195 protein-coding genes and 9 pseudogenes (1 of these 204 running past the window's edge) are annotated in these 230,686 nt (G+C 44.2%); 146 read left to right on the top strand and 58 right to left on the bottom strand.

Annotated features, from left to right (window positions below; all coding sequences use genetic code 11):
• Positions 1 to 96: 96 nt before the first annotated feature.
• Complete coding sequence (locus MHB49_RS19215; protein WP_405152599.1) at positions 97 to 5,124, top strand: hypothetical protein; 5,028 nt, start codon at positions 97 to 99, stop codon at positions 5,122 to 5,124.
• A 166-nt stretch (positions 5,125 to 5,290) separates the two neighbouring features.
• Here MHB49_RS19215 and MHB49_RS19210 read toward each other — a convergent pair whose 3' ends face one another.
• The gene (locus MHB49_RS19210; RefSeq protein WP_405152598.1) at positions 5,291 to 5,845 is read right to left on the bottom strand and encodes a stalk domain-containing protein; all 555 of its coding nucleotides are present in this window, start codon (positions 5,843 to 5,845) and stop codon (positions 5,291 to 5,293) included.
• A 553-nt stretch (positions 5,846 to 6,398) separates the two neighbouring features.
• Here MHB49_RS19210 and MHB49_RS19205 point away from each other — a divergent pair.
• From MHB49_RS19205 to MHB49_RS19175, 7 genes and pseudogenes are all read left to right on the top strand, one after another.
• Entirely contained in the window at positions 6,399 to 7,073 is a 675-nt protein-coding gene (locus MHB49_RS19205; protein WP_405157184.1) for a histidine phosphatase family protein, read from the top strand.
• Positions 7,074 to 7,694: 621 nt separating this feature from the next.
• A complete protein-coding gene (locus tag MHB49_RS19200; RefSeq protein ID WP_405152597.1) occupies positions 7,695 to 9,653 on the top strand; it encodes a beta-glucoside-specific PTS transporter subunit IIABC in 1,959 nt (652 codons plus the stop codon).
• A gap of 61 nt (positions 9,654 to 9,714) precedes the next feature.
• Positions 9,715 to 11,157 (top strand): glycoside hydrolase family 1 protein, encoded by a 1,443-nt coding sequence (locus MHB49_RS19195; RefSeq protein ID WP_405152596.1) that lies wholly within the window; start codon positions 9,715 to 9,717, stop codon positions 11,155 to 11,157.
• 17 nt (positions 11,158 to 11,174) lie between these two features.
• Complete coding sequence (locus MHB49_RS19190; RefSeq protein WP_405152595.1) at positions 11,175 to 12,026, top strand: PRD domain-containing protein; 852 nt, start codon at positions 11,175 to 11,177, stop codon at positions 12,024 to 12,026.
• Positions 12,027 to 12,157: 131 nt separating this feature from the next.
• Positions 12,158 to 12,655 (top strand): SMI1/KNR4 family protein, encoded by a 498-nt coding sequence (locus MHB49_RS19185; RefSeq protein WP_405152594.1) that lies wholly within the window; start codon positions 12,158 to 12,160, stop codon positions 12,653 to 12,655.
• Between the two features lie 210 nt (positions 12,656 to 12,865).
• A pseudogene (locus tag MHB49_RS19180) lies at positions 12,866 to 13,162 on the top strand (HAD hydrolase family protein); the annotation flags it as partial.
• 220 nt (positions 13,163 to 13,382) lie between these two features.
• Positions 13,383 to 15,629 carry a glycoside hydrolase family 3 C-terminal domain-containing protein gene (locus tag MHB49_RS19175; RefSeq protein WP_405152593.1) on the top strand — a complete coding sequence of 749 codons (2,247 nt, stop codon included), beginning with the start codon at positions 13,383 to 13,385 and terminating at the stop codon, positions 15,627 to 15,629.
• Between the two features lie 38 nt (positions 15,630 to 15,667).
• On the opposite strand, the gene MHB49_RS19170 is transcribed toward MHB49_RS19175, so the two are convergent.
• Complete coding sequence (locus MHB49_RS19170) at positions 15,668 to 16,891, bottom strand: helix-turn-helix domain-containing protein (protein ID WP_405152592.1); 1,224 nt, start codon at positions 16,889 to 16,891, stop codon at positions 15,668 to 15,670.
• A gap of 153 nt (positions 16,892 to 17,044) precedes the next feature.
• On the opposite strand from MHB49_RS19170, the gene MHB49_RS19165 reads away from it, so the two are divergent.
• From MHB49_RS19165 to MHB49_RS19135, 7 genes are all read left to right on the top strand, one after another.
• Positions 17,045 to 19,774, top strand: coding sequence for a glycoside hydrolase family 78 protein (locus tag MHB49_RS19165; RefSeq protein WP_405152591.1), 2,730 nt, complete (start codon positions 17,045 to 17,047; stop codon positions 19,772 to 19,774).
• Between the two features lie 230 nt (positions 19,775 to 20,004).
• Positions 20,005 to 21,432, top strand: a complete 1,428-nt coding sequence (locus MHB49_RS19160) for an MFS transporter (protein WP_405152590.1) — start codon at positions 20,005 to 20,007, stop codon at positions 21,430 to 21,432.
• A 118-nt stretch (positions 21,433 to 21,550) separates the two neighbouring features.
• Complete coding sequence (locus MHB49_RS19155) at positions 21,551 to 22,783, top strand: cytochrome P450 (protein ID WP_405152589.1); 1,233 nt, start codon at positions 21,551 to 21,553, stop codon at positions 22,781 to 22,783.
• Positions 22,784 to 23,108: 325 nt separating this feature from the next.
• The gene (locus tag MHB49_RS19150) at positions 23,109 to 23,861 is read left to right on the top strand and encodes an SDR family NAD(P)-dependent oxidoreductase (RefSeq protein ID WP_405157183.1); all 753 of its coding nucleotides are present in this window, start codon (positions 23,109 to 23,111) and stop codon (positions 23,859 to 23,861) included.
• Between the two features lie 219 nt (positions 23,862 to 24,080).
• The gene (locus MHB49_RS19145; protein ID WP_405152588.1) at positions 24,081 to 25,292 is read left to right on the top strand and encodes a sensor histidine kinase; all 1,212 of its coding nucleotides are present in this window, start codon (positions 24,081 to 24,083) and stop codon (positions 25,290 to 25,292) included.
• Positions 25,293 to 25,964 (top strand): response regulator, encoded by a 672-nt coding sequence (locus MHB49_RS19140; RefSeq protein ID WP_405152587.1) that lies wholly within the window; start codon positions 25,293 to 25,295, stop codon positions 25,962 to 25,964.
• 200 nt (positions 25,965 to 26,164) lie between these two features.
• Positions 26,165 to 28,387, top strand: coding sequence for an MMPL family transporter (locus MHB49_RS19135; RefSeq protein WP_405152586.1), 2,223 nt, complete (start codon positions 26,165 to 26,167; stop codon positions 28,385 to 28,387).
• A 167-nt stretch (positions 28,388 to 28,554) separates the two neighbouring features.
• Here the strand turns inward: MHB49_RS19135 and MHB49_RS19130 are convergent, their stop codons facing one another.
• The gene (locus MHB49_RS19130) at positions 28,555 to 29,139 is read right to left on the bottom strand and encodes a TetR/AcrR family transcriptional regulator (protein WP_405157182.1); all 585 of its coding nucleotides are present in this window, start codon (positions 29,137 to 29,139) and stop codon (positions 28,555 to 28,557) included.
• Positions 29,140 to 29,354: 215 nt separating this feature from the next.
• On the opposite strand from MHB49_RS19130, the gene MHB49_RS19125 reads away from it, so the two are divergent.
• From MHB49_RS19125 to MHB49_RS19110, 4 genes are all read left to right on the top strand, one after another.
• Positions 29,355 to 30,701 (top strand): glycosyl hydrolase 53 family protein, encoded by a 1,347-nt coding sequence (locus MHB49_RS19125; protein ID WP_405152585.1) that lies wholly within the window; start codon positions 29,355 to 29,357, stop codon positions 30,699 to 30,701.
• Positions 30,702 to 31,076: 375 nt separating this feature from the next.
• The gene (locus MHB49_RS19120) at positions 31,077 to 33,602 is read left to right on the top strand and encodes a GH39 family glycosyl hydrolase (protein WP_405152584.1); all 2,526 of its coding nucleotides are present in this window, start codon (positions 31,077 to 31,079) and stop codon (positions 33,600 to 33,602) included.
• A gap of 210 nt (positions 33,603 to 33,812) precedes the next feature.
• Positions 33,813 to 35,045, top strand: coding sequence for a PTS sugar transporter subunit IIC (locus MHB49_RS19115; protein WP_247897718.1), 1,233 nt, complete (start codon positions 33,813 to 33,815; stop codon positions 35,043 to 35,045).
• A gap of 19 nt (positions 35,046 to 35,064) precedes the next feature.
• Positions 35,065 to 37,332: a beta-glucosidase gene (locus MHB49_RS19110; RefSeq protein ID WP_405152583.1), complete on the top strand. Its 2,268-nt coding sequence runs from the start codon at positions 35,065 to 35,067 to the stop codon at positions 37,330 to 37,332.
• A gap of 74 nt (positions 37,333 to 37,406) precedes the next feature.
• Here the strand turns inward: MHB49_RS19110 and MHB49_RS19105 are convergent, their stop codons facing one another.
• The 6 genes from MHB49_RS19105 to MHB49_RS19080 form a co-directional block, all read right to left on the bottom strand.
• Positions 37,407 to 38,000, bottom strand: a complete 594-nt coding sequence (locus MHB49_RS19105) for a class I SAM-dependent methyltransferase (protein WP_405152582.1) — start codon at positions 37,998 to 38,000, stop codon at positions 37,407 to 37,409.
• Positions 38,001 to 38,034: 34 nt separating this feature from the next.
• Positions 38,035 to 39,066 carry a sensor histidine kinase gene (locus MHB49_RS19100; RefSeq protein ID WP_405157181.1) on the bottom strand — a complete coding sequence of 344 codons (1,032 nt, stop codon included), beginning with the start codon at positions 39,064 to 39,066 and terminating at the stop codon, positions 38,035 to 38,037.
• Between the two features lie 61 nt (positions 39,067 to 39,127).
• Positions 39,128 to 39,808, bottom strand: a complete 681-nt coding sequence (locus MHB49_RS19095; RefSeq protein WP_247897715.1) for a response regulator transcription factor — start codon at positions 39,806 to 39,808, stop codon at positions 39,128 to 39,130.
• 89 nt (positions 39,809 to 39,897) lie between these two features.
• The gene (locus MHB49_RS19090; RefSeq protein ID WP_405152581.1) at positions 39,898 to 40,464 is read right to left on the bottom strand and encodes a class I SAM-dependent methyltransferase; all 567 of its coding nucleotides are present in this window, start codon (positions 40,462 to 40,464) and stop codon (positions 39,898 to 39,900) included.
• Positions 40,465 to 40,509: 45 nt separating this feature from the next.
• A complete protein-coding gene (locus MHB49_RS19085) occupies positions 40,510 to 41,013 on the bottom strand; it encodes a DedA family protein (RefSeq protein ID WP_405152580.1) in 504 nt (167 codons plus the stop codon).
• Between the two features lie 481 nt (positions 41,014 to 41,494).
• Entirely contained in the window at positions 41,495 to 42,799 is a 1,305-nt protein-coding gene (locus MHB49_RS19080; protein WP_405152579.1) for a hypothetical protein, read from the bottom strand.
• A gap of 390 nt (positions 42,800 to 43,189) precedes the next feature.
• Here MHB49_RS19080 and MHB49_RS19075 point away from each other — a divergent pair, with 390 nt between their 5' ends.
• Together MHB49_RS19075 and MHB49_RS19070 are read left to right on the top strand one after the other, a co-directional pair.
• Positions 43,190 to 43,525 carry a hypothetical protein gene (locus MHB49_RS19075; RefSeq protein WP_247897711.1) on the top strand — a complete coding sequence of 112 codons (336 nt, stop codon included), beginning with the start codon at positions 43,190 to 43,192 and terminating at the stop codon, positions 43,523 to 43,525.
• 300 nt (positions 43,526 to 43,825) lie between these two features.
• Positions 43,826 to 45,337 carry an alpha/beta hydrolase family protein gene (locus tag MHB49_RS19070; protein ID WP_405152578.1) on the top strand — a complete coding sequence of 504 codons (1,512 nt, stop codon included), beginning with the start codon at positions 43,826 to 43,828 and terminating at the stop codon, positions 45,335 to 45,337.
• Between the two features lie 56 nt (positions 45,338 to 45,393).
• On the opposite strand, the gene MHB49_RS19065 is transcribed toward MHB49_RS19070, so the two are convergent.
• From MHB49_RS19065 to MHB49_RS19055, 3 genes are all read right to left on the bottom strand, one after another.
• Complete coding sequence (locus tag MHB49_RS19065; protein WP_405152577.1) at positions 45,394 to 45,879, bottom strand: hypothetical protein; 486 nt, start codon at positions 45,877 to 45,879, stop codon at positions 45,394 to 45,396.
• Positions 45,867 to 46,235: a hypothetical protein gene (locus MHB49_RS19060; protein WP_405152576.1), complete on the bottom strand. Its 369-nt coding sequence runs from the start codon at positions 46,233 to 46,235 to the stop codon at positions 45,867 to 45,869. The genes MHB49_RS19065 and MHB49_RS19060 overlap by 13 nt, the downstream gene beginning before the upstream one ends.
• A 216-nt stretch (positions 46,236 to 46,451) precedes the next feature.
• Complete coding sequence (locus MHB49_RS19055; protein ID WP_405152575.1) at positions 46,452 to 46,793, bottom strand: hypothetical protein; 342 nt, start codon at positions 46,791 to 46,793, stop codon at positions 46,452 to 46,454.
• A 373-nt stretch (positions 46,794 to 47,166) separates the two neighbouring features.
• Between MHB49_RS19055 and MHB49_RS19050 the strand changes: the two genes are divergently transcribed.
• Positions 47,167 to 48,909 carry an ABC-F family ATP-binding cassette domain-containing protein gene (locus tag MHB49_RS19050; RefSeq protein WP_405152574.1) on the top strand — a complete coding sequence of 581 codons (1,743 nt, stop codon included), beginning with the start codon at positions 47,167 to 47,169 and terminating at the stop codon, positions 48,907 to 48,909.
• A 446-nt stretch (positions 48,910 to 49,355) separates the two neighbouring features.
• On the opposite strand, the gene MHB49_RS19045 is transcribed toward MHB49_RS19050, so the two are convergent.
• The 6 genes from MHB49_RS19045 to MHB49_RS19020 form a co-directional block, all read right to left on the bottom strand.
• Positions 49,356 to 50,819 (bottom strand): serine hydrolase domain-containing protein, encoded by a 1,464-nt coding sequence (locus MHB49_RS19045; RefSeq protein WP_405152573.1) that lies wholly within the window; start codon positions 50,817 to 50,819, stop codon positions 49,356 to 49,358.
• A gap of 51 nt (positions 50,820 to 50,870) precedes the next feature.
• On the bottom strand, positions 50,871 to 51,965 hold the full coding sequence (locus MHB49_RS19040; RefSeq protein ID WP_405152572.1) for an ATP-binding protein: 1,095 nt from the start codon (positions 51,963 to 51,965) through the stop codon (positions 50,871 to 50,873).
• Complete coding sequence (locus MHB49_RS19035; protein ID WP_405152571.1) at positions 51,950 to 52,624, bottom strand: response regulator transcription factor; 675 nt, start codon at positions 52,622 to 52,624, stop codon at positions 51,950 to 51,952. Before MHB49_RS19035 ends, MHB49_RS19040 begins: the two co-directional genes overlap by 16 nt.
• A 248-nt stretch (positions 52,625 to 52,872) precedes the next feature.
• Positions 52,873 to 54,456, bottom strand: a complete 1,584-nt coding sequence (locus MHB49_RS19030) for a stalk domain-containing protein (protein ID WP_405152570.1) — start codon at positions 54,454 to 54,456, stop codon at positions 52,873 to 52,875.
• A 51-nt stretch (positions 54,457 to 54,507) separates the two neighbouring features.
• Positions 54,508 to 55,608, bottom strand: a complete 1,101-nt coding sequence (locus MHB49_RS19025) for a DUF1648 domain-containing protein (protein ID WP_405152569.1) — start codon at positions 55,606 to 55,608, stop codon at positions 54,508 to 54,510.
• 24 nt (positions 55,609 to 55,632) lie between these two features.
• Complete coding sequence (locus tag MHB49_RS19020) at positions 55,633 to 56,028, bottom strand: GntR family transcriptional regulator (RefSeq protein WP_405152568.1); 396 nt, start codon at positions 56,026 to 56,028, stop codon at positions 55,633 to 55,635.
• A 228-nt stretch (positions 56,029 to 56,256) separates the two neighbouring features.
• On the opposite strand from MHB49_RS19020, the gene MHB49_RS19015 reads away from it, so the two are divergent.
• The gene (locus MHB49_RS19015) at positions 56,257 to 56,385 is read left to right on the top strand and encodes a DUF6254 family protein (RefSeq protein WP_247897701.1); all 129 of its coding nucleotides are present in this window, start codon (positions 56,257 to 56,259) and stop codon (positions 56,383 to 56,385) included.
• Positions 56,386 to 56,464: 79 nt separating this feature from the next.
• On the opposite strand, the gene MHB49_RS19010 is transcribed toward MHB49_RS19015, so the two are convergent.
• Positions 56,465 to 57,328 carry a helix-turn-helix domain-containing protein gene (locus MHB49_RS19010; RefSeq protein ID WP_405152567.1) on the bottom strand — a complete coding sequence of 288 codons (864 nt, stop codon included), beginning with the start codon at positions 57,326 to 57,328 and terminating at the stop codon, positions 56,465 to 56,467.
• 302 nt (positions 57,329 to 57,630) lie between these two features.
• Here MHB49_RS19010 and MHB49_RS19005 point away from each other — a divergent pair, with 302 nt between their 5' ends.
• From MHB49_RS19005 to MHB49_RS18950, 12 genes are all read left to right on the top strand, one after another.
• Positions 57,631 to 58,788 carry a glycoside hydrolase family 88 protein gene (locus MHB49_RS19005; protein WP_405152566.1) on the top strand — a complete coding sequence of 386 codons (1,158 nt, stop codon included), beginning with the start codon at positions 57,631 to 57,633 and terminating at the stop codon, positions 58,786 to 58,788.
• A 530-nt stretch (positions 58,789 to 59,318) separates the two neighbouring features.
• Positions 59,319 to 59,585 carry a CD3324 family protein gene (locus tag MHB49_RS19000; RefSeq protein ID WP_405152565.1) on the top strand — a complete coding sequence of 89 codons (267 nt, stop codon included), beginning with the start codon at positions 59,319 to 59,321 and terminating at the stop codon, positions 59,583 to 59,585.
• A 160-nt stretch (positions 59,586 to 59,745) separates the two neighbouring features.
• Entirely contained in the window at positions 59,746 to 60,828 is a 1,083-nt protein-coding gene (locus MHB49_RS18995; RefSeq protein ID WP_405152564.1) for a nucleotidyltransferase domain-containing protein, read from the top strand.
• Between the two features lie 659 nt (positions 60,829 to 61,487).
• Positions 61,488 to 63,011: a helix-turn-helix domain-containing protein gene (locus MHB49_RS18990; protein ID WP_405152563.1), complete on the top strand. Its 1,524-nt coding sequence runs from the start codon at positions 61,488 to 61,490 to the stop codon at positions 63,009 to 63,011.
• Between the two features lie 659 nt (positions 63,012 to 63,670).
• The gene (locus MHB49_RS18985; RefSeq protein WP_405152562.1) at positions 63,671 to 65,347 is read left to right on the top strand and encodes a sugar ABC transporter substrate-binding protein; all 1,677 of its coding nucleotides are present in this window, start codon (positions 63,671 to 63,673) and stop codon (positions 65,345 to 65,347) included.
• Between the two features lie 143 nt (positions 65,348 to 65,490).
• Positions 65,491 to 66,456: an ABC transporter permease gene (locus MHB49_RS18980; RefSeq protein ID WP_405152561.1), complete on the top strand. Its 966-nt coding sequence runs from the start codon at positions 65,491 to 65,493 to the stop codon at positions 66,454 to 66,456.
• Positions 66,456 to 67,409: a carbohydrate ABC transporter permease gene (locus MHB49_RS18975; protein ID WP_405152560.1), complete on the top strand. Its 954-nt coding sequence runs from the start codon at positions 66,456 to 66,458 to the stop codon at positions 67,407 to 67,409. The genes MHB49_RS18980 and MHB49_RS18975 overlap by 1 nt, the downstream gene beginning before the upstream one ends.
• Positions 67,409 to 68,965, top strand: coding sequence for a glycoside hydrolase family 43 protein (locus MHB49_RS18970; RefSeq protein WP_405152559.1), 1,557 nt, complete (start codon positions 67,409 to 67,411; stop codon positions 68,963 to 68,965). Before MHB49_RS18975 ends, MHB49_RS18970 begins: the two co-directional genes overlap by 1 nt.
• Before the next feature lie 252 nt (positions 68,966 to 69,217).
• Positions 69,218 to 70,750 carry a glycoside hydrolase 43 family protein gene (locus tag MHB49_RS18965; protein ID WP_405152558.1) on the top strand — a complete coding sequence of 511 codons (1,533 nt, stop codon included), beginning with the start codon at positions 69,218 to 69,220 and terminating at the stop codon, positions 70,748 to 70,750.
• Positions 70,751 to 70,898: 148 nt separating this feature from the next.
• A complete protein-coding gene (locus MHB49_RS18960) occupies positions 70,899 to 72,599 on the top strand; it encodes an extracellular solute-binding protein (RefSeq protein ID WP_405152557.1) in 1,701 nt (566 codons plus the stop codon).
• Between the two features lie 33 nt (positions 72,600 to 72,632).
• Entirely contained in the window at positions 72,633 to 74,405 is a 1,773-nt protein-coding gene (locus tag MHB49_RS18955) for a sensor histidine kinase (protein ID WP_405152556.1), read from the top strand.
• Positions 74,390 to 76,012 (top strand): response regulator, encoded by a 1,623-nt coding sequence (locus tag MHB49_RS18950; protein WP_405152555.1) that lies wholly within the window; start codon positions 74,390 to 74,392, stop codon positions 76,010 to 76,012. The genes MHB49_RS18955 and MHB49_RS18950 overlap by 16 nt, the downstream gene beginning before the upstream one ends.
• Before the next feature lie 179 nt (positions 76,013 to 76,191).
• Here the strand turns inward: MHB49_RS18950 and MHB49_RS18945 are convergent, their stop codons facing one another.
• Positions 76,192 to 76,989 carry a helix-turn-helix domain-containing protein gene (locus MHB49_RS18945; protein ID WP_405152554.1) on the bottom strand — a complete coding sequence of 266 codons (798 nt, stop codon included), beginning with the start codon at positions 76,987 to 76,989 and terminating at the stop codon, positions 76,192 to 76,194.
• Between the two features lie 242 nt (positions 76,990 to 77,231).
• Here MHB49_RS18945 and MHB49_RS18940 point away from each other — a divergent pair, with 242 nt between their 5' ends.
• From MHB49_RS18940 to MHB49_RS18895, 10 genes are all read left to right on the top strand, one after another.
• On the top strand, positions 77,232 to 78,587 hold the full coding sequence (locus MHB49_RS18940) for an extracellular solute-binding protein (RefSeq protein ID WP_405152553.1): 1,356 nt from the start codon (positions 77,232 to 77,234) through the stop codon (positions 78,585 to 78,587).
• Positions 78,588 to 78,699: 112 nt separating this feature from the next.
• Positions 78,700 to 81,597, top strand: a complete 2,898-nt coding sequence (locus MHB49_RS18935; RefSeq protein WP_405152552.1) for an extracellular solute-binding protein — start codon at positions 78,700 to 78,702, stop codon at positions 81,595 to 81,597.
• 58 nt (positions 81,598 to 81,655) lie between these two features.
• Positions 81,656 to 82,573: a carbohydrate ABC transporter permease gene (locus tag MHB49_RS18930; RefSeq protein ID WP_405157180.1), complete on the top strand. Its 918-nt coding sequence runs from the start codon at positions 81,656 to 81,658 to the stop codon at positions 82,571 to 82,573.
• Positions 82,574 to 82,575: 2 nt separating this feature from the next.
• The gene (locus MHB49_RS18925; protein ID WP_076288847.1) at positions 82,576 to 83,451 is read left to right on the top strand and encodes a carbohydrate ABC transporter permease; all 876 of its coding nucleotides are present in this window, start codon (positions 82,576 to 82,578) and stop codon (positions 83,449 to 83,451) included.
• A 15-nt stretch (positions 83,452 to 83,466) separates the two neighbouring features.
• Positions 83,467 to 84,930: a hypothetical protein gene (locus MHB49_RS18920; RefSeq protein WP_405152551.1), complete on the top strand. Its 1,464-nt coding sequence runs from the start codon at positions 83,467 to 83,469 to the stop codon at positions 84,928 to 84,930.
• Positions 84,914 to 85,549: a Yip1 family protein gene (locus MHB49_RS18915; protein ID WP_095286590.1), complete on the top strand. Its 636-nt coding sequence runs from the start codon at positions 84,914 to 84,916 to the stop codon at positions 85,547 to 85,549. Before MHB49_RS18920 ends, MHB49_RS18915 begins: the two co-directional genes overlap by 17 nt.
• A gap of 16 nt (positions 85,550 to 85,565) precedes the next feature.
• Positions 85,566 to 88,148 (top strand): DUF5696 domain-containing protein, encoded by a 2,583-nt coding sequence (locus tag MHB49_RS18910; protein ID WP_405152550.1) that lies wholly within the window; start codon positions 85,566 to 85,568, stop codon positions 88,146 to 88,148.
• A 53-nt stretch (positions 88,149 to 88,201) separates the two neighbouring features.
• Entirely contained in the window at positions 88,202 to 89,047 is an 846-nt protein-coding gene (locus MHB49_RS18905; protein WP_095357516.1) for a carbohydrate ABC transporter permease, read from the top strand.
• Positions 89,048 to 89,064: 17 nt separating this feature from the next.
• Entirely contained in the window at positions 89,065 to 90,009 is a 945-nt protein-coding gene (locus MHB49_RS18900) for a carbohydrate ABC transporter permease (protein ID WP_153978909.1), read from the top strand.
• Between the two features lie 209 nt (positions 90,010 to 90,218).
• A complete protein-coding gene (locus tag MHB49_RS18895) occupies positions 90,219 to 91,916 on the top strand; it encodes an RICIN domain-containing protein (RefSeq protein ID WP_405157179.1) in 1,698 nt (565 codons plus the stop codon).
• A gap of 127 nt (positions 91,917 to 92,043) precedes the next feature.
• Here MHB49_RS18895 and MHB49_RS18890 read toward each other — a convergent pair whose 3' ends face one another.
• Positions 92,044 to 93,186, bottom strand: coding sequence for a glycosyl hydrolase family 8 (locus MHB49_RS18890; RefSeq protein ID WP_405152549.1), 1,143 nt, complete (start codon positions 93,184 to 93,186; stop codon positions 92,044 to 92,046).
• A 285-nt stretch (positions 93,187 to 93,471) separates the two neighbouring features.
• Here MHB49_RS18890 and MHB49_RS18885 point away from each other — a divergent pair, with 285 nt between their 5' ends.
• The 12 genes and pseudogenes from MHB49_RS18885 to MHB49_RS18830 all read left to right on the top strand — a co-directional run bounded on the left by MHB49_RS18885 (position 93,472) and on the right by MHB49_RS18830 (position 109,910).
• On the top strand, positions 93,472 to 94,755 hold the full coding sequence (locus tag MHB49_RS18885) for an SGNH/GDSL hydrolase family protein (RefSeq protein WP_405152548.1): 1,284 nt from the start codon (positions 93,472 to 93,474) through the stop codon (positions 94,753 to 94,755).
• A 60-nt stretch (positions 94,756 to 94,815) separates the two neighbouring features.
• Positions 94,816 to 95,583 (top strand): alpha/beta hydrolase, encoded by a 768-nt coding sequence (locus MHB49_RS18880; protein ID WP_405152547.1) that lies wholly within the window; start codon positions 94,816 to 94,818, stop codon positions 95,581 to 95,583.
• Positions 95,546 to 95,722, top strand: a pseudogene (locus MHB49_RS18875) (glycoside hydrolase family 11 protein); the annotation flags it as partial. The gene MHB49_RS18880 and the pseudogene MHB49_RS18875, both read left to right, overlap by 38 nt.
• 68 nt (positions 95,723 to 95,790) lie before the next feature.
• Positions 95,791 to 97,335, top strand: coding sequence for a carboxylesterase/lipase family protein (locus MHB49_RS18870; protein WP_405152546.1), 1,545 nt, complete (start codon positions 95,791 to 95,793; stop codon positions 97,333 to 97,335).
• A gap of 276 nt (positions 97,336 to 97,611) precedes the next feature.
• Positions 97,612 to 99,930, top strand: a complete 2,319-nt coding sequence (locus MHB49_RS18865) for a helix-turn-helix domain-containing protein (protein ID WP_405152545.1) — start codon at positions 97,612 to 97,614, stop codon at positions 99,928 to 99,930.
• A gap of 224 nt (positions 99,931 to 100,154) precedes the next feature.
• A complete protein-coding gene (locus MHB49_RS18860) occupies positions 100,155 to 101,126 on the top strand; it encodes a sugar ABC transporter permease (protein ID WP_247897674.1) in 972 nt (323 codons plus the stop codon).
• 27 nt (positions 101,127 to 101,153) lie between these two features.
• Positions 101,154 to 102,083, top strand: coding sequence for a carbohydrate ABC transporter permease (locus MHB49_RS18855; protein WP_405152544.1), 930 nt, complete (start codon positions 101,154 to 101,156; stop codon positions 102,081 to 102,083).
• 34 nt (positions 102,084 to 102,117) lie between these two features.
• On the top strand, positions 102,118 to 103,767 hold the full coding sequence (locus MHB49_RS18850; protein WP_405152543.1) for an ABC transporter substrate-binding protein: 1,650 nt from the start codon (positions 102,118 to 102,120) through the stop codon (positions 103,765 to 103,767).
• Between the two features lie 279 nt (positions 103,768 to 104,046).
• Complete coding sequence (locus MHB49_RS18845) at positions 104,047 to 106,293, top strand: glycosyl hydrolase family 95 catalytic domain-containing protein (RefSeq protein WP_405152542.1); 2,247 nt, start codon at positions 104,047 to 104,049, stop codon at positions 106,291 to 106,293.
• A 449-nt stretch (positions 106,294 to 106,742) separates the two neighbouring features.
• On the top strand, positions 106,743 to 108,044 hold the full coding sequence (locus MHB49_RS18840) for an ABC transporter substrate-binding protein (RefSeq protein WP_405152541.1): 1,302 nt from the start codon (positions 106,743 to 106,745) through the stop codon (positions 108,042 to 108,044).
• Between the two features lie 198 nt (positions 108,045 to 108,242).
• Entirely contained in the window at positions 108,243 to 109,034 is a 792-nt protein-coding gene (locus MHB49_RS18835; RefSeq protein ID WP_405152540.1) for a carbohydrate ABC transporter permease, read from the top strand.
• A gap of 18 nt (positions 109,035 to 109,052) precedes the next feature.
• Entirely contained in the window at positions 109,053 to 109,910 is an 858-nt protein-coding gene (locus MHB49_RS18830) for a carbohydrate ABC transporter permease (RefSeq protein ID WP_405152539.1), read from the top strand.
• Here MHB49_RS18830 and MHB49_RS18825 read toward each other — a convergent pair.
• Positions 109,900 to 110,706, bottom strand: a complete 807-nt coding sequence (locus MHB49_RS18825) for a helix-turn-helix transcriptional regulator (protein ID WP_405152538.1) — start codon at positions 110,704 to 110,706, stop codon at positions 109,900 to 109,902. The two genes, MHB49_RS18830 and MHB49_RS18825, sit on opposite strands and share 11 nt — an antisense overlap.
• A gap of 189 nt (positions 110,707 to 110,895) precedes the next feature.
• Here MHB49_RS18825 and MHB49_RS18820 point away from each other — a divergent pair, with 189 nt between their 5' ends.
• Positions 110,896 to 112,317 carry a family 43 glycosylhydrolase gene (locus MHB49_RS18820; protein ID WP_405152537.1) on the top strand — a complete coding sequence of 474 codons (1,422 nt, stop codon included), beginning with the start codon at positions 110,896 to 110,898 and terminating at the stop codon, positions 112,315 to 112,317.
• Positions 112,318 to 112,377: 60 nt separating this feature from the next.
• Here the strand turns inward: MHB49_RS18820 and MHB49_RS18815 are convergent, their stop codons facing one another.
• Positions 112,378 to 113,286, bottom strand: a complete 909-nt coding sequence (locus MHB49_RS18815; RefSeq protein WP_405152536.1) for a helix-turn-helix domain-containing protein — start codon at positions 113,284 to 113,286, stop codon at positions 112,378 to 112,380.
• Positions 113,287 to 113,439: 153 nt separating this feature from the next.
• Here MHB49_RS18815 and MHB49_RS18810 point away from each other — a divergent pair, with 153 nt between their 5' ends.
• From MHB49_RS18810 to MHB49_RS18790, 5 genes are all read left to right on the top strand, one after another.
• Entirely contained in the window at positions 113,440 to 114,315 is an 876-nt protein-coding gene (locus MHB49_RS18810) for a fumarylacetoacetate hydrolase family protein (RefSeq protein ID WP_405152535.1), read from the top strand.
• A 21-nt stretch (positions 114,316 to 114,336) separates the two neighbouring features.
• A complete protein-coding gene (gene gucD, locus MHB49_RS18805; protein ID WP_405152534.1) occupies positions 114,337 to 115,803 on the top strand; it encodes an alpha-ketoglutaric semialdehyde dehydrogenase GucD in 1,467 nt (488 codons plus the stop codon).
• Between the two features lie 17 nt (positions 115,804 to 115,820).
• A complete protein-coding gene (locus tag MHB49_RS18800) occupies positions 115,821 to 117,797 on the top strand; it encodes a YjhG/YagF family D-xylonate dehydratase (protein ID WP_405152533.1) in 1,977 nt (658 codons plus the stop codon).
• Positions 117,798 to 117,880: 83 nt separating this feature from the next.
• Complete coding sequence (locus MHB49_RS18795; RefSeq protein WP_405157178.1) at positions 117,881 to 119,506, top strand: glycoside hydrolase family 43 protein; 1,626 nt, start codon at positions 117,881 to 117,883, stop codon at positions 119,504 to 119,506.
• Positions 119,507 to 119,816: 310 nt separating this feature from the next.
• The gene (locus tag MHB49_RS18790; RefSeq protein ID WP_405152532.1) at positions 119,817 to 121,499 is read left to right on the top strand and encodes a carbohydrate-binding protein; all 1,683 of its coding nucleotides are present in this window, start codon (positions 119,817 to 119,819) and stop codon (positions 121,497 to 121,499) included.
• A 68-nt stretch (positions 121,500 to 121,567) separates the two neighbouring features.
• Here the strand turns inward: MHB49_RS18790 and MHB49_RS18785 are convergent.
• Together MHB49_RS18785 and MHB49_RS18780 are read right to left on the bottom strand one after the other, a co-directional pair.
• A pseudogene (locus tag MHB49_RS18785) lies at positions 121,568 to 121,916 on the bottom strand (MBL fold metallo-hydrolase); the annotation flags it as partial.
• Between the two features lie 93 nt (positions 121,917 to 122,009).
• Positions 122,010 to 122,279: a WGxxGxxG family protein gene (locus MHB49_RS18780; RefSeq protein ID WP_405152531.1), complete on the bottom strand. Its 270-nt coding sequence runs from the start codon at positions 122,277 to 122,279 to the stop codon at positions 122,010 to 122,012.
• A 152-nt stretch (positions 122,280 to 122,431) separates the two neighbouring features.
• On the opposite strand from MHB49_RS18780, the gene MHB49_RS18775 reads away from it, so the two are divergent.
• Positions 122,432 to 122,950: a DUF3231 family protein gene (locus tag MHB49_RS18775; protein WP_247903191.1), complete on the top strand. Its 519-nt coding sequence runs from the start codon at positions 122,432 to 122,434 to the stop codon at positions 122,948 to 122,950.
• Positions 122,951 to 123,163: 213 nt separating this feature from the next.
• On the opposite strand, the gene MHB49_RS18770 is transcribed toward MHB49_RS18775, so the two are convergent.
• Complete coding sequence (locus MHB49_RS18770; protein ID WP_247897659.1) at positions 123,164 to 123,421, bottom strand: GlsB/YeaQ/YmgE family stress response membrane protein; 258 nt, start codon at positions 123,419 to 123,421, stop codon at positions 123,164 to 123,166.
• 407 nt (positions 123,422 to 123,828) lie between these two features.
• On the opposite strand from MHB49_RS18770, the gene MHB49_RS18765 reads away from it, so the two are divergent.
• Positions 123,829 to 124,248, top strand: coding sequence for a MarR family winged helix-turn-helix transcriptional regulator (locus MHB49_RS18765; protein WP_405152530.1), 420 nt, complete (start codon positions 123,829 to 123,831; stop codon positions 124,246 to 124,248).
• Between the two features lie 487 nt (positions 124,249 to 124,735).
• On the top strand, positions 124,736 to 126,667 hold the full coding sequence (locus MHB49_RS18760) for a fructose-1,6-bisphosphatase (RefSeq protein ID WP_405152529.1): 1,932 nt from the start codon (positions 124,736 to 124,738) through the stop codon (positions 126,665 to 126,667).
• Positions 126,668 to 126,836: 169 nt separating this feature from the next.
• Here the strand turns inward: MHB49_RS18760 and MHB49_RS18755 are convergent.
• Positions 126,837 to 127,758, bottom strand: a pseudogene (locus MHB49_RS18755) (helix-turn-helix transcriptional regulator).
• A gap of 111 nt (positions 127,759 to 127,869) precedes the next feature.
• Here MHB49_RS18755 and MHB49_RS18750 point away from each other — a divergent pair.
• The 5 genes and pseudogenes from MHB49_RS18750 to MHB49_RS18730 all read left to right on the top strand — a co-directional run bounded on the left by MHB49_RS18750 (position 127,870) and on the right by MHB49_RS18730 (position 132,954).
• Positions 127,870 to 128,450, top strand: a pseudogene (locus tag MHB49_RS18750) (TIGR00730 family Rossman fold protein).
• 185 nt (positions 128,451 to 128,635) lie between these two features.
• The gene (locus tag MHB49_RS18745) at positions 128,636 to 129,412 is read left to right on the top strand and encodes a DUF2239 family protein (protein WP_405152528.1); all 777 of its coding nucleotides are present in this window, start codon (positions 128,636 to 128,638) and stop codon (positions 129,410 to 129,412) included.
• A 166-nt stretch (positions 129,413 to 129,578) separates the two neighbouring features.
• Entirely contained in the window at positions 129,579 to 130,475 is an 897-nt protein-coding gene (locus tag MHB49_RS18740) for an alpha/beta fold hydrolase (protein WP_405152527.1), read from the top strand.
• A 584-nt stretch (positions 130,476 to 131,059) separates the two neighbouring features.
• On the top strand, positions 131,060 to 132,310 hold the full coding sequence (locus MHB49_RS18735) for an MFS transporter (protein ID WP_405152526.1): 1,251 nt from the start codon (positions 131,060 to 131,062) through the stop codon (positions 132,308 to 132,310).
• A 293-nt stretch (positions 132,311 to 132,603) separates the two neighbouring features.
• On the top strand, positions 132,604 to 132,954 hold the full coding sequence (locus MHB49_RS18730; RefSeq protein ID WP_405157177.1) for a hypothetical protein: 351 nt from the start codon (positions 132,604 to 132,606) through the stop codon (positions 132,952 to 132,954).
• 427 nt (positions 132,955 to 133,381) lie between these two features.
• Here MHB49_RS18730 and MHB49_RS18725 read toward each other — a convergent pair whose 3' ends face one another.
• Positions 133,382 to 134,170: an SDR family NAD(P)-dependent oxidoreductase gene (locus MHB49_RS18725; RefSeq protein ID WP_405152525.1), complete on the bottom strand. Its 789-nt coding sequence runs from the start codon at positions 134,168 to 134,170 to the stop codon at positions 133,382 to 133,384.
• Positions 134,171 to 134,400: 230 nt separating this feature from the next.
• Here MHB49_RS18725 and MHB49_RS18720 point away from each other — a divergent pair, with 230 nt between their 5' ends.
• The 3 genes and pseudogenes from MHB49_RS18720 to MHB49_RS18710 form a co-directional block, all read left to right on the top strand.
• Positions 134,401 to 134,784 carry a MerR family transcriptional regulator gene (locus MHB49_RS18720; protein WP_405152524.1) on the top strand — a complete coding sequence of 128 codons (384 nt, stop codon included), beginning with the start codon at positions 134,401 to 134,403 and terminating at the stop codon, positions 134,782 to 134,784.
• 549 nt (positions 134,785 to 135,333) lie between these two features.
• Positions 135,334 to 135,729 (top strand): VOC family protein, encoded by a 396-nt coding sequence (locus MHB49_RS18715; protein ID WP_247897617.1) that lies wholly within the window; start codon positions 135,334 to 135,336, stop codon positions 135,727 to 135,729.
• Positions 135,726 to 137,317 (top strand): annotated as a pseudogene (locus tag MHB49_RS18710) (fructose-1,6-bisphosphatase); the annotation flags it as partial. The gene MHB49_RS18715 and the pseudogene MHB49_RS18710, both read left to right, overlap by 4 nt.
• A gap of 300 nt (positions 137,318 to 137,617) precedes the next feature.
• Here the strand turns inward: MHB49_RS18710 and MHB49_RS18705 are convergent.
• The 5 genes and pseudogenes from MHB49_RS18705 to MHB49_RS18685 form a co-directional block, all read right to left on the bottom strand.
• Positions 137,618 to 138,325, bottom strand: a complete 708-nt coding sequence (locus MHB49_RS18705) for an ABC transporter permease (RefSeq protein ID WP_405152523.1) — start codon at positions 138,323 to 138,325, stop codon at positions 137,618 to 137,620.
• On the bottom strand, positions 138,300 to 138,878 hold the full coding sequence (locus MHB49_RS18700) for an AAA family ATPase (protein WP_405152522.1): 579 nt from the start codon (positions 138,876 to 138,878) through the stop codon (positions 138,300 to 138,302). Before MHB49_RS18700 ends, MHB49_RS18705 begins: the two co-directional genes overlap by 26 nt.
• The gene (locus MHB49_RS18695; RefSeq protein ID WP_405152521.1) at positions 138,838 to 139,251 is read right to left on the bottom strand and encodes an ATP-binding cassette domain-containing protein; all 414 of its coding nucleotides are present in this window, start codon (positions 139,249 to 139,251) and stop codon (positions 138,838 to 138,840) included. The genes MHB49_RS18700 and MHB49_RS18695 overlap by 41 nt, the downstream gene beginning before the upstream one ends.
• Positions 139,252 to 139,339: 88 nt before the next feature.
• The gene (locus MHB49_RS18690; RefSeq protein ID WP_405157176.1) at positions 139,340 to 140,386 is read right to left on the bottom strand and encodes an FAD-dependent monooxygenase; all 1,047 of its coding nucleotides are present in this window, start codon (positions 140,384 to 140,386) and stop codon (positions 139,340 to 139,342) included.
• Positions 140,387 to 140,469: 83 nt separating this feature from the next.
• Positions 140,470 to 140,640: pseudogene (locus MHB49_RS18685) on the bottom strand (TetR/AcrR family transcriptional regulator); the annotation flags it as partial.
• Here MHB49_RS18685 and MHB49_RS18680 point away from each other — a divergent pair.
• Positions 140,609 to 141,070, top strand: a complete 462-nt coding sequence (locus tag MHB49_RS18680; RefSeq protein WP_405152520.1) for a TetR/AcrR family transcriptional regulator C-terminal domain-containing protein — start codon at positions 140,609 to 140,611, stop codon at positions 141,068 to 141,070. The pseudogene MHB49_RS18685 and the gene MHB49_RS18680 overlap by 32 nt on opposite strands.
• A 274-nt stretch (positions 141,071 to 141,344) precedes the next feature.
• On the opposite strand, the gene MHB49_RS18675 is transcribed toward MHB49_RS18680, so the two are convergent.
• Positions 141,345 to 142,292, bottom strand: coding sequence for an NAD(P)-dependent oxidoreductase (locus MHB49_RS18675; protein WP_405152519.1), 948 nt, complete (start codon positions 142,290 to 142,292; stop codon positions 141,345 to 141,347).
• A 382-nt stretch (positions 142,293 to 142,674) separates the two neighbouring features.
• On the opposite strand from MHB49_RS18675, the gene MHB49_RS18670 reads away from it, so the two are divergent.
• The 5 genes from MHB49_RS18670 to MHB49_RS18650 all read left to right on the top strand — a co-directional run bounded on the left by MHB49_RS18670 (position 142,675) and on the right by MHB49_RS18650 (position 146,611).
• Positions 142,675 to 143,241 (top strand): helix-turn-helix domain-containing protein, encoded by a 567-nt coding sequence (locus MHB49_RS18670; RefSeq protein ID WP_247897603.1) that lies wholly within the window; start codon positions 142,675 to 142,677, stop codon positions 143,239 to 143,241.
• 219 nt (positions 143,242 to 143,460) lie between these two features.
• Positions 143,461 to 144,705, top strand: a complete 1,245-nt coding sequence (locus MHB49_RS18665; RefSeq protein ID WP_405152518.1) for a CynX/NimT family MFS transporter — start codon at positions 143,461 to 143,463, stop codon at positions 144,703 to 144,705.
• Positions 144,698 to 145,129, top strand: coding sequence for a universal stress protein (locus MHB49_RS18660; RefSeq protein WP_405152517.1), 432 nt, complete (start codon positions 144,698 to 144,700; stop codon positions 145,127 to 145,129). The genes MHB49_RS18665 and MHB49_RS18660 overlap by 8 nt, the downstream gene beginning before the upstream one ends.
• 258 nt (positions 145,130 to 145,387) lie before the next feature.
• Positions 145,388 to 145,771, top strand: a complete 384-nt coding sequence (locus MHB49_RS18655; protein WP_247897600.1) for a hypothetical protein — start codon at positions 145,388 to 145,390, stop codon at positions 145,769 to 145,771.
• Positions 145,772 to 146,083: 312 nt separating this feature from the next.
• Entirely contained in the window at positions 146,084 to 146,611 is a 528-nt protein-coding gene (locus MHB49_RS18650) for a DinB family protein (protein WP_405152516.1), read from the top strand.
• A gap of 271 nt (positions 146,612 to 146,882) precedes the next feature.
• Here the strand turns inward: MHB49_RS18650 and MHB49_RS18645 are convergent, their stop codons facing one another.
• A complete protein-coding gene (locus tag MHB49_RS18645) occupies positions 146,883 to 147,731 on the bottom strand; it encodes an N-acyl homoserine lactonase family protein (RefSeq protein WP_405152515.1) in 849 nt (282 codons plus the stop codon).
• A gap of 137 nt (positions 147,732 to 147,868) precedes the next feature.
• Between MHB49_RS18645 and MHB49_RS18640 the strand changes: the two genes are divergently transcribed.
• A complete protein-coding gene (locus tag MHB49_RS18640; RefSeq protein ID WP_405152514.1) occupies positions 147,869 to 148,258 on the top strand; it encodes a winged helix-turn-helix transcriptional regulator in 390 nt (129 codons plus the stop codon).
• Between the two features lie 100 nt (positions 148,259 to 148,358).
• Entirely contained in the window at positions 148,359 to 149,792 is a 1,434-nt protein-coding gene (locus MHB49_RS18635; RefSeq protein WP_405152513.1) for an acetylhydrolase, read from the top strand.
• A 115-nt stretch (positions 149,793 to 149,907) separates the two neighbouring features.
• Here MHB49_RS18635 and MHB49_RS18630 read toward each other — a convergent pair whose 3' ends face one another.
• On the bottom strand, positions 149,908 to 150,951 hold the full coding sequence (locus MHB49_RS18630) for a MerR family transcriptional regulator (protein WP_405157175.1): 1,044 nt from the start codon (positions 150,949 to 150,951) through the stop codon (positions 149,908 to 149,910).
• A gap of 171 nt (positions 150,952 to 151,122) precedes the next feature.
• On the opposite strand from MHB49_RS18630, the gene MHB49_RS18625 reads away from it, so the two are divergent.
• The 5 genes from MHB49_RS18625 (at position 151,123) to MHB49_RS18605 (ending at position 155,074) form a co-directional block, all read left to right on the top strand.
• Complete coding sequence (locus MHB49_RS18625; protein WP_247897595.1) at positions 151,123 to 151,506, top strand: DUF4180 domain-containing protein; 384 nt, start codon at positions 151,123 to 151,125, stop codon at positions 151,504 to 151,506.
• A gap of 8 nt (positions 151,507 to 151,514) precedes the next feature.
• Positions 151,515 to 152,426: a hypothetical protein gene (locus MHB49_RS18620; protein WP_405152512.1), complete on the top strand. Its 912-nt coding sequence runs from the start codon at positions 151,515 to 151,517 to the stop codon at positions 152,424 to 152,426.
• Between the two features lie 277 nt (positions 152,427 to 152,703).
• Positions 152,704 to 153,267, top strand: a complete 564-nt coding sequence (locus MHB49_RS18615) for a GNAT family N-acetyltransferase (protein WP_247897591.1) — start codon at positions 152,704 to 152,706, stop codon at positions 153,265 to 153,267.
• Positions 153,268 to 153,299: 32 nt separating this feature from the next.
• The gene (locus MHB49_RS18610; RefSeq protein WP_405152511.1) at positions 153,300 to 154,199 is read left to right on the top strand and encodes an RCC1 domain-containing protein; all 900 of its coding nucleotides are present in this window, start codon (positions 153,300 to 153,302) and stop codon (positions 154,197 to 154,199) included.
• Positions 154,200 to 154,312: 113 nt separating this feature from the next.
• Positions 154,313 to 155,074 (top strand): pentapeptide repeat-containing protein, encoded by a 762-nt coding sequence (locus MHB49_RS18605; protein ID WP_405152510.1) that lies wholly within the window; start codon positions 154,313 to 154,315, stop codon positions 155,072 to 155,074.
• A 178-nt stretch (positions 155,075 to 155,252) separates the two neighbouring features.
• Here the strand turns inward: MHB49_RS18605 and MHB49_RS18600 are convergent, their stop codons facing one another.
• Positions 155,253 to 156,809 (bottom strand): BCCT family transporter, encoded by a 1,557-nt coding sequence (locus MHB49_RS18600; protein WP_405152509.1) that lies wholly within the window; start codon positions 156,807 to 156,809, stop codon positions 155,253 to 155,255.
• A 578-nt stretch (positions 156,810 to 157,387) separates the two neighbouring features.
• Between MHB49_RS18600 and MHB49_RS18595 the strand changes: the two genes are divergently transcribed.
• The 8 genes from MHB49_RS18595 (at position 157,388) to MHB49_RS18560 (ending at position 163,927) form a co-directional block, all read left to right on the top strand.
• Complete coding sequence (locus tag MHB49_RS18595) at positions 157,388 to 158,095, top strand: response regulator transcription factor (RefSeq protein WP_247897583.1); 708 nt, start codon at positions 157,388 to 157,390, stop codon at positions 158,093 to 158,095.
• A gap of 41 nt (positions 158,096 to 158,136) precedes the next feature.
• Positions 158,137 to 159,519: a sensor histidine kinase gene (locus MHB49_RS18590; RefSeq protein ID WP_405152508.1), complete on the top strand. Its 1,383-nt coding sequence runs from the start codon at positions 158,137 to 158,139 to the stop codon at positions 159,517 to 159,519.
• A gap of 125 nt (positions 159,520 to 159,644) precedes the next feature.
• Positions 159,645 to 160,349, top strand: coding sequence for a hypothetical protein (locus tag MHB49_RS18585; protein ID WP_405152507.1), 705 nt, complete (start codon positions 159,645 to 159,647; stop codon positions 160,347 to 160,349).
• Positions 160,350 to 160,764: 415 nt separating this feature from the next.
• Positions 160,765 to 161,187 (top strand): MerR family transcriptional regulator, encoded by a 423-nt coding sequence (locus tag MHB49_RS18580; protein ID WP_405152506.1) that lies wholly within the window; start codon positions 160,765 to 160,767, stop codon positions 161,185 to 161,187.
• 16 nt (positions 161,188 to 161,203) lie between these two features.
• Positions 161,204 to 162,175: an aldo/keto reductase gene (locus tag MHB49_RS18575; protein ID WP_405152505.1), complete on the top strand. Its 972-nt coding sequence runs from the start codon at positions 161,204 to 161,206 to the stop codon at positions 162,173 to 162,175.
• A gap of 125 nt (positions 162,176 to 162,300) precedes the next feature.
• Positions 162,301 to 162,537, top strand: coding sequence for a hypothetical protein (locus MHB49_RS18570; RefSeq protein ID WP_405152504.1), 237 nt, complete (start codon positions 162,301 to 162,303; stop codon positions 162,535 to 162,537).
• A 175-nt stretch (positions 162,538 to 162,712) separates the two neighbouring features.
• Positions 162,713 to 163,072: an SH3 domain-containing protein gene (locus MHB49_RS18565; protein ID WP_247897577.1), complete on the top strand. Its 360-nt coding sequence runs from the start codon at positions 162,713 to 162,715 to the stop codon at positions 163,070 to 163,072.
• Positions 163,073 to 163,357: 285 nt separating this feature from the next.
• Positions 163,358 to 163,927 carry a histidine phosphatase family protein gene (locus tag MHB49_RS18560; protein WP_405152503.1) on the top strand — a complete coding sequence of 190 codons (570 nt, stop codon included), beginning with the start codon at positions 163,358 to 163,360 and terminating at the stop codon, positions 163,925 to 163,927.
• A gap of 236 nt (positions 163,928 to 164,163) precedes the next feature.
• Here the strand turns inward: MHB49_RS18560 and MHB49_RS18555 are convergent, their stop codons facing one another.
• Positions 164,164 to 165,162, bottom strand: coding sequence for an aldo/keto reductase (locus MHB49_RS18555; RefSeq protein ID WP_405152502.1), 999 nt, complete (start codon positions 165,160 to 165,162; stop codon positions 164,164 to 164,166).
• A 195-nt stretch (positions 165,163 to 165,357) separates the two neighbouring features.
• Here MHB49_RS18555 and MHB49_RS18550 point away from each other — a divergent pair, with 195 nt between their 5' ends.
• Positions 165,358 to 166,017 (top strand): TetR/AcrR family transcriptional regulator, encoded by a 660-nt coding sequence (locus MHB49_RS18550; RefSeq protein WP_405152501.1) that lies wholly within the window; start codon positions 165,358 to 165,360, stop codon positions 166,015 to 166,017.
• Between the two features lie 302 nt (positions 166,018 to 166,319).
• Here the strand turns inward: MHB49_RS18550 and MHB49_RS18545 are convergent, their stop codons facing one another.
• Genes MHB49_RS18545 through MHB49_RS18525 form a run of 5 tightly spaced genes read right to left on the bottom strand, consistent with a single transcriptional unit; the run spans position 166,320 to position 168,633 of the window.
• Complete coding sequence (locus MHB49_RS18545) at positions 166,320 to 166,616, bottom strand: spore coat protein (protein WP_405152500.1); 297 nt, start codon at positions 166,614 to 166,616, stop codon at positions 166,320 to 166,322.
• Positions 166,617 to 166,627: 11 nt separating this feature from the next.
• Complete coding sequence (locus MHB49_RS18540) at positions 166,628 to 166,828, bottom strand: hypothetical protein (protein ID WP_153978675.1); 201 nt, start codon at positions 166,826 to 166,828, stop codon at positions 166,628 to 166,630.
• Positions 166,829 to 166,859: 31 nt separating this feature from the next.
• The gene (locus MHB49_RS18535; RefSeq protein WP_127537083.1) at positions 166,860 to 167,996 is read right to left on the bottom strand and encodes a zinc-dependent alcohol dehydrogenase; all 1,137 of its coding nucleotides are present in this window, start codon (positions 167,994 to 167,996) and stop codon (positions 166,860 to 166,862) included.
• Positions 167,993 to 168,379, bottom strand: a complete 387-nt coding sequence (locus MHB49_RS18530) for a spore coat protein (RefSeq protein ID WP_405152499.1) — start codon at positions 168,377 to 168,379, stop codon at positions 167,993 to 167,995. Before MHB49_RS18530 ends, MHB49_RS18535 begins: the two co-directional genes overlap by 4 nt.
• An 11-nt stretch (positions 168,380 to 168,390) precedes the next feature.
• Positions 168,391 to 168,633: a spore gernimation protein GerQ gene (locus MHB49_RS18525; RefSeq protein ID WP_405152498.1), complete on the bottom strand. Its 243-nt coding sequence runs from the start codon at positions 168,631 to 168,633 to the stop codon at positions 168,391 to 168,393.
• A 187-nt stretch (positions 168,634 to 168,820) separates the two neighbouring features.
• Between MHB49_RS18525 and MHB49_RS18520 the strand changes: the two genes are divergently transcribed.
• The 12 genes from MHB49_RS18520 to MHB49_RS18465 all read left to right on the top strand — a co-directional run bounded on the left by MHB49_RS18520 (position 168,821) and on the right by MHB49_RS18465 (position 181,076).
• A complete protein-coding gene (locus tag MHB49_RS18520; RefSeq protein ID WP_405152497.1) occupies positions 168,821 to 169,102 on the top strand; it encodes a hypothetical protein in 282 nt (93 codons plus the stop codon).
• A 247-nt stretch (positions 169,103 to 169,349) separates the two neighbouring features.
• A complete protein-coding gene (locus tag MHB49_RS18515) occupies positions 169,350 to 170,441 on the top strand; it encodes an L-dopachrome tautomerase-related protein (protein ID WP_405152496.1) in 1,092 nt (363 codons plus the stop codon).
• Between the two features lie 178 nt (positions 170,442 to 170,619).
• The gene (locus MHB49_RS18510; protein WP_341175258.1) at positions 170,620 to 171,195 is read left to right on the top strand and encodes a TetR/AcrR family transcriptional regulator; all 576 of its coding nucleotides are present in this window, start codon (positions 170,620 to 170,622) and stop codon (positions 171,193 to 171,195) included.
• A 360-nt stretch (positions 171,196 to 171,555) separates the two neighbouring features.
• On the top strand, positions 171,556 to 172,407 hold the full coding sequence (locus MHB49_RS18505) for an SDR family oxidoreductase (protein WP_405152495.1): 852 nt from the start codon (positions 171,556 to 171,558) through the stop codon (positions 172,405 to 172,407).
• A gap of 14 nt (positions 172,408 to 172,421) precedes the next feature.
• Positions 172,422 to 173,513 carry an FAD-dependent monooxygenase gene (locus MHB49_RS18500; RefSeq protein WP_405152494.1) on the top strand — a complete coding sequence of 364 codons (1,092 nt, stop codon included), beginning with the start codon at positions 172,422 to 172,424 and terminating at the stop codon, positions 173,511 to 173,513.
• A gap of 43 nt (positions 173,514 to 173,556) precedes the next feature.
• Positions 173,557 to 173,880: a putative quinol monooxygenase gene (locus tag MHB49_RS18495; protein WP_405152493.1), complete on the top strand. Its 324-nt coding sequence runs from the start codon at positions 173,557 to 173,559 to the stop codon at positions 173,878 to 173,880.
• 159 nt (positions 173,881 to 174,039) lie between these two features.
• Positions 174,040 to 175,437: a catalase gene (locus MHB49_RS18490; RefSeq protein WP_405152492.1), complete on the top strand. Its 1,398-nt coding sequence runs from the start codon at positions 174,040 to 174,042 to the stop codon at positions 175,435 to 175,437.
• Between the two features lie 158 nt (positions 175,438 to 175,595).
• Positions 175,596 to 175,862: a hypothetical protein gene (locus MHB49_RS18485; protein ID WP_405152491.1), complete on the top strand. Its 267-nt coding sequence runs from the start codon at positions 175,596 to 175,598 to the stop codon at positions 175,860 to 175,862.
• Between the two features lie 322 nt (positions 175,863 to 176,184).
• Positions 176,185 to 176,844: a TetR/AcrR family transcriptional regulator gene (locus tag MHB49_RS18480; RefSeq protein ID WP_405152490.1), complete on the top strand. Its 660-nt coding sequence runs from the start codon at positions 176,185 to 176,187 to the stop codon at positions 176,842 to 176,844.
• Positions 176,845 to 176,954: 110 nt separating this feature from the next.
• Positions 176,955 to 178,106 carry a choline esterase gene (locus MHB49_RS18475; protein WP_405152489.1) on the top strand — a complete coding sequence of 384 codons (1,152 nt, stop codon included), beginning with the start codon at positions 176,955 to 176,957 and terminating at the stop codon, positions 178,104 to 178,106.
• A gap of 782 nt (positions 178,107 to 178,888) precedes the next feature.
• Positions 178,889 to 180,079 (top strand): glycine C-acetyltransferase, encoded by a 1,191-nt coding sequence (locus tag MHB49_RS18470; protein WP_405152488.1) that lies wholly within the window; start codon positions 178,889 to 178,891, stop codon positions 180,077 to 180,079.
• A gap of 37 nt (positions 180,080 to 180,116) precedes the next feature.
• On the top strand, positions 180,117 to 181,076 hold the full coding sequence (locus MHB49_RS18465) for an L-threonine 3-dehydrogenase (RefSeq protein ID WP_405152487.1): 960 nt from the start codon (positions 180,117 to 180,119) through the stop codon (positions 181,074 to 181,076).
• 380 nt (positions 181,077 to 181,456) lie between these two features.
• Here MHB49_RS18465 and MHB49_RS18460 read toward each other — a convergent pair whose 3' ends face one another.
• Entirely contained in the window at positions 181,457 to 182,539 is a 1,083-nt protein-coding gene (locus MHB49_RS18460) for a GntR family transcriptional regulator (RefSeq protein ID WP_405152486.1), read from the bottom strand.
• 244 nt (positions 182,540 to 182,783) lie between these two features.
• On the opposite strand from MHB49_RS18460, the gene MHB49_RS18455 reads away from it, so the two are divergent.
• The 4 genes from MHB49_RS18455 to MHB49_RS18440 all read left to right on the top strand — a co-directional run bounded on the left by MHB49_RS18455 (position 182,784) and on the right by MHB49_RS18440 (position 186,964).
• Entirely contained in the window at positions 182,784 to 184,121 is a 1,338-nt protein-coding gene (locus MHB49_RS18455) for an ABC transporter substrate-binding protein (protein WP_405152485.1), read from the top strand.
• Positions 184,122 to 184,205: 84 nt separating this feature from the next.
• Positions 184,206 to 185,102: a carbohydrate ABC transporter permease gene (locus MHB49_RS18450; protein ID WP_405152484.1), complete on the top strand. Its 897-nt coding sequence runs from the start codon at positions 184,206 to 184,208 to the stop codon at positions 185,100 to 185,102.
• Positions 185,103 to 185,121: 19 nt separating this feature from the next.
• Entirely contained in the window at positions 185,122 to 185,952 is an 831-nt protein-coding gene (locus MHB49_RS18445; RefSeq protein ID WP_247903186.1) for a carbohydrate ABC transporter permease, read from the top strand.
• A 28-nt stretch (positions 185,953 to 185,980) separates the two neighbouring features.
• Complete coding sequence (locus MHB49_RS18440) at positions 185,981 to 186,964, top strand: glycoside hydrolase family 43 protein (RefSeq protein ID WP_405152483.1); 984 nt, start codon at positions 185,981 to 185,983, stop codon at positions 186,962 to 186,964.
• A 1,132-nt stretch (positions 186,965 to 188,096) separates the two neighbouring features.
• On the opposite strand, the gene MHB49_RS18435 is transcribed toward MHB49_RS18440, so the two are convergent.
• Positions 188,097 to 188,450: a helix-turn-helix domain-containing protein gene (locus MHB49_RS18435; protein ID WP_247897555.1), complete on the bottom strand. Its 354-nt coding sequence runs from the start codon at positions 188,448 to 188,450 to the stop codon at positions 188,097 to 188,099.
• Positions 188,451 to 188,706: 256 nt separating this feature from the next.
• Between MHB49_RS18435 and MHB49_RS18430 the strand changes: the two genes are divergently transcribed.
• From MHB49_RS18430 to MHB49_RS18415, 4 genes are all read left to right on the top strand, one after another.
• Entirely contained in the window at positions 188,707 to 190,044 is a 1,338-nt protein-coding gene (locus tag MHB49_RS18430) for an NtaA/DmoA family FMN-dependent monooxygenase (RefSeq protein WP_405152482.1), read from the top strand.
• Between the two features lie 21 nt (positions 190,045 to 190,065).
• Positions 190,066 to 190,806, top strand: a complete 741-nt coding sequence (gene nfsA / locus MHB49_RS18425; protein ID WP_405152481.1) for an oxygen-insensitive NADPH nitroreductase — start codon at positions 190,066 to 190,068, stop codon at positions 190,804 to 190,806.
• Between the two features lie 90 nt (positions 190,807 to 190,896).
• On the top strand, positions 190,897 to 191,628 hold the full coding sequence (locus tag MHB49_RS18420) for an NADPH-dependent F420 reductase (RefSeq protein ID WP_405152480.1): 732 nt from the start codon (positions 190,897 to 190,899) through the stop codon (positions 191,626 to 191,628).
• 235 nt (positions 191,629 to 191,863) lie between these two features.
• Positions 191,864 to 192,121, top strand: a complete 258-nt coding sequence (locus MHB49_RS18415) for a MarR family winged helix-turn-helix transcriptional regulator (RefSeq protein WP_405152479.1) — start codon at positions 191,864 to 191,866, stop codon at positions 192,119 to 192,121.
• On the opposite strand, the gene MHB49_RS18410 is transcribed toward MHB49_RS18415, so the two are convergent.
• The 3 genes from MHB49_RS18410 to MHB49_RS18400 form a co-directional block, all read right to left on the bottom strand.
• Positions 192,113 to 193,069, bottom strand: a complete 957-nt coding sequence (locus tag MHB49_RS18410) for an IS30 family transposase (protein WP_405152478.1) — start codon at positions 193,067 to 193,069, stop codon at positions 192,113 to 192,115. The two genes, MHB49_RS18415 and MHB49_RS18410, sit on opposite strands and share 9 nt — an antisense overlap.
• 551 nt (positions 193,070 to 193,620) lie before the next feature.
• Positions 193,621 to 194,367, bottom strand: a complete 747-nt coding sequence (map, locus tag MHB49_RS18405; RefSeq protein ID WP_405152477.1) for a type I methionyl aminopeptidase — start codon at positions 194,365 to 194,367, stop codon at positions 193,621 to 193,623.
• A 7-nt stretch (positions 194,368 to 194,374) separates the two neighbouring features.
• Complete coding sequence (locus tag MHB49_RS18400; protein ID WP_405152476.1) at positions 194,375 to 194,959, bottom strand: TetR/AcrR family transcriptional regulator; 585 nt, start codon at positions 194,957 to 194,959, stop codon at positions 194,375 to 194,377.
• Between the two features lie 454 nt (positions 194,960 to 195,413).
• On the opposite strand from MHB49_RS18400, the gene MHB49_RS18395 reads away from it, so the two are divergent.
• From MHB49_RS18395 to MHB49_RS18380, 4 genes are all read left to right on the top strand, one after another.
• On the top strand, positions 195,414 to 196,196 hold the full coding sequence (locus MHB49_RS18395; protein ID WP_405152475.1) for a class I SAM-dependent methyltransferase: 783 nt from the start codon (positions 195,414 to 195,416) through the stop codon (positions 196,194 to 196,196).
• Between the two features lie 314 nt (positions 196,197 to 196,510).
• Positions 196,511 to 197,479 (top strand): hypothetical protein, encoded by a 969-nt coding sequence (locus MHB49_RS18390; RefSeq protein WP_405157174.1) that lies wholly within the window; start codon positions 196,511 to 196,513, stop codon positions 197,477 to 197,479.
• 49 nt (positions 197,480 to 197,528) lie between these two features.
• Entirely contained in the window at positions 197,529 to 198,362 is an 834-nt protein-coding gene (locus tag MHB49_RS18385) for an EamA family transporter (RefSeq protein ID WP_405152474.1), read from the top strand.
• Positions 198,363 to 198,375: 13 nt separating this feature from the next.
• Positions 198,376 to 198,801 (top strand): NUDIX hydrolase, encoded by a 426-nt coding sequence (locus tag MHB49_RS18380; RefSeq protein WP_405152473.1) that lies wholly within the window; start codon positions 198,376 to 198,378, stop codon positions 198,799 to 198,801.
• 81 nt (positions 198,802 to 198,882) lie between these two features.
• Here MHB49_RS18380 and MHB49_RS18375 read toward each other — a convergent pair whose 3' ends face one another.
• Positions 198,883 to 200,292: a PLP-dependent aminotransferase family protein gene (locus MHB49_RS18375; RefSeq protein ID WP_405152472.1), complete on the bottom strand. Its 1,410-nt coding sequence runs from the start codon at positions 200,290 to 200,292 to the stop codon at positions 198,883 to 198,885.
• A gap of 353 nt (positions 200,293 to 200,645) precedes the next feature.
• Here MHB49_RS18375 and MHB49_RS18370 point away from each other — a divergent pair, with 353 nt between their 5' ends.
• The 4 genes from MHB49_RS18370 to MHB49_RS18355 all read left to right on the top strand — a co-directional run bounded on the left by MHB49_RS18370 (position 200,646) and on the right by MHB49_RS18355 (position 204,990).
• Positions 200,646 to 201,674 carry a CynX/NimT family MFS transporter gene (locus tag MHB49_RS18370; RefSeq protein WP_405152471.1) on the top strand — a complete coding sequence of 343 codons (1,029 nt, stop codon included), beginning with the start codon at positions 200,646 to 200,648 and terminating at the stop codon, positions 201,672 to 201,674.
• Positions 201,675 to 201,730: 56 nt separating this feature from the next.
• A complete protein-coding gene (locus MHB49_RS18365; protein ID WP_405152470.1) occupies positions 201,731 to 202,585 on the top strand; it encodes an NAD-dependent epimerase/dehydratase family protein in 855 nt (284 codons plus the stop codon).
• 580 nt (positions 202,586 to 203,165) lie between these two features.
• Positions 203,166 to 204,020 (top strand): helix-turn-helix transcriptional regulator, encoded by an 855-nt coding sequence (locus MHB49_RS18360; protein ID WP_405152469.1) that lies wholly within the window; start codon positions 203,166 to 203,168, stop codon positions 204,018 to 204,020.
• Positions 204,021 to 204,123: 103 nt separating this feature from the next.
• Positions 204,124 to 204,990 (top strand): SDR family oxidoreductase, encoded by an 867-nt coding sequence (locus MHB49_RS18355; protein WP_405152468.1) that lies wholly within the window; start codon positions 204,124 to 204,126, stop codon positions 204,988 to 204,990.
• Positions 204,991 to 205,687: 697 nt separating this feature from the next.
• On the opposite strand, the gene MHB49_RS18350 is transcribed toward MHB49_RS18355, so the two are convergent.
• Positions 205,688 to 206,587 carry an AraC family transcriptional regulator N-terminal domain-containing protein gene (locus tag MHB49_RS18350; protein ID WP_405152467.1) on the bottom strand — a complete coding sequence of 300 codons (900 nt, stop codon included), beginning with the start codon at positions 206,585 to 206,587 and terminating at the stop codon, positions 205,688 to 205,690.
• Positions 206,588 to 206,783: 196 nt separating this feature from the next.
• Here MHB49_RS18350 and MHB49_RS18345 point away from each other — a divergent pair, with 196 nt between their 5' ends.
• The 3 genes from MHB49_RS18345 (at position 206,784) to MHB49_RS18335 (ending at position 209,634) form a co-directional block, all read left to right on the top strand.
• Entirely contained in the window at positions 206,784 to 207,623 is an 840-nt protein-coding gene (locus MHB49_RS18345) for an SDR family NAD(P)-dependent oxidoreductase (protein ID WP_405152466.1), read from the top strand.
• Positions 207,624 to 208,051: 428 nt separating this feature from the next.
• Positions 208,052 to 208,186 (top strand): DUF554 family protein, encoded by a 135-nt coding sequence (locus MHB49_RS18340; protein ID WP_405157173.1) that lies wholly within the window; start codon positions 208,052 to 208,054, stop codon positions 208,184 to 208,186.
• Between the two features lie 611 nt (positions 208,187 to 208,797).
• Positions 208,798 to 209,634, top strand: a complete 837-nt coding sequence (locus MHB49_RS18335; RefSeq protein WP_405157172.1) for an SDR family oxidoreductase — start codon at positions 208,798 to 208,800, stop codon at positions 209,632 to 209,634.
• Positions 209,635 to 210,032: 398 nt separating this feature from the next.
• Here MHB49_RS18335 and MHB49_RS18330 read toward each other — a convergent pair whose 3' ends face one another.
• The 4 genes from MHB49_RS18330 to MHB49_RS18315 form a co-directional block, all read right to left on the bottom strand.
• Positions 210,033 to 210,503 carry a DinB family protein gene (locus MHB49_RS18330; protein ID WP_405152465.1) on the bottom strand — a complete coding sequence of 157 codons (471 nt, stop codon included), beginning with the start codon at positions 210,501 to 210,503 and terminating at the stop codon, positions 210,033 to 210,035.
• A 91-nt stretch (positions 210,504 to 210,594) separates the two neighbouring features.
• A complete protein-coding gene (locus MHB49_RS18325) occupies positions 210,595 to 211,176 on the bottom strand; it encodes a TetR/AcrR family transcriptional regulator (RefSeq protein WP_405152464.1) in 582 nt (193 codons plus the stop codon).
• Entirely contained in the window at positions 211,173 to 211,634 is a 462-nt protein-coding gene (locus MHB49_RS18320) for a DUF1348 family protein (protein ID WP_405152463.1), read from the bottom strand. The genes MHB49_RS18325 and MHB49_RS18320 overlap by 4 nt, the downstream gene beginning before the upstream one ends.
• 304 nt (positions 211,635 to 211,938) lie before the next feature.
• A complete protein-coding gene (locus MHB49_RS18315) occupies positions 211,939 to 212,775 on the bottom strand; it encodes an alpha/beta fold hydrolase (protein ID WP_247897527.1) in 837 nt (278 codons plus the stop codon).
• A 444-nt stretch (positions 212,776 to 213,219) separates the two neighbouring features.
• Here MHB49_RS18315 and MHB49_RS18310 point away from each other — a divergent pair.
• The 8 genes and pseudogenes from MHB49_RS18310 to MHB49_RS18275 form a co-directional block, all read left to right on the top strand.
• Positions 213,220 to 213,537: pseudogene (locus MHB49_RS18310) on the top strand (aminotransferase class I/II-fold pyridoxal phosphate-dependent enzyme); the annotation flags it as partial.
• Positions 213,538 to 213,658: 121 nt separating this feature from the next.
• Positions 213,659 to 214,243 carry a TetR/AcrR family transcriptional regulator gene (locus MHB49_RS18305; protein ID WP_405152462.1) on the top strand — a complete coding sequence of 195 codons (585 nt, stop codon included), beginning with the start codon at positions 213,659 to 213,661 and terminating at the stop codon, positions 214,241 to 214,243.
• Positions 214,244 to 214,393: 150 nt separating this feature from the next.
• A complete protein-coding gene (locus MHB49_RS18300; RefSeq protein WP_405157171.1) occupies positions 214,394 to 215,272 on the top strand; it encodes an NAD(P)-dependent oxidoreductase in 879 nt (292 codons plus the stop codon).
• 28 nt (positions 215,273 to 215,300) lie between these two features.
• A complete protein-coding gene (locus tag MHB49_RS18295; protein WP_405152461.1) occupies positions 215,301 to 216,353 on the top strand; it encodes an LLM class flavin-dependent oxidoreductase in 1,053 nt (350 codons plus the stop codon).
• Positions 216,354 to 216,417: 64 nt separating this feature from the next.
• Positions 216,418 to 217,368, top strand: coding sequence for an alpha/beta hydrolase (locus MHB49_RS18290; protein ID WP_405152460.1), 951 nt, complete (start codon positions 216,418 to 216,420; stop codon positions 217,366 to 217,368).
• Positions 217,369 to 217,731: 363 nt separating this feature from the next.
• On the top strand, positions 217,732 to 218,397 hold the full coding sequence (locus MHB49_RS18285) for a GntR family transcriptional regulator (RefSeq protein ID WP_405152459.1): 666 nt from the start codon (positions 217,732 to 217,734) through the stop codon (positions 218,395 to 218,397).
• An 18-nt stretch (positions 218,398 to 218,415) separates the two neighbouring features.
• Positions 218,416 to 220,107: a dihydroxy-acid dehydratase gene (gene ilvD / locus MHB49_RS18280; protein ID WP_405152458.1), complete on the top strand. Its 1,692-nt coding sequence runs from the start codon at positions 218,416 to 218,418 to the stop codon at positions 220,105 to 220,107.
• 28 nt (positions 220,108 to 220,135) lie between these two features.
• Positions 220,136 to 220,207, top strand: a pseudogene (locus MHB49_RS18275) (AraC family transcriptional regulator); the annotation flags it as partial.
• A 248-nt stretch (positions 220,208 to 220,455) separates the two neighbouring features.
• On the opposite strand, the gene MHB49_RS18270 reads toward MHB49_RS18275, so the two are convergent.
• Positions 220,456 to 221,049 carry a TetR/AcrR family transcriptional regulator gene (locus MHB49_RS18270; RefSeq protein ID WP_405152457.1) on the bottom strand — a complete coding sequence of 198 codons (594 nt, stop codon included), beginning with the start codon at positions 221,047 to 221,049 and terminating at the stop codon, positions 220,456 to 220,458.
• Between the two features lie 197 nt (positions 221,050 to 221,246).
• On the opposite strand from MHB49_RS18270, the gene MHB49_RS18265 reads away from it, so the two are divergent.
• The 10 genes from MHB49_RS18265 (at position 221,247) to MHB49_RS18220 (ending at position 227,324) form a co-directional block, all read left to right on the top strand.
• A complete protein-coding gene (locus MHB49_RS18265; RefSeq protein WP_405152456.1) occupies positions 221,247 to 221,906 on the top strand; it encodes an SDR family NAD(P)-dependent oxidoreductase in 660 nt (219 codons plus the stop codon).
• Between the two features lie 38 nt (positions 221,907 to 221,944).
• A complete protein-coding gene (locus MHB49_RS18260; protein WP_405152455.1) occupies positions 221,945 to 222,394 on the top strand; it encodes an NAD(P)-dependent oxidoreductase in 450 nt (149 codons plus the stop codon).
• Entirely contained in the window at positions 222,291 to 222,590 is a 300-nt protein-coding gene (locus MHB49_RS18255; RefSeq protein ID WP_405152454.1) for an NAD(P)H-binding protein, read from the top strand. Before MHB49_RS18260 ends, MHB49_RS18255 begins: the two co-directional genes overlap by 104 nt.
• A 56-nt stretch (positions 222,591 to 222,646) precedes the next feature.
• Entirely contained in the window at positions 222,647 to 222,841 is a 195-nt protein-coding gene (locus tag MHB49_RS18250) for a DsbA family protein (protein WP_405152453.1), read from the top strand.
• On the top strand, positions 222,838 to 223,278 hold the full coding sequence (locus MHB49_RS18245; RefSeq protein ID WP_405152452.1) for a DsbA family protein: 441 nt from the start codon (positions 222,838 to 222,840) through the stop codon (positions 223,276 to 223,278). Before MHB49_RS18250 ends, MHB49_RS18245 begins: the two co-directional genes overlap by 4 nt.
• Positions 223,279 to 223,536: 258 nt before the next feature.
• A complete protein-coding gene (locus MHB49_RS18240; protein ID WP_405152451.1) occupies positions 223,537 to 223,731 on the top strand; it encodes a hypothetical protein in 195 nt (64 codons plus the stop codon).
• A gap of 254 nt (positions 223,732 to 223,985) precedes the next feature.
• Positions 223,986 to 224,870, top strand: a complete 885-nt coding sequence (locus MHB49_RS18235; RefSeq protein ID WP_405152450.1) for an AraC family transcriptional regulator — start codon at positions 223,986 to 223,988, stop codon at positions 224,868 to 224,870.
• Between the two features lie 118 nt (positions 224,871 to 224,988).
• Positions 224,989 to 226,314, top strand: coding sequence for a replication-associated recombination protein A (locus MHB49_RS18230; protein WP_405157170.1), 1,326 nt, complete (start codon positions 224,989 to 224,991; stop codon positions 226,312 to 226,314).
• Between the two features lie 27 nt (positions 226,315 to 226,341).
• On the top strand, positions 226,342 to 226,683 hold the full coding sequence (locus MHB49_RS18225; RefSeq protein ID WP_405152449.1) for an MmcQ/YjbR family DNA-binding protein: 342 nt from the start codon (positions 226,342 to 226,344) through the stop codon (positions 226,681 to 226,683).
• Between the two features lie 401 nt (positions 226,684 to 227,084).
• Positions 227,085 to 227,324 (top strand): transposase, encoded by a 240-nt coding sequence (locus tag MHB49_RS18220; protein ID WP_405157169.1) that lies wholly within the window; start codon positions 227,085 to 227,087, stop codon positions 227,322 to 227,324.
• Between the two features lie 445 nt (positions 227,325 to 227,769).
• Here MHB49_RS18220 and MHB49_RS18215 read toward each other — a convergent pair whose 3' ends face one another.
• Positions 227,770 to 227,949 carry an H-type small acid-soluble spore protein gene (locus MHB49_RS18215; RefSeq protein WP_192267800.1) on the bottom strand — a complete coding sequence of 60 codons (180 nt, stop codon included), beginning with the start codon at positions 227,947 to 227,949 and terminating at the stop codon, positions 227,770 to 227,772.
• An 11-nt stretch (positions 227,950 to 227,960) separates the two neighbouring features.
• A complete protein-coding gene (locus MHB49_RS18210) occupies positions 227,961 to 228,131 on the bottom strand; it encodes a hypothetical protein (RefSeq protein ID WP_192267798.1) in 171 nt (56 codons plus the stop codon).
• A gap of 205 nt (positions 228,132 to 228,336) precedes the next feature.
• Here MHB49_RS18210 and MHB49_RS18205 point away from each other — a divergent pair, with 205 nt between their 5' ends.
• Positions 228,337 to 228,582 carry a hypothetical protein gene (locus MHB49_RS18205; RefSeq protein ID WP_405152448.1) on the top strand — a complete coding sequence of 82 codons (246 nt, stop codon included), beginning with the start codon at positions 228,337 to 228,339 and terminating at the stop codon, positions 228,580 to 228,582.
• A gap of 164 nt (positions 228,583 to 228,746) precedes the next feature.
• On the opposite strand, the gene MHB49_RS18200 is transcribed toward MHB49_RS18205, so the two are convergent.
• Positions 228,747 to 230,686 carry the 3' portion of a tetratricopeptide repeat protein gene (locus MHB49_RS18200; RefSeq protein WP_405152447.1) on the bottom strand. Its footprint extends 589 nt past the window's final position, so the window shows 1,940 of its 2,529 coding nt (coding positions 590-2,529); its start codon lies off the right edge, out of view; it ends in the stop codon at positions 228,747 to 228,749.

Genomic DNA, 230,686 nt, shown 5'->3' with positions numbered 1-230,686 from the left:
CGAGCAAAAGGTAATGTATTTTTGAAAGCGTTGTCATTTTAAGGAGAGGCTGTGAATTGTATGGTCAAAAGGAAGCTGTTTTTCTTCATCGTTTTCATGTTGACGATCGTAGTTCCTTCCAGCCTGATCGGAATAAGGGCCGCTTATGCGGAGACCTTACCTTATCAGACGATTATCATCGATGACGGTACCATTAAGATTAATGATGTTGTGACACCTGATGCGGGTAACGAGAACAATGGATATTCGGCTCCAAATTGGACCACAAGCACAGGGGTAAAGGGGTATGATCTTTCCAGCACCAAATATACAAGTACAGCAGGCAGAACGATCACATGGAATCCACGCTTGGAAGCAGGAACGGCGAAAATATCTTTCTATAAGCTGGATTGGGCGGATAAGGCTGATAGCAATGTGAAAATCGAAATTGTTCATAATGGAACGACGGATGTAGTCTTTATGGATCTAAGACCCTCATCTGGCGTTCCAGCGGGATGGGTTGATTTGGGAGAGTATTATTTTTCCGGAGTTGGTGAAGAATTTGTTCAATTGACCCGGTCTACCGGCACCACGAACACGATCCTTACGCGTGCTGATGCGGTCAAGTTCGAAGGAAATATAAAGCAGAAAGAACCACATAAGACGATCATCATTGATGATGGAAGCCTCACAATTGATAATGTCGTCACTGTTGATTCAGGCAACGTCAATAACGGGTTCTCTGCTCCTTATTGGACCACAAGCGCAGGAGTAAAGGGGTACAATAATTCCAGTTCCAAATATACGGATGCCGTAGGTAGAACGATCACATGGAATCCGCGCTTGGAAGCAGGGACGGCGAGAATATCGTTCTATAAGCTGGATTGGGCGGATAAAGCAGATAGTAATGTGAAGATTGAGATTGTTCATAACGGGATAACGGATGTCAAGTTTATGGATCTAAGACCTTCGTCAGGTCCATCGGTTGGATGGGTGGATCTGGGGGAGTATGAGTTTAGTGGTAATGATAGCGAATTTGTCAGGCTGACTCGAACGCAACCTACGACGGGTACCATTATTACACGGGCCGATGCAGTCAAGTTCGAAGGGAATATCCGGCAGCAAGCACCACCGTTGCCCCCGCTGCGGAGCCGCACATTAGCGAATCTCAGTTACACGGAAAAAGGCAGCATCGAAAATGCTAACTATAAGGCGACCTTCTATGAGGCAGCATGGGATGGAGGCAAATCCATCGTTCGTGACATGTTCTATAAGAACACGGACACGGGAAATTGGACACCAATCAATAATGTGTCGGAAAGGCTTGAGGAGCAATGGGTTTTATTGGATGGGAATGCGGGCAGCCGAACCAATTACTACGATACGATGAACAAACGCTGGATTACATTCGACGAGGTCCATTTTCCAGACAGCCACACGGCGGTATTAACCGATTCTACGCATGGCAGTGATTACGATTTTGAAGTGAACTGGTCCATGGCAGGGGATAAACCAGATGTTTCTTTCGCCTTTACGCCTCGCCGCGACGGCAATTATGTGATTGGATATCAGTCCTTCACAACAGAGACAGTCCCCGGCATCAATGAAGTGTTAAATGGATTCAGGTCACATGCCAAAATGGTCGGTACCGTGGAATCAACAAGCTTGAGGGAGCTGAGCGCTCCAATGAGTCTGGTTGAGAAAAATGATGGTTCGGGGAATCCATTGACGTATGGGGTGTTTGTACCTTCGGCAGAGCTACCGGTTGAATTTGAGCCGACGGGGGGCGTGACGAAACAACGGCTTGGCATGAGCCTGGTCAATAACGAAGGCAGTGTGCAGCCCATCCTGTATGCGCCTCAATTAGGGACGTATTCGCAAATGACCGCAGAAAGCACCTATCAATTTCATATGGGGCTAATCGCTCAAAAAAACAATCTGTATGAGTCCTACGCGGATATTCTTCGCAATGAGTACGATTATTCAGCATACCGCGAAAATGTGTCAAATAAGTCGCTTACTGACGCGATGTTTAATATGATCGATTTGCTCAAGATTGAGCCGCAAGGAGACGACTCTGTTAACTATGTCCCGTCACCCAGCGGGTGGTGGAGCCGTGCCAAGGGCTTTATTGATATTGAAAACGAGGACAGCGTTCGAACAAGCTCGAATGCGGTTCTTCTGGGGGCTTACTATTTGACTGGGGATGACCAGCTATATGATACGAGAGCATTACCGTCCGTCCAGTATGGCGTATCGCGAAATGGTATCGGGTGGTCGCCGACGCAGAAAAAAGTATACGGTGTGCCTTCCTTATGGAAAATGGCTACGCTGCCGTTCGATTTTTCAAGCGTAGCCGCTGTCAATCAGATGATGGGCACTTCGGCAGGGATTGGGGCGCTGGCAGAGGAAGAATACCTCGTGCGTGATCCTGACCAGAAAGACCGTGGGCCTGTCATTCAGCCCCTGATGATGTATCGTATGACGGGAGATGCACAGTACTTGCAGGATGCGAAGGATGCGGCCGACAACTATATTACACAACATATCGATACGCCTGCATCCGTCGATGTGAGTAAAAATGAGTTCATTTATTATTATAGCAAGCTGTGGATGGAAATTTTGGAGCTGTACGAAGAAACGCAGGATCCCAAATACTTGGATGCCGCTTATAAGGAAGCCAAACGGTATGCAACCATGTTTGTTGCTCGTCCAGTTCCTGAAGGGAACGTTACAATCCCGCAGCCGGAGACATATAATTACGCGGAGTCATTCCATTGGCCGGAAAGCGGTAAATTTCAATATCCTAGGCTCAAGCTTCCCGAAGATATTGCCGGAGGCGTTCAAGCGGAGCGTTGGCTTGTTTCACCAAGCGGATTGACGTTTGAAGCAGGAAGTACCACTGGCTATTATCGGATGAATGCTCAGGAAGCACCATTCATGCTGCGATTGTCGCTCTATACAGGGGATAAACTGCTGCAGGATATTGCTCATAATGCAGTTATTGGTCGGTATTCCAGTTATCCAGGTTATTATTATAAAGGCTTCGCCGTTAGCCAACTTGGACCGGACTTCCCTCTGGAAGGCCCAAGTGGTGCAACATCCATCTATTATCACCATATACCAGGGCAACTCGGGCAAACGATGGATTATTTGATCAGCGAACAATCATTGAAATCGAACGGGAATATTACATTCCCATCCGTATTTGAAACGAATTTTCTATGGTTCAAATATCACCTCTATGGGAATAAACCAGGTCAATTTTATGGTAACTCCGATGTTTGGCTTTGGATGCCCAAGGGGATTATTAAGACCAACCATCCTCAATTGAACTGGATAACGGGTGAGAGCGGGGATAAATTCTACATCGGGCTAAGCAATGCATCGTCAGAAGAAGTTCAGACTCCGATTGAATTGAATGAACAAATCATTGGGTTCAATCCGGCACAAGATTATACTGTAACGATCATCCGCGACAATGCTACACCAGAGCAGACCGTTATGAGTGGCGGAATCATTCAAGCCACAGTTTCAGGCAAGGGCATCACGGCTATCATTGTAGAGGGTCTCGATATTGATGTACCGCTGCATCAGGTCAGAACGGCTGAACCTTCGGATGCAAGTTATTTCTTTGATACTCACAGTCCAATTGATGCGGTTAAAGGCATGCTGATCGTTAAACCCGACGAAACGGTCTATGATGCTTATGTGCAGGCCAAAACGACAAAACCCGCGACCATTCATTATTCCCTGGATGGCGGGGCTACGTATACTACCGTCCCGGATACGATCTATCCGATGGAATGGTCGATACGGGTGAATGATTTATCCCAAACTTTCACTTATTATGTGGAATCGGAGGGGAAACAGACCCGCAAGCGGACACTCTATCTACCTGATCAGGTAACGGAAACACCAGCCCAACCTGAGGGGCAGGATGGTTCATCTATTATTGTAGATAATACGGAGGCCGAGACAGAAGGCATTTGGATAAGGGATACGACAGCTGACAACTATTACTATGATAACTATGTGTATGCCAAAACTACGACTGGCACAGCGACAAGCAAAATGAGATGGCGGCCTGATCTGCCGGAAAGTGTCACGTACAGTGTGTATTACAAGATTCCGCAAATCACTGCAACGAGTGAAAATTGGGCAACCAATGCCTCGTTTACCGTTTATCATAGTGAAGGTTCCGATACGGTTACTGTTGATGAGACAATGGCGAATGGAACTTGGGTGCATCTAGGGGATTATCCTTTTGCTGCAGGCGATAGCGGGTACGTGGAACTAACCAACAAGGCCAACAAGTCCAGGGTCGTTGCCGATGCGATCATGTGGGTGGACCCGAACAGGGTACCGCAATTGGAGTCTGCTGTGATCCTGTCTGATCGGAACGAGCTGCAGATGACTCAGACCGCACAGCTGAGCGTAACTGGCTATTTGGATAACGGTCTGATCGGTGATCTAACACAGGCCAATGTGCAGTATTTCGTTGATCGTACGGATCTGGCCGAGGTGGATAGCAGTGGGTTGTTGACCCTTCTAAATCTCGATGGAGACACGGATCACATTGAGGTATGGGCTACTGTCACGATTGACGGAGTGACCTTGACCACATCACCTTTGAACATCACGATTAAGGACCTAACGGTTATCGTCGATAGTACAAATACAACTGGGTTGTACACGACAGAAGGGTCTTGGAGCCAAAGTAATTTAGCTGGATACAAAATTGGGGTTAAGTCCCGTTACTCTACCGTTCAAGGATCATCGGCAACGTGGAAAGGCCAGTTTCCAGAAGGGAGATATACGGTCTCGATCTACAAGCTCGTGCATACGACGGGCAATGATAATCATGTCAAAGTGGAAGTGAAGCATGAGACGGGTACCGAGGTCACCTATATCGATGCAACGGTCGGCTCATCAGGATGGGTCAATCTAGGAACGTTCGACTTTACGGGTGACGGCAGCGAGTATGTCCGGTTAACCAGGGTTACGCCTACAACGGTAGACCCGCCAACGCTTCCTGCGGATATGATCTATACGAGGGCTGACGCAGTTATGTTTGAACGGCATTCCAATGATTCGGAGCTGCTTGCAAATAAAGCGCAAGGTGAACCGACACTTTCTGAATAATGGCAGTGAATTGCGAATGGAAGTGGAACTAAGGTAAGTGATGTTAAACCAATGATTGTAAAATAACCTAAGGGCCGAGTGGATGAGAACGATCCATTCGGCTTTTTTGTCGAGTAATGGCATATATCAGTATCTTCAGAAAGGATTCAGTTACAAGGACCCTAGGTTAATCATTAAATTCAACAAATACATGCATATTTCGATCTACTCCTGCGATCCCGGTTGTTTGTTTAATATCCAAAAATTCAAGTCGTTCTTCCCATTCAACTCTTTCCTGATCCGATTCATCTGCGTAATGTTCAAAAATATACGTTAAGACAAATGCATTAATGGTGGAGACTCCGTTCTTCAATTGTACCCACTCTTGAGGGAGAACAACTTGACTCTGCTCAGCTAAGACCGTATTCCCCGAGAAATTGAGAATTAGCTCTTGTCCTTGATTTTTAATTGTCGTTATTTTTTTCTTACCATCCCATGTAATTATTGCTGCGGTTGATTTAAATATATCTTTCACTGGAATATATATCGATTGATACGTCGTTGTAGTTAGCTTGTTGTCATGCGTTACATTTAAGATGGATTTTTTTAGTAAAGGGCTGTACATATTTGCCGCACGCTCTTCAAAGGTTAGATCCTTTGTAGATTGGTCCTTGGCAGATGCAATGGACGTTACATTGAAAACAAAAGTTAATATCAACAATAAAGAAATAGCTCGCTTCATTTCTATGCCTCCTAGAAGTAATATTGTTTACATAACCTAAACGCTACAAAGTGGATGAATGTTTCTTTTAAATCCAGTTTTTTCAAATTTTACGCGTTGTCTTCAGAGTAAATGAACGAACCGTTTCGATCCTTCAGCGGATTTGATGAAACAACACAAATATACTGTCAGAATATAAGAATATTGTTCCATTGGAAGTCGCTAATTTATTTATTAAAAGGAAAGTATAAATCAAAACTTGGCAAAATAGATTTCGGCGTATCTGTCATTACATGGATCGGGTTGTTAGGATACTTACGGAAAACACTATTCTAAATCCTTATGCGTGGAGTTTAGATATTCTTTTTCATAAATGGTGCCCGTAACCTCCACAATTTTATTTGTCCATCCAAGTAAGCTTGCTTAAAAATATCCTGGAAACCCCTTTCATGGGTTTCAGGCATAATTAAAACTCCTTTTATCTATTTTTTCATTATAAATTGTGACGCAGCGTCCCCCGCAAAAGCTTTTTCTATCTGAATATTGATCTGTTGCTAACTAGAAGTTGTATAAAGTGTTTTCTGAATGGGGACAGTATGATGAAAACGAAAGGTGGATGAGAATGTACCGTTTGTTCATGTTGTTACCCTTTATTTTTTTATTGATTACACCATTACATTCTTATGCTTCCCCTCTTTCTGAAGATTCTCTTATAAATGATCTCCGTAAAGGAGGGTATATCCTATATGTTCGTCATGGAGAAGCAACTTTAGGAGAGGATCAACAAGATCTTAGTCTAACGGATTGTTCCACTCAAAGGAATTTAAGTGCTAGAGGTTTGGATCAAGCAAAGAATTACGGGGAAGCCATTCGAAAGCTCCATATACCCGTTACTTTTCCAGTAGAATCGAGTCCACTTTGTAGAACTGTGCAAACTGCGGAAGCTGCTTTTGGCAAACCCAATGTAACTGTAAATGAATTTTGGATGAACATATACGAACTAAGCAAGAACATCAATACAGAGGATGCACAGAATATCATTCAAGCCTTTACAAATGAAGTTGAACGTATAACTTCGAATACATCCAATAGGGTTATCATAGCTCACTCTTTTCCACAGGGTATGGGTTTAGGGGACATTCCATATATGGGGACAGTAATATTAAAACCGCTGGGAAATCATATGGGGTATGAGATCGTTAAAAGGTTGACTCTGGAGGATGTACTACGTCTAGCTGAGATGCAGTAGTGTAAACTGTTGGATACAGCACAATCTGTTCAGGACAAAATGATACCCATGGAAGTTTCACATTACCTAAATCATATGAGATTCAAAGGAATCGCTGAGGCATTCAAATCTTAAATGAAGCGTATGATTGATTACAAACTGCGGTGCCGAATAAAGTACCGTAGTTTCTTTGTTTGGCGATTCGGAACTTCCAGTTAGAGTTATTCGTTGAATACAGGTTATAGCTTTAACATCCGAAAAGCAAAAAAACAGGACGCTAATATGAAAAGGTTTCTATGCACCATAATATTTAGCAGGTTAAAACTGATTAAATTTTCATTTTAAATAAAGCATGACCCGTCCTGAAATCTGTTGGTGACGAGTAAGAAAGCTGCCAGATGGAGAACCATTCTTATATCCAAATGCAGAAAATGTCGAATAAAGTGATTGCTAACTCATTTATTGTGTGATATTATGATCCAGTAAACGTTTACATCAATTAATAATTGAATATTAGCAGTGTTTGGCTGTTACTGGTAAAGCAGGCATGACCAAAATGATTTTGCATTTTCCTTATGTAAGTAGGGGAAGGCATATCGTTTTGGTCTTTTTTATATCCAAATTCAGAAATGGGGCAAAGGTATGGATTATCGCAAGTTGGGACAAGAGATTACGGAATTGGTTGGAACGAAGGAAAATATCGCTCGGCTTACGCACTGCGCAACCCGACTTCGGTTTGAACTGCACGACATCTCCAAAGCAGAGACAGAAAAACTCAAAGCACTTCCAGGTGTCATTACCGTTGTGAACAATGGTGGGCAATACCAGGTTGTTGTGGGCAATGAGGTGCAGCAGGTCTATCGTGTTATCACTCAACAGATGGGTTCTGCAACTCGAAGTGCGGACACCACATCAGCTTCTGGCAAAAATAACGGACCAAAACAAAAACAGAGCTGGATTTCCAGATTCATCAGCGTGATCTCAACGACATTTACTCCGGTCATTCCGGCAATCATTGGCGCGGGTATGATCAAAGCGATATTAGCCGTACTTGTGCTGACAGGCCTCGTAACAACGGAAAGCCAAAACTACTATATCCTTAATACCATTGCAGACGCGGCGTTTTATTTCATGCCTATTCTGCTGGCTTATGGAGCTTCCATTAAGTTTGAAACAAGTCCAATTCTGGCGATGACCGTTGCCGGTGTGCTGTTACATCCGGGATGGAGCGCCCTGATGGCGGAAGGAAAAGATGTGTTTTTCATCGGTGTTCCAGTTCGACTAACCGATTACGCGGGCTCCGTGCTGCCGATTATTATCGTCGTTTGGCTCATGTCCTATATTGAACGTTTCGCGGATCGGGTATCGCCTTCCATGATCAAATTTTTCACAAAACCAATGATTGTGTTATTGATTACAGCACCACTTGCATTAGTGGCGATCGGGCCTTTCGGAACGTATCTGAATGATGTGGTTGCGATGGGTGCAGAAGCGATTAATGCCAGAGCCAGCTGGCTGATTCCTTTGTTAATGGGAACTTTGCAACCATTCCTGATCGTGACAGGCACCGCATGGGCCATGACGCCAATTGCAACTAGCCAACTGACCAAAAATGGATATGAAATGATCAATGGCCCCGGAATGCTCGCATCCAATATCGCTCAAGGTGGTGCTACGCTTGCTGTAGCATTGAAAACAAAAAACAAAAAACTGAAACAGCTCGCTGCTTCATCCGGTTTCACCGCTGTACTGGGCATTACGGAACCATCCTTGTACGGCGTTACGCTGAAACTGAAGAAACCCTTGATTGCCGCAATGATCGGTGGTGGTGTAGCAGGAATATACGCTGGTCTGACTGGACTCGTACGTTATGCCTTCGTTTCTCCGGGGCTTGCCGCGTTACCTGCCTTCATTGGAAGCAATCCGATGAACATCGTTCATGCCATTGTGACTTGTCTGATCGCCTTTATCGTTACCTTTGCTCTGACATGGATCATTGGTTTTGAAGATCCAGTAGACGATGAAGAAGAAGGCAATTCCATCGTTAACGATGACAAGACACTTTCCGGGCAGCATGTTAAAGACAACACTCCAGACACACAGTCTGTTGCAACAACAAATGCAAATGTACCGAGCCAAAATGAATTACGCCCACTTACAATCACCAGCCCGATGCAAGGGGAATTAGTCCATCTGGACCGTGTACCAGACGATGTATTCTCTATGGGATTACTGGGTAAGGGTGCTGCAATTATTCCTGCAAAAGGAGAACTGTATGCACCGATCGCAGGTGAAGTTACGGCTTTCATGGACTCCAAACATGCGGTCAAATTGAATGGTTATGATGGAGAAGAGCTGCTCATTCACATTGGAGTGGATACCGTCAACCTGAAGGGGAGACATTTCGATTCTTCCATTAAAGTCGGGGATCGGGTACAACGAGGTGACTTGTTGATCCGCTTCGATATCGATGCCATCAAGGCAGAAGGGTATGAAGTCATAACCCCGATCATTATTGCCAATTCGGATCGTTTCCCGGACATTAAGCTGGAGAAGCAAAGTCCTGTGGAGGTTGGAGCGACCATTATTCACCTTTCGTAACAGCCTTAATACGGTACATTATATATTTTGATCAACATTTAAAATGAAGGAGTGCTTGAGATTGTTATATCAACACATCAAACCATTCCCCAATGAATTTCTGTGGGGAGGCTCTACCTCTGCCTATCAGGTGGAGGGAGCCTGGAACGAAGATGGCAAAGGCCTGTCTGTCATCGATATGTGTGATCATCCTGCTAGAACCGCCGATTTCACAGTTGCGAGTGATCACTATCACCGATTCAGAGAAGACGTGAAGCTTTTTGCAGAGCTGGGCCTAAAGGCGTATCGTTTCTCAATTGCATGGTCTCGAATCTTACCTTCAGGTACAGGGGCTGTTAATGCGAAGGGACTCGATTTTTATCACCAATTGATTGACGAATTGCTGCTCCATGGCATTGAGCCTATTGTAACCATGTACCATTTCGACTTACCCTACGAGCTTGAGAAAACTGGAGGATGGAACAACCGGGGGACGATCGATGCCTTTGTTGAGTACGGGCGTATCTTGTTTGAGCATTACGGGCATAAAGTGAAATATTGGTTGACCATTAATGAGCAAAATACGATGATTCTCCATCCGGGTGCCATTGGCACACCGAAGGGCGGACGTTTGCCTTCCAGTAAGGAACTGTATCAGCAAAATCATCACATGTTTGTGGCACAAGGCAGAACGATGCGACTATTTCATGACATGCTCCCGCAAGGCAAGATCGGTCCTGCATTAAACATGACTTCCATGTACCAGGCAACCTCTAGACCAGCAGATGCAATCGCTGCACACAACTGGGAGACGATTCGCGGATGGGGTTTTCTCGACTTATCCGTGTGGGGACGGTATAATCCATTATTCTGGAGTTATTTACATGAACGTGGCATTGAGCCGGTTATAGAACAGGGTGACATGGAAGATATCCAGTCGGGCCGCCCCGATCTTGTAGCCATCAATTATTATTCGACGGCAACCATTGCCGCCAGTACGGGCGATGCGTCGGATGTTACAGCTCGTGCGGGTGATCAGCAAATTATGCTTGGCGAGCAGGGAGTATACCGGGCCGCGGAGAATCCTTATACGGAAAAAACAAAATACGGCTGGGTCATTGACCCGGTTGGCCTAAGGCTGACATTGCGTAAGGTATGTGAACGTTATGGTCTCCCGATTCTAATTACGGAAAATGGCATAGGAGCTCCAGATGTACTGGAGGCAGATGACACCATTAACGATACGTACCGGATTGATTTTATCGAGAAACACCTGGAACAGATCAGACTGGCTCTGACGGATGGGGTAGATGTGATTGGTTATTGCCCTTGGTCTGTTATTGACGTAGTAAGCACTCATCAGGGTTATGGGAAACGTTATGGCATGATCTATGTAAACCGTGGTGAACAGGACCTGAAAGACTTGAAGCGCTTGAAAAAGAAAAGCTTCTCGTGGTATCAGGAGGTCATTAAACAGAATGGCAGATGTATCAGAAATTCGGATCAGGCGGTCACGAAAGAATAAAGGATCGTGATGAATGCATGAAAGTAATCAAAATATTGAATAACAGCTTGCTTCTAACCAAAGATGAACATGGACAAGAAGTGATTGTCATGGGAAAAGGCTTGGCATTCAAAGGCAAAGTCGGCGAGCGACTCGATGAGGAGCACATCCAGAAACGATTCATTCTGCAAAATAATCCGTCTGCCCAGGCTTACGTACGCACCATCGAAAACATGCCAGAAAAATATGTGAATGTCATAAACAAACTGATTTCCAATGCCAAAGAAAAGCTGTCTCTTGACGATCAAATCTTCTTTACGCTTATGGATCACTTGTCGTTTGCCATTGAACGATGGAAAAAAGGTGTAGCATTACAGAATCGCATGTTGTGGGAGATCCAGCGGTTTCATCCCGTCGAATTCGAACTGGGCCTTGAAGCAGTCCATATGTTGAATCAGGAACTTCATATTGAACTGCCGGAAGAAGAAGCAGGGAATATCGCCTTTCATTTCGTGAATGCCCAAACACATGAGCAGAATATGGAACGCACGATGCAATCCGTTAAAATGTTAAAAGATATTTTTAATCTGATTCAATACACCTTTGATATGCAATTGAACAAAAATTCTATCCACTATGTGAGACTAGTTACGCACCTGCAATTTTTCATCCAGCGTTTACAAGAAGGTCGTTTGGGCAATTCGGCAAAAGATTTTATATTTGAACACATGGTGAAGGAGCATCCGCTTGAATACAAATGCGCGGAGATGATCAAAACCTACGTGCAAAACATGCTGGATATCTCCATATCAAACGAGGAATTATTGTATTTAATCATTCACATTGCTCGAATTGTGCAAGAGGAGCAAGGTGATGATGGACCATCATAATTCAAAATGTTATTGTCTCATACATGTAGATAGCAAAATATCTCCCCGATAAAGTCGCTGTTTTAGCGGCTTTATTTTATGAATATATTCATTTCTCAGATTGTACAATATTTAGAGAAAGAAGGCGCACAGTGAAAAGTAAAATCTATGAATTTCTGACTTGGGCTGAAATTAACGGTTGGACAATCAGCTCCAAAACAGATCGTGATTTAAATTTAGATCTGGATGTGAGGATCAGATACAACACCATTCCTGATCAATATTTAGAATTATTACGTGTTGTAAAACAATGTATTTCATCTAGTGAGCAGACATGGTTCCTGTGTGAAGATGAATATAATCATAGCGCAGATACGGCGTTTCGATGGAATGAATTTGAATTACTCTGCTTGGAAGCAGCAGCTGGAGATGATCAATGGTCATCAGAGATTAAGACATGGTGGGATCATTACCTGCCAATCGTCATCTCTGTTCATGGAGGATATTCGTTCTACGCGATTGATTTGTTTAACGAGATAGGTTCAATTGTGCGCGGAGAAGAACCTGAATTTGAAGAAATCACCAAAGTCGCAGACCATATAGATGATTTTTTGCAACGTATCATGTCCAATTCAATAGTACTAGAATGAGCGGATAGACTATGCAATAATCTTTTGCGGCGGCGATGGGATGATATTCATGTTAAATTCAAAAAAATGTTGACATGAAACCAGTTACATATTTTAATTTTGCTTTGTAGAGAGAGATCACACAATCATACAGGCAACTCACGATAATTCTCTTTTTTAAACACTTATTAAATATATATTATAAAGTGTGTAAATAAAGATAGTGAAACGATGACTCTTATTGTATGTGCAAGCGATGCTGCTTACGTTCATTCTTCCATTTCAGAAGAAATGTACAAGGTGGTTAAGGGCTCTTATGAACGTGTAATAAAAACAGATTCATTTGAAACGATCGAGAGTCGTTTTATCAAAATTACGGTCTTTGATACAGAAGGACGTAGTACAGCATTAAGAGCGCATGTGGAGGGTACAATGATTGGACAGATTTACATTGTTGACTCGGAGGCTGACTGGCTGGATATTACGGCATTGCACACACATAAAGGAGAGACCGTTAAGAAGCTGCAAGACATTTCATTACGAAATCGAACGAAGAGAATGGTGTTCTTCTAACAGTTCAAAAAATACTGAAGCAGAGATCATGTTTGCACTTACGGAGTTCACACAACATAAATAACATATCATTTTTCCAAAAAGAAAACGATCTTACCATATATTCAGGGTCATTTGCTCTACTCTTATGAAGTAACCGATTACATTATTAACGTTTACCAACGGAGGAGAGCGAATGAATCCTAATTTGAAAGAAATGATCAAGCAAATGACATTAGAAGAAAAAGCAGAACTCTGCTCAGGTAAAGATTTCATGAATACCAATTCCATTGACCGCCTTGGGGTACCCTCTATTATGATGTCAGATGGGCCTCACGGAATTAGAAAACAAGAGGGGAGCGCAGACCACTTAGGAATAAACCAAAGTATACCCGCTACCTGCTTCCCAACCGGAAGTGGTGTGGCCTCATCGTGGAATCGTGAACTTGCCCATACGATGGGGAAAGCAATCGGAAAAGAAGCAGCGGCAGCGGATATTTCGATTGTTTTGGGGCCTGGTGTGAATATCAAGCGTTCCCCGCTGTGTGGCCGAAATTTTGAATATTTTTCTGAAGATCCTTATTTATCGGGAACTTTGGCAGCTAGCTATATTCAAGGCGTACAAAGCCAAGGCGTGGGTACTTCCATCAAACATTTTGCTGTAAACAACCAGGAATATAAGCGAATGTCTGTCGATGCGGTAGTCGATGAACGGACATTGCGAGAAATTTATCTGGCTAGCTTTGAGTATGCAGTGAAAGAGGCAGAGCCCTGGTCTGTCATGGCCGCTTATAACAGGGTAAATGGTGACTTTTGTTCCGAAAACAGCCGCTTACTGACTGAAATTCTCCGGGAAGAATGGGGATTTGCAGGCGTAGTGGTGTCGGATTGGGGGGCTGTCAATGAACGGGATCAGGGACTAGCGGCCGGTCTGGACCTTGAGATGCCTTCCAGTAACGGAATAGGACGCAAGAAAATGATTGAAGCTATTCAATCGGGAACGCTGAGCGAAGAGGTGCTGGATCAGTCTGTTGAGAGATTGTTGTCACTTGTATTCAAAGCTGTAGATAGCCAGCGGAAGTCAGTATCGGTTGATGTAGAGGCACAACACCAGTTGGCCAGAAAGATTGCAAGTGAATGCATGGTCCTGCTTAAGAATGAGGAGAGCATTCTGCCTCTAAACACCGAAGATTCCATTGCAGTTATCGGAGCATTCGCGCAGCACCCGCGCTACCAGGGCGGCGGAAGTTCACATATTATGCCGACGAATCTGGATAACATCTATGAAGAAATCCTTAAAACATCCACTGACCGTGCAAGCATCTCCTATGCGGCCGGTTATTCATTAGACGAAGATGTTGTAAACAAAGAACTGATTCAAGAAGCAGTAGCTACCGCAAAGAATGCACAGGTTGCAGTTATTTTTGCCGGGCTGCCTGAACGTTATGAATCTGAAGGTTTCGACCGGAAACACCTTCAATTGCCGGAAAGTCACCGAACTTTAATTGAAGCAGTCGCGGAGGTTCAAGAGAATATTGTTGTTGTATTGAGCAATGGAGGTCCCATTGAAATGCCTTGGCTGGATAAAGTTAAGGGTGTATTGGAGGCATACCTTGGAGGTCAGGCTTTGGGCGGTGCGATCGCTGATATTCTCTTTGGAAGTGTAAATCCAAGCGGAAAACTGGCTGAGACATTTCCTAAAAAACTGATCCACAATCCGTCATACCTGAATTTCCCCGGAGACGGCGAGACTGCCGAATATCGGGAAGGTATTTTTACGGGTTACCGTCATTACGATACAAGAGATGTGGAGCCTTTATTTCCATTTGGCTTCGGTTTGAGCTACACCCAATTTGAATATAGTGATCTACAAGTTAGTCATAGACAGATCAGAGATACAGACAGTGTAACGGTTACAGCAAAAGTTAAAAACACGGGTGAAACAGCGGGCAAAGAGGCTGTCCAGCTATATGTACGTGATGTGGAATCAACTGTCCCAAGACCTCTTCAGGAATTGAAGGGGTACACCAAAGTTTCACTTCAGCCTGGTGAAGAGACCACCGTACATTTTGAACTGGACAAAAGAGCGTTTGCTTACTACGATGTTAAGCTGAAAGACTGGAATGTGGAGACGGGTAAATTCGACATTATGGTCGGAAAATCTTCAAGAGAGATTGAACTTGTTGAAACAATAGAGGTAGAATCGAGCATTATTGTTAGCAAACCAATTACCAGACATTCCACATTCGGTGAGTTACTGCAACATCCGGTTGGTGCTGAAATTATGGGTGCGATGGGGCAATATGACGGGAATGAAGCAGGACTGGGTGAGGGAATGCAGGAACTAATTATGGGTACTACATTGCACAATGCAGCACTTATGAGCAACGGTCAGTTCACAGAAGAAACACTACAGAGCATCTTATCCGCTGTTAACCGTTGAATGCATGAATAATTAGAATAAGCCCGGCGCAGTCGGGCTTATTCCTGTATCATATGATGCGTTTGTTGATACTGCTTCGGGGTTCTACCTGTGTGTTTTTTGAAGATTTTGGTGAAATAACTCTGATCCGTAAAACTCAAAAGAGACCCGATTTCAGAAAGTGGAGTGCTCGTAAATTGAATCATATGTTTAGCTTCCTCAATTTTGATCTGTTGAATATATTCATTCACTGGAACCCCAACTTCTTTTTTAAATAGTACAGACAGATAGTTTGGGCTAATACCAGCATGTTCAGCAATTTCCTCGTGTGTAATTTTGGAATAACGGTGGTTATATATATAATTTTTGCAAAGTGTTACGATTTTAGAATGCTGTGATTCTTTAACCTGAGAGACTTTCTCGGTTAACGAAAAAAATGCTTCCAAGCAGCATTGATCGATCTCTTTATCGGTCCGTAGATCCTCAAGGCGCTGTATGTAAACATCACTTACCGAAAAAGCAATCTCCGAATAGAGACCCCCGTCAATTGCTGCTCTGGCTGCAAGAGCTATACCGATGATGCCAAGATTCTTTTTAGAACGGATATGACTTGATTTGGACAGGACTCCTGTATTTTCACGACCAAGTTGTGTAAAGTGTTTGAGCATATCCAATTTACCGTCCTTAACAATCGTTAACAATTTCTTTTCATTTAGCGGGTTGTGATGGAGCATCTCATCATAGCCTTTTGATGAATTTATGGAACTTTGTATTTCTTTTTCCTTGATATGAATACCGCGCAAATAGTCCTGTACTACATCCTCAGCTTCGATCAATTCGTGATTAAACATTTGATTAACCAAGATCGTGATGTTAATTAGCCTCTCATGGGTTATCACAGGAACCGACTGATAATAATGATATACTTGTTCCCGGTTCGCAAAGAGATGTGTGTCATTAATGAGCCCATTTATTTTATGTTCAATCAAGCTAAATGGAAGGGAAGGTCCTAAAATGATGGTTCCTTCATCGTTCAGATCGTTACCAATACGAATTAAAATGTAGTTCTCAAAAAAAATCGTTCTTACAACTGAAGGATCTTCTTTACACACGGATGGATCAAACCCCAACACTGAAAAAAAGAATTGTTTATCATTTTTATACAGCGGATTAAGTATTCGATTACCCATCAGTTCGAATTGAACCTCTCCGGTGGAGCTTACAAACAAGATGGACATATCAAAAAGTTCTGCAATAAGTTTACATTGACGTTTTAGGTCCATTTTGTGTGTGACTCCTTTTTTTAATCATTTTATCACATCAAAATTATAAAATTACAATGATATTACCATATTGTATGAGGAAAATTCTTTATGATATTTTAGTAAGCGTTAACATTTAGGTGTGTGAGATCTATGTTGAAGGGTGGTCATCTCATGGAATTAAAAGATTTCCGGATTGAATACATGCATAATCCGATTGGACTGGACACAGTAAACCCAAGATTCTCATGGAAATTAGGTTCTACTGAACAGGACGTAATGCAATCCGCTTACCGAATAAGTGTCACACAAGATTTGCAGAAAATCTGGGATTCTGAAAAGAGGGATGAAGACGTCTCCGTTTTAGTGGAATATGCTGGTCCTCGTTTACAGGCCTCGACTTTGTACCAGGTTCAAGTCGAAGTTTGGGATAACCAAGGGAATCACGCAGTCATGGAAGGACATTTTGAGACCGGGTTGCTGAATGGCAGCAACTTTCAGGCAGAGTGGATTACACATCCATTCCCGAGCGAAGAAAGTGCTCCACCCGTTTTCTACAAAGAATTCTCTGTCGAAAAGGAAATTCAGCAAGCCCGAATCTATACCACTTCCCTCGGTGTTTATGAGATTGCGATCAATGGGACAAGAGTAGGAGAAGACTACTTTGCACCTGGATGGACGAATTACAACGAGCGATTGCAGTATCAGACGTACCGTTTGGACGGGATGCTGGAGAGCCAGAATAAAATAGAGATTATGGTGGGGAATGGCTGGTATAAAGGCATATTTGGTTTCACCTGCACTCCGAACCATTACGGGGATAGAGTTGCTGCACTTGCTGAAATCCATATTATCTATACGGATGGAACAAAAGAGATCATTGCAACCGACAAAACCTGGCAGGTGACTACCGGACCCATCCGTTCAAGTGAAATTTACATGGGCGAGACTTATGATTCATGTTTTCATGAAAGTCAGTCCTTTCATGTGGAAACAACCTCTTTCGATAAAAATCGCCTTGTTGCTCAGGAAAGTGAACCCGTCAAAATCACAAAAAGGCTCCCTGCACTTCAGTTGATTACAACCCCAAAAGGAGAATGTGTCATAGATTTCGGGCAAATCCTTACTGGGTTTGTAGAACTTCGAACCAAAGGGCGGAAAGGTCAAACGATAACCATACGGCATGCTGAGGTCCTTGATAAGGAAGGAAATTTCTATCCGGATACGTTAAGACAGGCAGTATCCATTGATCAATTGATCTGTAACGGTAAAGATCAAATTTTCCGTCCTCATTTCACTTTCCATGGATTTCGGTATATCGCCATTGAAGGGGTAGATGAGATCCAGCTTGATCAATTCACAGCTTGCGTGCTGCATTCAAGTCTGGAGGAAACAGGCCGTTTCGTGACCTCCAATGCGATGGTGAACCAGTTGCAAAGCAACATTCAGTGGAGCCAAAGAGGTAACTTTCTGGATATACCGACGGACTGCCCTCAAAGAGACGAGCGTCTAGGGTGGACAGGAGATGCACAAGTATTTGCCGGGACCGCTGCGTTCAATATGAATGTTGCCTCCTTCTTCAAGAAATGGCTGCGCGACCTTGCCTCTGAGCAGACGGAGGAATATGGGGTTCCCCATGTCATTCCTAACATTCTTGGAAATCAGGAAGGTGCTGCTGCCTGGAGCGATGCCGCTGTTATTGTCCCTTGGGTCATGTACCAAACCTATGGAGATCTTCGATTGCTGCGAGAACAATATGACAGCATGAAGGGGTGGATTGATTATATTACTGCACGTTGTGGAGCGAATGGATTATGGCAGACTGGTTATCAATATGGGGACTGGTTAGGGTTGGACAAAGAGGAGATTAGTAACGATAGAACAGGGGCTACAGATGTTTATCTGGTAGCAAACGCTTATTATGCATATTCGACCGAACTGGTTGCAAAGACAGCCAAGCTTCTGGACAAAACCGAAGATGCCGTCCGTTACGAAGAATTGCATAGCCAGATCAAACAGGCTTTCAATGCAGAATATATCTCTTCAACTGGCAGACTGGTCAGCGAAACTCAAACGGCCTGCGTGTTAGCGCTACACTTCAACCTTGCCGAGGAGAGATACAAGGATCGGATTCGCAAGACGCTTGAAAACAATATAGCGAAACATAAAAACCATCTCACGACAGGATTTGTTGGTACTCCATATCTGTGCCATGCCTTATCGGACAATGACCTGCATGACCTTGCTGGTACCTTGTTTCTGAAAGAGGATTTCCCATCTTGGTTGTACGCCGTAAAAAAAGGGGCTACCACGATATGGGAACGGTGGAATTCCATTTTGCCTAATGGTGATTTTGATACATCAGGTATGAATTCCTTGAATCATTACGCCTATGGATCCATTGGGGAATGGATGTATAGAAAACTCGCGGGAATTAATCCAATTGAGGCAGGTTATAAGAAGATTCTGATAAAACCTCAATTCATCCGAGGAATCAGTTCGGTAGATGCTGCTTTTGATTCGGTCTACGGAGAGATAAAAAGCTCTTGGTCATGCAGGGCGGGTAAAATTATTGTAAATGTAACGATACCAGCAAATACAACCGCAATTATTGTACTGCCTGAGAAACCTGTGCCTGTGGAGGTTGGTTCCGGATCTTACAGCTTCGAATATGCGACGCAAACCAGTCTCGAAAGAGAACGGTTTACCATGGATTCGACACTCAAAGAGATTGTGGAAGAGCCCACAGCAGTTCGAATGTTAAACGAGCACGCTCCCGGTATGCTGGATCACCCGATGATTCAATATGCTTATGATTTATCTGTAAGCGAATTGCTCGCCAATACGCCAGAGGAGACCGAACAGTTATTTAGAAGAGTCATCCATATGCTGAATGCATCTTAGGTATGAAGGGGAAAGGGTTGATTATGAAGGCGCTGCAGGAAACGAGCAGCGCCATTTTGTATTACAGAAATTCGTTATGGAAGAACGAAAAAATAGCACTTAAAAAAAGGATAAGCACCAATACCAATTTACTAAAAAAATAATGAAGTTACCATATTAAACCCTTGAGGAGGACTAAAATAATGTTTGAAAGCGGTACCATGAAGCGAATGAAATAAGGGGGAACAGCAATGAAAGCAGAGCGAGAAATCCTTAATCCATCAGTTGTAAAGGGAAGCAACAAGTCAAAGGCATTAGGTCTTGATGCCCAAGGCATTCAGAAAACAATGCGCCCTTACCATTACTTAGGTGACGGAGCAGCGCAAGTTGCCTTAAACTCCATCAGCGGACTGATCGGGATGTTAACTTATTTTTATACAGACAAGGTAGGGATTGCTGCTGCCACAGTGGGCACGATTATGCTCATCACCAAATTTATCAATGCAATAGCAGACTTGCTGATGGGTAGGATCGTTGATGCGACAAAATCCAAATATGGAAAGGCCAGACCTTGGATTCTATGGATGGCTCTCCCCGCAATGGCATCTATCATATTACTGTTCACAGTGCCCGCCGAGGCATCATCAACGGTAAAAACCTTCTATGCGTTAGCTACAGTTGCCTTTGCTTCAGCTATTGTGTATACGGGAATTGCGATCCCTTTCGGAAGCTTGATGGCGATCCGTACCAGAAGTGTAGAAGAACGCGGTAAAATGGGCCTTACCCGAACCATCTTTGGATATATTATCGGGATGATTATCGCTATCGCATTAATTCCACTAACCAATATGCTTGGTGGGGATCAAAAAGCTTGGATTATCGTTGCGGTTGTTCTGGGTATTCTATCTTTCATTTCCTTAATCCTGACCTTCTTAGCATCCAAAGAAAACAATGCTGGCGCAAGTATTGTTGAAAGCGATAACATTCCTTTCTGGGAAAGCATAAAGCTCCTATTCCAGAACAAATACTGGGTCATCATGCTGTTTGCTCAGTTATTGATCAACATGCTCTATACGCTTAATGGTTCAACAGGAATCTATTACACCAAGTATATTCTCGGGAATGAGAACCTGATCGGAATCATGGGGGCAGTTGGATTAGTCCCGGTTTTTTTGGGATTTGTTATGGTGGGACCCATGATCAAGAAATTCGGACTTACCAGAACTGCACGGATAGGCATGATTCTTGGCATCGTTTCATCACTTATTCGTTGCTTTATGCCATATAACTTTATTGCAGCTATAGTACTTGGCGGTATCGCGACACTGGCAACCATTCCAATGATGGCTGTCGGCGGAGTGTTGGTGAACAACACCGTGGAATACGGTGAATGGAAGACAGGTAAACGCCTAGTTGGGATGGTCAATAGTGCAAACAGCTTTGGCGTTAAAATTGGTACGGGCCTGGCTGCCGCGATGATCGGCTGGATTCTTGCCATGGGCAGCTACGATGGAGCGTTAGTAACACAGCCGGATTCAGCGATTACCAGCATCCTGGTTCTGACGGTATATCTTCCTTTGGTGATATTCGTTCTTACGTATCTCTGCTTGCGCAAGTACGATTTGGATGAGAAGTATCCTCAAATTGTAAAAGAACTGGAAGAACGCTTGAATCCTTAGGAAGATGCAAGTTATCGCGGATTACTGGGATAAATGAACCTATTTGAAAGTGAATCGTTAAATATGATAGTCTTTATATTGTAGTGATATTAATACTATCATTTTAAGGGGTGATGTGATGTTTACCAATGAAAATCAAGGTCGTTCCAAGTCCAAAGTAGATTTCATGGATCATTCTTTCATTCAGCAGCCTTTCCCAGTCTACGAAAAGCTGCGTTCCGAAGAGCCTGTCCATCGACTATTACTGCCAAGTGGGCATGCTGCGTGGATGGTTACCCGATATGAGGATGCCGTCAACATTTTGCAGGATGGTCGCTTTGTAACCGGGGTTCTCGATAACAGGAACGATGAAACGGAGGAGTCACTTCCTCCGCATCAGGCGGTTATCTCACGGAATTTGATCAGTGTTGGTCCAGAAGATCATCGTCGACTGCGGCGCTTGATTCAGAAGGCATTTACTCCCCGCATGATTGAGGGGCTGCGGGGACGAATTGTGGAAATAAGCGATCAATTGCTAGACAAGATTCAGGAAGGAAACACTCGAGAGTTTGATTTGATCGAGGACTATGCCTTCCCGCTGCCCATTATCGTTATTTGTGAAATGCTAGGTGTTCCTCTGAAGGATCAAGACAAATTCAGAGCTTGGTCCAACACCATTATGGAGAGTGTCAGCAATCCGCAGCTGAACCAGGAAAGCGATGAAGTAATGAAGGCTTTTGTCGAGTACTTACAAGAACTGATCACGGAGCGGCGCAACCATATTCAACAGGACCTCATCAGCGATCTCATCAGCATAGAGGAAGAAGGTGACAAATTAACGGAGCAGGAGTTATATGCACTAGTGTTCGTACTTATAATTGCAGGGCATGAAACAACAGTGAATCTGATTGGGAACGGCATGCTAGCGTTGCTGGAACATCCGCAGCAAAAGCAACTACTTATGGATGATCCGGATCTGATTCAAGCGGCGGTTGAGGAAGTGTTGCGATTTAACGGGCCGGCAGAAATAAGCAATGTTCGATGGGCTGCAGAAAATGTTGATTTTCAAGGAATACACATTCGCCAAGGAGACATGATGCTGGTCGCTTTATCCTCAGCGAATCGGGATTCCAGTCGATATGAAAACCCCGATACGTTTGACATTACTCGCAAAGTCAATGACCACATTGCTTTTGGTAAAGGAATTCATTATTGTCTTGGCGCTCCACTTGCGAGACTTGAAGGCGAGATTGCGATCAACGCTTTACTTCAACGGCTGCCGGAGATTCGGTTAAATACAGAACTGGAACTGCTCGAGTGGAGGCCAGGTATGATCATTCGGGGACTCAAAGCTTTTCCGGTCGTATACTAATCCAAATAATAGATTGAACCTAAATTATCAATATATTGGAGAGATGAACCTAATGAGTTATGACGAGAATATCCGAATTGGTGAATTGTTGAACAATGCAGAATCGTTTGCTGTACTGGAGAAGCATTTGCCTGAATTCGTGAAGGAACCAACGTTCAAGATGGCCACTAACTTTACGTTGGATCAACTAGCTGCATTGCCTCAGGTAGATATTCCTTTGTCTACTCTTCAGATTTTGAAGCAGGACCTTGCAGCCATTGCGTTTGGAGCAACAGTTCAGAAGCAAGCGATTGGTGCACCGACAGGAAATAAAGAAGGTTTTTCTCTGGAAGGTAAAGTGATCGTTGTTACGGGAGCTGGCAGTGGAATCGGAAGAGCCAGCGCCGTGATGATGGGATCTCGCGGAGCTAAGCTTGTACTGGTTGATTTCAATGAGCAGACAGGGGAAGAAACGTTAGCACTGGTTCGCGAAAATGGCGGCGAAGCTACTTTTGTACAGGCTGACGTATCCAAAGAGAGCGATGTTCAAAACTATATTCAAAAAGCAGTAGATGCCTATGGAAAAATTGACGTTGCATTCAACAACGCGGGCATACTCCAGAAATTCCAACGTTTCCAGGATATCTCCTTGGAAGAATTTACAAGGATCATGGATGTGAATGTGAAAGGGATCTTTTTAGGCATGAAATATGCCTTGCAGGTTATGGATAAACAGGGATTCGGGCATATCATTAATACGGCGTCTACTACGGCTATTCGTGCTGAACACAGTCTGGCTGCATACACCGCAAGCAAACATGCGGTTGCAGGTTTGACCAAAGCAGCGGCCCTTGAATATGTACGCAAAGGTATTCGTATCAATGCCATCTGTCCAGGCGGGGTAGCTACAACATTAACGGCTGCGGTTCCCCAATCGCTGCAGGAGAGCGGTTACGTACCTGAAGAGTTCCCTAATATGCGGATCGGTCGTTATGCAGAGCCTGAAGAACTCGCCCAGATCGTAGCGTTCCTTGCATCTGATTATTCCAGTTATATGACAGGATCAATCATCCTCGCAGATGGTGGCATCACACTCTAATCATGGTTCAAGTTCACCTTCTGAAATGCTATAAATATAGGAACTGTCCGGAGGGAGAACCATTTTGGCAAGTTTCGCATAATTCTTCAAAGTTATCGTCCATAAGTCTAACTTGTGGACGATTTTCATTACCAAAAGGGATGTACGAAAGGGCATGCACGATCGTACATCTTTTTGGTCGTGATTTGGACTATAATGACTTATACAAGAGGTGATCCCATGAAAATAGTACGGAAGAAGGCGAATCCGTCTGGAATAAATGAAGAAACGGACCCGATTGCGTCTTCACGTATTCCCATAATCATCTGGCTTTGGCTTGTTGCCATGGCTACTTTGATCCTGCAAACGATGTCATCCCCTATATTAGTACCCAGTATTATCTTTGTAGCTGCAATGTTAATTCATACCATGGTGTACTGGGAAGTAAACAAAATTATACAACGATCCAAATTGCTCTATATACTTCTTCAAGCAGGGTTAATTTACGGCAGTGCCATGTTAATGCCAGATGGAATGCCTGCTGTGTTGATCGGTTTAATTCCGGTATTGATTGGACAAACCTTTGCCATTTATTATGAAACGGCAAAAATCGTGTTAGTTGCGTTTGTATTATATTTATTATTCTGCACGGTAACCCTGTCTACCCGATCTGGTACGGATGTTGCCTTGTTAATTCTATTATTGTTAATGATGATCGTTGTCGTGGTATCCTATGCGGTGCTTTACTATCGTCAGGTCAATGCCCGTGTTAGAACATTAACATTTCTGCATGAGCTGGAGAAGGCTCATCAAAAAGTAGAGGAATTGACGCTAACAAGCGAGCGACAACGTATGGCAAGAGATCTGCATGATACATTGGCTCAAGGACTCGCTGGTATTATAATGCAGCTGGAGGCCGTCGATGAGCACATGAATCGAAGGAGTTTTCCGCGCGCCCACGAGATTATCCGCAGTTCAATGGGTCAAGCACGCCAAACATTGGCTGATGCACGCAAAGCCATTGATGATCTTCGGACCAAGGCCACACCGGCTATTACCTTTGGAGAGGCAATACAGGAACAGACGCTACGTTTCCAACAGGCAACCGGAATTGAAGTCGTTTTGGACGGGTATGCTCCGAGTTTCATATCCAAAGTAGGAATGGAGCACGTATTGCACATTTTAAGTGAATCGCTAATGAACATAGCCAGGCATGCTCAGGCAACGAGCGTAACCATTCACATGGCTTTGGAGAAAGAAGATTTCCATCTTATTATACGAGATAACGGAAGGGGCTTTAGCGTAGACCGAATCGGAAAACAATCCGGGCACTATGGCTTGATCGGGATGAATGAACGGGCCAGGTTGATAGGTGGCAACATAGAGATTGAAAGCGGAAAACAAGGAACGACTATTTTGTTTCGTGTTCCACTTGAAAAAGGAGAAATCTGAATGAAATATAACATACTCATCGTCGATGATCATTGGGTGGTGCGTGAAGGACTTAAATTAATATTGGAGACCAGTGACAACTATCTCATTGTCGGAGAGGCTGAGGAAGGAGAAGAAGCGATCCGAATTATGTTAGACAAAATGCCTGATGTCATTCTTCTGGACTTGAATATGCCCGGGGGACTCAGTGGTTTGGATACCTTGAAACGTATGAACGAGCAACACATTTGTATACCTGTCATTATTCTAACGACATACAACGAAGATGACTTGATGATCGAGGGACTTTCCCTTGGAGCCAAAGGGTACTTGCTCAAGGATACGAGCCGAGAACAATTATTTCGAACGTTGGATTCTGCCATTCGTGGAGAAACACTACTTCAACCTGAAATAACGTCAAGAGTCTTTGCGTTTCATACGAAGTCTGCTCAAGAACCCAAAACACAGCCACAACTATTAATTGACAAGGAGTCAACCCTGATTAGTGAGAGAGAGTTACTCGTTTTACAAGCTGTGGCTCGTGGTTTACGCAGCAGAGATATTGCTTTTGATATGGGTATTGCCGAGAGAACAGTAAAAGCATACCTCACCAACATTTACAACAAACTTGGAGTGAATTCGCGATCAGAAGCTGTTGCAGTAGCTGTCGAAAAGGGGATTTTACACTTGTAACTTGGAATGCACTCTTTCGTAATCAAAGATAAAAAATGGTATGCCCGTTATGACCTATCCCTTCTATGCCCCATCGTACATGAAAGGCTTGCCCTTTCGTACGATTTTTTTTTGGTTTTATTTCGTTAACATGAGGGTACAGAGCATTTCCTTAGATAGCTCTTGGATTTTTGTGGAAGTGAAAGGGGAAGAAATAAGTTATGGCAAAATGGTTATATCGTCTCGGGGTTTGGTCAACGAGAAAACGGAAAATGGTCATTACGATGGGACTAACACTTCTTATTGTGCTTGCATCTTTAGGACTTGGTATGGGTACTTCGTTTACGGGTGAAATGACTATACCAGGAACGAAGTCGGATCAGGCAGCGAAAGTACTAAACTCAGAGTTTCCATCATCAGATGACGGTGGTCAGATCAGGCTCATTTTCAAAGCGAAAAATGATTCATTGACTTCCGAGGCAAACAAAAATTACATTCGGCAAGCCCTGAAAGATGTAAAGACGGATTTATCAGTCAAATCTGTAGCTAGCCCATTCGAGTCAATGACTCTAAGTGCGGATAAAAAGATTGGTTATGCGGACATTACGTATTCTAAACCCGCCAGTGAAGTGGATGAGAACTCGAAAGAGCATGTGTTGAACATTGCAGAGTGGCTCGGTAAGGAAGGGATTCAAACAGAGATTGGAGGCAGTGTTGCCTTTTCTGAAATAGAAGTAGGGGGCATATCCGAAGTCATTGGTATCCTAATTGCCTTCATGATTCTAGCGTTTACGTTTACTTCGTTTCTAGCAGCAGGACTACCCATACTTACAGCGGTCATAGGACTCGGAATTGGTCTAATGACTGTAATCATTGGTTCTAATTTCGTATCGATGTCATCATTCTCCATTACGTTAGCAGTCATGCTTGCCTTAGCAGTCGGTATTGATTATGCACTATTTATCATGTCACGGTACCGTCAGCAGTTGGCAGAAGGATATGATAGAGAAACAGCGATAGCTCAGGCTAACGCAACAGCAGGAGGCTCGGTTGTATTTGCAGGACTGACTGTAATTATCGCATTAGTGGGTTTATCCGTCGTACAAATTCCCTTCATTACGATGATGGGACTAGCGGCTGCTATTAGCGTATTTGTAGCTGTCCTCATTGCAATCATTCTCGTACCAGCCATATTGGCTGCAGCAGGAGACCGCATCAGTCCGTCCCGCGAAAATCGTTGGCTGAGAAAATGGTCCGGGAGCAAAAAAGAGAAATCAAACGAAAACGCTTGGAGTCGAGTTGTCACTAGAAAGCCTTGGCTTACTGCCATTCTATGTATTGCCGTCTTAACGATGTGTACCTTGCCTTTTCTGCATATGCAGCTGGGCTTGCCGGACAATGGCCTGAAATCGACTGAAACGACAGAGCGCCGTGGATATGATTTGATGGCTGAGGGATTCGGTGAAGGGTTCAATGGCCCACTCGTGATTGTCGCTAAAGCTAATAACAGTGACGACCCTCAAGCAGCAATCGCTCAAGCAATGGCTTACATCAACGATCTGCCGAATGTCTCTAGTGCAACACCCGCAATACCGAGTCCATCGGGAAATGCAGCCATCATTACAGTGTTACCCAAGACAGGCCCGCACGATATTCGAACGACTGAACTTGTGGAGACTATACGTGAAAAAGCCGATCAACAAAACAATAAACAGGTCGAGATTATGGTTACCGGTGGGACTGCGGTTAACATTGATATTTCGGAGAAATTGCAACAGGCATTACCTAAGTTCGCTTTATTGATTGTTGGTCTTGCTTTTGTACTGCTTATGCTCGTTTTCCGATCTTTGCTTGTACCGATTAAGGCTGTACTTGGTTTTCTGTTTACATTGGGTTCAACACTCGGTTTTATTGTCTGGGTCATTCAAGATGGTTATCTGGCCAATATGTTCGGTATCCCTGAGCCTGGGCCGGTGCTTAGTTTCCTTCCCATTCTTGTCACTGGAATTCTGTTTGGACTTGCCATGGACTACGAGGTGTTCCTTGTCAGCCGGATGCGTGAAGACTTCACTAAGACCGGAGATGCACGTCAATCGGTAAAAAGCGGGATAAACCATAGTGGGCCCGTCGTTACTGCTGCTGGCTTGATAATGATTGCCGTGTTTGCCAGCTTCATTTTTGCCGAAGATACCATTATCAAATCCATGGGATTAGCTCTGGCATTTGGCATACTCGTGGATGCTTTCATCGTGCGTATGACACTTGTGCCAGCTATAATGACCCTTCTTGGCAAAAGCGCCTGGTATATCCCTGCATGGCTTGATCGCTTGTTGCCTAACATCGATGTAGAAGGCGAATCGGTTATGAGAGAAAACCATAAAGCCACCAGTGGTTTTGATCAAACCATTACTGGAAAGACCGTCTCTGGTGAAAAACATGGCTAAGTTACGTCTATTTACCAATAGTTTTCTTGATATTCCTCATGAGTGGATGGACACGAAATGGGTACTCACCAGATGTAAAAAGTAGAGGATGAGGGGGCTGCCCAAAACTGCAGCGCCTTCTCCGTTGGATGTCATGAATCAGTTTACAGCGTTCATAAGAATTGAAGTCAAGGTTTCAAAGACTCTAGAAAAAGAGATTTAAGTAAGTTGAATTGCTCGGATGGGTCTACACGAGTGTTGAATGCATCGATACCTTCCAGCATGGACATTTTCTTGGAAAATGTTCCGAATACATTCATCATCGTAAGTAGAATGTTGACGGAATTCGAACTAGCACGGACAGAACGATCCTGTTCTCCCAGTGCTGCCAATTTGGTAAATAGTCCAATGATTTTATTATATTCCGTTTGATACAATTCCAAATGCTCTACAGGCTCTTTCGAAAGCGCTACGTAACATTCAAAGGCTTCAATCAACTTGGAGTTTTGTTGATGCTCAGCTTGCTGAAAGAAAATCAGGGTGTCGAATATTTCATTTAATTTCTCGTAACATGTTCCATCTCCATGCACAATCTTTTCAAAGATAACCACTTCGGACTGAACAATATATGAAGCAACGGCAACAATCAAATGTTCTTTCTTGGGGAAATAGCGGAATACAGTAGCTACGCCAAGGCTTGCAGCCTTGGCAATTTCCTGCATGGTAGCCTTTTCGAAACCTTGCTGTGTGAAAATAGAAATGGCAGCTTCAATGATGCTTAAACGGCGTTTCTCTCGCAGCTCGCTTCGCTCATTTTCCTGGCGTTCTCGGGGTTGAATAGGGATAACCTCCTTGTCTCTGTAACTCAGGTTATGCTAACAATTGCAATTCTATTTGTCAACGAAGTAGATATTAAACGATTTTATACTCAAATAACCCTAATCAGATCACTAGCTAGGATAAGCTATAAAGGGAGACTTCATTATAAATGAACAAACTAAAATGGTTATTGCAGCATATGAGAACAAGAACAAAGATCATGATTTCTGTACTTATCATTGTTCTAATCGTAGCAGGCGTTATTGTAAGAAATTTATCAGTGTATGTTGAAGATGAAAATTACGTACCTGCTAATAGTACTGAAAACTTTCGCGTAGCGCTTTCGGTGAGCCCATTTTCGGGAAATGCATTTCAGAAAGGTTACACTTACGCTGCCGGGAATTTAACTGCAAATAACAGAGAGGATTTAGAAAGAATGTACATTTCATCAGGTGCTACGGAGATGTACGCACGAATTGCGACAAAAAGGTATCCTACTGAAGATAACATGTTGAATGGTGAGGAAGATTCAAATGCTAATTACCACACTTTAGAACAGGGATTAGAGTTGGCCCAAATGGCAGCGAAATTAAAAATACCGTTAAACCCTGAACTCATGCTTGCTTACACTTATATGGATATGGACCGGCAACAAGCTCCTAACTTCGAAGAATATCCCGAGATCTACGCCTTGCAAAAAGCGAAGCAGTGGGAAGAATTAACATTGAATGAAATGAACGTCGTTCTGGAGGCTTACGGTGAGTTTGTCGCTACCGAAATTTTGAAAACGGGTGCTACAGTAGAGAACTGGAACATTGGCAATGAAGCTAACTATGGTTTTGCAGGAGTAAGCATCGGATTAAAAACCGCAGTAAACGAAAAGCTGGAGAAGGTTCCGGGGGTTATGAGACATGTCTATTCTGTCATGCGTACCAACTGGCTCAAGAACAATATATGGAAGTACAATGCAGTACAGATGGCTTCAGTTGCCAACGGAATTAAAAGTGCTTATGAGAATTTGGGACTTGATTCAAGTAAGGTCAAGTTTTCAACTCATATCGCAACCGTAGTCACAACGGTGCATACAGCAGTCACATATTTCAAGACGTTAAAGGAAAATGGATTTCCAGTTGATACTGCTGGTATCAGTTTTTATCCTAGCGCGCCAGGAGTATACATTGATAAAATGGTTATGTATAAAAAAATCGTTACTGCCATTAACAAACAGGTAGGTATTCCTGTATTTATCGCCGAGTTTTCTTATCCTTCAGGTGAGGTGCAAGGTGCGTATGCCGGATGGTCCAAAACCGTCAAGGGTTACCCACATAATGAAGAAGGACAAGCTGCTATCTATCATGATGTGATCGAGTGGGGAAAAACACACGGTCTTATAGGGATCCGGTATTGGGCTCCTGATTTCAGTGATTGGGGGAGTATGTCAATGTTTGATTACTTGGACAATGGCGCTAAAGCCAAGAAAATATTAATGGATGCTATTTCTGAAGAGACAAATTAAAATAAGGTATATTTTTATGTCGAGTGACAAGAACATGGTCCTATTGACGCTTAAACTAATAAGTACAAAGTGCAAGTGTCGAATTAAGTATAGACGCAAGCATAGATTCCATTCTTAGCAGGACTTGTTGCCATGTGGCCTAGAGCTGCTGCATATCGTGATTGCCGTGATCTTTGGTTCCTTTTCGATGATCTTATATCCAAACGTAACCTACTATTTCTTCCTGCCCACACTCCCAACATTCATCTTAATATTTTTACATCGGTTTTGTGATATTTTCGAAATTAGAAAAGGTATAGCTATTATTGAGCACAGATGCATACGGTTAGGTGTAGTCTTTTGTTTTATTGTAAACGCTATGTCTATAATCATTTAATGCAAGGGGAGGAGAAGTCGATTCGTTATCTATACGAGTTTATACAGCATCAGGACGACCTACCCATGAAGCTCTTTGTAAACAGCGTGAAACATGTTGATTTTCATTGGCATAAGGAAGTTGAAATTGTGTATGTCCTTCAAGGTTCAATCCTCATGTATTTGGATCAAAAGCAGTACACGCTTTATGAAGATGATGTAATCGTGGTAAATAGCATGTCTGTCCATAAGATTGAACGGACCAATCAAGACAATGTACTTCTGACATTGCAGTTCGGTCCGGAACTGCTGAACACTAATGCGTTTATTTCCTGCAATTCTGCTCTGAATAATGATGGGGATAAATTACGTTTAACTAGTATCAAACAAAACCTCGCTCAAATGGTATGGGAAATCAACAAAAAAACGAAGGGTTATCGAAGCTACACGATAGGCAGACTGCAGACGTTATGTGGATGCCTTCTTCGATATTTTTCCGATGGGACGAATCTGGATGCAGAGGAGAGCAGCAAGGAGTACGATTATAAAAGATTGAACAGGGTCCTTGCGTACATTGACAGCCATTACAGTGAAAAGATTACGCTGCAAGACATGGCTGCTTCCGAGCATTTGAGCTTGCATTATTTCTCCCATTTTTTTACCGATAAAATCGGAATCCCCTTCCAAAAATACTTGACGCTCATTCGCCTGGAGAAAGCCCAGGCTCAACTGGCAGGGAGTGAGAAAAAAATTTCGGAAATCGCACTGGACTGTGGTTTCGCCAATGTAAAACTGTTCAACAAATACTTCAAAGAAAAGTACGACTGCACGCCCGGCTCCTACCGCGAAGCTTCGCTCGCGCCAGAATTCCCCAATCCGAACCAGAACCGAAAGCCCAAAACGTACGAGGAATCTTCAAGCGGGGATTATTATGAGATGGACACGTTAAACGCGATGGGATCGTTGTATCGGTACCTGGACGAGAAAACGGAAACGCAGCAGGTGCTGCTTCCACCAACGAAAACCTTGATGGAAGAGCAACATCTGATCGAGATACGGAAAGACCACACGACAGTTATGTATGAGAAACACTGGAATATTACCATGACTGCAGGCAGAGCTGCAGAAGGCTTGCGCGAAGATTGGCGGAGGCAGCTGGTCGAATTGAGGGCACGAATTCCGTTTCGTTTTATCCGGTTTCATGGCATATTCAATGATGAGATGATGGTGTACAGCGAGAATGAGAATGGAACACCAGTCTACAACTGGTCTTACGTGGACAAGCTTTATGATTTCCTATTGGGTCAGGGGATCCGGCCATTTGTGGAGTTAAGTTTCATGCCGAGCCTACTTGCGAGGTCTAATGAAACGATATTTCAGTGGAAAGGGAATATCAGTCCACCGTCCGATCCCGCCCGGTGGGAAGCACTTGTCAGTGAATTCATTCGCCATTGTTTGAATCGATATGGAGCGCAAGAAGTGAAGAAATGGTATTTCGAAGTGTGGAACGAGCCTGATCTGGCAGGAGTTTGTTGGGCAGGGAGCAAGGAAGAATACTTTGCATTTTATGAATCCACCGTTTGTGCCATCAAATCCGTGTTGATCGAACTGAAAACGGGAGGGCCTGCGATGGGTTACGGCTCCCTCTGGAACGATACTTGGACTGAAGAGTTTTTGGCATATTGCCAAAAGCGTGAGGTGCCCCTAGACTTCTTTTCGTTCCATATTTATTCGGAGTATCCGAAACTTAAAATTGATGAAGATCGTCTGACGAAGATTATGCCGCCTTCTTTTTATAAGGAAAGCATTGAACGTTTACGGCAAAAAATGAATGCTTCATCGTATGGCCATGTTGAGCTACATGTGACGGAGTGGAATTTTTCACTGTATGACCGAAACTTGCTGCACGATACGATGTTTATGGCTCCTTTTGTTATCTACCACACCATGAATACGCTCGGCAACGTTAAGGCGATGGCTTTCTGGTCTTTTACTGACGTATTCGAAGAAAGCATCGTTCCTGCTTCTCCGTTCTATGGAGGTTTTGGTCTGATCAATCGCGACGGGCTGAAAAAGCCGGCGTATTATGCGTTTGAGCTAATGCAAAAGCTGGGGGACGAGCTGCTTGTAAAAGGAAACGGTTATGTCGGAACTCGAAAAAGTGATGGAAGCATGCAGTTCCTGTTCTATCACTACGTACATGTAGATCAGCTGTTTGCGAGTGGAGATTGGTCCGAATTATCTGATTCATCGCGTTATGACGTGTTTGAGGAAAAAGGAATTAAGGCATTCGAACTTTCGCTACATATGCTCTCAGGAACGTATAAATGCACTAGTTATCGGCTGGATCGGGAGCACGGATCGGTATTTGACGAGTGGATCCGTATGGGTTCGCCAGATTCTTTAACAACAGAAGAGATCTCCTATTTAAACGGCAGAAGCGGTCCGGTAATCCGCTCAGAAATCGTGCGGGGTGAACATTGGTACAAAGAAATTTTGCTCCCGCCGCATGGTATAACGCTGCTTACGCTCGATCGGCAGTACTAAATGATTGCGCAATCCACAACTGAAAGCATCCTTTCCGCAAGGAAGGGGTGTTTTTTGTTGTTTAATTCCAGCAGAAGCAGACAAGATAGAATTAAAGACATGAAGAGGACAAAAAACGAACCAAGATGCGGCAAGTTACAACAAGAAAGCGTTAACATAAATCTTTATACTATGGTTATAGCAGCTAAGAGGAAAGTAGGGGGAGTTTGGATGAAGCGTTTTATGAAATGGATGACAGAATCGTTTGCGCCCAGATTGGAGGCGTTTACAAACAATATTTGGGTTTCGTCGATTCAAGAAGCGATCATGGTCGCTATCCCGATGATTTTTATCGGTTCGATCATTACATTAATTTCGATTTTGCAGGATTTCATTCCGGGAATGCCGGATCTGACACCCATAACGACATTCAGTTTTGGTTTGTTGGGTTTATTTATTGCTTTTTTGACGCCGTATGTAGTCATGGAAAAAAAGGATCGCCACAAAATTAAGCTGCTTGCGGGGATGTCAGGGGTCTCCCTGTTCGTTATGCTTCTTAATCCAAGCGTGAATGAAGATGGAACCATTCAGTTCATCCTTGAACGATTTGGTCCTTCCGGTATGATTACGGCGCTCTTGGTGGGGGTATTTGTTGCAGTTGTCATGAATGTATGCAATAAATTCTCATTTTTCAAAAAAGGATCATCTCTTCCCGAATTCATCATGGATTGGTTCGACTTTCTCGTCCCTATTGCTTTGGTGTTAACTTCTGGATGGTTGCTCGTATACCAGCTTCACTTCGATATCTTTGCACTGATCGTAAGCGTGTTCGAACCCATCAATGCCATGGGTCAAAGCCTGACTGGGTTTGTATTATTTAACTTCATCGGTGTTGTCCTGTATTCCTTCGGCGTAAGTCCATGGGTCATGACACCAATCTGGTACGCCATATGGATACCCGCAATCGAAGAGAATGCCGCTCTCGTCGCGGCAGGACAAGATCCAGTCAATATTAATACCTTCGAAACTTTCTTCTCCGGCTGGCTTGGTATTGGAGGAATGGGTGCAACCTTGCCACTCGTCGTCTGGTTCCTGTTGGCAAGATCGAAAAAATTAAAGTCTGTTGGCAAGGCGACCATTATCCCTTCCTTGTTCAATATTAACGAGCCAGTTGTGTACGGAGCACCGATTGCTTTCAATCCGCTTCTCATGGTACCGATGTGGATCAACGGACTGATCACGCCGATTATTGTGTATTTGGCGTTAGATATGGGTTTTGCAAGAATTCCGAGCCAAATCTTTCAATTGTGGTATACGCCAATCGGACTGTCCACCTACATTATGTCCGGCGTCAACGGACTCATTTTGCTGGCGATAATCCTCGTAATTGTATTCGTTGTATGGTTCCCGTTTTTCAAACTATATGATGCTCAAGAACTGAAAAAGGAACAGGAACAAAACTGATTAAAAAGGATGAATTGACATGAACAAATCGATTAATGAATTGCTGACGGAAATGACTCTTAACGAAAAAGCCTCCATCTGCGCAGGATTAAATATGTGGATGACCAAAGGAATTGAGCGGTTAAATATCCCGCCCGTTCATATGTATGACGGAACTAACGGGATCCGTAAAACGAACAGTGACGAAGAAATGGGCATCACGACAGAGAACGTTCCCGCGACCTGTTACCCTACGGGTTCTGCGATAGGCTCCTCCTGGAATACAGAATTAATGTATGAGGTTGGAGTCGCGCTAGGTCGTGAATCGAAGGCCATGGATGTCGAGTTACTGCTCGGACCGGGAATTAACATGAAAAGAACACCGCTTGGCGGAAGAAATTTTGAGTACTACTCGGAAGATCCATGTTTGACGGGTGAACTCGGTGCATCATTCATTAACGGTATCCAAAGCGAGGGGGTCGGAGCTTCACTCAAACACTTTGCTGGTAACAATCAGGAGTTTGAGAAAATGGTAACCAGTTCGGAGATAGATGAGCGGACACTGCGCGAAATTTACCTAAGTGCTTTTGAACGTATCATCAAAAAATCTGATCCATGGACGGTGATGTGTTCCTATAACTTGTTAAATGGAACGTATACAAGCGAGAATGAACATCTGCTGAATGACATTTTGAGAGAAGAATGGGGTTACGAAGGTGTTGTTCTGTCCGACTGGACTGCCGTTAATGACCGGATTCGCGGCCTGAAGGCTGGACTTGATCTTGAAATGCCTGGTCCTGCTCATTACAATACGAAAGCGATCGTTGAAGCCATTCAGAACGGGAATCTTTCCGAGGAACAGCTGAATCGGAGTGTTGCCCGCATTTTGAAGCTGGTCGAGCGGGTGACGAGCAACCAAGCCACAGACTCTTACGGAGATCAAAACTATCATGCCCTTGCACGTAAAGCGGCAGTCGAAAGTATTGTCCTTCTGAAAAACGAAAACGCGATTCTTCCGCTGCAGTCGGATTCGATCTCGTCGATTGCCGTGATTGGACGGTTTGCCAAGAAACCGCGAATTCAGGGGGCGGGCAGTGCAAAGGTAACCCCTACTAGAGTTGACATTCCTTGGGATGAAATTAAGGAGCTGGCCGGAGCCTCGGTAACATTGGGTTACGCTGAAGGTTACCCGGAGGATGACTCTATTCAGGAAGACTTGATTAAGGAAAGTGTATCTTTGGCCATGAATTCCGACGTGGCAGTCCTGTTCGTTGGACAACCGGAATATGCCGAATCGGAGATGCGCGATCTGAAGAGCATCGATCTGCCGGAGCATCAAGTGAAGTTGATTCAGGCGGTTGCAGCGGTTCAGCCTAAGTGCATCGTGGTGACAAGCAGTGGCTCTGCTCTTGTCATGCGCCCATGGGTGCAGCTTGTGCCTGGTGTTGTTCATTCTTGGTTGTCGGGCCAAGGCATGGGGAGAGCCATCGCAGAAGTATTGTTTGGACAGGAGAACCCGTCAGGCAAATTATCCGAGACCTTCCCTGTGAAGTTGTCGGATAACCCGTCCCACATGCGGATTCGGGGAGAAAACGGCAAACTGTATTATCGCGAAGGTCTGTTTGTAGGCTACCGATATTACGACCGTAAAGAACTTGCACCGCAATTCCCGTTTGGTCATGGTTTGTCCTACACTTCGTTTTCATATACGGACCTCGAAGTAGCTCAAGTGGAGAAAGGTGTTACGGTGTCCTTTCAAATGAAAAACACAGGCAAGCGAAAAGGGAAGGAAGTTGTTCAATTATACGTGCATGACGAGGAATGCAATTGGACCCGTCCAGAGAAGGAATTAAAAGCTTTTGCCAAAATCGAGCTTGAGCCGGGCGAAAAACGCAGAATCGTCTTCGAGCTTGAAGAGAGAGACTTCTCATTCTACAACACCAAGTATAACCGTTGGGTTGCAGAGAGTGGATTTTTCCAAATCGCACTGGGCAGCTCATCCCGAGACATCCGGGTCACCGAACGTTTGCATTGCAACTTCGGAAAGGAAGAAGTTACGTTCCACAAGTTCAGCCTGCTCAGCGAATGGTTGAGCGATTCCGTGGCAAAAAAAGTGTTAGAAGAGTGCCTGGATGAAATGAACGAGCATGTCACGGACAAGGTGTATCTAAACGAAGAATTCGTTGGATTCTGGGAGGACTTCCCTGTAGTGAAATTGTTCCAGATGTTTGGGCAAAATTGGATGATTGATCGGTCGCCTGACGATGTGATTCAAGAACTTATTGCTCGTGTTGAGAAGGCGCGGTAATGTTAATTCGTTGAAAAACCATCTTTTTATAGATGGTTTTTTTTCAACGCTTCTTATGAAGACAGAACAAGAACTTATACTGATTCTCTCGTTTCACTGAGTCCATCATCTTTCTTTTTGCGACAAACATACACAAAAACAGGAGGGAAGCTGAAGGGCGCAAATTGGATTTTCTTAATATCGAATAAATTAGCCAATCGTTTCTTCATATGAAGTGAGTACTGGTATAACACTAACATTCCTCCAGGTCGAAGTGCTGTATGCATCTGTGAAAGGATATTATGTTTCATTTCTCTGGAAAAATTAAAAAATGGAAGTCCGCAAATGATACTATCCAACTGATGCACATGTTCTTGATTGATCCTTTTCAAAAGATAGGATGCATTCGAATGGAACAAGAATTCAGGATATGTTTTCTTCAGATTACTCCTCATTTTGGGGTCTCGCTCAAATAAAAACACGGTTGCAGATTTCGGTAATTCTGCTCTCATAAGACGTGTGATGACACCTGTTCCTGGCCCCAGCTCTGCAATGGTTTTAACTTCATCCCATTGTACAGACTGGACAATTTTATTGGCTAGAAATTTGGAACTGGGCAGGACACTCCCTACTCGTTTGGGGTTCTTTAAGAATCCCTGCAGGAAAAGAAACGGTTCGTATGTTTTCATTGCGGTATCCTCCATTGTTGAATTCATCGATGTTTCACTGGATGTTAGAAGGCAAGCTTAGTTGGAATGTAAATACGTTAAGCGTATGTTGAAGCGTTAAGGTACCCTGATGTAACTCCGCAATATTTCTTGCAATCGAAAGACCCAAACCAGACCCCGTTTGAATGCCTTCGCTGCTTCTTGAATAATCAACCTTATAAAAGCGATCAAACAGCTTATTTTTTTGCTCTATTGTGAGCGGCGCACCTTTATTTTCGACTTTAATGGTAATGTGGTCATTACGCATACTCATTCGAATATGAATCGCACCAGGTTTCAAGGAATACTTCAGGGCGTTCATAAGAAGATTATCGATGGCCCGAGCAATCTTATCACTATCCACGCAGGCCATGATTGGGGAATCACCAATCTCTTTCTCGATATGAATACCATTTTCCTGAGCTAAAGGTTCAAATTCAAATAGCAACTGGTCCAATAGCTGATATAGGTCAACCTTTCTCAAATCCAATCGCATATCCACTGAGGTTAGACGTGTGTATTCAAATAAGTCATCGAGCAGCTTCTTTAAATGCGTTGCTTTGTTATAGGTGTTTTGAATGAAGCGGTCATACTCTGCTTTGTCTTGAAATGATTCTGTTCTTAGAAGCTCAATATAGCCAATTATGCTGGTTAGCGGTGTGCGCAGGTCATGTGAGATGCCCGTGATCATATCCATCTTGGATTTCTCCAGCTCGCGCTCCTTAACCATCTGCAGCTGCAGCTGTTCAGTCATGTGATTAATGTTGGAAGCGACTCGCCCAAGTTCATCTTGTCGATTAACGGGCACCCGGTAGTCCAGATTTCCTTCAGATATAAATTGAAGCCCTTGCTCCAAGTGAATGATATCTTTAACCATTCGACGTGTTAAAAATAAGAAGGTTAAGATAAAAGTTAATATAAAAATTGGAGTAATGACATACGGAAGCGAATTACGAAACCAAGCCTGATCCCAAGCTTTAAAAACATCTATAGATAGGTAAATTAGCATATTATTAAAGCCAGCGGCAGCAATGGTACTCAAAATAATTCGGATCAAAATGTTAATCTGAATTTTCTTCTTTCGAGTTCGATGAGAAGGGTTAGATCGTTTAATCAATTTTATAACCCACTCCCCATACCGTTTTAATATACTGAGGTTCTCGTGGATTCACTTCCAGCTTCTCTCGCAGATTGCGAATATGGACCATAACCGTATTATCTGAATACCCGTAAGGTTCTTTCCATACGGTTTCGTAAATCTTTTCGGAGCTGAAAACTTGACCAGGATGGCTGGCAAGCAACACCAGAATGGAAAACTCCAGTGGCGTAAGCGAAATGTCATTCTCCTTTAACTTCACGGAATGTTTACTTGTATCAATAGCAAGTTCCTTGATCAAGATAAGTGAATTGAATTCTGCTTTGCCAATCAGTGTTTGACGTCGTAGCTGAGCCTTAACGCGAGCTAGTAATTCTAACGGATTAAACGGTTTGACCATGTAATCGTCAGCCCCGGTAGTCAGGCCTGTAATTTTATCAATGTCCTCTTCCTTGGCGGACAGCATAATAATGGGGGTGGTGGATACTTCTCTTATTTTGAAGCAGGCTTTGATTCCGTCCATAATGGGCATCATCACATCCAGTATAACGAGCTGGACCGATGTAGTTTTGATAATATTTAGGGCTTCTTCACCATTGGCTGCTTCAATGACCTGATATCCTTCGTTACGTAAATAGACATGGATGACATCACGGATGTCGGGCTCATCATCAACAACGAGAACGGTACTCACAATCCAACACTCCTTTTATGACCTGTTTTAAATAAACTTATAAATCCTTATCAATGGATAATATCAGTGTAAACCATAGCCTGAGCTGTTTAAATTGTTTCCTTTTTGCGACAGACATAAACAAAGGCAGGAGGGATATTCAATGGCACGAAATCAACTTTTTCGATGATAAAGTGCTCGGATAATGTTTTTTTCATTTGAAGTGAATATTGAAAGGCGATGAATAACCCTCCAGGTTTGAGTGCTTTATGAATCTGATCTACCAAAGTGTGTCTTAAATCAGACTCAAAGTTGAAGAAAGGCAACCCGCTAAAAATATAGTCCAGTTGTTGAACGCCCTCTTTCTTCATGGATTCCACTAATCGAGAGGCGTCTGGATAACAGGGGAAAGTAGGGTATTCAGTCTTCAGATTATTCCTCATCCTCTCGTTCATCTCAAACAATAACACTTGGGTTGAATCTTGTACCTGTTGATGAATATAACGAGTGATGGCACCTGTGCCCGATCCGAGTTCGGCGACTGCTTTTACGTCTAGCCAAGGCGCTTGGTTCACCATTTTGTTAGCGAGAAACCGGGAACTGGGTATGATGCTGCCAACATGTTTGGGGCTTTGAAGAAAACTTTTCAGAAATAAAATAGGTTCATTGGAATTCATGTTTGTGGTTCCTCCGTATATGTGATGGTATGTTATCAAAATCGATTAGAATTGTAATAAATGAAGCATTGATAGAATGGGAACGCCGAAGTAGATTCCCGCTGTAAAATACGTTATGGTCCAAAGCAAAGCACTGGAATATGAAATGAGAGCAAATTTCCGATATTGAACGCCGCCCAGTCCAATGACCAGAGGGAGAACATAACGCACGATTGGAATGAATAAACCGATGCACATCGCCCAATTGCCACTCTTGTTCAGAATCAGTTCAGCCTTAACGAAGTGCTTATTATGTTGAAATCTCTGTTTTATCTTGGGTCCAAATAACTTCCCTGCAAAATAAGCAAAGGTAATGGCGGTTAATAGTCCTGTTAAAATGCAGAAGTATGTGATACAAGAATTGATAACACCCGTGTGACTTAAAATGGCACCACTGATAATCGTGATCTCATTCGGAATTGGAATGCCAAATGGCCCTAATGTGAAGGCAAAATAAAAAATCAGATATCCATACTGATGTAGTAGCTCTAAGATCGTATTACTGATCATTTTTTTGCCTCCTCTCTTGTCGATATAGAAATCATAATGAAAAAAACTAAGGAATTAATAAGCATAATTCTGAAGAAAATCTAAAGATTACATCGGCAAAGCGATACTACGGTTACATGCAAGGCAAAAAGCCTTGCCAACTTACTGGCAAGACTTGATAAGGTGGATATATTTAAGAGCGGTGATCAAGTGGCACAGTCGCAACAACAATGCTTTTCGGATGATTTAACGTTAACGTGCCACCGAAAGGTGTGGAAGAAAAAGATGACGGCATCATTTTCACATTCCAGATGAACGAGCTTTCTATGCTGATAAGCTGCGTTCTTGGATAAAGGAAAACATTGAAGATATAGGATCGGATGAGAACCCTATAAGGAGATGAACCTGAGATTACGTGGGTCATACAAGGGAAAAAAGAGGTTCTCTCCCTAAGCTAACGGGAAAAGATATCTCAATAAAATTAATGAGCAGTCTGCATATGCTACTCTAGAACGTATTTGGCAATGGTTTTACTCATCTGGATATAGAATGTATTTGCATCGTGAAAACGAACATCGGCTTGGTGAAAAAGTGCGTCATTGATTACAAAAGAGTTTTTTATTTTTAGTGTATTAGAATCCAGAATATAGTAGGCGGCTTTCTTCGGCTCCGGTTTAGATGAATCATACCAAGCTTGTGTTTTGTCGACGGCTCCGAAGACAATGCTCTGATCATTTAGTCGTTGTAACAGTCCTTGTGCAGGTAAATCAGTAAACGTCTTGGTGGCAATCAATTGATTGTTAGTATTGTAGAGACTAAGCTTATCTTTCTCTTGAATCAGATAGTTATTTCCTAAGGATACGTAAAAAGAATCGTACATATTATGCGCATACGTTGTACCGAAAACGGCATCCTGTGCTGGCTTAGGCAATGGTCTGATCCATTTTTCTTCCCCGTTAGGCTTGTAGCCGTGCAAGGTTTCCACTTTCATCTTTGCATCGTAGATGGGAACAATCACAGTTCCGCCACTTAGAACTTCAAAGTCAGCATGTACAATATTGACGTGATCTTGCGGTTGGACAGCGGAAATAATCTTCTTTCCTGTAGGAATGGAGTAAATATCAATTGTTGTTGTGTTTCTCGGAGCATCAGAATTTATCAATCCGACGTAGTTCCCCTGAATATGCCGTACGTGGCCAGGGAACTCCCTTTTGATAAGTGGCTCGCCTTCCTTTGTATAAAGAGTGATCACACTGGTGTTTTTTGTGAAAGTAACCACAGCTATGCGCCCATCTTCTAGGACATTGAATTGAAAGTACTCTTTGAATGTTTTGACCCAGCGTGGCTTGTTATTTGAATCCAGAGAGATCAACTGGTATACCTTCTTGTTACCGGAATTTACCTCAACGAAGTAGTAGACGTTACCGCTCTGATCTATCTCAAACGAATTGTAGGGCATAGGCGAATTATGAATCCACTTCTGTTTTCCAGTTTTGTCGTCTATCGCTAATAGGGAGTTTACGGATTTAGTTTTGCCGGTAGAGCGATCTGACTGATACAAGAATGTATATGCAGTTTGAGAGTTAGTCTGTTCTGATACGATAGGGTAGAAGATATTTCCTGTGAAATAATAGTTCTTACTATGTATTTGGGTTGTCGTATCGGTAGGTACGTCATAGGTCCACTCTGGCTTTGGAAGTTGCTTGTAATCAGAAGCAGATACGCGAGTGGCGATAGGGGTTAAGGAAATAGTAAGGAACGCTGTTAGAGTAGTGATTAGAAATGTACGTTTAGTGATTCTTTTCATGATATGAGGTCCTCCTAGTCTTGCTGTAATGGCCAATATTCTTCTAAAAATTGGGTGATTTTGTCTGGTTTATAACTTGTCGCCCCATCAATGGGAGATTTACCTCTTAAATAAGTGACATTTGTTATTTGCTCCGTGATCTATTAAGTACCTCAACATATCTAATGGTTCCTTGTCTGGAACCTCCTGTTTGGAATGGTTCCATAATACAGCTGAAATCTTAATTGAAAACTATAAACCCTACAATATTTTTTACATTCCTCCTTACTTTTGGTAAAATCAACCTTTCTATTATAACATATAATGTACATGCTTCCCCAATCCGGAAGCCGCCGTATATGACCATCCGAAAAAAAATGGTGATGATTAAAAAGAGGAGGGCAATATAAAATGGAATTCAAATTTGGGGACGTTTCTATTCTTCTACCCCCTTTATACATTACGATTATCGGAATCATTATTTTTTTCTTTTTAGTAAGGTGGAGCAAGCAATTAGAAACAAGACGTTTTACCGTTTTCTTTTACTTTTTGATCAGCACTTCCATTATTCCAATTTTTTCTCGTTATACAACAGAAGGTGTTTTTCAGCTGTGGATTCCCTTAGGATTTATAGTGATTTTTCTTTATTTGTTTCGCAGCAAAAGATATCATCCATCTAAAATGAAAGCGAGTATTTTAGGGCTTTCCGTAGCAATATACCAGTTAATACTTCAATACGTCGGATAGATTCTATGCAGTACAAAAACATAATCCAATTCAAAGTCGCTATTGTAGCGGCTTTTTTGTTTTAAGAACTAAGTTCATGTCCAAAGTAGTGGACGAGAACATTGTGTCACTTCCGTTTAAAAGGTGATCTAAATATGTATCGGTTCGTATGATCAATTCCACAGTTTTACGAGTCCTATAAACAGCAAGTTAGAATTACAAAAGTGTAAGGTAGATGTAAGTTGAATCGATAGCTTAGGGCGCCTTAGCAGGATAATATTGGAACAAGTAAAAATAGGATTTTTTAAAAGGAGAATCGAGATGAGGTTGTTTGAACTGTTGCTTTTTTTGTCAAACATCGGATTGTTTGCATTAACATTCTTATTAAAAAAGGGACGGCCCAGAATTCCTCTATTCGTTGCAAGCGGGATCGCCACACTTTTACTGGTCATTCATTGGACGGTGGAAGGCTACAGAATTCAGCTATTTTTCCCATATTGTATAACGATCATTTTTTTAGCTACTTCAGGTTATAGCTATTTTAGAAAAAAAGGCCCCAAAAAAATCCCGCGATTCTTGTTGGGTTCAGTTTATACCGCTATAGCGATAATGCTGGTCGTAACAGCGGGTCTAATGTATGCTTTTCCTGTATTTAATCTACCTGAGCCGGATGGGGAATTTAAGATAGGGATGCAAACTTTTCATCTCGTGGATAGAAATAGGGAAGAGGTTTTCGACGATGCCAAAGATGGTAAGAGAGAGTTAATGGTTCAGGTATGGTATCCGGTTCAAGCTGGCACCGGCAAGTACGCTCCCTTTATTCCCGATACTCCAATTTTACGTTATATGGCCGCGAACTATGGCCTTCCTGAGTTTACTCTTCAGCACTTGAAGTACGTGTCCAGTCATGCTTATTCGGGAGCCGAAGTCTCCTCGGCACAGACTTCATATCCGTTGATCCTTGCGAATCCCGGCTTCGGATCGTCCAGGTTCCTCCATACGTCGCAAGCTGAGAATCTCGCGAGTCACGGATATATCGTGGCAGTGATCGACCACACCTACAATACATTTGCAACCGAGTTTCCGGACGGTCGAATCACGACCAGCACAACCAACGACTTATTCTCGCCCAACGATGATTACCGAACAGGAAGAGAAAGTCGCGACAAGTTGGGAAAAGTTTTAACCGATGATGTGGCGTTTGTGTTGGACCAATTCGAGCTCATCCAATCGGGGCAAATTCCAAGTCCTTTAAAAGGGAGGATTGATCTCGGTCATGTTGGAGTGTTTGGTCATTCCATCGGCGGAGCGACGGCCTACGACGCTTCTTACGATCCGCGAATCGCGGTTGGAATAGACTTGGATGGAGGGCTGTATCGACTGCGTGACAGAGAGGATCTGCAAAAGCCGTTTTTGTTCATCAATTCTGAAAGCTATTTCGAAGAATTAAACAGGGTAATAAATAATCGGGTCTACACAGATGCAGAGCTTAACCGGATGGGATCAACAAGAGAGTGGATGGATCAAGTAACGGAGGATAAAAAGTTGGAGCTTGAACGGATGCGCGAAACGGTCGACGAAGGGGGACAAATCCTGTATATCGAAAATACAGAACATTTGAATTTTGCCGACGTACAGTTCATTTCTCCGGTTTTCAAAATGCTGGGCATTACAGGAAAGATTGATCCAGAAAGAGCGAACTCCGTTATCAATGCATATATGCTGGATTTCTTCGATGTGTATCTAAAAAATCAAGGCGGAGTCTTAATAAATGGACCGGATAGCCGCTTTCCGGAGGTGAAGTTCGCAACGTCGCTAATTAAGTACAACTAACTTTTCTTCTAAGAACAAAAGTTTTGCGATACCTGCCTGTCCCATAAAGCGACTACTTATATAATTTGAAGAGGGTTTTCTAATAAAACTGTACTCATTCCGGAGCCATCAGAATTTTGGAATTGATCAGAATATGATTTGAGGTTCCCTGCAAGACTGGCGAGCTGCCCGGAGATGTTCGATAATTCGTTCGCCGACTGCTGCTGCTCTACAGCACTTGCCGTGACTTCTTCGGCCATGGCTGAAGTTTCCTCGGTTGCGGAAGCAATATAGCTCAAGTGCTGCTCCACTTCCTGACGAATAGAGTGCATATCCACCGTACGGCTTTCCAAACGTTGAGCCAGCTCATGCACTTCGTTCGATAAGCGGCTAACCTGTCTGAACGTCTGGAGGCAATCAGCGATCTGTTCTTCCTGTTCCTTGACTGCCACCATATTCGCATCAAAATGACTGCCCATACGATGTATCTCTTGAACAAATGAACTCAGGATCTCATCAATCTCCTGGATCGAACGTTCGGATTGTTGAGCTAGCTGTCCCATTTCACCAGCAACAACCGCAAAGCCTTTTCCCGCTTCGCAGCGCGGGCTGCCTCGATTGAAGCATTCAGCGATAGAATTTGAGTTTGTTTTAAAATGTTGTGTATTTGTCCGCTAATGGAGGAAGCGAGTTCCGATTGAGTCGTCAGTGAACTGGAAATTTCCAGCTGATGCTCAACACGTTTCGCATTCTCGCGGCTCTTTTCAAGCAAAACCTCATGTTCACGTGTAACTTGTATTTGCACGGCAGATAACTGCTCTGAAGTATGGGTAAACTGCTGCAGCAGGTTCGTTTGAGCCGTTTCCGCAATATTTTTCGAGGAGTGCTGCAAGGTATTGGATCCTCGCTGTATTCCCATCAGCAACTTGTTCGAGGCTTGACTTAATATCGCGTACTTGTCCGAGAATGCCTCTTACTATGAATAGCATCATAACCAAAGATAGAACGAGTACAACCACAAAAATCGGGATAATGGTCCGATATGCATTATTCAAGGATGTCTCGGAGACTTGGTTCACTGCTTCAGCAGAAATATCAATGCCCAGATAGCCAATAACAGTACCTTGCGAATCCTTTATTGGTGCAAAGGAGGATAATAGCTGTCCCAGGTTGGATCATCTACAATGCCCGTTGTGACGACTTCACCACTTAACAAACGTTCCTGAATCTGAGGATTGAATTCCATTGCAGTCCCGTAAGGGCTGTATTCCTTATCGTTCCAATCGGCTCCATCCACGGTGTAGATCCACCCGTCTGAAGTTTTGTTATACATATAAACATACCAGGCTTCCGATTGAAGCCTAACTTTAACGAGTTCGTCTCTAAGACTTTTGTATTCGTTGCTCTCCTCCGAAGCAGTAGAGGATAATGTCTTGATTAATTCCGATTCCTTGCCTAGTTGAAAGGCAGTATTCAAATATAACCTCATACTATTTATCGTTAAATTGAAAATGAAAATGAAGACTAATCCTAGATTTATATTTACATATAGGTTGATGGGCAGCACAATAAGCATGAAGAATCCTCCGGAACCATACGAAATCCTTGCTTGATATTAATCAAATGAAAGAGCATATTCCCCATAGATCCTCCTTTACACTATCGTAAGCAATGGTTGATTCTGAAAATCGTTCAACAAGCCACCATTCTAAAGAAAGTATTAGAATTTCGAAGTGAGGTAAGAGCAACAATGAATTGAACTTGGTGGTAAACAGTGTTACTCTAAAAGTCTGTGTTCGACAAAACATTCAATAATAGCCACCATTTTAGTTGTAAAGAAAGGTAACACTATGATAAAAGTTGATAAATTATCCTTCTCGTTTCCACAAAAAGAACTATATAACAACATTTCATTTACGTTTGAAGAGGCACAACATTGCGCTTTTATCGGAACAAGTGGCAGTGGGAAAAGTACACTGATCGATATCCTGATGGATCCTGAAAGATATTTGTTTGAGGGCAAGTTAGAGATAGACCCCGATTGCAGAATTGGATATGTGAGTCAGTTCTCGCAAGTAGATAAAACAAAAGAAATGACCGTTTTTGAATATATCGGAGAAGAATTCATCAAGATACAAGATGAAATCACAGCCATTTATGCGGAGATGGCCACCACGTCGGATATGGATTCGCTGCTGGAAAAGGTTCAATTGGCGTTGGATGCCTTCGAGGCGATGGATGGGGATAATTTCGAAAACACCATTAATAAGCAGCTAAACCTGGCCAACCTCATGAAGTTAAAAGATCTTAATGTATCCGAATTAAGCGGCGGGGAATTCAAACTTATCCAAGTGATGAAAGAAATGCTTAGTCGTCCGGACTTAATGATCATGGACGAACCAGATGTATTTTTAGACTTTGAAAACCTAAATGCACTTAAAAAATTGATTAATTCCCACAAGGGAATGCTGCTAGTTGTTACGCACAACCGATATCTATTGAATCATTGTTTTAACAAAATTATACACCTTGAAAATACGGAGATCCAAGAGTTTGACGGGCGTTATATTGATTATAACTTCTCGCTGCTTCAGACTAAGATCGAGCTGCAAGAAATCGCGGTTGCTGAGGCTGAAGAAATTGAGAGATACGATCACATTATCGACAATCTTAGAGAGATCGCCACGTATAATTCGGAAGCCTCCAGAGGCAGAGCATTAAAAGCCAGAGTCAAGTTTCAGGAGAGATTGGAAGCACGTCGAATAAAAGAGCCATTTGTCGATATCAAGCAGCCGAATATCAGTTTTGGTATCGATAAGGCAATGGAAGACAACGTTGTGGTTAGCATCAATAATTATAGCGTTTCCTTTGATGAGTTGCTTTTGGAAAATGTGAACTTCGAGATCAAATCGACAGATAAAGTAGCTCTAATCGGTCCAAACGGTACCGGGAAAACGACTTTACTCCGAGAAATCTTTAAAAATAATCAGGATTCCATTGAAATAAATGCTGAAGTTGTTAACGTGGCGTATTTATCTCAAGTTCAAGGCGAGATGCTAAAAGATTCCAATACAATATTAGATGAATTCATCGAGGCGGGGTTTGAAACTTATGATGAGATTAAATCCTTTATCTCAAACTATGGCTTTGAAGGAGAAATTCTTAATCAAAAGATAGAGTCTTTATCTGGTGGAGAAAAAAACATGCTTCAATTGGCTAAAGTTTCTGCAAGTCAAGCAAACGTATTGCTTCTTGATGAACCGACAAGCCATCTAGATATCTATGCACAAATCGCACTGGAGAAAGCTATTGAGGACTACAAAGGTGCAATTCTCATGATTTCTCATGATTTCTATTCTGTTGTTAATGGTATGGATTATGTTTTAATTATTGAGGACAAGACAATTAGTAAAATGAGTATACTAGAATTTAGACAGATGATTTATGCGAGTCATTTTAATGAAGACTATCTAGAAACTGAACAAAAGAAAAAGTCTGTTGAAATGAAAATAGAATTGGCTTTAAAAGATACTAATTTTGAACTTGCAAAGGTATTGGTTGATGAGCTGGAAGAGTTGATTAAGTTGTTATAATTACAACTCTCTGATTGCAAAGATTATAAGAACATTGTTCCATTGAAAGTCGCTATTTGGCGGCTTTTTTTATTTAATCGGTACAAGTTCATGCCCCGAGCTGAGGACAAGAAATTGTACCAATTAAACGGTATGACCCTGGTACAATAAGTTGATATTACTGGAAAGAAAAATGGCATCATCTATACCGGGGAATTGATCAATGCACTGGGTACGACCGTGAGTGTTCCGCTGACAGTCATCGTCACGGATGCTTCCCGGCGCAATCTCTGGGAGGCTACCTGGAATCTATGAGTATGAAGCTATACTTCATAAATCATCAGGGGAGACCAGATCAACCAAATTAAATGTGACGGTACGAGAGTAGACTGAAATATTTATAAAAAGTGCTACCCCTCATTATTTTGAGGAGTAGCACTTTTGTTTATCCTGATAAATTGAAATGGTTACGCATAGCTGTTTTTTTTGTTCTCAACATAAATGTAAACATAGCAAGCCAAATGTACGAAATTGAATAGCGACCATACAACAAGCCATATAATTGGAGACGACAGGGTAGTCCAGATGCCGAACCAAGGCAGCACGCGTCCACCGCCGATAAACGTCACCAGAGGGGATAGAGATAAGAGTATTAGAATAGGGAACAGCCTTCCGACCGTTATTAGAATCAACTTACTGATCGTTAGGCGTTTTTTCCTCCGCAGGATGCGATAATAGGCGTATACGCCCCATATAAGTGTGGCGAGAATCAGCGCGATCATGATCGTTTCCATGTTTCTGCCGTTCAGAAAAGAGGTTTCGGGCTTCTCCCCCCTTATAATATCTGTGATTCCATCAATAAAAGCCGAGTAATTCACAAAAGCGTTCAAACCGGAATTAAACATTACAGCGATGCCCATCTGCTCATCCAAATAAACCATTTCTTCCGACTTGTACGTCCAGAAAATGCCGCTATGGGAGATCGTTCTGCCGCTGGACTTGCCTTGGTCTGCAAGCCAGCCCATGCCATACGGACCGATAACTCCCGATGAATGATACTGTTTCATCAAAGCAGGGGAGACGAGGCGGCCCTGATATTGGGCAAGCATCCATAGAGACATGTCCTTCGCGGTTGACACGATACCCGCAGGGCCTTCAATGAACCACAGGGGTTCCGTTTGTTCGATGGAACGTCCCAAACTCAAGTAATGTCCTAGCGGAATAGTCTTATTTTCATTGATTTGCTGCGTCGTGGTGACGCTAAAGGTATGGCTCATTCCTAGCGGTTCAAAAATATGCTTTTTCAGGTAATCCGTAAAGCGCTCTCCGCTAACACTTTCCACGAGGTTCGCCAGCAGCACATAATTGGGATTATGATAGCTGTAAGCAGTTCCGGGACTATGGACGAGTTGCACTTCTGTTAATAATCGGTTGGCCTCATGCAGCGATTGGAATTGCGGATTTCTCGTCATATCGGGATTTATTTTGTCGTTGAGACCACTGGTCTGATTTAATAAATGGCGGACCGTAATCTCACGAATGCGGGGATCCTGTGGGGAAAGTTCGGGAAAATAGGAAGCATAAGCCGCATCCAAGTCAATTTGACCGTTCTCCGCCAGCTGTAAAACGGCTAATGCGGTGAAGGACTTGCTTAACGAAGCAATGGGAAAAGGGGTATCGCCCGTAACGCTTTGGCCATCTGCGAATGTTCCATAGCCTTTTGCGTAAAAGACTTCATCGTTGCTGGCTATTGCGAGTGACGCAGCGCTGATGTTATTAGCCTTCATGCTCCGATCCATAAATTCATCGATGTCCCGCAGTACTTCTGTCCTGTCTCGAGCTTCCGTGGCGAACATGGGGTTCGCACACATCGAACATACCAATAGTAAACAGCTGATTGCGATATACATCTTTTTTTTCAGTTTTAGCATGATAACACTCCTCAAATTCAAGTTAAGGAAATGTTATCAGCTAATTTTCAACTATTTATCAACTTGGGTCCTAAAACTTGCAGTCACACTTCCGCCGCCGTTCGGTCCGTTTGCAATTTGTAGGCTCCCTTCATGTTTTTCGCAAAACAACTTACAAACGTAAAGGCCCAAACCGCGATGTTCGGACGCATCCCATACCTCGCCGCGGTAAAAAGGGAGTACAGCTTTGAGCAGGGCTTCGTCCGAGAAGCCAGGGCCGTCGTCTGAGACGGTAATCTTCATCATGCCGTCCTGAATGTCATAGTGAACGTTCAATTGACTGGCTGCGTATCTCGTCCCATTAGCCACCATATTCTCGAAAATTTGCATGATGATATAAGGATCCACTTGTATTATCGTATTGTCATATTCCGTGTTAGAGACGAAGCGTATGCCGGATTGATTTGCGATTTGTTCAGCGCTGTCGTTCAGTAAAGTTGTAAATGAGATCGTATCCATCGTCTGATGCTGCATCGGGACATCCTCTAGCTTTTGAATAGAGTTCATAGCCTCCGTGTAGTTTTCCAAACGCAAGATGTGAAGGTTCATGGTATGGATCAGGTCCAGCACCTTTTCTTCCGATAACTTTTTCTCGGGTAAATAGGTGGCGAGAAGTTCTGCGTTTCCCTTCAACACCGACAGCGGTGTTCTTAAGTCATGGGCAAAAATAGCATTGAGCTGCTTGCGCTCCTCAACCGATCGCCAGAGTGTCTTTACGTTTTTCTCCAATTGTGAGCGCATGTTTTCAAATGCCGCGATCAACTCGCCCATCTCGTCCCGGCTGTCATAGGAGATGCTGAAGCTTAGATCGTTGGCTGAAATGTTTTCGGATGCATGCTTTAAGAGCTCCAGCGGACGTTTTAGTTTCGATCTGTAAAATAGAACTGCCATGGTGACAATTCCAGCGGCGACGGTTAGCAGCACAGTCGCAACGAGGGAGGGCAGTACCCAATCCGTTTCTCCGAAACGCAGCCGCAGGTTCTCCGCCAATGCGAACTCCATGGTTATGACGACCAGCATGACAATGAGCGTGACCACGCACAACAGGATAAAAGATTGCAGCAAGGTAAATCGCTTTAGCAGCAGAGCATTCATAAACTTGTCCATTTGTATCCGACTCCCCAAACGGTCTCGATTCGATTATCACAATTGTATTCTTTTAATTTGGAGCGAATTCGCCGGATATGCTCCGCGATCACACTGCTGTCGCCTTGTTTGTCGAATCCCCAAATGGTTTCGTACATTTGCTCTTTTTCAAATACCATGCCGGGATGTATGGACAGTAATTCGATAATGTCGAACTCTTTTTTGGCCAGAGGGATTCGCTTATTCTGGTAGTAGAATTCCCGAGCCGTATAGTCAATAACCAGGTCTTCATTAAACCTTACCGAGGATTTGTTTTGGATTCGCTGTTCCCTGCGCAAATGCGCTTCGACCCTGGCTCCCAGTTCGCGAATGCTGAAAGGTTTTAAAATATAGTCATCGCCTCCGGCCTGAAATCCGGCTATTTTATCGGCATCTTCAATTCGAGCCGTTAAGAATAAGATTGGGCAAGAGACGAAGTCTCGAATTTTTTCGCACAATTGAAGGCCGTTCTGCTCAGGCATGTTGATATCTAGCAAGACAAGATCGGGTTGTTGTTCCACTTTCTGCAGCGCCTCGCGGCTGTCCTTGGCCGTCATGACGGAATATCCGTTTATTTCAAAGTAATCGGTCAGCAATTTTCTTATATCTGCTTCATCATCCACGATCAGTATTTTAGACATCAATGCTTCGTCTCCTATAATCCATAAGTTTGCAATTAGCATAGCAAAAATCTTCAAGGAATGTAATCTCCATTGAAAGAGGGTTTTCGCTTCAGACAAGTCGAAATGAGTCGCCTTATTAGCTCCTCTTGAAGTCTGGTTGTCTTCTTTCCATTGGAGAATTAAATAAAAAAGAGCAACCAGCTGATTAAGCCCGGCTGCCTTTACCCGATGGTAGGTGACGCTAAGTAACTGACCTCGGTAATGCCCTAATTTAATATCCACTTCGCAATATCATCGATAATGTTTTTGGAGACATTGGAGGGCTGCATATACTCTTGGCCAATTGAAAGTCCATCATAGCTGGATAAAATATGATTTACCTTTGGATAGCTTTTGTACGTTACATTGGAATGACCTTGAAGAGCTGATTTCCAGTTTTGGAATTGCTTCATAGACACTTGTACATCATTTTCACCTTGTATAATCAGCATAGGGGTATTTTGTGTTTTAGCCAGCTCAGAGGGCACATAATCTTTTTGCTCAAACCACCAGTAGGCAGGTTGAAGCGGAAATGACTCAGGGAGATGATCTACAGAATATTTAGGATCCTTAACTAACGCAGCAACTTTTTTATAAAAATCAGCTTGTACTTTAAAGTTCTCCGTGTCCAGGCCAACCTGTTTTACCCGATTTACCAATTCGTCCTGCTGCTCAGTAAGTACATCTACAAAGCTGCTGCTTGGTGCAGCGAGTAGAATACCTCCTGCAATATCATGTTGTTTATCCTCGGCAATGATTAACGGTAATGCGAATCCACCTTGACTATGTCCGGCTACAAAAATCCCTGTTGAATCGATATGTGTATTCTTTTTAAGGATTTTCACCGCCTCGGTTACATGATCTACGCTTTCCTGCTTTAATGTGAATTTAGGCTGCGAAGCGACCTTATAGGTATGCTCATATGAGACCTTATCGTATCTTAATACAGCAATCCCTTGTGAAGCCAGGCCCACGGCGAGATCCCGAAATGGCTTTGCCCCACCGATGGCAGAATCCTGATTGTTAGGTCCAGATCCATGTACTAGAATGATGACTGGGAAAGGTCCGTCACCCTTGGGTAAAGTTAATGTACCTGGTAGAGCTAATTCACCATCACCAATAGTGATCTTCTGCTCGGTATAGCTAGATGGGTCATCATAGCTTGGCTTTTGATAAACATCTGGTATAGCAGCGGCAATATACAAGTCATCCACAAGACCAGAATGATTCATTCTGACGGTAATATCTAAATTGGTAAGCGCTGTCTTAAAAGTGTAGGTTACGTTGTAATGTACTGTATTGTTCTCTATGTGTTTAGCTAAGGGCTGGCTTGTGATTTTCCCAAATTGACCTTCAAGTGATGTCCATAGCTGACTCAGTAATGTGGGTGAAAGAACCTGGCTTACAGAATGTTGAACATACTGAGCAGCCTCCTTGCCATTGCCCATACTTACAAGTGAAATAAACATATCTTCAGGTGCTTCTTTCAATACCTCTGTAAGAAATAGACCATCTACCAACGCAACTCCTTTGGTTAACTGAACAGGATTGTCCAAGGGGGTGACTTGCCCATTCACAATAGCCTGTTTCTCTCCTACCTTAACTACAATCGTAAGTTCATTTTTACGTATCGTGATTTGTCCTGTTTCTTGTTGCCAAGAGACCACTGCACCATTCTTTTCTGCAATCTCACGAACAGGAACTAGTGTTTTGCCATCAGTAGGTTGTTGAGTAGCTGCTGAGATGGATGCCATAGGTACGATTAGGCTTGTGGAAATAAGAGAAAGTAATAGCTTTTTCCAATTGTTCATGATAATAATTCCTCCTAATGATTTATATTAAACAAATAAATGAACGAGCATTTATTTGCTCAAGACTTTGCTTACAACAACAATAGCAATAATGATTAAGAACAGGACCCAACATAAAGGGTGCGCGAAGTTAATAGTCCAGCCAATTCCATAACGTTTTTCTATTGTAAAAGAAGGATCATTGCGATTGAAGTAAATAAAGCCAAACTTCCAATATTGATCGTCATTCACAGGTTGTTCTTTGGATCGTTCGCTTTGCACTTGATGATTTCGAATTTTCCCACCGCCTTGTCTGCCCGTTAGAGAGAGGAACACGGCGCCCAAAACAATCACAGCAGGGATGGTGAAGCTGATAACTGATAACAAGGGCAGGTTAGGGACGAACATATTAATCTGCATGAAGGCAAATAATATGGTAAGAAGTAACCCTGTTATAATCGTGAACAGAGACCATTTACGTCGGAATTGAATATTTTTTGCAGCAAATTTGACAGGATCAGAAGTAGAAAGCTGCTGCTTGCTTGTTTTTATACTCCAGTTCACAAACATCAAAAGCGCAATCATTCCTAGCTGTATGAGATTAATTGCCAGTACAGAAAAGTAGGTTTTGGGAACACTGGAAGTGACATTGCCCTGCAAATCATATTTCATTGGAATGACACCTGGTAATGCCTCATAATTCAAAATCGAAATGACAGCAATAGCTGCAATAATAGCAATGTGAATTAAATACCAGTAGTTAGAATAGGTGAGCTTATTTAGGCGGAAGGTTGTATCGATTCTTACCTTTTGAGGTCTTGTTTCAGACGGCAGTGTTTCCTTTATCTTTTTCATTTTGAAATGAAATAAAATACTTATTGCTGCCCAGTACACAATGAAAATAATTGTGCCCACGCCAGTAATAATTGCAGTGGATTCTTCATTTGCAGAACGGAGTAAATACAGACAGACAAGTATAACAACCCCATATGCGATCAGACTTACTGTAGCAAAAGTACTCCGTAGCTTCCGCACGATTGGCGTGTAGTAATTATATTCACTTACCGTAACTCCAAAGCTAATTGTTTCCCTTGTCATATAGGGTGCAAAGGAGAGAAACAAGGCTAATGGAGCAAAGATTAAAATGATCGGTAATAAAATAAATAGCTGCATACATAACACACTCCCTTCAGTCTTTCATTCTTTGTTGTGACCGTCTTTTACATCATCATACATTTGGGCTAATACTTCTGATAATTGCTCCTTACTCATTCCTCGACATATCGCTTCGGCGATAATCGGTCTAAATTCGCTGTGTTGCTTTTTCAAAAAATCATCAGTTAAATCAGGCATTCCATCAGGGTTTACTACGACTCCCTTTTGTCTATGAACTTGAATGTATCCATCTTGCTTGAGTAGTGTGTATGCCTTGTTGACTGTATGAAGGTTAACCCCAATATCTGCAGCCAAATTTCGGACAGAGGGTAGAGCCTCACCTAGCTGTAACTCACCATTGGCAATCCCTTCAATAATCTGATTAACAAGTTGTGAATAGATGGGAAGATCGGACTGCATATCAAGTTGAATAATCAAGAGTTCACCTTCTTTTTTTGATATCTGTTATATATCAACTATAACAGGTATAACTTGAATAAGCAATGGACATGGAAATGATGAGGTAAGATTATTGTAATTATGAGTTTTGGAACAGGTGGATGGAGGATGCACTTCTCAATAAGAGCCTAGAACGAATGAAAGTAACTTATAAATGACATTATAAAGAAGTAGTATAATTCTCATTTCCTGAGGAGGAGATCTTTTATGGCTCGCCAGAAGAAAAGGCAGGAAGCTGCTTGGAAGTCACGAAAGCAAGAACAGCATCCTCATGGTAAGATCAGATCGCTCAAGGAATTATCAAGCGAATATGAAGAGAAGCATACTACGCTCTAAAAGCGGGACTGTCGGGAGAATTTGCCGGCAGTTTTCTCATGTCTCGGGACAAAATAACACAAATGAAATTCTACTTTTTTTATTTGCCTCTGAGTCGGTATTTTAACGGTGTTATCAGGTAGGTCTTTTTGAAGCTGCTGATAAAATGAGAAACATTCTGAAAACCGATCTGGTGCGCGATACTTTCCACGGTATAAGAAGTGCTTTCCAGAAGGTGCGCAGCGACCTTGATTCGTTTGGCGGTCAAATACTCGCTTAGCGTGCTGCCCGTTTCCTTTCTGAATCGCCGCGATACATAGGATTGAGTCAAATGAAGCTCTGCTGCCAGCTTGTCCAGAATATCACTTTCCATGTAATGGTGCTCAATCCAGCTCATCATTTTTTCCGAATATTCTTCGCTGCGCCTTTGTGCGGGAGAGGGGGAGCTTTGTTCTGGAACGATATCCTCCAACAAACTGAGCAGGCGCAGCATAAATATGGTCATCTCCTCCTGAGTGTCTCCACGTCCGGTATGGGCATAACGCTCGTAATCCTCCATGCACTGCCGCACCGCGTCGAATTGCTCTCCAAGATCAAACGCCCGTTCCGTACTTCGGGAATAGCACAGCTGTCCGAACAACTCCAGTCGCTTGGGAAAGGCAGACAAAAAAGGTTCAAGACGCAGGTGGTTAATATGCACCACGGTCCGATCGTAGGGGTGTTCATCCGTTGCCTTGGCAAACACTTTGTGAATTTCAAAAGGTTGGAATACAAACAGCATGCCTTTGCGGATCGGATAGGTTTGATTGTTTAGCACTACAGTTCCATTACCGTCGTACACGAGCAATAGCTCGCAGCATTGATGCCAGTGGTAGAAGCTGATACCGGGCTGATGTGTCTGGTGCCGATTGTTCCATAACATGGCAGATCCCTGAAAGGGGATCGGGTCAAAGCCTGCTGACATCGGACAATTCCCCCGTTCGTCAAGTCGTTTTTTGTAAATATGGCATAAGTTTAGCATCCGGAGTATGTTTGAAACAAGGACAATAAAACCGTATTTTTGGTGAATACAAGCAAACTTTGCTATCGCTCTCTGTAGTAAACTGAAAGCGCTTTAGGTTATGTATAAACGCTGATAGGAATATGAATTATTATATCGAATTCCATTGCGGATGATCTCTATGTGAATCGTGAATACGGTTTTGTTTCAATTAAGCTGGGTATAAACAGGAAATTTTATTCCAAGGAAAAGGCAGGAGAACAACCATGCAGGTTATAGAACAAGCGAAACCCTGGGTCGACCAGGTCATTCAAAAGCTAACGGACAAGATGGATTGGGTAAGCGACAAGTCACGTGACAAAATTCCTTATTCCACACAGGATGGGGTGCATGATGATCGATCAGGGCACAACCCGAGCGGCAATGATGCGGACGGCATTAATTGGTGGACCAACGGCTTCTGGGGCGGAATGCTCTGGCAGATGTATCATGTGACGGGTGAGGAGAAATACAAGCAATACGCAAATCAGGTGGAGGATAAGCTGGATGCCTGCTTCGAGCAATATTACGGACTGCATCATGATGTCGGCTTTATGTGGCTGCCGACGAGTGTTGCCAATTACCAACTGACGCAAAATCCGCAATCCCGCAAACGGGCGCTGCACGCGGCGAACTTGCTGGCAGGACGCTACAATCCGGTCGGGGAGTTCATCCGTGCCTGGAATGATCTGCCTGATAGCGATACACGCGGTTGGGCCATCATTGACTGCATGTTCAATATTCCGTTATTGTATTGGGCTTCGGCAGAGACTGGCGATCCCCGTTTCAGACAAATTGCGGAGCGTCATGCCAATACGGTGATGAACACGTTCGTCAGACCTGACGGATCGGTCAACCATATCGTTGAATTCGATCCATTCGTCGGTGGTGTAGTCCAAACGTATGGCGGGCAGGGATATGAAGATGGTTCATCTTGGACACGCGGTCAGGCATGGGGAATGTACGGTTTCATGATGAGCTTCCGCCATACGGGTAAAGAGGAATATCTCCACACCGCCAAGCGGATCGCGCATTATTTCGTTGCCAGCATTCCGGAGAGCGGCATCATTCCGGTTGATTTCAGGCAGCCCAAGGAACCTGCCTACGAAGATTCTACAGCAGCGGCGATTGCAGCCTGCGGTCTGATCGAGATTGCGAAATCTGTAGGTGAACATGAGAAGGACCTGTACCTCAACGCGGCTTTGAAACTGCTGCGCACGCTGGACGAACAGCGGACGGACTGGAGCAGGGACTGCGATTGCATCGTGCAGAATGGATCTGCGGCATATCACAACGCCACGCATCACCAATCCATCATCTATGGTGACTATTATTTTATGGAAGCCGTGCTTAAGCTAAAGGGCGATGAGCTTTATTTTTGGTGAGTGGAGAGCACACCCCGGCTCCATAACTGTAGTGCCAGCCTTGACCCGAATGAGGGAGGAGTTCACCCTCGATGGATAAGCGTTTAAAGGCTTTATTTAGCAATGTCTCCATTGAGTATGAAACAGACGAGGACGGCAGTGCAATGACATGTTATACTGCCTGTTTAGTTGGATGCATCGGCGCGTGGCGAAAAGATTACCCGGAGGTTTTTGCTCCCTGAAGGCATCTAAAAAGTAGCAGCAACGCTGGTAAGCAGCTCCATAGTATCCATGTTCGATAAGAATATTTTATTTGTTCCATTAACTGATAAAATAAGCATATAGAAGCTACTATTTATTTTCTATGGAGGTGAGGCTATTGAAAACAATTGGGGTAGGATTCTTACATGCATGGCTCTATGCAAAGCCAGTGAAGGATATGGCAATGCTTTGCATAGAGCTTAGGAACAATTACATTGCCAACGACGAATCGTAATATTCTACTAACTGGCTTTGCACCTTATTGATTTATTAAATAAGGAGTGAGGCCCATGAAATATTCAAAAGCCGAGTCTATTTTTCCGGAAGAATTGCTACGTATCATTCAAGAATACGTTCAAGGTGAATTGGTTTATATCCCCAAACCCAAAGAGGCACACCTAAAATGGGGCGAGAAAACACACAGCAAAAGTAGGGTTTCTGCTCGAAACGCTGAGATTAAATCCTTATTTTGCAATGGAGTCAGCATAGAGGAGTTGGCGGGTCGATACTTCTTGTCCTGCGGAAGCATAAAAAAAATTGTATATAAAAAGAACTAATGAAATCCGCTAAATCGTCGTCTCGATGGTTTAGCGGATTTTGTGCAAAGATGAATTAAATCAACTTATACATAGTAACTGCACCTCGAAATCGATAGACTCAAGTTAAGGTTGTTGTGATGAATGACGGCCGGCTCATACAAAGGGGTGTAACGAACGAATGAATGAAATCATAAAGAAGAATCTGCTGAGCAAAAATGAACTGCTGATTAACATGGTGATCGAACGCGCAAAAAGAGATTTTCTAGACGATATCGCAATTATTGGGCTTACGGGTTCATTTAGCACCGGGGACTTTCACGAGAAGAGCGATCTTGATTTAATTATCATTAATAATACAGAAAAGGGATGGGAAATATCCGATTGCTTCATCTTGGATGACGTTGGATATGACTTCTATTGCACGCCATGGGATACAAGAATACAAGAGCAATCCACCTTGGAGAGCCCAAACGTATCGAGCCTAACTGAGCTCAAAATACTTTACTCTGCAAAGCCCGAGGATTTGGAGAAATTCAACGGCTTCAGGCAAAAAGCCCTTGATGCACTTGCGAACCCGATAGGAGAAGCGTGTCTTAATCGAGCAAATCAATGGATCAATCTGGCTAAGCAAGCATACAGCGATACGATGCTGGGTGAAGATATCGGTTCAGTGCGCCATGCATCTGCCGACGTTCTGTACAATCTAGTCAATGCCTTGGTCAGTATGAATAACACGTGCATCAAACGAGGAATCAAGCGATATTTGGAAGAGATCCGCTCGTTTCGCTATGTTCCGGATGATCTCGAATCCTTATACATGTCAATCATCGAAGCTCATACCATTGAAGATATCCGTATAGCATCTTTTAATATGTTAAATGGTGTTACAAGGTTACATAGCACGATGTGTGATAATTTCATTGTTAAATCTGCTCCGACCTTTGATAATCTGAGGGGAACATATGAAGAACTGTGGTGCAACTACCGCAATAAAATTTTGAACAGTGTTATAACAAACGATGCTTCCTACGTCTTTCTTTCGGTCTATGGTGCACAAGGGTATCTTGATGAAATGGCTCTGGAGAAAGGAACCAAGAAATTTGATATTATGCAGCACTTTGATGCAAGTGATTTATCAGTTATGAAAGAGAAGTTCCTTGAAGTGATGGATGAGTATCTAGACGAGTATGATAAGGTCGGCAGAGAAGTCAAACGTTTTACAACCTTCGAGCAGCTATATGCTCATTATATGAATCATTGACCTTACATCCCAGTTGGTTATAAGTCCGCGGAAACGGTACTGTTGACATTCCAACCAAAACTATCATCTTTCCTAATGTTCTTGATTTATTGTGTCCCATATATTGGCCTAGAAGGAGATATATAAAGCATACATGTTGCGTTTAACAATGAAGTAACCTTTTAAAGGTTCACCAGACCGCAGCAATCCGCTGGATGTAAAACCTGGTTATCTGATCCGAAAGGTAAAGGTATTGAAATGGCGATGACGACCAGACAGATGGTCATCAAGAGTTAGGCGAACAATACGTTCAGACAACCCAGATGAAGATCCAAAGAAAAGTTGTCCAAGGACAAGAACATATTCCCATTGAAGTCGCTAATTTAGCGGCTTTTTTATTTTAACGGTACAAGTTCTTGTCACAAGGCAAGGACTTGCAAAATTTCCGAGATGGATAAGAACATATTCTTATTTCCGATTAGACATGCAATAGTATATCTGAGCACACAGATTTCAGATTTAACTTTTAACATGTCACATCATCTTTGTTTTCTCTAAAAGGGTAAAGATTTGGCTGCTAGATAAAGTATTGTCTATTGTGTACGAGCTGAAAGCTCTTAATAATTAAATAGGTATACTTTTCTTGGCTGCGATAATTCCAATAGAAGGAGGAAGCAGGAATGATGGATGTTTTACTGGTCGATGATGAGCCTTGGATACTTGAGGGCTTGCGAAGCATGATCAATTGGGACAAATACGGCTACAGAATCTGCGGAGAGGCAGAGAATGGAAATGATGCTTGGGTCTTGATCAAAAATCTCCAGCCGGATCTGGTGTTTACGGATATTCACATGCCTTCGGTCAACGGCCTTGAACTCATAAATCGTTCTAATGGAGGGCTGGCCAGACCACCCCGATTTGTTATTTTAAGCGGATACGATAGCTTTGAATATGCGAAATTAGCTCTGGATTTGCGTGTGGAGGACTACTTGCTCAAGCCGATTGATGAGGTTGAGATTGAATCCTTATTGGAGTCGATAACCCCTAAAATCTTGGAGGATAACGTTGCAGCAGAAGCCCGTCAACGCGAACATGCCATATATGTAAACGGTTTATTTAATCGGCTGCTGCAAGGGGAAGACAGCAGTCAGCTACGCGCAGAAGCGAGAAGAATGCTTCGAATGGAAGTTCATGAAGATATGGCCTGTCTTCTGGTTGCAACGGATATTTGTAAAGATAACGTGAAAGGACGGATAAACAGTTTTGCTGACGCTCATTGGTCCGAACCTTTTGTGGATGCTGAAGGAAACATCGGAGTGTTTGCTGCAGATAAAAAAGGTTCCTTGAAGCAGCTAGAGGAGATGGGCAGAAGTCTGTTCGAGATATATTCTGGTCATGCATCTATCACTGTGGCCTTTGGACGTCATTCGGGGGCTGGATGCGTCATGAGGTCAGCATATGAGAACGCTTTGTTAGCATTAAAATGGAAGCGTTATCACAATGAGGTCGGCTTTGTTCATCAACAGGATCTACCACAAAATGATCCCTTGGCAAGCGTGAATCAAAAAGCTTTAGCAAATCTAATGGAAGCCATCCTTGCAGAAGAACAGGATAAGTTGGAAAGGAAGATTGACACACTGCTTGCTAATCCTGACTCAGGGCTGCCAGCCTCGGATATTGAATACGTCCGTGTTCAATTGTTAGCCCTTGAAATGAGCATACTCAAACAGTTGAATGAGCTAAAGGGAGATATAGGAAGGTTTATGCTGCATGTTCAAAATATGGCGGGCATCATTACAAAAATCGACACATTCCCCGCGTTTCAGAAGTATGGCCTCATGCTAAGCCTCAACGCTTTGAAAGCGATACAAGAGCAGCGAAAAGAAAAGGCAGGCAACACGGTTTTTCGTGTGATTCAGTATGTCAATCAGGAGTTCCGTGAAAAGTTGAAGCTTCAGGAGCTAGCACAAAAATTCCATATGAATGCCAATTATTTAGGGCAAGCTTTCAAACAGCAGACCGGCAAAACGTTTCGTGAATACTTAAATGACAAACGGAATGAAGAAGCGAAAAAGCTATTACGACAAAGCTGCTTAACCATTCCAGACGTTGCGGTACAGTCAGGTTATCCGAATTCAGACTATTTTGTAACTCAGTTCAAGAGAATGACAGGCATGGCACCTTCTGCATATCGAAGGCAGTAATAGACTCCTGAACAAATGAGAAGTACGAATAAAGATACCAAAAACAACGATGTCCAGAACAATCCGTTTCCCAGCATCGCAATAAACAGCTGTGTCTCATTGTATCCGACAACGGGAGAGGAATGGACCAGGAGCCATTTAATGTATTTTGATTGATGATGAACCCTTTGCCCTTGAAGGCCTGCAGTTATGGATATCTGTTTAAATGTCGGCTTGAGGTGTTTGATTCTGCGGAAATGGGTTGGAAGGTTTGAAACGAATGGAGGAACTGAAGCCTGATCTTGTCTTGGTCGATATACATATGCCGGCTATGAATGGTTGGAAGAGGATTGCTTCATTATCTTCGGGTTGAAGAAGCTTGTCGTTTACTACGATTGAATTCGTATAAAAGCAGCGAATTACTGGGAAAATTTGGATTATAGCATCTTCATTTTTTAAAGTAGTTTGAGAAACGAATGTACATGTTTCCTAACGAGTATAAGAAAAAAGACTAGCCAAGCACCTTACAATTTAAGCTTTTGCTTATAGGAGAAGACCTGAGTTTTTCTCGAAAAGAGTATTAATTTGAACATAGTTTCCAGCTGGCGTTAAATTTATAATTAAATTATTCGAATGAAAGGGTTTTCATTTGAAGCGAAATTGAAACTTGGAGGTTCTTTATGGGGGACAGTAAAAAGAAGTTTTTCCGTATGGGGGCAACATTGTTGTTGTCACTGAGCGTTGTGCTGGCTGGCTGCTCAGACAGTACAAATGACACAGGCAGCGGAGAAAAAGGCAATGGTACTGAGGTAGGCGCTGACAATCCGATAGAAATCTCGGTTTTCCTGAACGAGGCCGGACAGCAGCCAACCGCTGACAACAAGATTTACAAGAAAATAAAAGAAGAGCTTGGCGTAACATTCAAATTCGAATTCCTGGCCGGTGATAAAAACCAAAAACTCGGTGTCATGATTGCTGGTGGAGATTATCCTGATCTGATCTCTGCGGATACCAAGCTGACAGCTGCCGGTTCAGTCATTCCGCTTGAAGATCTGATTGAAGAACACGCCCCGAATTTGAAAAAACATTACGAGAAGTACTGGAATCAAATGAAGGACCCGAATGATGGACATATTTACTACCTGCCGAACTATGGTGCATATAACGGCGAAGTGGCTGACACTTATTACAGCGGTCCCGCGTTCTGGATTCAAAAAGCCGTGTTGAAAGAGTTCGGTTACCCGACTCCAAAAACGCTGGACGAGTACTTCGATTTGATCGCAAAATACAAGGAGAAGTATCCAACCATTGATGGCAAGCCGACCATCGGTTTTGAGGTCCTGAACTATGACTGGAAAAACTGGGGCCTGCTGAATCCGCCGCAGCATTTGATCGGTCATCCGAATGATGGCGGAGTGGTCGTCAACGATGGGAAGGCGGAGATCTTTGCAGACAAGGATTATGCGAAGACGTACTATCAGAAGTTGAATGAAATTAATGCCCAAGGCTTGCTTGATAAGGAAGCGTTTGCACAAAACTACGACCAATACATGGCCAAATTGTCCAGTGGGTCCGTACTCGGCATGTTCGATCAACATTGGAATTTCCAAAGCGCGGAAGATTCACTCATAACGCAGGACAAAATTGAACGCACTTATGTAGGTTTCCCGCTCGTGTATGACAGCAGCACCAAAGACTATTATCGTGACCGCGCAGCACTGAATCTGAACAATGGCTTCGGTATTACCGTGAGTGCTAAAGACCCTGTGAAAATCATTAAAGCACTCGACAAGCTCATGGAAGAAGATTGGCAAAAGACACTCACTTGGGGCATTCAGGATGAAGACTATTACGTCAATGACGAAGGTCGCTTCATGAAAACCCAAGAGCAGCGCGACAACGCTGCAGATGCGGCTTGGAAGCTGGCCAACAAAGCAGACGCTTTTTATGCTACTGCGCCGAAAGTGGAAGGATACTTTAGCGATGGCAACGCAACTTCGGCAAGCAACCAGCCAGAAGAATACCAAGCCAGCTTGAAACCGTTTGACAAGGAAGTTCTGGATACCTATGGTTTCAACAGTTATATCGATTTCTTTAGTGCTCCGCCAGAGAATCCGGTGACTTACCCTGCTTGGTCCGTCGATCTGGTTGAAGGATCCCCAGCCAAGATTGCCAATACGAAGTTGAACGAATTGTCGACCAAATATTTGCCAAAAACCATCTTGGTCGGTACATCAGAGTTTGACAGCGTGTGGAATGAATACGTTTCCGAGATTCATAAGCTGGACATCAAGGCATATGAGGATCGCATCAATGAAGTGTTGCAGTGGAGAATCGATAACTGGTCTGTGAAATAAAAGACTTAGAAATGAGGAAGGAAGACGACCTTCCTTCTTCATTCTTTCAATAATTGTTGCCACAGGACGTGGTCATCCATCAGGGAAGATACGTTGCTCTGATGTTTTCCTTTCAATATAAAGATGGATAGGGGCCTGATATTATGGAGGAAATTGTAGTGGGTACCAAGCCGCTCCGCCCAAAGAAAAAACCGAAAATTAGGCGGATTACTTGGCAAAATATCAAAGCACAGAGACAGCTCATATGGATGTCTGTTCCTCTGCTTGCATACATTATTGTCTTTGCTTACGTGCCTGTATGGGGTTGGACAATGGCCTTTCAGGATTATAAACCGGCCCGGAGTTTCTCACAGCAGACGTGGGTAGGATTTAAGCATTTTCAGTTTTTGTTCACCGATGACAATTTCTTGCGTGTGCTTCGCAATACGCTTGCCATGAGTGTCATCAACATGATTTTGGGTTTCGTAACCGCCATTGTTCTGGCACTGCTGCTTAATGAGATCAAGAAGATCCTGTGGAAGCGGACGGTACAGACTATCTCGTATCTGCCTCACTTCTTATCATGGATTATCGTTACCGGCATCGTAGCGACATCGCTTGCTTCGGACGGTATTATCAACGATATCCTCATGAAACTGCATTTAATCAACGAGCCGATCTTGTGGCTGACGGAAGGCAAGTATTTCTGGGGCGTTGTGGCAAGTTCTCATATATGGAAAGAAGTCGGATGGAGCACCATTATTTATTTGGCGGCCATGGCCTCCATTGACCCGGCACAGTATGAAGCTGCCGATATTGATGGAGCCAACCGCTATCAAAAAATGTGGAATGTCACCTTGCCGGGCATCAAGCCTACCATTGTCATTCTGCTGATTATGTCGATTGGGCATATTCTGGAGGCCGGCTTTGAGGTTCAGTATTTGCTGGGTAACGGATTGGTTGTTGACTGGGCGGAAACGATTGATATCTTTGTGCTTAAATACGGGATTGCCCAAGGCAACTATTCGCTTGCAACTGCAGGCGGCATATTCAAGACCGTAGTCAGCATTACGATGTTACTTGTAGCGAATTGGACCGCCAAGCGGCTTGGGGAAGAGAGGCTGTTATAATGACGAAAAAAACACCATTGTCTGGTTTAGGAAACACAGCGGCGCTTTCCGTTCGCCGCCCGGGTGGCAGAGGCATTGAACCGTTTCTGTTCAACACGTTTAATACGATCTTCATGGTTTTGCTGGTGATTGTGACGTTGTATCCATTTTTGAACACGATTGTGGTTTCGTTTAATGCAGGGAATGACACTATTCGGGGAGGCTTATATTTATGGCCTCGCGATTTCACCATGCAGAATTACAAAGCCGTATTTGCATCAGGCACAATTTATAATGCATTTTTGATTTCCGTTGCACGTACCGTACTATCCACCGTTCTGAACATTTTCTTGACCACCATGCTGGCTTACACACTGAGTCGGCGTGATTATATTTTCCGCAAGCTGATTACGACCGTTTTTGTACTGACGATGTATTTCAATGCCGGGCTAATTCCGGGGTACTTCCTGATGAAGGATCTGCATTTGATTAACTCCTTCTGGGTGTATGTTTTACCATCGCTGATTAGTGCGTTTAACCTGATCGTTATTCGTACCTATATTTACACGATCCCTGAAAGCTTGATTGAATCAGCCAAAATTGATGGCGCGGGAGAATTCAGAATCTTTTGGAAAATTATTTTTCCGCTATGCAAACCCGTGCTGGCGACCATTGCGCTCTTTGTTGCAGTCGGGGCATGGAACTCCTGGTTTGATGCGTTTCTGTACACATCATCTCGACAAGAGCTCAGCACACTTCAATACGAACTAATGAAGCTGTTGTCTTCCAGCATGAACGCCAACAGTAATCCTTCTGTAGCCAACGGCATAGGGGTGGAACATTCAACACAGGTAACGCCGATATCCATTCGTGCTGCAGTTACGATTGTCGCTTCAGTTCCGATCTTGCTGGTGTATCCGTTTATGCAAAAATACTTTGTCGTAGGACTAAATGTAGGGAGTGTGAAGGAATAATGACACAACTTCAATCGCATACGATCCATTATACTAACCCAATTCTTCCCGGGTTTTATCCGGATCCAAGCATCGTGAAGGCCGAAGATTACTTTTACCTTGTATGCAGTTCATTTGAATATTTTCCCGGAGTTCCAATTTTTCGGAGCCGGGATCTGATTAACTGGGAGCAGATCGGCAACGTATTGGACCGGATCAGCCAGCTTGATTTGACCGGTCAAAAAAGCTCGGACGGGATTTATGCACCTGCGCTGCGATACCATGAAGGCACGTTTTATATGATTACGACTGATGTGAGAGGCATCGGGAACTTCTATGTTACAACGACCAACCCAGCCGGACCATGGTCTGATCCGATTCGCATTCCATATGGCGGAATCGACCCATCTCTATTTTTTGACGATGACGGAAAAGTTTACGTTACGGCTCAGCAAGGCGCGGATTACGATTCTCATGCCATTCAATATGAGATCGACATTACGACAGGAGAAGCGCTCTCTGAACCGCAAGTGGTATGGCACGGAGACGGCGGACCGTGGACCGAAGGGCCGCACCTGTACAAAATCAACGGGATGTATTACATGATGTCTGCTTCGGGAGGGACGGCAAAGGAGCATCGTGAAATCATAGGCCGCAGCGACAATCCGTACGGTCCGTTCGAGCGCTATCCCGAACCCATTCTTACTCACCGCCATCTGGATCATCCCATCCAGTATTTGGGCCATGCCGATCTGGTGGAGGATCACCAAGGTGAATGGTGGGCCGTATTCCTTGGTGTCCGATTGACAGAGGATGGTTTCAGTGTGCTTGGACGGGAAACGTTCCTTGCCCCCGTTGTTTGGAACGACGGTTGGCCGCATATTGACAATAATGAAGGAATCGTAAGTTTGGACATGGAAGTTCAACGCTCGCCGATAACAGCACATTCTGTACCGGAGAGTCATGCAGCAGTCGTTGCAGGCCGGGACGACTTTGATAATGAGTTGGGTCCGCAGTGGATGTTCGTGCGCAATCCATCAGAAGGAGCATGCTCCATGACGGATAATCCGGGTTTTCTGACACTGTACGGACAAGAGGCAAATCTCGGTGAGGTTGATCAGGTTACGTTTGTTGGCCGGAGGCAGCAGCATCTTCAAGCCTGCTACACAACCAGCCTGACCTTCGTTCCGGCTGCGGATGGAGAAGAAGCAGGACTGTGCATTCGCCGGGATGAGGATGCCCACTATGAGCTTGGCATAAGAAGATCGGATGGGAGCAACCGGATTTTTGCCCGCCTGACGGTACGTGGAGAGTCAAAAGTCGTGTTCGAGGATGAAACTGAAGCGGAGCAGTTGTTTCTCCGGATTGAATCGACGGAGAAGGATTATAAGCTGAGCTGCTCCGAAGATGGACATCACTGGATCAGTCTGGGCTCGGGATTGGCGCGCGCCATTTCGCCGGAGGATTTTGTGCATAAAATGTGCTTCACCGGAGCGGTGGTTGGATTATATGCCACCGGCAATGGCCAGGCGAGCCGGACTCCTGCACGTTTTGATTGGTTCAGTTATGAAATCTAGCGGAAGAGGAACCATTCAGAGCGTCATATACTGATTGTTGTCATTACATATAACCTTCTTGCCACGATCACAATGGCATGGAGGTTATATGTATTGCAACATATATATTGAAGCTTTCTATCAAGGAAGAGAGCAAATTATTTCTCTGTCGCTGCTCGATCAAAACATGTAAAATGGGATTGACTGAGGAGTCAGTGTGTGAAGGTGTTTTTATTTTACAATATTCAAAACTAAGAGAGGTGTAATAAAGGCATGGTTCACAATCCAATCCTATGGGCCGATTACCCGGATCTCGATGTCATTCGAGTAGAAGATACGTATTACATGGTTAGCACGACGATGCATATGATGCCGGGGTGCGTCATCCTGCGTTCGTATGATCTGACTCATTGGGAAGTGGCAACCCATGTATATGACCGGCTGGATGACACTCCGGCGCAAAGACTGGAAGATGGCAAACACGTCTATGGTAAAGGCATGTGGGCAGCTTCTCTTCGGTATCACCAAGGGAAGTTCTATGTAATTTTTGTAGCCAATGATACGCGAAAGACGTATTTGTACACATCTTCATCCATCTCGGGGCCATGGGACAAACGCATCGTTGAGGGTTTTTATCATGATTGCTCCCTGTTCTTTGACGATGACAATCGGGTATATTTGGTGCACGGCAATGCAGAGATTCATCTGATTGAGTTAAAGGCTGACCTGTCCGGACCTAAACCGGGGGGAAAGCAGCGTATAATCGTGAAAGAGCGGGAACCTTATCACCTTGGTTACGAAGGTGCCCATTTCTATAAGATCGATGGGAAGTATTATGTGTTTCTGATTCACATTTCCAAACAGGCGGGCCGCAGAACCCAGGCTTATTTCATGGCGGATACGCTAGACGGTGAGTTTGTTGGCGGAGACGTATTTAATGACGATATGGGGTATTTCAATTCGGGCGTTGCTCAAGGTGGAATCGTCGATACGCCGGATGGGGAATGGTATGCCATGCTGTTTCAGGATCATGGTGCAGTGGGACGAATTCCTGTAATCGTTCCCATGCATTTTGAAGAGGGTATTCCCGTCTTTGCAAACAAAGCGCCAAGCACAATAGATATCCCCAGCACAAGGCCGGATCATCGATACAGCCCATTGGTAGGCAGTGACGATTTCGAGTATCGCATCGGAGAGGACGAAAGGATACGTCTCCGTGATTTTTGGCAGTGGAACCATACGCCACACGATGAGCTGTGGTCCGTAACCGAGAAGCCTGGCGTGTACCGAATTCGGACCGGACGGCTAAGCCCTAATCTTACTTTTGCTGTGAACACACTGACCCAGCGTGCGATGGGTCCTGCTTGTGCGGTTAACGTCACGCTGGACGGCAGCGGATTGAACGATGGCGATTATGCAGGGATATGTTTCCTCATAGGTACTTATGGTTTGATTGCATTAACGAGGGATAAGGGACAGTTCTATCTTGTCATGCAGGCGCGGGAAAGTCAGGATTCCAGCATATTTGGCAATTTGATCGATCAGGAGCCTGCGACGGAGCATGCACGAATTCCCGTAGCGGGGCCAGTCGTTACGCTACAGGCAGCAGGCCGTTTCGAGCAAAATCGGGATGAATGTTCCTTTGCTTATCTCGATGGCACGGAGTACAAGCCGCTTGGCATCTCCCACAAGATGTTTTACAAACTGGATCATTTCATGGGCTGCCGGATTGGCTTGTTTCTGTATTCTACGCAGGTCATCGGAGGAACAGCCGATTTTTCGAATTTCAAATACGGCATCATCTAGGCAATGAATACGATGGTTATGGATAAAGTCGCCTGGTGGCGGCTTTTTGTAATCGTCGGTGCCAGTTTGTTATATATTGATCGGATTCGGCTGACTAGAAAACAAACAATGGTAGGAGTTCATTCCAATAGAATGGGGGAAAGTCGCTGTGTCTAAAAGATGGAAGTACGGATCAAGATGGACCTTAATTCTCCTCTTTGCGTTGTTCATGCCTGCAGGCCTCACGCAAGGAATTTCGGACCAACCGGGGCCCGTGCCTTCAGGGCAACAGGGACTGCCATCCGAGGAGGAAGGAAAATACGTTCCGCCAATACAAGTTACTTTTGTCAGGGAAACCGGGGAAGACTTGCAGCGAATGATTGAGCAGCTACCGGGTGAGAGCATGGCGGACAATCGCTGGACCCGCTTATATGAAGAAGAATTGGGCATTCAGATTCGCTATGACTGGATCGCAACGGGAGACGTGTACAATCAGAAGCTGGGGGTGGCCCTTGCATCAGGCCGTTTTCCGGATATCGTCAAGGTAAACCCATATCAACTCAGGCAGTTGAGCAATGCCGGATGGATCGAAGACTTGACGGAAGTATACCGGACGCAAGCCTCTCCGCTTACCAAAAAAATATTGGAGGCCGAGGGAAGAGGTGCGTTCGACGCCGCCACCATTGACGGCAAACTGATGGCCATCCCAGAATCCTCTTCTTCCATTGAAACGGCGCAGTATTTATGGATCAGAAGCGACTGGCTGGAAAAAATGGACCTGCAGCCGCCTACAACGATGGAGGATGTTCTGAAAATATCGAAAGCGTTCACAGAACGAGACCCGGATGGTAACGGGAAACAGGACACCTACGGAATGGCGATGACAAGTTATTTATGGGACCCCGTGATGGGCGTATCCGGATTCATGGCCGGTTACGGAGCTTATCCGAATATTTGGATTAAGGACAAGCAGGGAAATCTGACCTACGGTGGCATACAGCCGGAGGCAAGAGAAGCCCTTGAATTGTTGCAGACCCTATATCTTAATGGGCAGATCGATCCCGAGTTTGCCTACAAAAACGGAAGCAAGGAGTACCGACTGATTCAGGACGGTAAAATAGGCATGCTTTATGGTGAACAGTGGACCCCTTTCATGCTTCAGACTACCCGCGATACGGACCCTGATGCGGAGTGGCAAGCTTATCCTCTTGTGGCGGAGTCTGGGAGAGGCATAAAGGTCCCGCTCCGTTCCAATACAGGACAATATTTCGCTGTAAGAAAAGGATTCGCGTATCCCGAGGTCATTGTAAAGCTCATGAATCTCCATCTGGACAAAAACTGGGGTGAACAAGCCGAGTATGAAACGTACTATAACGATGACTCACGGGCCGTGTGGATGCTATCGCCGGTAACGCCCTTTCCAGGGACGAAAAACATGGATGCCTACAGTGATATTCGCGACGCCCAAAAAAGAGGGAGTTTCTCAAGCTTGGAAAACGAAGCCCTTGCGATACACAAACGAATGGTTGCTTATGATTCCGAAGGCGTAAAGAGTGGATGGGGATGGAAACAGACTTATGGCCCTTCGGGTGCTTTTAGCATTGCGGACGCCTATGGCAAGAACGGGCAGTTTCTCTATGACGAATATACCGGCGGGATAACCGAAACCATGGTTGATCGGCAAATCATTCTTCGAGATCTTCAGCTTGAAGCCTACATGAATATTATCCTTGGTTCGCCCATCGAAGAATTCGATCAATTCGTGGACGATTGGTACAAACTGGGCGGGGAAGAAATTACATCGGAGGTGAATGCATGGTTCAGAACCAATGGCGGAAGGGATCACCGACCGTTCGCTTCTTCGAATTAGCCTGCAATCCTATCTCGGTATGGCGGGCAGGAGGTGAATGGGTTGTTTAGGATACCTGCCCAGTCATGGCTTAACAGCATATTTGCTAGATTAATCATGACCTATCTGGTGTTTGTAATTCCTCTGATTCTTCTCGGCGTATATCTGTATCACTGGAGTTACGATACGGCAAGCCAGGAAATATCCCTATCGACGGAACGGCGTCTGGACCAGTTTGCGATGGAGCTGAGCAGGGAAATTGAATGGATGGAACTACAGCAGTTCGATATCGCCGAAGACCGCAAACTGAACCGGCTTGCCATCTTGTGGAACATGATGGATCAGGTGGAAAGACGTGAAACGTTGAATTATTTATCGGAACGATTAGCTGCTTTCAAAAATAGCAGTGCTTACATCAAGAACGTTTACGTGCATATCCCCGAGGTCAACAAGAGCGTATCGGCCGTGCAGGGCATTGATGACTTTGATCAGGATTCTTTTAACTATTTTAGTTCAAGTCGTGCAGGGAAAGGGAATCGCTTCAACGTAAAAGGAGACAACCTGAATCTTAGCGCCGTAAGGCTAACAGGCAAGGGGGGAGAGTCCCCGCTGTTTGTTGTGCAAGTGGAACTGGATACGGCCGAATTTCGGAATGAATTGTCACAACTCAATCTGTATCCCGAGAGTGCAACATTCCTGATTGAGGACCAAACGGGGCAGGCCATCTCAGACGAGCAGCAGCGTGATATGATTCTGTCCAGTCACCGTAAACTCGGTTTTGCGAATCTGGATGACAGTTTTCAGGTGAATGTGGAGGGGATCATGTATCATGTAAACCAGCTTCATATAAGTACTCTGGGCTTGTCCGTAGCCACCTACTTGCCGGAGGAAATCGTAACCAAACCTCTCAGCAGATTTGTTCAGTGGGCCTGGATTTTTGCCGTTACTTCATTCATCGCCATTGCTGCGTATCTGTACTCCAGCTACAAGCTGATCCACATGCCGCTGTTACTGCTCGTCAAAAGGTTCAAGAAGATGGAGGGTGGCGTGCTGGACATACCGATCATCCACCATCGAAAAGACGAATTCGGCTTTCTGTACAGCCGTTTCAATCATATGATCGAAAATCTTCGGCAGTTGATTGATCGTGATTTCAAAATGACCATGATGATGCAGCGGGCTGAATTGAGACAGCTTCAATCCCAGATTAATCCGCATTTTCTGTACAATAGCTTCTTCATTCTCAATTCCCTCGCCAGAACAGGGGATACGGAACGCATTGAACAATTTACGAACATGCTTGGCGAATATTTTCGCTTCATCACTCGAAACGGGAAAGATCATGTACCCTTGAAGGAGGAGGTGGAACATTCGCGAATCTATACAGAAATTCAGCAGCTGCGATTCTCCAGACGGATTAAGGTGGACTTCGGGCAGGTGCCCCCGGAAATGGAACAGATTCAAGTGCCCAGGCTGATTATTCAGCCGATTATTGAGAATGCTTACGAGCACAGTCTTGAAAAAAACACAAGCCTGGGTCTCTTGCGCGTACATTTTTGCATGAAAGATTCCTATTTCGAATTCGTCGTGGAAGACAACGGAAATGACCTGCGGACAGATGATATCGAGCTTCTCCAAGAGCGGCTGCACAATGAAACAAACACGGATGAGATGACTGGATTAATGAATATACACCGACGTCTGAGACTGACCTATGGGAAAGAAAGCGGTCTTTCTCTCTCCAGAAGTGAGCTGCAGGGATTGAGGGTCGCTGTTCGGATTCAGCGGAAGGAAGGGGAGACGAATAACGAATGTATAGACTTCTGATTGTCGATGACGAGGAGATTATAACGGATAGTCTGTATGAGACGTTTGCAAGGTACATGCCTGACAACCTTGACGTGTGCAAAGCATACTCTGCTGCGGAGGCGTTGGCTTGGATGCGACGCTCCAGAATAGACATTGTACTGACAGACATCCGCATGCCGGGAACAAGCGGTCTGGAGCTGACCGAAGAAATTCAGGCCAGATGGCCGCAATGCCGCGTTGTTTTCTTGACGGGACACAGCGATTTTGATTATGCATACAAGGCTTTTCAGATGCCAAATGTTCGGTACTTACTCAAAACGGAGGGCTATGACAAAGTGTTGGCCGTTGTTGAACAGGTGATGGAAGAGATTCGGCAAAGTCACACCATGAATAAAGTGCTGGAACAGTCTGTTGAGATCACTTCAAGATTAGCCGCGCTGCAGCAGGAGGAATATGTGCGTAAGCTTCTTCAGAAATGTACACTGGCATGTTCATCCGATGAGATACAAGCTGAACTGACCCAAAGAAATATCGAATTACAAGTGGACTCCCCGGTGTATCTCGTGCTTGGACGATTCAATACGTTACTGGAAGACCATGTTGATCTGGAGCCAGTCCAGGCGTCGGTTCGTGTGATTGGTTCTTCTTTTATCCGTGAACATGCGATATGTGCCAGCGTAACCGACCATTATGGCGATGCGGTGTGGCTGCTCCAACCGAATAGAGAGAAAGTCAATCCGGATGATCAATTTGTCACGTATGTCGAAGGCACGTTGGAACTTGTGCAAGAAGCTTGCCAGTCTTCTTTAGGCGTGTCCATTGCATTCACATTAAGCGGGCAGGGCTGTCCATGGTCTCAAATTCCAGGACAATATGAACGATTGCGTCTTCTGCAATGGATGAAGATCGGGGACGGGATATCCATGGTGTTGACGGATAGAACCGAAGAACCTGTTGCAGGTTTTTCCAAGGATTACGTGCGCATTTCTAGTCGTATTGAATTAATGATCGGTTATTTGGAAACCGGAAGGTTCCAGTCTTTTTATGACGTCTTTGAAGAGTTGATCAACGAATTGCTGCAGCAGAACATGATCATGGAACGAGCGATGGAGACCTACTATCACCTGGCATTGATGCTTTATACAACATACAATCGTTGGGGGCTGCCACATCAGATGCCTGATCAGCAAAGCCTGCTTCATCTCGGAAATTATCGAAGTATAAGGGATGCTGTGCAAAACCTGTACCGCGCAGCTGATGAATTAGTTCAATTCAAACAAGCAAACGAAGCGGAACGGGCTAACCTAGTGACCCAAACGATATGCAATTACATCAACAATAATCTTGAAAAGGATTTATCCTTGGTCCGGCTGGCTGAATTGAATCATTTCAACCCGTCCTATCTATCGCGATTCTTCAAGCAGGAAACGGGAATCAACTTGTCCGAGTTTATTGACAATTGCCGTATCCGAAGAGCCAAGGAGCTGCTTGGAAATACGGAGCTTATGGTGCGCGAGGTAGCACTGGAAGTTGGTTATGAGGCAGCTCATTCGTTTACACGTCTGTTCAAGAAGCTGACGGGCATGACGCCGCAGGAATACCGCGAATCCTTGTTGGTGCCTTAGGGTAATCCAATTGAATTGGAATCGTCCATCTAGAGTACGTGAGATAAATACATTTTTGATATGATGACCTTTTGATCTAGATGTCAAAAGGAAACGGATATGACAAAAACGCAGGCGTCATTGCTCCTGCGTTTTTGGCTTGATCGGAAACGAATCCATTAGGGAACAGATGAACCCGTCTATGCCGTATGGGTTTTCTGTCTTCGGTAGGCATTGGGGCTAGATCCGGTATAGGTTTTGAATCTTTTGTAGAACCAATCAATATCCTTGTAACCTACTTCTACAGCTATTTCATATATTCGCAGGCTTGTCGATGACAGAAGCTGCTTGGCTTTCTCCATACGCTGCTGCAGCAAGTATTCCGTGAAAGAGATGTTTTCCTCCAGCTTAAACTTCTGTCCCAGATAGGCACAATTGAAATGAAGCATGTCGGAAATTTTCCTCAGCGTAATTTCATCGCCCAGATGATCCCGGACATAGGCTTTGATAAGGCGGATCACATGACTGGAATCCATCGCTTTTCTGTCGATTCGAAAGGGGGATATGGTAGGTGGACTTTGTTTAGTTGGTTCAGGATTTAGTCTGGTCCGCATTCCAAGTAAGCTGTTCAGCAGTGCGGAAGGATGGACAGGATAAGACAAATAGTCATTGACTTGATACGCCATTGCTTTCCGCACAAGCCTATAGTGATCTCTTCCACCAAGAAGGAGGATTGGAATATCACTGATCTTCCGTATGTGTTGACACAACCACAACCCGGCAGTATCGTATCTCTCCGTAAATACGACAATAACGGCAAATTGTTTTTCATGCAGAGCGGTTAGGGCTGCGGAAGAAGTAAAAACACATTCCCCGATGACATATTGCGATTTGTTGTGGTCCAACAGGTGCTGAAGTTCCCCGCACCAACGACGGCTGTAATCGACGAGCAGCATATTGTACAAGAAGCATAACCTCACCTTCTCCTGACTTTTCATTCGACGGAGGATCTCTCCTCTAAGGCTTAATTTCATTATGGTTAGAAAAGAAAGCGCATACAATGTGCAAGTTTCGCAGAAGGTTCATTTTTTTACCAGTTCATACAAAATTGATATGGTGTTCATTCAAAACAGTATCTTTCTATAATTTGACCGGATAAATATCTGTAAATAGTCAGGTTGTTTGCGCTTTCATTCGAGAGATACACTGTGGGAGCAAACGACAATCAGGGGGGAAGACGATGAGAAAAAACAAGTTTATGCTGCTGAGCCTGGTATTCGCGGTCATGCTGTTAATTGCTGCATGCAGTTCTGCGCCAACCGCACAACCTGAACCGGAGAAACCGGCACCTCAGGAGGAACAAAAGCCTGCCGAAACTGAGCCCGAGAATGAAAACTCCACACCGGAGATGGATTTTGATATGGGCGGACGGACCATCAAAGTGGTTGCTTGGTGGGATATGGAGATTCAGGACAATAACCCGGACAATATTCAGCGCCTCGAAAATCTGGAAGCACTGAAGAAAAAACACAACTTTAACATCGAATATATTTCCATCGACTTTGGTGAGTATCAGGAGAAAGTGGTGGCTTCCCTGATGGCAGGTGAACCGCTTGGGGACTTTGTAAGGCTCGGTAAGGACTACGCCATCCCCGCATTGACCAAACAGGATCTGTTGTGGCCAGTAGATGACTATATCAAAAACGACAAGGTATTCAACCAGAAAACGACCAAGGAATATATGCAGTACGAAGGCAAGGGATATGGGTTTACCGAAGATCAGTCTTCGTTTATCAATGGCATCTTCTACAATCGGACCCTTATGCAGGAACTGGGCATGAAGCCACTGCAGGAATATGTGGATGCCGATGAATGGAACTGGGATACATTCCTAAGCGTCGCAAAAGAAGCAAACAAGGATCGAAACAATGATGGCAAGCTGGATACGTGGGGACTTGCTCAGACGGGCCTTCTTGAACCCATTTTGTATTCCAATGAAGCTTCTCTGACCAAAGAGGATAAGCAGAACCTGGAAGATCCGAAAACCAAAGAAGCGCTAAACTTCCTGTCCAAACTAGCAACGGAGAAAGTCGGCAGAGCTTCAGAAGGCGGTGACTGGACAGAACCATCCACCTTCTTCCGTCAAGGTAATACGCTGATGTATTCAGGGGCAATGTACGAAGTGGAAGGCATTATGACGGATATGAAGGACTATGATATCGGCTTTGTACCTTTTCCCAAAGGACCAAGTGCTTCGGCATATCACTCCGGTGAATCACGCTACCAAGCAATTACAATTCCTAAAGCGGTGGAGAACCCGGAACAACTGATGTACATCTGGGAGAAAATTAACGAGATCGATTCGATCTACGAGTATCCCGGCCAATCCACGCTGGAGACACACCTGACGGATGAGGCGGACATCAATAACGCCAGAGAGGTTGCAGAGGGCATGCTTGTACTCGACCACAATACATTCCCATCCCTGCCATTCTGGGACTTTGATGCAGAGCTTAAAGAGGGCGTATCCGTATCTACGCTGATTGAGAAATACAAGGCTCCCTTCCAGGCAGCGATTGATGAGGTATATAAATAAGCACCTACACTATTCAAGGGCAGAACGCATCAGTATCGGTGTGGTCTGTCCGGGTTAGTTAGTCAACCGTTTTATGGTCGCTACGCTTACAGGAAAGGGGATACATTCGAACATGCGGTCACGTAAGAAAATGGGGCTGATTCTGGTGCTTGTTCTGGCCTTAGTGTTCTCGATCTGGACGATCTATCCATCGCGTGATCAAAGCACGGGAACGGTACATGCGCTCGAAGATTTTGAAGCGGTCTCGAACACGGACGATGAAAGCAGCTATGAACATTATCTGAGTATGCATGCCAGCAGCGCCAAGCCGGATAACGTCATACGAATTGAAGGCGAATCTTATGTTCAGGCGGAAGGCGGAGCGTTCGAAGTTGTACAGGGATATGAGGGATTGGATGGCAAAGCCGTCATTACGCCTGAAACCGGAAGCATTCGCTGGGATGTGCCCGTTCAAGCGAGTGGTCTGTACCATGTCCGCATCCATTATTTTCCCGTTGAAGGCAAGAGTTCAGGGATTGAACGCAGGCTGGAGCTAAACGGACAGGTTCCATTCAGGGGTGCCGACGTCTTGCTGTTCGACAGGGTGTGGGGCAATCGGGAAGAAGACATCAGGCGGGATGACCGCGGCAACGATCTCAGGCCGAGACAGGTGGAACAGCCCGAGTGGCAGCTCGCTTCCTTCAGGGATAGCGCAGGTTACTTCGAGGAGCCGTTCCAATTTTATTTTGAAAAGGGCACACAGGATTTAACGCTCACCTCGCTAAGAGAGAGCATGGCCATTGATTATATCGAACTGTATCAGGAAGAGGAAGTCCCTTCCTATGCGGATTTGCAGGCAAGTTATGAGACACGTGGCTTGAAATCGGCTGCTCCTGTCATGCTGAAGGTTCAGGCAGAGCAGGCAGCGAGCAAGTCCTCGCCGACACTGTCACCCATCTCGGATCGATCCAGTCCTTCACTGGAGCCATATCACGTTTCGAAGATTCGGATTAACGCCATTGGAGGAATAAACTGGAAACTGCCAGGTGAATGGATTGAGTGGGAGATTGACGTGCCGGAAGACGGGTTATATCAGATCGCGCTGAAGGTGAAGCAGGACCAACTGCGCGGCATTTATGCCACCCGCAGTCTCACCATTGACGGCAAGGTACCGTTCAAGGAAATGAAACGCATTCGTTTTAATTACAGTCCTTCCTGGCAAACGCAAGTCCTTGGAGCCGGAGAAGAACAGCCCTATCAGTTCCATCTTGAAAAAGGGAAACACCGCATTCGGATGACGGTCACACTGGGTGATATCGCTCCGCTGCTTCGTACGGTGGAGTCCAGCGTGCTGGAACTGAACGAGATGTACCGCAAAATATTAATGATCACTTCGAACCAGCCCGATCCGCTGCGGGACTATCAGCTCGAACGCCGTATTCCGGAGATGACCGAGGTGTTTGAACGACAGGCGGAAACACTTAGCTCGGTTGCAGCCTATCTGGAGGAGGCCACGGGTGAGCAAAGCGATAAAGTTGCGATTCTGAATGCAATGGTCGTTCAGCTTAAGGATATGGTGGCCAGACCGGAGACGGTACCGAAACGATTGGATACATTCAAGATTAACGTGGGCGGACTTGGCACCTGGATTCTGACCGTGCGAGAGCAGCCCATTACGATGGATTACCTTGTCGTATCCCAGCCAGGGGGGGCACTGCCGGATGCAAATTCTTCGGCCATCCAGCAAGTAAAGCATGAACTGGGAGCCTATGTGGCTTCCTATACGGAAGATTACGACAGTATCGGCAACGTGGAGCAAAAGAAAGACGCGATTACCGTCTGGATTACAACTGGACGGGACCAAGCCCAGGTGCTTAAGGGTCTGATCGATGATTCGTTTACCCCGGATACCGATGTCTCGGTACAATTGCGCCTTGTTCCGCCCAACATTCTGCTGCCTGCAACGCTTTCGGGGGAAGGACCGGACGTGGCCATGCAGATGGGTGAGGACATTCCCGTGAATTATGCGATGAGAAATGCAGCAGCGGATCTGAGCAAGTTCCCGGACTTCGAAGTGATTTCCGGACGGTTCCGTGAAAGCGGACTGACGCCTTACCGTTACAATGACGGGGTCTACGCGCTGCCGGAGCAGCAGCACTTCCCAATGCTTTTTTACCGTAAAGATATCCTGAATGAGCTGGGCCTTGAACCGCCGAAGACATGGCAGGACGTCTATAACACCATCGCGGTGCTGCAAAAACACAACATGGAGTTCTATCTGCCCATCGAGGATACGCTGAACAATGCAAACCTTGTACCGAATTCCACGTTTGCCATGCTGTTGTATCAAAATGATGGCACCTTCTATACGGAAGATCAGAAGAAGAGTGCACTGGATTCGGAGATTTCAATGGATGCTTTTAAACGCTGGACCCAGTTCTATACCAATTACAAATTTCCACTCAAGGCAGACTTTCCAAACCGGTTCCGTACAGGGGAAATGCCGATTGGCATCGCCGATTATACCACGTACAACATGCTGACGGTTATGGCACCGGAAATTCGCAACCTCTGGGATTTTACCATTGTTCCGGGTACTGAGCTTCCGGACGGTTCGATACGGCATGAGGTAGCCAGTGCGACCAGCGCCGTAATGATGCTCGAAAATGCAGGCAACAAGGAAGCTGCATGGAAGTTCATGAAATGGTGGACCGATGAGCAGACCCAGATCGAATACGGAAGAGAAATGGAAGGCCTGATGGGGGCAGCTGCCCGCTATCCGACGGCCAATATTAAGGCACTTCAGCAGCTGCCTTGGCCCGTGAAGGATTATCAAAATCTGGAGAAACAATGGAAATGGGTACAAGGTATCCCGCAGCTTCCGGGAGGATATTTCACAGGCAGGCATCTGGACAATGCATTCCGTAAAGTGGTCAACGCCAACGAAAACCCGCGTGAGGCCCTGTCGGACTATGTCCTGTATATCGATGATGAAATCGTGTTAAAGCGCAAGGAATTCAATCTGAAGTAGAAGGAAGGGAGGGTAACGGTTGCAAGCCAAAACAGCCAAGACAGCAGCCGCTCCTGCCATCCATACGCGTCCAGCGGGCAGGTGGTCCCTTTTGAAAAGGGATCTTTATCTCAGCAGACACTATTACGTATTGATGGCACCGTTTATGTTGATCTTTTTCATGTTCACTGTCATTCCGGTCGGCATTTCGCTAGGGCTCAGCTTTTTCCATTTCAATATGCTGGAGCTGCCGCGTTTTATCGGCTGGCAAAACTATTCACGCCTGTTCCTGGGGGACGATGTCTTTTTAATAGCTCTGAAAAATACGCTGCTGTTTGCCGTCATCACCGGCCCAGTCAGTTATATTGCCTGCTTTTTGTTTGCGTGGATCATCAATGAACTGTCGCCCAAAATCCGGGCAGTCATGACGCTGGTATTCTACGCTCCGTCCATATCCGGTAACGTGTTTTTCATCTGGCTGATTATCTTCTCCGGTGACAGCTACGGGTATATGAATGGCTTCTTGATGCGTCTGGGTGTCACCCTGGAACCCATCCAATGGCTCGCAGATGAGAGATACGTGCTGGCTATCGTCATTATCGTTCAACTATGGCTCAGTCTCGGAACCAGCTTCCTGGCTTTTATCGCAGGTTTGCAGACGATTGACCGCTCGCTGGTGGAAGCCGGTACAGTGGATGGGATCAAAAATCGCTGGCAGGAACTCTGGTATATTACCCTGCCATCGATGAGACCCCAACTCATGTTTGGCGCAGTCATGCAGATTACGGCTTCATTTGCGGTAGCCGAAATTTCGATTGCCCTGGCCGGTTTCCCAAGTGTTAACTATGCAGCGCATACGGTCGTTACCCACTTGATGGACTTCGGCACCATTCGCTTCGAGATGGGATATGCCTCGGCTATTGCAACGGTGCTGTTTGCACTGATGCTTGGTACGAACATCTTGACGCAAAAAATGCTGAGAAAGATAGGTGAATGACAATGACCAGCAAAGTCCGTGCCGTGTTCGGCATGCCCAAAAGACTGAATCGGTCATTTACCGTCAGCCTGATGCTGTTTGCCCTGCTGGCCGTGTTTGGATCATTTATGGTGTTACCTCTCATCTATGCTGTTAACAACGCATTTAAGCCGCTGGATGAATTGTTTATTTTTCCACCGCGCTTCTGGGTGAACAATCCGACAACGGAGAATTTCGCGGATCTGATCAATCTGATGGGCAATTCGTGGGTACCGTTATCCCGCTATATTGCCAATACATTGCTCATTACGATCCTGGGGACGGCAGGACATATCCTTCTGGCCTCAGCGGCAGCTTATCCACTGGCGAAATATCGTTTTCCCGGTTCTAAGGTCCTGTTCACAATTGTCATTCTGTCCCTCATGTTTTCGCCGCATGTCACTGCCATCCCGAACTACATGGTGATGTCCTGGCTCGGCTGGATTAACAGTCATGCTTCAATTATTGTGCCATCCCTAGCGTTCTCCTTGGGACTGTTTCTGATGAAGCAGTTCATGGAACAGATTCCGGATGCACTGCTGGAGGCAGCAAAGATTGATGGTGCGAATGAATACCGGATTTTCTGGAGTATTGTGATGCCTAATGTGAAGCCGGCTTGGCTTACTCTGATGATTTTGCAGTTTCCGGCCCTCTGGGGGACAGACGGTGGAAGTTTTATTTACAGTGAAAATCTTAAAACATTGCATTACGCGCTCAGCCAGATTGTTCAGGGAGGAATAGCGAGAGCGGGGGTTGGTGCAGCGGTTGCACTGCTGCTTATGATCGTACCGATTACGCTGTTCATCATCTCCCAGAGCAGTGTCATGCAGACGATGGCTACTTCGGGCATGAAAGAGTAGAAAGGAGGCAGCGAGGTGCGGAAAAGTACGTGGAACAAGCAGGGCTGGATCATCATGGGCATGGTCTGCCTCCTGTGGTTCAGCCAGGAGGCAGCACCCGTGAGTGCAGATGGCAAACAGGATGCTTACCAATATTCCTACTGGGGCGATTCCGTTCCGGCTCCTGCAGCATACGAGGCCACGTCTATCATTACGGGAAAAAAAGTGAACGCTGGGGCATTCAAGGAACCAAGTGACATGCATGTCACAGCGGATCAGCGGGTGTTCGTACTGGATTCCGGCAATGGTCGCATTGTGGAAATGGATCGTAATTTGAAGCTGGTCCGGACGATTGATTCCTTTGAACGTGAGGGAAAGAAGGAGCAATTCAATAATCCGCAAGGGCTGTATGTAAGTGAAAAAGGGGATCTTCTCATTGCGGATACCGACAATCAACGCGTCGTTCATCTGAATGAACAAGGCCAATTGGTCAAGGTTGTGGCTGAGCCGAAATCGGATCTGTTACAAGCGGATTTTCAATTCAAACCCGTTCGGGTTGTCATGGATAAAGGAGACCGCATTTACGTCATGGCAGCGGGTGTATTTGACGGATTCATGGAATTCAGTGCCGACGGTACATTTTCCTCCTTTATCGGAGCGAACAGGGTTCAAGTTGACCCGGTAGAGTATTTGTGGAAACGATTTGCCACGCGCGAGCAGCGCAGTCAGATGGTCATGTTCACGCCGACGGAATTCACCAACCTGGATATGGATGAAGAGGGATTCATCTATGCCACGAGCGGTGACCGTGGCAAAGATCCAATCAAGAAGCTGAATGCCCAGGGGACCGATATCTTGCGCAGACAAGGTTATCATTACCCACAAGGTGATCTGATGTACACGAATGAAGCAGGGCCATCGCGCCTGATTGATGTAGACGTGGGAGACAGTGACATGTATTCGGTGCTTGACTCCAACAGAGGGAGAATATTCACCTATAACGGGGATGGATACCTGCTTCATATTTTTGGGGGGAAGGGCAATCGGTTGGGTCAGTTTAACACACCAGTTGCACTGGAACGTGCAGGAGACCGAATGCTTGTGCTGGATAAGGCGCTCGGTGAGATTACGGTATTCGAGATAACGGAATACGGGCGTACGCTGCACGAAGCAGTGCGCAGTTATTACAACGGGGATGAAGATCAATCCTCGGTGCTGTTCGCCAAGGCCGCCGAGATGAATGCGAACCTAGAGTATGCCTATGCAGGTATTGGCAAGTCGCTGCTTCGCCAGAAGGATTATGCCGAATCTGCGCAATATTTCAAACGGAGCATGGAGCGGCAGGGTTACTCCAAAGCTTTTCTCTTGTTTCGCAAGGAGCTGATGCGTGAGCATTTTTCGTGGATGATGTCCGGTCTATTCCTTGCTGTTGCTGCGTTTGTTACCGTCGTCATCGTTCGCAGGCAGAAAAGGAGGACAACAAATGCAAGCGCCAAGTAAGCAGCTTTACCAGTATCCGCTTCACCTCATCTTTCACCCGTTCGATGGGTACTGGGAACTGAAATATGAACGTAATCAACGAACGACATTGCTGATTGCCTGTATGATTATGCTGCTGCTGACGGTTACCAAGATTTTGCATGCGCAGTACAGCGGATTTCTCATAAATTTTAACAATCCCAAGTATCTGAACAGCCTGCTTGAAGTGTTGTATGTCATGATCCCGGTACTGTTCTGGTGTGTGGCCAACTGGTCGCTAACGACCCTGATGGACGGAGAAGGCAAGTTTTCGGAGATTTTTATGTCGACGTGTTTTGCACTGGTGCCGCTGCTCCTGATTCATTTCCCGTGGATTTGGCTGAGTCTCGTCATTTCCGCGCAGGAGACAGCCTTTTATTATTTCTCCAATGCACTTGCTGTGGCTTGGACGGTGTATCTGTTATTCGTGGGCAACATGACCGTTCATCAGTACACACCGGCTAAGACGGTGCTTACGATGCTGCTTACCCTTGTAGCCATGGCTTTTATGGCTTTTCTGTGCCTGCTTTTCTTCAGTCTTGTGCAGCAGATCGTATCGTTTGTCGTAACCATCTATCAAGAAATCGTGCTTCGGGGCTAAGGAAGGAGGACATCCAGTGAAATATGCTGTAGCAAAAAAAATAACCGGAATGCTGCTGATTGGCAGTCTGCTTCTAAGTGGTTGCCAGGTCTCGCTATCACCGCAATCTCGTGAGGCAGCAGCAGCTGTAGATCAGGCGGATCTCCCCTCCCTGCCTCCCGGAGAACAACTGAAATCTTCTTTCAGCGATCCTCGCCTGCAAGGCATGATTGGTATTGCCAGGAATGAAGCCTTACAGCTGTTTATCGATGAAAAGACGGCTGAGATTGCTGTCCTGGACAGAGAGAGCGGACAGATCTGGCGCAGCAATCCGGCAGATCGAGAGCAGGACGGGATTGCGGCCGGCATTAACAAAGATCTTCTGTCATCCCAAGCCAGACTTAGCTTTTTCAACAACCAGGGTCAGAGCAGTATGGTGAACTCTTATACGGATAGCATCGGTCATAAACAGGTTAGCTATGAGGCTATGCCAAGCGGGGTCCGGGTTCACTATCAGTTCGGGAGCACCGAGCGCTCCATTGAAGATTTGCCGGTCAAAATCAGCAAGGAACGATTTGAGCAAAAGCTGTTAGCACAGCTCGACAAGGCAGGAGAACGCGCCTTGAAGATCGGGTATACCGAAGACAAAGAAGAAGGTGTTTATGTTCGAATCGACAAGGCTCTGCAGGGACTTCAGCTGTCTCGTGCTCTCAAGGCATTTGACACGGCCGGTTATACGGAAGAAGACCTGGCACAGGACCATGCCGAGCACGGGATCGATCAGGAGCGAAGTGGACCGCGGCTCTTCATGATGACGCTGGAATACGAACTGGATGGTGAGAACCTGCTGGTGCGTGTTCCTGCATCCGGCATTCATTTTCCGGAAGAATATCCGATCAACACCATATCCGTACTGGAATATTTCGGAGCCGGAGGGATGAATGAAGAGGGCTCGATATTTGTACCGGACGGCTCGGGAGCACTAATCCATTTTAACAATGGCAAGCTCCAGTATCCCGGTTATCAACAAGATGTTTACGGCCCGGATTTGACGATGAAGTTGAGAGAAGCCGGCTCGGTGGAAGCCAAAGCCCGGTTGCCGGTCTTTGGTCTGATTCGCAAAGAGGGAGCTTTCCTTGGCATTATCGAGGAAGGGGACGCTGTGGCCGTGGTGAATGCGGATATCAGCGGCAAGCTGAACAGCTATAACAACGTATATCCAAGCTTCTATGTCATGAATAAGAGCGATGTAACACTTCAGGCAAGTGACATGGTGCGAACACTCCCCAAATTCCAGAAAAAACCGACAGCGTCAGACTTTGTTGTCCGTTACGCCTTTGTCGGCGGAGAGAAGGCTTCCTATTCGGGGCTGGCGGAACTCTATCGGAATTATCTGCTGCAAACTGGCGGACTTCCCGAGCAGCAAGCGGGTAAAGAACAGGCGGGCATTCCATTTTATCTGAAATTGTACGGCGGGATGACAACCCGGCAGCATATGCTGGGTATCCCTTATGATTCGACTGAGGCGCTTACGACCTTTGAGGAAGCCAAGCAGATTCTGTCCACGCTGACGGAGAAAAGTGTATCCAACATTCAGGTTCGCTACGCCGGATGGTTCAATGATGGATTGCACCATCGACTGCCGGATTCCATTTCGGTGGATGGAGCCATTGGTGGCAAGAAGGGCATGCGCGAATTTAGTGATTACGCACGGGAAGCGGGTATCGGATTTTATCCGGATATAGCTCTGCTGAATGTGCAGTCGAAGAAAGGGTTCAAACCAAATAAAGAGGCTTCACGAACGTTAACCCAGGAACCGGCTGTTGTGTATCCGATGAATCAAGCCCTACAGCGCCGTGACCGGGAAAGGTCACCATCCTATGTACTTTCGCCCAACAAGCTGGATCAGGTTACCACAGATATGCTGGATGAGATGAAGTCTATTTCAAAAGAAGAGCAAGCGCAATCACTGAGCCTGCAGGATCTGGCTGAACAGCTGAACAGCGACATGAATCCCAAGAAGCAGCTGGATCGAACAGAAGCGCTGGGTGTAGTCGCTAAAGCGCTGGAACAGATCAAACAGCAGGCAGGCTCCATTGTGGCCGAAGGTGGAAATGGCTACGCGCTTCCTTATGTTACCGGACTGACAGATGCTCCAATGAGCAGCAGTCAGTTCAAGCTGGAGGATGAGGAGATTCCGTTCTTTCAATTGGTGGTTCATGGAAATATTAGTTACACGGGATCTCCCTACAATCTCTCGACGTATACGAACTCAAGACAATATGTGCTGAAGCTGATTGAATATGGTGCAAGTCCGTACTTTGCCTGGTTTAATGCGCCTAATCATGTAGTCAAACAGACCGATTATGACGATCTGTACGCGGCAAATTACGAGCAGTGGGTAGATCTGGCTGCTGAGATGTACAACGAGGTCAATCAGACCAATCTTCCATTTGCCGGGCGTTCCATGAAGTCGCATGAAGCATTGGCGGAAGGTGTGTACCGAACAACCTATGATGGCGGTGGCTTCGTGATCGTGAATTATAATGATTTTCCTGTAGAGGTTGAGGGCCAATCCGTGGAAGCCCAAGGTTATGCGACGGGTGGTGAGCAGCTCTGAAGACACTCCTGAAATGGAAATCGGGAAGTCGTACGTATGCTCAGCAGAAAGCCATGTGGGGCGTCATCTACGTGCTTCCATGGCTGGTCGGATTTGTATTGTTTTTCTTCATCCCGCTGCTCGCCTCGCTGCGTTACAGCATGAGCACGATTCAGGCCAATGCGGAAGGTATTGCCATTCAATTCACAGGGGTTGCCAACTATATTCAGGCGCTCACCGTCAATACCAGTTTTAACCGAGCGTTGATCGAGTCGATTACCGATGTGCTTGTCAATGTGCCGCTTATTGTCATATTCAGCCTGTTTCTCGCCGTCATCCTGAACCAGAAGTTCAGAGGCAGGGCTGTGGCACGTTCCATATTCTTCTTGCCCGTTATTCTGGCATCCGGTGTCATCATGTCACTGGAGAGCACCAGCTTGATTGATGCTGTTAACCAGAACAGTACTGGAGGAAGTGCACTAGGTACATTTGAGCTTGAGAATCTGATGTTGGATGCCGGGGTGAGCGAATGGATCGTGACGTATCTGAGCAGTGCCGTTGATCGAATTTATCAGATTGTCAGCCAGTCGGGGGTGCAGATTTTGATCTTTTTGGCTGGCATCCAGACCATTTCGCCTCAGCTCTATGAGGCATCCAAAATGGAAGGTGCTACCGGGTACGAAGCTTTCTGGAAGATTACATTCCCGATGGTCAGTCCGCTGATCTTTGTCAATGCGATCTACACCATTATTGACTCGTTTGCCAATAACGCCATGACTGAACTGATCCGGGATACCGGATTCGTGAAATTTGACTTTGGCCTCAGCTCGGCGATGGCATGGGTGTATTTCCTGGCGATTGCCATCATTCTCGTGATTGTATCCATAATTTTCTCGAAACGAGTCTTCTATCAAGATTAGAAAGGAGGACGTTCAGCGTGACGACTTCTCGATTATTATCGCTGGAACACTGGAAAGGCTGGCTCTGGTCTGTGATTCGGTTCGTACTGATTACTGGACTTTCCTTTGTTATCCTCTTTCCAATATTTCAGAAAATTTCAACGTCCATCAAAGATAAGGGCGACCTGTATTCCGCAGTGGTGGTATGGATCCCCCAGAATTTCTCGATCGATAACTTTCAGCAGGCTATCCGGGTTATGGATTACTGGGCGACTCTGTTCAATACCTTCGCGCTGTCAGCGACAACAACACTGTTAACGACAGCGTCCTGTGCCCTTGCAGGCTATGGTTTCGCCCGGTTGAAGTTCAAGGGGAGCAATTTGCTGTTCGCAGGTGTCATTCTCACGATTCTCGTGCCGCCCACAACGATTTTGATTCCGGTGTATCTCAATCTGAAAAGCTTTGACCTGATGGGCTTGATGACACTGATTGCCGGCAAACCGGTGAACCTGCTGAATACCTACTGGCCGTTCATTCTGACCGCCATTACGGCCAATTCGCTTAAAGCCGGATTGTATATTTTCATCTTTCGTCAGTTCTTCCGCGGCATTCCGAAGGAAGTGGAAGAGGCGGCATATGTGGACGGGGCAGGCATTGGGCGAACCTTTGCCCGAATTATGCTGCCGAATGCAATTCCATCCATGGTGACCGTGATGCTATTTTCCTTTGTATGGCAGTGGAATGATAGCTTCTACACGACCACGTATCTGACATCAAGTAAGGTCATGTCGACCCAACTGTCTTCGCTTCCGTATAATCTGGCCCAACAAGTAAGTGATGGAGCCTCTAAGGCGGATCCTTTTTATCTAAGCATGATTCAGGATACGGGAATATTGCTCGCCATTCTGCCTTTGATTGTTATCTATCTCTTCGTGCAGCGTTATTTCGTGGAGAGTGTAGAACGTACAGGAATCGTTGGCTAAAACGTTAGGCTTAACTGGGAAGAAAGATCCGAGACAGATCGATACGATCTGAGGAGAGGAGGAGGAGTCTTGCGCCTGAACGTATGGAACGGGTTGCGGAAGCGTGCGCCAACTGATGCTTAGTCTACTCTTAGACTTTGCTGCAATTCATCGGATATTGCATTGAGGAAAAGCAATCGATCATGACAGGAGGATATAAAGTGAAAAAGATGTGGCTGTCTTGTAAACTTTTACTCGTTTTGGCTTTACTGATTACGATTGCTCCATGGGGAGGAAACCGTGCAGAGGCGTGGGTTGGCATGCCTATGGGCAAGCTTCACGTAAGTGGCAAGAATCTGGTGAACAGCAACAATCAGCCTGTGCTTCTGAACGGTTGGCATCAACCTTCAGGTGCCTACTGGACGTATCAGAGCAGCAATTATTATCTTAATCTGCACGGCAACAATCGTCATGCGGCTACACTGGCCTACCTGAAAGACATTACCGATACATTTGCGGACACAAGTCCGAAATACGGCAGCAATCATGGATGGAACATGAATCAGGTACGTCTGTTCATTGATCGTGAGGACATGGGTGATGTGGCGGCGGGTACATACAATTTTGCCGGTGTGCAGACCGTTACGCAGAACGTCATTATCCCATACATTCAATATGCCAAAACCAAAGGTGTGTATGTCGTCCTGGGACTCGACTTTACGTTGAAGGATGACCAGGCAACCACCGCTTCCAACCTGCAGAAATTCAATCAAATCTGGGGATATCTTGCATCTCGTCCCGAGATTAAAAGTGCCGATAACGTTCACTTTGAGCTCATTAACGAGCCAGTGAAATCGTATGCGAATGGACATTGGGGCGGATACAACGGGGAAAATGATTTTGTGGATCACTGGAATGACCTGCGCAATTTCCAGAACTCCATCATCTCCACGATTCGCAACCAGGGTGCCGATAACGTAATCTGGGCTGCAGGTCTGGGGTATAACCAGTTCTACAGTCTGACGGCAAGCCATCCATTGACGGATCCCCTGAACAACTACGGATATGCGGTTCACTGGTATCCGGGTTACGGCGCGTATGATAACTTCTCCATTTTGCAAGATCAGTGGAATACCAATGTGAAAGCAGCTGCAGACAAGTATCCGATTAATATCACGGAAGTAACCTGGTTTAAGAACAAACCTGGTGATTCGGCCTATTGGAACCTGTTTAATGGCAGCAACGAAGGTTTCGGTACCAATACCAAAACCATCTTCAACGCGGCTGGAAACGTTAGTATTGCGGCTCACATGAACGGCTTCATTCTTGAGCCAGGGCAGCGCAGCTCTTTTGCCGATCCAACGGCTGGACTGAAATGGGATGGCGATGCTTCACGGAGTGCCATGGGACGGTTCCTGTTCAACTGGTACCATGAACGTGCTCAATCGTATCCAGGTAACGGAAATGGTGGTGGACCCACAACCGGGCTTGTGTCAGGTACAACCTACAAAATTGTGGCTAGACATTCCAATAAGGTCATTGATGTTCCTGGGGGGCAAAATCAAAACAATCTTCAGCTTCAGCAGTGGAGCGATCTGGGCGGCAATCCTCAGAAGTGGGTTCTGACCTCCATCGGCGGTGGTAGCTACACACTAACCAGCGTGAACTCACCGGACAAAGTGATTGATATTCGGAACGGTACCCTCACGAACGGTGAAGCGGTTCAGCTCATGAGCAATCTGAACACGACCGCACAGCATTTCAAAGTCAATGATCTGGGGAATGGATATTGGAGTATCATTAACGTAAACAGCAACAAAGCGATTGAAGTGGAAAACGCTTCCACATCTGATGGCGCCAAGTTGCAGCAGAATACGTATACAGGTGCAACGAATCAACAATGGAAATTTATCGCGGTTAGCAATTAATATTATTGTACAAGAGGACCTCCGCGGCCATGATCGCCGGGAGGTCCTCTTTATGTTGAGAATCTGTCTGTGAGATGCACTGTGATGCATAGGAACTCCGTCTATACGATGACTCATTGTAGAGTGATTAATATATCCGATATCTGCCGCTTAAAGCCAGCAAGCTGAAAAAATACAGACAGTTATCGTAATAGCGGCGCTCACCCTGGCGCAGGGGGGTGTTCCAAAAGAGGCGTACAAAATGTTCCACATGTGGACCATCTGCAGCCAGTGAGGCCATGGCGTTGGTAGCGAGCAGACCGATCGGATGCAAGGAAGGTTCATCGAACGGTTCACCTTCAATGGTATATCTGCGATATTCGGCGACATCAATGCTGCTGAAGAAGGACTGAATTCGATTGGACTGCTCCACCTGCCAGGGATCCTGGCGGAACCATTCCCAGTCCAGAGCTATATTCGCGGCAACCCGGTAAGCATCGCTGTAAAAGTGTCTAAAATCACCATGCGGCTGAACAGGTGCGGGCGACCCGTCATAGTTCGCATATTCAGGCGAAAGCCCGGTTACAGGATGACAGGCGGTATGCAGATAAGCTCGACTTGCCGCCGCTGCTTCTCTCCAGAAGGCTTGATCATCATCATCCGCATATAATGCAAACAACTCGTAGAAATGGGGGAGATGGTAGGATGGATCACTGAATGGTGATTCCGGTACAAATTTGATCAGCTTGGTTTCCGGGTCCCACATAGGATCTCCCTCGCCATTTTCACCTTGATGAATGCATGCGCGGAGGATTCTTCTGGCTTGTTCCTTATAGTTAAAAGGCGCATCCCCATCACCCCAGCGGTTAGAAGCAAATAACAGAGCCATAGCGAAAAACTCCTCACCATCAGGTGCAGGACCTTGAGATAAACGGGTTCCATCGGGTTTGCAGTGCCAGGCAAAATAATCCTTGTATCGACCTTCAGCATGCTGCATGAACGTATGGGAAAAATTCCAGAGCCGATCGAATTCTTCTTTTTTGTCCATCTGAACAGCCATCATCATGCCATAAGACATGCCTTCGGAGCGAACATCGTTATTACCGGTGTCGAGTAAATACCCTTTGTCCTCACCCATCGGGTAATAGATTCGGGTATTTTCGTCTCCATAGAAGAGCTCGTTCCATGTGTCCTCCAGCTTTGCGTTTATCTCATGCTCATCATAACCTGACTGTTGAAACAAATTGGTATATGTACCTGTATCATAAGCACCTTGACCCGTAATATTCATTGGCTTTCCTCCTTAGATGCATTGGTTAATCCAATTATATCACGGCAAATGCACTTAAATTAAAGCGTTTACATTGAAAATCATAGGTGTTCTCATTTTTCCGTTATCATACATAAATCCAAATGATATATTTAGGAAAATCTATACTTTATCAGGTGTCTGTTAAATTATGTAAGTGTTACACTCTAAAAAGAGGGAACCGATTGAAATAAACATGCCAGTTGAGTTCCTTCCGCATGTTTATGAGAGTGTAAATTAACGCAGGAAGGATGGTGATACTGTATCATGCTTGACGATGCAAGAGACGTAGAAGATACCCAAGGAACAGCTACACCGCGCGATCCAATTGGAGTAAAGGAGTCGACTTACGAGACAGAGTTCGATTATAGCTCTCCGGGCTATCTCGACATCATTGGTCTATCCCTTTTACACAAAGGGAACAATGTCAGACTGAAACGAGCCATTGAGAAAGCCAAACAAGGCGACCCCGTAGTGATAGCTTACATTGGAGGTTCCATTACCCATGGCGCTGGTGCGGCACCGATTCATCTCCGCAGCTACGCCTATCGCTCGTATGACCGGTTCAAGGAGATGTTCGCTCCTTCGGATGGAAGCTGCATCCAGCTGGTCAAAGCGGGATTAGGAGGAACGCCTTCCGAATTGGGAGTCATCCGTTACGAAAGGGATGTACTTGGCGAAGGCTCGATTCAGCCGGATATCGTCATCATTGAATTTGCGGTAAACGACGCTGATGATGAGACACGGGGGAACTGTTACGAAAGCTTAGTATTGAAAGCGCTATCTGCAGATAACAAGCCTGCAGTCGTTCTGCTGTTCAGCGTTTTTGAGAACGACTGGAATCTTCAGGACCGTCTATCTCCGGTAGGCCTCCATTATGATCTGCCCATGGTGAGCATGAAGGATGCTCTGGTAGATCAATTTCGCAAGACCAAAGGCGAAGGTAACGTCGTATCGAAAGAACAATATTTCCATGATATTTATCATCCAACCAACTTGGGTCATCAGATGATGGCCGATGCATTAGGTCACCTGCTAGATGTAGTGGATCGTTCTGAACTGGACCCGGATGATCATGACCTGAGCAAACCACCTCTGATCGGAGACGATTTCGTCCGTGTCCAATTGCTGGATCGGAAGAACGCTGACCTGGTTGCCAGGATCGAGCATGGTTCTTTTGGACACACGGATGCCGATCTGCAGATGGCCGAGATGCACAATCATGATTATGCCACGCCTATCTTTCCGAATAATTGGATGAATACCGGTGAAAACCCGGGGGAAGCAAAGAGCTTCAAGATGCATTTGCGGTGCAAGCGTCTTCTAATCATCTTCAAAGATTCCGGAAGCGACGAATTTGGAACAGCGCGGATTAAAGTGGATGGCGTCTTCGTCAAACAAGCCGATCCGCATGAAGTGAACTGGACACGCTGTCATGCCATGCTCCTGATTAATGAGAAGCACGTCAGTGAGCACAGGGTCGAAATCGAGATGGCAGACGTGCATGAGGATAAACGGTTCACGATTCTGGGATTCGGCTATGTCGATTAACAAGCGAACCAACCATCCATTTCAACAGCATAATTGTAACTCATGAAGGGAGTACTTTATATGATTTCTTCAGCACCGACCGGATTTGACCAATACCGCGATAACATATCGCGAGGAGCAGTGGAGACAATAACGTATTCTTCCGCCACTGTTGGCAATTCACGCAATGCCTTGGTGTATACACCGCCAGGATTTTCTTTTGAACGGACGTATCCCGTTCTGTATCTGCTGCACGGGATCGGCGGGGATGAGATGGAATGGCAACGTCATGGTGCTCCGCAGATCATTCTCGACAATCTCTACGATGATAACATGATCGAGCCAATGATCGTCGTTTTTCCCAACGGTCGAGCCATGCCTAATGATCGCGCTGAGGGAGACCTTTTTGAACCTGACAAAATAAAGGCCTTTGAACGGTTTGAGAACGACCTACTGGATGATCTGATCCCTTATGTCGAGTCCCGCTATCCAACGGACACCGCCAGAGGCAAAAGAGCCATCGCCGGCTTGTCCATGGGGGGAGGCCAATCCCTGAACATCGGACTCGGCAATCTCAACCATTTCGCCTGGGTCGGTGCCTTCTCTCCGGCTCCAAACACCAAAGCGCCAGAGTTGCTTGTTCCTCATCCGGAGGAAGCACACTCGCTTTTGTCCCTGTTGTGGATTTCCTGCGGCGATCAGGATAATCTCATCCAGATTAGCATCGACACACATCAATACTTGGAGGAGCAAGGTGTACCGCACATTTGGTATGAAGAGAGCGGAGGTCATGACTGGCCTGTGTGGAGAAATGATCTGTATCATTTTGCCAAACGTCTTTTCAAATGAAAATCTGCATACCACTACATCCAGCGCGGTGACTGATTATTGGCAGAACTGGACAGACGGTGGAGGTACGGTCAATGCGGCGAACGGTTCAGGCGGAAACTATAGCGTAAATTTGCAGAACGCGGGTAATTTCGTCGTTATCGAATTCAAGATAGATATGAGGAATGAAATATTAGGAATTTGTTCTTAGTAGGAGGATGTCAAACCATGCTTAGACTTGTAAACGTTGAAAATGGGTTGGTTCAGGGACTGCCAGCTGCCGACCCGCGAATCACTAGTTTCAAGGGGATCCCCTTCGCAGCTCCGCCAGTAGGTGACAACCGGTGGCGAGCACCGCAGCCAGCCAAGGATTGGGAAGGCGTACTTAAAGCGCACGAATTTGCGCCGATTTCGATGCAGGTGAAGCAGGAGATCGATGATAACAATATTTATACCCGGGAGTGGGCCGTTGAACCGAATATAGCCATGGACGAGGACTGTCTTTACCTGAACGTATGGACTCCGGCCAAACACACCGATGAGAAACTGCCGGTATATGTATGGTATTTTGGCGGGGGACTTCAGGTTGGCCATACGGCTGAAATGGAGTTCGATGGCGAACGAATTGCCAGAAGAGGGATCGTGGTGGTCACGATCAATTACCGTCTAAATGTTTTCGGTTTTTTATGCCATCCCGAAATTACGGCGGAAGCACCGGAAGCACCTGCCAACTTCGGCAATCTCGATCAACAGGCCGCCACAAGATGGGTCAAACGCAATATATCAGCTTTCGGCGGAGACCCGGATAACATCACAATCGGCGGCCAGTCTGCAGGCGGCGGCAGTGTCATGACCCAGCTGACTTCTCCTCAGAATGAGGGGCTCTTTCAAAAGGCCATTGTGCAAAGCGGAATCTTTACGGAGCTGTACCCGGGAACTCCCATGCCTCCGCTCCGGAGTCAATTGGATGAAGCCGAACAGGACGGCATTAAGTTTTTTGAGTATCTGGGCGTATCTTCGCTTGCGGAGGCCCGACGAATAAGTGCGCCTGAACTTCGCGACAAAGCAGTGCAGTACCACGGATTCTGGGGGTCCGTTGCGGATCAGGTGTTCAGTGTAGGCAATCCGTTTGATTTATTCCTTCAAAACAAGTGGTGGAAGATGCCTATTATGATGGGTCACACGTCCTCCGAATTTTTCAGTGTTCCAAATGTCGACACACCCGAAGACCTTAAGAAGCTGGCGACAGACATGTTCGGTGATGATGCCGATGTATTTCTGGATCTGTGCGGCATTCAGACGGGCAACATAGAAGAGAGCAAGAAGAAAGCTTCGGTTAGTAGTATTGAATATGCCATCCGCTTAGCCGCGCAAGCTAATGCTGGTCTCAGTTCCGATTCCCCATTATACTATTACAATTTTGATGCCGACATACCAGGGTGGGATCAACCAGGTACCTTTCACTCGGTGGATCTCTGGTTTTTCTTCGAAACGCTGGCTAAATGTTGGCGGCCTTTCGTTGGCAAACATTACGATTTGTCTCGCCAGATGTGCAACTATTGGGCCAACTTCATCCGTAGTGGGAATCCGAATGGACAGGATACCACCGGAGAGGAAATGCCCCGATGGGAGCCTTATACCCAAGAAGCGCCGTTTGGTATGCTTTTTGCAGATCAGGCTGAATTCTCTCAAGAACCGCCAAGTGAAACGCTTCAGTTTCTGGTGGATCAATATTTCAAGAAGAAAGGGGCGGCACTGGAAGCGAAGGCCTAACATAAAGTCATCTATATTTATTCGATCTTTCGCCGCTATAATCTTACGCGATCTAACAAGAGGAAAGGGAGGACTCTAAGGTCCTTTCTTTCCTCTTTATTTTCAAAAGAAAACCCTACGGATAGCGTATGGTTACTGTTTAATATTAATGGATCTTTTGATTTGATTTTAAGTATTTGTACCAAAAAGCAGAAGTTGTACCTTCACCTTGTGCAAATGAAAGGTGTATCATTAACCGAACAGTTTTGTAAACGCTTACGAAAGAAGGAGGTACATATGCAGCGCCTATGGTCCAAATTCTCGCCGTTGTTTCGCAGGTTTATGATTTCTTATCTTATTATTCTCATGATTCCTCAAATTGCCGGGTATGCCTCCTATAGAGCATCCATTGAAGCAGCGAGGACAAGTTCTATTGAGAACAGCTTAAAATCACTCAATCTGGGCAAGGAAATTATTGAACGTAATCTTATGCAGGTCGAGGATTTCACGAGACAGTTGGCCATTAACCAGGATTTATATCGTTTAATCGCTGATCCCAAGCCGCATGACGCTAATAATGTCTACGGTTTGAGCCGCATGCAGCGCAGTCTGTCCATGTACAGCAGCACCAATGATTATTTGTCTCATTTCTTCATCTACATTCCGAACTATAATGTCATTATTACGCCTACGACGGTTTACTATCGACCAGAACATTATTTTGCTGCCAATCGGCTGGAAGGCATGACGTTCGAAGAGTGGAAAGAGAACATATTAAAAAAACCGCATTTAAACGAGATCATTCCCCTGCGAAACTATAAGAAAGAGATTCGCAGTAATGTGCTTGTGGACGCTCCAGCCATTACGTTTCTTCAATCGCTTCCATTAAACAGCTTCAACAAACCGCAGGCTACAATTGGCGTCATGATTGATGAAAATAAGATGGCGAGCCTGACTCATCATATTGTGGAGCAATATGGAGGATGGACACTGGTGACAGACTCCAAGGGGGATATCATTTTTTCGCGGGGCCTGAGTAAAGACGAGGCAAAAAACTTAAAGGTTATGACTGTCAGCAAGGACGATGAAGCGAAGCCTATGGGCGACGGACGTCTGCTGATTTCCATTCGTTCCAATCAAAACGGCTGGAATTACATGGCTGGCATCCCCGAACGTGCGCTTATGGTCAAAGCAGACCAAATCAAGCAGGTTACCTTTACCTTTACGCTAGCTACGCTTGGCTTCGGATTGTTAATCGGGCTCCTGCTTGCTTATCGAAACAGTGCTCCGATTCATCGGCTTCTGTCCGTGTTCCGGGAACAGGATATTGGGCTGCCTGGAAAGACAAGCAATGAATACGACTTTTTGGCCAGCAACATTACGAGTCTCATTACGAACAACCATCTTCTCAAGAACGCATTGAATGAGCAGCTCCCAATGCTGCGGGATGGTTTCATTAAACGTTTGCTTACCGGAGAGTTTTACACAACGCGCGAGCTGGAGGCCATCTCTTCCCAGACAGGCATTTCGCTCCATACCAACCGGGGGTTTGTAGGAATTCTAAAGGTAGACGGTTATGGCAGTCCAGATAGTGAGGAAATTATTCAGGAGCTAAGCGTTGCAAGGCTCATCGTGAGGGAAGCCATGGCGGCATGGAATTCCGAAGTATTGGTAACAGACTGGGGAACGGATCTGATTGCTTTTGTGTATCCCCTGAGTGGTGATTCTATGGATAAAGCCCTGTGTACATGTGAAGCTGAGCTTGAAAAACTGACACATGCTGTATACCGGGATTACCGGGTATCGACCACAATTGGAACGGGCTCTTTTTATGAGGTATGGAATGATGTTGGTCGTTCGTTCAACGAGGCAAGACACGCGCTGGAATATGCCATTCACACCGGAAAGGACCACATGATGAAATTCGAGGACGCGGTGAAGGAAACGGAACTGTACTACTATCCGATTGAGTCTGAACAACGTCTGCTCAATACGCTCAAGGCAGGAGAAATGGAAGAGTCCAACCGTATTTTGGATCAGTTGTTCAACCGAAACTTTACTGAGCGAGAGCTGTCGTATGACATGACACAGCAGTTCATCATGGAATTGAAGGGCACATTTTTGAAGCTGGAGCCTAAAATTATGTTGGACGAATCGCTTGTGGAGGAGCTTAAGGATCGGGTTTCAGCAATTCAGGTGACGGATAAGGTTGCCGTACTTCAGAGCAAGTTCCATCATCTGGCGAAAGACGTATGCCAAGACGTTCAGCGTAAAAAATGCAACATGCATGCCGGATTTGTGAACGAAACGATTGCTTATATCCAGGAACGTTATGCGGATGCAAACTTGACGGTGTACCGGATCGCAGAACATATGGGCAAACCGGAAAAATATATATCTCAGTTATTCAAAGAGCATACCGGGGAGAACCTTTCTGATTATGTGGAAGTGGTGCGAATCAACAAAGCTGCTGAACTGCTGTGGGAGAGTCAGCATACGATTGATGAAATCGCATTAACAACCGGATATAACAGCGCGCATTCGTTCCGAAGGGCTTTCAAACGGGTTCGGGGTGTTTTGCCTAGTGCATACAGACAGATGAATGATCACATTTAAAATCAAGCAGGAGGCATCCATTTTTATAAAACAAAGCAAAAATCGCAGAAAAATCCTGGCGTAGTCCAAGGAAATATCAGGCTTCCCAGCCTTCTTGTACTGGAATCGTACCTCATTTTGTAAAGTGTACCTTTACGCAATCGGGTATGCACTCTTATGATTACGAGCAAGAAAGCGCTATCAAATGGGAATGGCTTATTACAGATAGGCCGCCTACTGGGGGGATGACTCTGAGAACGACAATTTCAAAAGGCAAAACAGTTGTAAAAGAAGGCAGGCGATCAGCATTGAAGCTGGCCTTGTCCAAGAGCTGGAGGAGGCATTGGCAGCTTTACTTGCTGATTATTCCTCCTGTCGCATACTTTATCATTTTCAAGTATGTACCTATGGTAAACGCAGTGCTCGCTTTCAAGGATTACAACGTGATCAAGGGAATCTGGGGAAGTCCGTGGGTAGGCACCAAATATTTTGAGCTGCTTTTCCAAAACCCTGCATTCGTTACCCTGATCAAAAACACGCTGTACATTTCGTTCTACAGTTTAATCGTCGGTTTTCCGGTTCCAATATTGCTGGCACTGGCGCTGAACGAAGTGAAGAACGCCAAATTCAAGAAAACGGTACAGATGGTTACGTATGCACCTTACTTTATTTCTACGGTCGTGATGGTATCCATTATCATGATGTTTCTTTCTCCGCGGCTTGGCATCGTTAACACCATCGCAGGAGCGCTGGGCTTTGAAGCCGTCAATTTCCTTGGAGAGCCTGGGCTGTTTCGTTCCATCTACGTATTTTCGGATGTCTGGCAGAGCATGGGATATTCTGCGGTCATCTATCTGGCAGCCCTGTCGGGCATTGATCCTTCATTATACGAAGCAGCCAAGGTTGACGGTGCTAACCGCTTTCAGAAAATGTTGAACATCGATCTGCCCGGCCTGCTGCCGGCGGCGGTTATTATCCTGATCCTGAGCGTTGGAAACATCATGGCAGTTGGGTTCGAGAAAATCTATTTGTTGCAAAACCCGCTGAACCTGTCCGCTTCGGAAATCATCTCCACCTATGTATACAAGATGGGATTGCTTAACGCCAATTACAGTTTTGCTACCGCTGTTGGCCTTTTCAATTCGCTTATTAACTTGATTCTGTTGTTAACAGTCAATGCTGTCGCCAAGCGTCTATCCAATACAAGCCTGTGGTAATACGGCAAAAGGGAGGGGGTTCATACGATGAGCAAGTTGTTATCCCAAGCCAATCGTTCGACGGTTAATCCGAGAAGTACGATCAGAGAATCTTTTGGGGACCGTGTGTTTATGGCGATCATCTACCTTATTCTGACGGTGGTCTTGATTGCTGTACTTTATCCGTTGATCTATATCGTAAGCTCATCTTTGAGCAGCCCGGCAGCGGTTTCCTCCGGAAAAGTCTGGCTGTGGCCCATTGATTTAACACTGGACGGCTATAAGTCTGTATTGCGCAATGATCAGGTTATCATGGGTTACGGCAATTCGTTATTTTATACCGCAATCGGGACACTGATTAGTGTAGCACTGACCATTATGATAGCTTATCCACTTTCCAAAAAAACCTTTGTTGGGCGCAGCCCTCTGATGATGTTCATTACGTTCACCATGCTATTCTCCGGCGGATTGATCCCAACTTATCTGGTGGTCAAATCCATGGGAATGATCGATTCTCGCTGGGCCCTGCTGATTCCAAATGCCGTTTGGGTGTGGCAGGTGATCATCGCACGCACTTTTTTTCAAAATTCAATCCCTGAAGAGCTGTCTGAAGCAGCTGATATTGACGGATGCAGTGATATCCGTTTCATTTTCAGCGTCATTCTGCCTCTGGCCAAACCCATCGTTGCCGTTCTGTCGTTAATGTATGCGGTTGGACAATGGAACGCTTATTTTGATGCCCTAATCTATTTAAAAACGCAATCGCTCTATCCGCTTCAATTGGTTCTCCGCAGCATTTTGATATTGAGCAACGGCACGGGAAATATGAATCTGGGAGAGATGGTGAAACAGCAGCAAATGGCCGAGTTGATGAAATATTCACTCATTGTTATGGCCAGCTTGCCTGTACTTGTTATTTATCCGTTTGTTCAGCGATATTTCGTTCAGGGCATGTTGATTGGCTCCGTTAAGGGCTAGTTCATTACAACCATTCATAAGGGAGAGGGTCTTTTTGAGAAAAACAGGGTCATTTGTACTTGCATGTTTGTTGTTGCTGTCTGCGGTACTTGCGGGATGTTCCTCCTCAAGTCCAGGCAGTGGGAAAAAGGGGGACGGCGCTTCATCCGGCGACAATGTGTCCATTAACGTGTTCGCCCATCAAAGCTCGGATACCAACCTTCAGACGAACAAGTTTACGAAAAAAATGGAAGAGAAGTTCAACATGAAGATTAACTGGACGACGGTTCCTTTTGACGGTGCAGCTGAAAAAAGGCAAATTTCACTGGCTTCGGGTGACTACCCGGACCTGTATTTACTCATTCCATGGGTGGACCGTTTTTCTCAAACAGACTTGTTGAAATTTGGGCAGCAGGGTGTCATTGTGCCGCTCAATGACCTGATTGACCAATATGCACCGAATATCAAAAAGGTACTGGACAGCAGTGAATATTACAAAGCGATGAATACGGCGCCCGACGGCAATATTTACGGTCTGACGGGCCTGAATGAATGTTTCCACTGTTCCTATCCAAACAAGATGTGGATGAATACCAAATGGCTGAAACAGCTCGGATTGTCCGAGCCCACAACGACAGAGGAGTTTAAGGAAGTGCTGAAAGCATTCAAAACCAAGGACCCGAACGGTAACGGTAAAGCCGACGAAGTTCCGCTTAGCGGTTCCATTGAAAATTTCGGCGTGCACATCATTCCGTACTTGATGAACGGATTTATCTACGACGATGACAGAACCTATCTCATTGTAAAGGATGGCCGGGTTGAGACGGTTGCAAGCAAACCGGAGTGGAAGGAAGGACTTGCCTATATCAAGTCGCTATATGATGAAGGTCTGATCGACCCGGGTGCTTTCACGCAAAATGTCGGGGCCTTCAAAAAGATCGGAGATAACGCTGATGCGCAGCTTCTTGGTGCAGGTGCGGCCATGCACCCGTCTCTTTTTGTAAACACTGCCGAGGATTCTCCTTATGGGAAAGATTACAATCCGATTCCTCCGTTGAAGGGGCCGCATGCCGATTATGCAACTTATAACTATCCGATCGATCCTGGAGCTTCTTTTGTACTGACAAACAAAGCAAGTGAAGAAACGCAGATTGCTGCCATAAAAATGCTGGATTATCTCTACACCCAAGAAGGAGCGATGAGCTCTTATCTCGGTGAAGAGGGTACAAGCTGGCGCAAGCCGCAAGAAGGAGAGGTGGCTCTGAATGAACAGGTACAGCCACTCTACAAAGCCATTCCGCTCCCAACTGGAGCAGAGCCGCGCAATGACAGCTGGGGAGCGCTGAGTCAGTACAATCACCACAGGGCATACCGTGATGCCGAAGTGCAGGGCAAGGACATCTACGCAGGTGACGGATATGAACGCCGACTATATGAGGCGACACTGCTGATGGAAGGCAAAGAACCCGATGAAGTTTTCCCGCATTGGGCATTGTGGGTGGACCCGGCAAACGCCGATGAAACAAGCATGATGCAGACGAATATCAAGGATTATATTGACCAGAATGCCCTGCAATTCATTACAGGAGCAAAGAGTCTGGATAAGGATTGGGATGATTACGTGAAAGGGCTAGAGGGCCTGAACATCAAGCGTTACCTGGAGATTATGCAGGCAGCCTATGATTCTTCATCCATTTCCAAGTAAGGAGAATGGGTAGGTTTATACCAATCCTGGCGACAAATCATCCATTATTATCAAACACGGGCCGGTTCGCATTCTTGCGAATCAGGTCCGTAATCTTTTATGGTAGGCAGCCAAACTCATTGATGTTTATCGAAGAAAAACTCCAATTAATGATCTTTTCGATTCTCATATCATGAAAGAGTATGAATCTGCATGAATACGTTATTTTTATTCTTTGTTGGGATGTTAATATGAGATTAATATCTTATCATTCATTGAAATTCGTACTGGAGGTTCAAAATGAAAGAAACAAATCAGAAAAATCATCGCATGTGGTACAGCAAACCTGCGGAGATATGGAACGAGGCCTTGCCAATCGGGAACGGTCGGCTTGGTGCAATGATATTTGGAGGCGTAGCGGAGGAGCGTTTGAAGTTAAATGAAGACTCAATGTGGTATGGGGGGCCCCGGGATCGGAATAACGAAGATGCACTGCCCAATTTGCCGAAGATCCGCAAGTTAATCATGGAAGGGAAACTTCGGGAGGCTGAAGAGATGGCCAGCATGACGATGGCCGGGCTTCCTGAAGCCCAGAGACATTATATGCCACTTGGTGAACTGCAGTTATCATTCGGCAATCATGATGGTCCTGTTGAAGACTATGTACGTGAGCTGGATTTGAACCGGGGCATCTCCAGGGTTAGCTATCATGTTAATGGTATCCGTTATACTCGTGAGCTGTTTGCGAGCCATCCGGATCAAGCCATCATCATCCGAATCTCAACAGACAAGAAGAATGCCTTGTCCATGAAAGCCCGATTTAATCGACAGAATTGGAGATACCTAGAGAAAACCAAGAAGTGGGAGCAGAGCGGACTCATTATGCTTGGTGAATGCGGTGGTAAAGACGGCAGTTCTTTCGCAGCTGTGTTGAAAGCGATACCAGATGGAGGCACCTGTCAGCTCCTTGGCGAGTATTTGCTGGTGAATGACGCGAGCTCGGTCACACTTCTGCTTGCTGCGGAAACAACTTTCCGCCAAGAAGATCCGGAATTATACAATAAACTTCGTATAGAAGAGCTCAGCCGGATTCCTTATGAAACACTGCTTGTGCGGCATACATCGGATTATAAAGAACTGTACAGCAGGGTTTCATTGAACCTGTCCAAAAGTTCTGATCGTCATGATGATCCGACGGATGAGAGATTAAAACAGTTCCAAAAGGGAGAAGAAGATCCTGAATTGATCGAAACCTATTTTCAGTTTGGTCGTTATCTGCTGATTTCCTCAAGCCGGCCAGGCTCCTTGCCTGCTAATCTTCAGGGGATATGGAATGACAGTTTCACTCCGCCTTGGGACAGCAAATTTACCATCAACATTAATACCCAAATGAACTACTGGCTCGCCGAAAACTGCAATCTAGCAGAGTGCCATGAGCCGTTGTTCGATCTGATTGATCGAATGCGGGAGCCTGGCCGAATCACGGCACGAAAGATGTATGACTGCCGCGGGTTTACCGCACATCATAATACGGATATTTGGGCAGACACGGCCCCTCAGGATACCTACCTGCCAGCTTCCTTCTGGCCGCTGGGTGCTGCTTGGTTATGCCTGCATTTATGGGAGCATTATCGCTATAGTCAGGATCTCATTTTTCTGGAAGAAGCATACGAAACGATGAAGGAATCTGCGCAGTTTCTCCTTGACTATCTGATTGAGGATGCAGATGGCCGTCTGATTACCTGTCCATCCGTCTCTCCAGAGAATAGTTACAAGCTGCCAAATGGTGAGGTGGGGGTTTTATGTGCAGGCGCTTCGATGGATTTTCAAATCATTGAGGCTCTATTCACTGCATGCATTCAAAGCGCCGAGTTGATCGGAAGGGACCATACATTCAGGGAAGAACTTGCTGCTGCTCTGAAGCGAATTCCGAAGACACAAATCGGCAAAAACGGGCAAATCCAGGAATGGATGGAGGATTACGAAGAAGTGGAACCGGGGCACCGGCACATCTCACATCTTTTTGGTTTGTACCCTGGAGAAAGCTTCACTCCAGAACACACGCCGGAACTTGCAAAGGCAGCACGTACCACTTTGGAACGTAGATTGGACAATGGTGGCGGACACACCGGATGGAGCCGGGCCTGGATTATTCACTTCTGGGCAAGACTTCAGGATGGGCATAAGGCTTATGAAAATGTAAGAGCTCTCCTGGAGCACTCAACGTTGCCCAATCTTTTTGACAATCATCCTCCGTTTCAGATTGATGGTAACTTCGGTGGATCCTCTGGAATTGCCGAGATGTTAATGCAGAGCCATACTGATGTGATTCGGCTTTTGCCTGCCTTACCAGACAATTGGTGTGACGGGAATGTGGAGGGACTCAGGGCCCGTGGCGGATATACCATTGGGTTTTCCTGGGTCGCTGGGAGAATTACTGAAGTCATCGTAAAAAGTACAATAACTGGAATTTGTCAATTGGAAGGTCCTGGCCTTGAACGTATTTCCTTCAATGCAGAGGCTGGACGGTCGTATACGTTTACTTAAGTGGATTCTGTTCAACCTATCGTTTTATTCGATAGATAAAAGATTAGCATCGTAAGAGAAATGGACGACTCTGTTCTCCGCTATTAACAGCGGAAAACAGAGTCGTCTTTGCGTGCCATAACTTAGCTGCTACCCAAATATCAAATTCAGAATATGATTATTCATCAATAATTCTTAAGGATATGTCATTGTATCAAGCACGAAGAAACCTTACTTTTAAATAACGATGGAAACGCTAACAAAGCAGAAAGAGTGGTGTTTTAATATGCATTAATTGTAATTTCACCTTGCAATGTAATGACAAATTCAGGTTGGGAAGGTTGTAGATCCTTGGGGTTACATGAGGATAGATTAGTATTTCCTTTTTATTCGATTGCCATTGAAAATCTAAATTCATTCATCGGGTTACGACACCAGTCGCTCGCCTAAGTATAAAAAGGAGGATATATATGAGAAAATTTGCAATCATTCTGCTTATCGGAATATTCGTGACAGTGATCACCGCCTGCTCAGCAAATAGTGATCAGGCAGCGGAAAATTCATCGGGTAATGGAGAAATTTCCGGTGACCTTACCGTATTTGGGTGGGGCGGCGGCGAGGAACTCCAGTCTCGAAAGGAAGCAACCAAAATTTTCAAAAAATTGTATCCAAAAGTGAAGGTACATGAAGTTTGGCTCCCGGCAGATAACATTGATGTCAAGCTGGATGCAGCTCTGGCTGCTGGAAATGCCGGTGATGTGATTATGATGTCTCCAGACTGGAAAGGGTTGAGATCTAAATGGTTCGAAGATTTAAACCCTTATATTGAGAAGGATCAACTGGACCTCGAGGCATTGTTAACACAAGGGGTTGATGGGGGATATGTCGATGCGGACGGAAAACGTGAAGGGATGCCAACAACCGCTTCAGATTTTATGATTGCTTATAATAAAGACATTTTTGACAAGGCAGGGCTTCCGTACCCAACGAATGACTGGACTTGGGATGATTTTTCGGCAACAGCCAAACAGGTCTCCTCGGGTGAAGGTGCCAACCGGGTCTATGGCATTGTGTCCCACTGGATCTTGCAAAGCTTTGCTCCTTTTATATACGGCGGGATGCCATATAACGAGGATTGGAGCAAACAGACTCTGGATGATCCCAATACTCTGAAGGGATACCAGTTGTTCGGAGACCTGGTGAATGCAAAAGCAATGCCAGATGATGCGGCTGCCAAGAGCATGCCTATGGACCAAATGTTCGCTGCAGGTAGAGCTGCGATGTATCCGCTAGGTGTGTTTGAAGCTTCGACGATTGCCAAAAACATCGGTTCCAATTTTCAATGGGGTATCGTGATGCCTCCAAAAGATCCATCCGGTAAAACCGTCAACATTAAATTCCAGACAGGCTTCGCCATGAACAAGGATTCCAAAAATAAGGAAGCAGCGTGGGCTTATATTAAAACGGTCTCCCTGAATAAGGAGGTCGGAGATCTGTACAGTAAGGTAAATCTTCCTGCGGCAAAAGAATCGGCGGACAGTACTTTTGCCAACTTGAAAATTCAAGGCACAGATATCTCCATGGCGGATTTCGTAACAGGGTTGCAGGATGCCATAACTTTCCCGTGGGGTGGCTCCATTGCAAAGGCGGGGGACCTCTACGAGCAAACCTGGCAGCAGGTCACCGTTCAAGGGAAATCCGCTGAGGAAGCGGCCAAAGCCTTTACATCCCAGATTCAGTCCGCTCTCGACTCCATTCATCAAAGTAAATAAACGAATAATGAACACCCGGTTACAACGAGGGGGGAGCGATCTTCCCCTTTCTATCCTAATCCGGTCTCAATAGGAGGCAGCTTTGGAGGCGAAAGAATGAAGGCGCGAAACAACCGCATTGCAAACAGGGAGGAGAAACAATTCTTCCTTTTTATCTCGCCATGGCTTTTAGGTTTTCTAATATTCACCTTATATCCAATGGGTTATTCTATCTTTTTGGTTTTCACCGATATGGATATGACCGGCTCAGGCCAATTTGTCGGCTTAGATAATATCGTCAGGGCCTTTACACAGGATCCACTTTTTTACCGTTCTTTGTTAAATACATTATATTTTGTGTTGGTTTCTGTTCCGGCCAGTTTACTCCTGTCGTTTCTGATTGCTCTTCTGCTCAATCAAAAAATAAAGGGAGTTGGTTTTTTCAGAACCAGCTTTTATATCCCGTATATCACATCGGGGGTTGCAGTTACCTTGCTTTGGGGCTGGATTTTTAATGCCCAGTTTGGCTTTATCAATTATTTCTTTTCTCTATTCGGTATTACTGGCCCAAACTGGTTGAGCGATACGAAATGGGCAATGCCGGCGATTATTATTATGGGGATCTGGACCATCGGGAATTCCATCATCATTACACTGGCGGGGCTGCAGGATATTCCGGAAGCCTTATATGAGAGCGCTGAGATTGATGGAGCAAGCAGTTTCGTTAAAATTACGCAGATTACCCTGCCCCTGATCACGCCAACGCTTTATTTTAATCTGGTTATGGGGATCATTGGTGGTTTCCAAATCTTTATGCAGCCTTTCATTCTGACCGAGGGTGGCCCCAGCTACTCCACCTACACGTACATGATGCATATTTATAACAGCGGATTTAAATACAACGAGATGGGTTATGCGTCAACTCTGGCTTGGTTATTGTTTGTCGTTATTATGATCATCACGCTCATCGTAAATCGGACTTCCCGACACTGGGTTTATTACGATAACTAAAATTGGGGAGGTGCAACCATGGAGGCTTATTACAAAAGTAAAAAAACCAGCGGCCGGATTAAAGTCAGCCTGAGTTATATGATATTGACGATCATTGCAGTCGTGTTTATCTTTCCGTTTATATGGATGCTTTCAACCGCCTTTAAAATCCCTTCGGAAGCCTATACGCTGCCTCCCAAAATCATCCCGGAAACGTTTACTTGGGATAACTTCATTCAGGGCTGGCAATACGCGGATTTCACCCGGTATACATGGAATACCTTAATCGTAACAGGACTTGCGACGATTGGAACGGTTCTTTCCGCTTCATTCGTAGCCTATGGCTTTGCACGGTTTAAATCACGATACAGCGGATTGTTATTTACGATCGTGCTTGCTACCATGATGCTCCCCAGTCAGGTCACTCTCGTTCCTACTTACCTCTTGTTCACCAAACTTGGTTGGCTCGATACCTTGATGCCTCTTATCGTTCCGTCCTTTTTTGGGGGAGGTGCGTTTAACATTTTCCTGCTGCGGCAATTTTTCAAAACGATTCCGAAAGATTTGGATGAAGCCGCATATATTGACGGTGCCAATGCATTCCAGATTTATTACAAAATACTGCTGCCTGCAATCAAACCAGCTTTGATTACGGTCGGTCTCATGTCGATTACCTTTCACTGGAATGATTATATGTCTCCGCTGATTTACTTGAACAGTGATGAGAATTTCACGCTGGCTATCGGTTTGCAGTTCTTCCAGAATTCTTTTGGCTCCTCGCAAATACAGATGCTGATGGCAGTTTCTTTAATTACCGTTATTCCTGTGCTGATCCTCTTCTTCATCGGACAGAGATATTTTATTCAGGGGATTACAATGACCGGAATCAAAGGATGACCTCCTCGAAATCTGCTGGGCTGACAGCTAAGTCACTCGTGCGTTTGTGAAATTTCTTCGGAGATGAACCGGTCATTTGTTTGAACTGCCTGCAAAAGTGCTCCACATTGCGGTAACCACACCGATCTGCAATCTCCGCAACTGTGTAAAGCTCATGTCTGAGATATTCTTTGGCTAAGCGAATTCGACTATGAATAACATCATCCATACACGAGAGACCAAACAATTTCTTATAAATGAACTGCAGATATCCCGGACTGATGCTAATAATTTTAGCCATTTCCGATATGGTCCAGGGGTGGCTTGGATTGTTATGGATGGCCGCACGCAGCTTTAAAAGGTTGTAGTGCTGAGGACTAATTTCCTCTTGGAAGTAAGACTCCAGCAGCTTGTTGAACAGGGTTCGGAGCAGACAATCAATGGAGGATTCTCTGTAGTCCTTATTGAATGAATTCTCTACGACGAGCAGCTGGAACAGCTTGTGGCAGTATTCAGGATCATCCAAAGGAAAAGGCTTGCCATAGGGAAGCGAGGTTTCGGTTACGTAAGGTTCATCGCTTTCAAAGCGGATCCAGTCATTAATATAATTCCCTGCGGAAGCTCGGTAGTAAATTTTTTGATGGGGCTCGAAAAGAACAGCACAATGAGGAGGGTATTCCTTAAGTTTTCCATCCACCCAGAACTGAGCGGGAGTCTGTGTAATGACCAAAAGCCAGCAGGGATGTCCTTGGGGAATATCAAAAACGAAATGGCTGTTATGTGCTGCGTCGTACTCAACGTAGAAAATGTTTGTCATTGTTCTTCACCTTTACCATGTATGTTTGTCAGACAGACTATGCCATATGATACGTGCTCAGATCAATTCAAACTTCATTAATAGAAATAGAACAGGAAAATCGGTAAAACGCTTTAGTTTGTTTTCTATTATACGGGATTTATTTTAAATTCATATTGCCTAATAATTTTGACGAGGAGTGTAGTTTGTATGAAGAAACAGGGGTTAAATCCATACCTTCCATCATGGGAGTACGTTCCTGATAGTGAGCCTTATGTATTTGAGGATAGAGTTTATGTGTACGGTTCGCATGACCGGTTTAACGGACATGTCTTTTGTTTAAACGACTACGTCTGTTGGTCGGCGCCTGTGGACGACCTCGGGAATTGGCGCAATGAAGGTGTAATCTACCAAAAGGCAGATGATCCGCTTAATCTGGGCGGCAGTATGTGCCTTTACGCCCCAGACGTTACACTTGGTCCTGACGGACGATATTATCTTTATTATGTGCTGGATAAAGTGCCGGTTGTTTCTGTGGCTGTATGCGATACACCTGCAGGCAAATATGAATTTTACGGATACGTGAAATATGCGGATGGCACTCGACTGGGGGAAAGGGAAGGGGACGAGCCCCAATTTGATCCAGGCGTGCTGACCGAAGGAGAGCGTACGTATCTATATACCGGATTTTGTGCGCCCGGAGACCGATCGAGACACGGTGCGATGGCGACGGTGCTTGGTCCGGATATGCTGACGATTGTGGATGAGTCCGTATTCATAGCGCCGAGTCAGCCATACAGCGAAGGCAGCGGATTCGAAGGACATGAATTTTTCGAGGCCCCTTCCATCCGAAAAAGAGGGGATACCTATTACTTGGTTTACTCCTCAATTGTCATGCATGAATTATGTTATGCTACCAGTAAATTTCCTAACAAAGGGTTTGCATATCAGGGTGTAATCATAAGCAACTGCGATCTACATATTGACTCCTATAAACCAGCTGACAAGCCGATGTATTATGGCGGGAACAATCACGGCAGCATTGTTGAGATCAATGGAGACTGTTACATTTTCTATCACCGCCATACCAATGGGGACGCATTTAACCGTCAGGGCTGCATTGAACGTATCTCTTTTGACGTGCATGGAACGATATCTCAGGTAGAAATGACTTCCTGCGGGGTGAATGGGGGCCCTCTTGAAGGAAAAGGGGAATATCCCGCATATCTTGCATGTAATCTTTTTGCAAAAGATGATCAAATGTATACCGGTGGTTTTGGAGGGGGCGCTTGGCTGGACAGCCGCTTTCCGAAGATTACCCAGGATGGACGAGACGGTGATGAAGAGGTCGGATATATTGCGAATATGGTGGATTCAGCCACAGCAGGTTTTAAATATTTCGATTGTAACGGAATCCGTCAGGTCACTCTCACCGTAAGGGGATATTGCAGCGGATACTTTGAAGTAAAAACCTCATGGGAAGGCCCGGTTCTGGGCACAATCCCGGTGCACTTCACCAATGAGTGGAAAGCATATACGGCGGCAATCACCATTCCAGACGGAAGGCAGGCTTTATATTTTACATATAGGGGAAATGGCGGAGCAAGCTTTGCTGCATTTACCTTGGAATAAAGGATCAATCGGACTGGTACTACGCCAAGAAGGAGCAGCAGTTGGAGAATTATTCGTCCATTAGCTGCTTCTTTCATGTTCTGCTTGCTGTGAATGGCTGCGGAATTCGCTTGGTGCAATACCTGTCCACCGCTTGAATTGACGACTGAAATGAGCATTAGTCTTATATCCAAGCATCATTGCAATGTGATCAATGTTCAGGTCAGTCTGGTTTAACAACCTCTGGGCTTCGTTCAGCAGTGTTTCGGATAAAAATTTGCGCGGAGCCTGACCGTAGACCTCCCGAAAAATCCGATTAATCTGAGACGTGCTCATATTCAACGTTTTGGCGATATCCTGAATCCACGTTCGGTTCGTTTCCTGAATTTCGCTATGAAGATGAATGTACCTTACCGAATCCTCGATGTGTTCAGCAATCTGATGGGCAATGGTTTCTTTTCTGGATAATGTAACGGAGGCGTGCTGAGATAACTGTCCTACCAGCGAGCCGAGAAGCTCAAATACGGCAGCATGTACCTTCATCTGTTTGGAGGAGGACAACGAATCAGACAAATGTTCTGTTGCCAGTTCATACAATGTAAACAGGGAAGGCGATAATCCTAATGCAAGATTTGAAACCGCCGGATAATAAATGTCTTTACAGCGGTTGAGTTCCCGGCAAAAGGAAGTATCATGAACACTGAAATGAACTGAAAAATAAGTAAATCCCTCTGGTCCTGCACCTGGACAGGAATGAGTCATCCCTGGACGAATAAACAAAAGGTCACCTTTGGATTGGTTGTAGAGCTTCCCATTAACCAACATATTCATTTGACCCTCCATCATCCAGTGAATTTCGTACATGGAGTGCTCATGGGATGGGTAGGTCCAGTTCGAATCTGCTTTTCTAGCATGCAATCCCATTAATTGAAACGACATGCGAACATCAGGTAGGCGGCCTAAATACATGGCTTCTGAATGCTTGGTCACAGCAACTCCCCCTTGTAATATAACTTCATCTTATCAGAAAAATATTGCGTGAAAAGGGTAAATCGCTGGATTGATTAGAACATCGTCATAATACTTACCTAATGCTAAGGTAGAATTATCAACCCGCCGGGGGAAAACAGGGGGCACGCTTACATGCGAATTATTCGATTTCTGGATGGAGAACAGAAGTGGCTGGCAGCCGTTACGGATGATGAACAAGCCTATCGTTTGCCGCAAGCTGATTTCATGACGTTGATCTATCAGGCGAGAGAGCAAGGAATTTCTCCAGCACAGCTTGTTGAAAGCGCTCTTAAACCGATGAACAAACTGACAGATGATTGGACATCCCTGCATTTTATTAATCCAATCGAAGCACCTGAGGTATGGGCAGCTGGGGTAACTTATCAGCGGAGTCGGGAAGCACGGAATTATGAAGCTACTGACGGCAAGCTGGATGCAAACACCTTTTACGATAAGGTCTACGATGCAGAACGTCCTGAGATCTTCTTCAAATCCACAGCAGCCCGTACCGTTGGACCGAATGAAGCGGTTACCCTTCGCAGCGATTCCACTTGGCAGATTCCAGAACCTGAGCTTGGGCTGGTTCTTGCCGCAGATAGCAGCATTGTGGGATACATCGTTGGCAATGACATGAGCTGCCGGGATATCGAGGGGGAAAACCCGCTATATTTGCCTCAGGCCAAAATTTGGCGTAGCTCCTGCTCCATTGGTCCAGCGATTCGATTGACGGAAACGGTGCAGAACCCGTATGACCTTGACGTCGTCTGTAAAATTTTCCGCGCTGGAGAGGTCGTTGTGAAAAGTGAGGCAAGCACAAGTGATTTAAATAGAAAGCTGGATGAACTGGTTTCCTTTTTGGCCAAAGATAATGATTTGTTTGATGGCACGGTTCTGCTGACAGGTACAAATATTGTACCGCCGAATGATTTTACACTTGAGACGGGAGATCGCATTGAAATATCGATCAGCGGTATCGGCACACTTGTTAATCCGGTTATTTCAAACTAGTTAATAAGGAGGATGAAGGGAATGAGCGCTTTTCAGTTAGAGCAGACCTATAACAATTTTATTAACGGAGAATGGGTGAAGGCAACGTCCGGAAAGACGGAACCCAGCATCAATCCGGCGAATCGAAAAGAAATCGTGGGGCATGTTCCAGCTTCCGGCGTAGAGGACCTGAACGATGCTGTGGCAGCGGCAAAAGCGGCAGCGAAGACCTGGCGGAGATTAACCGGTGCAGAACGGGGCAATTTTCTTTTTCAGGCAGCAAACGTGCTCGAACGACGGGCTGATGAAGTAGCAGAAGCGATGACAAGAGAAATGGGGAAAACGTTCCCGGAAGCCAAAGGAGAGACGATGCGCGGCGTAGCCATCCTGAGATATTACGCAGGGGAAGGCATGCGCAAAACGGGAGATGTGATTCCGTCCACGGATAGCGAAGCATTAATGTTCACGACCCGTGTACCACTTGGCGTTGTCGGCGTAATCGCGCCGTGGAACTTTCCGGTGGCTATTCCCATCTGGAAAACGGCACCTGCGTTGATCTATGGGAATACGGTTGTATTGAAGCCGGCTCAGGAAACGGCCGTTACGGCAGCCAAGGTACTGGAATGCTTTGAGGAAGCTGGTTTCCCGGCCGGGGTCCTCAATCTCGTGTGCGGCAAAGGCTCGGTAATCGGTTCTGCACTTGCCGAGCATCCCGATGTGAACGGAATAACTTTTACAGGCTCCAATGAAGTCGGAAAGCGGGTCGGCGCCGCAGCACTGGCCCGAGGAGCAAAGTACCAGCTTGAAATGGGCGGCAAAAACCCGGTCATTATTTCAGCTGACGCTAACCTGGATCTGGCTGTCGAGGGAACCATTAGCGGAGGTCTGAAATCAACAGGTCAGAAATGTACAGCGACCAGCCGCGTCATTATCGAACGAAAAATATATGATGCTTTCAAGGAAAAGCTGCTCTCACAGGTTCAGGAGATTCGTTTGGGGGATGGCATGTCTTCTGGAAGCTGGATGGGTCCATGTGCAAGTGAAGGGCAGCTTAATACCGTGCTGAGCTATATTCAAAAAGGACTTGAGGAAGGAGCTGTACTGCTCGCTGGAGGAAAACGGCCGGACAGTCCTGAGCTTGCAGAAGGATTCTATGTAGAGCCGACCGTATTTGAAGGTGTCGAAGCACATATGTCCATTGCCCGAGAAGAAATATTCGGCCCGGTACTGGCCTTGATTCCGGTGGATTCCCTTGAAGAGGCCATAGCGTCGGCAAATGACAGTGATTATGGTTTGAGTGCTTCGATCTACACACAAAATGTCGGGTCTATGCTTTCGTTCATCCGGGATATGGATGCCGGACTCGTAAGAATCAATGCGGAAACGGCCGGTGTAGAGCTGCAGGCACCGTTTGGCGGGATGAAAATGTCCAGTTCACATTCCAGGGAGCAGGGACAAGCGGCTATCGAATTTTTCACCGCCATCAAAACGGTCTTCGTGAAGTCATAAACTGTGGGGAGGGTATCATGTACGAACAGATCATGTCGATTATGGGGGAGAAGGAGTCCGACTTCTTCGAGATAACAGCTCATGCTCCAGGGGCAGCAGGACGCCTGCCTTTGACCGACGATTTGCTGCGAAATGCTCCAAGCGGCGACTTGTTCGGCATGTCCCAGAATGTTGGAATGGGCTGGAAACCTGGAGAATTAAACGGAAAACAGTTTCTGATCCTAAGTACGCAGGGCGGTATCCGTAATGAAGATGGCAGTCCCGCTGCTCTCGGTTATCATACGGGGCACTGGGAGGTTGGTCTGCTGATGAAGGCGGCAGCAGATGAACTGTCCAGCCGTGGCGGAATCCCGTTTGCAGGCTATGTCAGCGACCCTTGCGACGGCAGGTCGCAAGGAACGACCGGCATGTTCGACTCGCTGCCGTACCGGAACGATGCCGCGATGGTATTCCGCAGATTGATTCGATCCCTGCCTACGCGAAAAGGCGTGCTCGGCGTTGCAACATGTGACAAGGGACTGCCCGCCATGATGCTCGCGCTGGCAGGTATGCCCCAGCTGCCAGGAGTAATTGTTCCCGGCGGCGTTACCCTTCCGCCTACGGATGGAGAGGACGCAGGTAAAATTCAGACCATCGGTGCAAGGTACGCAAATGGAGAGCTTTCGCTAGAAATGGCATCGGAGTTGGGATGCCGGGCTTGCGCTACGCCGGGCGGTGGCTGTCAGTTTCTAGGGACAGCGGCAACCGCCCAGGTGGTAGCAGAGGCAATGGGCATGACGGTGCCTCATGCCGCTCTGGCTCCTTCGGGGCAGCCGATCTGGATCGAGATGGCACGGCAATCCTCGCGTGCACTCATCCACATGGAGACCCAAGGGATGAAGATGGCGGACATTGTCACAGATGCATCGATCCGCAATGCAATGATTGTACACGCCGCGTTCGGCGGATCTACCAACCTGCTTCTTCACATCCCGGCGATCGCTCATGCGGCTGGTTTAACACTGCCCAGCGTTCAGGACTGGATTCAGATCAACAAGAATGTTCCGAGACTGGTTAGTGCTTTGCCCAACGGCCCCATCTTTTACCCGACCATTCGGGTATTTCAGGCCGGAGGTGTTCCCGAGGTCATGCTTCACCTCAGACAGCTTGGTTTACTTGATGAGTCTGTTCCGACAGTAACCGGCACATCTTTGGGGCAAGTGCTGGATTGGTGGGAATCGTCAGAGCGCCGTCATGTCATGCGGAAACAATTGAAGGAGAAGGACGGCATCGATCCGGACAGCGTCATCATGAGTGCAGAACACTCGCAGCGTCTCGGGATTTCCTCCACCGTGACATTTCCGACCGGCAATATTGCCCCCGAAGGCTCGGTTATTAAATCCACCTCCATCGACCCGGATGTACTGGATGAACACGGGGTATATCGTCACCGGGGTACAGCAAAAGTGTTTACAACCGAACGTGAAGCGATCCGTGCAATCAAAACAGGCGGCATTCGGGCAGGTGACATCATTGTCTTGCTTGGACGCGGACCTTCCGGGACCGGGATGGAGGAGACCTATCAGCTTACGTCCGCGCTCAAGCATCTGTCCTTTGGAAAATACGTGTCACTCATTACCGATGCCCGTTTCTCTGGCGTGTCCACCGGTGCTTGTATTGGGCATGTTGGTCCCGAAGGGCTTGCCGGCGGTCCAATCGGCAAGCTGCGGAACGGAGACTTGATTGACATTGTGGTGGATCGAAGCACCCTGGATGGAAGCATTAATTTTGTCGGAGTAGAAGGAATGGAGGTTTCCCCCGAAGAAGGGGCCGTCATCCTGGCACAAAGACCGTTTCATCCGGATATGCGGCCAGATGAAGCACTGCCGGATGATACGCGCTTATGGGCAGCGCTGCAATCTGTCAGCGGCGGCACGTGGAGAGGCAATGTGTACGATGTTGACCGGATTATAACTGCGCTGGAGGCTGGCAAAAAAGTGCTGGGGTGGAGCTGAAGCAAGGGAACTCCGGCACCGATGTGTTTGATCTGATTTTGTACCGATATTATGTATTTACCGGAGGTTTCTTAATGAATACGATCAACATGATCACCAATCCCATTCTTCCCGGCTTTCACCCCGATCCCTCCATCTGCCGGGCAGGAGAAGATTATTATATCGCCACTTCTACGTTTGAGTGGTTCCCTGGTGTACGCATTCACCACTCCAGGGATCTGGTGCATTGGCGGGCGATGCCTTCTCCGCTGACTCGCACCGCTCAGCTAAGAATGGAGGGAAACATTAATTCGGGAGGTGTATGGGCTCCTTGTCTCAGCTATGATAACGGCGTGTTTTACCTGATATATACCGATGTGAAGAGCCGGATAGGCGCTTTTAAAGATACCCATAATTACCTTGTCACCACAACGGATATAGAAGGGCCTTGGTCCGATCCCGTATATTTGAACAGCAGCGGCTTTGACCCTTCCTTGTTTCATGACGAAGATGGACGCAAGTGGCTGGTCAATATGATCTGGGATCACCGTAAAGGCAAAAACCGATTTGCAGGCATCGTGCTGCAGGAATACTCGGTTCAGGAACAAAAGCTGGTCGGACCTGCGGTTAACATTTTTAAGGGAACAGAACTGGGACTGACGGAAGCGCCTCATCTTTATAAACACAACGACTATTACTACTTAGTCACAGCTGAAGGCGGAACCGGATACGAGCATGCCGTTACGGTTGCCCGTTCTCGTATATTGCAGGGACCTTACGAAGTCGATCCGGCTAACCCGATTCTCACTTCACAAGGCAGGACGGATTTACCGCTGCAAAAGGCGGGCCATGGCAGTCTCGTCGAGACGCATACGGGCGAATGGTACATGGCTCATCTTGTGGGAAGACCTATTCGAGAGAAACACTGCATTCTTGGACGTGAAACGGCGCTGCAGCGTTGTTTCTGGAGTGATGAGGGATGGCTGAGGCTTGCAAGCGGGGATCGGTATCCGGAGCTTCAGGTGACAGGGCCGAAGATTAAGCCGCACCCGTTTGAACCGACAGGGGAGATGGACCATTTTGATCAGGCCAAGCTTCGTCACGATTGGAATACACTTCGTATTCCGCCAGACGCAACATGGCTTAGTTTGACGGAACGTCCGGGTTATTTACGCTTGCATGGGATGGAATCGATGAGTTCAACGCACAGACAAAGCATGCTTGCCCGCAGGTTGCAGTCTTTTGAATGCGAAGCCGAGACGTGTCTTGAATTCGCGCCGGACCATCCGCAGCAAATGGCAGGGCTAATTCTGTATTACGATACTCAGGACTACCTCTATCTGCGGGTAACTTATCATGAAGAAAAGGGGCTGTGTCTTGGCATCATTCAGTCCAAATACGGAGTGTATGATGAACTCTTGGAAGAGGATATTCCACTGCAAAAGGGGAATCGAATTCGTTTGAAAGCTGTAGTCCATCATGATCGTGCTTGCTTTTACCATGCGTTAGATGATGATTCATCATGGGTTCAGACAGGCGGGTGGACGGATATCACGCATCTGTGCGATGAATCCCCGGAGTACATCCGGTTTACAGGAACTTATATCGGGCTTTGTGTGCAGGATCTTGGCGGGAGCCGCAAACATGCTGACTTTGATTATTTCGCATACAAAGAAACGAACAACCAAACAACCAACACTGAAAAAGGAACGAATACGATTCACATCTGAACCAGCACCTTTAGTTGTATTCGTTTTTGAAGTAGTAACTTGAACGTACTTCATACTTACAGATGACTCCTATGCTCATTAGGGGTCATCTTTTTTTGTCATTAACATCCGATATGTTAGAGATTCAACAAATGAACTATATTTTGTCAGGTTTTGGAGAAGGGGGTAATATAGTAAAATTTACAAATGTAAGTAGAATTATTTTGCGGTTCGAGAGGATGTGGTAAATACAATTCTATTTGATTACTGAACCAGTTGGCTTGTATAAATACGCTCTCATATTTATATCAATTTGAGGAAGGTGAAACTATTGAAATTGAACTTGAAAAAATCAGTCCACATTCTGTTGGCCTGTTTGACGGCACTGCCTCTAATGTTAACTCCGACCCACGTGTCGGCCGCAAGTGATGCCAACATTAATTTATCATCTGAAAAACAGCTCATCAAGGGTTTTGGGGGGATTAATCATCCTGCCTGGATCGGCGACTTAACGGCATCCCAGCGTGAAACCGCCTTTGGCAACGGACAAAATCAGCTTGGGTTTACCATTTTAAGAATTTATGTCGACGAAAATCGAAATAACTGGTATAGAGAGGTTGCCACCGCGAAAAGGGCGATCGAGCAAGGTGCTCTCGTATTCGCTTCACCTTGGAATCCGCCAAGTGATATGGTCGAAACCTTTAATCGAAATGGGGATACGAACGCTAAACGACTGAAATACGACAAATACGCCGCGTACGCACAGCATCTGAACGACTTCGTCACTTATATGAAAAATAATGGCGTAGACCTATATGCCATCTCGGTACAAAATGAGCCGGATTATGCCCACGACTGGACCTGGTGGACACCGCAGGAGATGCTTCGTTTCATGAAGGAGAATGCAGGCTCCATTCAAAATACCAAGGTCATGGCACCTGAATCGTTTCAGTACTTGAAAAACATGTCTGACCCTATCCTCAATGATCCTCAGGCACTTGCCAACATGGACATCCTGGGAGCACATACGTATGGAACCCAGTTCAAAGATTTTGCATACCCGCTCTTTAAACAAAAAGGAGCCGGTAAAGAACTGTGGATGACTGAAGTGTATTACCCGAACAGTGATAACAACTCATCGGACCGCTGGCCTGAGGCACTGGACGTATCTTACCATATGCACAACGCCATGGTTGAAGGGGATTTTCAGGCATATGTATGGTGGTACATTCGCAGACAATACGGTCCAATGAATGAAGACGGGACCATTAGCAAACGTGGATATAATATGGCCCATTTCTCTAAATTTGTGCGACCAGGCTATTACAGAGTAGATGCAACCAAAAATCCGGATACCAATACTTTCGTTTCAGCCTACAAAGGCGATAATAAAGTGGTCATTGTGGCGATTAATCGCGGCACCTCAGCTGCAAGCCAAAAGTTCGTTTTGCAGAATGGTAACGCCTCCACTGTCTCCTCATGGGTTACGGATAGCAGTCGAAATCTTGCAACCGGAGCACCGATTACAGTGTCTAGCGGAACCTTTACAGCACAACTGCCAGCCCAAAGCGTAACTACGTTCGTAGCCAACATCACCGACAGCGGTGGCGTTAATCCAGGTAGTGGAACCACGTACGAAGCGGAGACCGGCACTACACTTACCGATGCTGTCATCGAGACCCTCTATCCGGGTTACACTGGGTCTGGGTATGTGAACTTCAACGCTTTAACGGGTTCAGCGATTCAATGGAATGCCATCAACAACACGATAACAGGTACCAAAAACGTAAAGTTTCGTTATGCGCTGGAAAGCGGAACACGTAATCTCGACATTTTCGTCAACGGGACCAAAGTCATCAGCAACGAACCCTTCCCGGCAACCGGCAGCTGGTCGACTTGGAGTGAAAAAACCATTCAGGTCCCCATGAACATGGGAACCAATACGATTAAAGTGGTAACAACCGGCACGGAAGGGCCGAATGTGGATAATATCACGGTTACAGCAGCGCAATAAATGTGCATCGGTTCTGCAGGGGGAGATTAACATCTCCCTTTATAATGCATTCTTTGTTTCATTAGTAGTTAGTTAACGTACTTTCCATAATCCGGTACAGCAATTTGGTCAAATTCATTAACAAGTTTTTTCAGGCTTGTTGTTAGCACCTCACCGGACATCAGCAATCCATGACCAGTTACAGCAACCTTTGACTTTAAAGCCTCCAGTTTAATAACAGATTGCTTTGCAGCTTCCCAATCTGTTGTTAAATAGCGAGGGGGGCCGCTTATTTCTAATTCCTGTGTAAATACTTTATACATATACTCTTGTTTAACAGTAGTAAAAGCGTCACCTGCGATTAACGATCCGTCACTTTCCCGAAATAACGAAACATGACCAGGAGAATGTCCTGGGGTATGAAATCCATCTAAACTTTGTCTTATCCCACGACATCTAATTCTTCATCTTAAAAAGAGCTCTGTCATTTTGACAGAGCTCTTATTTTCCAAATGATGCGAAGATTTAAAATTAGCGATCAGAGTGATCTGATACTCTTTTACGCATGCCAGCTAGACCAAGTAATCCAAGTAATCCAAGCCATCCCCAGTCCATACGGTTATCGTTAGCTGTTGAATGTGCTCTTACAGTGTTTGGGTTATTAGTGGTGCTGTTATAATGGTACGTGTTATTGTCTCGTCCATCAACCGCAGCTTCATTTACATCGTGAGCTGACGCTGGAACAGCTAAAGAAGCCAATAAGAATATTGAAACAACAGCAGTGGTTAATTGTTTTTTCATAAAAACCTAGCCCCCTTGATCGTGTGATGAAAGTAGTTTCCCCAAAAATAAATGCATTATTCCATTATGAATTTATGATTATGTTGAATATGTTGTTATTGAAGTTGGGACTATATATCCGGTGGAAAATTAAAATTAAAGGAGTGTTTATGATGGGAATATTAAGTGGAAATCCAAAAAGTGAACCTATGCATTATGGGGAAATCTTCAGTGTATGGCAATGTTCAACAGTTGCGAAGGGAGCGCTTTCCTTCTACCAGGCATTTCTAAATCATGCAGGAGATAAGGATTTAAAAAAAACATTAGAAGCGCTGATAGATCAAGCTAAACTTGAGATTAAAGAATGTGATACGCTGCTTACGGATAACGGAATTGCGCCAACGCCGGCTTTACCAGAAAGACCTCCAGTAAAACTTGAAGATATTCCTGTTGGTGCAAGATTTACGGATCCGGAGATAGCGGCAAAGATTGCATCGGATACTTCAATGGGATTGGTTGCTTGTAGTCAAGTTATGGGGCAATCGATTAGAGAGGATATTGGAGCCTTATTTGCAAAGTATCATGTTACGAAAACTGCTTTAGGCGTTCGTATTCTTCAACTAAGTAAAGAAAAAGGGTGGCTTATTCCTCCGCCTCTTCAAGTGAAAAGACCCGAAGCAGTTGAGGTTTAAAACTACTAACTTCATTTGCGCTCCAGTAAATGTTCCAACCGTTGAAATACAAAATTTTCCCACACTCTTTGGTCAACCACTCCAATAAGGTTAAAATAATGAATGAAATCATTACAAAAATAAAAAAAGGACCGCAAGTGTTCATCTTCCATCGATGAATGCTTGCGGTCCTTTTATCTAATTAACGACGGTATCGGTTTCCGCCTCTCTTTGTTAACGTCTTCGGAAGGCTCCGCCGCGTGCCAGAGCGAAGAAGATGAGCAGGGCAATAATCGAGCCAACGATGGCTGGAATAATGTGAAATCCGCCAATCACCGGCCCTCTTGGTCCCAACAATTCCGTTCCTAACCAGGAACCGATAAAACCCGCAATAATGTTCCCAATTACACCACCAGGTACGTCCCGCCCAATCAAGTTGCCGCTTAACCAGCCAATAAGTCCACCAACGATGAGTACCCAGAGCAGATCCATGGATTGTTCTCCTTTCTTCGGGTTTATTACAAGTTATGTTGGGCTCATTGAATATACCTCATCTTCCAGTTGGTGGAGGAATCTAATTTGACTGAAAAAAACACGTCGAACGAACAGGCCATAGGGGAAGGACCATCAAATTCTACCGCGTCTGCTTCGAATCTCTTTCTTCAAATAGTAGTTGGGAAAATAAGGGTTTATGTTTTGTTGCAATAGAAAACAATTCCTGAAAATTATCAAATGGAGTGAGGGATACCATTGCTAAATCGCAAATTTGCTTCACTGTGATCTGTTCAAATGAGTTTTTCCTAAAACATGAAATGAAAATTGACAAAAGTATTTACGAAAAGTAATATTTAAATTAAGAATCTTTAAATTGAGGTTTTTTAAAATGGAGTGATAATACAATGAATAATTTCCGATATCAAGCCTGTCTTAATATCATCCAAATGTCAAAAATTATTCAGGACCAATTTCGGAGTGAGTTAAAGAAAGCAGACCTAACTTTTACGGAACTTTCTGTGTTAGTGTCGCTTGAACATATAGAAAAACAAGCGATCCAACAAATTACACAAAGTGTTTCTTTGACTAGTGGTGCTTTAACGTATATCCTGGACAAATTGGAGAAAAAAGAGTTGCTAATTAGGATTCCTTGTAATTCCGATCGTAGAGTAATATTCGTACAACTAACTGATAAAGGTAAATACTTAATACATTCTATACTTCCAAATCTGCATAATTTGGCTGATGCTCAATTCAATTTACTAACAATGGATGACGCTGATAAACTTGAAAAGTTTGTATCGGATATTTCCTCTAAGGAATGACATTGTGATATGGGTTAAGACCTGGTGAGAATAATATTTTCTCTAATGGTAACTAGAAACGTTAGCTCGCTAACTAACATAATTAAAGTTTGTCGAGGGACAGGAACATGTCTCCTTTGAAGTCGCTATATTAGCGGTTTTTTATTTTATTGGTACAAGTTCTTGTCCCAAGCTAAGGACAAAGAACTTGTATTGTTAGGTATCGAAAGTTTTAAGTAACGGGATATTACGAGAGTCAGTGTGCTTAAAAGAGCAACTCAAAATATATCCCTTTAATGAAATTTGTCCATATATAAGGAACTGGAGTATGATGGGGAAGGCAATGCTGATAATCACCATATAAATAATTTTATTTTTATTGTTAACCATACAGGTAAAGAGTTACCAAAAACATGTTTTTCTTTTTAGCTATTGTTCAAAAGGATTGTCCTTGGAAATTTCCTATAAAATCAATACAACATAACTTCCTTGAAGGGGGACATCTGTTTTGGATGAGCAGTTTCTAGATTTATTGGCCGAGAAATATGATACGGAAGAAAAAGTCATAACAGAGATCATCAACCTTGAAGCGATCTCCAATCTCCCGAAGGGAACAGAGCATTTTGTCAGTGATTTACATGGGGAGTTCCAGGCTTTTCAGCATGTACTAAGAAACGGTTCGGGTACCGTCAAAGAGAAAATCAAAGAATTATTCCGTGAGGCTTGGACAGATCAAGAAATCAATGAATTTGCGGCGTTGGTTTATTATCCGGAAGAAAAAATACAGCTGGTTAAAGGGGACCTGTGTAATAAACAAGCTTTGAACCAGTGGTATAGACAAACGATTGAACACATGCTTAAGCTTATTTCTTATGCCTCTTCCAAGTATACGCGCTCGAAATTGCGTAAAGCTCTGCCAGAGCAGTATGTATATATTGTAGAAGAGCTTCTATACAAGACGGATTCGACCAACAATAAGGATCCTTATTACGAGGAAATATATCGGCAAATTATATGCTTGGGCCAGGCGGACAATCTCATTATCGGGCTTGCTTATACGACACAGCGTCTGGTAGTTGACCACCTTCATGTGGTTGGCGATATTTATGACCGGGGGCCGTACCCCGATAAAATTATGGACACGCTAATCAACTATCATTCTGTAGACATTCAGTGGGGGAACCATGATGTCCTGTGGATCGGCGCTTATGCGGGTTCCCTGGTCTGCCTTGCAAATATTATCCGGATCTGCGCCAGATACGACAATCTGGACATCATCGAGGACGTATACGGAATCAATCTTCGCCCACTGCTAAACTTGGCGGAGAAATATTATGATGACAATCCGGCCTTCAGACCAAAGCTGCAGTCCGACCATAACGGTTCGGAGCAGGAAATCCTGCAGATTACCAAAATTCATCAGGCTATTGCCATGATCCAGTTTAAGCTTGAAATCCCGATTATCAAGAGACGCCCATATTTTAATATGTCGGATAGGCTTTTGCTTGAGCAGATTGATTACGACAGAAATGAAATCAAAATCGGCAGAAAAACGTACCCGCTGGAAAACATCTGTTTCAGAACCGTAAATCCGCAGCAGCCTGAACAATTGCTGGAGGAAGAACGCCAGGTGATGGAAAAGCTGCTGTTCTCCGTTCAGCATTCCGAAAAGCTGGCCCGACATATGAATTTTCTCATGAAAAAGGGCAGCCTTTATTTAAAATACAATGGGAATTTGTTAATCCACGGCTGTATACCTTTGGATGAAGAAGGAAATATGGAAGAAATGCAGATTGAAGACAAGACATATGCGGGCCGTCAATTGCTTGATGTTTTTGAAGATTATTTACGTTACGCCTTTGCGCATCCGGAAGAGTCAGAAGATCTGGCGACGGATATGGTCTGGTACATCTGGACAGGGGAATGTTCCTCGCTCTTTGGCAAGAGAGCAATGACCACTTTTGAACGGTATTTTATCCAAGATAAAGAAACCCATAAGGAGAAAAAGAATCCTTACTACCATTTACGTGAAAATGAAGAGATCTGTCGAAAAATCTTGCTGGAGTTTGATTTGAATCCGGATCATGGACATGTCATTAACGGCCACACGCCAGTCAAAGAAAGTCGTGGAGAGAGCCCCATTAAAGCTAACGGAAAAATGCTTGTGATTGACGGCGGTTTTTCCAAAGCCTATCAATCCACAACGGGCATCGCCGGATACACCTTGTTGTTTAATTCCTTTGGCATGCAGCTCGTCGCCCATCAGAAATTCAATTCAAAAGAAGATGTGTTATGCAACGGAACGGACGTATTGTCTGTAAAAAGACTGGTGGATAAAGAACTGGAACGGAAACTGGTGAAGGAAACCAATGTCGGGGAGAAGTTGCTGCAGAAAATCTCAAATTTGAAGGACCTCCTGGAATATCGCTACATGAAATAAAACGATTGCTAAAAGTACACACCCGGATCGACCGTTTGAGTGCAATTTGACGTAGACGCTCGTATTGGGCAGGAAGTATTAATATCCTGCCTGTGCGAGCCTTTCTTTTTTTACAGAGCGATTTACTTTAAGCTTATCTAGAAAACTTAGATAACACTTTCACCGATTTTTAAGTGGAATAGACTTTGTAAATACTCTCAATTCGTTTGGTTAACTCGCTTCTTACATGTTCAGGCTCGATACACTCACATTTGTCTCCAAAGCTAAGTAAATGAGTATATCCATGGTCATTTGCAATGAAGGGGAACTTGGCTATCCACTTAGCTCCTTCATAGAGACGAATGTTCTTCTCTCCACAGTACTCCCTCATATAAGGAATAAGTGATTGGTCAAAAAGCAGAGTTAAGTGAATGAGATCTTTCTCCGTTATATCTAAAACCTCGTCTTCGATTTGTCTTTTCTTAAATGTATCATGGTGAGTAACAAGAGAAGAAATGCGGGAAACCTTAAACATTCGAATCCCCTTTCTCTGTACAAAACCCTTGCATATACCACACTGAATTCTTCAATACTAGTCGGCAAGGCTCAATGGTGAGTTCCAACGGAGTCATACCTTCAAAAGGATCTAGATATTCAAATGTTATTAAGCGGTCTTCTTCAATTGCGGTTCTAATTTGTCCTAATTCAGGTGGTTTGACATGAGTACTTCCGAACCAAGGTGAAGGATCAATTGCTATTAGTTTATCTACCAGTCGATTTTCATTTTCCGAGATCAAAGATTTCACTTTAGCAATGGCATTCAAGACTTCATCGCTAGAAACAGTTGAATGGATACTGTTTAATCCAAGTATTAAAACTAATATCTCCGCTTGTGTAAAGATCTTCTTCTCAAATTTGTAACGTTCCATAATACTGAAGCCCCCATTCACACCAGGGGAAGAGGTGATTGGAATTCCAGCTTTAGTAATAGTTTCGATATCTCGAAAGATAGTACGAGGAGTGACCTCAAACATTTTCGCTAATTCAGAGGAACTCACTTTTTTACGTTCTAACAAAAGTAACACTATCGATAAAACTCTTTCAATTTTCACGGAGATCCCCCAAAATTTTTAATCTAATTATGACATAATGATGTCATAGTTTCACCTGTAATATATAGAAAGTATGAAGCATTTAACAAAAGAAATGGAGAAAATGTAACTATGAAATCAATCGCTGTATTCTGTGGTTCCAAAGAAGGAAAATCTGCAATTTATAAAGAAGCTGCAATAGAACTGGGTCATGAACTAGTCAGACGCGAAATTACCCTGATTTACGGAGGCGCTATTACGGGGCTCATGGGAGAAGTTGCTGATGCAGTGTTAGAAAAAGGGGGCCGTGTAATTGGAGTGCTTCCTCATTTTTTACAGACACGTGAGATTGCGCATAAAGGTCTGACTGAACTTATTATGGTCGATTCTATGCATGAACGTAAAGCCAAATGGCTGAATTGGCAGATGGATTTATTTCACTCCCAGGTGGGCCAGGGACATTGGAAGAATATTTTGAGATATTTACTTGGGGCCAGCTTGGCCTGCATCAAAAGCCTTGTGGTTTATTGAATGTTAATCAGTACTTCGATCCCATTGTATCCATGTTTAATGTTATGGACCGGGAACGCTTCATGCAACCGAACGTTCGGGAAATGGTCTTAATAGATCAAACTCCAGAAGGGATACTTAATCAATTTTCAATGTATACTGCTCCTCCTGTCAGAACGTATCTCACGGAAAAACGTACTTGATTAAAGCATTCACTAAAGAAGAGACAGAAAAACCCCTGGGTTTAGCCAATGAAATTCTAGGGGGCATTTTTTATAGCGATTAAAGAACAAAAGAATAAAACGGGTTCGGAGAAGATAAAAAAGAGGCTATTCGTCTTCATACGAATTATTTCTAAAAAACAGCCACTAGGGGCTGTTTTTTTGTTATGACCTGGGCGAATACGCACGTCAATTGCGAATATCGAGGATTTTACAGCAAAGACTATTCAAATCAATTTGTGATGTTGATATCTGGACGTAAAATGAATAATACCCGGGTAATATTGATTTTATCTTTTTACCCGGGTATAATGATTGAGGAAGGAAGAAAAAGGAGGGGTAACATGCAGGCTTCACCTGCTCAAATAAGCTGCACTGCTTTTTTAGAGAAAGATTGTTTTGCCAAAGGTACACTACATTACATTGTCGAAATCGCAAAAGATACCTTGGAGGACAGTAAGTTAATACAATTGCTTATTTTTGACGATTTGACCGGTAAACCACTAGATATTGATTTTCGTGGAAACACAGCTGAGGTGCTTGAGCGGTTAAACAGCCAGGCTGGACGTATACCGGATACGAAAGAAAATGAACAACCCTCTCGCAGGGTTGGCCGTCCCAAGCTGGGCGTGGTGTCCGGTGAAGTTACTTTGCTTCCCAGGCATTGGGACTGGCTTAAAGCTCAACCCGGAGGAGCTTCCGTAACGCTGCGAAAACTGATTGATGAAGCTCGGCGCATGGGAGAGAACGAAAGTAAAGTTCGCGTCGCACAAGAAGCAAGTTATCATTTTATGACGGCAATGGCTGGCGATTTCCCTCAGTATGAGGAGGCTTTGAGAGCATTGTATGCCGGGAATGAGGATCTCTTTTATGGATTAATTGATGATTGGACACCTGGTATCAGAGACTATATTAAAACTTTAGCCAAGGGTGCATTCATATAGGAATGGAGTTAGGTGCGTTTTCGCCGCAGACTATACATCTCGCTCAGACTAAACCCCTAACCAACCCATTAGCGGAAGATTGGACATCGAACTGCAGCCATTGAAGATTCTCGACTATTGACCATCACGGAGGTACCAAAATATTGAATTTTAGGAGAATAACACAATGAATATGTTAATGAAAGTAAACGGTATTGATATCGCCTATGATAGCTATGGCAACGAAAAGGACGAAACCATTCTTCTGATTGCCGGGCTTGGAACCCAAATGATCCGGTGGACCGTTCCATTTTGTGAGATGTTGGCGGCGCGCGGATTTCGAGTCATTCGCTTTGACAATCGTGATACCGGCCTATCCACACACTTTAACCATTACGCTATGTTAGATTTTGAAGCACTCGCAAAAACTCTAATGTCGGGACAGCGCCCGGATATTCCATACACGCTCAACGATATGTCTGATGATACGATTGGACTGCTAGATGCTCTTGGAATACAAAAGGCACATGTCGTTGGACGCTCAATGGGCGGCATGATTGCTCAGCTTGTTGCCAGCCGATATCCGGAGCGTATTTTATCTCTTACTTCCATCATGTCAACAACAGGAAATCCCGAACTCCCACCAACATCGCCTGATGTAATGGAGTTAATGACTCGGCCGGCACCAAACCCAATGGAGGATGAGGCAGGATACTTAGCTCATAGTGCTGCTTTGGCCAGACGTATCGCCGGCACAGGTTATCCATTTGACGAGAACGAATACCATTCAATTATTCGAGAAGAGGTTCAGCGAGCTTATGATCCGGGGAGTGTAGGGCGGCAAATTGCAGCTATTGCTGTTTCTGGAGACCGTCGTCCTCAATTGGCAAAAGTAAATGTTCCATCATTAGTAATCCATGGGGTGGATGACCCTATGTTTGTCCCAGCATGCGGAAAAGACACGGCTCATGCCATCTCTGGTGCAGAATTCATATTACTTGAAGGCATGGGACATGATCTGCCGGAACAGTTGTTTGAAACTGTTGTTGATGGAATCGTACGGACAGCCCGACGCAAAGGATAGCATCGTGAAAAGAAAGCTTTGAGTTACGACTGGTACCCTCATAACTACGAACACAAATATAGCCAGTTTGAAGCCGTCCCACTCTGTGGGATGGCTATGTTGCTTGGGTCCGAAAAAAATATATGCCCATTGGGAGAGGATTATTTAAAGCGTAATTGAAGTATAATTGTCGTCTTTCCTAACGAGGTTGATCGTTGTGTCCATGTATTGACCTCAGAGTTGACAATATCAATGTGAAGCATGCAAGATCCGCTTAACAATAAAATAACATTTTAAAGGTACAATATTTTTAAGAGAGACGTTATAAATTAATTCATTGCGCTCCCTCGAAATACCTTAGAGTCCATTAACATGTAAACAACGTTTATGTCCATTGGTCAAGTCCTTGATATTCAAGGGCTTTTTTGTTTTGAAGAGCGGGTTGGAGCCCGGCAGGAAAAGGTTAGTTTTGGGACACGCACTCTGAAAATTCAGTCTTTAGTATGAGGTGAACGATGAGGAAGTCCGTATAATAAGGAATTGAAAGGAGAGTCATATCTTACTCGAAATGGGAATATTTTTGGACAAATTGGAGGTTGAAAAGATTGAATAGGCACGAGAAAAACACGAATGTACCAAGCATGTTTCGCAATCGGTTCCTGCAGACGATTTTATTATCAAGCGTGCTCCTGCAGGTTGGCATTTGGGTACGCAATTTCGCTATTCTCCTGTACGTTGCGGATAGAACAAACAATGATCCATACGCCATTTCGCTAATCAGCGTAGCCGAATTCGCACCAATTTTTGTTTTTTCGTTCATCGGAGGTACATTTGCCGACCGCTGGCGGCCGAAGCGAACGATGATCTGGTGCGATTTATTATCCGCAGTATCGGTATTTGTAGTACTTCTGACCATACATTACGGTTCTTGGCATTCCGTTTACCTTGTCGCATTCATCTCGGCTATTCTTTCGCAATTCTCTCAACCTTCAAGTATGCGTTTGTTTAAGTATCATGTACCCGAGGAACAGCTCCAGCAAGGGATGGCTCTATTCCAATCGCTGATGGCCATCTTCATGGTGCTTGGTCCTATGCTCGGAACCTTCGTTTACAGCACGTTTGGGCTTGAAATATCGATCGCTGTCATGGGCTTGGCTTTTCTGTTCTCTGCTCTCGTTCTTATTCGTCTGCCAGAGGATAATATAAAAGCTCAAACGGCCGCTGTAAAAGGGCAGTTCCGTAAAGAAATCATTGAAGGTTTCCGCTATGTCTGGCAAAGCCAAGTGTTGCGAATGCTCGGACTTGCGTTTATTCTCGCGGGACTCGCTGTGGGAGTCGCCCAGGCTCTCAACCTGTTTATCGTAACGGAGCGGCTGGGCAAGAGTGAGGAGTTCCTACAATATCTGCTGATGGTGAATGGCACGGCCATGCTGATTGGTGGTGGAATCATAGCTGTCTTCGCGAAACGGGTTCGACCCCAGGTTCTTCTTGCGATAGGCATGATCGCAGGCGCGGTCTGCACAGTAATTGTAGGGTATTCGACAAGCGTCCCGGTCACCCTGACCGTTCAATTTCTGAACGGGCTTGTGTTCCCATGTATCCATATTGGAATTAGCACAATGATTTTGAAATGGTCACATGCTTCCATTGTCGGTCGGGTGAATGGGGTTCTGAATCCGATGTTCGTTGGCATGATGGTCATTTCCATGTCCTTCGCAGGCGCGTTAAAGAGTACCTTTTCGCTGAGTACAATATATGGAGGAGCAGGATTATTATTTTTTCTTGGCGCACTGGTCATGGTGCCGATCATGAGCCAAAAAGCCCCGGATAACGTACATACTGTTGTAGAGACATAATATCGCGATATCCATAAGGATTTAACGAAGAAGAGCCGGCCATGAAAAAGTGGTCGGTTTTTCTTCATTGCACTGAAAAATTTCTTTGTTTGCTTTGAGTTTTTCAAACGATAATCAGCTGCAAGTGAAGCGGGACCCTTGAAGGGGACGATATGTATGTAAAGCATACAAGATGCGCTTAACAAAGAAATAACATTTTAAAGGTACAATATTTTTAGAGTACATAAAAAGTTATTATACGGACAGAGGAGAAGTTCAATTGGAATATATCGTAAGTCGTTCTAAACTATTGGATAGTATCCAATTACTTTCATGAACACGTTCAAGTAGGTGATACATTAGAATTCTCCGCTCTAGCTGGTGATTTTATAATAACAACTACGGATATCCCCCTTGTCTTTATCAGTGGAGGAATTGGAATTACGCCGGTTTTGAGTATGTTAAACACCGTTGTCAAAGAAAAACCGGATCAGCAAGTGATCTTTATCCACGCCACTGCTAACAGTGGGACACATATCTTTAAGGAACATCTACTTGAAATGGAGAAGAAACATCATAATGTCAAGTCAATAGTATGTTACACGTCCCCGACTCCGTTTGATCGGGAAGCTCGCAACTACGACTTGGAGGGGCTAATTGATTAGAAGTGGCTACAAACCGTAGTTCCATCAAAAAAAGCTGACTTTTACATCTGTGGTTCCATTCCATTTATGGAGTCGATCTATCGGATTTTAACACAGTGGGGAATAGAGCAGGCTAACATTCATTACGAAGCGTTTAATCCTCTGGCTTTGTTAGGCGAGGACTAGAAAGAGGTTGTAGAGGGATAAGAACGTGCTTCGTTTAGGCAATCGGTTCTCGTTATCTGATTAAGCTAATCCAAACGCTAGCGGTGTAAAACAAAGAAAGTAGCCGATCATTGTGATCGGCTGTATATGTTTATACCCTCCCATGAAGAGGAACAAGAATATTGTGTCATTTATGATTAGATTATCATCTAAATAGTTACGTTTTGGAAATCATATTGCGTAACTAAACCGAATTAACATAAAATTGTTTTCCTCCGAAAAATCAAATGTTTTGACCACCGGAGATCTCGATTCTCTGTGCATTCACCCAGCGGTTGTCGGGATCGAGTAGACTGGCAACAGCGGGACCAATGTCGTCAGGCACACCAACACGTCCAAGGGCAACCATCGAAGCAAACGCATTATTGTAAGCTGGCGTGTCACGTACAGCGCCGCCTAAAAAATCGGTTTCAATTGCACCCGGTGCAATGGTATTAACGGTGATACCGCGGTGGCCCAGTTCTTTTGCCATATAGATGGTTAGAATTTCTACAGCACCCTTAGCTGCAGAGTAAGCCGAGAATCCGGGATAAGAGATACGAGTAAGACCTGTTGAGAAGTTAACGATACGACCACCATCTGCAAGAAGCGGCAGTAGGGCTTGAGTCAAGAAAAACACGCCCTTTACATGCACATTGAATAAGCTATCGAATTGAGCCTCTGTTGTTTCGGTAAAACTGATCATTTCGCCATGACCGGCATTATTCACCAGATGATTGAAAGTGGCGCTACCCCAATTCGTTTTTAAAATAGAACCAACGGTTTCAGCGAAGTTAGCGAAGCTGGATGTGTTTTCTATATCGAGTTGGAGAGCGATCGCTTTTCGCCCCAGAGCTTTGATCTCAGCAACGACTGATTTTGCTTCTTCTACTTGGCTACGATAGGTCAAAATGACATCACCACCATGACGTGCAATGTTAAGGGCAGTATTACGACCGAGTCCTCGACTGCCGCCAGTGACAATTGAAATAGTGGTCTGTGTAGCTTCATGTACGAAATGTTTCTTTTCCATCTGTTTACATCCTCTCAAAGATCGAATTTAACTCACCTTGCTATCATAATATGTGAAGTTCACTTTAAGTCAAAGGTTTTTTTCGGAAAATAAAAACGGTATAATAAAACAGATATACCCTGATTTAATCATGTTTTTTCCCTTTTGTAGTATAAAATTCGAGATCACAATTAGTGAATCTGAAGAAATTGTTTAAAGTACACTTTAATAGGAGGCGATGAAATTTTATTATGTTGACCATAAAAGAAGTTACTGGAATGACGGAAATAGCCGCACACACACTTCGGTATTATGAAAAAGAGGGATTGCTTCCACATGTTAAAAGAAACGAGAATGGAAAGCGTTTATACGATAAAGAAGATTTAAGCTGGATACACTTTGTTACAGCGCTGCGGGCAACAGGAATGCCTATTGCTCAAATTCAGAAATACGTTTACTTATACAAGGAAGGGGACTCCACAATTTCAGAACGAAAATTAATGATGCTCAATCATAAAAAAGAAATAGAGCAGAGTATAAGGGATCTCTATTTTAACTTGGATAAAATAAATTATAAGCTTGCTCTGTATGATGTTTTAGAATCTCAGATTGAACGAACTAGTATTAAAATTTAGGATTAATATAAGAATTAGTGGTAGATATCTTTATTCGAACAAGCGTAATGGTTACATTCAAGTTCCATGTGGTAAGAAACTACGCTCCGCCATAGGGGGCGTTTTTTCGTTTCCTTTTTTCTTGATAAGGAAGTTAATTTATATGATTTGAAGTTGAATACATAGTAAACAGGTGTGGAAATCAAAATGAAGCGGATAAGTGTCGCGGGACCAGATAAATATTCCATTCAAAGTCGCCATTATAGCGACTTTTTGTTCTAGGGAACCAAGTTCTTGTCCCAAGCCGAGGACAAGAACTTGTACCGATTGCCGAAATGGACAAGAACATTGTGACATTGCTGATTGGGCATATTTCTAATCGATCTTTGTTCGTAAATTAATTAAGCTAATGGGAAGGTTAGTAGAATAAGAACGTCGAAAACACATATTGCAAACAGAAAATTCCAACCAAACGAATTGAGTTACAGGATGTAGAGTAGAATGAACGAATAGGCGAAAGGCCGGAATGATTACGGGAGTTTACTAATAAATAATAGGAGGCGGATGTAGATGGGTATAACTGGCTGGACGAATAATATTACCGAAATCACATTATTTGTGGAAGATCTGCAGCGGTCAAAGACATTTTACCAAGAGTCGTTTCAACTATTAATCCAGTACGAAGACGAAAATTGCGCTGTATTTGATTACGGAAATACATGCATAAATCTCTTAAATCAATCGAATGCCCGAGAGTTGATTGATCCGGCTCAGTTTGGTCGTGTCGAAGATGGTGCAAGGTTCCTGTTTACAATCCAAGTGGTCGATGTTGACCAGGTATGCAATGAGTTGGAAATGCGAGGCGTTACATTGTTAAATGGACCAATAACACGTCCTTGGGGGCGGCGGACGGCTTGTTTTGCCGATCCTGACGGGCATATTTGGGAGATAGCGCAAGTACTCTAAACCTTGAAGTGATCTCCAATCTCCCGAAGGGAACCGAGCATTTTGTCAGTGATTTGCATGGGGAGTACCAGGCTTTTCAGCATGTACTAAGAAACGGTTCAGGTACCGTCAAAGAGAAAATCAAAGAATTAGGGGACCTGTGCAATGAGCAAGCTTTGAACTATCCTTGGGTCAGGCGGACAATCTCATTATCGGCCTTGCTTATACGACACAGCGTCTGGTGGTTGACCATCTTCATGTGGTTGGCGATATTTATGACCGGGGGCCGGACCCCGATAAAATTATGGACACGCTAATCAACTACCATTCTGTAGACATTCAGTGGGGGAACCATGATGTCCTGTGGATCGGCGCTTATGCGGGTTCCCTGGTCTGCCTTGCAAATATTATCCGGATCTGCGCCAGATACGACAATCTGGACATCATCGAGGACGTATACGGAATCAATCTTCGCCCACTGCTAAACTTGGCGGAGAAATATTATGATGACAATCCGGCCTTCAGACCAAAGCTGCAGTCCGACCATAACGGTTCGGAGCAGGAAATCCTGCAGATTACCAAAATTCATCAGGCTATTGCCATGATCCAGTTTAAGCTTGAAATCCCGATTATCAAGAGACGCCCATATTTTAATATGTCGGATAGGCTTTTACTTCAGCAGATTGATTACGACAGAAATGAAATCAAAATCGGCAGAAAAACGTACCCGCTGGAAAACATCTGTTTCAGAACCGTAAATCCGCAGCAGCCTGAACAATTGCTGGAGGAAGAACGCCAGGTGATGGAAAAGCTGCTGTTCTCCGTTCAGCATTCCGAAAAGCTGGCCCGACATATGAATTTTCTCATGAAAAAGGGCAGCCTTTATTTAAAATACAATGGGAATTTGTTAATCCACGGCTGTATACCTTTGGATGAAGAAGGAAATATGGAAGAAATGCAGATTGAAGATAAGACATATGCGGGCCGTCAATTGCTTGATGTTTTTGAAGATTATTTACGTTACGCCTTTGCGCATCCGGAAGAGTCAGAAGATCTGGCGACGGATATGGTCTGGTACATCTGGACAGGGGAATGTTCCTCGCTCTTTGGCAAGAGAGCAATGACCACTTTTGAACGGTATTTTATCCAAGATAAAGAAACCCATAAGGAGAAAAAGAATCCTTACTACCTTTTACGTGAAAATGAAGAGATCTGTCGAAAAATCTTGCTGGAGTTTGATTTGAATCCGGATCATGGACATGTCATTAACGGCCACACGCCAGTCAAAGAAAGTCGTGGAGAGAGCCCCATTAAAGCTAACGGAAAAATGCTTGTGATTGACGGCGGTTTTTCCAAAGCCTATCAATCCACAACGGGCATCGCCGGATACACCTTGTTGTTTAATTCCTTTGGCATGCAGCTCGTCGCCCATCAGAAATTCAATTCAAAAGAAGATGTGTTATGCAACGGAACGGACGTATTGTCTGTAAAAAGACTGGTGGATAAAGAACTGGAACGGAAACTGGTGAAGGAAACCAATGTCGGGGAGAAGTTGCTGCAGAAAATCTCAAATTTGAAGGACCTCCTGGAATATCGCTACATGAAATAAAACGATTGCTAAAAGCACAAAAACCTCTCACCTCTGCAAAATTGAAAACCAATGCCCGCAAAGCTGATGGAGATGAGAGCTAATCCCATAGCAGCCGCATAAGGGCGTTGAAATAATTAATGAACAAGAACTAGAGTCTCATGCAAATTGGTCTCTAGTTCTTGTATGAGGGGCTAAGTTATAAGTTTATTTTTATTTCAATCAACATGGACTCACAAAAGGCTCTCAGGCAGCATCCATAGGGAGAGTGGAAGTATCTACACTGTGGATTTCTATGCAGAAGTCTTGCTTGTAAAATCATCACTGCTCCCTGTTTTGTAACCATTTAACCGTCCCAATGAGTCCTATGAGTCCTATTAAGAAAACCAGTAAATAGCTAGTACTCAACAAGGGAAATAAAGCGACTCCGCTTTCCTGCAAATGCAAAGCAGGTACAGACCAAGGCAGATAAGCTCCAATGGCGGTAGGCCCGAACACCAATGCCAACATTAAAGTTGTAAATGCAAAGCCGATCGGCACCAGATAACCACGCGATACACAGGCCAATAGGGCAAGAGGTGCACTTAATAATAGGTGGAGAGCACCAATTATAAGTATTAGGAAGAAATAATGTTGTACAATCGCAAACGAAAAGCCAGGAAGTCCAATAGCAAAACTGAGTATTAAGGCATAAGCAAAGCTGATCAACATCATTAAAAAACACCAGAATATTATTGCGACATATTTGGCAATCGCAATTTTACCACGCGATACAGGCAAAACGAGCAAATCCTTGAGCGTTCGATCGGAATACTCACGGCCAAATGTCCAACTTGTTACCAATCCAAACCCCAGCAGCCCAAACACCGATGCATACAAAAACGCAGTCCGTTCAAGAAAAGAAGGCAAATCGGGCTGTCCTAAGAACAACGTGATGACAAACAATATAAACAGAAGCGTACCCCATAAAACAAAGGAGCGACGCAATTTGTAAACTTCAACGCTACAGGCTGTCAACAATGGTCTCATTCCGTTTTTCCTCCTGGGCTCCGACTACCTTGAGAAAATAATGTTCCAAATTCTCTTCTTCAATGTTAAGCATGGTGAGCGGTACTTCATGATGAGCAAGCAATCTCGCAATATGTTCGGGATGCTTCACGGCATGATCATCCGGTAGCGCAAAGCCGTTATTCGAAGTCGAATGTACCGCATATCCGGAGTCTGAAAGAATAGCTTGAGCCTTCCGATCATCCTTCGTTCCGATCATCAACTGCTTTCGGCGGATGGTTTCAAAGTCTTTTGTTGTCAGTTCTTCAAGCAACACGCCTTTGTGAATAATGCCGATTCGAGAAGCCATTTTGGACATTTCCTCCAGGATATGGCTCGATATAAACACGGTAACCCCTTGTTGGGAAGCCAGAGCTTTCAGCATTTCTCTTACCTCGACAATTCCGGCTGGATCAAGCGCATTGGTTGGTTCATCGAGAATCAGAACGTCCGGCTTATGAATTAACGCTTTGGCCAATCCAAGTTTTTGCGCGTTACCAAGTGAGTGACAAATCTCTTGCCTTACTATCCGCATATTGGGTCAGATTCAATTGCTCCATAATTTCGTCAACTGCCCTCGGAACCGGTAATCCTCGCAACCTGGCCATCAAACTCAAGTTTTCCCTAACGGTAAAGTTAGGGTAGGCATAAGGAACTTCCACCATATAACCTACTCGTCTCGACAAATCGGGATTCCCATTCGCCCAGCGCTGACCAAACAAATACACTTCTCCGGAAGAAGGCTTGCTCATGCCGAGAAGAGCTCGAATGGTTGTTGTTTTCCCGGCGCCATTCAACCCCAGGAATCCATAGATTTCTCCTTTCTTAACGGAAATCGAAACGCGATCTACAGTGACTTTATTCCCGTATTGCTTTGTCAAGTTAACGGTTCGAATAATTTCTTCCATCGTATCAGTCCTTCCCACCTAAATTAAACGAATATATGAGCCGGCAGCATATGAGATGTTGAAAAGAATCCTGCCGGCCTTGTCTTAATCAGTTTGTGAAATAAATGGAATTCAAGTAATTCGAAATCGATGCGGTAGCATCAATGGAGGTACGCAGTGCGATGTAACCGTCGGGACGAATCAATACGAATTCATTACTTGATACATCGTAAATTCGATAGGCATTCCCAGCTGTGTCTATTATGCCTTCCGACCCCTCGACGTTCGATGGCAGGATGCAATGCACATGGAGTTCGTCGTAGGTGAAGTTCTCCAAAGAAAGATGATCTGGGCGGTTTACAAAAGCCAAAAGCGTCCAGTGTGGGCCGCGCAACAGGTCAAATACACTTCCTGCAAACTCTGTACCTTGCAGACCCTCGGCATTAGGAGCACGATCCCCGGGCAATGAACGGGTAACATTCGTTCGAGCAGACGGGCGGGTAAGAGGACTTGACCGATAGGAAATGAGAAGCCCACTCGTCAGATCGTCGGATATGCTGCTCAAGGATTGGGACAACGCTCCATCTTCAGTCGCCGTTCCTACAACCATTCCCATCTTCTTTGTGCTGTCTTCGAGCACAGCTTGAGCCACAGGGCGGCGCTCCTCATCGTACGTGTCGAGCAAGGCGGTGTCCGCTCCGTGTAAAACGGCATCCAGCTTCCATCCAAGGTTGTATGCGTCCTGCATCCCCGTATTCATGCCTTGACCGCCGGCCGGCGAATGAACATGAGCAGCATCGCCGGCAAGGAAGACCCGGCCGTTGCGGTAACATTCAACCATGCGAACGTTGACCCGGTAGATGGAAAGCCAGGAAGCATCCGTGAGCTGAACACGTCCAGCCCCAGCCCGACGGTCAAACATGGCTTGATACGCCTCTAGCGATGGCTGCTCTGGTTCTTCGATGTCTGCCGGAATTGTTGCCTGCAGCTGCCAAATATCGGATTTCGGCAGCGGCGTCACCCCGACCATCCCCTCCGAAGAGGTCCAGATATGGATACGGTCCCGATCCAACCCTTCCAATCGTACATCGCCAAGATACCATCGCTCCTGATCGTAAGTTTCTCCAACCAGCGGCAAGTGAATAAACTTACGGATATTGCTTTTGCCCCCGTCAGCGCCGACGACATAACAAGCGCGAATGTGCTCTTCTCACTGGTTTCTTCCACAACAGCAAGCAGCAAGTTCTGTTTGTCGCCATAATAATCATAAACGGTCCGTTTGGAAACCCCCGCTTTAGCTGCAACCGCATCGACGCTGGAGCGATCAAACCCATCTGAAAGAAACAGATCTCGTGCCGCTGTAATAATTTTAGCTCGTTTGTCTGAAGAGCCTGAGGCGGTTCTGGACATAATCAAGCAAGGGATATCAGACTACCTCTGGGAATTCGAGGATCTGGAGCAGGCGCTCATCTTATTCTGCGAACAATTCGTAGCTTCTGCGAACGGTTCGTCCGATTACAGCGCTTTGATCCGTCTGGTTACAATGGAAGCCGCCAACCTGCCATCCTCGTTTTTAGATAAGCTGGATAACGCAACGGAAGAGGGGATTATCAGGAGGTTTACCGAGTTTGGAGAAGCCGGACTGCTCGATGTGCCAGATCCTGTAATGGCTACCAAGCACTTTGCTGCTTTAACGTTTTTATTGGTATTTAATCAACCTGGAAGAACAGGGACTATGGAGAAGGAACAAACCAAACGTATCATCACTGAAGGCGTACGCGTCTTTCTTTGCGCTTATGCACCACGTACCATTCAAAACGAAAATCAACCATCATACTGATTGCGATTTTGCTTAACGTTAAAAAGACTGGTGGGGAAGCCAGTCTTTTTTTAACGTAAATATATGCTGAGGGCGTGTAGAGGTTTCAAAGAAGATTTCCAAGTTGATGAGCGCTAATCTTAATTAGCCTCATCAACTGTTTTCAGAACATATGCTTGATGTCCGCCAATGTCTCGGCATGATACGAATAGAAAGGATCATCCTCAGACAGATGTAGACAAAGAAGAAACTGCATTATCGCTGCGTCCGACAACTCATTTTTATTGCACCAAAACTATACTATCTGATTGAGCTTGCTTTCAGGCTCTTCACCATTTTCTACACGTTTTATATTCTTTATAAAGAAATCATATCTTTTTTTGTGAAATTTCCGACCATCAGGCAATCCTGCTGTATGGGGAGTAAGTATCACATTACCCAGATTCCGGAGTTCACTGTCCATAGGAAGCGGTTCAGATTCAAACACATCCAGGCATGCGCCTGAAATATCCCCGTTTTTTAATGCATCAATCAAGTCTCTTTCGTTGACAATCCCACCACGGGCTGTATTGATAAAAAGAGCGGTATTCTTCATTTTCTTAAAAACCGCTTTGTTAATCAGCTGTTTGGTTTGCTGGTTCAACGGAATATGTACACTTACGATGTCCGATGTGCTTACAAGAGTATCGAAATCCGTCATTTTCACAAAACCATCCGATTGAACAGTAGCATTTCTCGCATAAGCCAGCACATTCATATCAAAAACCCTGCAAAACGCAGCTACTTTTTTTCCGATAGCTCCCAAACCGATAATCCCAATTGTTTTGTCCTTTAATTCACTCCCTGTATAGTCCAATTGATTTTCATCCATCTTGTTTTTCATGAACGAATCAAGAAACGGTATGTTTTTATAATAAGACAATATCAGTGCCAATACATGCTCGGCCACTGCCTGTGCATTCACTCCTGCAGCATTGGCCACCCAAATACCAAGCTGTGTGCATGCAGGGACATCGACATTATCAAATCCTGCACCTGTCTGTACCAATTTTAAATTTTTTGCGATAGAAAGCAGGCTGTGATCCACTTTGATGTGTTCAGGGATGAGTACCTGGCAATCTTCAATATGATGCAGCATTTCTTCTCCGGGCGGGACAATTACAACGTTCCAGTCTTGCGGAAAATACTCTGCAATATTTGATTTTGAGGTCTCGTTAAAATGACCAACGATGAGAATCTTCATTGCTAAACCACCTTTCATAACTTATACCATTCTTCGAATATAAACTTTATCGGCAGTACAACCTCTTTTAAAGGACTTTCCAGTGGAAAAGGATTTGACCCCTCGTCTTTATTAAAAATAATTTTAAACATAAAGTATAATGTTGTAAAACTCAAATATTTTGTGAAGCGTTTTAGCTATCGTACGGATCGAGAGTATAAGCAAAGCGGCCGAATTAATGCATCTTTCACAGTAGCTGCGGTAAGTCACTTTGTTTTGCCTCCTGTGTCACTATTAAACCGTTTTTTTTTTACTAGTGAATGAACAAATACTAATCGTATGGAAAAGAATCTAGATAAACAATATACTAGCTATAACAGTTTATTGTTGAGGTGAATATGAAATGGATGAAGTCAATGAATCAAAACAAATTGTTTTACAAATGGGCAGTGCCTTGAAAAAGTACAGAAAAGAAAAAAATATGAGCTTAGACGACTTAGCGGAAATAACGGGCGTAAGCAAACTTACTCTTGGGAATATCGAACGCGGCGAAACAAATCCAACTGTGGCGATTATATGGAAAATTTCAAAAGGCATATCTTTACCCCTATTTGCTTTGTTCAAATCAGAAGATTCTGTGAATTTGTATCGAGCAGGGGAGGGACTGCGGTTTTCTAATGATCAAAAAAATTGGACCATTGAACCCGTTTTTAAAAACGCAAGCAACGACATTGAAATGTGTAGGGCTTACTTACAGCCGAATAGCTCGTATCATCCCGAAGGTCATCATGTAAATACAACTGAAATTGCGACAGTAATGACTGGCTCCATTGAAATTCAAGTTAATGGAGAGATTTACACATTGAATCAATATGATACGATCAGTTTTCGTGCAGATTGTCCTCACTCTTATACCAACCATACGGAAAGTGAAACAGTGCTCCATATATCCTTAAAATATGGTTTCTAAAAGTCAATCATTTCTACTTATTAAATACAACTCCGAATTCATGGCGTGAATTCAGAGTTGTATTTTTGTTGTTTAGATAAAAATAGTATATTATAAATTATTACTTGTTAATTATAATATATTATAATATACTTTTGTTGTCCGCGCGGATGTTATTGCATTTTTTCTTCAATCAGCAGGAAACAAACAATACGAATGAATTCGGGAAGGAGAGAAAAAATGTCGACAAAACAAAATAAAAAATTCATGCCATCCTCAATAGGGCTGATCATTCTCGGCATTATTGTTATTGCAGCTAATTTACGTACTCCCTTAACCTCAGTTGGTCCTTTAGTGAGCCTTATAAGGGATGACGTTCATATTTCAAATACATTAGCAGGCCTGATCACAACGGTACCCTTGCTTGCCTTTGCTTTATTATCGCCTCTAGTACCGAAACTAGGACGAAGATATGGGGTTGAGCGTATCATTTTGTTTGCCCTCATCTTTCTGACTGTTGGTATTGTAATACGATCTTTATCTGGCGCAGTTAATCTGTTTATTGGGACAACAGTTCTTGGATTCGCAATTGCCATTTGTAATGTATTATTGCCCAGTATAATTAAACGGGATTTCCCAGATAAAATTGGCTCCATGACAGGAGTTTACTCCATTTCAATGAATTTATGTGGAGCCATCGCATCGGGAATCAGTGTACCGCTAGCCGTGAACGCAGGGCTAAAATGGCAGGGCGCAATGGGGATATGGGGGATACTGAGCTTTGTATCGATCCTCTGTTGGTTACCCCAAGTAAGAAAACAAACGAAACAAACAGCCACGACGAGTCAGCAGATGTCCAGCAACGATGTGAATGTTTGGCGTTCCCCGCTTGCCTGGCAAGTAACCATGTTTATGGGCATACAGTCTATGGTTTTCTATGTGTTGATCGCATGGTTGCCTGAAATTTTAAAGCAGCAAGGAATTGACTCCAGCCAATCTGGATGGTATCTCTCGATCATGCAGTTAGCTATGCTTCCCTTTACTTTTATTGTCCCCGTTATTGCAGGGCGCATGTCTAGCCAACGTTTGTTAGTGGTCATCACAACCATTTTGCTTTTGACGGGGACGCTCGGACTTCTTTACGGAAGCTCCGATGTCATTCTGTTGTGGATCATAGTACTCGGCATTGGTGGAGGCTTCGCCTTTAGTTTGGCCATGATGTTTTTCGGGTTACGCACTGAGAATGCGCACCAAGCAGCGGAACTCTCTGGCATGGCGCAATCGATCGGATATCTTCTTGCCGCCATCGGTCCTGCCCTTATAGGATATCTTCATGATGCGACAAATAGTTGGAACGTGCCACTTTTCATCCTGCTTGGCGCTTCGATCTTACTCTTTTTAGTTGGTTTAGGAGCAGCAAGAAACCGTTTTGTAGGTAACCGATATCGTTACGAGCTGCACGGAAAGGATGATAAATATGTTTGAAAACATTATAGTGGCCATTGATCAAGCTGAAATAACGAACAAAATTCTTGATGCAACCGTTGAAATAGCCCGAAACAAACCAACTCAAGTTACCTTGATTCATGTCAGCCAGGAATATGTATCGAATGGCATGACATATGTACCAGAGAATTTCTTGGAAGAAATATTGAACGAAATGGAGAAAGCGAGTTTGGAACAATTACAACAAGCCAAATCCAAATTAGAATCTGCAGGGATTAGCCCGAAAACAGTTCATCTTAAGGGAAACCCTGCACATGAAATATTAAAATATGCAAGGGATACTAAGCAGCAACTTATTATTATCGGAAGCCGTGGACTAAGTGGCATAAAAGAAATAATGTTAGGAAGTGTCAGCCACAAGGTTTCACAGCTATCAAGTTGCCCAGTCCTCATTGTACATTAACTCCTCGATACTGCAGAGATGATGCATTGATATGCTAACGGGGAACGTACAGCGGCATTCTAGGATATTTGTGTCCTGCAATGCCGCTGTTTCTATATCCTTTTAGCTGATCAAATGCTGAAGCTTTCAATTCATATTCTTTTGGAAATATCATGGTTGCTGTATCGAGTATTTTCCTCGGCAATATGCAAATCATATTATGAGAATAATGATACGACAAGAAGCTCTGAATATTAAGATAAGGAGTACTTGAATATAATGAATAATACTAAGCGAATCGACTCTCATCGGCCTGCTGTCATTCGACTAATCCAGATGCTGATGTACCTTGCTGCATTTGTTAACATCATTAATGGGATCTACTCCATCAACAGTTTAGATTTTCTGAAGAAATGGCTTTGTATTGCCATGATCGTTGTAGGGCTAGCTGCAGCGTATGTCGGTTTTCTATTAAATTCCCCGTCAGCCACCAGTCGAACAGCTGTAATCACATTATCTGTTGCCATGATTGGACTGCGCTTGATTGAATTCGCGGTCTGGCAAAACGTAGGATTCATCATCGGTGTTATTCTTCCTGTGCTTGTCATCTGGAAACTGCGCTCCCAAGAGTCGAAGACTTGGTTTAAAGGAAGATCAACCTGAAATTCCTTCAAAAAACTTGTTAAGGGACAAGACCATACTACCGTTGATGCCGCTATTTAGCGGATTTTTGCGTGTTATCGTCACAAGTTCGTGCGATGTCATGTTTAAATGAAACTTATTTTAAAGAAAATGCTGCTGACAAGCAGGAACAGGGGCGAATGCTCAAGAAAGAAACTTATTAGCAGAATCCCTATGAGGGCTTCATACAGCAGTTTTATAAGATTTTGTTTGAGACTCCTGTAAAGCATAAAAAGTAAGTGGCGCAGCAAAGAAATCATCGATGTATTATTTATGATAGAGAGGAGTATTCAAATGAATTTTCAGTTAAATGAAGCTATTGAAATTTTGGAGCGCACGCCGCAAACTCTGGAGAGTTTCTTAACAGGTCTGTCTGAAGGGTGGATACAAAGCAATGAAGGTGAAGGAACCTGGAATGCTCACGAAGTGGTTGAACATCTCATTGAAGCGGAGAAGCATAACTGGATTCCGCGAGTGGAATCCATTCTACTTGAAGGGGAAAATAATCTGATTCCAGCATTCGACCGTTTCTCCCACTTGAAGGAAATTTCCGAAAGAACTGTTGAAGAGGCACTACAAGAGTTTAGCAGCATCAGAATGAAGAATATCTCCACACTCAAGGATATCATTTATTCTAATCCTAATCTGGAGAAGACTGGCCTACATCCGGAATTCGGCATCGTTAAGTTGAGGGAGCTGCTCTCTGCATGGGTCGTTCATGATTTTACACATATAGCGCAAATCGTTAGGGTCATGGCGGAGAGATACAGGACAGATGTTGGACCTTGGAGTGCATATTTGGGTATTCTAAAAAGGAGTTGATTTCTTCTCGTTAAGCCAGAGGAGTTTTTGGTGTTTTCCAACAATTCTCCTTGAAAGATCACTTCAATATAAAATCAGCCGCAGTCTTGGACTGGGAAAATAATACCTTAGACTGCGGCATCCATATTGAGACTTATTAAGCCCCTCACTCGGACTAACAAACCAGAGTGATCATAGTACCGCCCATTCGCCACGTTCCCGACGATTCAGGTATACTTCATTCCTCTGGGTTTTTTAGCAGCGTGAAAATAGTAATCGTTTCCAGGTTGAGTTATTCATAATATCCTTCAGTAGATTTTCTCAAGCTGCTGAATTGATCCGCATCATGCCCGAACCAGACTTGGGAATTCGTGCGAGCGGCCAGAGTGCGAATTTTCTCCACGGTGTTCCGGTAACCGATCAGATCGTAGATTATACCAGGTGGCTTGACCGGAGGACCAAAGCTTTCCGCAGAATAAATGGCATCGGAAGCTAGAATGATTCCGCCGGTTTCTGGCATATCGATCTGGAGACCTAACATTCCCCAAGCATGACCGCTTCCGAAATTCAAGATTTTGATACCATCCACCAATTCCAGATTATCTTCTCCCGGTTTGATTGTTTTCCATTGCAGCTGGTTCTTGATCCATGCATCAATATCAGCCCACACATAGGCTCCTTCTTTTTCATTGCGGGCGTAGGTCTGAAGCGCTCCATTAAACTCATCCTCATGCACGATAATAGTCGCATTCGTGAACAGTTCGAGGCATCCTGCATGGTCCAGATGCAAGTGGGAGGCAACGACATACTTGATTTCCTCAGGTCTAACCCTAAGCTGCTCCAGACGATTATGCAGGTAACATTCCTCGCTTGCTGCCCACGGAGACGACAGTTGGGTTGACTGCGCCCAGCGCCCTTGAGGACCCATGGAGTTGGGGTTACAAGCAGTATCAAACAAAATTTTTCCCTCAGGATGATCAATCAACACTGTATAAATTGGAAATTCAACAAATTGTGTCTGGGCATTCGGATTATTAATGGTTGCTGGATTATGCATGGAGATGATCCAGTTTTTATCCATGCTCATTCGACCGTTATCCAATACATATAACTTGGGACGCTTTTTAATTATGTTTGTCATGTTATTTACCTGCCTTCAAAGGAATATAGTACAGGGCAACCCCTGGTATAGACATACAGTAATCCAAAAAATAAAATGATATAAGTAGGCACTTTAAAGTGTCCTGGGAACTTCAGCGTGCATAGGAGGGGAACGGTTTGGCACATTCAGCAAAAACTAAACAATCTGATATTTCGTTATCTAACTGCGGCTATAGCAAAGTTCTTGATATCATCTCTAGCAAATGGAGTGCACTTGTTATATATGCCATGGAAAACGGTAAAATCAGATATGGAGAAATGTTACGTAGGGTTGAGGGAATATCTAAAAAAATGCTTACCCAGACGGTACGCAAGCTGGAGCGTGATGGTTTGGTTCAACGACACATTACGCCTACAGTACCTTTAATTGTCGAATATTCACTAACAACATTAGGGGAAACCTTGCTTCAGCCGATGAAAGAGTTAAGGCAGTGGGGGAGAGAACATTACACTCAAGTTGTAGAGGCGCGAGTTCAGTATGACTCTGCTTCTACCTATCAAGGATAGCCTGAGGAATCGTTCAAAACAGGGGTTGAGTCTCCCTTTACTGGAGACCATATACTTGCTCTTAAGTAGTTAGTCGCAACACGACAAAGGAGCTGGGTATATGAGAAATCTGGAGGCTATCGTCATCCTCTGGAACATTGGGGTTTTGGGATGGATTTTGGTTGGAAAAGAGAAAAAAGAGCGAGGCTTAATGATTAGCCTTGGCATATCGGTTATTTTCATTCTTCTGCAAGGAATACTGGAAGGCATGCGTTGGCAGCTCATTCCGGCTTACGCCCTAGCTGTTGTACCGCTTTATATCCTTGTGCGAGCTAGACTCCCATGGTCTAAACAGCAAAAAAAAACTTCACCAAGTTTAATTAAAAAGATCATTGGAATAATGGCAGCTGTCATTTATGCTTTTGGAGCTGTAGTGCTGCCAGTATTACTGCCGGTTTTTACTTTTTCCGAGCCAACAGGAATTTATAAGGTAGGAACCACATCCTATGAGTGGACAGATGAGACAAGAGAGGAAACTTATACTACAAAAGCTGGTGACAAACGTAAGCTTAAGATACAGATTTGGTACCCAGCTAAGAAGGATTCAAAGGGGAATATAAGCCCATACGTACAAGACGGGGCATTATTGGCAGAAGGCTATCACCGACTTTTAGGTTTGCCAAAGCAGTTATTTAACAGTATACGTTATGTGAAAACGCACTCACTTGAAAATGTGGACATTTCAGATCAGGAAGCCTCTTACCCTGTCTTAATTTTTTCACATGGCTTTAATGGCCACAAAAATCAGAATACATTCCAAATCGAGGAAATTGCTAGTCACGGCTATATTGTCGTAGGTATTGACCACACCTATAACAGTACGGTTTCCTCATTTTCCGACGGTACGGTTGTTTACTTTACTCCAGGTCTGGATGGGAAGGTCGAGATGATGGATCAAACGAATGAGATATGGCTAGAGGATGTCAACTTTGTTTTAGATCAGGTGGAAAAACTGAATGCTCATGATCCCGATCATCGTTTTACAGGCCGAATGGATTTGCAGCGTATCGGAATGTTTGGACATTCCTTTGGCGGGGCAACAAGTACACAAATGTTAATGTCTGATGATCGAATTAAGGCAGCTTTGAATATGGATGGCGTGCTTTATGGAAAGCTGCGAGTGCCTGAGGGGGGCATCAATAAACCGTTTCTTATGATGAGTGCGGATCAATCCAGATATTTTGAGCAATATATTCAAGATCCTGCACTCACTGCCTCTTTGACAGATTTGTTCAAACGATATGATCATATTACAGATGGCGGAAATTACTGGCTAACACTGCGTAATATGTCGCATATGGGTTTCTCCGATCTGTACCTGACCTCGCCATTATTTGAGTGGATGGGAGGAATAAATTTGAAGAAATCATATCCGATTATCAATGCATACACGCTGGATTTCTTTAATCACTTTTTGAAGCAGGAGCCATTGAAGCTGCTTGATCAAAATATAGGCGAGCATACGCTGTTTACGTTAGAAAAAGGCGAGAAATAAGCTGAAAAGCTGGAAGTAAAAAGCCAGTCATTCTAAACTGCAACCGAGTTGTCAGATGTTGTTTGACAAATGGTTTTCAGTATACGATGACTGGCTTCTCTATGGTTTCTTACAGTTAGATCTGCTGAAGCTTCCATCTCAAGCCCCGGAATAATAAGTCGTCTCTTTGGGACAATTGTTCAAATTCGGGACTCAGTATGGAACAAAGCATAATAGATCGTTTGAAGTTTTTGGTTTCGAGCTTGTCTATGTGGGCTTCTATCCTTTGAAGAATCTCCTTGCTGTTAGACGCCGCATTAGAATGGGAATATAGCTGTATTGCATCGTCAGCAATGGCTTGAACATAACTGCTATGAGGTTCGTAGTTTTTTTTCAAGGCAATACTTAATCGTTTCTGGATACTCTGCATGAGCCGGACCCATTCCTTAGCCTCATAAAGAGGATGCTGGGCGATGTTTACGAACAGGAACTCCACGCTTTGAAGATCAGCAATAAATTCAGGGGAGTTAATCAGCTTTTTTAACTCCTCCCAAGCCATGAGTTGCTTGGCAGACCATTTTCCCGGATGAAGAATGAACTTGTTAAAGTAATAAAAAAAAGCATCTTTCCATTCTGCTGGAATATCTGACATAAATCCGATTTCTTCTATTTTGGTTATAACAAATTGCTGTCTGTTTTGTTGATTTTGCTTATGGATATGAACTAATTCATGCAAGTACGAAAGAGAAGGGGAGGGATTCTTCTTGGAATCATTATTATAATGATTAACTAAACTTCTGGCATTATTCAATATCGCAATCATGCCATTCAGTGCTTGAACCTCCGTTTGTAACGTTTCTATTTGCCAATCCAGGGACGTTTCCATAGGTATTTCGCCAGAAAGCAGTTTCTTAATATCTTCAATTCCGAATCTTAGTTCACGAAGTGTTTTAACTAGCTGTAGACGCCATATGGCCTCTGTTGTGTAAAAGCGGTACCCACGGTTATTTACAAAGGATGCTTTCACTAATTGTATTTCATCATAGTAACGAACCGTTTTTACTGTAGAATCTATCATTTGCGCAGTCTCTCCAATGGAGAATAAAACGCTGTCTGCTGTTTCTTGTTGTAATGTTTGCATACTAGATAACTCATTTTGGTTTTTCTGCATAAACTTCACCTCTGTCAATGTAGTATATCATCTCCTGTTAGGGGAGACTCAATCCATATTAGCTCAAAAACAAGGGTTGAATCTCCCCTTACTGGAGACGGTATACTTGCTCTTATGTGGTAGTCACATCAGGACAAATGATCTGGGTATATGCTACCTGGAATTGAGGGGGAAAGAAAGATGCACATTAGAAAAATAAACGAAAATGGAGTTTGCATTGCTTACGTTACGAGTAGCGAGAAGTTAATCACAGATGTTCAGTCTGCTATCGATCTCATGGCAACTGTTAGATATGAAGTCGATTGTCACCGTATTATTGTTAACAAATCCGAAGTAAGCGAAGATTTTTTTGAGCTGAAAACTCGTCTGGCTGGAGAAGTGCTTCAAAAGTTTATCAATTACCAGACCAAAATTGCGATTATTGGTGATTTTTCAGGTTATACCAGCAAAAGTCTTAAAGACTTTATCTATGAAAGCAATAATGGTAATGATATATTTTTCGTTCCGGATGAAAGTCAGGCTATTGAACAACTGAGCAAGGAGATTGCAAGAGCAAACGAATAATTTAAATAATGGAACCATTGACATCACTGAGCATTCCTCTTTTCGGAACGGTGATATTGGCTCAACGGTGGCTTGTCACACTAATATGGTTATCCGGGATTGTTGCTGGTTATATCTTACTAAAACATACGGATTTCACAGAAGCCGTACGCGCAGTAACGAACCAATCTGATCCATTGTTGAATACGGAAATCATGATGGCTAATCTTCAAAAACAAATGGTACAGGCAAAAGATAACGAACAAATGCATAACCTCCTGGTTAGTAGGTACAATCATCTCATCCAGGTGCCGTTCCGCAGACGTTTAGTGGCTATTATGATCATTGGCTTATTACTATCTTTCTTGGCATTCATTTTCAGAGATCATGTCTCCCTAAACTCATTGGAACGATTTACTCCTGTTTTAATTATGGCTATGCTAAGTCTGACAATAGGCAGAGAGGTTTGTAAGGGGCTATTCTACCATTGTGATATGCAACTTATGCGTTACTCATTTTATCGCAAGCATGCGAAGCAGCATTTTCGTTTAAGGTTTAGAAGTTTATTATTCTTGAATCTAAAGTTAGGTGCATGTGTAGCAACTGTACTAAGTGTGTCTATACTTGTTTTGTCTGAAGGAAGGGATACAAGTACATTGCTCCCCGTCTGGTGTATGACGATGGCACTGTCTGTATTTTTCTCAGTACATCATCTATTGGTATACTATGTGTTTCAGCCCTACACCACAGAGCTGGAAACCAATAATCCCCTTTTTACATTAGTGAACAGTCTTATTTCATTAGGTTTTGTTGTGGTGATGTTATTAGGTCCTACACTGTGGATACTCACTGTTGTCTTAATCGTGTTGACTGTCGGGTATCTATTGAGTGCTGTCCCCATCGTATCAAAATATGCTCAAACCCATTTCAGAGTTAAATAAAAGAGCTATTTTTGGATAGAAAAAGCCTTAGAAAAGGGTGAAAGCTAATCCCAAATAGTTAATTTGAAAACCCCAGCCCGGTTAACCCAGCTGAGGTTTTTCTTGATTACACGGAAATAGTATAATATTGGACAAGTATATTTATGGAGGAGAATTCTACGTTTATCCGGGAGATAAAACTTGGGATGCTGAATGTTTTGATTTGCTATTTCAGGAACCCCTTTGGTAAATTTTCCATCCTAGAATTCTTTTAATGAGAAACCTGGAGGCGAATGAAGTGCAAGATCTAGAATTTGCAACTATAGAGGACTGGGATGAAGCATTGTGGGCGCGGATGGAGCCGATCTATCATGACGCTTTTCCAAGCGGTGCAAAGACAAAATCGATTTTGCGCAATATGCTGAACCGAGGGATTGGTTGCTTACACACGGGCGTGCATCAAGGAGAAGTGGTTGCGTTGGCTGTTACTGGAATGGTGGGGAAGGCCGCGAACCGCATCCTGATCATCGATTACCTCGCGGTGGAACAGAAGCTGCGCGGGTCGGGCATTGGGACTTGGATGCTGGAGCAACTCAAAGCTTGGGGGCTGCGGGAACACGGGATCAAAGGTATGATTATCGAGGCGGAATCCGGGACAACGGAGGCGCATCGGAAACGCATTCAATTTTGGCAAGGCAACGGATTTGTTCTGACCTCCTATGTTCATCAATATAGAATGGTGCCAGAGCCGTATCAAGCCATGATCCTGCCACTGGATGGAAGCACACATGTGTCGGATGATGGTGAAGCACTGTTTCGTTATATCAATGCCTTTCATAAGGTTGCTTACCGGAAGAGTTAAACTTTTTCCCCAATAACAGGCGGAGGGAAGATATGGATTATGATTCACGGATGGAAGCGATGTTTGAGACGAAACGATTCCGTAACTATACCATAGCAGCGGGTCGTCGTCATACCGTTGGACTTAAATCTGACGGAACAGTAACTGCTGTTGGCGATAATAAATACGGTCAATGTAAGGTAAGCGAATGGTTAGACATCGTCGCAGTAGTTGCTGGCAATGTTCATATGGCTACGAACACGGGTAATGCCCATACCGTTGGTCTTAAATCGGATGGTACGGTAACAGCTACAGGTTGGAATACGCATGACCAATGCAATGTAGGCGAATGGCGCGATATTGTAGCCGTTTCTGCAGGTTGGTGCCGTACTGTCGGGGTTAAATCAGATGGCACGGTGGTTGCGGTGGGGCGAAATAATGAAGGTGAATGCAACGTGAACAGCTGGCATGATATTGTAGCGGTCTCGACGGGTGACTGGCATACAATCGGTCTAAAATTAGACGGTACGGTAACAGCAGTTGGTAACAATAAGTATGGACAATCCAGTGTAAGCAACTGGAGCGACATATTGGCTGTTTCGGCGGGGTATCTTCATACGGTTGGTCTTAGATCGGATGGCACGGTAGTGGCTACAGGTAGAAATAATGAAGGTGAGTGTGACGTTAGCGGATGGCGCGATATTGTAGCAGTTGCAGCGGGGAGTTATCATACCGTTGGTCTTAAGTCTGACGGTACGATGGTTGCGGCGGGTTCAAATAAACATGACCAATGCGATGTAAATGGCTGGCACGAAATTAGAGCTGTTTCGGCCGGGTGTGCCCATACGATTGGACTGAAATCGGATGGCACGGTGGTTGCGGTGGGTAATAATGATTATGGACAATGTAATGTAAGCGAATGGAGTAACATCCAACAATATCGCTCCCCTTAACAGAGCGGTTATTTTTTTGATGTACAGCATGGGGAAAATGTCGAGGGACAAAAACATATCTTTTCTTAACAAGTGGTGAGTGAAATTCAGGAAGAAATGATAGGGTGATCGGGATGAGAAGACTTGAGTCTGGGATGTCAGTAGACAACGAATTATTTTCTGATGTTGTCAGGTATGAACACGAAACTATAAGCAGATCAACTATACTAAACTCGAATGTTGGTTCACCTATATTTTGGGGTTGTAACCTGTGTTCCCTTGTATTTGATACCTGCGATCTTACGAATGCGAGATTTTTTGCCGGTAGTATGATTGACCATTGCACATTTATTCGTTCCGACTTGCGTTCTGTTGGTATTGCCAAAGACGAAGCTGTTTTTACCAATTGCGAATTTTCCTCCTGCGATATGAGAGGCATGACATTGGAGAATGCTGCGTTTATTGATTGTACTTTTCATAAATGCAGATTCAATGACCGCATTTTACAAGCAGCGAATATCGTCAATTGTACCTTTACCGGCAAGCTGGTGGATATTACGTTTGAGGGAAATGGCAAACAAAAGCTCATCGCCAATTTTGAAAACTGTATCCTTGACGGTGTTCGTTTTGTGAGCTGTGACCTGACACAATGTATTCCGCCAAAATCCAAAAACCATCTATATGTTGAAGGGTTATCCGCACGTGTGAAACATGCTTTGACGAAGGTCGACGATGACCCTAATCTATCTGACGATGATCGGAAAGTACTGGTCCGCAGTCTGCGCAAGCTTGAGCATATGGAAGAATATATTTTCAACACGGCGCAAATGAAGAAACACCATGGTGATATTTTTGTTGAGCGATTTTTCAGTATTCTGGAATGTAACAATGCGTAAACCAATCAATAGAATTTGTACAGGATAACGACGAGAACCGTATATATGTAAAAGGAGTTCCCTGGGGATTTGTAAAGAAAGAACATCAGCCGCCGTAGCGCTGCTGATGCTCTTTTTCATGTGTTTATATTTCACCCGTCTAAGGACAGGTATCTACTCTATATAGTTCAATTAGCCATTACCTGCCGGGAATTTCATTCTGCAAGTTTTCATGTTCCTCCAGCAGTTGTTTCAGTTTTTGGCGCTGCCGTTTTTCCTTCTGACGGCGTTCTCTGTCCTCAGCTTGCAGAGCTTTGAGAAGGGAGACACACATCCCGATAAGGACAACAGCGAACGGAAGCGCGGCCACAATAGAGGCTGTCTGGAGGCCGTTCAAGCCCCCACTGATCAGCAATACTACGGCGATGGCGGACTGCAAGATTCCCCAGGTTAATTTCACTCTTGTACTCGGGTCCAGCTTGCCATCTGAAGTCAGCATGCCCAGCACAAAGGTAGCGGAATCAGCCGACGTAATAAAGAAGATCATGATCAGGAGTGTAGCGATGAATGCTACAATCGTGCCTAACGGCAACTGCTCCAGCATGAGGAATAAAGCGGTTGTCGCATCTTCCTTGACGGCTTCCGCCAGATGGGCAGTATTGAACAATTCCAGGTGAAGTCCTGTTCCGCCGAAGATTGAGAACCAGATAAATCCGAAAAGGCTTGGAATAACCATGACATAAATTACAAATTCCTTTATGGTTCTTCCTCTAGATACCCTAGCGATAAAAGTACCAACAAAGGGAGCCCACGCGATCCACCATGCCCAGTAAAATAACGTCCAAGCTCCAATCCAGGTTTCTTTTGAGAACGGCGTCAGTCTCAAACTCATATTAATAATATTTTGCATGTAACTGCCCAAAGTTGTCGTGAATGTGTCAAATATAAACGTAGTCGGTCCAGTCACCAATACAAAAAGCATTAACAGCACAGCTATAACAAGGTTGGTGTTGCTCAGAATCTTAATACCTTTATCCAGACCAGAGGTTGCCGAGATTAAAAACAGTACGGTTACAACTGCGATAATAACAACCTGGGTCATTGTCGAGTTAGGAATACCGAATAAGTGATTCAGCCCCCCGCCGATCTGAAGTGCACCCAATCCAAGGGAGGTCGCAACACCGAAGACGGTGGAAATGACCGCCAGAATATCAATGAGCTTGCCAAGCCAGCCTGCAGCAAGACGCTCACCTATTAGAGGAATAAAGGTGGAACTGATCAGCCCTTTGTAGCCTTTCCGGAACTGGAAATAAGCAAGTGCCAAGCCGATGACGGTATAGATCGCCCAAGGATGCAGCCCCCAGTGGAAAAAGGAATATCGCATGGAAAGTCTTGCTGCCTGTGTCGTTCCGGCTTCTGCCCCCTCCGGTGCAGATAAATAGTGGGACAGCGGTTCAGCAACTCCCCAGAAAACCAGACCAATGCCCATACCGGCGCTAAACAGCATGGCCAGCCAAGAAACTGTAGAATATTCCGGCTCATCATCTTCATTCCCCATCCTGATACTGCCAAAACGGCTGAACGCCAGATAGAAAGCGAAGATCAGGAAGAACAGTGTAGCTAGCAAATAAAACCAGCCAAAGTTATGAATAGAGAAGTTGTAGGCAACGTTCGCCACATCTGCCAGCTGATCGGGAGCAACAGCTCCCCAAATTGCAAACAGTGCTACGATCATAATTGTGATTGTAAATACCATGAAGAGACCTCCGTTATGTAAGCTTCATCCAACATTTCCTTAGTATGTACTCGTGTAACTTGTAATATTTCGGAAAGCCGCTGTTGATTAAATAAAACAAACCGCCGAGTATTGAAACACCCGTCGGTTTGTTTTGACCTTGCCAGAATAATATATTGCCTAGTGCCGGAAACTTTCTTAGCGAATTAAGGCTTTTGCCAAGTAACATTGCTCTGATCTCGAGCCTCCTAAATCATGTATTGTAATTTAAATTTACTACATGCAACTGTAAAGACCCTGTAGCCAATCTTACATCATCCTTACAATTGAATTGGAGAGAACCTCAACCGGATCATAAACATGTATATATAGTAAAGATAGGAGAAATTGCTAGCTTGGAGGAAGACAGAGATGAATCATAACCCAAACCTAAACATGACACGCACAGTCTTGATCGTAGACGACGAAGAAGAGATTGTGGAACTGGCTCAGTGGAATATACCTCATCTTGCTGTTGGTGGAGGAATCTAAAATGTTTGTGCTAAGATGGGGTTAATATATGATTGAAGCTGGAGAACAAGGCTAGATAGGGGTGTACAATGAAGAAAATCCTAGTCATTGATGATGAAATTGCAATTCGAGATTTAATTGAGCTGGTGCTAAGGCGAGAAAATTACGATGTGCAAACTGCAGAGGATGGCAAAACTGGCCTGCAACTGCTCGACTCTTTTCAACCCGACCTAGTGGTACTTGATCTGATGCTGCCAGACTGTTCCGGATATGACTTGTGTAAGGAAATTACAGGAAAACGTGCCATTCCTGTGATCATGCTCTCTGCCAAAAATGAGGTAATCGACAAGGTGCTCGGACTTGAGCTAGGGGCGGAAGATTACATGACGAAACCCTTTGACAATCGTGAATTGCTCGCTCGGATCAAGGTGATTCTGAGAAGAAACGAGAGCAAGGAGGAATCCAGTGAAGGAACTGAAGTGAAATCTACACGCATCATTCATGAAGAGCTGACATTTGATCTGGAAAGCCGAAGGGTGCTGAAAAACGGTGTTCCCGTGTCTTTAACGGCCAAAGAGTTTAAAATTCTGGAAACGCTACTCAAAAGGCCGGACAAAATCTTTACCCGGGATGAGCTGCTGCAGATCGGATGGGGATATGACTTTATGGGAGACAGTCGCAGTGTGGATATGACCATCATGCGTTTAAGAAAAAAGTTGGAGGACAACGCGGACGAACCGAAGTATGTCAGAACGATCTACGGGTTTGGCTATCAGCTTGGAGGTGGCGAGGACTGAAGTATGCAACCCGGTTACTGCTGAATTATTTATTTTTCTCCGTGCTTTCTTTTGGCATCATCATTTTTGCGGTGAATAAAGCCATCGATTACTACAGCTTCGTTACCATTGAGAAACAAATGATGGAGAAGGCGGATCTGTCCGAGTTGTCCTTCCGAGAGGTGTTAGCACAGCATAGGTCATCGTCAGGAGAACCGCAAACCAAGGAAATCGTCAGACTTGCACTGGAGAAGCTGAAAGCTTCGGGCAAGGAAGTACGTATCTATGATAGCTCCAAGCAGCTGCTGGGCTTAGCTGTGGATGGCATCATCATTAATGATGGCAAACCGCTTATTTTTGAAAAGAATATTGAGAAAGCCCTGAGCGGCAGTTACGCCTACACCGTCACGGAAGATCATTTGCTTTATTTTGCGACGCCCATTCAGGATCAATTCTACGAAAACGCTTATGTGTATGAGTTCGTGGAGGACATTTCCTACTTTTATGCGATCATGGATCAAATCCGTTATATCCTGTTTGCAGGTGCAGGCGGATTTATTGTGCTTATTACGTTATCCAGTCTATGGATTGCCCGCAACACAACCAAGCCGATTAAGATACTGCTTAGCGCTGCGCAAAGTTTCTCCAGACAGGAGTTTCGGAGAGTTCATCTCAAACGGAAGGATGAGCTGGGCATGCTGGCAGATGGGCTGGATTCGATGGGGCGACAGCTTCATGATTACATTCAGTACCAGAAACAATTTGTCTCCAACGTCTCTCACGAGTTAAAAACACCCTTGGCAGCCATTCGTGGTTTCTCTCAATATTTGGTGGAAGGGGAGACTGAGAACAAGGAGCTGCAAAAAATTTATGCTCATCTGCTGCAGGAATCGGATCGGCTCACCCGCTTGATTAATGAACTGTTATTACTATCCCGATTCGATAAGGCTGGTTCTAACGATTTGGAAGCCCGGAAGACGGAAATGAACGAACTGATTCAGCAAGTTGCAATGAATATGGGAGCCAAGGCTAAGGATAAAGGGATAGAGATCAGAGTTGGTCAGGGGGAGGAAGAAGCGGATGATGAGGGTACGACAAGAGTTCATGCCAACGTAAATCCAATGTTGATGTCCCACGCGATCGCCAACCTTGTGGACAACGCTATCAAATACTCAGGCAATTACTCACAGATTAAAGTAGAGATGGAACATACGCCGAGTGAGGTGGTTATACGGATACACGATCAAGGTATCGGTATTGCAAGCGATGAGCTGGAGCGAGTGCAGGAACGCTTTTACCGGGCGAAAAATACAAGCACTGCAAACGGTTCAGGTCTTGGACTTTCTATTTGCAAAGAGATTGTAGAGCGGTTCAATGGATATATCGACATGGAAAGTCGTATCGGGGAAGGAACGACCGTTACGATTGTTTTGCCTCGTGCGTAGATCTGAATCTAAACCCAAGCCTAAATAGGTAACGTTACAAGATTGGTACATTTCTGTTATGAGACTAACAAATGCTTTTTTTATAATCACTTCATAAGAACAAATTACACATTTATGGAGGGATCATGATGAAGTTAACAAAGAAAGCTGCAGGTTTTATCGTACTAGGTGCTTTACTAACGGGGGCATTAACGGGCTGTCAGTCCAGTGATGCCACATCTCCAGCAACCGGACAGAACACAACGAATGAACAAAGCAAAGGCGAAGGAGCAACCAATTCTACTGCGCCTGCTTCAGAAAATTCGGAAGGACAGAGTGCTGAAGCTATTAAGGAAGGTTCGATGGAGAAGGAAGGCAATGTGGTGCTGAAGGAGCTTGCTTTTGTCTATAATGAGCACACCATTGCGATTTCGGATACAGCGAATGAGGATCAGATGGAACAGATGCTGGGCAAACCGGATAACCTGAAATCCCATACGTACACTGCCGACGATGGAACAAACATGGATACGTTAATTGGTTTTACAGAAAAGGTCTATACGTATCCTGGTCTGGAAATTAAAACAATCAGTATACCGGAGGGGAAACAAGACTCCATCTTTCATATCGAAATTACAGATCCGAAGTACGCGACAGTCCGAAACATTAAAGCAGGAGATAGCCTGGATACACTCAAAAATGCCTACCCTGAGGGAAAACTGCTTGGTGATGGAGCCCCTGATAAGGAGGATGACTTCCGTTACGAGCCATCCAATTATGTGGATGTGATGTCGTTTCATATCAAGGATGCCAAGGTGGAGAGCATTCAGATCTACAGTCTTCTGGACTAATATTTAGTGATCGATGTTGGTAAGCCATTCATCCGATTCACCGTTAATACCTGCCCGGGAGAGGGGCAGGTATTTTCTTGATATGTGAACAAATTGAAGAGTGAGAAGAGGAAGGAAACGGCAATAGGTTGAAGTTCTTGTCAAGGGACAAGAGCATATTCCCATTGGATGTCGCTACTAAAGCGGCTTTTTTTATCGGTACAAGATCGTGTCCCAAGCCAAAGGCAAGAATTTGTACCGGTTGCCGGAATGGAAAAATAGGGTCAATGATGGGCATTATAATGATAACCAGTAGTTGAACGTTAACAGTTGTCTCCCAAAATAACGCTTGCCTTAAAGTGTACTTTAAGATTTAGGATGAGGAAGAACCCGCCGATTCCGTCTGAAAATAACCGATAAAGGAGCGATCTGGCCAATGCCATTCACGATCAAAGAAGCTTCAGAGCGGCTGGGTTGCCCGGCTCATACGATTCGTTTTTACGAGAAGGAGGGATTGCTCCCTTACATTAAGAGAGATAAGAACGGGAATCGACTGTTCGAACAAGATCACCTAGATTGGGTCCGGCTGATGACATGTTTCCGGGCGACAGGGATGAAGCTGTCGTTGCTGAAAGAGATGGTGGATCTTGCGCTCGATGGTGATTCCACGATTCCACAGCGCAAAGCGATCTTGAACCAGTACAAGGAAGATTTATTTCGCCGCCAGAACGAATTGGCCGAAGCGCTCGACGCCGTCAATAACAAGCTGTCGATATACGAAGACATCGAGAAAGGGAGAATCCCTTCCGAGAGCCAGTTGTTAATCAAGATGGAGGAGTCAGAGCGACAACAAACATAGAATGAGGGATTAACAAATGAAGCAAAGAATTTTGGGCAATAGCAATATCCTCGTCTCTTCAATCGGTCTGGGAGTTATGGGGATGTCTCCAGGCATTTACGGGGTGACTGACGACGAACAGTCGATCCAAACAATCCATCGGGCTTTGGACATAGGCGTCACGATGTTCGATACTGCGGACGTGTACGGGAACGGGCATAACGAACAACTGCTCGGCCGTGCTCTTCAAGGACGCCGCGAACAAGCCATTATCGCTACCAAGTTCTCGTACACCCCAAATTACGAGAGCATCAGTGGCCATCCTGATTACGTTAAGCAAGCTGTGGAAGATAGCCTTCGCCGTTTGAATACGGATTACATCGATCTATACTACCAACACCGCGTCGATCCGCACATCCCGATCGAGGAGACGGTCGGAGCGATGGCAGACTTGGTCAAGGCAGGCAAAGTTCGGGCGCTCGGCCTGTCCGAGGCGTCCGCGTCCACCATTCGCCGCGCTCATGCCGTGTATCCAATCTCCGTGCTAGAGAGTGAGTATTCGCTCTGGACCCGTGACATCGAAGAGGAGATACTCCCTACCGTAAGAGAGCTGGGGATTACCCATGTGGCCTACAGTCCACTGAGCAGGGGCTTTATCTCCGGCGAGCTTCGCACTTTCGAGGATCTGGCCGCCGACGATCTTCGCAGATGGATGCCGCGCTTCCAAGGAGACAACTTCCGGAAGAACATTGAGGTAGTCAACAAAATTAAGGAGATCGCGATGGAGAAAAACTGCACACCATCCCAATTGGCCATTGCCTGGACGATCGCCAACGGGGCGCTGCCTATCCCGGGTACGAAACGTATCAAGTACCTGGAGGAAAATGCGTCCGCGGCTGATATCCTTCTCATGAAGGAGGACCTCGAACGAATCGATCAGGTCAGTCCCAAGAATGTCGTTCACGGCACACGTTATATGAAAGAACAGATGACTCTGCTGGGCGGCTAGACTATAATCAGAAGAAGTAATGGTCCACGGGCTCCGTGGACCATTTGCATTTACCAACCACCCCATTTACTTACGATTTGGATGTACAATGACAAGTCCTTGGAGATAGTGAGGGGAGACATAAAATGTATAGTTACGACGAATTTACCGAAGATTTAAATCTCGGACATGAAATAGAATTTATCTTGAATGATACTCATTTCCTAATCAGTTATAATGAAAGTGGTTGGTACTGTATTAAGGAAAATGAAGAAGCACAAATTAAGTATGAATCAGTTGAACAACTACTAAATCAAGTTATGATCAATGGTAAAACATTAAAAAATTTATGGGGATATATCATTGTGAGAGACGTGGTTTGACGAAAATTAGTCAAAGGCCATTCCTTGTAAATAAATAAAACAATCTTGACTGTTTAACCCCTCTTTGTTGTCAAGTAGATAAGTAGGCTGAATGAATGTTTTTAAAGACTTAATCATTACGTTGTTGGACGCATCTTGATGAATAAAGGTGAAATATACTATGTGGAGGCATGCTATGAAGCAATATAAAGTGGTTTACCCACATGTTTCTAATTATCCTGATCCAATTGTTTTAGCTAAAGGAGATATTGTTATCTACGGAAGAGAAGACACTGAATTTCCAAACTGGATTTTTTGTGAAGCAATCCATTCTAAAAAGTGCGGCTGGGTACCAAAACAAATATTAAGTACACCAAATGAGGAACACATAGCGACTGCATTAACACACTATTCCGCACACGAATTGACTGTTGATCCTGGTATGTTAGTTGAAAAAGAACTTGAACTTAATGAATGGAGTTTTGTTCGTACGCCAGAGGGTGAGAAGGGCTGGGTACCTAATAAGGTATTAGTTATAAAGAATATTAACGAGTAAAACTACTTATCATCTCGATCAATGAACAATCCAATTGAAGAGTATACAGAGCCTAAAATGATTCGAAAAACAATCTAAACATACGTAAAGAGTTGAATTTTTGAAGCCGTTAATCTGAAAAGATGTCGAGGGACAAGATGCTAAAGCTCTATCCTGTACTGAGAAGAAAAGCCTCCAAGAGGTTAGAGAGATTTAGTGGAGCTATTATATTAGTGGAAGTTGAAAGTAGTTGGTATACATAAGTCGATTCTCAAATCATTTTTGCAACTGAAAAGAGGGACACAAATGACTACGCTAGGATTGATCCGACACGGAGTAACGGATTGGAACGATGAATATCGAACACAAGGCCATTCAGATATTCCGCTCAATGAGAGAGGTCGACAACAAGCTGAACTATTGTCCAAAAGAATTGGCATAGAACATTGGGATTATATTTATTCTAGTGATTTGTCCAGAGCACTTGAAACAGCGGAAATCATCGGTAAGATCAAGAATATCGATGTGAGAACAGACCCGCGCTTAAGAGAAATGAACTGTGGCCTTATAGAAGGAACGACAGAACAGGAGCGCGTCAATCGGTGGGGATATGGATGGTTCAGACTAGATCTCGGTATCGAATCAAACGATGAGATTGTAAAAAGAGGCAAACAGTGCCTTACCGACATATCATGCAGACACCCAGACCAGAATATCTTAATTGTGAGTCACGGTGCATTCCTTGGAATGACTCTGAAGAGACTCATACCCCATATCGACATGACAGAAAGTTTATTGAATGCATCGATTACCATACTGAATACGGGGCAACCGCGATGGAACTGTTCGCTGTATAATTGCACTAAACATTTATAAGTACCGAAAAGGACAAGAACATTGTGTCATTTCGGTTTAGGTAATTATCTAAATACTATCATGATGGAGATTTTTCGAACAGGATGATACGGAGTGTTAAGTGTGTTGATAAAAAACAGCTAACCATGACTGAACTGCTCCCCAATTGTTAGACATTATCAACAATTGGAGGTGCAGTTCAGACTATGTCCTTAGTTAGCTGTTTTTTTATTCATCTTTTTAGTTTTCAATAAAAATTATGAATCTCTTGTGAAATTCTCCATCATTCCAGCTGGATATCGGCTACCGGCTGATCCGTGTGGAAGGATCTCTTTAATACGTTGAAGATCAGCTTCTGTAAGTTTAACGTTAGCAGCAGCAACGTTTTTCTCAACCCGCTTAACACTACGTGTACCCGGGATCGGAACGATATCTTCTCCCTGGGCGAGAAGCCAAGCCAGTGCCAATTCGGCTACAGAAATACCTTTGTTAGAAGCCAGTTCATTAAGTTGTTCCGTTGCTCGTAAATTGTAGATATAATTTTCGCCTTGCCAGCGTTCGTCGTAACGTCGCATATCGTCTTCCGCGTACTCTTGGGCTGGTTTAACAGCACCTGTCAGGAACCCTCTGCCTAAAGGAGAGTAAGGCACTAAACCTACACCGAGTTCATTCAATGTCTTTCGTATATTGTTGTCCTCAATCTCGCGTTCGAATATCGAGTATTCAGTCTGAAGCATAGAGACCGGGGTAACCGCGTGAGCTTTACGAATTGTGTTTGAACCGGTGTTGCTCAAACCGAAATATTTAACTTTGCCTTCTTTGATAAGGTCTCCGACGACCCCTGCTACTTCTTCGATAGGAACATCAGGATCTGGGATATGCTGATAGAACACATCAATGTAATCAGTCTGCAGATAGCGAAGACTGTTCTCAGCTACCTTACGAATATTTTCTGGCCGGCTGTTAAAACGTGTTCCAATCTGCTCGGCTGTCATATCAAAGCCAAACTTGGTAGCCAGTACTACCTTGTCACGAAAATCCTTTACAGCTTGACCCAGCAACTGTTCATTGTGACCATTTCCATATCCATATAATTCTGCCGTATCAAAAAAGTTAACTCCAAGCTCATAAGCTCGACGAATAGTTGCTATTGCTTCATCTTCATTTGAAGGACCGTATGCCATTGTCATCCCCATCGTACCCAAACCAATAGAAGAGACTTTTAAACCTTGTTGACCAAGACTTCGGGTTTGCATTTTTGTTCCTCCTTAAATAATTCTATCCCCTAGTGTTTAAAGCCTAGATAAAAAGGTATCCAATCTTAGCTCGTTCAACATAATAGCATGGGGAGTTAAGTAAAGTAAACAAAAAGTATATAAAATGTCTATTTAGTATAGTTTGTTTAAAATGATGATTATGAGATATAATATAATTTATAAGGGGGCAGTTAGATGGAACGGCAGATTGAAAAACAACATCAGATGAGGCAAAAGCTTACTAATAGATTGTTATCACACGTTAGAAAAAATGGGTTTCAAGGTTTGAAAATGGATGAAATCTCAAAGATTATGGATATAAGCAGGGCGACTTTATATAAATATTTCTCTACCAAAGAAGATATTATTTCGTTTATTGTGAGTACATTTGTCGAATATATCCACGAAATTATTGAAGATTCTGATGCTGATCAAGTATTTGTTCAGCGATTTCAGCAAACATTTGAACAAACAATCTTATTAAAAGAGTACATCACAGACATTTTCTTAAGGGAACTTGAAAATAGTTATCCTGAGAACTATGAGCGACTAAAAGAAGCCATGAAGCAACGAGAATATCAGGAATTGGCTTTTTATGATGAAGGAATAAAAGAGGGTTTTTTTAATAAGATAGATGGTAGGCTTATCATTATGCAAGATGAGATTTTAAGTAACGTTTTAGATGTAAAGTACCTGATGGAGAACCATTTGACTGTGTACCAGGTGCTATTTGACTATTACAATCTAAAGAAATTTCAGTTGTTTAAACCTGATAAAATTAAAATGATGGATGACAACTTGATGATCCCTAGAATTGAGTGCATGGCACAAAAAATTTCAAAAAACTTATATTAATCCTCCGAACCGAGTCGGAGGATTCTTCGTGTCGAGAAAGTCCGAATTGGAGCAAAAGTCAGAGGTAGTATTAGGATTTGGTGTGTAGGTAGGAAGAAACCCGGATATAATAGAAAGCCTATATGGTGATGATGTCGAGGTACAAGAACATTTCCCATTAAGTATGTTTCCGTTACGCAGCTGAAATAAGGGCGGAGTGTATCCGCCCTTATTTCATTACTGGATTTTGCACAAAGGCATATTTGTACTCTGAAGTCTCCGGCAAAATCCAAAACAGACCTGACCATTGTGGTTAAGCGGTATCAGGGCAGAATGTTCATAGCCGTTTGAATGTTTTTCAGATCCAGCTGAATTTGCTCTGGAATATGGTAAGGGTGGTATAAGCCATGCTGCACCATGTAATTTGATATCTTTTCGTGAGAGACTATAGCTTCCTCGAGCTGTTTCATCAAAATTTGCTTGATTTCGGGGGTGGCACATTCGGTCACAGCCATGGCGTAATTTCTGACTCCGCTCTTGGCGTTTATTAACAAATCCATTGCGATCACGTCATCAGTAAGCGTATGAATGCCTGACATGTGTTCTAATATTGGGTTCATTTTGTTATCTCCTATACAGTCGCTTTAGACAGCACTTCACTGAGCTCCTGAAGCTGCTGTTGTGATAATGTCACATCTTGTTGCAAAATTTGCATGAGTTCGGGATCGGTTACCAGAGCTTGCATGGTCTGGGATTTAGTCAAGCAAACCGTCTTGAATGCAGCTATTTCATGTACCTCAAGCACCTCATGCAATGCGTATTTGGAATTCATTCGGATTGTCCTCCCAAGTATCTATCCATATTTAAGGCTTTAAGATGACTTTAATACAATTGTCCGTTTTTGTATCGAACACTTCATAGCCTCGCTTGGCATCGCTGAGCGGAATGACGTGCGTAACAATGTCGCCCGGGTCCACTTTGCCAGACGTAACCAACTCGTACATATACGGCATATAGTGAATAACTGGAGCTTGTCCGGAACGGATATTCACGTTTCGCTGCATGATGTCACCGAGCGGGAAGCCGTTATATCGACCACCGTATACCCCAGTGACTTGGATGGTGCCGCCTTTGCGGACAGCCTGAGAAGCAATGATAAATGCGCTCATGGTGCCGCCTTGCAGTTTCAAACCGCTGGCTAAATATTCAAGATCACTCATCTTGCCGTCCATTCCTACTGCATCAATGACAACATCGGCGCCGCCTTTGGTCATTTCCTTGAGAGTATTGCCAATGTTCTTATCTTGTTCGAAGTTTACGATTTCGACGTTGTTCGTTCGCTTCGCATGCTGCAAGCGGTAATCGACATAGTCAACGGCTATGACCCGCTTTGCTCCTTTCAGCCAGCAGAATTTCTGGGCCAGAAGTCCGACTGGGCCGCATCCGAGAACGATGACCGTATCTCCATTTTTTACGCCGGCATTATCTACACTCCAGAATGCCGTGGTCATGGCATCAGCGATCAAGCTTAGCTTTTCGTCCGGTTGTTCGCAGTTCTCAGGAATTTTGAAGTGGGTGAAATTGGCAAACGGAACCCGTAAATACTCAGCTTGCCCGCCAGAATATCCGCCGGTCGTTCCCGAGTAGCCGAAATATGCGCCCATATCTCCGTTCTCGTTGGAATTGTCACATTGACTTTCCAGCTGATTTTTGCAATAAAAGCATTCTCCACATGCGATGTTAAACGGGATGATTACACGGTCGCCTTTTTTTAGGTTGGTCACGCCAGGGCCTACTTCTTCTACGATCCCCATCGGCTCATGTCCGATGACATAGTTCTCCTGAAGGTTAGGGATCATCCCGTGAATAAGATGAAGGTCAGAACCGCAAATGGCGGTACTGGTGATCTTTACGATCATATCGTCCGGTTTCTCAATCTTTGCATCCGGAACCTCTTTGACCACGACATTTTTAACCCCTTGATACGTTACCGCCTTCATGCATTATGTCCTCCAATATGTTCATCTGGCGTCCGATCAAACATGCCTTTACGCGACGTATCATCCGGGAACAAATTCATCTGCCCGATCATCACCGTATTCTTCGCCGAAAGCAGGTCGAGTTGGTACTGTTCGTTCAGCTCGTAAGGATGGAACCATTTTTTGCGAATCATGAGCTCTGTGATTTCCTGGTGTATCGCAATTCCCTGCTTTAGATGATTGTGCAGCAGGGCTCGTACATCCGGTGAAGCCGTTTCCGTCAGGGCGATGGACAAATTACGTACACCTTCCTTGGCACGAACAAGGAAGTCCATGGCAAAAGTCATATCTGCCATTTCCGGCATATTTAATGAATTAATCGGGTCTAAATAATCGGTATTCATTTGAGCTCCCCTTAATGTGTTATAGGTGTCGGACTACTCGGAACAGGCGCTTGGAAAGGAGCTTTCGCGTAAATGGCTTGCAGCTCGGCGATCTGTTGTATGGATTGAATGACGTCTTTCTGCATTAAAGCTTTTAGCTCTTGGTCGAAGACCAGGCCTTGCATCAGTTTTGACTTGGCGAGGCAAAGCGTTTTGAAGTTTAATGCTTCATGCAGTTCCATTGATTCGTGCGGCGCTAACGTTGGCTTATTCATGGAGAAATGATCACCTCCTTTATTTCATCAACGTTAGATTTTCCAACGCATCGGATCTTATACTAAAATGGATTGCGGGAGAAGGGAGATCCGAATATTCCCATATAGTTGCAGGAATATAAACAAAATCTTAATCCGATACTTATTTTTGTTTTATATGATCTTGCAAGAGAGAGGAGGACTCACTGTGCCCAATAAAAATAAAATTGATCTAGCGACCGAAAATGCAAGAAAACCGGCAGAAGGTGCACTTAACTCGAGTGGGAATACACTGGAGCATCATGCATCTAACGCGGTTTCTGAGGTACAGACGGCTTTAAATCAGGCAATAAGCTCGTTAAATGAATCTAATGCAGCAACAAATTCACAAGCGTTGGAGATGGCCCGGCAGCAATTGACCCGAGCAGATGAATTTTTAGATCAAGCGCAAACTTCCGCAAACGCATTACGTCTCCCGGACCAACAATAAAACGGTCTTGGTGCTGATACCATGGGTGAATACCCTGCGTTGACGCTCGGAGGAAGCATTTTTGCACATATAGTTACGGTCAACATGCTTCGGCTTACGCCGAAGTTTTTTGTATTTTTAGATGTATCGAACAATTTCAAAAATCCAGGTGAAAAAGAATGATTAAGGGCCAGGCATGAGAAAACGTCTTGAACATAATTATAGGTAATATCTATTCAACTATGTTGAGGAGGACATCATACAGCCTATGTTACCTATGGAAGAATATTTCGGTAAGTTAGAACTCGTTCATTCCTTTTACGGGGCTATGCCTACAGGCATTAGTGTATCTGAAACCGGGCGTATCTTTATTTGCTTTCCGAAATGGGGAGATGACGTTAGATTTACGGTAGCGGAAATTGTTGAAGGTCAGCTGCAGCCTTATCCTAATTTAGAAACGAATTTGATCAACCCATTGAATATGGCTATGTCCTTTATCAGTGTCCAAAGTGTTGTTGCAGATGGAAGGGGAACCCTGTGGGTACTGGATACGGGTGCACCAAATTTTTCTGAGCCAATCAAAGGAGGGGCAAAATTAGTCGCGGTCGATTTAGAAACAAATACGATAAGAAAAGTATATACATTTGCAGATGATGTAGTCTTGCCGACAACGTATCTGAATGATGTCCGATTTGACTTTCGTGTAGGTAAAGCAGGCTACGCATATATAACGGATTCTTCTTCCTATGGTCCAGGCGCTATTATTGTCGTAAATTTAGAAAACGGAAATTCGTATAGACGGCTGCATGGAGCAAGCTCAACCTCACCCGATCCGTATTTTGTACCGAAAGTGGAAGGGAAAATTTTGATGAATCGAAACCCGGATGGTTCGACATCTCCCTTTCGATTGGCCTCTGATGGTATAGCCATTTCCCCTGATGGAAAAATGTTATTCTATTGTCCATTAACCAGTCGCCAGCTATACTCGATCTCAACAGAATCGTTAAGAGACAGAACGATACCGGATTTCAAGTTAAGTGATCTTGTGCAGTATTGGGGAGAGAAGGGTGCATCGGATGGGATGATGACGGACGCAAAAGGAAACGTTTATGCTGGAGATTATGAAAACGATAGTATTCGAAAGATATTGCCGAATGGAATCATGGAAACCATCGCTCATGATCCCAGAATTTTATGGCCAGATACGTTTTCTATTGGTCCGGATCAATACTTATATGTAATTGTGAACCAATTACATAGACAGGCAAGATTTCATTATGGAAAAGACCTGCGACAAAAACCATATAGTTTACTACGTATGAAAATTGATGAATTACCTGCACTACCTTTTGATCAATAGAACCCATTATTCAAATGGACTCTATTGTGTAGAACATGCATTTTAAGGGGAACGATAGCTCGATAAAACGAAAAGAAGCAGTGTTTCACCATGTTGTGATCTCAAACGGGATGATCGTGGTTACAGGAGTACAACCCTCGTCATGGACATACGTGTATAGCACTGCTATAATAGAGGTATGAACACATATGACAAAATATTAGCAGCTGCTCTTAAGGTACTCGAAGAAGAGGGCGGAGCCCAATTTTCAACGCGAGCTGTCACTTCGATTGCGCAGGTTACGGCTCCTACACTCTACCACCATTTCGGTAATGCCGATGGACTCCTGAGTGCAGCTATAGTGGAAGCGTTCAAACAGTTATTTGAAAGCAAAATTGCTGCAGTGGAGTCCCCTATTCCAGAGATGGCGCTTCGTCAGGGATGGGATGACTATGTCCGCTTCGCGGCAGCCCGTCCTCGGATTTATGCGGCAATGATGGGGCGACTGCTCGAGGGTGCCCATATCGAGGCGGCAGATCAGTCGCACCAAGCACTAGTGCAAAATGTTCAAAGAGTTGCTGCCGCAGGAAAATTAGCTGTTTCAGCCGAAGCTGCGGCAGATCTGGTCTGGGCTTCTGCCAATACGGCCTCTTGGCTGTATGTGACGTCCCAAATTCGTAAGGCACCCCCACCCCAGCCCGACGTCGTTGATCTCATTCGAGAAAGCGTGATGCAGATCATCTTGATCCCAATGCCGGATTCTGCTTCAAAATGAGGGATCGATGAAAGAGCTTGGAGACTCCAGACAAAGCCCCTATGTGGGCTTTGTTTTGTTTCATGGTGTAAAGATGAAGGACCACAAATAGTGGCACATAAGAGATCGCCTATCCAAGCGGGATGGCGATCTTTTTCATTTTCAGAGGGTTTCGATGAGCTCATTCCTCACGCTACGGTATATCGTGAGCGTCGAAGTATATCACGCTGCGCCCGCAAAAAAATGTTCAGGTCGCAGGAGAACAACACTACGTAAAAAATATATAGCACTGCTATAGACAATGTTGTATAGCGGTGCTATAATGACCGTATAACAGTGCTATACAGTGTTTCATAACTTAATAAACTCGGGAGGTTTACAATGCCATATAAAACTCAAGAAATGGTTGTCGTCACAGGTACTTCAAGTGGAATCGGCAGGGCTACCGCGGAGCAGCTCGCCGCTGAAGGATTTCACGTTTTAGCCGGGGTTCGCCGTCAGGAAGATGCCGACAAAATCAAACAAAAAAATATCGAACCGGTCATTCTCGATATTACCGCTATCGACACACTAAAGGAGCTGGCCGAACGAGTGGAGCAAGATCCGCTTGGTCGCCCTTTGCGCGCCGTGGTCAACAATGCCGGTATTGCCGTTAATGCACCTCTTGAGATGGTTCCGCTGGATGAGTTTCGTCGTCAGATCGAAGTCAGCGTGATCGGGCAGGTTGCGGTTATTCAGGCGCTTACTCCGGCCTTGCTGAACAGCGGCGGACGCGTAGTTAATATCGGATCAGTTGGCGGCAAAATCTCAATGCCCGGTTTCGGAATTTATTCAGCTGCAAAATACGCGATGGAAGCGATCAATGACAGCCTCCGCAGAGAGATGTCTTCGTTCGGACTCAAAGTTATCATGATTACTCCGGGCGGTGTCAGCACCAGCCTGTCGGAGAAAGGGGTTACGACAGCCGATCGGCTGTCCAAGTTGATGACGCCCGATCAGCACAGACGCTATGATCGTCTTTTTGACGCCGTGAAGGCGCAGGCTGAATCGTGGGCAACGAGCGGTATTCCTCCTAAGAAAGTGGCAGAAGTGGTTTCACGAGCCATCCACGCAAGTAATCCGCGCACCCGCTATACGGCTGGCCGAGATTCGGCACTGCTGACCCGACTGGTTCGTATTCTTCCGGATAAACTTCTCGACCGGATGCTCCGCAGCCAGATGAAGCTGCAGTAACGGGAGTATGACTGATGTCACAACAACAGTTTGAACATGCCATTGTTGTAGGTGGATCTTTAGGTGGTCTAATGATGGGGCTAGCGTTATCCCGTTATGGGTATGCAGTGACTATTCTTGAACGTGCAGATTCATCATTAAGGAATGGTGCTTTTATTCGCCTGCACACGAAGCCTTATTCTAATAATGAAATCGAACGAGAACTAAGACATTTGGCATCCAATGGTAACAACAACGTTGAAGCCTGGTCAGCCATTCAAGAACGTTTGCTCCATGCGGTCGCTAAAGAACCTGGTATTACCCTTCAGCACCATACACGAATTGTTCGTATTGGGCAAAATGAATCTTCTGCTTGGGCTACCAGTGAGAAGGAGCAGACGTTTAAAGGAGACTTCTTGATTGGAGCAGATGGATATCGCAGTATTGTCCGCCGTTATTTAAGCCCTAACAGACCATTTGCGGATTATGCTGGCTATTTGGTTTGGGTAGGGAAAGTGGAGGAAAAACGGCTGCCGAAGAAAGACTGGAAAAAACGTCAGCTTTCGAACGCTTATTTCAACGATAGCGCTGCAGGTACATTGACAACTGCGGTGATGCCAGGGATAGAGGGGAGAACCAATCCTGGCCAGCGATGGATAGGTTTTTGCTGGTTTGATCATTTGCATAATGAATTGCTGTCTGAATTAGGCGTTATAAAGGATGGGATTACCCAGCATTCCTTATACGGTGAAGCTATCCCGGATTCGCTGCTGGGAGAACTATCACAAACCAGCCAAGCCCATTGGAGCACAGAAGATGATACCATTTTGCAAATCGCGATTAAGGATCGCAGTTTAATCGGGGCACCTGTTAATGAATACATCCCTAATCTATTGTCAAAAGGAAGAATAGCCATGATCGGCGACGCCGCTCATACCATGTCGCCTATGTCGGGCGCAGGCTTTAATGATGCACTTGATGATACGGTTGCCATCATGGACGCCATTAAAAAGTATCCGAATTCGATAATAAATGCTTTGAATGAATACCAAAAACGTCGCTTAGATGTGGTTCGTCAAGATGTTCTAGCGGGTCAGGGCTTTAATCGTTCTTTTGGTCGCTTATAACAGCATGATGCTAAGCATTATTTATAAATTAGGAGGAAATAGGATGAACGATACAAATAACCGTTACGTTACTGTACTCTGGGAGGCGAGAGCTAAGGCAGGGAGAGAAGCCGAAATGAAGGCATTTATGACTGCAGCTGTCACCCCGTCACGGAATGACCAGGGTAACATTGACTATGAGGCTCACGAGGTAGAAGGCCAGCCTGGTACATTCATCATCTACGAGCGCTGGGAAAACCGGGATGCCCTCGATCGGCACCTGAGCGCCCCGCGGATGCAGGAACTGGTGCCCCAGCTCTTAGAACTGATGGAGGGATCCATTGAAGAAGGGATTCGACTCCTGAAGCCGTTTCGTTCAGCACATTAAAATCAATGTGTGAACTGCACCCCAATTGTTAGACACCATCTAGCAGATTGGAGGTGCAGTTTGTTTTGTCAAAATTCCACACCGAATATGACATGCTGACATATCCGTACATAGCCATGCATATATATCCCCGATAATGTAGATATGGGGGGCGGATCAATGGATGGTAACAAAGCTAACAATCAGGCAAACGGTGGAAACTGGCAGGGAGGCAACGTACAATCACAATGGCATGCTAAACAGTCGCCGGAACACCATTCACAGACAGTAGGAGAACGGGGACCAATTCTGGAACAGGACAGTATGCTGCATGAAACACTTGAAACCTTTGTCCACGAAAAAATATTAGAGCGCCCGGTCCACGTAAAGGGATTTGGAGCCTTCGGTTATTTTGAAACCCTTCACTCGATGGCCGCTTATACGAACCTGTGCTTCTTGCAGCAGCCGGGACAACGAATACCCGTTACCGTGCGTTTCTCACTTGCGGTCAGCAACAAAGGGACACCCGATACATCTCGCAACGTGCGTGGATTCTCGACGAAATTTTATACCGAGCAAGGCGTTTTCGACCTGCTCTGTAATCATATCCCTGTGTTCCTCGTACGAGACCCGATCCGGTTCCCTGAGTCAATTCATGCTTTTCTGCCATCACCCGTTAACAATCTCATCGATCCGAATCGATTCTGGGGTTTCGTTGCTAGAGCACCAGAGGCAACCCATTTCGTTGTACGATTGTACTCGGACGAAGGGACGGTCAAGAGTCTCCGTCATACGCCAGGACACAGTGTTAACACCTATGTTTGGAAAAATGCACAAAACGACCGCTTCTACGTCAAATATCGCTGGATTCCGTTGGCTGGGGAGCAATATATCGATGCGGAAGAAGCGTCTCGTTTGGCCAGCGAGAACCCCGATTATTCGGGTAAAGATCTATATGACACGATTGCCCAAGGTACCCCAGTCCAATATGGGCTTTATGTGCAGTTAATGAACCCACAGGATGAGGCAACGCTGTCGTTCGATCCGTTGGATGACACGAAAGTGTGGGATGTACATCATTTCCCGCTGCTGCCAGTTGGTCGACTCGTCTTGGATAAGAACCCTACGAATTATCAGGAGCAGATCGAGAAGCTGGCATTCTCCCCGTCCAATCTTCTGGATGGTGCTGAGCTGTCCAATGATAAAATGCTGCAAGGCCGTAGCAATATTTATTGGGATTCACAGCGGCATCGCCTTGGATCGGATTTTCGCAAAATTCCGATTAACCATCAAGCAAACTGGTCACCGACGGATCAGATAACGAGCGGGGCAGGGCGCTATGTAGCCGGCCGGCTCGTTCGATCCGATATTCCGAAGGCCGATAATTTCACCCAAGCGGGACAATTCTACCAATCGCTAACACAAGTTCAGCAGGATCACCTTGTTCAGAATCTCGCTGATGACTTATCTGCGGCTTCTCATGAGATCCAGAGGATTGTGTTAGGGTATTTATTCGAGGCTGATGCAACATTAGCCGAAAGGGTAGCACGCCAGATCGCCGCACCGAAAAAGGGATGATTTATGTAAGTTATATGAAGTAGGAGAATGAGGTCGATCAAATAAGTCTTCAATGCAAATTTGCCTTTGGTAGACGTCTTAAAGATGGCAGCATAGCAATCTACAATCATATAGGCTCTTTAGAGGAGTTACCGAAAGAAGAAGAATATCAATTTATCGTGGGTGTATATGATGATGTTCTGAAATCAGGAGATTGGCCAGTCATTGAGAATCGTCCTTTTGTTGATGAAAATGAGGCTTGGCCCCCTCCTGCCTGCATGATTGATCAAATAACAGGAGAGTTTTCAATATATTATAGGGGAGAGATTAGACCTGCAGATCGGGAAGAATGTGAAGGGTTGGAGATTGCTGCTGTTTGGGAAGCTCAACATATTGTTGATAGAATAATGGGTGAGGATAAATGGCACCTAGATCCAAATAAATAACATAAGCAAGATAATATGTCACCTATAATAACAGAGATCACTCTGATGCAAAAAAAAGGCTAAAGATCCTTTCCTGACAAGGACGATCTTTAGCTTTATTTTGTATTGAATCTTTAAAAAGTACAAGAACTTGTACCGATTGCCGATTAGATTGATATCTAAACAATGAGCATATGTAATTAAAACCGCATTAAGTACCATAAACATGAAAATGTTCACTTTGTTATAAAGCAAGCGACACAATGAGAGTGATTTACTTGACATGTGAATAGATTATCGGTATAGTGTGAACCAGTTCACACTTCACATGGAGGAGTAATCTATGCCAAAAAATACTTTCTTTCGTTTAAATGAAGCAAGGCGCGAGGAAATTTCTAATAGCGCTATGCATCTTTTTGTTGATCATCTTTACGAGGACATAACTATGAAGATGGTTTTGGATAGTTTGTCCATGCACCCCGGAACATTTTATCGGTATTTTGAAGACAAAGATGACCTTTATTGTCTCTTAATCCGTAATGTGACACAGAAAAGAGCTACGTATTTTAATAACACTCATGAAGATTCCCTTTTCCGGTTTTTCCTTACTGGCTTATTTGGTAACGTTAATGGCATAGTGACAGAGCCATTGAATGAGTTGGAAATCAAACTCACTCAAACATTTTTAAATATTCCTGAGAACGTTTTGCTTAAAGTGTATCTGTATGTGCTAAAGGGTGAGTCATTCCCCTTAATCAAGGACATTTTACGCCGAATGAGGGTTGATGGATATCTCCGACCTGATCTTGACGACGACTTGATTTCTTTTATGTTTGAGTCCATGCAGTTTAATTTAGTCATGTTTTTCAGAGAATTCGATATTAAGGACCCTAATCTGCAACAAAAAATTAGCAAGTACTTTACTGGCTTCATGGGTCATGGGCTACTTGAAGATCATAAATATGCTGAAATGGTTAGCGATCTCAAGAGAGCCAAGGAGTAGATATGATTCTCTGAAGATGAAATGTAATCGTTTCACCGTTTTGAGAGCGCTTATAGCACATTGTATGTATTTCATATTCGGCACTTTTATTATTAAGGGGGAACAAGAAAATGAAAACGTATGACGCATTTCCAGAACCCATTGGCGGTTATACTGTCGGTCGAACCCAGATGGATTTTGAATACACGGCATCCGATCACTCCAAAAGAGAACTGACGGCGTTTGTGTACTATCCATCCGACAGTAGCGAAGGAAAGACTACATCAACGTACATGTTTCCTGAAGTCTATGAGATGTTAAATGAGCAGCCACTTGTTACTGCGTATCTTAAAGAGAAGGGTTTTTTCTCTATAGATATCAAGACTCAGTGTTACGACGACCTTGCTCTTTCCGGGAAGGAAAAGCGCTATCCGGTGTTATTCTATGTTTGCGGCGGGGGTGGTTCTCCAGAATGGGGTACAGTAATCTGCACAGACTTGGCAAGCATAGGATATGTTGTGGTAAGCATCGGCCATCAGAATAGCACGATGTATAAGCGAAAAGATGGGCGCCTGTTTAATGTATCAAAGGATTTTTCGGATGCCATTACAGCGCTTTCTGAAGATCCGGAGATGCTGGCGTTGGCTGGTAAGATGGAGATGCGGCCTGACGATGAAACGGCCATTGAGATGTGCCATAACGTGCTTACCCTGCCGATACTTGCCAAGGTAACAGAGAATAGTGAATTACAGGCAGAAGATGTAAGATATGTAGCCGATTATCTTTACAAACTGGACTCTGGAGAGGTGAATTCCATCTTTAAGGGCAGATTGTTCCTTGACATCGGCATGGGCATAGTCGGACATTCTTATGGAGGGCTTACGACGGCGATGGTTTGCCGGGACGATGAGCGGTTCGCCTGCGGGATTGGCTTGGATAGCGGTGCGTTCGGCCTTCAGGATAGCGACCTTAAGAAACCCTTCTTGCTGCTGTTTTGTGAACCTAACTATAACATGAATGCGATGATTGGCGCTAACAATAGCATGGAAACCTATTATTTCTCTGTTGATCGTGTTGGGCATTTAGATTACTGCGACATCGTGTTTACCGGTGTTAATGAGGAAATCAGAGGCGAACGGGATGCTATGGAGATGCGAAATCTTGTTACAGACTATACAAAGAACTTTTTTGATCATTACATCCTGCAGGATGCGGCAAGTGTGGAAAGTCTGGCATACGATGGTGTGGACTTGATCAAGAAGTACCAGCAACAAGTGACATAACCGATAGTGTGGAGATAAACGTATTTCAAAGAGCTAGCCGTAGAGAAACAGAGCCGATAACCCTATTACGTGGTTATCGGCTCTCTCATATTACAAGCATTGTTTTCTATTTGAGATGATAAGCGGTGTTTTCACCGTTGAAAGGTAGATATATGTTACTTCATTGGTAATATTAATGAATACTAATGAGCGTATAAGTGCTTCGCGTTGTCAGCTCTTCGCGTTGCTGACGACAACTTCATTGATATTCCATTGGGGCTGCTGCATGTTTTTTTGCTAAGGCAGTATCCCTTTGCGCAAGGGCTTGGAAAATAGCTTCGTTCAAGGAGTGCTTGCGTGTCGGGGCTGTGCGACAATGTGTTGCCGCCGATGGTGTTGAACACGACACCAACTCCGCGGTCACCCGTTTCTCGCATGATGGCGTCGACATTTTTCTGAAGAAACGAGTGTCTATTATATTGAAGAGGAAGCTATTGCTACAGGCGAACATGAACCGGGGTAAATCGATTGATTTAAAGAAATAAGCAAAAGAAATAATGGCTGCACTAGAAGTTACCGAGCAGCAAAAGATATAAGCAAAGATTTAGTAGCGATTGCTTCCGGAAATGGGGGAAGCAATCGCTATGTTTTTTTGCGGATATTTTTATTTTTTGTCCGCCACATGTGTACAAAAAATAAAAAAGATGATACATTGAAATTAATTTAATCCCTTTTATAACAGGTTTTTTGGAGAATGCTATGTCTCCTGTACGAGGACATGCGTATATCGAGGAGGGAATGGAATGTCAAGTCAAGCATTGGACAAATTTTTAAGTTCGAACATCGAAGATCTAAAGACTAAAGGTCTATATAACGTCATCGATACGCTGCAGGGTGCAAATGGTCCTGTTATTCGTATCGACGGAAAGTCCCTAATCAATTTGTCTTCCAATAACTATTTGGGACTGGCAACAGATCAACGCCTGATTGATGCTTCAGTTAAGGCAGCGCAGACATACGGGGCAGGCGCAGGGGCTGTGAGAACAATTAATGGTACGATGGATCTTCATATTGAGCTTGAAGAAAAACTGGCCCGTTTCAAAAAAACGGAAGCCGTTATCGTGTATCAATCGGGATTTAACTGTAATATGGCTGCTATATCCGCGGTAATGGACCAGCATGATGCGATTTTATCAGATGAGCTGAACCACGCTTCGATTATTGATGGCTGCCGCCTGTCGAGAGCCAAGGTGATTCGCTATAAGCATTCGGATATGAATGATTTAAGACAGCAGGCGAAAGAGGCCAAGGAATCCGGTCAGTACCATAAAATTATGGTCATCACCGATGGGGTTTTCTCCATGGATGGTGATATAGCAAAGCTGCCCGAAATCGTGAAAATAGCAGAAGAATTCGATCTGATCACTTATGTGGATGATGCCCACGGTTCAGGCGTTCTTGGAGCAGGAGCAGGAACCGTGAAGCATTTTGGATTGTCCGACCGCATTGACTTTCAAATTGGTACTCTTTCCAAGGCGATCGGCGTTGTCGGCGGTTATGTGGCGGGGAAGAAAAAACTAATCGAATGGTTGAGACTGAGAAGTCGTCCGTTTCTGTTCTCGACATCGCTACCTCCATCTGCAATCGCTGCTTGCAGCGCTTCTGTTGACATTTTGATGAATGACAAGGAATTGATCCAGAAGCTGTGGGAGAACGGTAATACTTTGAAAAATGGCTTGAGCCGGCTTGGATATGATGTAGGCCAAAGCGAAACGCCAATCACACCTTGTATCATTGGTGATGAAGTAACTACCCAACAGTTCAGTAAACGGCTCTATGAAGAAGGCGTGTACGCCAAGGCAATCGTGTTTCCGACAGTTCCGAAAGGGACCGGAAGAATACGCAACATGCCGACGGCTGCCCATACTAGGGAGATGCTCGACCAGGTGATCTCCGTTTATGAGAAAGTTGGCAAGGAAATGAAGCTGATTTAGATGCATTCGCGGGAGTATATTTCGGGAGGAATGTCTTATGGACAAGATTTTGGTGACCGGAGCACTGGGCCAAATCGGTTCTGAGTTAGTTGTTAAATTACGTGAAATTTATGGTGCGGATCACGTCGTTGCTACGGATCTCAGGTCATCAGCCCACGAAATTACCCGATCCGGGCCATTCGAGCTGCTGGACGTGACGAATGATAAGGCGATGTTCGAAATCGCCAAGCGGTACGAAGTGGATACCGTCATCCATTTGGCTGCGCTGCTGTCGGCTACCGCAGAGGAGAAACCGCTGCTTGCCTGGAATTTGAATATGGGCGGATTGATGAATGCACTTGAAATATCCAGAGAGCTCGGCTGCCAATTTTTCACTCCAAGCTCCATTGGATCTTTTGGTCCTTCGACTCCGAAAGACAATACCCCGCAGGATACGATCCAGAGGCCCAATACGATGTACGGCGTGAACAAAGTGTCCGGCGAACTGCTTTGTGATTATTATTTTCACAAATACGGCCTGGATACCAGAGGGCTGCGGTTCCCGGGTTTGATATCTTATATGACGCCTCCCGGCGGAGGAACGACGGATTACGCTGTGGAAATTTATTACGCAGCCGTGACGACTGGCCGGTATACATCTTATATCGCCAAGGACTCAAACATGGACATGATGTATATGCCGGATGCCCTGAACGCTATCATTGAATTGATGGAAGCGGATTCATCCCGGTTGGTGCACCGAAACTCATTTAATGTCACCGCAATGAGTGTAGATCCAGAGGCGATCGCTGCAGCAATTCGGGAAGAGATTCCCGGCTTTATCCTCGATTATGACGTTGATCCGAAGAGACAGGCGATTGCCGATAGCTGGCCGCATTCCATTGATGCGACGGCAGCAAAAACAGAATGGGGATTTCATGCCCGCTACGACCTGAAGGCCATGACAAAGGATATGCTTTCACAGCTAAGCCAGAGACAAATGCTTCGCAAAGCTTAAAGTTATGTTGATTTCGCTGTGCAATGCGAGTAGGAATACAAAAGAAGCTGCATCAAGAGGTTTGGGGTTACCCGTACCTTTTGTTGCAGCTTCTTTTTTCATCCTCCAGCCCAGACATTTCCGTGGTCTGTGGCTTATCAGATAATGAACACGGCATAAAGTTTCGTCTGTTAACAGATAGGCGTGTTGTTGTGGCGAGAAACTAGAGTGAACTGCCATCCTTCCCGCAACAGCTCCGCCATTCGTCTGGACCATTCATGACCGTTATGCTCTGAGATTCCTTAGCATTCGCGTAGGAGATGCGCGTCGCAAGGGCCATCGCCGGTAAAACCAATCAATATGCCCAGTTCATCTATCGCCTGGCTGCAATGTTTGTCGTGTCAAGGGAAGATGAGTTGCACGGGAATGACGGCGTTCTTAGGAGAATAAACATCTTCCATTTGTTCACGTAACAGTTTTACGGCTGTTCGTGCCATTTCCTGTTCATCCTGCTGCACATAAGCTACGCCTGAAAGATGTGGATTATCAAAAGATAGCAAATCGATATTTGAGTGATCGTTCAGACGACTGATAGCGGCCGATGTAAGGCGTGCGGTTTCTTCAGTCAAGGAGAAGGCTGCCGAAATTCCACTGTGGTCCTGCAAGAAGTCGCTTACATAGTCCAATGCTTGATCGCCGCGTAGAATGTCGAGAGGGATGTGACACCACAAGCCCTTGTCAATCGAGATGCCTTGATCTGTGTATGCCTGCTCGAAGCCGAGCGTGCGATCCTCGATGGCTGTATTGGCATTTTCAGGTGAGATGAGCGCAATCCGCTGATGACTCCTGGATAGTAAATGGGAGACAGCCTTGTACGCACCGCCGTAATTGTCGGATGTAATGGTGTACGTCTCAATGTTGCGCAGATAGCGGTCGATGAACACACACGGGAATTTATCGAGCGACAGACGCAGTAATGATTCGTTGTACTTCTCATCTTCTGTCGGAAAAACGATCAGCCCCCTCACACCGAGCTCCGTTAGTGTACGAATGACGTTTGATTCAATAGAGGAGGACTCGCGCGTGATGCTTAGTACCATGCTGAGGCCGGCTTCTTGCAGGAAGTGTTCCGTGTAGTCAACGAGCTTCTGAATGACACGGGTTCTCATCGTCGGAATGATGAAGCCGATGAGCGGCATGGAGGACGCGCTGCGTGGGGATGGCGGAGAATTGATGCTAGAAACAACAAGACTAGAAGAGACGAATGAGCCTTTGCCTTGTACGCGTATAATTAATCCTTCGTCAGCTAGTAGGGTTAGGGCGTTCCTGACGGTTATTTTACTTACTCTGAATTCGTCCATTAGTTCTTGCTCAGAAGGAATGCGGTCCGTTGGCCGAAGCTGCCCTGATTTAATTTTCTGTAGAATATCTTCTCGAATTTGTTTGTAGAGCGCCAGCTTTTTCAAAAAGTTGCATCTCCCCATAAACTTTATGATTTTATAATCAATTGGTTATATAAAGCATATTTCTTATATATTATAATACGGCATGTAAAGCGCTTACAATATGAAATCTGAGAAATTGTTGCGAAGGGGTCTTTTCTTTGAACGGTTAGAATTATGTTAAGGATGGTGGTGCCAAGGTAGATTGAACCCGCTTAAATTAACAGAACTAACTAGTCAGCCGACTTTTCAAATGCATAACAAAAAAAGAGAGGATGACGAACAAATGAAAAAACGCAGTGCTTTGATCTCCATCGTTTCAGTCCTTATTATGTCACTTGTTTTTACAGCATGTGGTAATCCTTCTGATTCAAAAACGGAAACACAGCAGTTAGGTGCTAATGCCGGTGAGAATGCTACAGAATTGTCATTCTGGACATTCGTAGATTTGCACGGCAAGCATTTGGATAAAATGCTCGGATTATGGAATCAACAAAACCCAGACAAACAGATTAAGTTGAATGTAACGGTTATGCCTTATGATGATATGCACAACAAGCTCTTATTGGCTGTTACAAGCGGAAAAGGTGCTCCCGATATCGCGGATATCGAGCTTGGTCAATTCCCTAAATTTTTGGAAGGTGACAATGTTCCACTGGAATCTTTGAATGATGTATTTGCACCATACAAAGACGTTGTTGTTCCTTCACGTGTCGAGATTTACTCCAAAGCCGACCAGGTTTATGGCTTTGATTATCACGTAGGTGCTACGCTTGCTTTCTACAACACTGAAATTCTCGAACAAGCAGGTGTTGACTACAAGACAATCAAAACTTGGGAAGATTACAAACAAGCAGGTATCAAAGTTTATGAAAAGACTGGCAAGTACTTAGGTACTGCTGATACATCAGCTACGTGGCAAGCATCGCTGCTGCTAGCTCAGCAAAACGCTGATTTTACAGATGAGAATGGTAATCCAAAAGTTAACTCGCCTGAAATGATTAAAGCGTATGAAATGTTAGTCGATCTGCAGAAGAACAATGTTATTCATACGATCCCTGGCGGACAACCCGACACAGAAGAAGCAAAAGGCGAATACAACAAAGGCAACTACGCAAGCGCATTGATGCCTGAGTGGTACATGTCCCGCTTTGTAAACGAAATGAAGGACCTTAAAGGTAAGTATGCAATTGCTCCATTGCCTGTATTTGAAGAAGGTAATCCTCGTTCCGTTGGCTTAGGCGGTACTGGCACAGTTGTTACTAAGAATGGTAAAGACGTTCAGTTGGCAAAAGAATTTGTAGCCTTTGCTAAGCTTTCGAAAGAAGCTACGACTGAAATCTGGAATACACTTGGATTTGACCCAATCAACATGGAAGTATGGAAAGATGATGCAGTAACGAAAAACCCTGATAATGAATACGTCCAATACTTTAAAACAAATGCATTTGATACTTTGAATGAAATCAAAGACGAAATTCAAGCGATCAAATCCGTTAAAGCTTCACCGACGATCAGCAATGTATTCAATACGGTTACTTTGAATGCTATCTTTGAAGATGGCCAAGACGTGAAGGAAGCGCTGGATGAAGCACAAGCAGCAATTGAACAAGAATTAAAATAAATATAATAAGTAAATGATTTGATTAAACCTGTCGGCAGGTATAGTGGTCGGCAGGTTTAACCATAGTCAAGGGAGATTGAGAATATGATAAAGAAATTTGTATACTCTCAAAAAGTTGCGCCTTACGTTTTTGTATTGCCATTTATACTCATATTTTTAATATTCTGGTTTTATCCGCTTGTAAATTCATTCGTAATGAGCTTTCAAGATAAGATGTTGGGACAGGATCCTAAATGGATTGGTGAAGCGAATTATTCAAAATTACTTACAGATAAAGTGTTTTTGACGGCTATTAAAAATAGCGTTGTGTACATGTTAGGAACCTTAGTGCTGTTAATTCCCTTTCCTATGTTATTCGCCGTTATGATCAACAGTAAGTTAATGATGGGAAGAGAGTTTTTTAAATCTTCGTTCTTTCTCCCAGCATTGACATCTGTCGCAGTTGCGGGTACCATTTTCCGCCTTACATTCGGTGAAATGGAAGGTTCATTAATGAACAGTTTCCTAGGTCTATTTGGTGTAGAGCCTATTAAATTCTTGAAAGACGGAGAATGGAGTATGGCAGCACTGTTAATCCTCGCATGTTGGAGATGGACAGGTGTTAATATGCTTTACTATCTATCCGGTTTGAAAAGCATTGACAATGAATATTATGAGGCTGCTTCAATTGACGGGGCATCTGCTTGGCAGAAGTTTAGAACGATCACAATGCCATTATTGAAGCCGACCACGGTATATGTTACAACAATTAGTGTTTATGCAGGTTTAGCGATGTTTACCGAAAGCCTGATGATGTTTAACGGTAACAATTCGCCCAAAAATATTGGCTTAACCATTGTCGGATTTCTGTATAGACAAGGGATTGAGAAAAATAAGCTGGGGTACGCAGCTGCAGTTGGTATCATTTTGCTAGTCATTGCTATGGTTATCAATTTAACGCAGTTGAAATTTAGTGGAATGTTCAAAAAGGAGGAGGATTAAAGTGGGCAAAAGTCTGACGATGAATAACTTTATTTCCAGAATAGTAATTATTTGTTTGTTCATTATACTATTCGTTATAATTATGATTCCATTCTATGCAGTGGCCCTATCTTCCTTTAAACCAGGTGAATCATTAATTAGATATGGTCTTAACTTAAGTTTGGATTTTAGTATCATGAGTTTTGATAATTTCATCTATCTGTTTACTGGAGAACATGATTATTTTGTATGGTTTTGGAACAGTATGACTTTAACCATCGTTCAAGTGGTTTTAACACTTTTTGTAAGCGCATTTGTTGGATATGGTTTTGCAGCATATGATTTTAAAGGTAAGAACTTCCTCTTTATATGTGTTTTGCTCATTATGATGGTGCCTTTCGAAATACTGCTGGTTCCTTTGTACAGCCTAATTAATGATTTAAAAATGGTGAATAGCTATTCAGCAATCATTCTGCCGGGTATAGCCAATGCCGCGACAATATTTTTCTTCAGGCAATATCTAAGAAGCATACCCAAAGAGATTATTCAATCTGGGCGGGTTGATGGCGCAAACGAGTATGCGATTTATTTCAGATTAATTATGCCGATTATGAAGCCATCCTTTGCGGCAATGGCCATTCTGAATGGTATGAATAGTTGGAATAATCTGTTGTGGCCATTCATGGTGCTCGGAGATCAGAGTAAATTTACACTTCCAATCGGTTTGAAAACGTTGTTAACTCCTTATGGCAATAACTATGACCTATTGATCGTGGGTTCCTTCTTCTCCATCATTCCAATTTTCATATTGTTTATTGCTTTCCAGAAATATTTCATAGACGGTATGACTGCAGGTGCTGTTAAAGGGTAGTGTATATTATGATGAAGCAGGTGATAAGATGGAAATCCAACAAAGAGCATCACACGACATTCAACCATTAATTGAGCAGAGAGCGGATCCTTTTATCTACCGACATTCGGACGGTTATTATTACTTCGTAGCATCCGTTCCGGAATATGATCGAATTGAAATCCGTAGAGCCCAGAACCTTGAGGGGCTTGTTACATCAACTCCTGTAGTGATCTGGAGAAAGCACGAGACGGGTATCCTTAGTGCCAATATTTGGGCGCCTGAACTGCATTTTATTGATGACAAATGGTACGTGTATTTCGCTGCCGCACACACGACGGAGACGAATGAAGGCTTGTTCGACCATCGGATGTACGTGCTGGAGAATAAGCATGCCAATCCGCTCGAAGGCAGTTGGACGGAAAGAGGGCAGGTTCGTACCGCATGGGAAAGCTTCTCCCTCGATGCCACTACCTTTGAACATAATGGCAGCCGTTATTACGTATGGGCACAAAAGGATACGAATATCGAAGGTAATTCTAATCTGTATATATCTAAAATGAGCAATCCGTGGACGCTGACTGGACCGCAAACGATGATTTCGATGCCGGAATATGACTGGGAGATCATTGGTTATAGAGTGAACGAAGGCGCGGCATTTCTTCGCAAGGGTAATCGGGTATTCCTCTCTTACTCGGCTAGCGCTACTGATTTCAATTATTGCATGGGCCTGCTTGAAGCCGATGCGGATGCTGATTTGCTCGATGCCGCCTCATGGCGCAAGTCGCCAGCAGCGGTTTTCTCGACAGATGAGAACATCTCGATGTATGGTCCCGGTCATAATTCCTTCACGGTGTCAGAGGCCGACGAAAAGACGCTCTTTGTGTTCCATGCAAGAACGTACAAGAACATTATAGGAGATCCGCTGTACGATCCGAATCGCCATACATTTGTGACGGAGCTTTTGTGGACGGCAGACGGCAGACCCGATTTCCGCGGCTCGGTTGCAGCACTTGTACGTTCTGGACAGTGAACGAGTGTCCCAACAAGGTTGGTTAATGGATTTGAGTTCGTTTATCCAAACTGCCAAAGAGAGACAGTAAGAACATCGAAGGTACCCTATTGGTGCCTTCGATTTCGCTCTACAGATAATACGCCGAACCATACTACAAATAGGTTGAAATTCCTGATACTTTCATGCTTTTTTACATGATCTGGAAGAAACTAGTGTAGGAGTTCGTAACATGTATACAGGGCCAGGCGGTCATAATGAAGGGGTATGGAAAATGGCTAGTTCTGTGAAAAAGTTTATGGAGGAAAAGAATTTACCCTGTCAGACTATCCATCTATAGAGAGTAAATAAATAGATGCAGTAGTAACTCTAATGCAATGTATGAATGTTTCTTCGTTTAAAATTACAAACGTAGATAAATACGATGATAATGTTACTCAGAATCAGTCTATTTCGAGTAATATGGTTGATTTGTTTGCAACCGTAAAAGATGGTGATACCATTGATAACTCAAATTTATCCGATATATGTAAACTAATTCTCCGAGAACATTTATGGGGGAAATTGTCCGTGTCATCCATGTTTGTTCATTTCGGTAATGACTACTATATGAACATTGGACTACAAGAAGAATGTGTGGAAAAACTAAATGAAATCAGGAATTCAGGAATTCAGGGTTGTTTGTTGAAACATATACTTCTCCGTATCAAAGCTAGATTGAACCATACCTAATACTAGATAGAGACATTGAAATGTCAAATATCAAACAAAACAAAGCTACATTGGATGAGCTGATATGTTTATTGCTTTAAAATATGATCCTGAAGCACTTGGGAAAATATCTAGAATGGAAATTTCGTTTTAGTAGTATGTAACTCTTTTGTAGTTATGATGCTAAAACGCTGACTGCGGATACATATTGGCATTGGCCTTGTGAAGCGGCCCAACGCATTTTAAAACACATTATTCGGCTATTTGATACATGATAATTCCATTATGTTTGTAGTCAACTAACTTCACCTCGGATAGTCTGCGATCAAAGAAGGAGCGTTTTTGGCCATTAGCGTCAAATTTCTCCTTCATTTCATTAAACTAACGCTATATTAGCGAGCTATAAATTCGGTGTTAAGGCTGTGAGGAAACGATCTATAAATTACCTGTTTCCACCGAATTCTTTACCGAAGTCCTCCATCTTTTCAAGGATGGGAAGTAACTTTATTCCCTTTTCTGTCAACGAGTACTCAACTCGTGGAGGAACTTCCGGATAAATATCACGTTGAATAACGCCATCATTCTCTAATTCCTTAAGTTGCTTGGTAAGTGAGCCCTGAGAGAGATCCCCAAGGAATTTTTTGATGTCCGAATAACGACGTGTTTCATCTTTTAGATACCATAATATAAAATACTTCCAGCGTCCGGAAAGTACATTCTGCGTAAAGGCTATCGCGTACATATCACTATTTTCATCGATGAACTCCTGTTCAAATCCTTCATTACAGACCCTCATTGATATCACTCCTATTTCATAGGTACAGAAAGATGTACTATGTTCATTTAAATTGCCCTCTTTGCAAAACAAACGAATACACTTAAGATTGGGTCAACAACAAAAACATTTAATTTTGTTTTAAAAAAGAATAATATTTCTTAGTCATATATTTAGCATGCTAAATAATCATTATATTTATCAATGTCATAGTTAGCAAGCTATTGTGAATTGTAGATCCACTACTTGCACATATGGAATGAAGGAGAAGAATTATATGCAAAAAAATAAGAAGATGCAATTGGCTCTACAGATGGTTTCGGGATACGGCGCTGAGTTCAGCGCTTGGAGAGTGCCTGGTACTGACCCAGCAGCTTATACAAATATAGATGGTTATGTAGAACGGGCGAAGATAGCCGAACAGGGGAAGTTTCAAATGATTTTTATTGCCGATACTCCTTCACTAACTGTGAACTTAGGCCCTCAGACGCCTGCGTTTCCAATGGATCCAACGTTGGCACTAATGGCCGTAGCGCGAGAAACGGAACACATTGGACTTGTTGCTACACTCTCTACGACATTCAACTATCCATACAACATCGCGCGGCAATTCAAAGCACTGGATGTAATTAGTCAAGGACGTGTAGGTTGGAATGCGGTTACTACATCCGATCCCTCAGCAGCTGCAAATTTTGGTGCAAAAGTTGCCAACCGCAAAGAACGGTATGACAAAGCACACGAAAGTATACAAATTGTTCAGGCTTTATGGGGGAGTTGGGAGTCGGATGCTTGGACACTTGATGTAGAAGGAGGAACATTCGCTGATATGGACAAAATCAAGCCAATAAACCTTCAAGGTCAATATTATGCATCTCGTGGCCCTTTGCCAATTCCCCCTTCTAAACAAGGCCAACCTGTTATATTTCAGGCGGGAGGAGGGGGTGAGGGATTAGAATTAGCTGGGAGATATGCTTCTGGCGTATACGCAAATCCATATGATATCGAATCAGCTCGTGAACAAAGACAAGCGATTCGGCAAAGTGCCGTTCGTTATGGCCGGAAACCTGATGATATCAAGATGTTTGCGGGTTTTATGTTTTCGCTGGCTTCAACCGAAGAAGAAGCCTTGACACGTCGAAAACAGCTAATGAAATTTAATCCTCAGGAGATTCCTAGTCGGGTAAGTTATCTAGGATCAATGATCGGTTTACCCTTATCAGTAAACTCGATAGATATTGATAAGGCATTACCTGCTGACTTGTTGAAGAATGCATATGCTCATCCAATGGACCCACGATCACCAAAAGCCTTGAAATTACTGCAGCAAGGGCTATCCATTCGCGATGTTCTTGCCCATGGGGTCATTAATTATCATCCTGTCGTTGCAGGAACACCCACACAAGTTGCTGATTTTTTAGAAGAATGGTTTTTGGCTGAAGCGTGTGACGGTTTCTCGGTCGTCCCCGATATAGCTTTTGATGGTGTTGCGGATTTTGTAGAGCAGGTTGTGCCACTCTTACAGGAACGTGGTTTGTTTCACACCGAATACGAAGGGAAGACCCTTCGCGAGAACATGGGCGTTCCCTATGAATATGGGATGCGGGTATTGAAATAAACAAATAAAGGAGAGGTTTTAATGAATCACACACTTGAGTTGCTTCATAAGCATACATCATTTCGTTCGTACACATCGAAACCCCTGGCTGAGGAACAAGTCGATGCGATTTTTAAGGCCGCCAGTCAAACTTCATCGTTTAGTCTTTTGCAGGCCGTGTCCATTGTTCGTATCACTGATCCGATCCTACGAAAAAAGGTGAGAGAACTTTGTGTTGATCAACCTTATATTGAAGAGGCGGCAGAGTTTTGGATTTTTTGTGCCGATTTTAACCGTAACCATCAAATTGCTCCGGATGTAGATATCGAATATATTGAATTCCTCTTGATTGGTTCATTCGATGCCGGGCTCATGGCACAAAATGCATTAACTGCGGCTGAATCTATGGGACTAGGCGGTGTTTTTATTGGTGCGGTCAGAGCTAATATTGAGGAATTATCAGACTTGTTGGGCTTACCGACGTATGTGATTCCCTTGGTGGGATTATGCATAGGCAGTCCCACGGGAAATAAACCTGAACTGAAGCCTCGTCTGCCTCAATCTATGGTTTTACTTGAAAATCAGTATCAGGCACTCGATCAAGATAAATTAGCTATTTATGACGAAACCATGTTGAAATACTATGAGAATCGTCCGATAAGAGCTCCTTTCACAGTAAAGAAAGTAACAGGATGGAGTGATCACATTCAGGATCATCTACAAAGAAGTATCCTACCTCAAATGATGGACTATTTGAACAAACAAGGATTTGCAAAAAAATAACCATTGTTCACGGAAACCTTTCCACGTATCAAAATTACATGTATGAGGTAAAATGACAACATTATCTAATATTAAATAGGAGTGAACAAAATGAGATTCGGAATCATTGGCGCAGGCCCCATTGCATTATCTGTTTCAAAAAAGTTGGTAAATAATAACCATGATGTGAAAATTGCAGATGCTCGTGGTGTAGAGCGTTTGGAAGGGAAACCACTTAACGCAACGCCTGTGAAGGTAGAAGATGTAATTTCCAATATTGATGTTCTCATCATATCTATTCCTCTTCATGCACTACCTAGTATTCGTAGTGTAGTTGAAAAAGCGGCGGATGAAGTTATTGTCGTCGACACTTCCAATTATTATCCTCAAATGGGAGTGAAAATTGATGAGATCGAGAACGGGATGGTTGAAAGTGTCTGGGTTACAAAACAATTAGGCAGATCAATTATCAAAGCTTTTAATAATTTGTTAGCCTATACTTTAGAACATGAAGGTAGACCGGAAGGTAGCAGTCGTCGCATTGCGGCAGCTATTGCCGGTGATGACATTCAGCAAAAGCAAACAATTATGAGCATAGTCAGCGAATTAGGTTTCGATACGGTCGATAGTGGGAATTTAAATGATTCATGGAGACAGCAGCCAGGAACACCAGCATATTGCACAGAACTAACCAAAGAGGAATTAATTGAAGCACTTCAAAAGGCAAATAAAGAACAAGCCCCATTTCTGCGGGACAAAGTTATGGATAAGCTGATCGCGGTTTCTGGTGGATTTTCGCATAAAGAAATCGTCAATCTAAATAGAGAAATGTATAATTCCTAAAATAAGTACTCTGATACTGATCTAAAAGAAGCGGCAGATGAGGACACGCAATAATGTCTACCTGCCGTTTTTTTAAATTCCGGGTCACATACAGTACGATTTCAAGAGAGATATTTGCTAAAAATGATGTTTTTGCACCGGGATGAGTTAACTTGAAAGTCAATTGACTCCTAAAATAACGTCGTGATACATTTAGTTTACTAAATATTAATCAGCTTAAAGGGAGGGATAATACATGACAGATGCAGTAGACTGTGACATTCGACAGTCTTTAGATCGGATTTCCTCCCAAATCCGTCGAAATTATAGTGAATCATTGAGGGAACTTAATCTTTATGTAGGGCAGGATAATTTGCTTTATCGTCTTTGGATGGGTGACGGCGTAACACAGATGCAGCTATGTGAACACTTAAAATGTGAGCCTCCAACAGTAACAAATATGGTTAAATCACTGGAGCATAACGGATTTATATATGACGGATTGTCAAGCTAAGTGCGACAGTTCCTCTGAAAAGGATTCGTGAGCGGTTCTCCAGCCCAAGCATTTTCGTGGTCTGTGGTTGATCAAGCGTAGAGCGGTCTCCAAGGATTCATCCGTAATTTGTGCAAAATCCGTCCCCTTGGGGAAAAACTCTCGCAAGAGGCCATTGGCATTTTCATTCGAGCCCCGTTGCCAGGAAGAATACGGATCTGCGAAATACACCTGTAGGCCATGAACTTTTTCCAGACTGGCATAACAAGCGAATTCCTTGCCACGATCGGCAGTAGCGGTTTGAAATGCACTAGGAGGATACTGCGAGGCTGCTACGCCAAAAGCAATTTCCATGGACAAAGCGGTACGGTCAGGCATGGGAATGGCGATGTACAGTCGAGTCTTGCGTTCGATGAATGTAGCTACGCAGCCCTTGCTTTTCCCACGGCCTGAGACGACCGTATCGAGTTCCCAATGACCGAAGGTTTTCCGGGAACGAACCTCTTTCGGACGCTGAGAGATGCTCTTACCCACAGCAAACTTGCCGCGCGTCTCTGCAGGCTTCTGCCGTTTCCCTTTGTGACGTAGGACGGCAAGCCCCCCTTTCACCAAACGGCCTGTATACAGCCAGCGATAGATGGTTTTAAAGCAGACTATAGGGTATCCCTCTTGACGGAGCCGTTCTACGATCTGTTCAGGAGACCACGTGGCATGCAGTTTTTCTTCTATAAGGACCGACTGCTGCGGTGTCCACTTCCCTGCGGAAACGGAGGACTTACGCCTTTGGACATAGCTCTCCTGAGATCGCTCGGCACAATAGGGCATTTGCATTTCGTTTCGACGAAGTTCACGGCAAATGGTGGCATGATGCCTGCCCAATTCATTGGCAATGGCTCGGGCACTTTTCCCTTGCTGGTGGAGGATTTCTAGCTTGCTGCGCTCGATTATGCTAAGATGTGTGTAGCTCATGGTGGATTCTCCTTGTGTGAATGTGTGTTGTGGTGACTTCATTCTACACGAATCCGGCCATGGGCCATTTTTTATTTATTTCCAGTAGGTGTCGCACTTCATATTACAATCCGTCATATCGCAAACGTGATGTACAAGATGCGCGAGTCATGCGTATTTATCTGACCGAAAAAGGAAAAGAATTAGAAAAACCAGTGGATAAAAAATGGAGGGAGCACCAAGAAAAATTGCTTTACTCCATTTCTGAGGAAGACCGTCTGATATTAAGAAAGCTAATGCAACAAATGGAGAGGAACATAATATGACTCTCTGTAGGAAGATAGGTATAACATTATTGGTTCATTAATACCATGATCCCATTAGAGTCGCTTTTTTGGTCATAACCCTGTCAAGTAGACAGTAATATAAAGACAAAATTTAAGCTGCGGCCGTTTCCCGGTATTCAACCGGGGAACGGTCGTTTAACGATATCAATGCCCGTAGTTAAAGAAAGAGGCTATGCTAAATACGAAAAAAGAAGTCGACCATTTCGTGGTAGACTTCTTTTTGTTCTATTGCACCGTCAAAATTTGTGGACCTTCAGCCGTAATAGCGATCGTATGCTCGTATTGAGCGGCAAGCTTGTTGTCCATTGTCCGTGCAGTCCAGCCGTCCGGATCCATTGTCATGAAGTAAGTGCCTTCGGTGATCATGGGCTCAATGGTGAACACCATACCTTCCTTGATACGGAGGCCTTTTCCTGGTTTGCCGACATGCATATAAGTCGGCTCCTCGTGCAGGTCCCGGCCGATGCCATGGGCGAGAAGGTCGCGCACGACGCCGAAGCCGTACGACTCGGCATGCCGCTGAATCGCGCTTGTCACGTCGCCGAGCCGATTGCCTACTTGTGCTTGAGCGATGCCGAGGTCCAGACATTCCTTCGTGACACGCATCAAATTCTCGGCGGTAGGCGAGATCTGCCCAACTGCGTAACTCCAGGCCGAATCGCCGAGCCAGCCATCGAGCTCAGCGACCGTGTCAATCGTCACGATATCGCCGTTCTCAAGTGGCTTATTGCTTGGAAAGCCATGCGCGATCACATCGTTGGGGGAGGCACAGATTGCATATGGATAGCCCTTATAGCCTTTCTGGTATGCCTTTGCGCCGTGCTTCAACATAATGTCCTCAAAAATGCGATCAATCTCTTTGGTGGTAATCCCCGGTTTAATAAGCGGCGCGATTGTACGATGGCATTCAGCCACCACTTGGCATGCCTTCCGAATAGCCTCAATTTCATACTTGCTTTTTAAAATGACCATGTTCGTATCAGTACTCCTTCGTTATAGCCTGCATGGCGAGATGGGCAATTCGATCGACGTCAAGGTCGGAATGGCCTGCATAATAGTACAGTCCACAGCAGCCGACCAGCACAGCAAGCATATGGTCAATGCTATCGTCTTCGCAGTGAGTAATCGTTTGAAGAGGAACGTACAGCCGTTCCATAAATCGACTCTTGGCGTGGTAGCGATCTTTCTCAGGCAGGCCTGCATAATGTTCCGCTGCCATTTTATAGACTAGAAATGCACGGGCGTCTGATTGCCACAGCTGGAGTAGCGCTTTGCAATAGGCCAACAGCTGCCTATCATCTGGTTGGCTACCACTAATGTTTGCCCATTCTGAGATACCTTGCTCGCATCTTTCAAAGCCGCTACACAACACATCTTCTATTAATAAATGCCGGTTAGGGTAATAATGGTACACTGTGCCATAACCAAGCCCAGCCTCGCGGGCAACGTCACGAATATCAAAGCTTCCTCCCGTGCGAAAGTAGGAGCGCGCAGCAACATCCAAGATCTGTTCTCTGCGCTGTAAGCGTATAAGCTCATTTTGTTCTTTGGTACGGGGGGACATAGCGTGTTAACCTCCTTATATAGACCTGCAAATTTGTCAATATAAAAATAATAATACATGTGGCAGAGAAATGCAAAACATTTGATGACGCTCGATAAAATGAAGTATTTTTAAAAAACTTGGTCAAATAATAAAATGGTAGAATAGGGAATATTGTTAACGAACGTAACGACAATGATCTGTGCTCCGCACATTCAGCAAAGCGTTTTCGAAGCAAAAAAACGTGACCGGACTGGTCGTTCACAGCGAAAAGGGGAGTAAGTAACACGTTTCATGCTTACCACGACATGCTGCCAAAGGTTGGCGCCCGAATCAGCATGTCTCACCGAGGAAATTGATATTCCGAAATCTTTAATGAAGTTGTCAGATACGCCCTTTTATTTTATGATATGATTTATTTGTGATTTAATGAAACTGGGTTTCGCTAAATGAAACAAGTGAATGGAGTGTTATAATGCCTATTAACTTTCACGAAGAAAACAACAGAATGACCTATACAACTAGGAATGCTGATGAATCATGGGTTTCTTTAATCCAAAATAATGTTGAAGTTATTGGTAAACAAGTTGTTGATATCGGTTGCGGCGGAGGCATTTATACAAAGGCCTTTGCAAATATGGGGGCATCACACATTACAGGTGTGGACTTTTCTTTGGAAATGATAAAGGGAGCTACTCAGAACTGTATAAATTACAACAACGTTGAGTTTGTACAGGGTAATGCTTATGATACGAAACTGCATAAAACTGAATACGATATTATTTTAGAGAGAGCACTAATACACCATCTAGATGATCTGAATAAGTGTTTCAAGGAAGCGAATCGCATATTAAAGAATAACGGCATCTTAATAGTTCAAGATCGAACACCCAAAGATTGCTTGATGCCAGGAAACGAAAGCCATCTAAGAGGATATTTTTTTGAAAAATACCCTAATTTAGTTCATAAAGAAATAGCGCGCCGCTATGATTCTTTAGAGGTAAGAAATGCACTTGAAGCTAATGGGTTTAGATTGTTTAGCGAAAGTCAAATTTGGGAAAAAAGACGTATCTACAATGATGTTGAAGCATTACGACAAGATCTTCAAGGAAGAACAGGTCGTTCAATCTTACACGAGTTAACGGATAATGAGCTTAAGGAACTCGTATTTTATATTGAAAGTAAAATGGATGAATCTCATTTTCCGATCGTTGAAAAAGACTCTTGGACGGTGTGGGTCGCTATCAAAATTTACTGACTTAACGGGAAACGATAGCATTGGGAAATGAAATTTTAGCCTAAGGTTAGAGGGATATATTGAGGGACAAGTGTCGGGAGACAAGAACATATTCACATGGAAAGTCGCTATTCAGCGACTTTTTTATTTTATTGTCACAATGTTTATGAGAGCTTCAAAATTGGTATGCAAAAAAATGCATACAGTGGTACTTAAAACATTCAAAATGTTCATGTTAGCATAAATCTAACAGCATGCTGTACAACTGTACATTAATCATAGCTATGATGATCCAACAGCAGCAATCGTTTGAAGTTGGAATGAAAGGGGCGCATATGAATGCAGCAGATCCCGCAACGAACAACATAGGCAAGCTGCCTTACGTTCTTGCGATATCATTTATTCTAATAATGGTTAGTTTATCCGTATGGTTACAACATGCAGAGATCATTTTACCAGAGGTTGCAGCGATGGCTATAGCCATGTGGGTATACAGAGAACCAGGGTGGATCAGACGTCCTTCCGTCATTTTCATTGCACCGACTGTAACAGCTGCGATCGGTCTGGCCATGAATCAGTTTCAAACCATTTATCCGATAAAGGTAATACTTACTCTATTTATAATGATGTTGTTTCTGAGATTAATTCGCTCGAATCTTGCACCCGCCATCGCTACAGGTCTGTTACCACTCGCCATTCATACAGAGGATTGGTCATTTGTATCGATTGTCTTTGCATTCACATTGACCTTAATGGCCGGAGTTGTCGTGTTTCAGCTTCATAAAAATCTCGCAGCGAAGTCGATGATCCAATACAAATATATGGTGATCTTCCTAGCTATCTCATTATGCTGGCTCAGTATTTGCTGGTTACTGGGTTATGAACACATGGCAGTGATTCCACCTATTTTTGTTGTCGTTTACGAATCGCTCCAAAAGCCGATCTACACAGCAAAAATGGCGTTTAAGCAAGGATTTACCCTAACGCTATCTGCTGCCGTTGGCACTCTCGTTTTTATACAGGTGGATTCGCAGGTGCTGGCTTCGTTCATCGATATGATTTTAGTCGTTGTGATATCACGCCTTTTTCATGCCCGAATTCCTGCCTTGTACGCTATACCGCTACTGACCTTTGTATTTCCCGAAGAAAAAGTGTGGAGTTTACCTCTTGTCACACTTTTTGCAAGTTTGTTTATGTTCAGCTTTATATTGTTATACAAATATGGGGAAAAGAAGACTCTGAACCGTAAACATAAGCTGGAGCAAAATGAGGGGTGCGACCAGAATTCTGTGTCGTCATCATAAATCATAACTCGGGTGCATTGGCAGAAAGCAAAATTTGGAGGATAAACGTATGATATTTGGCCTGATTGCAGCACTTTGTTTTGGTCTATCGGACTTTATGGTTACCCAGGCCACCAGAAAGGTGCAAACGTTGCCTGCCTTGCTCGGGATTCAGCTCATTGCTTCACTTTTGCTGGGAGGGTATGTACTTACGCAATCACCTCATATTGACCAAAACGCTATGGTATGGATTGGAATAGCCGGCATCTCTGTAGTCAACTTTGCAGGTACATTATTGTTATATCGAGCTTTTGAAAAGGGGACGTTATCCATCGTTTCTCCTATCGGCTCGGGATTTGCAGTGGTGACTGCTATTCTCGCTTTTATTGGCGGTGAACGATTGCCTTTCAATTCGATTATCGGTGTCCTGCTGCTGGTTATTGGTGTGTTGACGGTTACAAGATCAAGCAAAAGCATCGGACAACAAGTGACGTTATCGGGCATACCCGAGGCCATTATCGCCTCAATCTGCATCGGTTTTTATTTTTGGGCGATCGGATACATTACTCCTCACCTGGGTGTAATTCTTCCTGTACTCGTCACACGGATCATACAGTTTTTTTGTGCGTTTATACTTGTACGGGTTAAAAAAATTCAACTCCCACGCATAAACCTGTCTACCGGTTTGATTCTCGTTGCAACTGCACTGCTGGATACAGGAGCTTTACTCTCTTTTAATATGGGACAAACTGTTGATTATACCACAAGCACAACTGCCCTTACTTCATTATATAGTGTCGTTACTATACTTATGGCTGGATGGATTTTGAAAGAAAAGCTAACGAAGAGTCAGTGGGCAGGCATTGCCATTATTCTTTTCGGGGTCATTATCGTAAGCATCTAGAAAGGATTTTAGGATGAACAGAGTATACACCGTCTATTCATTGATTACCGATGCGAATGATTCACATCTATTAATGGTTCAAAATACAGGCTCAGAGACATGGACTCTTCCGGGTGGTAAAGTTGAACCTCATGAAACGTTAGAAGCCGCTGCCATTCGTGAAGTGTGTGAAGAAACAGGTTTACATGTACAGCTCCGGGGAGTCGTAGCTATTAATGAGTATATGAAAAAGGATGGTTCGGAACATGGCATATGTGTAACCTTCAGAGCATGTATATTGAGTGGAGTTGAAGCCATTTCAAGACCTGATGAGATCAGACAAATAGCCTGGACTCGTCTTGAAGAAGCGGATGCGCTGATGCCATTTTATGAGGAAAGTCTACAAGAAATCGTCCGAAAAAATGTGCAGGTATCCTATTTCGATGAAGGAGTCATCTGATTGTACAATGAAATGAATGTTAAATAAGGAAGGGCAAAGGCCCTTCCTTTTTGCTTGCAATTTTTAGATAGTCTCAGCTGATCATAACGGCTCACTGTATTGTATAAATTGCGCAAGAGCTTGAATTCCTTCGGAAATCTGAGCCTCGTTCACATTGCCAAACCCCATGATAAGGCTGTCATTGTACTGATCCTTGCGAATCGTGTATCGCTCGGCCGGGTAGATTTTGATACGATGCTCCTCAAGCTCCATTGCAGTTAAAAGATCGGCGTTTCGTCCTGGCCAAGTTGCGATAAGATGCAAACCCGCAGCATCACCCGATATTTGAACCTTGTCTCCAAACGTATCCGTTAACGCATGAATCAGGTGAGTTCTTCGTTTATGATAGATTCGTTTCATTCGCAAAATATGACGTTTCAGATGCCCTTCGTTCATAAATCGGGCCAATGTTAATTGCGGTAAGGCAGGACACTGCATATCGGTCGTACGTTTGAGCTGCACAATCGATTCTACCAACTCTTGCGGGGCCACAATATAACCGAGCCTTAGTGCAGGGAACATGTTTTTACTAAACGTTCCTACGTAGATTACCCGCTCTGCATCAAGCTCTCGCAAGGCATGAACAGGCATTCCTCCATAACGGAACTCGCTGTCATAATCATCCTCTATAATGTAGGCACCTGTGCTTCGAGCGTATTCAAGTAATTGGAGGCGCCTGCTGATCGACAGAATGCTCCCAAAAGGAAATTGATGAGAAGGTGTTACAAAGATGCATTTAGGCTTTACATCGGTTGGCAGCTGCTCTACACATAAACCATCGGCATCAACGGGCACAGGTATAATCCGGGCGTTCGTTTCAGCGAAAATATTATGAATAAATGAGGCCGTCGGGTCTTCCATTGCAATCGTTTCACCAGGCGTTAATAAAAGCTTGCCGAGTATCGAAAAAGCCTGGGTTGCGCCAGCCGTAATAATAATTTGCGATGGCTGACAGTGAAGGCCTTTGATATGGAGAAGATGCTCACAAATAGCTTGTCGAAGCTCAATATCGCCAGCCATATCCTCAGGGTATCCAAGCATAGAAGGAGGAAGATCATGATACACATCCAGCGCAACCCTTTTCCACTTCTGAAGGGGAACATGCTCGAGAGCAGGAAAGCTGGGACGAAAATCAATACAGGATAAATGATTCTCGCAGGCTGGGGAGACATTCTCATGCCTGTCAACAAGTTCTTCAGATTGTACATGCATTGGTCTGCTTGCACCTATATCTCTTACAAAGGTTCCTGAACCTTGTTTACCTTCCAAAAATCCTTCAGCTGTTAACTGCTCATATACCTCCACAATAAGTGCGCGTGAGACCCCAAGTTCTTTAGAAAGTTCCCGGGTGGAGGGAAGAGAGGTTCCTGCCCTGTAACTGCCTTGCATAATTCGGTCTCTAATCCACGAGTATACCTGTCTGGTTTTCGTTTCATTCCGTCCGGATTGCATGAGAGATCTCCTTTTCATTCTAAAGTGGTATGGTCAAAACGCATCAAAAATGGCTCTAATGATGACCAATATATCATGATATTATAAGTCATGCCAGATCCCATTTCTATAGAAAGAAGCGAATCGTATGAGAAACCGTAGAACTAATCGGCTTAGAGCACCAACGATGAGCGCAGCAGCTGAGAGTATATCTCCCATACCAATCATACCAAATGACAAAGAGTACAATTTGAATCGTTGGCTATGCGTTACCGCACTTTTTATGGCATCACTAAACCTGAGACCCATTGTTTCATCTATTGCACCTGTTTTGGGAAGTATTCAACATGACCTTGGCCTAAGCTTCTATTCCGGTGTTATGTATGGGAATACTCGCTCCGTTCTCAGTAAAATTGAGTGAAAAACTGGGGCTTGAACAGGTTATCACCTTCTCCTTGACGCTGATCGGAGGCAGCACAATTTTACGCCTGTTTATCCATTCCGCTCCATTGTTATTTTTCACTACATTGTTATCCGGTATAGGTATTGCGATGATGGGGCCTTTGTTATCCGGCTTTATTAAAAAGCATATGGCTGACAGAGCACCCTCCATGATTGCAATCTATTCTATGGCTCTAGCATTGGGTGCGGCACTTGGTTCGAGCCTTACTTCACCCTTGCATTGGAGGCTTCATTCGTGGCAAATGTCATTATCGTTCTGGGTGATACCTGTCATTCTCGCTTTGCCGCTATGGTTTAATGTACTAAAGCGACAGCCTTCTAGCTCTAAACTGAACTCAACCGTTTCATACAGGAAATCGTTAGAACTACCTTGGCAAAAGGGGAAAGCATGGATTCTAGCTGTGCAATTCGGAATGTTATCGCTTGTATTTTATTCCCTTTTAGGTTGGCTTCCCTTAATCCTTATTGGAGCAGGTGCATCCAAACTTCACGCCGGGCTTATGGTTACCTTGTTCGCATTGATACAAATTCCGAGTGGTACCGTTGTGCAGCAGCTTCTTAAAAGGCATCCTTCAAGACGAAACTGGCTCATCGTATCTTCCATGATGCAAGCTGCTGGTCTGTTACTTATTTTCTTTTCCACTTATTTATGGCTTGCTGTGTTCATTTGCGGTTTGGGATCGGGGATGCTGTTTGCACTGCTCAACTTGCTTCCGGTTGAACTGACTACTTCACCTGAAGAGGCGGCCTCATGGGCGGCTATGACTCAGTGCATAGGCTTTCTGATTGGAGCGTCCGGGCCATTCTTGACTGGTTATTTGCATGATCGTATGGGTCATTTTAATGCAGGAATATTGGCAATGGTATTCATCTCTATAGCGATGGGAATCCTATCCCTGACTATGATGTCTAAAGAAGATTCATTGATTTTATCAAAATAAAGGTTAAGAAATGTCAAAATAATAGAACGCAAAAAAGAACCTGGAGGTCTATTTTTATGAAAATTTTCGTAGCTGGTGCAAGTGGTGTTATTGGGAGATTGTTGCTGCCGCAACTCGTACAGGCTGGACACGATGTCATTGGCATGACACGGAAAGAAGAGCAAAGAGGGGCTATTGAACAAACAGGAGCCAAAGCCATTGTTGCAGATGTATTCGATCGGGAGCAGATGGTGAATATTCTTACGCAAGTTAAACCTGATGTTGTTATTCATCAATTAACCTCATTAAGTCAAGGCAGCTCGGCAGAAAATGCGCGCATACGCATTGAAGGAACCCGAAATCTGGTAGATGCAGCAAAACAGGCGAAAGTTCAAAAAATCATCGCACAGAGTATCTCATGGGCATATGAACCTGGTCCAACTCCTGCGGTAGAAGAAACAGCATTGGATAGGTTTGCTCCTATGCCTAGAAATACAACTATCAACGGTGTTGTGGCCCTGGAGGAAGCTGTAAAAGAAATTCCTGCGTATGTCATTTTACGATATGGTACCTTATATGGACCTGCAACCTGGTATGCTAAAAATGGGGATACAGCAAAAAAGGTCATTAACCAAGAAATGAAGGCAACAGATGGGGTATCTTCTTTTGTTCATGTCGAAGATGCTGCGAATGCTGCTTTGCTGGCGCTGGATTGGCCAACGGGTACGTATAACATTGTGGATGATGAACCAGCAAAGGGCATAGAATGGCTCCCTGTATACGCTCAAGCCTTGGATGCACCAGCACCAGACATTCAATCGGGAGCAGCCCCGTGGGAAAGAGGGGCCTCGAACCATAAAGCCAAAAACGAACGCGGATGGATTCTTCAATATCCTACTTGGAGAACGGGTTTTTCCAAGTCAGTACAATAGAAAGAAGATGAATCCAAAAAGGATTGGTATAACCATGTGTAAATTGCAAACTCCTTTACAGTTCTTCCTTGAAAAAATATTACCAATCAGAGTACAGGAACCATTTCATGGTTGTATTCTAATGCCTGGTGACTTGCGAGACAAACATGTATCTCCATTGTAGAACAAACAGTGCTGTATATCATTCTCAATCATTACGTTAATGGAGAACAGTAGCAACATAATGAGGATAAGGGGAGGACAAATTTGTCTTCCCCTCTTTTGGATTAAAAAGCTATTATTGAGCTAAAGGGCCTTGGAACAGCGGTTGCCAAGTTGTTCTAATCAGATCATTGAACTAACGTGGAACGGTAGTACAATGAATAGGCTGCCAGCTTGATAGGTAGCCTATTCAACTAACGGGCACTTTAGTGACATAACGTATGCGGTTATCCGTTTAGAAGTTAAGGGAGTGAAGCCAGGTGAGTGATCTCATTATATGACTAAAAGACGAAGTCGAAATGTTTAAAAAATGGGCACACGAATTTCCACGGGCCGAAGCATCTTAAGTATAAGAACAACATAAGGAAAGGAGCAACACATGAAAACCACCCCGCATATGCAGTCTTCGCTAGGCCAATTTCTCAAATCTCGCCGCGAACGGCTTCAGCCGTCCATGGCGGGTATCTCGCCACTTCCCGGCCGCAGGCGAACCCCTGGACTTCGCAGAGAGGAAGTCGCATATCTTGCCAATATCAGCGTGACATATTATACCTGGCTGGAGCAGGGTAGAGAGACGACACCCTCACAGGAAGTTCTTACAAGCATTGGCAAAGCCCTGCAGTTGAGCACCGACGAGTTTCAACATTTATTCCAACTTGCAAATGGAGATATCTCGCGTGCAAACACATCCCAAAGCGAAAAAGATATTGACCGTTTCGTTCTGCAAAAGCTTGTAGAGCAGTTCCAGTATCCTTCTTTTATTTCCAACGAAGAAACTGGCGTAATCACCGCGTGGAACCGTTCCGCCGAGTTGGTCATTGCGGACTTTGGCAGTATTCCCGAAGAGGAGCGCAATCTCATTCAGCTGATCTTTTTAAACCCGGATTATCGGCGCAGATTGGAAAATTGGGAGTCCCTTGCCCGTTACAGTACCGCATTCATGCGCGCTAACTTCGATCGTTATAAGGATAACCCCGTGTTTATGGAGCGATTTAAACAACTGCTTCGGGATAGCGAAGATTTTGCCCGCTTCTGGGATCTATTCGAAATACAGCAGAAACGGGTAACTCGAGCCGCTTATTTTCTTCCCGACGGACAGAGGATGGATTTCGAAATACACTCTGCCACAGGTATAGACAACGATCCGAATCTGCATTGGTGCATCTTCATGCCAGTTGCCACTACAAACACGGAAGAGCAGCTCATCCGTTTGCTTGAAAAGGATAAAGAATGAAGTTAGCCTATTAGTACGGTTACTAGAATAGACATGCTGTGGTTAAATATTTTCCTTATGATGTATCCTAAGATGGAATTACATCAATAGGAGGTTATTTCGAATGAAAACTTGGTTTATTACCGGAGCAACGGGCGGACTTGCTATACAAATGGTACATCACTTGTTGGAAAGAGGAGACCGCGTCGCCGCCACTATACGCAAACCGGGCGTACTCAATGAACTGCAGGCTCAATACGGCTCCCGGTTGTGGCAGGCGAATCTGGATTTGACCAATGCGGCTCAGATCAAAGAGGTCGCGGAACGCGCCATTGGCGAACTAGGCACGATCGATGTCGTCGTGAACAACGCCGCATATGGACTCTATGGGGCAATGGAGGAAGCGAGCGATGACCAACTGGAGCATCAATTTCAGACCAACGTGTTCGGCTCGCTTCGCGTAGCAAGAGCGTTTCTCCCCCATCTTCGGAACCGGGGCGTCGGTCATATTGTCCAAATCGCCAGTAAAGCCGGCCATTATGCGACACCCGGGATGGGGGTGTATAGTGCTTCCAAATGGGCCGTTGAAGGTGCTTTCGAAGCACTGGCCCAAGAAATCGCGCCCTTCGGCATAAAGACAACTATCGTAGATCCAGGCGGTATACGCACAGGATTTGCTGCCAACAATGGCCGATTCGGCGAACAGATGGACGTCTACCGAGATCAAGCCTCCGGAAAAATGATTAGCATGATGAAGGGGGAGGTTCCCGGCATCGATCTAAGCATGTTAGAAAAGCTTGTCGTTGGCGATCCGGACAAGATGGCTCGTGTCATCCTTCAGCTCGTAGATCAGGGGGAAGGTCCCCTTAGAGTACCGCTTGGTAGTGATGCTTACAACGACATTCACGCAGCGCTCGTGAAGAGGCTGGATGAATTGGAAGCTCAAAAAGATCTCGCCTACTCAACAGACGCGGATAACGTCGTGCGGTAAACCTGAGAAGGTGCAGCAGCCGGTCAATAATATGGATGGTTTTTTTTAAAGTAGACAAGCGATCACCTAGGTAGGCAAGTTGGGCTTAGGATATCAATAAAATAAGTGTTGAATAGTATATCTCCAACTTGATTACTGTAGCTTTGCAACTCTTGTACTGAAGCTTTACTATAGTCAGGAGACCGTAGATGATCTTCAAAATAAGGTCATTTCTGTAATTATATAACTTTTCTTCAGCGTCTCCTATGATACTACTAAATACTTCGTAATTTTGGTAAGCACTTCTCATGGTGTTTGAATTCTTATTATGGCTTTAGCCAGTTGAGTGCGTGAAATGCGCGACCAGGATGACCATTCCAATAAAATTGAGATGTTCAGGCTCAAATGAAAGGAATGGTTATCTATGGCAAAATAGCATTCAAAACAAATAAAAAAAGGTTCACTAAGCGGGCTCCCACTATTCTGAGGGTGCCCGCTTTAATTTTTGGACGATTTAGTCGAGGCTTGGGTTACATCAATAGGGAGGAGGAGGGAAGTGCTGCAAGCCGTTAACTACCATCAAGGCTCGGCTGTAAGTCCGGCTGCCCCTTAGTCTATTGAAAATGGAGGTTACAAATGCCGCCATCCGTATTATGTGACCTTGATGCGTTTGCTGGGAGGGTAGCTAAGTAAAAGGTCTGGATGCAGCTTGATCTTATTAGCTGAACCGCTTGATATCACTCACCGGAGAGAAGCCGAACAGCCGCGCATATTCTCGGCTGAATTGGGAAGGGCTCTCATAACCTACCTCAAACGCGATATCTGCCACGTGGGTGGATTCGGTTAACAGGCGACGGCGTGCTTCCTGCAATCGAATTTGCTTCTGATACTGGACCGGAGTCATGGTAGTCACTTCTTTGAAGTGACGATATAACGAAGAGGAGCTCATGTTCGCCAGCTCAGCTAATTCTTCGATGCGCAGCGGATGGTTGTAATTCCTTTTGATCCGCTCAATCACCTCTGCAATGGAAGCGTATTTGCTTCCAGCCATGGCAATTTGCTTGAACACATCCCCTTGATCATCGCTAAGGAGTCTGTAAATAATCTCACGTATGATGAGGGGAGCCAGTGCGGGAATGTCCTTCGGCGTCTCTAATAGGCCTACCAGTCTAACAGCTGCATCGAGTAGGGTATTATTCATTTTGCCTACGAATAGCCCTCTGTGGTATCTATTGGTGCTGTCGGGAAGCAAATCTGTCTCCTTCATGATCTGAAAGATTTGGCTGGCCTCTAAATCTAGACGAATAGCTAAGTATGGAGATTCAGGTGAGGGCTGAGTGGCCCGGCCGGTTATAGGTACATCCAGAGACACCGCAAGGTAATCGGATACCCCGTATCGGTAGCGCTCATCGGCGAGCATGATAACCTTCTCGCCTTGGGCAACAATGCATAGTGAAGGTTTTTGAATTCTGCATATCGGAACCTCAGATTGAGAATCGCGAACCAGATGTAAAGAGGGGATCAGGGTAGCGTGGTCGCCATCTGCACCAGAGAACTTCTCGATGAGTTGCGCAAGCTCCAGTTGTTTAAAGTATGTTTTTTGAGCGTCATCTAGCATGTGAATCCCTCCCTTTACTGTGTTCCATTATAAATTATTGAACTGTGTTTGTTAAGCTGGGTGAGAATAATAGGCAAGAACGTGAGAGTAATAGTCTAACGGAATATTGCTTGGCAGGAGCATAATATGGTTGTTCCAACAGAACCGGCGACAATCGCCAATTACACAATCGTGATTATTCATTGGAGGGGAAAATATGTCACATGATAAAGTATGGTACGTGACCGGTGCTTCGAAAGGACTGGGACTGTCCTTAGTGAGAAAATTGATTGAGCTCGGATATAGAGTCGCTGCAACTTCACGTAATATAGAAGATTTAAAGCAAGCTGTTGGTGAGGCGCCAGAAGGACAATTCCTGCCCTTAGCGGTTGATCTGACCCAAGCGGATTCGATTAAGGCATCTGTGAACAAAACGTATGAACAGTTCGGGCAAATAGATGTGGCCGTTAACAACGCAGGCTATGGCATCGGTGGTGCGATCGAGGAATTGTCGGAGAAGGAAATCAGGGCCAATTTTGAAGTTAACGTATTTGGTCCGATTATTGTCATTCAAAGTGTACTGTCCTATATGCGGAAGCAGCGCTCAGGGCACATTTTCAATATCGCGTCAATCGCTGGCTTCGCTCCGCATATGGGCTGGAGTGTGTACGCAGCGACGAAGTTTTCGCTAATGGGGTTGACGGAAGTGCTTGCCCAGGATGTGCAATCTCTGGGGATCAAAGTGACGGCAGTAGCACCCGGAGGATTCAGAACGGAGTTCAATAAGTCTAATTCCCTGGTTTTATCCTCCAGTAAAATTGAGGATTATGGCGAGCTTCATGCTGGGCACAAGCAATTCGTAGCCCAAGATGGAAAGCAGCTTGGTGATCCTGAAAAAGCGGCAGAGGTGTTCATTGATCTGGCGAATTCGCCGAACCCTCCGGCTCAATTGTTTATAGGCAGTGATGCTTACCGGAGAGCGTCGGAGAAGTTGGATCAATTGCGTGAAGAACTGGAAGCGAACAAGGACATCAGCTTCCGAACTGATTTTGAATAATCGGGTTCACTATCCAGTGAAGCAGGAAAAGAGGTCAGTGTTCTACCTTTCCAGGGTGTTTTAACATTGATTTATCAGGAAACAAACGGGCATTAGCTCAATCAAACATAAAAGCAATCGATCATATTTGCACTGCACCCTAATTGTTTGACACCATCTAACAATTGGTGGTGCAGTTTTTTTGTCAAAATATAATTGACACTTGAAGATAGGAGCTATTCATCAATACTTATTAGGAAATAAAGAGATTAATAGCATTGCGAAATTCTTAGGAATTATCATGAAGTCCTATGTATAAGGTTTAAAAACTTTTAGATAAGTAGGTTTCTAAGGGGAATTAATTCTGAAAGCCAAATGAAGCAAGACCGGTGAAAAAGAGCACATGTTTTATCCGTTTAATTACTCCAGTGCTGCTAACTGAGATATAGATTGTAGGAGGAATTCATATCTTTTGCTCTGGATTAAGTATACTTGGCCTTCGTAAATTCAATTCACTCAATCTAATTCCATCATTGGTAATTCCAGTTTTATTTTTTATCTTTAAAAGTGCTGTAGGGATTTAGCTCGTGAAAGCCTAGAACGTTAGTGCTTCGGGCGGGATCCGAGTAGTGGCTTAAATGTGCTTCCTGGTGTCGAGGGACAAGAACATGTTCCTATTGCCGATTAGGCATATATCTAAACGTTATTTAGCCCGTCAATTCATTAAACTAACGGGCACATTCGCGTAGGAGCCGCATGTCGCGACTCTTTGAACGGTTACGATAGCTCGGCGATGGAACAGTGTTTTTTCACTTTTGCGAGATCCACTCGAACAAATGAGTTTTGATTTTATCAATTTGTTACCTTCCACATCTGTTACCAATTTAGCATTGTCATGTTTATACAGAATGATAATCGAAGGTGAACTATAAATGAACAATATTATTAATGTCCCATTGCATATCATAAGTAGGGCGAAGATTTGAGTATTTGCTCGAATCTTATTGGGGAATCAACTGTAACGTAGGGAATAAATTAAACTTAAGGTAGCAGGGAATTCTGATGAATATGAGCAGCCGATGCCTTGAAATAAGCGATGGTTATTTGTTGTGAGCCGCGAAAAGCTCTTTGTGACGGAATTTACGTCCATAGAGCTTTTTCACGTATATACAGCTAGATGTTAATTCTAAGGCGTTTGCGTATATTCGTTACAGGTGCAGCAGGTTATATTGGTACAGCTGTTGTCCGCGAGCTTATTGGTGCTGGGCATCAGGTCGTTGGTCTTACCCGTTCAGAGAGTGGTGCTCAAGTATTAGAGAAATTGGGGGTTGAGGTGGTTCACGGTGTTTTGGAGGATCTGGATTTACTGCGCAGCTGTGCAGCCACTTCAGACGGTGTTATTCATCTGGCATTTAACCACGATTTCTCAAATTTCGGCGCATCATTGGCGACTGATCTTCGTGCCATCGAAGCATTAGGAGAGGGGCTTGCCGGCTCTGGTAAACCACTTGTTATCACAGCTCATGCTAACGGTAAAGCATCGGAGGATGCAGTACTTGCATTTATAGAACAAGGCGTGAGAGCATCGATCGTCTCGCTTGCACCTTCCGTTCATGGAGAAGGAGATAAAGGCTTCGTGCCGCAATTAATCCGGATCGCCCAGGAAAGGGGCTCTTCGGCTTACATTGGAGACGGCACAAACCGTTGGCCAGCGATTCATCGGTTAGATGCGGCAGATTTATTCCGCCTAGCTGTAGAATCTGCGCCTGCAGGCTCACGACTGGATGGCGTGGACGACGAAGGCATTCCGTTCAGCGACATTGCCGGCGTCATCGGTCGTCACTTGGATGTGCCAGTTGTCAGCATATCACGTGAAGAGGCACAGGCCAGCTTCGGTTTTCTAAGCGTGGTCGCGTCGCTTGACTTGGCAAGATCAAGTAAAGCGACGAAGGAGCTTCTCGGCTGGAAGCCGGTCCAGCTTGGACTTCTCCCAGATCTTGAGCAAGGACATTATTTCTCAAAATATCATTAGTTAAATGAAGAAGGTCACAAAAGAACCTGTTATTGCTTAGTTCCTTTACCCGAATTATTTTGGGGCGTGACAAACAAAAAGGTGAGAAAGCATTGGCATCATTTGGCGCAGCCCGCAGTCGAGCTGCGTTTATCTCGGCGGATCATGCGACTCACTTTCAGAAAAGCGGTTAAGGAAAGACCTAAAGCTTAATAGATTTAATGGTGGCTATAAAGCAAACCCGCAAATCCTGTATAAGATTTTTATAAAGTTATAAAAAAACAAACCGACCTTATTCCAATTTTAGTTGGATTTAAGGTCGGTTTGTTCGTTTTAGTGAAGGGACACTACTAATAATGTAATAAGATAACTCAATATTTCATGGCGAAACATTGATTTTAACAAATTCTTTACTAAACCTAACTGTCAATTATGCTTTTGATATTTTTAATTGTTGCAAAGTGCATTGCTTCATGGTAAATCAGAAAGCCCAGTAATTGTTCTACATTTGTAAAGATAAGTCCTGTAGAAGACTTGTAATGAGGATTGATTTCTTGTTTCAATTTGTTTGAAAGTATCGATTCAACCCTTTCACTTTGTTCAGTTAACAAGTTAATTAATTGAGACAACGTTGGAGGCTCTATATTCCAATCAGACGGTTTAGTTCCTGAATCAAACAACTCACCAAAATTAGCAGGATATTTGGTTTCTTGCCCAGAAAGTTGGAAAGCGAACTTTTCATGTATGACATACATGTGGCCTAGATTCCATTTTATATTGTTTTTCAAACCTGTTGGAATTATTTCAGAGGCAGAGTCATTTATATTCATTACATGATCAACTGCCTGACGGCGAACAAATCCTAATTGATCTGCGACAAAATTGCTCATCTTATTGACCTCCCATAAAGTCGCTAAAAGAAAAATCACTTGTGTTTCGTGTGAAGAAATTCCGCCAGTTTACTAGAAAACACTTTTTGTGTCATTGACCAGGGTTGCTTTCAGAAACATACGTTGAGACTCGTTGTGACAGATTTGCCAACATACGTTCAAAATAGGATTCATCATGAAGCGCTCTACTCAGAATTAATCCCCCTTGAATACTAGCAATTGTTTCCTCTGAAATTTGGTCAGCAGTCTCTTTAGAGATGCCTGTTCGAACTAGTGCCTCACTTAAGGCTTCAATCCATCTTATAAAATATTGCCGAATAACAGCAGCGAATCGATCTCTTGTTTCGTCCAAAGCGAATGCACCAATAAGGCATATACGCTGACCGGATTGAAAATAAGTATCGACCTCTTGCCACATATGATCAATGGCTGCCCCAGGTTCATTCTTTTCAAGCGGTTCAAAAATGTTTTTGATAAACCATTGATCAATATGAGCAAGAATTTCAGCAGCCATCTCATCTTTTCCACCCGGAAAGAAATAATATAAGCTTCCTTTAGATAGACGCGTGCGGGCTGTAATTTTACTCAAAGATGCACCCTCATAACCTAATTCACGAAATACTTCAGTAACGAGAGGGATGACATCGGACTTTTCAAAAACAGTGCGAGTCATAGGTTTAACTCACTTAGACTTGGGTGTTCGGCAGGGCGCGTGCCGAGAGGCCAATGAAATTTTCGTTCCTCTTCCTTAATCAGCATGTCATTAATCGAAGCAAATCTACGCTTCATCAAGCCGTCGTCAGCAAATTCCCAATTCTCGTTCCCATACGATCTGAACCAATTGCCACTATCATCACGCCATTCATATGCGAATCTAACGGCAATACGGTTATCCGTAAACGACCAAAGCTCCTTGATCAGGCGGTATTCCAGTTCTTTGGCCCATTTTCGAGTTAGTAAAGATACAATTTCTTGGCGGCCTGTTATAAATTCGCTCCGATTTCTCCAATAACAATCCTCAGTATACACAAGTGAGACGCGCTGAGGGTCTCGGCTATTCCAGCTGTCTTCTGCCATACGGGTTTTCTGGATTGCTGTCTCACGAGTGAATGGGGGAGTTAAATTATTCATTAAATTTTCCTCACTTTCTAAACTGTTTGTATTATTGTAAACCGATCGGTTTATAAATGCAAGTTTACATCCCAAATTCAATACCAATTTCGAATCGGTTCAGATTCATAATGTACCAAGCAGCCATCAATCTTATGAATCCTAAGCATAGTGGCTCTTTTTGTGTATTACCAATGATCAAGAGGGTGTTCATTCTTCATATGCATATCTTAAGAAATAATGAGAAAGCAGGACGTGCTCCTCTATAGGAGGCGTTCTGCTTTTTCTCTCATTTTTTTTGCTAAAATCATCAGTGGAATTAAATTTAACCCTGCAAAAATTCGATCAATGCAGCATTAAATTGATCAGAATGGGTCGCATTAAATCCGTGTGGTCCACCTTCAACAACGACCAGACGGCTGCCAGGGATGGATTCATGAGTACGTTGTCCACTCACCTCCAAAGGCACGATGGCATCTGAATCGCCATGGATAACCAGTGTTGGAATGTTGAATTTCTCCAAATCCTGACGGAAATCCGTAAGGGCAAAGGCAGCAATACAATCCAATGTCCCTTTAGGTGAAGCCAGAGCTGCAATATCACGGTTATAGATACGGAATGGTTCGCTCACAAGGTCTGTACGGTCTCCAGCAGCGAAAAAGTTGCTTGTAAAACCATCCAGGAATGCTAGCCGATCCGCTTTTACCCCGTTTTGGAATTCTGCAATCGTTGCATCATCCAATCCTCCTTGAGGATTGTCTTCGGTTATATAGAGATAGGGAGGGACCGCTCCCGCAAATACGGCTCTAGATATGCGCTCTGTTCCGTAGGTTCCGACATAACGTGCAACTTCGCCGCCACCCATAGAGAATCCGACTAATGTGGCATCATGCAGATCAAGGTGCAAAATCAATTTATGCAAATCCGAAGCAAAGGAATCATAGTCATAACCATCCCAAGGTTGAGAAGACTGACCGAATCCACGACGGTCATATGTGATAACACGGTAGCCCGCTTCAATTAGGGCAGGAACTTGCTTTTCCCAGGATCGTCCACTCAAAGGCCAGCCATGAATCAAAATAATTGGTTTTCCCGCACCATGATCTTCATAATACAGTTCAATTGGTTGGTCATTCTCAGCGCCTACGTTTACTTTAGCCATGGAAAATACCTCCATCAGTTGTTATATTTTTGTTTATACAGAAGCTATTTGGCTCAGAAACATGAATGGGGGCTTGTTCATGAATCGCCTCACTTTCTATACCGTTTGTATTATTATAAACCGATCGGTTTATAAATGCAAATTAATATAATATTCTAGGCACTTAGCTAATCTCTTAACATATAAGAAAGCTTTAGCTGATAAACGTGAATTTCTTGTGGCTGACTATTCAGTGGAACTATATAGTCAGCGATTGCTACCGGGAATGGGGGAAGAAATTGCTATGTTTATTTGCGGATATTTTTGTTTTTTTGTCCGCCACATGTGTACAAAAAATAAAAAAGATGATACATTGAAATCAGTATAACTCCTTCTATAACAAGGTTTTTTCGGAAAATCATACGTCTCCTGTACGAGGACATGCGTATATCGAGAGGGAATAAAATGTCAAGTCAAGCATTGGACCAATTTTTAAAATCGAACATCGAAGATCAAAAGACTAAAGGTCTATATAACGTCATCGATACGCTGCAGGGTGCAAATGGTCCTGTTATTCGTATCGACGGAAAGTCCCTAATCAATTTGTCTTCCAATAACTATTTGGGACTGGCAACAGATCCTCGCCTGATTGATGCTTCAGTTAAGGCGTCGCAGACATACGGGACAGGCGCAGGGGCTGTGAGGACAAATAATGGTACGATGGATCTTCATATTGAGCTTGAAGAAAAACTGGCCCGTTTCAAAAAAACGGAAGCCGTTATATTGTTATTTAAAATTACCGAATTAATAAATGTCTTCCGTATGTCCAAGAGTGTGCATGTAAGATCTGCTCATTTTTTTCTGGACTGATCAGTTCAGATATGTTATATTTCTGAAACGGGAGGTGTTACTTATCGCCAGGACTAAAGAATTTGACAAAAATCAAGCGTTACACCAAGCAATGCTGTTGTTTTGGAAAAAAGGATACGAGGCTGCTAGCATACCGGATTTACTAGAAGTGATGGGCATTAGCCGATCCAGCCTGTATGATACGTTTTCCGACAAGCAAACCTTGTACAGAGATGCCCTGGAGCATTATAAAAAAGGAAGTTCCAATAAGCAGACCATTCTTGAACAAGCATCAAACGTTAGAGATGGAATTCTTCAATTTTTTGAGTATCATATTGCTTCAGCATACGATACAAGCCTACCGGGCGGATGTTTTGTAACGAATACAGCTACAACATTGGAGTCACCAGATGAACAGATAAATGTCTTGATACAGACTAGTTTTTCGGATTTGGAACAAGCATTTTTTGAGCTTTTGGAGAAGGGCCAACAATCGGGAGAGATAGATAAAACAACAGATATCAAAACATTGTCTTATTTATTGCTGAATTTACATCAAAGCATAAATATTATGGCCAAAACAGGTCAAAATCCAGAACGTGCAAAAGAGATGATTAGTTTTGTAATTGCAAGTATATAATTTTTTTTGACAATATCGGAATGATTGTTCCGTTATTATATTCCTCATATTTTGAAGGTTCCATTTGAAAATTGTCTGTACGACCATAATTTTTTTGACCATTCTGGAACATTCATTCCGTTATTGAAAGAATCCATTATGAATAAGGAGATGCAACCAATGAAGGTATCGTTTATTGGACTTGGAAATATGGGACTTCCAATGGCACAAAACCTGTTGAAGGCAGGGCATGAATTAGTCATCTTTAATCGGACCGCTGAAAAAGTTGAACCCTTACTAAAACAAGGAGCACGGTATGCCAAAACACCACTAGAGGCAGCGAAAGAAAGTAATCTTGTAATTACCATGTTATCTGATGATGCTGCATTGAGAGAGATTGTTGAGGGAGCAAATGGTGTTCTGAACGGATTATCTGAAAATGGAATTCACGTATCTGCCAGTACGATCAGCGTAGATCTGGCTCGGAAATTATCCGCATTGCATGCGGAGAGACAGCAACACTTTGTGTCTGCCACTGTGATGGGGCGCCCGGATGCCGCTAAAGCAGCTGCATTGCGTATTATTTTAGCTGGTCCGGAACATGCAAGACAACGAGTACTTCCCATGTTAACAGCACTAAGTCAAGAGGTGTTTGAGATTGGGGATCATGGCGAAGAAGGTAACATTGTCAAAATAGGCATCAACTTTCTAATTGCTTCCATGCTGGAAGCTTTGTCGGAAGCGCAGCTCATGGTTGAAAAGCATGGCATTAAGCCGTCCCGATATATGGATGTTGTGAATGCTCTTTTTCAATCTCCGGTATATCAGAACTATGGATCGATCATGACCGAACAGCGCTTTGAACCAGCCGGTTTTAAAATGAAGCTCGGGTTAAAGGATGTTGCATTGGCTATCGAAGCAGCAAAGTCCGTTCAAGCTCCTTTACCTTTAGGCCAACTTATCCATCAACACCTCTCTGAAGGAATTACCCATGGTTATGGTGAGTTGGATTGGACGGCTTTAATCCGTTGTGTTGAGCATTCCTCTTAAGGAAAGAAAATATAAGGAGAGATTAATTATGGAAATAGGTGTTACTTCATTCGTAGAAACAAAGCCTGATACGGAGACCGGAGTTGTCATGAGTCACGCTCAGCGATTGCGAGAAGTCGTCGAAGAAATCGTCCTTGCAGATCAGGTAGGACTTGATGTGTTTGGCATAGGTGAGCATCATCGTGATGATTATGCAGCATCTTCACCAGCAATGGTGTTGTCCGCTGCGGCGCCTCTCACAAAACGAATTCGATTGACAAGTGCTGTGACGGTGCTTTCTTCAGCAGATCCTGTCCGTGTGTTTCAGGATTTTGCCACGCTTGACGGTCTCTCCAATGGACGGGCCGAGATTATAGCGGGCCGAGGTTCCTTCATTGAATCCTTTCCGCTGTTTGGTTATAACCTGAATGACTACGAGGATTTATTTAACGAAAACATTGAACTGCTTCTAAAGTTACGGGAATCCGAGAAAGTAACATGGAGTGGAGGCTATCGACCAGCGATACATAATCTGGGGGTATACCCGCGCCCTGTCCAGAATTCTATACCTATATGGATCGGTAGCGGAGGTACCCAGGAGTCTGCCATACGTGCTGGAATTCTAGGTCTGCCACTAGTTCTGGCAATTATAGGTGGAAATCCAACAAAATTTGCACCGCTTGTAGAACTGTATAAAAAGGCGGCAGCTCATGCCGGTCATGATGTATCGCAGCTTCGGGTAGGATCACATTCTATCGGATTTGTTGCAGAAGATACGGATAAGGCGGCAGAACTCTTTTTCCCGTCCACTCAGTACGGCATGAATAAACTCGGCAAAGAGCGGGGGTGGGCATATTATGATCGTTCCAGCTATGACGCTGCCCGCCACTCTGATGGTGCGTTTTATGTAGGTGATCCGGAGACAGTTGCTCAAAAAATTATTCATCTGCGCAAACATGTAGGAATTACACGTTTCATGATGTATGTCCCTTTAAGCACGATGCCACATGAGTTGGTAATGCGGGCTATAGAATTGCTCGGTACAGAGGTTGCACCGCGAGTACGAGAGGAAATTTCCAAGTGGGAAGCTGAAATGAGATAAGAATTGACTATAAACTAAAAAAACGTAGACGTTCGAATTCATTATTATATTTGGAGGGATTATCATGAGTATTGAGACACGTATATTACCAGAATTAAGAGAGGTATATTCACAATTTCCAGGGTTTGAATTGGAGAAAAATTTAGAGTGGAGCAGAAGGTTAGTAGCGGCTACCTCTGTGAAGAGCTCAGAGCATGTGGCCACAACCAGTCGGCAAATTCCGAGGGAAGGAGGCGAGATGCTGGTCAAAATATATGAGCCGGCCGAACGAACGAATGATTTACTACCAGCCATGTTATGGATTCACGGGGGCGGATACGTATTGGGACATCCAGATATGGACGACAAATTGTGCGAACGTTTTGTTCAGACAGCAGGATGTATTGTCGTATCAGTCGATTATAGGCTTGCTCCCGAGCATCCTTATCCTGCAGCGATTGAAGATTGTTATGCTGGATTGGTATGGATGACGGTGGAGGCAGCAACACTTGGCATTGATGTGAATCGGGTTGCCATTGCCGGTGCTAGTGGTGGTGGCGGGCTGACAGCAGCACTGGCGCTGATGGCACGTGATAAAGGAGGTCCGTCGATTATCTTTCAAATGCCATTGTACCCGATGTTAGATAATCGTAACATCACGCCATCCAGTCATGAGATTATAGAAGAGGGTTCAATCTGGAACCGAACGGACAACGTGGCTGCTTGGAATATGTACCTTGGTGAGGGGAACGATGGCAGTGGGAGTTCTTCTTACGCAGTACCTTCGAGAACAGAGAACTTGGCCGGATTGCCGCCAGCCTATACTTGTGTAGGTCAGCTCGATCTATTTCGGGACGAGACGATGGACTATGTGGCACGATTAGCACAAGCAAGTGTGGATGTTGAATTTCACCTCTATCCAGGTTGCTTCCATCTTTTCGAAATTCTTGCTCCGGAAACAGAAGTGAGTCAGCGTGCTGTTAAGGGTTATATGGATGCAATGGCTCGTGCACTTCATCCCAACACCGATCTTTAAAACTGCACAGGGAAGCTGATCCGCAGTGAAATAGCTAGAGGTCACGTTATAAATTAAACCAAATCGCCGCAATCTGCTGCGATTTGGTTTTTACCGATTACCAGAATGGCAAGAACATCGTCCGATTGCCGATTAGATAAGTACGTAAGTAAAAGTACATAAGTCTTTATAAGTACCAAATAATGTAACATTCATCAATTAAATTCTAATAAATTAAAGTTTTTTTTGTCTCAAACTCTCATTAAAACAGGTAATTATCTGGATAAACCGTATTGAGCGATTAAAGAAATGAAATACTAATTGCATCTCGATCGTGTATGCGATATATTGCATATAAGAATAATTGTGATGAGGATGAAAACAATGCCAATTCCTAAAGATTTTGCCTTACCCGTTCGTATGTCCGCAAAAGAAAGAGCGTTTTCTCAGATTCAGCGATGGATTATTGATGGAACACTGCAACCAGGTGAAAAGCTTATTGATGGGGAAATGGCTGAATCGCTTGGAGTCAGCCGGACACCAATCCGGGAGGCACTTCAGTTACTCGAAGTTCAAGGTCTCGTTTCTATGCATCCAGGAAAAGAAACAAAAGTAACGAATATTGAGAAAAACGATATTTTTAAGATGTATTCAACCATGGCTGCTCTTCAGGCCTTGGCTGCTGAAATTACCGCCAAAATGATTGTTCCAGAACAGATCGAGAAACTAAGATCCATAAATTTGGAATTTGAAAGTTCCATTAAGAATGGCCAAGTTTATCAGGCCATGGAGGTGGATGAGCTATTTCATAATTATATTGTGGAGCTCTCAGATAATCCTTATGTGGCCACATTTAATACATCTCTTCAGATTCACATTAGGAGATTTAAATATGTGTTTTTAAAACAACCCATTACAGCTACACTTGCCTCAGTCGAAGAGCATGATTTGATCATTAGAGCTTTTGAAGGCAAGAATAGCGACGATGCTCACGTGCTAATGAAACAAAATTTTATTCGACCGATGCAGGAACTGAACGAAATACTTTGAAGTGAGGGGTAAAAGGACATGGGAAATAAAAAAGATCTTCGTATTCGAAGCAAGGTAATCAGTGAAGGTGCTAACCGGGTACCGAACAGAGCGATGCTGCGTGCAGTTGGTTTTCAAGATGACGATTTTAAAAAGCCTATGATCGGAATAGCGAGTACGTGGAGTGAAGTAACACCGTGTAATATGCACATCAATGATTTAGCGGTGCAAGCTAAGCAGGGCGCACGTAATAACGGCGGTGCTCCACTAATTTTTAATACAATTACCGTTTCAGATGGGATTTCGATGGGGCATGGCGGGATGTTATTCTCGCTGCCAAGTCGGGAAGCTATCGCTGATTCGATTGAAATTGTGACTGGAGCGGAGCGTTTTGACGGCGTTGTTGCAATCGGTGGTTGTGACAAGAATACGCCTGCATGTTTGATGGCTATTGGACGGATGAATATTCCTTCCGTTTATGTCTATGGAGGAACCATTCAACCTGGTAATCTTGATGGTAAAAAAGTGGATATCGTTTCAGCTTTTGAAGCTGTTGGTCAATATCAGGATGGAAAAATGACAGATGAACAGCTGCATAAGGTCGAATGCAGTGTTTGCCCGGGTCCAGGGGCTTGCGGGGGCATGTATACCGCTAATACGATGGCCGCAGCTGCAGAAGCAATGGGGATGTGTTTGCCTGGTTCTTCTTCGACATCAGCGATCTCAGCGGATAAAGCATTGGAATGCGAAGCAGCAGGTAAACAGGTCATCTCACTTCTTGAACAGGAAATCTACCCAAGAGACATTATGACGAAGAAAGCATTTGAGAATGCGATCACCGTTGTTATGGCTCTAGGGGGATCAACCAACGCCTTTCTCCATCTGCTAGCTATTGCGCACTCCGTAGAAGTCGATTTAACCTTGGATGATTTTGAGCGCATTCGCTTGCGTGTTCCGCATCTGGCAGATCTGAAGCCAAGTGGCCAATATGTGATGCAGGATTTGAATGATATTGGCGGTGTTTCAGGGGTAATGAAGCTATTGCTCGCTGAGGGATTACTTCATGGGGATTGCCTCACGGTAACTGGTAAAACGTTGGCGGAAAATTTAGCAGAAGCTGCTCCACTTCAGAATGATCAAGAGATTATACGTCCACTCGATAATCCGCTTAAGCCAGATGGACCACTGGTAGTGCTTCGAGGAAACCTCGCTCCTGAAGGCGCTGTTGCCAAAATGTCAGGCATGAAGATACAGCAGTTTTCCGGCCCGACAAAGGTGTACGATAGCGAAGATGAAGCGACAGAAGCGATCATGAACGATGAAATTCAAGAAGGAGACGTATTGGTCATACGCTATTGTGGTCCGAAGGGTGGACCAGGTATGCCTGAGATGCTTTCCGTTACAGCACTCATTGTAGGAAAGGGTCTCGGAGGAAAAGTTGCTCTCATAACAGATGGTAGATTCTCTGGTGGTTCGCATGGATTTGTAGTCGGCCATGTATCACCTGAAGCACAAGTAGGCGGGCCGATCTCTTTGCTCCAAAATGGAGATATTATTACCATTAACAGTGACATTCAGGAAATTAAGGTTGAGGTGTCAGAAGAAGAGTTAGCCGCTCGAGCGCAAGCGTGGGTACAACCTCCACTGAAAGTAAGGTCCGGTGTACTCGGCAAATATGCTAAATTAGTTTCCTCTGCTTCAAGAGGTGCAGTTACAGATTTGATGGAATAAACAAATAAACATTGAAGAATGAAGGAACAAGCAGGATTACCAACGGCATTTCCCGGAGGGCTATGGTTATGCTGTATTACGTCCAGTAAGGAAGATTTAAAGACTTTGGTGGAAAACAAGGCGTGTTCCAACGAAAGAAAGGCCATTCCGCAAAGGATGGTCTTAAACTTGCTGTTACAGATAATACGGTGAACCGTATCACCAATAGTGGTAAAACGAAGAGCGGAGGTTTTGGTTTATCTTCAAGAGTGCAATATAGATTTTTTAAAGCGTAATAACAGAAGAGGAGCCCTCATTCGAAGGGCTCCTCTTCTGTTATGTCTCCTCAGCTACGTAACCATGATCACTCTAATCGTTGATTGGAATACCTGCAGCTGTTAAGTGTCCATGAGTTAGAATTTTTCCGAATTGAGAGGCGAGTTCACTCGGAGTATACGAAAAATCATTTTTAACCCACCATATTACAATGCCCATAAAAGTAGATGCGATATATTGAAGTAATAATTCCTTTGAAATCTTCAGGGGAATATCATCCAAGCCATCTTCCACTGTGTTTTTTATAATTTCCTCCATTTTTGATTGAAAACCATAGATTCTATTCTCATCAAGTAACAATGCTTTGTAAAAGGGAATATTGTCCTTAATTTTCTCCAGTATGGTTTGCATTAGTTGTTCAAGCATAGAGCCGCTTATAGGAGATTTGCTGCTCGAACAAAGCTTGAGTGTACTATTTAATTCTTCTAATAATTCGTCCATAGATACGTTCAACAAATCGGGTTTGTTCTGATAATGAAGGTAAAAGGTATTTCGGTTAATCATCGCCTTATCGGCTATATCTTGGATCGTAATTCCTTCGTACCCCTTTTCATTAAGAAGTTCTATAAACGCCTTTTTTATCGAATGTTTGGAGCGAAGGATACGCAAATCGATTTTTTTGTTCATTATGGCTCATTCCCTTAACTTTTTTTGTTAGATATACGACATTTGGACCCAAACTGTATTTTATCTCTCAAAATCAAAATTATTAAACATTGAATGCTGACCTTTTATTAATCATAATAAACAAAAGATAAATATACAACACGTTGACCATTATTTATCTTGTTGATAATTAACTCTATTTGAAGGGAAGATATTAAATGAAAACGATAGCGATTGTTGGAGCAGGAGCAGGTTTAGGGATGTCCATTGCGAAGAAATTCGGAGAACATGGTTTTAGCGTAGCTCTTATTGCTCGAAATGAAGAAAAGTTGAACCGACTGGTTATTGAATTAGAACAATTGGGAATCGAAGCTGCTTCATTTCAAGCGGACATATTAAACAAAGAACAAATTGAGATGGCATTTGCTGCTATTAAAGAGAAATACGGATTCATTGATGTTCTTGAATACAGTCCAACGCCCAGCTTTGACACAGTAGCGCCAACACTAGATGTAACTGAAGAAAATGCGTTATACCAATTTCAATATAATGTTTTAGGTGCTTTATCGAGTGTTCGACAAGTGTTACCGGATATGTTGGAAAAGCAAAGCGGTGCCCTATTATTTACAACTGGAGGTGCTGCAGTTCACCCGGTGCCGATGATGGGCAATGTCGGAATTGCAATTTCAGGACTTCGGAATTATATCTTTAATTTGAACAGCGAACTAGCTGACAAAGGAGTTTATGCAGGTCACCTTTCTATCGGAATTTGGATGCAGCCGAATTCAGGAGTTCAGGATAAAATCGCTGATATTTGGTACGACATGTACACCAAAAGAGACAGAGTAGAAGAGTTTATAACTGAAGATAAAGTGTAAGTTGAATAATTTATTTTAGAGGAGATACAAGAAAGAATATGAATATCACTGTTTTTGGTGCAAGTGGCGCAATTGGACAGCTTGTAACCCAACTAGCATTAGATCACGGAGATTTCGTTACGGCATACGTTAGAAACCCCCAAAAAATCAGCCTCAAACATCCAAATTTGAGCCTTGTACAAGGGGAACTTTCAAATATTTCAACCATCGAAAAGGCCGTTGACGAATCCGATGTCGTAATCAGCACATTGGGGCCAGCCTCAGATATGTCACGAAAGCTTAAAGGCACGCCGATTGCTGACGGGCACGAACTGATGATTAGGGCTATGAACAAACTTAACAAAAAAAGGTTCATTACACTTGCGACGCCAGCTTTGCAATCAGATGACGATAAGAAAAACATGTCCACGATACTTCCCAGGTGTATTAGCCAAAATTCTTCTTCCAAACGGTTATGCAGAAATGAAGAAAATGGAAGGAATGATTAAGGAATCGAATCTGGATTGGACAGTCGTTCGAATTATTAACCCCAATGTTAAATACACAGGGCAGTCTTATGACTATTCATTCGGAGATAAATCGGCTAAATTATCTGTTTCCAGGGAAAATGTTGCCAAATTCATGTACTCTGCCGCTCGTGACAACCAATTGATTAGAAAAATGCCTATTATTTATAACAAATAAGCTCAATAAAAATGTAGTATTCACCGATTAAGGTGGTTAGTGAGGGAGAATTCAAAATGAAATTCGAGATATGGTCGGATTATGTTTGTCCATTTTGTTATATTGGTAAACGACGATTAGAGTCTGCACTAGAGCAATTCGTTCATCCAAATGAAGTGGTCATTGAATATAGAAGCTTTGAACTTAATCCGCAAACATCCATGTACTCAGGCAAAAGTATGCATCAAATACTTTCTGAGAAACATGTATGAGTATCGAGCAAGCGAAAAAGGCACATGCTGAACTTGAACAACAAGCAGCAATGATGGGTCTCGTGTATAATATCGACCAAATAAAGCCCACCAATACGTTTGATGCGCATCGTTTAACCCAATATGCCAAATCTGTGGGTAAAGATCAGAAATTAGCAGAGAAGCTGTTCTATTCTTATTATACGGACGCCAAGCTAATTAGCGATCATGATACATTAGCAGATATTGCAGAGTCAGTTGGAATGAATGGGGACGAGTCAATGGCAGTTCTCCATGATCCATCCAAATATGCTAGCGAAGTGCGTTCAGATGAAGCTACAGCAAAACAATTAGGGATTACAGGAGCACCTTTCTTTGTCATTGATAGAAAATACGCGATATCCGGCGCACAACCAACAGAGGTATTTATAAATGCTCTTAACCAAGCATCTCAATAAGTAAAGCCAATAAGCATTTGTAAGACAGAGATATCATGAAAGCATTGTTGAGAACAATTATAAAGTATTCTGAACAGCGTTTAGACAGGCAGTTCAAGCGAAATAGGCAGAAGAATAACTCAACGAAAGCAATCTCCAAATCATTAAATGAAGTGACAAAGAGGATGACATGTCTGATTTCCCAGCAATTTGCCCCTATGCATATACCTTGTAAATTATCAAATAAAGATGCACAATTTCGTTGATAAAAGAATCATATTGTGGATTCTTGAAAAATTACTTACTCAATTTAGTAGAAATTTCTTCGGTGCATGGTTTGATATAGCAGGGAAGGGATGTGAAGAAATCAGTGTTCCTCCATGGAAAGAAGTCATTAAAATGAGAGATGTCGAGGGACAAGAACATATTCCCATTGAAGTCGCTATTTTAGCGGCTTTTTTATCATTGCTTTAGCCAGTTGAGTGCGTGAAACGCGCGAAACAAAACATGATATTCGAAAAACATGCCCAGCTCAAGTATGTCATAATGTAATGCACATCAGGATAATATGTTACCTCGACCCACTACCAGTTTGTTTCGTTCTAAAATTGTGATATGATCATTTTAGGTCATTGATTACATCTAATGAAGGCAAAAAAGGGATATTTAATGATATTTTTCGGACATTTCGATTTTTTGAATGTTTTTTGAGGAGGTTAGTGTAATCGTTGGATTCATTCAAACAGGAAAATAAAATAAGACCTCTTATATATAAACCAGTGTTCTCTTACCCATATGATCTGGAGATTTTTAGCGTATCTTCCCTCAAAGAGCGAACACCAGAGGAAGGTATGAAAACCACTTATCGTTATGAGTTTTATATGCTCATTTGTGTCACCGAAGGAATTTGTACTCAATGGATCGATTTTGAGCCCATCTCTTGTAAGGAGGGAACATTGATAGCAGTAACACCTGGACAAGTCCATAATTTTGGACACGATGAGAACTGGGACGGATGGGTTATTCTTTTCCGTGAGGAATTCCTTCTTCCTACTTCACTTACGTTGAACGAACTGAATTTAACGTTTGATATAGGCAGAACCCCTAAGGGTTTAACGCTAAATAATACAGAGCTGCAGCGAGCAAACACTTTGATAGAGCAAATGGTTCAAGACTCCTTAATTCAAGTAGCAAAAGAAGAAGTTCATATATTGTTACGGTTTCAGCTTTACGCATTTGTAGCTTGGCTTAACCTCATTCAAAAACAAAAAAAACTCCCTTCTACTTCTCAGGTCTCACAAAAGTTTTTAAAGTTTCAAGAATTAGTGGAGAAAAATTATGCCCAATTAAATCATGTAAGTGACTATGCAGCCCTTTTAAATTGCACAGAAAAAACGTTAACACGGGTTACAGTCGCAGCTGTTGGAATAAGTGCTAAAGCTTTCATATCAGCTCGAATTAGTCTCGAAGCTAAACGTTTGTTAATGCATACAGATTACTTGATTAGCGACATTGCAGAAATGCTTAACTTCCAAGAAACGACTCACTTTAGTAAATTTTTTAAACGGGAAACTGGCTTTACGCCTGTAGAATTCCGAAAGCAGAACCTTTAATTATATATTTTTAATTATGCCTAAAGTACATGAATGGGGAACACCTCTAAAAAACTTGGGCTTAACCATTACAGAGTTTTTAAGAACACACATTTGTTGTTCAAAAGGGAGTGATACTGTGATACAAGGAACATTATTTGATAATGAACATGATCGACCGTTGGCTAATCGCGTGCGTCCTCAATCATTGGAGGACTTTATAGGACAAAAACATTTACTTGGCCCTGGAAAAGTTCTGCAAGATATGATTAAAAATGATCAAGTGTCTTCTATGATATTTTGGGGTCCTCCAGGTGTTGGCAAAACAACACTAGCTAAAATTATTGCTAATCAAACCAAGTCTAAGTTTATTGATTTTAGTGCTGTAACTAGTGGTATTAAAGATATCCGGAATGTAATGAAGGAAGCTGAGGGGAACAGGCAGCTAGGGGAGAAGACCCTTTTATTCATCGATGAAATTCATCGCTTTAATAAGGCACAACAGGATGCTTTTCTTCCATATGTGGAAAAAGGAAGCATCATTCTCATCGGTGCGACAACTGAAAATCCATCATTCGAAGTTAACTCTGCCTTACTATCTCGGAGTAAAGTATTTGTCCTTCATCAATTAAGCAGTGAAGATATTGTTGAATTACTAGAAAAAGCGATTTTCGATCCTAAAGGATACGGAGATCAAAAGATCGGTTTTGAAGAGGGTGTACTTTCTGCTATCGCAGAGTATTCAAATGGCGACGCCAGGGTGGCATTAAACACCTTAGAAATGGCTGTACTAAATGGAGAGAAACAAGATCAAGCTATTCTAATTAGCAAAGAAGGGCTGCTTCAAATTATTCATCGAAAATCACTATTGTATGACAAAGATGGAGAAGAACACTACAATATCATTTCTGCATTGCATAAATCCATGCGAAATAGTGATGTAAATGCATCTATTTATTGGTTGTCACGAATGTTGGAATCAGGTGAAGATCCTTTATTTATCGCTCGAAGGCTGGTTAGGTTTGCAAGTGAGGACGTAGGTTTGGCAGACAATAGGGCATTGGAAATTACTGTTTCGGTGTTTCAAGCCTGTCAATTGATAGGAATGCCAGAGTGTGATGTTCATCTAACACAAGCCGTTATTTATCTGACCCTGGCTCCTAAATCAAATTCAGCTTACTTGGCCTACCGCTATGCGAAAAAAGACGCCTTACACTCCATGAGTGAACCTGTTCCTTTGCAGCTTCGGAACGCTCCAACGAAGCTTATGAAAGAGCTAAACTACGGTAAAGGGTATCAGTACGCCCATGACACAGAAGAAAAGCTAACAACGATGCAGACTATGCCCGATTCCCTGATCGGACGCGAATATTACCATCCGACAACACAGGGGTCTGAATTTAAAATTAAACAAAAGATGGAAGAAATTTCAGCATGGCACAAGCAGAACAACAATCAAAATTGATAACTTTGTAAATAGGAGAAAATCAAAATGAAATTAGAAGAAATCGTAGAATACTGTTTGTCTTATCCAGCCTCCTATGAGGATCATCCTTTTGGAGACGGTTGGACAGCCATACGCCACAAAGGAAACGAGAAGATCTTTGCATTAATATTTGAAAAAGATGCTCATCTTTGCGTAAACTTGAAATGTGATCCTGATCGTTCTGAATTCCTTCGAAACGCATTTGAAGAAGTTAAGCCGGGATATCATATGAGTAAAGAGCATTGGAATACCGTTATCTTAGATGGAGACCTATCGGAGGATGACCTTCACGATATGGTAAAACATAGTTTTGACCTGACGAAATCCAAACGTAAAGTGAAAAAATAAAATAACTTATTTAGATATGTAACTCCATGTAGGAACAATGGAATGTGTATTTCTCCGGGTGGGAAATTAACATGAACAAGTCTGTTGCTGTTTTAAAAGTGGATAAGTGTGTTGTCGAGGGACAAGAACAGGGTCCGATTACCGATTAGGCAGGTACCACGGATTTGTACGTGTATACTCAGATGCTGTGGCATAAAGACAAATGGATTTCACCAATCATCTTTTCGTTCATCAAGGCTGTCCTTGCTGGTTTGAAAGGACCTTTTCGATTTTGGTGATTGGGAACTTTATGTGGGGACGAACTTAGCAAGCGACATGTTTATTGTGAAAAAACACCCTGTAATCCCTTATCCTGGAACAACTCCAGCAGTAAAATGCTCAGCTGAGAAACAAAATGCCGAATTGTCGGCCAACTCAACTGGTACGACGAACAGTTCCGGCTTGCTCGGCAGAAGCGTTTCGGTGCTTCCAGCGAGAAGACGCACCCAGGTCAACTGGAGTTGAATCTGTTTAACGAAGCAGAAGTGACCGCTGAGCCTGAGCCGGAGAACGAACAGATTACTTACGAGTGCCGGAAAACGAGTGGCAAGCGTGAAGCGGATCTCTCGAAGCTCTTTCGAAACCGTGACGCATGCCCTTGACGAAGGCGAGCAAATCTGCGGCTGCTGCAGCGGGCGCTGCATGAAATGACGACAGAGACTCGTCGTGAGATCGCGGTGGTATCGCCGCAGGTCAAGCTGGTATAGCAGCTGAGGCTTATGTATGCTGTACCTGTTTGAGCAGTTGCCACAGCTGACTGACTTGCAAGAGCCGTAAGCATAACAGCGTTCATGCCATGGTCTCCTCAGCTTCCGGACACCTGTCGTATGCACTAATCTGTATTCATCTTACAGTGGCCCCATCCTAAACTAGGCGGGGTTTATTTGATGCTCACACCAGGTTAGCGTCTTTAGGCGCAGTTTGACAACAAGGGGTTATATCCCAAGAGCAAACCACCCGTTGGACGGGTGGTCATGATTGTAGGCATTAAGTTTTACGGTTGCACTATAAAAGGTGGGAGTGGGAGTGCTCCTCATCCGCCTTATTCTAAGGATGTTCAGTCAGACTGGACAAAGGAACGGTTAATTCCTGCTCCGAGTTTCCGATCAGATAGATCCGAGCTGTTTCATCCTCATTGACATGCTGGATAAAGATAGGGGTATCGTTGTAAGTTACATTTTTCATAATGGCCGATTCAGAAATTTCAATCGCTCTTTGTTTGTTCATGAGAATTCTCCTTATTCTGAAAGCTCATTCGATTGATCCATATGACTGTGAGTGGCCTTTTTTATTTCTTGGTCGAGTTTCGATTGTCCCTGAATTTCTGCGGCAGTCTCCATCTGATTGTTCAGCTGCTGCTCGATCTGTCCGATTCCATGCGCTTCTTGTTGCTGTTTGCTCTTAGCCAAAACGATCCCTCCATGTAGTGATCAAATCTTTAAAATCCCTGCATCACTACATTGCACCAAACAGTAAGAGCTTATGCAAAATTTTTCACGTAAATCTGATTTAATAACCATTTTGTTCCCCACTACGGTTCCACTGACATGTCAGGAAGCAAGAGCTGAATGGAGGGTCACATCCGTAAACCATTTCGTATTGGATGACGTAAAGTTGAAACCTTTAGTGGACTTTTTACACACTGTCTATACTTTTGGTGGGATATTCATCTCATACTCTATCAAGATCAGTTCAATTGTCCGTTACGTCTTGCTTAGTTACTCATACATTATAGAGCCGGCAGAATTGGATGAAGACAGTAAGCTCGTTGAGATTAATTTCAACAACTATGGTTTTGACCCCCAGCGTCTGACGAGAGAATGGCTGGAGCGAAGAATGGACATTTATTCGTCATTATAGCAACTGCAATGCTCCCAGAAACGGGGCCTAAAGGCAAAAGAAAATCGCATCCTAATAACAAACAAGCGTCTAGTCTCTCGAATGCGAAGAGATCAGGCGCTTGTTTTGGTTATAACAATCAAACAAATGGATTGCAGGCGACAACTTATTCGAAGTAGTGCTATCTAAATCTCCAATGCATATGCAAGGGCTTGAGATCGAGACATTCCTCTGCCTTTGTTCCACCACTCATGCAACTCCTGATCTGCCAAAGCATGCTGAAGTGCGAGTACAGTCTCTTGGTGCTCTGCAGGGAAATTCGGCGTGCTTTCCCCGTCAAAGCTTTGGCGACCTTTCTCTGCGGCTCCGAGAAGCAGTGCAGCCTCGGAGAAGGCATCTTTTGCACATAGTGCGATGCCCAAACCCTCTATACCACGAGAAAGAACCCAAGATCCTCTGTAGATCTGGCTCGCTGCGATACATTTTTTGAAATATTCAATCGACACAGCAAGTTCTCCGAGTTTCAAGGAAGAGTATCCCAGACACTCGTAGGGACCGGATACTTCCCATTGGTCCTGAACCGATTCAAAGAATTGAACGCTCTCCTTCAGGAGTAATGAAGCTTCGTAATATTGCTTTTGCTCCAAACGGAGCTTCCCGCAGGCATGTAACGATGATGCCAAGTTCCATAAATCACCCGAGGTTCTCGCCATCTCAACGCTCTGCTGCACGAGCGGCTCGGCTTCTTGCATGCGATTCAGTTTGATGTGGAGAAATGCGAGCAGCCGAAGGGAAGAGGCCAAGAGAGAGGCTTCTCTCAGATCGCGGGCGAGATCCGCGCTGCGGGTCGCCGAAGCCATCGCACCTTCCATATTTCCCTGTATGAATTGTATGACGCCTTGTCCATGCAAGGCTTTGGCGCAATCGGCGTCTGGCGAACCAGCATTCACATCGCTGTCCAAAAAGCGATCTAGCCAGAACAGTCCTTCTTTCAGCCTGCCCTCATGAAGCCAAAACCAATACAGATTGGACACCATATGTAGTCCGAACGAACGAGCTTGCGGATTGGCATAAGACCATTGAAGAGCCGCGCGTAGATTGGTATATTCCCGTCTCACTTCTTCAATACACGCCTCGCGCTCGCGGGTCCTGAACTTGGGTTCCGCACGGAGCAGGCATTGACCGTAATACCGTAGATGGCGCTCGTAGAGCGCTTGACGCTTACATTCTTCGGATTCATCCCGCAGTTTCCCACTTGCATATTCCTTAATGGATTCCAACATGAAATAACGGACGAAGCAATAGTCTTCGCCAATCTCGTTGGAAACGAGAGATTTATTGACCAGGCCGGACAACAGATCAAGCATATCCTCTCCAGTGATGCGATCTTCCCGATCAGGCATTCCAGGCTCACAGATGCAGATTTCTTCCGCTGCCTCCAACGTGAACCCTCCCGAAAATACACTGAGCCGCCTGAGCAGCAGTCGTTCCTTGCCGGTCAACAGATTGTAGCTCCAGTCAATCGTGGATTTCAGCGTCTGTTGCCGGGGTGCAGCTGTTCGCTTCCCGGCAGTCAACAATGTCAACAAGTTGGCCAGACGTTCTTCAATCTGTTGCAATGTCAGAATGTTCATCCGGGCAACAGCAAGTTCAATGGCCAACGGGATTCCCTCCACCCTTTTGCAGATGGCGCCAACAAGTCTGAGTTTTGGCAACGTAGGCTGAAATTGGGGCGCCGCAATACGCGCCCGCTCCAAAAACAGTTGCACGGCTTCGAATTCCATAATCTCCTGTTCGGTGAGATCATGCAGTGAAGGCTCATCAGCGGGAAAAGACAATGGGGAAATTCGGTAGACGGATTCTCCAGAGATATTGAGCGGCTCCCGGGTAGTTGCGAGAATGGTCAATCCCGGTGCAGCCGCCAGAAGCAACTCGGCCAGAGCTGCACTGGCATCGATGATATGTTCGCAGTTGTCGAAAATGAACAACATGCTTTGGCTGGAGACAGCATCCAGCACGGCTTGAAGGTCTGTCCGGTTCGCCTGATTATGCAGCCCCAGCGTGGATAAGAGCAACTGACCCAAATCATCCGGTTCAATGATGTCGCCGAATTCGAACATCCAGA

Origin of the sequence: Paenibacillus sp. FSL K6-0108 (assembly GCF_045040695.1) — a bacterium.
Classification (GTDB): Bacteria; Bacillota; Bacilli; order Paenibacillales; family Paenibacillaceae; genus Paenibacillus; species Paenibacillus pabuli_B.
This window is presented reverse-complemented; position numbering and strand designations above follow the sequence as displayed.

Bases quoted from the DNA above. Each gene is read 5' to 3' on its own strand.
- MHB49_RS19215 (WP_405152599.1), top strand. From the start codon at position 97: ATGTTGACGATCGTAGTTCCTTCCAGCCTGATCGGAATAAGGGCCGCT.
- MHB49_RS19210 (WP_405152598.1), bottom strand. From the start codon at position 5,845: ATGAAGCGAGCTATTTCTTTATTGTTGATATTAACTTTTGTTTTCAAT.
- MHB49_RS19200 (WP_405152597.1), top strand. From the start codon at position 7,695: ATGGATTATCGCAAGTTGGGACAAGAGATTACGGAATTGGTTGGAACG.
- MHB49_RS19190 (WP_405152595.1), top strand. From the start codon at position 11,175: ATGAAAGTAATCAAAATATTGAATAACAGCTTGCTTCTAACCAAAGAT.
- MHB49_RS19175 (WP_405152593.1), top strand. From the start codon at position 13,383: ATGAATCCTAATTTGAAAGAAATGATCAAGCAAATGACATTAGAAGAA.
- MHB49_RS19170 (WP_405152592.1), bottom strand. From the start codon at position 16,891: ATGGACCTAAAACGTCAATGTAAACTTATTGCAGAACTTTTTGATATG.
- MHB49_RS19165 (WP_405152591.1), top strand. From the start codon at position 17,045: ATGGAATTAAAAGATTTCCGGATTGAATACATGCATAATCCGATTGGA.
- MHB49_RS19160 (WP_405152590.1), top strand. From the start codon at position 20,005: ATGAAAGCAGAGCGAGAAATCCTTAATCCATCAGTTGTAAAGGGAAGC.
- MHB49_RS19155 (WP_405152589.1), top strand. From the start codon at position 21,551: ATGTTTACCAATGAAAATCAAGGTCGTTCCAAGTCCAAAGTAGATTTC.
- MHB49_RS19145 (WP_405152588.1), top strand. From the start codon at position 24,081: ATGAAAATAGTACGGAAGAAGGCGAATCCGTCTGGAATAAATGAAGAA.
- MHB49_RS19140 (WP_405152587.1), top strand. From the start codon at position 25,293: ATGAAATATAACATACTCATCGTCGATGATCATTGGGTGGTGCGTGAA.
- MHB49_RS19135 (WP_405152586.1), top strand. From the start codon at position 26,165: ATGGCAAAATGGTTATATCGTCTCGGGGTTTGGTCAACGAGAAAACGG.
- MHB49_RS19125 (WP_405152585.1), top strand. From the start codon at position 29,355: ATGAACAAACTAAAATGGTTATTGCAGCATATGAGAACAAGAACAAAG.
- MHB49_RS19120 (WP_405152584.1), top strand. From the start codon at position 31,077: ATGCAAGGGGAGGAGAAGTCGATTCGTTATCTATACGAGTTTATACAG.
- MHB49_RS19115 (WP_247897718.1), top strand. From the start codon at position 33,813: ATGAAGCGTTTTATGAAATGGATGACAGAATCGTTTGCGCCCAGATTG.
- MHB49_RS19110 (WP_405152583.1), top strand. From the start codon at position 35,065: ATGAACAAATCGATTAATGAATTGCTGACGGAAATGACTCTTAACGAA.
- MHB49_RS19105 (WP_405152582.1), bottom strand. From the start codon at position 38,000: ATGAAAACATACGAACCGTTTCTTTTCCTGCAGGGATTCTTAAAGAAC.
- MHB49_RS19090 (WP_405152581.1), bottom strand. From the start codon at position 40,464: ATGAATTCCAATGAACCTATTTTATTTCTGAAAAGTTTTCTTCAAAGC.
- MHB49_RS19085 (WP_405152580.1), bottom strand. From the start codon at position 41,013: ATGATCAGTAATACGATCTTAGAGCTACTACATCAGTATGGATATCTG.
- MHB49_RS19080 (WP_405152579.1), bottom strand. From the start codon at position 42,799: ATGAAAAGAATCACTAAACGTACATTTCTAATCACTACTCTAACAGCG.
- MHB49_RS19075 (WP_247897711.1), top strand. From the start codon at position 43,190: ATGGAATTCAAATTTGGGGACGTTTCTATTCTTCTACCCCCTTTATAC.
- MHB49_RS19070 (WP_405152578.1), top strand. From the start codon at position 43,826: ATGAGGTTGTTTGAACTGTTGCTTTTTTTGTCAAACATCGGATTGTTT.
- MHB49_RS19065 (WP_405152577.1), bottom strand. From the start codon at position 45,879: ATGGGACAGCTAGCTCAACAATCCGAACGTTCGATCCAGGAGATTGAT.
- MHB49_RS19060 (WP_405152576.1), bottom strand. From the start codon at position 46,235: ATGGGAATACAGCGAGGATCCAATACCTTGCAGCACTCCTCGAAAAAT.
- MHB49_RS19050 (WP_405152574.1), top strand. From the start codon at position 47,167: ATGATAAAAGTTGATAAATTATCCTTCTCGTTTCCACAAAAAGAACTA.
- MHB49_RS19045 (WP_405152573.1), bottom strand. From the start codon at position 50,819: ATGCTAAAACTGAAAAAAAAGATGTATATCGCAATCAGCTGTTTACTA.
- MHB49_RS19040 (WP_405152572.1), bottom strand. From the start codon at position 51,965: ATGGACAAGTTTATGAATGCTCTGCTGCTAAAGCGATTTACCTTGCTG.
- MHB49_RS19035 (WP_405152571.1), bottom strand. From the start codon at position 52,624: ATGTCTAAAATACTGATCGTGGATGATGAAGCAGATATAAGAAAATTG.
- MHB49_RS19030 (WP_405152570.1), bottom strand. From the start codon at position 54,456: ATGAACAATTGGAAAAAGCTATTACTTTCTCTTATTTCCACAAGCCTA.
- MHB49_RS19025 (WP_405152569.1), bottom strand. From the start codon at position 55,608: ATGCAGCTATTTATTTTATTACCGATCATTTTAATCTTTGCTCCATTA.
- MHB49_RS19015 (WP_247897701.1), top strand. From the start codon at position 56,257: ATGGCTCGCCAGAAGAAAAGGCAGGAAGCTGCTTGGAAGTCACGAAAG.
- MHB49_RS19010 (WP_405152567.1), bottom strand. From the start codon at position 57,328: ATGTCAGCAGGCTTTGACCCGATCCCCTTTCAGGGATCTGCCATGTTA.
- MHB49_RS19005 (WP_405152566.1), top strand. From the start codon at position 57,631: ATGCAGGTTATAGAACAAGCGAAACCCTGGGTCGACCAGGTCATTCAA.
- MHB49_RS19000 (WP_405152565.1), top strand. From the start codon at position 59,319: ATGAAATATTCAAAAGCCGAGTCTATTTTTCCGGAAGAATTGCTACGT.
- MHB49_RS18995 (WP_405152564.1), top strand. From the start codon at position 59,746: ATGAATGAAATCATAAAGAAGAATCTGCTGAGCAAAAATGAACTGCTG.
- MHB49_RS18990 (WP_405152563.1), top strand. From the start codon at position 61,488: ATGATGGATGTTTTACTGGTCGATGATGAGCCTTGGATACTTGAGGGC.
- MHB49_RS18985 (WP_405152562.1), top strand. From the start codon at position 63,671: ATGGGGGACAGTAAAAAGAAGTTTTTCCGTATGGGGGCAACATTGTTG.
- MHB49_RS18980 (WP_405152561.1), top strand. From the start codon at position 65,491: ATGGAGGAAATTGTAGTGGGTACCAAGCCGCTCCGCCCAAAGAAAAAA.
- MHB49_RS18975 (WP_405152560.1), top strand. From the start codon at position 66,456: ATGACGAAAAAAACACCATTGTCTGGTTTAGGAAACACAGCGGCGCTT.
- MHB49_RS18970 (WP_405152559.1), top strand. From the start codon at position 67,409: ATGACACAACTTCAATCGCATACGATCCATTATACTAACCCAATTCTT.
- MHB49_RS18965 (WP_405152558.1), top strand. From the start codon at position 69,218: ATGGTTCACAATCCAATCCTATGGGCCGATTACCCGGATCTCGATGTC.
- MHB49_RS18950 (WP_405152555.1), top strand. From the start codon at position 74,390: ATGTATAGACTTCTGATTGTCGATGACGAGGAGATTATAACGGATAGT.
- MHB49_RS18945 (WP_405152554.1), bottom strand. From the start codon at position 76,989: ATGAAAAGTCAGGAGAAGGTGAGGTTATGCTTCTTGTACAATATGCTG.
- MHB49_RS18940 (WP_405152553.1), top strand. From the start codon at position 77,232: ATGAGAAAAAACAAGTTTATGCTGCTGAGCCTGGTATTCGCGGTCATG.
- MHB49_RS18935 (WP_405152552.1), top strand. From the start codon at position 78,700: ATGCGGTCACGTAAGAAAATGGGGCTGATTCTGGTGCTTGTTCTGGCC.
- MHB49_RS18925 (WP_076288847.1), top strand. From the start codon at position 82,576: ATGACCAGCAAAGTCCGTGCCGTGTTCGGCATGCCCAAAAGACTGAAT.
- MHB49_RS18915 (WP_095286590.1), top strand. From the start codon at position 84,914: ATGCAAGCGCCAAGTAAGCAGCTTTACCAGTATCCGCTTCACCTCATC.
- MHB49_RS18905 (WP_095357516.1), top strand. From the start codon at position 88,202: ATGTGGGGCGTCATCTACGTGCTTCCATGGCTGGTCGGATTTGTATTG.
- MHB49_RS18895 (WP_405157179.1), top strand. From the start codon at position 90,219: ATGTGGCTGTCTTGTAAACTTTTACTCGTTTTGGCTTTACTGATTACG.
- MHB49_RS18890 (WP_405152549.1), bottom strand. From the start codon at position 93,186: ATGAATATTACGGGTCAAGGTGCTTATGATACAGGTACATATACCAAT.
- MHB49_RS18885 (WP_405152548.1), top strand. From the start codon at position 93,472: ATGCTTGACGATGCAAGAGACGTAGAAGATACCCAAGGAACAGCTACA.
- MHB49_RS18880 (WP_405152547.1), top strand. From the start codon at position 94,816: ATGATTTCTTCAGCACCGACCGGATTTGACCAATACCGCGATAACATA.
- MHB49_RS18870 (WP_405152546.1), top strand. From the start codon at position 95,791: ATGCTTAGACTTGTAAACGTTGAAAATGGGTTGGTTCAGGGACTGCCA.
- MHB49_RS18865 (WP_405152545.1), top strand. From the start codon at position 97,612: ATGCAGCGCCTATGGTCCAAATTCTCGCCGTTGTTTCGCAGGTTTATG.
- MHB49_RS18860 (WP_247897674.1), top strand. From the start codon at position 100,155: ATGACTCTGAGAACGACAATTTCAAAAGGCAAAACAGTTGTAAAAGAA.
- MHB49_RS18855 (WP_405152544.1), top strand. From the start codon at position 101,154: ATGAGCAAGTTGTTATCCCAAGCCAATCGTTCGACGGTTAATCCGAGA.
- MHB49_RS18845 (WP_405152542.1), top strand. From the start codon at position 104,047: ATGAAAGAAACAAATCAGAAAAATCATCGCATGTGGTACAGCAAACCT.
- MHB49_RS18840 (WP_405152541.1), top strand. From the start codon at position 106,743: ATGAGAAAATTTGCAATCATTCTGCTTATCGGAATATTCGTGACAGTG.
- MHB49_RS18835 (WP_405152540.1), top strand. From the start codon at position 108,243: ATGGGTTATTCTATCTTTTTGGTTTTCACCGATATGGATATGACCGGC.
- MHB49_RS18830 (WP_405152539.1), top strand. From the start codon at position 109,053: ATGGAGGCTTATTACAAAAGTAAAAAAACCAGCGGCCGGATTAAAGTC.
- MHB49_RS18825 (WP_405152538.1), bottom strand. From the start codon at position 110,706: ATGACAAACATTTTCTACGTTGAGTACGACGCAGCACATAACAGCCAT.
- MHB49_RS18820 (WP_405152537.1), top strand. From the start codon at position 110,896: ATGAAGAAACAGGGGTTAAATCCATACCTTCCATCATGGGAGTACGTT.
- MHB49_RS18810 (WP_405152535.1), top strand. From the start codon at position 113,440: ATGCGAATTATTCGATTTCTGGATGGAGAACAGAAGTGGCTGGCAGCC.
- gucD (WP_405152534.1), top strand. From the start codon at position 114,337: ATGAGCGCTTTTCAGTTAGAGCAGACCTATAACAATTTTATTAACGGA.
- MHB49_RS18800 (WP_405152533.1), top strand. From the start codon at position 115,821: ATGTACGAACAGATCATGTCGATTATGGGGGAGAAGGAGTCCGACTTC.
- MHB49_RS18780 (WP_405152531.1), bottom strand. From the start codon at position 122,279: ATGAAAAAACAATTAACCACTGCTGTTGTTTCAATATTCTTATTGGCT.
- MHB49_RS18775 (WP_247903191.1), top strand. From the start codon at position 122,432: ATGGGAATATTAAGTGGAAATCCAAAAAGTGAACCTATGCATTATGGG.
- MHB49_RS18770 (WP_247897659.1), bottom strand. From the start codon at position 123,421: ATGGATCTGCTCTGGGTACTCATCGTTGGTGGACTTATTGGCTGGTTA.
- MHB49_RS18765 (WP_405152530.1), top strand. From the start codon at position 123,829: ATGAATAATTTCCGATATCAAGCCTGTCTTAATATCATCCAAATGTCA.
- MHB49_RS18745 (WP_405152528.1), top strand. From the start codon at position 128,636: ATGACCTGGGCGAATACGCACGTCAATTGCGAATATCGAGGATTTTAC.
- MHB49_RS18740 (WP_405152527.1), top strand. From the start codon at position 129,579: ATGAATATGTTAATGAAAGTAAACGGTATTGATATCGCCTATGATAGC.
- MHB49_RS18725 (WP_405152525.1), bottom strand. From the start codon at position 134,170: ATGGAAAAGAAACATTTCGTACATGAAGCTACACAGACCACTATTTCA.
- MHB49_RS18720 (WP_405152524.1), top strand. From the start codon at position 134,401: ATGTTGACCATAAAAGAAGTTACTGGAATGACGGAAATAGCCGCACAC.
- MHB49_RS18715 (WP_247897617.1), top strand. From the start codon at position 135,334: ATGGGTATAACTGGCTGGACGAATAATATTACCGAAATCACATTATTT.
- MHB49_RS18705 (WP_405152523.1), bottom strand. From the start codon at position 138,325: ATGAGACCATTGTTGACAGCCTGTAGCGTTGAAGTTTACAAATTGCGT.
- MHB49_RS18700 (WP_405152522.1), bottom strand. From the start codon at position 138,878: ATGCGGATAGTAAGGCAAGAGATTTGTCACTCACTTGGTAACGCGCAA.
- MHB49_RS18695 (WP_405152521.1), bottom strand. From the start codon at position 139,251: ATGGAAGAAATTATTCGAACCGTTAACTTGACAAAGCAATACGGGAAT.
- MHB49_RS18675 (WP_405152519.1), bottom strand. From the start codon at position 142,292: ATGAAGATTCTCATCGTTGGTCATTTTAACGAGACCTCAAAATCAAAT.
- MHB49_RS18670 (WP_247897603.1), top strand. From the start codon at position 142,675: ATGGATGAAGTCAATGAATCAAAACAAATTGTTTTACAAATGGGCAGT.
- MHB49_RS18665 (WP_405152518.1), top strand. From the start codon at position 143,461: ATGTCGACAAAACAAAATAAAAAATTCATGCCATCCTCAATAGGGCTG.
- MHB49_RS18660 (WP_405152517.1), top strand. From the start codon at position 144,698: ATGTTTGAAAACATTATAGTGGCCATTGATCAAGCTGAAATAACGAAC.
- MHB49_RS18655 (WP_247897600.1), top strand. From the start codon at position 145,388: ATGAATAATACTAAGCGAATCGACTCTCATCGGCCTGCTGTCATTCGA.
- MHB49_RS18650 (WP_405152516.1), top strand. From the start codon at position 146,084: ATGAATTTTCAGTTAAATGAAGCTATTGAAATTTTGGAGCGCACGCCG.
- MHB49_RS18645 (WP_405152515.1), bottom strand. From the start codon at position 147,731: ATGACAAACATAATTAAAAAGCGTCCCAAGTTATATGTATTGGATAAC.
- MHB49_RS18635 (WP_405152513.1), top strand. From the start codon at position 148,359: ATGAGAAATCTGGAGGCTATCGTCATCCTCTGGAACATTGGGGTTTTG.
- MHB49_RS18625 (WP_247897595.1), top strand. From the start codon at position 151,123: ATGCACATTAGAAAAATAAACGAAAATGGAGTTTGCATTGCTTACGTT.
- MHB49_RS18620 (WP_405152512.1), top strand. From the start codon at position 151,515: ATGGAACCATTGACATCACTGAGCATTCCTCTTTTCGGAACGGTGATA.
- MHB49_RS18610 (WP_405152511.1), top strand. From the start codon at position 153,300: ATGGATTATGATTCACGGATGGAAGCGATGTTTGAGACGAAACGATTC.
- MHB49_RS18605 (WP_405152510.1), top strand. From the start codon at position 154,313: ATGAGAAGACTTGAGTCTGGGATGTCAGTAGACAACGAATTATTTTCT.
- MHB49_RS18600 (WP_405152509.1), bottom strand. From the start codon at position 156,809: ATGGTATTTACAATCACAATTATGATCGTAGCACTGTTTGCAATTTGG.
- MHB49_RS18595 (WP_247897583.1), top strand. From the start codon at position 157,388: ATGAAGAAAATCCTAGTCATTGATGATGAAATTGCAATTCGAGATTTA.
- MHB49_RS18585 (WP_405152507.1), top strand. From the start codon at position 159,645: ATGATGAAGTTAACAAAGAAAGCTGCAGGTTTTATCGTACTAGGTGCT.
- MHB49_RS18580 (WP_405152506.1), top strand. From the start codon at position 160,765: ATGCCATTCACGATCAAAGAAGCTTCAGAGCGGCTGGGTTGCCCGGCT.
- MHB49_RS18575 (WP_405152505.1), top strand. From the start codon at position 161,204: ATGAAGCAAAGAATTTTGGGCAATAGCAATATCCTCGTCTCTTCAATC.
- MHB49_RS18570 (WP_405152504.1), top strand. From the start codon at position 162,301: ATGTATAGTTACGACGAATTTACCGAAGATTTAAATCTCGGACATGAA.
- MHB49_RS18565 (WP_247897577.1), top strand. From the start codon at position 162,713: ATGAAGCAATATAAAGTGGTTTACCCACATGTTTCTAATTATCCTGAT.
- MHB49_RS18560 (WP_405152503.1), top strand. From the start codon at position 163,358: ATGACTACGCTAGGATTGATCCGACACGGAGTAACGGATTGGAACGAT.
- MHB49_RS18555 (WP_405152502.1), bottom strand. From the start codon at position 165,162: ATGCAAACCCGAAGTCTTGGTCAACAAGGTTTAAAAGTCTCTTCTATT.
- MHB49_RS18550 (WP_405152501.1), top strand. From the start codon at position 165,358: ATGGAACGGCAGATTGAAAAACAACATCAGATGAGGCAAAAGCTTACT.
- MHB49_RS18545 (WP_405152500.1), bottom strand. From the start codon at position 166,616: ATGAACCCAATATTAGAACACATGTCAGGCATTCATACGCTTACTGAT.
- MHB49_RS18540 (WP_153978675.1), bottom strand. From the start codon at position 166,828: ATGAATTCCAAATACGCATTGCATGAGGTGCTTGAGGTACATGAAATA.
- MHB49_RS18535 (WP_127537083.1), bottom strand. From the start codon at position 167,996: ATGAAGGCGGTAACGTATCAAGGGGTTAAAAATGTCGTGGTCAAAGAG.
- MHB49_RS18530 (WP_405152499.1), bottom strand. From the start codon at position 168,379: ATGAATACCGATTATTTAGACCCGATTAATTCATTAAATATGCCGGAA.
- MHB49_RS18525 (WP_405152498.1), bottom strand. From the start codon at position 168,633: ATGAATAAGCCAACGTTAGCGCCGCACGAATCAATGGAACTGCATGAA.
- MHB49_RS18515 (WP_405152496.1), top strand. From the start codon at position 169,350: ATGTTACCTATGGAAGAATATTTCGGTAAGTTAGAACTCGTTCATTCC.
- MHB49_RS18510 (WP_341175258.1), top strand. From the start codon at position 170,620: ATGAACACATATGACAAAATATTAGCAGCTGCTCTTAAGGTACTCGAA.
- MHB49_RS18505 (WP_405152495.1), top strand. From the start codon at position 171,556: ATGCCATATAAAACTCAAGAAATGGTTGTCGTCACAGGTACTTCAAGT.
- MHB49_RS18500 (WP_405152494.1), top strand. From the start codon at position 172,422: ATGTCACAACAACAGTTTGAACATGCCATTGTTGTAGGTGGATCTTTA.
- MHB49_RS18495 (WP_405152493.1), top strand. From the start codon at position 173,557: ATGAACGATACAAATAACCGTTACGTTACTGTACTCTGGGAGGCGAGA.
- MHB49_RS18490 (WP_405152492.1), top strand. From the start codon at position 174,040: ATGGATGGTAACAAAGCTAACAATCAGGCAAACGGTGGAAACTGGCAG.
- MHB49_RS18480 (WP_405152490.1), top strand. From the start codon at position 176,185: ATGCCAAAAAATACTTTCTTTCGTTTAAATGAAGCAAGGCGCGAGGAA.
- MHB49_RS18475 (WP_405152489.1), top strand. From the start codon at position 176,955: ATGAAAACGTATGACGCATTTCCAGAACCCATTGGCGGTTATACTGTC.
- MHB49_RS18470 (WP_405152488.1), top strand. From the start codon at position 178,889: ATGTCAAGTCAAGCATTGGACAAATTTTTAAGTTCGAACATCGAAGAT.
- MHB49_RS18465 (WP_405152487.1), top strand. From the start codon at position 180,117: ATGGACAAGATTTTGGTGACCGGAGCACTGGGCCAAATCGGTTCTGAG.
- MHB49_RS18460 (WP_405152486.1), bottom strand. From the start codon at position 182,539: ATGGGGAGATGCAACTTTTTGAAAAAGCTGGCGCTCTACAAACAAATT.
- MHB49_RS18455 (WP_405152485.1), top strand. From the start codon at position 182,784: ATGAAAAAACGCAGTGCTTTGATCTCCATCGTTTCAGTCCTTATTATG.
- MHB49_RS18450 (WP_405152484.1), top strand. From the start codon at position 184,206: ATGATAAAGAAATTTGTATACTCTCAAAAAGTTGCGCCTTACGTTTTT.
- MHB49_RS18445 (WP_247903186.1), top strand. From the start codon at position 185,122: ATGAATAACTTTATTTCCAGAATAGTAATTATTTGTTTGTTCATTATA.
- MHB49_RS18440 (WP_405152483.1), top strand. From the start codon at position 185,981: ATGGAAATCCAACAAAGAGCATCACACGACATTCAACCATTAATTGAG.
- MHB49_RS18435 (WP_247897555.1), bottom strand. From the start codon at position 188,450: ATGAGGGTCTGTAATGAAGGATTTGAACAGGAGTTCATCGATGAAAAT.
- MHB49_RS18430 (WP_405152482.1), top strand. From the start codon at position 188,707: ATGCAAAAAAATAAGAAGATGCAATTGGCTCTACAGATGGTTTCGGGA.
- nfsA (WP_405152481.1), top strand. From the start codon at position 190,066: ATGAATCACACACTTGAGTTGCTTCATAAGCATACATCATTTCGTTCG.
- MHB49_RS18420 (WP_405152480.1), top strand. From the start codon at position 190,897: ATGAGATTCGGAATCATTGGCGCAGGCCCCATTGCATTATCTGTTTCA.
- MHB49_RS18415 (WP_405152479.1), top strand. From the start codon at position 191,864: ATGACAGATGCAGTAGACTGTGACATTCGACAGTCTTTAGATCGGATT.
- MHB49_RS18410 (WP_405152478.1), bottom strand. From the start codon at position 193,069: ATGAGCTACACACATCTTAGCATAATCGAGCGCAGCAAGCTAGAAATC.
- map (WP_405152477.1), bottom strand. From the start codon at position 194,367: ATGGTCATTTTAAAAAGCAAGTATGAAATTGAGGCTATTCGGAAGGCA.
- MHB49_RS18400 (WP_405152476.1), bottom strand. From the start codon at position 194,959: ATGTCCCCCCGTACCAAAGAACAAAATGAGCTTATACGCTTACAGCGC.
- MHB49_RS18395 (WP_405152475.1), top strand. From the start codon at position 195,414: ATGCCTATTAACTTTCACGAAGAAAACAACAGAATGACCTATACAACT.
- MHB49_RS18390 (WP_405157174.1), top strand. From the start codon at position 196,511: ATGAATGCAGCAGATCCCGCAACGAACAACATAGGCAAGCTGCCTTAC.
- MHB49_RS18385 (WP_405152474.1), top strand. From the start codon at position 197,529: ATGATATTTGGCCTGATTGCAGCACTTTGTTTTGGTCTATCGGACTTT.
- MHB49_RS18380 (WP_405152473.1), top strand. From the start codon at position 198,376: ATGAACAGAGTATACACCGTCTATTCATTGATTACCGATGCGAATGAT.
- MHB49_RS18375 (WP_405152472.1), bottom strand. From the start codon at position 200,292: ATGCAATCCGGACGGAATGAAACGAAAACCAGACAGGTATACTCGTGG.
- MHB49_RS18365 (WP_405152470.1), top strand. From the start codon at position 201,731: ATGAAAATTTTCGTAGCTGGTGCAAGTGGTGTTATTGGGAGATTGTTG.
- MHB49_RS18360 (WP_405152469.1), top strand. From the start codon at position 203,166: ATGAAAACCACCCCGCATATGCAGTCTTCGCTAGGCCAATTTCTCAAA.
- MHB49_RS18355 (WP_405152468.1), top strand. From the start codon at position 204,124: ATGAAAACTTGGTTTATTACCGGAGCAACGGGCGGACTTGCTATACAA.
- MHB49_RS18350 (WP_405152467.1), bottom strand. From the start codon at position 206,587: ATGCTAGATGACGCTCAAAAAACATACTTTAAACAACTGGAGCTTGCG.
- MHB49_RS18345 (WP_405152466.1), top strand. From the start codon at position 206,784: ATGTCACATGATAAAGTATGGTACGTGACCGGTGCTTCGAAAGGACTG.
- MHB49_RS18330 (WP_405152465.1), bottom strand. From the start codon at position 210,503: ATGAGCAATTTTGTCGCAGATCAATTAGGATTTGTTCGCCGTCAGGCA.
- MHB49_RS18325 (WP_405152464.1), bottom strand. From the start codon at position 211,176: ATGACTCGCACTGTTTTTGAAAAGTCCGATGTCATCCCTCTCGTTACT.
- MHB49_RS18320 (WP_405152463.1), bottom strand. From the start codon at position 211,634: ATGAATAATTTAACTCCCCCATTCACTCGTGAGACAGCAATCCAGAAA.
- MHB49_RS18315 (WP_247897527.1), bottom strand. From the start codon at position 212,775: ATGGCTAAAGTAAACGTAGGCGCTGAGAATGACCAACCAATTGAACTG.
- MHB49_RS18300 (WP_405157171.1), top strand. From the start codon at position 214,394: ATGCAACCAATGAAGGTATCGTTTATTGGACTTGGAAATATGGGACTT.
- MHB49_RS18295 (WP_405152461.1), top strand. From the start codon at position 215,301: ATGGAAATAGGTGTTACTTCATTCGTAGAAACAAAGCCTGATACGGAG.
- MHB49_RS18290 (WP_405152460.1), top strand. From the start codon at position 216,418: ATGAGTATTGAGACACGTATATTACCAGAATTAAGAGAGGTATATTCA.
- MHB49_RS18285 (WP_405152459.1), top strand. From the start codon at position 217,732: ATGCCAATTCCTAAAGATTTTGCCTTACCCGTTCGTATGTCCGCAAAA.
- ilvD (WP_405152458.1), top strand. From the start codon at position 218,416: ATGGGAAATAAAAAAGATCTTCGTATTCGAAGCAAGGTAATCAGTGAA.
- MHB49_RS18270 (WP_405152457.1), bottom strand. From the start codon at position 221,049: ATGAACAAAAAAATCGATTTGCGTATCCTTCGCTCCAAACATTCGATA.
- MHB49_RS18265 (WP_405152456.1), top strand. From the start codon at position 221,247: ATGAAAACGATAGCGATTGTTGGAGCAGGAGCAGGTTTAGGGATGTCC.
- MHB49_RS18260 (WP_405152455.1), top strand. From the start codon at position 221,945: ATGAATATCACTGTTTTTGGTGCAAGTGGCGCAATTGGACAGCTTGTA.
- MHB49_RS18255 (WP_405152454.1), top strand. From the start codon at position 222,291: ATGACGATAAGAAAAACATGTCCACGATACTTCCCAGGTGTATTAGCC.
- MHB49_RS18250 (WP_405152453.1), top strand. From the start codon at position 222,647: ATGAAATTCGAGATATGGTCGGATTATGTTTGTCCATTTTGTTATATT.
- MHB49_RS18245 (WP_405152452.1), top strand. From the start codon at position 222,838: ATGAGTATCGAGCAAGCGAAAAAGGCACATGCTGAACTTGAACAACAA.
- MHB49_RS18225 (WP_405152449.1), top strand. From the start codon at position 226,342: ATGAAATTAGAAGAAATCGTAGAATACTGTTTGTCTTATCCAGCCTCC.
- MHB49_RS18215 (WP_192267800.1), bottom strand. From the start codon at position 227,949: ATGAACAAACAAAGAGCGATTGAAATTTCTGAATCGGCCATTATGAAA.